We start from the raw sequence: 230,686 nt of genomic DNA on the forward strand, positions 1-230,686 counted from the left end.
TGGAACAATGGGCAACGGATATCAATCAAAATAACTCAACAGTGCATAACTTAGGTTCCACGATTGGGCATGCTGTATCATGACCTAATTTAAATCAAATATCGGGGCGAATCTGCCGTTTGCCCCGATATTTGAGCACAACCACTGCTGATGATGTCTATCGAGCGAAATCAGCTGAACAATATAAAGCTATTGTTAAAGAATGGGCTCGAACTGCATGGGATGCTTGATCAATACATCACGGTATTTTTTTGCACCACTATGTAGGTATGTAACTCTGGATACTGATCAAATTCTAAGTGTTTTATGGTACAAGCATTATCGAGCAACACCTGTATAAAGCCATTTGTACCTAAAGAAGAGTAATACATCATTGGCCCCATAGTGTCATCAGTATGATCACCTGGTTCATTAGCTCCACCAAAAGAAAATATTAATACACCGTCAGGATTTAACGCACTTGCCAGTTTTGAAATCACACCAACTTGCTCCTCCAATGGGATATGCCAAATGCTATCCCAGGCGGTTATGAAGTCGTATTTTTCGGATATTTGATAGGAGCAAATATCTTGATGATAAAAAGTCCATTCTGGATTACGACTTCGAGCCAGTGCAATCATTTTCTCTGACACATCTAAGCCTTCAGGCTGAAAGCCCTCTTTGGCCAATAACGCCATTATTCTTCCCGTTCGACCGCAACCAACATCGAGAGCCTTACCCCTTGATTTTACAAAGGATATTGCTCTTTTATGCTGATCGATTCCGTTTTTCATATTAAAGCGATCATCAGACCAACGATCTGTAATTGTGTCGTAGTTTTTTCCTGTTTGTACTGGTTTCATCATTAATTACCTACGTCGTACTAAAGCGCGCCTTAGTAAACCCAATAGAGGTAAATCTTTTTCTACGTCGCAACGAAATTGCATGAAAGGTTCAAGAAAGGGCAAAGAAGTCAAAGCCCTTTAACTTCCTTTAACACCTACAGCGCCCAATATATAAAAATAATGACCGCTGTATCCATTGTGATATGCGTAATATAGGTAAACGCCAAACGCATTTTTAATTGTGGCTTTGATAAGTAATCCCTAATTTGTGGTGTGAGATGCTGACTATCCTCAACTAATTGAATGAGAGCATTTTCAAAACTTAAAAGGCGAATTGTCGCTGCTCTTATTACAGTAAGATTCATAAAGAAAAATAAGATACAACCAAATGCTAAAAAATGCGCAATATCAGGGTTGAGGTCCTCAGCAGGCTCTGCAATGTGAGAAACTAACCATCCACATACAGCAACAATCACTATTGTGTAAAAATTCCAATAGCTGTTTAGCCTGGTCTCTATCTTTTCCAAAACATCCAAAATAGTTGAAATTTCCAACTGGTCTCCTCATGCTCATCATAAAATGCATCATCAAAAACATTCAAGGACACTGATACCTTGGATGCCTACTTGGCCATCACATCGATTTCTCATGCTGCAGTTCTTTAGGTCTAAAAACGTATTTGTTGTTAAATTTAAGTATTAAAAAGCCAATGAAAATTGAATAAATTACGAATTTTCTCAGGACGACTCACTGGTTAAATAATCACATGGGGCAAATAGCGGCTCATGTCTTGCGTAATGGGGTTACTGTCCTCACGAATCGAAATACCAGCGGCTTGGTTATCCACTAGCCAGCTACCGATTAAAGTGTAAACATTTCCAAATTTTGGCAACATATGGGTTGCTTGATAAATGAAACCTTCTTCACCATAGGGGCCTGATGAGGCCTCTACTTCTGTATTTTCATCGAAAAAAGAAATGTTGGCTCCTTCACGGGAGAAGATAGGCTTTTTCACTAAAGCCTTTAGGTCTGTAGCCAGATGTAGCTCATCTTCAAAAAATGAAGGCAGCAGATTTGGGTGATTGGGAAACATTTTCCACAACATGGGCAAGAGTGCCTTATTGGATAAAATGCTTTTCCAAGGAGGCTCTATCCAGCGTATGTTGTTTTTACCAAGGTTGCTTGAGAACTCTTCTTGAAACATGAATTCCCATGGATACAGCTTGAACATAGAATGAATAACTTGATCCTTCATGTCAGTAAAGTAGCCATCTGCGTCACGGCCAATGTCGTCTATAAAGACAAAGCCAGTCTCGATTCCCGCTTCTTCAGCACAGTCTTCTAAGTACTGAACAGTTCCCCTGTCTTCAGGAGTGTCTTTGCAGCAAGCAAAATGCAAAATACGATCTGGTGTTAGATATTTGATCTCTTTAAAGCGATTGACGAGCTTCTCTTGCAAGCAATTAAACTGATCACAGTGGGGTAATAATACTCCTGCATCCACGTTATCTTGTAGCCATAACCATTGCCAAAAGCCAGTTTCATAGAGGCTGGTTGGTGTGTCGGCATTATTTTCATAAAGTTTGGCATCGCCTTTGCCAGAATAGGCAAAATCCAAACGAGAATACAAACTAGGATCGCCATTTAGCCAAGATTGACGGATAAAATCCCATTGCGCTTCTGGCAAACAAAAACGGCGCATCAACTCATCATCCTTAATGACCTTGTCTACCACTGCCAAACACATTTGATGTATTTCTTCAGTAGGAGCCTCGATGCCTTGTTCTATTTGTTCTAGAGAAAACTGGTAATAGGCACTTTCATCCCAATATTTTTCGCCATACATGGTATGAAACTCAAAACCAAATTCCTCAGCCTTCTTTTGCCAAAAAGGTCTTTCAGCAATGGGAATGCGTAACATCTATCCACCCCATCCTTTTGATTTACCGCCGCCCCAGCTAGATTTCGCAGAGGCAACTGCTCCAAATCCCCCTCGGGAAACGGTACGAGTCACTTTGGGCTTTGGCTTTAATTCGGAGGGTGGGACACGATAGGTAGTTTTCCCCGGTAGACCAATAATAGTACCGTCTGCTGTCATCAGACTATTGCGAGAAGATGACCTTGCATTTCGATATTGGTAAATAGGGTTATAGCTATATTCTCTATTATTCAGGAGGTTACCTATCATAAAACCGGTTAACATAGGCATAAAGAAATTAGAGGATTGAGGGGCCACGCATTGGTTATAGCCAAAGTCTTCTTCACACTGCCACATGGAGGTGTATCTAGGGCCAGTACGAACCGCTTCAGCAACGGCTTTTTTGTAGGCGACTTCACATTGCTGTGCAGAAAGTGAGGTATTGGCAATACAGTCATCAACCGAGGACACGATTGTGACTTCTTCCTCTGTCTCTCCACAAGCGGCCAGTGTCATAGAAGCAACGGCTAATGCTAGTGGACGAAACAACGGATGCTCAGGCTTGCCTTTGCGCATTTTATCAAGGTTAATATAGTGGCTTCTTTTCACAATAGACTCCTCAATAAGACATACAGGCTGAATTCAGCACGCCCACGGCAAGACTGATGGCAGCAAGAATGATTCCGGCACTGACTTCATTGGCAACAATACGAGCAACGATTTTGGGCATAAAAATGAAGCGTACCATTGCAAAAGCAAGTGATTGTGCAATAAGAGCAACTAGGCCCCAAGTAGCAAAATCTATGAAGGAGACTGAGTTTGTCGCGGCACCGCCTAAGGCGATAGAAAAACCAATAATCGCACCACCCAGACCAATGGATGCAGCGGTATTTTGATCGTTTTTAATGAGTTTCCATTCGTCGTGGGGGGTCAGAAAGGAGTACACAAAGATAAAGATAATAACGAACAGTAAAGAGAGTCCAAAGTAGCTGCCAAAATTAGCAATGCTGATCAGAAGGGCTTGAAAGTCCATAAAAATTCCTTGTATTGTTTAAATTGTTAGCCGTGAATAGTTAACTGTGAAGGGCTTAGTGTAATACCAGTACTGATTACAAAACAACGATTTAAACCACCCTCTTGCTCACTTTCTTCTGCCGAAAGGAAAAGCGATTCTGTATTACCGCCGGGTATTTCTCGTTCAAATAACATCATGAACTGATCGGTTTCAGATGCTTGCTTGCTGTCTTTATCATAGGTGCGTTCTTGCACGTAGACGGGATTATGATAGTCGCTAACCGAAGTCCAAACCCGTTGATAAGTATGCCCTTCAAGCTGGTAAGTTGGTGTACCAATTTGTTTGTATAGCAGCTTATCCCATATGTCTTGCGAAGCCACATCTTGAGTGTCATAAAAATGAAAGAGTTTCACGTCCACAACATCTTCAGTGTTTTTTCCGCCGTTACTGATGACCTGTAGAAAAGCATCGTCATCGGTGTAAAAGCGGAACATCCAAGTGCCATCCATTTCCGCTATTCCAGCGGCTTGTATGATATAGCTAGTAGCTGCGTTATCAATGACCAAATGCTCTTGTGTCATACGCATTAATAGAGGGTCTATTTCAAAGCTACAACCAAGACGTAAGCCCATAATGGAAGGTGCATTACTGGATGATGATTCGGGTGTTTTCTTGTTAAAAAAAGAAGTAAACATAGTCTCATTTATGTCCTTAAGAGAAAAAAAGTTTCACCGCTTGTGTTCGATACTATAACAATAAAAATGGCCACTGCATTATTGCAGTAGCCATTTTTTACCATATAAACACCATTTAGCCTTTTTTGGCGGCCAATAGTTGAGCAAGCTTATCGTTACCGCTTTTTTTCGCTCCAGATTTAATGCCAGCCGCTTTTAGCTTGGCATCGAGTGAGTTACCAGTTTCTTCGGCGGCTAATTCTTCAGCTGCTTCAAGTTCTGCACTACGCTGACGTTGTTTTTCTTTAATACGATCAAGGCTGCTTAACGCGGTTTTAACCTTGCTATTAGCTCCTACATGCCTAGTTGAAACCGCTACTTGTGCCTGTTGCACTGATTCAGTAGCTTTAATTTGCTCTATTTGCTGTTCCATCATACGAACATTGGTTTTTGCCTTCGCAATGTTGCTTTTTAATGACTTCTCAGAGGAAAGAAAGCTATCAAGAATGCCTTGCTCAATCTCTAAAGTGGCTTCTAACTCACTAACCCTATCAGCACACTCAATGGCCAAAGCCTCATCTGTTTCACTGGCCGCGATGGCATGATTGGTATAGGTTTCTATATCCTCTTTTAGTGAGCTTACCTTACCCTCTGCCAGCTTACGTTTGGCCATGATACGGGTTAAGCTTTGATCGCATTCTTGCAACTCTTTTTTGGCTTCTCGCATTTCTTGATCCAATATACGGATCGCTTGAGTATCTGCTATTGCCTCGATGCCTTCATTGGTTGCTCCGCGTACCGCTGTCCATAATTTTTTTAGACTCATACCACCATCTCCAGATTTAAGTGATCACTATACAAATCAAGAAACTCAGTCACATTATTGAAAAGTGTCTCAATTTCTTCTATGACAACGCTTTCTTTGCTGTCTGTAGATAACGCGCCAAAGGCAACGTAATAATCGTCATCCGCTATTTTATTAATGCATATAGAGGTTAAAGGTACTAACTGATGGCTGCGCAAGATCAAATCATTGAGGATATTTTTATCTTTCACACTGGTTGTTGAAAACAGTGCTGCTTCAACCAATATTTGCTGATTACCCACATAGACAAAGACATCAATGCCTTCATCATTAGAGATATTTAGGCATTCACCTTCTGACTCTGCAACCCAATTTGGCTGAGATTCAATAAGCGCTAATAATGTTTCTTTGTTCCAAGACATAAGGCTTTCCTTTTTTAAATCAACATATGAGCGTGTAACATAGGTCACAAATATAGCATTAAGATAAACTATGTCAACTATGTTTTATATTTGTTGTCATATACTAAATGCATATGTAGTATAAGATATACTATATGTAACATGAGTAACGCTTTGACATTTAGTAGTAGCGTCAACAACCCTTATCGTATGGCCAAGCAAATGAGTCAAGACCAAAACATAAAAAATCGTCAAGTATTATCTCCTTATAAGCTCGCTATCACTCGGTATATCCGATCATCCCTAGCATTAAAGGGGATGAAATATGAGGATTTATCCGTTGAGTTGAGTAAAAAAGGTATTACTATGACCGCTGAAAATTTACGCAGTAAAACCCATAAGGGGATGTTTTCTGCGGATCTTTTCATCGTCATTATTGACGTACTGGGAATTGATGATACGGCATTAGCGGAAATATTAAAGCAGGTAAAAGATGCTTAAACGAATTATTCCTAAAGAGATACTTTGGTTTGTGATTGCTATCTGGGTTGTATACCTTGTTAACAATGTTTTGCTGGGGGGAAATTTAAATCAATTCGGTATTCGTCCGCGAACACTAGATGCTCTACTGGGCATTTTATGGTCGCCATTTCTTCATGCAGGGCTTTACCACATTATCTCTAATACCATTCCATTGCTTATTCTTGGCAGTTTGCTAGGCGCTTCCGTTGGAGCAGTAAAATTACGTTATATTATGATATTAGGAGCCATCGGCTCTGGTATAGGCGTTTGGTGTTTTGGTAGCGCAAGCATAGTTATCGGTGCTTCTGGGATGGTTTTTGCGCTACTTGGTTTTTTATTTGCGGATGCAATATTTAATCCTAGTCTACGCAGTTGGCTGATCGCTATTGTGGCATTTTTTGCTTACGGTGGGACCTTATTTTCTTTAGTAAATTTTTTACCTTACATATCATGGGCAGCGCATTTTTGGGGCTTTGTCTCTGGTGTTTTACTATCTGTTTTATTCGCGCGCAGAAAGCCAGTTCAGTAACAGTTATATATTTTTTTAGCTTTTTACGACATAAGATATATCAAAAAAAATATATAAACCTCCATCATGGTTATAAAGGCAAAATAATATCTTTTTATTTTCTTGGGTTGTATTTAAATTCTTAGAAAAATAAACTAAATTAACGAGTTAGATGGGTTTTAGACATTTTCAAATATGTTATAAAAATATTTTTTGATACTAAAACTCAGCTTTTTCCCGTTACTAATTTTTTATATTTTATACCTTCAAGGAGAGACCATGGGATTGTTCAGTAAGCTTAAATCAATTAAAAATGCCGTCACTGGTGGTGCTGCAAAAGTATATATTGAGAGTGAGGCCTTATCATTTACCGAACCTTTTAGAGTGATGATCACAGTACAAACAGATGATGCCCCAGTGAAAATAAACAGAGCTTATTTGAAAGTAGTGGCTTGCGAGGAAGTTGAAGTACCTGATGTTGATGTTGAATACGATAATGACAATGATCAAGCATATCGTAAGTTAGAAACAGTTTGGGCCTCAAATGATACAATAGATTTAGACCTTACAGTAGCTGATGGTCAAGAACTAGAAGCCAATGAAACCTATAAATGGGAAGTTGAGGTAGAACTGCCACAAGGAGCTCCAGCTATCTACAGAGGACATTATTGTCAGCATGTATATCGAGCTTTTGCTGGGTTAGATTGTTTTGGCAACGATCCAGATTCTGGTTGGGTTGAATTAGTGGAATAACTTAAGAAAGGTAGGTGTTGTTGGATAATACATAAATTGTTAGGTAATTTATCAGTTTGCGTTTATAAGCAAGTCTTTATTAGCCTTGTTGTAAAGTAAGCTTCTTTAATAGCCAATTATTTTTCGTGTGATATTTAAAACAGCCTCTCAACTAACCTGATAAAAAAACCGAGCGCCTGTGAAGTGATCCCCATAAAGTTGGACATTTCACTGGCTCGGTTTTTTTAGCTTAGTCTTCTTAAGCTTTTTTTCTTAGGTAATGACTTTGATTCTCAGCCAAACCATCTATCCTATCTTACGTGGCAGCGTATCAGATTGATACATGGATATTTGATGATTGTCAGGGTCGGCAATTTCTGCAGACCATCCACCCGGTGCATGGCTAACGGGTGTCACAATCGTCACGCCCTTTTCAGACAGAGCATTGATTGTGTCGTCAATCCCGCCTTCAGGAAGATCAAACACAATAATAGGAGAATTCCCAGGTCGCGAATCTTGTTTAAAAAAGAGTAGCTCTATTTCATTTGCTGTTTTGGCTAACAGCCAATCGTCATCTTCCCCGTCTTCGCTCATTCGTTGCACATGGAGACCAAGAACGTCTCGGTAAAAAACCTCCGTTCTATCCACATCACTGATGTAATAACAAATGGCGCCAATTTTACTCTTAGTAAACATGTTTTCATCCTTCTTTAATGATTGGTACACCCTTATGTTGCCGTAAAAGGCGATTTTGTGAGCTCACCATAAAAAGATGTCCATCGGGATCGTGACTGGCCAATATGGCCTCGTGATGACGTGACATGTGCAGCAAGGCTTGGCGAATTTGCCCGAAGGCCAACTCTCCTTTTAAGTTCGACACCCCAAAGGCATGTCGTCCATCAAATTGCTGCCAGCGCCGCTTGATTTGTATAATACGTTGTCGCAGTGTCCCATCGGATACGCGCAATAACCAAGCCACCTCAGCTTTGGTGTGCCCAGCCAATGCCAGCATGGCCGTTGTTCTAAGACTTGGCGGCAATGTAGCAACAAAATCAGCCAACGGCACCTGATGGTCAACTTGGGGTTCCAATAAAAGAAGAGAAGAAGCTTCGCGCTTTTGCCGACGCACTGCAGATCGTGCCTCAAAGGCGGCACGCTTTTTTAAAGCACCAAATACCCATCGACGGTTTTCACTAGAGGACAAATCCGTACGTCCTGCCTCCACTGCCGCCAGAAGAATCACCTGCAGAAGATCCTCCGCCTCATCAAACCGTCGAGCCACTTTGCGAGCATAATGAAGCAACTGAGTATAAGAAGTTTGGCTAAGCTTCATGGTGTTCTCTAGCAAGAATACGCCATATCGAAATACCCTCAATTGCACTGGCCATTTCTTGTTGGACTATCCCACCCACTTCTTCCACATAAGAAGAGATCTCTCCAGATTGTCGATAGTTCTTGTAGTGTCGATAATGCCCCGAAATGAGCTCATCCAATTCCATACTCACTTTCCCTAACAGGCTTTTTGCTTCCGTATAATCGGCCACTAACACGACTTTTGAACGCTCCATCATACATTTAAGTAGGTCGCACGCTTTCTGCTTTGGTAGCTCATGCAAGCACAACACACTGACTGCAAAATCAAATTGACGAGGCGCTATTTCTAAGGCGTCGATACATTCAAAACTAAGGTGCTTAACAGCGTTTTGCTTGCGCTTTAATTCAGCGTATTCAATCATTCCACTGTCGGTATCAACGCCATATCCGCTGCCAATTTTATCCGCTAATTGAAAAAGCAAATCCCCCGTCCCGCAACCGACCTCAAGTAAAGACGACCCTTCATCAATCAGCTCGATCAACTCCCTTCGTAATGGCGATAAAACTCGATCAGCAATATGACTTTTGATCCACACTTTAAGATTCATAGGAAAAGAACCCAAATACCCTTCAGCTTTCCTGTCGTTTTCCTTTGCCAATTAAGTAGACTAAAAAAATCAAAGCAACAACACTGTCGAAGGCAATCGTCAATATGGCGGTGTCTAGATAGTGATTGCCAAGCGAAACCACCAGCCCAACGAAGATTAACTTGCTCACTGTGGCAACAAGGATAACCAAATCTCGGTGGGATTACCGGTGTACTGGCCGAAAGGCACCGAAGATCAGCATGGCCCTGTCCACTTGTCTACTTCCCACAATCACCGTGATAAGCGCGCAAAGTGCTTGTGTTTAATGGACTTGATATACGCATTCATATGGTGACACTAATTAGGTAAGCCTAGCTTAAGAATGTAATAAGTAAATAGAAATACGAGAAAAGCCCTTGTCGAGTTATGGTGCTGCGCGCCTACCTAAAATAGTGTCAACGAAAATACCCGGTAGTAAGTAGGCAGCTAAAAATAAAGTATTTTGCGTTAGATAGCTTGCTAGCTATAGAGAAAACAGTGAGAGAATGCTGCCTATAAAGAAGGATGTTGATAATCAGCAATAGTGGAACAGCAACCAATCCGAATCCCTAGCCGACTGCACCTTGAAGAAGTGAAGCGACTAAAGAGACCAAGGTTGCCTGTACAAGAATATTTAAATCAATCATGTATCCAGACGCCCACAGCAGGACGCTATGTTAGCTGCGTCCTGCTGGCTGCGCTTGTTAAGCGGCTACCTCGAGCATAGGTATTTGCATGCCAATTTTTGTGCTTGCAAACTGCATATCGCCACTGGCTATTGATTGGGCTTTATATCCAGAGCCAATTAAATCTTTTATATATAATTTGTTATATATAAACATAAAAACGAGATTGGATAGGCCAAACGTAAACATTGCAAGAATGAACATAATGACCGCCCACTTCCAGTCCCCCCTGAAAAGTGGTGGAAAGAAACCAAAAAAGAATACCGTCCATGAGAAGCCAACAGGTGCTTCTTTCATGGCTCCGGTATTTGGGTTTTTGAAAATTATTGATGTAAATGCCATGTTTTCTCCTTATTGCCCAAATTATTTCGCCTAGATAGTCGGGCAGTCTATCTGGACGCTTAACATCTATGGACACCCCGATTTTTGCAAGCAAAATTAAGTATTAACAAGAGTAGTTTTGCAGCCATTTATTCGGATTTTGTACGAGATATTAATAGTCTCTATCCCTGACGCTTTACTAACTCAAAATAGCGCTGACTTGGCTCTAATCATTTTGGCGTTTTCTACGAAACGATGTTAGTCCCAGAATTTCCAAGTCACAGTCTTAACACTATCTTGTCATCACCCTTTTTTTCCTTAGCAAAACTTGGTGTATCAACTCTTTCAATTTAATTTTTTTGAGCTCTTGATTTCTACATAACACTTTATTAACTATATTTTTTTACAGTTTTATTAAAAGCACACAACTGAAAAACAGATTTTGCTAAATCAATACCAGTTGTATGAATGGTATTCATAACGACTTCCTTTTAAACTGACTTACTCAGTATAGAAAGAGGTATCCATTTCATTATTTTAATAGTGCGCTTGCTCGTTTAGACAATTCAAAAAAATCGCCAACACCTTTATAAACAACTGAAAAATAATGCTTTTATAAGTCTATTAACAAAATCCGAAATTGAAAAAACGAGTATACGTGTTATTTGATCTTTCTTTTAGGTAAACGCAACGCATCATATCTAAAAAGTCATACCTAAAAAATAGCACAAGACAAATATCCTTATTCATTGATATTAAAAGGTTTTGTATTTTTCTACCAGTAAAAAAACGCAACATTGTGATTATTTTTTAGATGAAGCGAGCCAATAATTGGCACCTCAAGGGAATTAAAGGGTCTGCCCCCTTTAATTAAAAATCCGCTTCTAGAACAACAAAAGAAAGGATTTATCCTTCCTTCGTGTCTATAAATTTAACATGATGAAACAAGTTTCATTACTCGGTTAGAGTAATGAAGATGGTACAGTGACAGGATAACTACTGGCATTAGGCTTCCATGAGAATTTTTACCGAGTTATGATAAAACAGCTTTTAAATGAGCATGAGTCATTGTTAAACAGCCTCGAACCTTTTCCCTATACAACCTCATATAACATTTAGCTTTCTTTTCGTTTCCCTTTGCCAACTAAGTAGACTAAGAAAATCAAAGCAACAACACTGTCGAAGGCAATCGTCAACATGGCGGTGTCTAGATAGTGATTGCCAAGCGAAACCACCAGCCCAACGAAGATTAACTTGCTCACTGTGGCAACAAGGATAACCAAGTCTCGGTGTACTGGCCGAAAGGCACCGAAGATCAGCATGGCACCCACCAACGTGATAAGCGCGCCCCAACTGCGCACCACCAACTCAGCCAAAGGATGATCCAGCGTTTGACCGAAGGTTTGCATAAGCGCCGTTTGCGGGGAAACCAACGCAATGACCATAGTGCACGTCATTACTCCTGCAACCAGCATGATCCATTTGATGTTGTTTTCGATAAGTAGCATTTGAGAAACTCCTTTTGAGTGATAACACGTTAGTTAGTTTTTATTCGTTATGTGTGCGTTGGTTCGGGCTGTTTTTCAATTTTACTCTGACGCTAATTATTGAATTTGGGGCGCTAAAGGACAATGATGTTAATGCCTAAAAGTCACAAAAAATACCTTATAATATAGGCACTCATTAACGATAGGACAAACAATGAAGCCCGCTGCCACACCTAAAAATGCCATCGATAAGAACATGTTAGGTGTGTTTCGCTATAGTCGTCGTGCTATTGAATTAGTATGGCAAACCTCTCCAGCGCTAACCATTGGTTTGGCAATAGCAACCTTGATTGCGGGTGCTGTCCCTGCCGCTATGGCCTATGTGGGGCAATTAATTGTCGATGCGGTGGTCGCCGCCATGGCAATGTACCAGCAAGATCAAATTCTGCATTATCAAACCGCTCTTAGCTATGTTGTCGTTGAGGGCATTTTGGTTTTAATCATTGCCGCTGCGCAACGTTCGATCACGGCTCAACAGGCTATACTGCAAGGTTTACTTGGCCACAAGGTCAACATGCTAATTCTGGAGAAAGCCCAGACATTAACACTTTCACACTTTGAGGATTCCGAATTTTACGACAAGCTGGTGCGCGCCCGTCGCGAAGCCTCTAGTCGTCCACTCGCGCTGGTCAAAAAAACTTTCGCTCTGATCCAAAACGCCATCTCTCTTACAAGCTTTGCCGTTTTATTATGGCAATTCTCCCCTTGGGCCTTAGGGTTATTAGTGCTCGGCGCATTACCTGCTTTTGTGGCTGAAGCCAAATTTTCAGGGGATGCCTTCATCATGTTTCGCTGGCGCTCCCCAGAGGTTCGTCAGCAAAATTATCTGGAAACCCTGTTATCTAGGGAAGACAACATCAAAGAAGTACGTCTCTACCAATTAGGCGAGCGTTTCTTACAACGTTACACAAAAATTTTTCTCAAGCTATTCAAAGAAAGTAAGCGTTTAATTCTACGCCGTGAAAGCTGGGGATTCGCCCTCGGCATCATCAGCACCTTAGTATTTTATGGAGCTTATGGCTGGATTGTCAGTGATACCATTATCGGTGCCATTACATTGGGGCAGATGACCATGTACCTGTTGCTGTTCAAACAAGGGCAAGGCTCAGTATCCGCTTCGTTAACCTCGATTAGCGGCATGTACGAAGACAATCTTTACCTGTCTAACTTATATGAATATTTGGAACAAGAAACCCCATCATCGCGACAAGGCTTATTGGTCGGCCCAAAGCCCAACGATGGCATTCGCTTCGAAAATGTCAGCTTTCAATACCCAGGTAGTACAAAACCCGCCCTATCCGCAATCAACCTGCATATTAGACCCGGACATAGCCTCGCCATTGTCGGTGAAAATGGTTCAGGGAAAACCACCTTAATTAAGCTACTTACTCGTCTTTATAACCCGACTGAAGGGCGAATTTTGCTCGATGGCTTAGATTTGCTTGAATGGGACGAAACTAGCCTATTAAAACGGGTTGGTGTGATATTCCAAGACTTCGTACGCTATCAATTCATTGTCGGTGAAAACATAGGGGCTGGCGACAATGACCATTTCAACGATCAAATAGGCTGGCAAAAAGCCGCCGAACTTGGCAAAGTCACCGACTTTATCGACCAACTAAAAAGCGGCTATAACACGCAATTAGGCCGCTGGTTTAAAGATGGACAAGAACTGTCAGGTGGCCAATGGCAAAAAGTCGCCCTAGCTCGCGCCTTCATGCGCGAAGAAGCTGACATACTGGTTCTCGATGAACCCACAGCAGCCATGGATGCCCAAGCAGAGGCCAATATATTCCAACACTTCCAACAACACACCAAAGACAAGATGGCGATTTTAATATCCCATCGTTTCTCTACGGTTCGCCTCGCCCACGAAATCATCGTCATGAGCCAAGGCCAAATCAAAGAACGCGGCACCCATGAAGCCCTACTTGCTCAACAGGGTCAATATGCTCACTTATTTTCCTTACAAGCACAGGGCTATCGCTAAACGAAATACAAAAACATCAAGAGACCAATTTAAGGAGCTAGGATTCTGGGGATTAAGGGGTAAGAGTATGATTATATCTAATTTTACTCTGATCCTAGTTATCCTCTGCCCCCCAATTATAAAGTTGTTTTAATGGGGCATTTTTGAAAAGTCAGAGATTTGCTGCTCGATACTTGCTAAACACGATGCTTTTTCATTACTCACAGTGGTCGTTTTTATAAGCCTGTTACGAATCGTTTTTAAAAAACCTAACTCGTACTCTAGCTCATTTTCAATGAAGGGAGAAACACACACCTCTTTAACAGAGTAATGCTTTCCTAATACTGTCAGAACATTGCTTGGCGCATTTTTTAGAGCAAAGAACATAGCATAATTAAGGCCCCTAGTCGTGGCGGCATCAGAATGGGCCTTTAATAAATCTGCGATGTTTAACCAAGGTTTCGCGCCTGTTTCTATTTGCCCCAGTACATATGCCCATTTTTCAGGCTGGTTATATAAACTCATAAGATACGACTTCTCCCCCATCTTTGCCATATCGGCTAACACAGCCTCTGAGGTATGAAGGTGTAACTCTGCTAGTGTGACACTTGAATAGATAAGACCGATCAATATTAATATGCACTTCATATGTTAATAACTCACTTCCAGTATGTCGTCATAACTTGATGAAATTTGCTGTCGTATGCTTCTTGGCATAATAATACAGCCCGTTGATGCATCGCATAAAACGCTCAGATCGATTGCTATCAAACTCAAACCTGCAACATGAATCCCTCTCTATTTATAATGACAACATTGGTTGAAATGGTAGTCGTTTTGTTAGGTAAAGTAGAAGAGCAAGCAGGTTTGTCACACCGGTTGCAGGGTAATAGTATTCGTCATAAACGAGTTTTATCCTTTTCATATTTAGGAAAGCAAGCCATATCAGTAGGCTTAAAACTCACCGCGAAACAATGGCGGCAAGGAGTTACGCAATGCGTAAAAACACTACGCGAAGCATCAAGTATTTTAACGTGAAATTCGCGGGGATCCCTCAGTTGTACTAGTTCAGGCTCTGCCCCCAATTATTTCAGTTTGTGTTTTACAGGCCAAATCACTCCTAATTTTTTGAGGTTAAAAATGGCGGTTTTATTACCCTGTTCGGCTGCTAATCGATACCACTTCTTGGCAAGAGTATAGTCTTTCTCTACACCGTAACCATTATGATAATACACTCCTAAATTATTTTGAGCATCTGAATCATTGAGATCTGCTGCTTTTAGGTACCACTTTCTTGCTTCATTATAATCTTGAACAACACCTAGACCTTTCTCATATAAACAAGCGATATTAAATATTGCTATAGCCTCATTTTGCTTTGCCGCTTTTAAAAACCAATTCATAGCTTCTTCATAATTGACAGGGACCCCTAGGCCATTCTCAAACAAGACGCCAAGGTTATTTTGTGCTGTGGCGTTACCTTGTTCTGCAGCTTTTTTATACCAAAAATAAGCTGTTTGATAATTTTGTTCGACGCCCATTCCTTCATCGTATAAATACCCAAGGTTGTGTTGCGCTCTTGCATAGCCTTGTTGTGCGGCTTTTAAATACCAAGACGCCGCTTGTTGAACGTCTTGTTCAACCCCTAGACCATCTTCGTACATATAACCAAGGCTGTTCTGCGCCCTTGCATAGCCTTGTTGTGCGGCTTTCTCATACCAGAAAAAAGCCGTTTGATAATTTTGTACTACGCCCATTCCTTCATAGTATAAATACCCAAGGTTGGTTTGCGCCGTTGCATAACTTTTTTGTGCGGCTTTTAAATACCAAGACGCCGCTTGTTGAACGTCTTGTTCAACCCCCAGACCATCTTCATACAAGTACCCAAGGTTGGTTTGCGCCCTTGCATAGCCTTGTTGTGCAGCTTTCTCATACCAAAAATAAGCCGTTTTATAATTTTGTACGACACCATTTCCTTCATCGTATAAATACCCAAGGTTGGTTTGTGCACTTGCATCACCTTGTTCAGCGGCTTTCAAATACCAAGCTGCCGCTTGTTGAACGTTTTGTTCAACTCCTAACCCCTCCTCAAAGAACACTCCAAGGTTGTTTTGCGCTGTGGCGTTACCTTGTTCTGCAGCTTTTTTATACCAAAAATAAGCTGTTTGATAATTTTGTTCGACGCCCATTCCTTCATCGTATAAATACCCAAGGTTGGTTTGCGCCCTTGCATAACCTTGTTGTGCGGCTTTTAAATACCAAAAAAAAGCTGTTTGATAATTTTGTACGACACCATTTCCTTCATCGTATAAATACCCAAGGTTGTGCTGCGCTCTTGCATAACCTTGTTGTGCGGCTTTCTCATACCAGAAAAAAGCCGTTTGATAATTTTGTTCGACGCCTATTCCTTCATCGTATAAATACCCAAGGTTGGTTTGCGCCCTTGCATAACCTTGTTCAGCGGCTTTCAAATACCAGGCTGCCGCTTGTTGAACATCTTGTTCAACCCCCACCCCCTGCTTATACAACACCCCAAGGTTGGTTTGTGCACTTGCATAGCCTTGTTCTGCGGCTTTCAAATACCAAGCTGCCGCTTGTTGAACGTCTTGTTCAACTCCTAGCCCCCCCCCAAAGAATACTCCAAGGTTGTTTTGCGCTGTGGCATTGCCTTGTTCTGCGGCTTTTTTATACCAAAAAAACGCCAAGTGATAATTTTGCTTAACACCATTACCTTTTTCGTAAAAATACCCAAGATTGGTTTGAGCATTTGCATTGCCTAGTTCTGCAGCCTTTTTATACCAAAAAAAAGCCGTTTGATAATCTTGTACGACACCAATTCCTTCATCGTACAAATACCCAAGGTTAGTTTGCGCTCTTGTATAGCCTTGTTCTGCAGCTTTCAAATACCAAGCTGCTGCTTGCTGAACGTCTTGTTCAACCCCTAGCCCCCCCTCAAACAACACTCCAAGGTTGGTTTGCGCTCTTGCAAAGCCTTGTTCTGCGGCTTTCAAATACCAAGCTGCTGCTTGCTGAACGTCTTGTTCAACCCCTAGCCCCCCCTCAAACAACACTCCAAGGTTGGTTTGCGCTCTTGCAAAGCCTTGTTCTGCGGCTTTCAAATACCAAGCTGCCGCTTGCTGAACGTCTTGTTCAACCCCCAGACCACCCTCAAACAAAACTCCAAGGTTGTTTTGAGCTGTGGCATTGCCTTGTTCTGCGGCTTTCAAATACCACGCAGCGGCTTGTTGAACGTCTTGTTCAACCCCCAGACCACCCTCAAACAACACTCCAAGGTTGTTTTGTGCGCTTGCATTACCTTGTTGTGCGGCTTTCTCATACCAAGAAAAAGCCGTTTGATAATTTTGTTCGACTCCAATTCCTTCATCGTATAAATAACCAAGGTTGGTTTGGGCGCTAGCATAACCTTGTTCTGCGGCCTTCAAATACCAAGTTGCCGCTTGTTGAACGTCTTGTTCAACCCCCAGACCATCTTCGTACAAGTAACCAAGATTATTTTGTGCTCTTGCATAACCTTGTTGTGCGGCTTTCTCATACCAAGAAAAAGCCGTTTGATAATTTTGTTCGACTCCAATTCCTTCATCGTATAAATACCCAAGGTTGGTTTGTGCCCTTGCATAGCCTTGTTCTGCGGCCTTCAAATACCAAGCCGCCGCTTGTTGTACATCTTGTTCAACCCCTAACCCTTCCTCGTACAAATACCCAAGACTGGTTTGCGCATAACGATCATCTTGATCCGCTGCTAATCGATACCATTTCGCTGCTTCTACATAGCTTTGCGCTACACCATATCCCTCTTCATATACAAAACCGAGATTAGCTTGAGCATAAGAACTGCCTTGTTCAGCAGCCAATTGATACCACTTGGCTGCTTTTTGATAATCTTGCGATACGCCTAAGCCTTTAAAATAAAGATCCGCTAAATTATATTGAGCATGAAAGTATCCCTGCTCTGCTGCTTGACGATATAAGGCAGCCGCCAAGTCGTAATCCTGAGGAAGTTCTTGTCCACTTTGATACCACCAGCCCAAATTATTCTGGGCTTCTGCTACATTTCCATTAACCGCTTGTCGCATATATTCAAGCGCTTTGGTGATATTTTTTTCGACCCCTTTCCCTTCATAGTACATTCGTCCTAAAAGAATCTGAGCCTGATGAGATCCAAACTTAGCGGCCTCTGAACAAAACTGTAAGGCCTCTTCATAACTATTCAATTCATATTCAAAAACACATTTCCCTTTTGCATATTCCTCAACTAAATTACTATTTTCAGATGGATTAATGTCTTCTAATGTAGGAAGGCCTTGCTCTTTATTAGCCACTGGCATACATCCAATAAGCAAAATAAGAGTCAAAAGAGAGGAAAACCGAATAATGAATTTCTTTGATACATTAATGTAATACATGTAATCATCCTGTATGCAAACCGCATTCATCTTAAACGGCAAAAGTAAAGCAATCAATAAGTTATATCTTATTACCCTGTCTTTTTGAACTTAAAAATTCACCTGACAAGTATTTTTTCTTAGTAAAAGTAATGCATTAAAACTGCGTTGAATCAGGCTTGCTCACTAATTTTTAAAACAATGAGCAACAAAACTTTGCAGGTCAAGAGAAAATGCCGACTTCCCTCAGTTCGATGGCTGACTTAGTCTTTATTTACTTTAAACTGATTCTCTGTCGCAGCAAAATGAAACCCACCAATGCGGAGTCGTTAAATAATTGTAATCAGAGTAAAATTAAAACACTGCAATCAATAACACCGTTATTTTTTAAAGCAAACCTCTTTTCTTGGCGTATTCACTAAGCCAATATACATAGGCTTGAATGTCTTCATCACAGGCAAAATGGGTTGGCGGTTATTAGCACGCTGAATAATGTGCTCAGCATAACTTGGAATAGACACTCTTGGACGACGTGACATGGAGACTCCTTTCTCTCATACTTTAAGAAAAAAGGAGAGCACGAAGAAGGATTCTGTAGAGGGTAAATTTAATTTTACACTGACCCTTTTAGTTATATATTAATAAGCACTTAATATGTTAATAACTCACTTCCAGTATGTCGTCATAACTTGTTGAAATTTGCTGTCGTATGCTTCTTGGCATAATAATACAGCCCGTTGATGCATCGCATAAAACGCTCAGATCGATTGCTATCAAATTCAAACCTGCAACATGAATCCCTCTCTATTTATAATGACAACATTGGTAGAAATAGTAGTCGTCTTGTTAGGTAAAGTGGTAGAGCAAGCAGGTTTGTCATACCGGTTGCAGAGTAATAGTATTCGTCATAAACGAGTTTTATCCTTTTCATATTTAGGAAAGCAAGCCATATCAGTAGGCTTAAAACTCACCGCGAAACAATGGCGGCAAGGAGTCACGTAATGCACAAAAACACTACGCGAAGCATCGAGTATTTTGACGTGAAATTCGTGGGGATTCCTCAGACCTGACCCTAATTATCAATAATTGCGATTAGCCATAAATATTTTAATTTACGCACAATAATCCTTAGAGTTTGAACGCCAAGTTAACCGGCAAAGGAGCGGAGTGTAGTGTTGCGCAATAATGCACGAAGTGCATGCGCATAAACGAAACGGAGGTTACTTTGTCCATGTGAACTTTTTGTTATGCATTTTCTAGTTTCTTGCTTAGTTCACTTAGAAACTGCCAATGATCCCCAGTATCAAACGCTGCCACCCAACGAGCTTGAACGGCCACCTCCATTTCAGTTGGGGAGATTGACCTAAGATAAACATCTACTTTTGAAAGCTTAATTGAAATATCTCCTAGCACCGAACCACGAGTGTACTTGGTTATAGATGCATCTTGCTTTACCTTTTTGAATCCTAGGCCGGAAAGTATTTCTTCTTCGCTAGTAGATTGAGTATCGCACTCAATTACTTTTATATATTTTGGGAATAATGCGAAAAAAGGTTTCTTATCTCCCATTTCACGATAAGGTAAAAACTTATATAAAGCAGTGATAACAACAAGAAGAACAACTACCGATATTATTTGAATTTCCATTTATACCTCTTGAGATGCATAACAATTAAGGGTTATAGTGCACGTTAAGACAATTCCAGAATTTCGCCAATACCTTTATAGGTAACTGAAAAGTAATGCTTTTATAAATCTATTTATAAAGTCCAAAACTGGAAAAACGAGTATGCGCGTTATCTCATCTTTCTTCTGGTTAAACGCAGCCTGTTATTTTTTCTACGAATATTCTTACTCATTGATACTAAAACGCTTTTTAATTTCTTGCTAGTGCAAAATGCGCATTTTCTTGACTATTGAATGGCACAAAACGAGCAATATCTTCGCAATATGGATTAAAAGGTGTCAGAGTAGAATTCGCGGAATAATATTTAATTTTACTCTGACCTAATTATTCCTTGTTATGCTTACTAACGAAGGTTTAGAGTCCATTTGACTCATAGCGGCCTCCTTGCCAAGACACTGAGCATGTTGTCTCGAACGCTCGCCCAGACACCATTAGCTTGCCCAACGCGGCCAACCCAGCGCGACATCGTGGCTATACGAACATTTCTGCGATACCTTGGCCCAGGGTATTGCCAGACACCGCTTATATTCCCTGCAAGGTAAATGGCGTCCAGAATAGCTTGGGCAGCACCCTCACCCAAATTGGGAGTAAATCCATGCGCGGCATCGCCCAGAAGTGGTACTCGGTGGGTACCCCAAGTGTGATTGCTGAGCTCATCAAGGTCATGCTGAATCCAAGCATCCTCTGGAACACTCTGAATTAGATTCTCAACACCAAAGCCCGGCTGTAGAAATTCATCAGTGGGGGCTGGAGTTCGAGGAGCACCAGCAGGGACAGCATGCGTAAGATAGATATAGGTGCCACTCAAAAGCGGGACGATGCCCACACGGCGCCCTTTGCCCCAAATCTCTATAGGGTTTCTTTGCCCGGAATGCAGGTCGGAGAGCCCACGCCAACAGGTTTCACCTGAGTAACGCCTCCGAGCGTTACTCCCCAGCAGTTTTCGGATACTGGATCCAAGTCCATCGGCACCAACCAAAAAATCAGCATTGACTTTATCTCCGTCCGACAACCAAACGCATACACCTTCAGCAGACTCTTTAAATTTTTTGACCGTAGTGGATGTACGGAGTGATGCGTGAGATGCGGCATTAAGGAGCTCACTGTGCAGTGCTGATCGCGTTACAGCCTGACCGCTTCGCGCTATCGAACGAATCTCGCGTCCACCTGATAGACCGAGTCTAAATTCTGAGAATTTTTGCCCCACAATATCAACCTCAACTGATCGAAGCGCGTCGAGTGCTTCGTCGTGGAGCATCAGGCCGGCACCAATTCCCTCTGCAACTGGACGCTGCTCAATGATAGTAACGTCACAACCACGGAGTGCTGATGCAAGCGTGAGGCCACCGATGCCAGCGCCCACTATAACAACGTGCATTTGTATATCTCCATGGGTTCAACTTTACAGCCTTTTTCTAGCATAACATTGTTAATAGTGCGCATTCGCGTTTATACAATTCAAAAACTTCACCAATATCTTTATAAATTTTAAAACTGGAAAAACGAGCATTTTCTTGATTATTGAATGGCACATAACGAGCAATATCTTCGCAATATGGATTAAAAGGTGTCAGAGTAGAATTCGCGGAATAATATTTAATTTTACTCTGCCCCTAATTATCTAGAATCCCTCTTAAACGCTTTGTTAGCCCGAAGTCAACGTTGCTGTAGAGTTCAGAACAATATTGGGATGCTTGGATAGAGTAAAGCTATGGTGTGCGATAATCGAAGATGCATCTAAATGAGGCTTACCGTGTGTTGTATGAGCATCCTCTATCAAGGTAACTTTGTAGCCTTTGCTTGCAGCACTAAACGCCGTTCTATCTATACAAAATTCTGTTGAAAAGCCACATATAAGCACATGCTCAATCTCATTTTCATCTAGATATTCTCTTAAGTTTGTATCATGGAACGAGTCTGGAGTTCTTTTGCGAATCTTATAGCTAGAATCGTTAATTGTTAAATCTGAAAACAGTTGCCAGCCATCACTTCCTGGCTCGAGTACTCCCGGGATTTCATGTTGTATAAATACAATTTTAATTTCAGACGAGCTAGCGTAACCCAACAATTGCTTAATGTTGCTTATTACACATTCAGATAAATATGGAGGATTGGCGGAACGAAAAACTCCATTTTGAACATCTACGACTAAAAGTGCCGATTTCATATTACTTCCTCCTAGGGTTAACGCCCCGCAAGCAAAGGCGCGCGTTAGCGCGTCCAGTGGAGCGAAGCGGAACGATTTTGCCTTACTTTGTTAAACCTTTATACGATACCACGCTGCCAACTCCTTTGTAGCCGCCAACTCTTTATTTGCAGTAATGATATTTTGCATGCCTATTGGTAGCTCAGTGGTTCTAGCCGCATGCGCAGCCTGAGTAAGTAAACCTAAATATGCCTCTTTGTTTGCTCTCTCGATAGTTTTATACTCGTTGCACAACTGCTGCAGTAGATTGAAAGAGTTAACAGCATCTGACTGATTTAATAAAAGCAAGTCGTAAGCGCCTGAGGTGTAAATCTCGTTCGACTGGTACTCTGGTATGTTTCCTTTCGATATTTCAACCGAAATAGAAATTAACTCTTTAGCTCTCTGTTCTATGCTCATGCTATCACTGGGGTTTAACGCCCAGCTAAGCCGCCGGAACGGAGTTGATTATTTTGTGCGAGCGTAGCGGAAAAGCACAAAACGAGCAACGCAGTGGAAGCCGGATTGAGCTGTTTGTTAAGCATTTAGCGCACCGTACTTGACTGCATTTGGTTCATCAAAAAACACAGTGATATTATCGGCCATACCAAAGTGCGTACCATCTTGAATTTCAAGAGCCGATATTATAACTAACCCTCCACCTTCAAGGTTTAAAACAATACTTTGAGGATAATATACCTTCTTTTTAAACAGTCCAGACTCTTTCACCCAGCTCCAGTCTATTAGAGTACTCGTGATTGTTTTACCAATTAGAAGTTTCCAGTTTTTCGAATTTGAAACCTCTACCTTCCTGCACTCGCTAACCTCTGATTGCAAGGGTGTCTTTAGAACGGATACTCCGTACTGAAAAAATTCGTCTCCCCATATGAAACCAAACACCTGCCCCGATGCCATATGCAAGTTTGCGCCGTAATCTAGAGAATCAAAACTTCCGCTTCCGGAAAAATCTGTTTCGTAACCATCGTAGTTGATTTCGAAATACTCTACTTTATGTATTTCCTCTCCAACCAACAATTCAACTAAATTTTCGTACTCGGTTTTTGTCATGGTGATGCTTAACGCTTTTATAAACGGCGCGCGCTTTTTGCGCGTCCAGTTGCAGCCGTTTTTGGCTGCAACGATGTTTGATAAACTTGTTAGCTGTATGCAACGTGCTTACCTTTGATTTCAATTTTGAACTCTGTGGCATATACCTGCCATTGAACCCACGGCTCTCGATCAAGGAAACCACCAAATTCAAACAGCTCCCCATTAAACTCTAAATTGGTAATTTCATCTAAAGGCAACTCCGGTGATGGATGGGGCTTACCTTCGATGTTGTCATACCAGAACAGCGGCACCTCTTTAGACACATTACCCAGATACAACACACCCTGATCAATGATCCAGTCATTGCCGCCAGAATCCGAGTGCTCTTTACTCATAAAAGCACCTTCGAACTCAATTGAAATTGAGTCATCACTTCTAGTGATTTTTTTCACTACGGCATCATGAAAGCTAAATTTATCGAATTCTGATGTAATCATGGTTTTACAGCTAATGCCTAAAGCAGAGGCAAAAATGGAGCGCAGCGGAATTTTTGTCCTGCTGGCTGTACTTGTTAGCTTTTGGTTGTTTTGACATAGTGTGTTAACGCTATTTGTTCAATAATTATTGCTTCGGCCACTTTCCGTGAACCTTCCATAAACCAGCACTTACGGCCTGGTTTTGCATTTTTAGAATGGTACTCCCACATTTCATCGAAGAATAGAATCCACATATAAGCTTTGCCGGATCTTGGAATATGTACATTTTCATCTGTTATTACATCACCATCTTCGTTAAGGAACTCTGGCCATATACAGTAAATTCCTTGTTCGTTTATATCTTCTCCGTCGTAATGCAGATCTGATCTATACCCCTGAAAAGGTCTGCTCTTGCGACCACCTTCCTCTTGAGTAAAAAATCGATACTCCACTAAAAAATCTGGAAGTCTGCCATTTCTTTTTTGATAAGGTTCCCACATATCTTAATTTTTGTGAAAGCTAACGCCCACATAAAAGGCGGAGCGTCAGCGACGTCCAGCGCAACATAGTGGAGCAATTTTTGATGTGCTTGTTAGATGGCATTACCACCGTTCCCTATTGCCGGAAATACAAAACGTGACACAGCAAGAGCGCCCGAGACAAATGCTAAAAAATAAAACTCTTTAGAGTTGAAGTTGCCCGCTCTTGATGGGGCAACTAAAGCTGCTTGCACTGGCTTTAAAGCAGCAACCGACAGACTAAATAGACAGACTGCCAAACAAACAGCACCTGTAACTTTCATGCCTATTGGGGATAGCCCGCCACTTAATCCACCGCCACCCAGGTACATAGCAAATAATAAGCCTGCATTCCAAATTAAAACGAAAGCAACTATTACGGACACCTTCAAGCTAACCAATGATCTCAATTCCAGCTTCATATCTCTCCTTGTCTTCTAACGCCTCAAACACCGGCGCAGTTAATGCGTCCGGGTGCTTTGACTTGTTAAATTCTTTACGAGGCTTAGCTGCCAAATCTTCTCAGCTTTAGTTCCTAAATACCAAAAACTCAAAGCGAGCAGCGCGAAGAATATTGCTTTATGTGTGCCTTCCCAAAAGTATTCAAAAAACCTGGTATATAAATTTATGAATATAAACGTAAGGCCAAAGCCTCTAGTCATTGCATCATCGTACTTTACACCGTGATAGATAGACCCTATTGCGGCAACTGCAAATAGTATTGACCAGTGAAATAACTCGATTTGATTTGCGCGTTGCCAAGACTCACCATCACCGTAGTTGCCGAAAATCGACATAATCCAAAGAGCAATAAACAAATAAAGCAACCCAACGGCTTTAGTTGGCCCCAGAAACTCATTTCTTGATTGCCACTGATTAAATGCGTATGAACCACAAAAAACCAACACAAAACCAAAAAGAACGAACCTTAACGGATAGTTCATACCAAGATAGTAAGCCCCCCAGCCAGATGCATACCCAGTTTCAGCACCAAACCAGCTACCTAATGAAAGCAGCGAAAACAACCATACCAATTTTGAGGGAAACCAAAGGCCCAATGCGGCATAAACGATTGCTGCTAATAGCAACAGTAATGAAAAATGTCCAGTGCCCGTATCTATCGCCTTGCCTAAAAAGGTAATAGATATTGCTGTAGCTGCTGCACCAAGAAAGAAAATTGCTTCGTTACTATAAACCTTATTGGAATATTGGCCTTTTCTTCGTAAGCCCAGAAAATATAAGCCGCCTGATAAAGCGGCAAAGCCAATACATTTTACGGAATCTGGGGCACTAAACAGCTTTTTAAATAACTCGATAAGCCACTTGTCAGCGAGAGCAGAAGATATTGAAATAACGATACAAGTAATAGCCAACCAGAATGAGTATTTAGCTATGCGTTTCCAATCAAAAGAAGTTACTTTATATGCAGACTGAAGTCTATTTCTCTCTGCTTCAGAAATAATATCATTTTCTAGCCAGTGATTAATGGCTTTATCGAGCACTCTTCCTTCTTTCTTTGATACCTGCATCGATTTCGACTCCATGTGAATTTAACATTTTTAATAGTGCGCATGCGCGTTTAGACAATTCCAAAATTTCGCCAATACCTTTATAAGCAATTGAAAAGTAGTACTTTTATAAACCTATTAACAAAATCCAAATCTGGAAAAACGAGCATGCGCGTTATTTCATTTATCCACAGCACGTTATTTCTACAGCGGTTATTTTTATCCATTGATACTAAAAGACTTTTTATTTTTCTACCAGCGTAAACGCGCAATACCATGATTATTTTTTAGACAAAGCGAGCCAACCATTAGCAACCTCAAAAATAAACTGTATATTTATACAGTATTGTTTAAAATATCCACAAGGAGTGTGTGATGTCTTCTAGTCCGTTTCTTAATTTTATTCGACATGAATTACGTCTTCGCGGCTATAGCTTAAAAACTGAAAAATCATACCTTTATTGGATCAAATATTTCATTCGGTTTCATAAGCTACAACATCCTCAAAACATGGGTGCAGAAGAGGTAAAAGCGTTCTTATCGTTTCTCGCCGTTGAACAGCATGTTGCTATTAATACCCAAAAGTCTGCGTTGAATGCTCTCGCCTTTTTGTACAACAAGTTACTGGATAAACCATTGGGTGATTTAGGGTTCCAGCATGCTAAACAAGGTCGACGCTTACCCATTGTTTTAACCGCTAACGAAATTAAACAAATCCTCAGCGGCTTAAATGAACGGGATTATTTGATATTTTCATTACTTTATGGATCGGGGCTAAGAATCAGCGAGTGTTTACGTATTCGTATCCAAGACATTAATTTGGATCAAGGTAGTTTGGCGGTAAGGTGCAGTAAAGGCAATAAAGACAGAACCACCATTCTGAGTCGAAAATTAGCAGAGGCATTAAACAAGCAAAAGTCACATGCGTTAAACATCCAACAAGAAGACAACACTAAAGGTTATGGCCCTTCTTTACCCTTTGCACTGTCTAAAAAATACCCGAATGCCTTTCGTCAATTAAGTTGGATGTTTTTATTTCCCTCAACATCTATATGCCCGCACCCTTTAACAGGTGAATTATGCAGACACCATTTGCATGATTCTGTACCTCGTAAGGCACTAAAAAATGCAGTCTCCAAGGTAGGGATTAACGACAAGAGAATAAATTGCCATACTTTTCGACATTCTTTTGCAACTCATTTACTCATGGCAGGACGAGACATAAGAACCGTTCAAGAATTATTAGGCCATAACGATGTATCGACAACTCAAATTTATACTCATGTTATAGGCCAACATTTCGCGGGGACAGACAGTCCTCTAGATCAAATCTTGTAACAATTTCCTGTCACTGTCTGATGGCGCTTCGCTTATCAGACCTACTTGCAACTTCAAACAATGTTTAATTGCAAAAAGAGGTAATGAGCTACTGGTGAAAATTCTCGACGCGCTTTTTAATGCAGTAATGGATTGCGCGAAAGGACTCAAAAGATTTTTTGGTTACTTTTGTGGCGCTACTCCTAAATTCAAATAAGAAGTTACCCGCCTAGCCTTCCCCAGAATTAAAAAGCGGAAAAAAGCACCCTAACCAAAGCCAATCAGAGGAAACAAAAGCCCTCTCCGGCACAGGAAACATTAGACTTGCCCTATAAAAACCAAAATACAACTTTTACTGTAAACTAAAGTTGTATTTTAAAAGGGAAAGGAGCATAAGATTTCATCAGGTGTGAAACGCTTTTAAACGTAAAAAGAGATAATTCGCTTCATGAGGCAATTCTCGACACGTTCCTGAATGTGCGAAAGGATTAAAGCGACTTTTTGGTTACTTTTGTGGCGCTAGACAAAAGTTACCCGCTCAGCAGAGCGGAAAAATGCTCCCCAACCAAAGCCAATCAGAAGCAAATACAGAAGCCTCGGGTAGTACAAAACGCTTTTAATGTAAAAAGAGATAATGAGCCACTGGTGAAAATTCTCGACACGTTCCTGAATGTGCGAAAGGACTCAAAAGATTTTTTGGTAACTTTTGCATCGTTTGGCAAAAGTTACCCGCCTAGCAGGGCGGAAAAAAGCTCCCCAACCAAAGTCATTCAGAGGAACCCGAAAATAATTCGGGAAAGAAATAGAAAAATACTCCCCAACCAAAGCCAATGAGAAGCAAATACAGAAGCCTCGGGCAAACACTTCATTTGCTCTCCCATTACCTCAGGCCATTATTCGACAAAGGCGCAAACTCGCGGCCTAACAGGTAAACGTCTTCTATACCGTGAGGGCTGCGGGCGATGTTGGGCAGTTTGCCCCATTGTTCAAAGCCGTTGGCAGCGAAGAAGCGAAGGCTATTGTGATTGGAGGCGTAAATGTAGGCCACTAAATGCACAAAGCCAATTTGCGCTCTTGCGTCTAGTAGGGATTCCAGCAAGGCTTTGCCCACGCCAATACCTTGCCAATCTGGCAGTACGTATAGGCTGATTTCCGCTGCTTGATCAAAAGCCGGTAAACCATAGAAAGGTTCTATTGAACACCAAGCAAGAATTTGTTGGTCTTGTTCGGCGATGAGTATAGGGTGAGTGTCTGTCATGCTCTCCAGCCAATCCATCACGTCCAGCAGTGCAATATGGGTATGCGGGTGAGACGCAGCATGAAGGTCGCAAGCTTGGAATACGTCGAGCATGGCAGCAGCGTCTTCAAACTCAGCACGTCGTACTTTACAGTTTAAAGCCACTTCTGCCCTTCCTTATGCTATCGACAGTTAGCCTTGTTCAAGCAAACGGCGCAGGTCGATGATGGCGGTATTGGCGCGAGAAATGTATGACGCCATGACCAAAGAGTGGTTTGCCAACACACCAAAGCCGCTGCCATTAAGGATGAATGGCGACCAAATGCTGGTTTGCGTGGCTTCCAGTTCGCGAATGATCTGACGCAAGCTCACCAAGGCATTTTTGTCTTGTAGGGTAAACACAAAGTCCACTTCGATGGCGCGTAAGATGTGAATCAAGGCCCAGCTCGCACCGCGTGCTTCGTAGAATACATCATCCACTTTTGACCAAGGGGTTTTGACGTATTGGTAAGCGCCTGAGTCGTTACTTTGACGCGCACTGGTGTCGCCCGCGAGGTCGGTATTTTCTCTCACATTGGCCACACTGGCAGACAAGCGTTGTGACAAGCTGCCTAAACGGGTGCTCACATCGGATAGCCAATCGGATAAATTGTCCGCACGAGCATAGAAGTTGGCTTTGTTGTTGCCCTGCCCGGCTAAGCGATCAAGGTATTCTTGCAGTTCTTGATTACCACGACGGTATTCGCTTTCACTGGAAGGCAAGGCCCAGCTACGCGTATCAAAGTTGAATTGCGGTTCGGCGATTTTTAGGTTCACGTCTTCGGTGGATTGCGATTGCGAACGGCTAAATTCTTTTCGAAAAGCACGGGCTAAATCCCTTGCTTGCACCAAGACACCAAATTCCCACGCTGGCATGTTGTCCATGAAGACACCCGGTGGCATTAGATCGTTACTAATAAAACCGCCCGGTTTTTCCAATAAGGTGTCGACTAAGGTGTGCAAGGTGCTACCCGTGGTGTAACCCACCACCAGTTTTTTGCTGTTATTTAGGTATCCACGTTCTGCGGCCATGTCTTTGGCACTGGCCACTACGTCAAATTGTTCCGGCTCATTGCTCCAGTACATGCCCAGAAAACTCAGTAAAATTGCCAATACCAATAGGACGATAGCAACCACTTTACCGATACCAGAACCGATAGCGGCGAAGTTCAAGCGCGCTTGCAAAGCCTGCCATTTCGCTTTTAACCAAGACATCTTTTTTACCACCTTATTCCTGTTGTAACTCTACATTGTATCGTGCCCTGTGATAGATCATGGCACGCACACGAAAGTCCGTTCGACTGTTAATAATTTGGTAGATCAATCTGGCCTGTTTGTCGTTGGGCCAATTAATATCTAACCTACTATGAGTTGCCGTTACTACCTCTATAATAGGCTGTATTTTGGCAAGTATTTCGTCTTCACTCAATGTAAATAAATCTTTTGGTAGGACAAACACGCCGGGAGTTTGCTCTATATTAGCGCTTTCTTCTGCTGCCAAATGGTCACTGATCTGATCTTGAGTTGGCTGTCCAGAAGCACTTCGAGTTGGCTTTTTGTGCTCTTTGGGTTGGCTACGATTGAAGCGTAAATCGGCGATGCGAGAAGCGAATTCGTCAATCAAGGGGTCTTGCGGATTCACCGAAGAAGCGCTTTCCAAGAACTTCTGCGCACTGACATACTGACCTTGCAAGGCTTTTTGCCATGCCCAATCTGTGTAAGTTTCGACGATTTGTGCGATGCCCTGAATGGCATCGAAGTTACCCGGATCTCGTCCTAGTGCCGCTTGGAAATACAGATTGGCATTGTCATCTTCAGGGGTTAACAGACGATCCGCCAAGTAGGCCTTGCGACCTTTTTCAATAAGCGACCGCGTTAGCTGCTGTGCTGGTGTGAGCGGCTGCTGCGCTGGTGTGAGCGGCTGCTGTACAGGTGTAGTCTGCTCTGCTGGCGAAAGCGTCTCGACAGGCGTGATGACGGCTATTTCTTGGGCGTCGACTTCGGCACTGGAAGCCAGCTCAAGGTTGCCATCAAAGTTCATTATCTCAGCCTGTTCTTGGGGGTCAGCAACGAGGGCCGAGTCTTCATCCAAAGGGCTCGTGCTGCCATTTGGTTGCACCGCCGTTTGCTGACACGCTGTTAAAAAAAACGCAGCAAACAGTAAAGATATTTGCTTTATACTCAATTTCGCCCCTTACAATTGGCAACTTTCGATTGGATTGATAGTCTACCCTCTTCACTCGAGGTGATAAACGATGACTTTATCACTATTTGGCTTTCTCTATTTATTGAATGTATTTATGCGTCTGATCCTTGCTTTTTATGCTTTACTGTTTCATCTGTCTGCGTTTGCCTTTACGTTTGCCCCCACTAGTCCATTTGAGCAAGCACAATTTTTACCCGCCGAGCAAGCTTTTCAGCTATCCGTCAGCGCACCACAAGAGGGGCGCTTTAACGCCACCTGGGAGATTGCCGACGGTTATTATTTGTATCAGCAGCGTTTCAGCTTTTCTGGCCCTCAAGCGAATCATTTATACTTTGCCCCCTTTCCTCAAGGTGACGCTCATGAGGATGAATACTATGGCAAGGTGACCATTTATCGTCAGCAGTTGCGTTTGCCCATTTATTATGATATTCAGCTGCCCGCGGGGACTAAGGTTCAAGCCAATTTGCATTTTCAAGGCTGTGCCGATAAAGGTTTGTGCTATCCACCCCAAAGTATGCCCATTCAATTTACTGTGCCTGACGCCAATCACCAGGCCGCTGATAAAAAACCGACACCATTCTCTTCAACACAAGCGTCAACAAAACCGACACCATTCTCTTCAACACAAGCGTCAACAAAACCGACACCAGAAACAGCAACAGCAACTAAAACCAAAGTCACACCATCCAGTGCCCAACAGGTCATTCATGCTTTGCAACAAGAGGCTTGGTTTAGCAGTCTGTGGTTAATGTTTGGCTTGGGCTTACTGCTTTCTTTCACGCCTTGCGTACTTCCTATGGTGCCAATCGTCAGTGCTATTGTGTTGGGCAAACCCACTCAACCAGCAACAGAGAAAAGGTTAACCGCCAGTTTGCGCGGTCTGTATTTAAGCAGTGCTTATGTATTAGGCATGGCTCTCACTTATGCAGCAATAGGCGCTTTAGTGGGCTTACTAGGGTTGAGCTTTAATTTACAAGCTCAGTTGCAAAACCCCATGCTGATTGGTGCCAGCATTTTGTTGTTTGTGTTGTTGGCCTTGGCCATGTTTGGTGTCTATGAACTGAGTCTTCCTACTCGTTGGCAGAACAGCTTACAAGAATCACCGCTTTTCTCACTCGCTTCCAAGCGCGCTGGTTTGACGGCCTTTATGGCAGGTATTTTAGCCACGTTAATTGTCTCACCTTGTGTCTCCGCACCGCTTGCGGGGGCGCTTTTGTTTATCAGCAGTCAAGGTGATGCAGCCTATGGGGCACTGGTTTTGTTTATCATGGCGCTGGGTATGGGCACGCCTTTACTCTTGGTTGGGGTCTTTGGTGCCAGTATTTTACCTAAGCGCGGTGCATGGCTAGACGAAGTTAAGGTCATCATGGGATTTGGTTTGCTGGCGGTGGCGATTTGGTTATCACGGGCTTGGCTGCCAAACGGGGGCGAACTCTTCTTGTGGGCCTTGTTCGCCCTTGCGATGAGTGGTTACTTTATACACAGAGGCTTAAAAGTGGCATCCCACCCGATACGTTGGTTATTGGCAATGGTGTTTTTCCTATTGGGCAGCATACAATTGGTCGGCGGATTAAGTGGCGCGACCTCACCTTTGCAGCCTTTTAGTGGCTTTACTTCCCATGCAATTATTCAAGACAATTCAGACAGGATTTTATCAGCGTCCCACGACAGTCTATTTGATGCACAGATTGGCAGTTTGGCTGAACTGGATCAACTCGTTAAGGACGCGGACCCACGCCCCATGGTATTGGACCTGTATGCAGATTGGTGCATCAGTTGTCGTACCGTAGAAGGCATTTTGGCGTCCAATGCAGCACAACAGCCTCTTGCTCAGTTACGTTTGATTAGAGTGGATGTCACAGACAACACAAAAGACAACCAAGCCCTCATGCAAAAATTCCAACTTTATGGACCACCATCATTGATCTTTTTGGACAATCAAGGAGCTTCTTTACCTGAATTGGCTTTAATAGGTGAACCCAGTCGACAAGAACTTATCGAACGTTTAGCCGCTTTGGCCGCACTAGGTGAAGAATAACGGCTTTTTTCACTGCAAAACGCCCCTAAAAAAGGCAAGTTTACCTTAGGTTATTTTTTAAACAACTTTGTCTTTTTTGTGATTTTTCCCCGAAGAACTGGACAATATCCCGCTTTTTATTGATAATCCGCTTCAGTTACAAGCTTTAACATTTCTGTTTTTTGTCATTCTAGTTTTGTCTAAAGCGTTTTTACGTTAACTACAATTTACAACCCTCAGTGTGCAATACACTGAAACACTAATACAGACAGAAGAGAGTAAACATGGATATTCGTAAAATTAAAAAACTAATTGAACTTTTAGAAGAGTCAAATGTATACGAAATAGAGATCAAGGAAGGCGAGGAAGCCGTTCGTATTAGTCGTGGTGGTTCACAGGTTGTTACTTCAGTTGCTGCTCCAATCGCTGCACCAGCACCGATTGCCGCACCTGTTGCTGCAGCCGCTGAAGCAAGTGCTCCTGAAGCACCTGCCATCACTGGTCATGCAGTGAAATCACCAATGGTCGGAACTTACTACAAGTCCTCAGCACCGGGTGCTAAGCCATTTGTAGAAGTGGGCCAAAAAGTTAATGTTGGCGATACTATTTGTATCGTTGAAGCCATGAAGATGATGAACCAAATCGAAGCGGACAAAGCTGGCACAATTGGTGCCATCCTAGTCGAAGACGGCGAGCCTGTTGAATTTGATCAGCCTCTCGTTACTATCGTATAACCCAACAAATAGGTTTCATCATGCTTGATAAGGTATTGATTGCTAACCGAGGTGAAATTGCGCTACGTATTTTACGTGCGTGTAAAGAACTCGGTATCAAAACCGTTGCGGTTCATTCGAAAATTGACCGTGACTTATTACACGTTCGCCTTGCAGACGAATCTATCTGTATTGGCCCAAACCCATCTACTGAAAGTTACTTGAAAATCCCAGCTATTATCAGTGCTGCGGAATTGACAGACTCGTCAGCCATTCACCCAGGCTACGGTTTCCTTGCAGAAAATGCGGATTTCGCAGAGCAAGTGGAAAATTCTGGGTTCACTTTTATCGGTCCGAAAGCGGAAACCATTCGCCTCATGGGTGACAAGGTTTCTGCCATTAAGGCCATGAAAGAAGCCGGCGTTCCAACCGTGCCGGGGTCTAATGGTCCTGTGCCTGCGGATCCAGATGAGTGTCTACGCATTGCCAGCGAAATCGGTTATCCGGTTATCGTCAAAGCAGCCGCCGGTGGCGGTGGTCGTGGTATGCGTGTGGTTCACAACGAAGCCAGTCTATTGAAATCCATCAGTGTTACCCAGTCTGAAGCCGGCTCTTATTTCGGTGACAGTACGGTTTACATGGAGAAATTCCTCACCAACCCTCGTCACGTTGAAGTGCAAGTGTTGGCCGATGGTCAAGGCAATGCCATTCACCTTTACGATCGTGACTGTTCTTTGCAACGTCGTCACCAGAAAGTATTGGAAGAAGCGCCAGCGCCTATGCTTGATGAAACCTCTCGCCAAGCCTGTTTGCAAGCTTGTGTCGACGCCTGCATCAAGATCAATTACCGCGGTGCAGGAACCTTCGAATTCCTCTACGAAGATGGTCGTTTCTACTTCATCGAAATGAACACTCGTGTTCAGGTAGAGCACCCAGTAACAGAAATGGTTACCGGGGTGGACATTGTGAAAGAGCAATTGCGTATTGCCAGTGGCTTACCACTGTCTTTAAAACAAGAAGACATCAAGCTGAACGGTCACGCGGTTGAATCTCGTATCAATGCGGAAGATCCGAAAACCTTCATGCCAAGCCCGGGTAAAGTGGAATACTTCCACGCGCCAGGTGGTATGGGCGTTCGAGTGGATTCTCACCTTTACAGTGGCTACTCAGTACCACCAACTTATGACTCCATGATTGCCAAAGTCATTTGTCATGCAGCGGATCGTACTGCAGCACTGAAACGTCTTTCTGGTGCGTTAGATGAAACCTTCATTGATGGCATTAAGACCAACATTGCGCTGCAAAAAGAGCTAGCCAATGACGCTAACTTCATCGAAGGTGGCGTAAACATCCACTATTTGGAGAAAAAGCTCGGTCTTTAAAGATCGACGCTCAGAGTCTGACGGGTAAAAGATTCGTCAGACTCTGTCATTTTCCGCTCGCCTCTCGCAACAAGCTTCGTTATTCTATTCCTGTAAATTCATTGTTGGACATCATTTTATGCCTTGGTTGCAAATACGAATTCACACGACGCCCGACCACGTTTCTGCTTTTGAAGACACCCTACTAGAATGTGGCGCTATGGTGGTTACCTTTGAAGACATTCATGATGATCCTATCTACGAACCTGAACTTAACACCACGCCAATGTGGAAAAATACTAAAGTGACAGGTTTGTTTGAAGCGGAAGCCAAAGTCGATGAAATTCGTCCTGTGGTAGAGCACAAAGCACTCGCCATAGGCGAAGAAGACATTGATCTAAAAATCGAAATTCTGGAAGACAAGGACTGGGAAAGAGAATGGATGGACAATTACCATCCCATTCAATTTGGTGAGCGTTTGTGGGTTTGCCCAAGCTGGCGTGATGTTCCGGATCCCAGTGCTGTCAATTTGATGCTGGATCCAGGCTTAGCCTTTGGAACCGGTACTCACCCAACCACGGCCTTGTGCTTAAAATGGCTCGACAGCATTGATTGCCAAGACAAAACCATTATAGATTATGGCTGTGGTTCCGGTATCTTAGGCATTGCCGCCTTATTACTTGGCGCGAACAAGATGGTGGGCATTGACATCGACCCGCAAGCGGTTGAAGCAACACAAGAAAATGCTTCTCGCAACCAGATTGACCCAAGCCGTTTGGAAGTGAAATTGCCACCTTATGAAACAGACTTGCAAGCCGACATAGTGGTGGCGAATATATTAGCAGGCCCATTGGCTCAGTTAGCCCCCACCATTGCCGCTCTGGTAAAGCCGGGTGGGCAGTTGGCTTTATCAGGTATTTTGGCGAACCAAGCGCAAGAAGTCATCTATGCTTACCAAGATTGGTTTAGCATAGAAAACGTCACCGAGTGCGATGAATGGGTTCGCATTGTTGGCACCAAACAAGCCTGATGATTGAATCGTTTATTAAATACATTGCTTTAAATACATTGCTTTGACTGAAGGAATACATTTGCCCATGGCCAATAGCTTAACCACACGTTGCCCAAAATGTTCCACTGCATTTCGTGTCAGTGATGAAGTATTGAGCATGGCCAAAGGGAAGGTTCGCTGCGGTCAGTGTTTCCATATTTTTGATGCCAAGCAAGCCAGTGTGAAAGCAAGTGTCGACGAAGCGAATAAAGCGCCTCAGCAAGGGGCGTCAGTAGCCGCTAAAAAGGCTACGACAAAGACTGCAACATCCTCATCTAGCGAGGTAGACAACCGACTGGCTCCTGCGGATGATGCCGTGAATCCGGATTGGCTCAGCACCTTATTTATCGATGAAGATTTGCAACCTGCCACTGATCATGGCGCACAGCAAAAACAAAACGCTCAGCAGAATCGCTACCAACAAAGAATTCACCAAGCCAAGACTGAAACAGTTAACACAGAAACAGCAAAAACCGCCGCCAACAACAAGGAAACAACATTCGAGTTGGCCCCTTGGGAAGTGGAACTGGCCGAAGTGGAAGCCGCCTTGCAAGCGCGACCAAAAAGCGCAGAAAAGCCGACTCCCGCTGCTGCTGAAAAAGCCGCACCGAGTCGTGCTCAAGCTGCGAATAAATCGCCAGCAACGTCAGCCAAACACACCAATACGGCATCCCAAGTTTCTAACAAGATGGCAAACGCCTCCAGTAATATGGCAAAAGCGGCGAAAGCGAGCTCTATAAATGCAGAAAGAGACGCAGAAAGTGCCGCCGAGCCAGACTACATGATGGCTCTACACTCACTGGCACAAACAGCCTCAGAGCAAACACGTCCACCCGCTGGGGCTCAGCAACACAGTTTCTTAGAGCAACTCTCCGCTCAGCAAAGTTTGGCACCACTACTGGAAGAAGCCAAAGCCAAGGCTCATGAGAAACGCTCTCATCCTTGGCTATGGTTCATTGCCATTGTCTTGGGGCTGGCCATATTAACAGGACAAGCAGCCAACCATTTCTTTGATGAAGGCAGTCGTTCATCACATTTTCGCGGTTTTTATCGCATGCTGTGTTCTTATACAGGCTGTACTTTACCCAGATTTGAAGACGTCAGCGCCATCTCCATTCAACACGTACGTATTCAAAGCCACCCAAGCATTCCCAATGCCTTAATGGTCAATGCCATCATCACCAATAACAGTGCTTTTTCACAGCCCATGCCCAAAATCGCCTTGGAATTCTTTGATCTTAACGGCAAACCCGTTGCCGCACGTTTGTTTGCACCCAGTGCCTATCTACACAAAGACTTTTTAGACATTACTTTCATGCCGCCTAATACGCCAATTCATTTGGTGATTCCCATTCAGGATCCGGGTGCAAGGGCGGTGACGCATGAACTAAAAGCCTTTCCGGCGGACACTCGCTCCTACTAATAACCGCCATTTTTAAAAGAAAAAACACCATTTCTGTATAGCATTCCTGACAGATGCAAAAAAAGCACAAAAAATAGTCAATTTTTCATCTGTCAAGACTTCAAAAATAGAAATTGCCTAGGTATTATTCTCGCCCGCTCGACACAGTCGAAGATCTTTAACATTCAATCCAGTATTCAGGAACATCATGGCATTTGCTATTGGCCCATATTGCGTTGAAAAGCCCGTTATTCTTGCCCCTATGGCAGGGGTAACCGATTTGCCTTTTCGTCGCCTCTGTCATGACCAAGGCGCAGGTCTAGTGGTCTCAGAGATGGTCACATCCGATGTTCGACTTTGGCAATCCAATAAAAGTCGTCATCGCCTAGTGCACGATGCTGAAGTGTCACCTAGGTCAGTACAAATTGCCGGTGGCGATCCGCAAATGATGGCCGAAGCGGCTCAGCAAAACGTAAAACTCGGTGCGCAAATCATCGATATCAACATGGGCTGTCCAGCAAAAAAAGTGTGCAACAAGGCCGCAGGTTCTGCCCTGTTGAAAGACGAGTCGCTGGTTCGTGACATACTGGAAACCGTTGTAAATAGTGTGTCCGTACCGGTAACACTGAAAATACGCACCGGCTGGAGTGAAGAGCAAAAAAATGCCCTTACCATTGCTAAAATGGCAGAAGACATTGGCATTAAAGCCTTGGCTATTCATGGCCGTACACGCGAATGCAAGTTTCAAGGCACCGCCGAGTACGACACCATAGCGCGAGTCAAGCAAGCCATTAGCATTCCAGTATTCGCCAATGGCGATATTAAGGACGCGCAAACCGCGAAATTCGTTAAGGATTATACGCAAGCGGATGGCATCATGGTTGGACGTGCAGCACAGGGCAAGCCGTGGATTTTTCGTGAGATTAATCACTATTTACACACTAATGAATTGTTGGATCCACCCTCTCTTGAAGAGGTAAGCGCATTGGTTATTCAGCATGTAGGTAACCTACACGAGTTTTATGGAGACTATCTTGGTCTGCGCATTGCTCGTAAACATGTTGGCTGGTATTTGCAAACATTGGCAGATAACACGCAGTTTCGCAGTGTGTTCAACCGTATTGATAATACGCAAGAACAACTGGATAAATTGGAAGCATTCTTTGTTGGTCACTAGACCAACAAATTGGTACTTAATGCATTCGTCACTGAACACATTTAGGTTCGATGACGAATGCCATTATTAAATGGTTAGCTTTAAAAAAAGAGAAGGTCATTCCGTGGTAGAACAAACTCAAACTCATACGTTTCAAGCCGCTTCTTCAGATCAGTCACAAACCCTTCGTGACAATGTTGAGAAAGCACTACAAAACTATTTCGCTCATCTTGATGGGCAACCAGTGACTGACTTGTACCAATTGGTACTTGCTGAGGTTGAGGCGCCTCTGCTTGAGTCAGTGATGAGCTACACCAAGGACAACCAAACCAAAGCATCCACCCTCCTTGGCCTTAATCGAGGAACTCTACGCAAAAAATTAAAGCAGTACGGCATGCTGTAAACATTTTAAAAAAGGGCGAAGTTCGCCCTTTTTTTTGTTTTTCCCCTTATTCATTTAATGTTAACTACATTGCGAGAACCATGATGGCAAATCAAAACACTGTGACTCCAATCAAGCGCGCGTTAATCAGCGTTTCCGACAAAACAGGCATTGTCGAATTCGCTCGTGAATTGGCCGCTCAAGGCGTTGAAATTCTCTCCACTGGCGGTACCTATCGTTTATTGCTAGAAAATCAAGTCCCTGCGATTGAAGTATCAGATTACACAGGCTTTCCAGAAATGATGGACGGTCGTGTTAAGACCCTACACCCAAAAGTACATGGCGGTATTTTGGGTCGTCGCGACATAGATGGCGACATCATGAAAGAGCACGGTATCCATGCCATTGATATGGTGGTGGTCAACCTTTACCCATTCGAAGCGACCATTGCGCGCCCAGATTGCGATCTCCCCATGGCCATTGAAAACATCGACATCGGTGGCCCGACCATGGTTCGCTCCGCCGCCAAAAACCATAAAGACGTAGCCATTGTGGTCTCCCCTAACCGCTATGCAGACATCTTAGCCGCTTTGCAAGTCGATGGCGGTCTAACCTACGAACAACGTTTTGATCTTGCCGTTCAAGCCTTCGAGCATACGTCTCATTATGACGGCGCCATTGCCAATTACCTTGGCAAAAAAGTGGCTGGCGGTAGCGATGACTTTGCGCGTACCTTTAATTTACAGTTTAACAAGCAAGAAGAAATGCGCTACGGTGAGAACCCTCACCAAAAAGCCGCTTTCTATGTGGAAGCCAATCCACAAGAAGCCTCTATCAGCACAGCTAAGCAGCTGCAAGGCAAAGCGCTTTCATACAACAACATTGCTGATACAGATGCGGCGCTGGAATGCGTGAAAAGCTTCCAAGAGCCCGCTTGTGTGATAGTAAAACACGCCAACCCTTGTGGTGTGGCGACGGCCGCAAGCCAGCTGGAAGCGTACGACTTAGCTTTCCAAACTGACCCGACTTCGGCATTTGGCGGCATCATAGCCTTCAACCAAGCGTTGGATGCGCAAACCGCGCAAGCCATCATTGACCGTCAGTTTGTTGAAGTCATTATTGCCCCAAGTGTTAGTCAAGCGGCCGCTGACATTGTGGCAGCAAAACAAAACGTACGCTTACTAGAGTGTGGTGAATGGTCAATAGACAAGCCTGCGGCACTCGATTACAAGCGTGTTAACGGTGGTTTATTGGTACAAGATCGTGATGACGGCGCCATTACTTTGGACGATCTTAAAGTCGTCTCTAAACGACAACCTTCACCTGAAGAGTTAAAAGACCTATTGTTCGCTTGGAAAGTCGCCAAGTTCGTTAAATCCAATGCCATTGTGTACGCCAAATCCGGTCAAACCATCGGCGTGGGCGCAGGTCAAATGAGCCGTGTTTACAGTGCCAAAATCGCCGGTATCAAAGCGGCGGATGAGAAGCTTCAAGTAGCAGGCTCGGTGATGGCATCAGACGCCTTCTTCCCATTCCGCGATGGTATTGATGCAGCGGCGCAAGCGGGCATCACAGCCGTCATCCAACCGGGTGGATCAATGCGTGACGAAGAAGTCATTGCCGCTGCTGATGAAGCAGGTATGGCTATGGTATTCACCGGCATGCGCCACTTCCGCCACTAAAAAATGACCCGCTAAGTTAAATGATCACAGCGCTGCTTATAGGTAGGAGCGCTGTTTGATAAAAAGGATGAGACAATGAAAGTTCTTATTATTGGTAACGGTGGTCGTGAGCATGCTTTGGCATGGAAAACCGCTGAGTCTGCCCAAGTCGAAAAAGTGTTTGTGGCACCGGGTAACGCTGGCACAGCAAGCGAGCACAAGGTTGAGAATGTTAATATCGGCGTCACAGATATCGCTGAGCTTGTGGCTTTCGCTCAACAAGAAAAGATCGATCTGACCATTGTGGGTCCAGAAGCGCCATTGGTGATTGGCGTGGTAGATGCCTTTGAAGAAGCGGGCTTAGCTATCTTTGGCCCAACTCAAGGAGCGGCCCAACTGGAAGGCTCGAAAGCCTTTACCAAAGATTTCTTAGCGCGTCATAACATACCGACAGCGGCCTACGGCAACTTTACTGAAATCGCCCCAGCGGTGGCTTACATTAAAGAACAAGGCGCACCTATCGTGGTGAAAGCCGATGGTTTAGCGGCGGGCAAAGGGGTGATCTTGGCGCAAACCGAAGACGAAGCCATTGCTGCCGTAGAAGACATGCTACAAGGTAATGCTTTTGGTGATGCCGGTAGCCGTGTGGTCATTGAAGAGTTTTTGGTGGGCGAAGAAGCCAGCTTTATTTGCATGGTCGATGGGGAAACTGTATTACCCATGGCCACCAGCCAAGACCATAAAGCCCGCGATAATGGTGATAAAGGCCCCAACACTGGCGGCATGGGTGCTTATTCTCCCGCCCCTGTGGTGACCCCAGAAATTCACAATCGCATCATGAATGAAGTCATTATGCCAACCGTGCAAGGCATGAATGCCGAAGGCAATCGTTACCGTGGCTTCTTGTACGCTGGCGTCATGGTTGCTCCAGATGGCACACCGAAAGTTTTGGAATACAACTGCCGCTTTGGTGATCCTGAAACCCAACCTATCATGATGCGTTTGCGTTCAGATTTGGCTCAAATGTGTCTGGCCGCGATCCAAGGTGAGCTTGATAGTGTGAAAGCAGATTGGGACCCGCGTGCCAGCTTAGGTGTGGTACTGGCTGCTGGCGGCTACCCTGCAGACTACAATAAGGGCGATGTGATTGCTGGATTGGACACAGTGTTACCAGCGCACCAAAAGGTCTTCCAAGCGGGCACAGCCAACAAGGATGGTCAGGTGGTGACCAATGGTGGTCGGGTATTGTGCGCCGTCTCCTTAGGCGATACGGTCGCCCAAGCACAAGCGGGGGCTTACCAAGTTGTTAACACTCTGTCATGGGATAAGGTGTATTTCCGCACCGACATTGGTCACCGCGCCATTGCTCGTGAGAAAAATTGAGACTGAGAAAGTCTATGACTATCTAATGAGTAGAAAAAAGGCTTCCTCGGAAGCCTTTTTTGATAGCCTAATATTGAATTAAGCTATTGCTTTAATTTGTCCGCTTTCTTGTCTAACCAAGCCTTAAATACTCTGCCTATTTCCAAGACGAGTAGACCAAAAATCACGCCAGCCATCCAATCGAGTGCCAACAAGAAACCGAGCGTCGCTATCAAACCATAGCCGTAGATATAATTGGTACGCTTTTCTGGGTTGGCCGAGCGCGTAAACCATGTCACCAGTAAAAGTAACAAGCAGAACCAAACATAATGTTCGAGCAAAAATGGATATAGCATTCAATCCCCTATCTAGTTAATAATGATAGCCTTTACAGACACAACATGGGCCGGTGTTTTGCTTCGATTCATTTTACTCCTTTTATTTTTTGCCTCCAACTTAGCCTTGGGCAAAACCAATATTGCCATCATTGACGACACACATTCGTCTTTTAATATTGGTCAAAGTGCTTCTTACTATATTGATGAATCCAAAACACTTGACTATGACGAAATATCTTCCGATGAGTACACCAAGCGTTTTCGACCATTAGCACGAGACTATATGCAATTTGGTATCACCAAAGGCAATATTTGGATACGTACCGAAGCGGCTATTCAGACCAGTATACCTACGCCTATATTGTTGGACATTAGTGCGCCACGCTTGCAAGAACTGGACTTATTTTTACCCAATTTGTTTGGTGGTCAGATACAAGCTGAATTGGGGGGCGCAAGACCTTATGCCAACCTGCCGATTGATGGGTTGAGTTATGCCTATCCTTTGCCCAGCAATATTCCACCCATTTTTACCATTTACATCAAGATGTCGTCACATTTACCCATCAATGCCAATATGGAATTGAAAACCCTTTCTCAAGCCAGCAATGATGCGCGAAACGAAACCTTGTTTACCGGCTTGTTGATCGGTGTACTCATCACCTTGTTTGTCAGTAATGTGTTTTTCTTTGTCAGAACGACTCGCACCATGTATCTAATTTATGGTGGCATGTTGGTGAGTATTGCCATTTTACACTTAACCCTACATGATCTTATTGCTCAGTTATTCCCCTATCATCCAGGCATTCAAGAACGCGTTTACAATTTAGCGGCATTGGGCAGTTTAACCGCTATAGTGTTTTTTTCTCGCTTGTATTTGGACACCAAGCGCCACTTGCCCATAATGGATAAGCTGCTCTTTTTCATTGGTTCCTCAAATGCTATTTTGAGCATTTTATTTACGCTTATACCCGATAAAATCAACATCATGATTTTATCTGCTAGTGCTGTGATCACCCTTATCATTCTTACTTTTCATGCCGTCTATGCCTTCGTCAAAAATGTTCCCTATTCAAGTTACTATCTGACCGCGCGCATTGTCTTATTTACCGGACACTTTGCGTGGATTTTATCTGTCTATGGAGTGATTCCAAGTCCATTGATATTAGAATGGGGGTTAACCGTCACCATCATTTTGGAAGCCTTGATTCATTTTACTGGTATGATAGCGCAGACCACGCCTCTGCTGCAGAAATACGCTCATCGCCGCGGTTACTCGCAAGCAGAAATGTTCGATTTATTATCGGACTTATCAAGCCGCTTGCGTCGTCAGATCAATGTGATTAGCGGAGTTCTTAAACAAGTTAATCATGTCGCCAAAAACGCTGACGATGGCTTCTATATTCAAGCTGGAGAAATGGCCAATCAAAATGTGAAAAGTCTGATCGAACGTGTCGATGTGCTGACGGACATCAAAGACAATAAGTTCCATGAACAAGTCACGCCATTGGCATTAACCAAATTGCTCGACGAAGCCTATGAAGCTTTTCAGTTAGTGGATCAGGACAACACCAGTTTAAACATACACAGTAACAATATCGAACGTGTTGAGGTGCTACAAAATGCCCCCTTGATCAAGCATCTTATTGTCGTGTTAGCACAAGAGTTTAAACATTTCACCGATCAACCACTTAATATGAATTTCATTCGCCACGACATAAATCGTGAAGGCATCACCATGCTGGAAATCGAATGCTACCCTTTACCAATTCGCGCCTACAGTCATTACAGCCACTTTGATCTTGGTTTAAGTTACATCAAACTCATTATTGAACATCTAAGGGGTAAGCTGCTGGAAACGGAAAATGATCAAGATCGCATCATCAATATTCAAGTGCCGATTCGCGTGCATTTACGCCAAACCACCATGCAAGATCATTTATCAGAACCCTTTGATATTGTGCTCTTTGGACAATCTGATGAAGACATGCAAACTGCTCACTTCCTAACCTACAAGCACAGTAATAAAATCGAGCAATTCAGCGAGTTGGATGCTCTATTAGGGTATTTTCAAAACCCAGATCAGCGTCAGTCTGGTTCCATTATTTTAGTATTTGATAATGGGGGTCATATTCCTCATGTGACCTTACAAAGATTATTACCACTGATGCGCGATGAAGATCAGTGCTTACTCATCAGTAAGAATGTTAAAATGTCACTTGATTACGCACAAAAGCTTGGCTTTGATGATTTATTATCCTCTGCCGAGATCAACGACCAATTGGAAACACGTTTGATCAAGTTGATTCAAAAAGGCGCGCGATTTAAGTCGTCTCCTTTGTCCAAGATCAAAGCTTTGCGTAAAAGCCCTTGATGCTAATCCACTGAGCACAAATAATACGTAGGAGTAATTATGGATTGCCTATTTTGCAAGTTGGTTAAGGGAGAGATCCCTGCCACTATCTTGTACCAAGACGACGATGTCATTGCTTTTGAAGACATCATGCCACAGGCGCCAACGCATTTTTTGGTGATCCCTAAACGCCATATCGCCACCTTGAATGACCTAACGGACGAAGACGCCAGTTTAGTTGGCAAGTTACAGGTGACCGCCGCCAAGGTTGCCAAGCAAAAAGGCATCAGTGACGATGGCTATCGCGTAGTAATGAATTGCAATGAAATGGGCGGTCAAACCGTCTACCACATACATATGCATGTGCTTGGTGGTCGCAGTATGACTTGGCCACCAGGCTAACAAGGAGCTATTCATGACATCCTTTGTTGATAAAGCGGTCTTGCAGTTTGACCGCGCACTACAAACCCTAGTCCCTCATGCGGCAACGGCATCACGCCCTTCCCCCGCAAATCCTGTTGAGGAAGCGGAATTAAGCTTTGAGGAGCGCAAGCATGCAGCTGGCTTGATGCGCATTAATCACACCGGCGAAGTCTGTGCCCAGGCCTTGTACGCTGGTCAAGCTACCACAGCAAAGTTGGCCAGTGTGCGCGAAGAGATGGAACAGGCTGCAGACGAAGAAATCGATCACCTAGTATGGTGCGAACAGCGTTTGTACGAGCTTGGTAGTCATCCTAGCCTACTCAATCCTTTGTTCTTTGGCGCTTCCTTTATGATTGGCGCTGGAGCTGGGTTAATCAGTGACAAGCTGAGTCTAGGTTTTGTGGCTGCGACCGAAGATCAAGTGTGCGTACACCTTGAAAAACACATGGCGAAATTGCCAGAACAAGACCAAAAAAGCAAAGCCGTTTTAGAACAGATGCACATAGACGAGGCCAAACATAAGGCTATGGCCTTGGACGCCGGTGGTTATGAATTCCCTACACCTGTGATGAACATCATGACCAAGATATCTAAGGTCATGACCTCTTCCACCTATCGGGTTTAATTATGAACAGAGATTTGCATTCCATCCGTCGTGATTATCAATTTGATGATTTGCTTGAAGAAGCCGCTGGCGACGAGCCTTTCGACTTATTCGATCAGTGGCTAGAACATGCCATAGAGCAATGTCCAGATGACCCAACCGCCATGACGCTCAGTACAGTCGATAGCGATGGTTGGCCACATTCACGGGTGGTATTATTAAAACAACGGGACAATTCAGGGTTTACCTTTTTCACCAACTACGACAGTGAAAAAGGCCAACAGCTTGCGGCCAACAACAAAGCCTGCATTAACTTTTTCTGGCCAATTTTATCCCGTCAAATTCGTATTGAAGGCAAGATTGATAAAGTATCACGTCAGGTGTCCAGCGACTACTTCGCCACTCGCCCCCGTGACAGTCAATTGGCTGCAAGAACCTCTCAACAAAGCGCAATAATTGCCAATCGTGGTGAATTAAAAGACGCTTACGCCGCAGAACAAGCCAAGTTTGCTGAGCAGGATAAGATACCTTGCCCGGATAACTGGGGCGGCTATGTTTTAACGCCTAGCTTTATTGAGTTTTGGCAAGGTCGCCCAAGCCGCTTGCATGACCGAATTTGCTTTACCAAACAGGATGAGGGTTGGAGCCGAACCCGTAAAGCACCCTAATCTCACGGCTGATCAAACTGATAGCAGACGTCGAAAGGTCAAGCTGATACGCTCATGCTTGACCTTTTTTCTGACTGGCAGAGCATGCTGCCATAAGACTTGCACCGAGGGCGCCATGATCAACCAAGAAGCATCTTCCACTTCAATACTGTGCTTAATACTGTGATCTTGTTTGTAGCGAAACACAAAGCTGCGCTGCGCTCCCAAACTCAACATAGCCACCACAGGCGCAGGGCCTAGACTGGCTTCGTCATCCGCGTGCCAGCCCATGTACTCTTGTCCATTCTCATACCAATTCAACAAAACCGCATTGAAGACTTGTCCAGCTAACTCTTCCGCTTCTTGTTTTACTGGCAACAAAACTTCCGGCCAGCCTTCACCAAGATGATCTTTGCCAGAATAGCGATAACAGACATCCGTATCCGCGACAAACGCCACTTGCCTTGGCACCTGGACAGCACGACCATAGATACGCAAGGTCTCTCGCTGCCATGTTAGTTGTTGTTGCAATTTGGCCATTAACCCTTGCTGACTTGAGCTGGAAAATAAGTAACGGTATGATGGTTTGATCGCCATTTAGACTCGCACCTTTGATATCAATGCTTTCCCCTATTCAGTCAGTTAGTAACAACCGCAGTTTGTTTTTGGATGCTTATCGCGGCCTCGCGGTTGCTCTTATGGTAGTGTTCCACTTTTGTTGGGATTTGCAACACTTTAACTACCTTGAGTTTTCCATTCGCGACCCTTTTTGGGTGCATTTTCGCAGCTTGATTCTAACGCTTTTTTTAACGGCTGTCGGTTGGTCAGGCTATTTAGCCTTACAATCCAACAAAGCCAATGCCTTTTGGCCACGAGACATCAAGTTATTTATCTCTGCCGCAGCCATCTCGTTAGCCACTTATTTGGCAGTCCCTAATCAGTGGATTTACTTTGGCATTTTACATTTTATCTTTGTCGCTTCTTTATTGACGCGCCCTTTGCTTAGATGGCCTCTGTTGTCTGCGTTACTCGGCGCCAGCATTCTGGTCATTTATAAACAGACCGATTGGTTACTCTTTCCCAATGCCTTTGGCTTTATTACAGAACACCTTATCAGCTTGCCATTTCGTACCCTAGACATAGTCTTTCCCTTTCCTTGGATTGGCGTGGTATTGATTGGGCCAATATTGGGCTACCTTGGCTGGCAAAAATACCATATAGGTCAAAGTCTTCCAGTACAGATATTGGCCTTTATGGGACGCCATGCCCTGCCCATCTATTTAGCGCATCAAGTGATTTTATTCAGTGCAATTGCCGGTTTCAAAATGGTGCTTGATCAGTTTTATTGAGCTTTTTTCGTGCAATAAAAATCAGCACATTTTTACCATAAAAAAATACAAAAAAACCTTTTCAGAGGTTGCCATATTGGCAATCTCCGAATGATAGGGCAAACAAGGTAAGTAACCACTTAGTCTGTATAAAATTCTTATTTTTCGATGTTTTTCAAGCCTTGATTTTCAATTCATTGGGCACTATTGTTCACTACAGTTTTCGAATAAAACACTATATGTAGTGTTTATTTATATAAACAAACACAATATAGTGTGTGGTAACACTTTTTCTAATAATGCGCTAATGGGAAGTTAAGGCATGAGTACTCTCACAGTTACTAAACGTAACGGGACGACCGAAAATATCGATCTAGACAAGATTCATAAAGTCATTATGTGGGCCGCGGAAGGGTTAGATAATGTCTCTGTTTCCCAAGTAGAATTGAAAGCTCAAATACAATTCTTTGAAGGTATTCGCACTACCGATATTCACGAAACCCTAATCAAGTCTGCAGCGGATTTGATTTCTGAGAATACGCCGGATTATCAATATTTAGCAGCACGCCTTGCCATCTTCCATTTGCGCAAAAAAGCCTTTGGTGATTTTGAACCACCACACCTATTTGATCATGTGAAAAAATTGGTAGCGCAAAACCGTTACGATGCACACTTGCTAGAAGATTACAGCGCAGAAGAATTCGATCAGTTAAACAGCTTCATTAACCACTCTCGTGATATGAACTTTTCTTACGCAGCAGTAAAACAGCTGGAAGGTAAGTACTTGGTTCAAAACCGCGTCACTGGCGACATATACGAGAGCCCGCAGTTTATCTACATTCTGGTCGCAGCTTGCTTGTTCGCTAACTATGATAAAAGTACACGTCTGGATTTCATCCGCCGCTTTTATGATGCCGTTTCTCAATTCAAAATTTCTTTGCCAACGCCAATCATGTCTGGGATTCGTACGCCGACCCGTCAGTTTAGTAGCTGTGTATTGATTGAATGTGGCGACTCTCTGGATTCCATCAATGCCACCTCAAGCGCGATTGTGAAATACGTAAGTCAGCGTGCGGGCATAGGTGTGAACGCAGGCGCTATCCGTGCCTTAGGTAGCCCCATCCGTGGTGGTGAAGCCTTCCACACAGGTTGTATTCCTTTCTATAAACACTTCCAAACGGCGGTGAAAAGCTGTTCACAAGGGGGAGTACGTGGCGGTGCTGCGACCGTATTCTACCCAATTTGGCACTTGGAAGTGGAAAGTCTACTGGTGTTGAAGAATAACCGTGGTGTTGAAGAAAACCGTGTTCGTCACTTGGATTATGGTGTGCAATTCAACCGTCTGATGTACCAACGTTTGATCAAGGGTGAAAACATCACCTTGTTCAGCCCATCGGATGTCCCTGGTTTATACGATGCTTTCTTTGCCGACCAAGAAGAATTTGATCGTCTGTACACACTTTACGAGCAAGACGACAGCATTCGCAAGCAAAGCATCAAAGCCTCTGAATTATTCACTTTGTTTGCTTCTGAGCGAGCCAGTACAGGTCGTATTTACCTGCAAAACGTTGACCACTGTAATACACACAGTCCATTCGACCCTAAACTGGCGCCGGTTAAACAAAGTAACCTGTGTTTGGAAATTGCTTTGCCGACCAAACCACTACAGCGTGTCGACGATCCAGAAGGCGAAATTGCCTTGTGTACCTTGTCTGCTTTCAACCTGGGTACATTAGAAGACTTAAACGAGCTAGAAGAGTTGGCGGAGTTGATCGTTCGCGCTTTGGACAGCCTATTGGACTACCAAAACTACCCTATTCCAGCGGCTCAACGTGCGACAGAATTACGTCGTACTTTGGGCGTAGGTGTCATCAACTACGCTTACTACTTGGCAAAAAATGGTGTGAAATACTCAGATGGCAGTGCCAACCAGTTAACTCACCAAACATTCGAAGCCATTCAGTATTTCTTGCTGAAAGCCTCCAACAAGTTGTCAAAAGAGTTCGGCCCTTGCTTAGCCTTTGACGAAACCACTTACTCAAAAGGCATTTTGCCAATCGACAGTTACAAAAAAGAAGTCGATGCGGTTTGCCCGCCAACACTGCAGTACGATTGGGAAACTTTACGTAAAGAGATCGTCGAGCACGGCCTTCGTAACTCAACTTTGACAGCACTCATGCCCTCTGAGACGTCATCTCAGATCAGTAATGCGACCAACGGCATTGAGCCACCACGCGGTTTCGTCTCTGTCAAAGCCAGTAAAGATGGCATTTTGAAGCAGGTGGTTCCTGAGTTTGAGCGCCTAAAAGACAATTATGAATTGTTGTGGAGCATTCCATCCAACGATGGTTATCTGCAATTAGTGGGCATCATGCAGAAGTTCGTTGACCAAGCGATTTCCGCAAATACTAACTACGACCCACAAAAATTTGAATCTCAAAAAGTACCAATGAAGGTCATTTTGAAAGATCTGTTAACGGCTTATAAATTGGGTGTGAAAACACTTTACTATCACAACACTCGTGACGGGGCCGAAGACAAACAAGAAGACATGGACGATTGTGCAGGCGGTGCTTGTAAGATCTAAAGTCGCACGACTTACGTAACATCTAGGCCCCATTTCATTGGGGCTTAGTCATGTCAAAAGCCAAACGTATTAATTAACAAGGCACGCAGTTCGCAGCCTTGCGCTTAGAGGATATTATTGCGAGATGAGTTATTCGACTTTCAACCGCAAACATTTCGACAGCATGAAAGAACCTATGTTCTTTGGTGAGAACGTCAACGTGGCTCGTTATGATCAGCAGAAGCACCCTATTTTCGAAAAGCTCATCGAAAAGCAGTTGTCTTTTTTCTGGCGTCCGGAAGAAGTCGATCTCTCTACTGACCGCAAAGATTTTCAACGCTTAGAAGAACACGAACAACACATTTTCTTAAGCAACTTAAAGTACCAAACCTTGCTAGACAGCGTACAAGGCCGCTCGCCCAACGTGGCACTGCTGCCAATTGTGTCATTACCTGAGCTGGAAACCTGGATTGAAACTTGGTCCTTTAGTGAAACCATTCACAGCCGTTCTTATACTCATATTATTCGTAATATTGTAAACGATCCAACCAAGATCTTTGATGACATAGTAAATAACGAAGAAATCACCAAACGTGCTGACAGCGTCTCCAAGTACTATGACCGTTTAATTGAGATGGTCAATATTTACAACACCATGGGCCTAGGAACCTTTCATATTCCGGGTAAAGGCGACGTTGAAATCTCCATGTCGGAACTGAAAAAAGCACTGTATCTAACCGTCGCCTCAGTCAATGTGTTAGAAGCCATCCGCTTCTATGTGAGTTTTGCTTGTAGCTTCGCCTTTGCTGAACGCACCTTGATGGAAGGTAACGCCAAAATCATCAAACTGATTGCCCGTGACGAAGCACTTCACCTAACGGGTACTCAGCACATGCTGAACCTAATGGCATCCGGTAAAGACGACCCAGAAATGGCCACCATTGCAGTGCAATGCAAAGAGGAAATGCGTCAGATTTTCATCGAAGCAGCTCAACAGGAAAAAGAATGGGCCAGCTACCTATTCAAAGATGGTTCCATGATTGGTCTAAATGCGCAAATTCTAGGTCAGTATGTGGAATACATTAGTAATGTGCGTATGCAAGCGGTTGGTTTGGAAGCTTACTTTGAAACCAAACACAACCCCATTCCTTGGATCAATGCTTGGTTGGTGAGCGATAACGTACAGGTTGCCCCACAAGAAGCGGAAATCAGCTCTTACTTAGTTGGCCAGATTGATAACGACCTAGACGAATCGGATTTCGATGACTTCGACCTCTAAAGTAGAAAGAATTCAACCTGAGCAAGCAGAACAGGTGCCATCGCCTGCTCAGGAAAAGGATCAAGTTCATCGCGTATTGCTGGGTAAAAAGCAAATTCTGGTAACAGAAGATGAACCCTTATTGATTCAACTGGAGCGTGCAGGTATTCATGTAGAATACCAGTGTCGTGAAGGTTACTGCTCTTCGTGTTCTATCAAACTACTGTGGGGACAAGTCAGCTACCCATTTGAGCCTATGGCTTGGGTGCAAAGTGGTTATCTATTGGCCTGTTGTGCCATAGTCAAAAGCGACATTGAAATCGCTTTCTTCGAGTAACAATCTTTTCCTCTTCGTTAGCGTAAGGTTTGATAACCAGCATACAAGCGTGTTGCTGTTGTTAACCAACAAATGCTACCAAACACATAGGCCAAAAGGCTGAAATAATTTGGCAAGAGACATATTAATACCAAGAAGGCAATGGTTTCTGCTCCTTCCGCTAAGCCACCCAAAAAATACAAAGATTTATGACCGTATTCCAAACGTTCAATATTGCGCTTTTGCGCCATAATCGCAAAGGCCAAAAAACTACTGCCAGTGCCCATAAAAGCAAAAATCAAAAACGCTGCTGCCAAGCTGTTATCTAACGGATTGGCTAAGGCAAAACCAAACACCACCGCGGAATAGAAAATGAAGTCTAAGGTGATGTCTAAATACCCGCCCAAATCCGTTGGCCCTTGCAAACGCGCTACTGCACCATCTAATCCATCTATCAAACGATTGATGATCACGCACCACAAAGCCAAATCGTAAGCGTGCCAATACAAAGCAGGTAGGCTCAATATTCCTATGATGAATCCCACTATGGTGAGTTGATTAGCTGTGATGCCAAGAGCATCAATGGCTTTAGCGAGATGACGCAATGGTGACTTCAAGTGTTTAATGAAAAAAGGATCAAACATGAGTTACTTCTCTTAAATGAAGACGAATACCAAACCGAATTGATATAATAAAAGCACATTCTGAACAGCAAGGTTAGTATGACACACGTTAAACAGTATGGTTCAACCGGACCGAACTTAATTATCATTCATGGATTATTTGGTAATGCGGACAACTGGCACTCCATCGCCCAATCCCTTGCTGAAAACTTTACTGTGTATTGTGTCGATCTGCCTAATCATGGCAAATCCGCCCCTATGGAAGAAGCCTCCTACCCTAAAATGGCCGAAGCCGTATTGGCTTGGGCAGAACAAGCTGATTTACCTTCTTTCTATTTATTGGGCCATTCCATGGGGGGCAAAGTCGCTATGCAAATGGCCAGTCTCACGAATAAGATAGAAAAGTTAATTGTGGTTGACATAGCCCCTGTAGACTACCAAGCCAGTCACACTACCATTCTAGAAGGACTACAAGTATTAAAAGGCCAAACCTTTACCAGTCGTAAAGACGCAGACAAGGTGTTGGCGCAATACGAACCCAACATGGCAGTACGTCAATTTTTACTGAAAAACCTCAGTAAAACACAACAAGGCTTAGTCTTGGATTTGGCGGTTGAACAGATTGCCGATGCTTACCCGACTATCTTAAAAAAACCTCAACTGACCCTAGGCAATCCATTAAGCACTCTGTTTATTAAGGGTGAGCATTCCGATTACATTATTGCTGATTATCAAGACGCCATTATGGACGCCTTTCCAAACGCCAGCTTTAAAATACTTGCTGGTACTGGACACTGGCTGCATGCAGAAAAGCCCATCCCCTTTACTGGTCTGGTGAGACGTTTTCTATTGGATGGATAATATTTACAGCTGGCTTATTAACATTCTGTGTCAGAACACAGACCAAACTGTTCTTTTAAAAAGAGCTGAGAGGGCAACACAATACCATGTGCTTTGACCAAATAGGGGTTAAAGCTCACCCGTAATATACTTGGGTAAGCGGCTGGCGGAGTAATACCCGTGGCCTGCCAATGAGCGACCATATCACTCAACAAGGTTAATTTGGCATCCGCATCTGAATCAATAGCAAACAAAGCGCCAGCGCGAACAAAGGCAAACGAAGAGCCAACCATCACTTTTTGTTGGTGAAACAGCAGCTTGAGTATGTCTTGGGCATTACCTTGCTGAAACAAGTGGCTGTCTACTAAAGCAAAGACCAATTCAGACTCTTCCAACAAACGATTGACCGACTTTAAAACCGATATTCGATCTGTCTTGGTCTGCAAAAATACAAATTCAAAGCCATATTCTTGCGCCACATTCTGCATATAGGCTTGATCTAATGGTAAAGTGTCGGAGAACAAAACGGCCAGTGGTTTAGGATCCAGCCAAATGGCTTGCAATAAGGCCAAACGCTTCTCTAGAGGCGCGCCAGAAAATACCGCAGAATGGGCCACTGTACAGCTTGCTGAAAGGCTTTGAAACTCTTCTTGGCCGATGAATAAACCAATAATGGCACCACGTGACATGACCAAACAGGCTTGTTCAAATTGTTTTGATCCAATAGCAATCACCACATCTTGAGACTCAATACGAGTGATGTTATTCAGAAAAAAAGCTTGTCTTACAGGCATTGGTGTTTCGCTGACCGACAGACGCTTTGACAATTGAAAACTCAAAGAGCGAACTGAACTTTCGTCAGAATCATGCAACACAAATATGGCTGCCGAAACTTGGCAAGCCAACAGACAGCCTATAATGATTGAAAAAATCCTTTTCACAATGTTCATATTCCAATGCTAAAAGCTAAGACTGGCAAATACATAAGTATAGGCGTCTTTCTCAAAATTATTATTTTTGGTGATAAAACCATTGTCGTCCAATCGAACTTTTACTCCCATACCGAAATTCGCTTTGGTATAAAGCCCGAAAGAATGACGGTAGGACAACCAGGAATTCACCAGCTTATGATCCAATCCTCCTAAGTCTTTACCATACCAATAATAGCCTTGTGCCGACCAATTATCGGCCAATGGCACACTGCCAAACACGGATAACATCACAGGTGTTGTGGCACGTTTTACTTGATCATTCTCCGTGTCCGTATCTTGGTAGGCATAAGTAAAGCGAGTTATGGCACCGGATCGCGCGCGCCAATCTAATTCCAGTTCTATGCCATTAATCACAACATCTTCAGTAACACCTTCTTCTATTGGCTCATCGGTGCCATTAAATGCTGAAAACACTTTTGAACTCAGTACCATGTCATCCACTTCATCATGGTATAACTTAATGTCTAACGCGACTCTGTTACTTGGCCAAAAATGATAATAACCCAGCTCATAAGAGGTGATTTTCTCTGCTTCTTCTCCCTCCTCTGCATAAGTTACGGTTGAAGTATCACCGTTGGATAATACAAAGCGCCATCGGAAATATTCATCCGCTAAATCAGGCGTGCGAACGGCTTTAGATACATTAAATCTCAGTGAGTCTTGTTCACTTAACTTATAGGTCAAACCCAACTTAGGAGAAAGAAAAGCCCCACTCATGTCGCTATTCTCTAACATTGCACCTGTGTTCAACACCCAATCCTTGTTCACTCGATACTCCACGTTGGAAGACAGTCGAAACACCTCATCTTCTGCCGTACCCGATAAGTAATGGTCCGATTTTGCCTTTTCCCAACGATAGCCTAAGGCTGAAATCACTCTAAGTTGCTCAGACGCTTGCCAAGTACTTTGCAGTTCAATATCACGACGCGTCTCAAGTAAATCCAGCTCATAAGATTCTTCAATATCAGAAGTAATGGTACGACCAAATATTTGTGCATAAAAACTGGGAGACAGAGTCACCTTATGCCATTCGTAGGTATCCGATTTATCGTAGTAAGCTTGTAATTTGAGTTGATGACGCTCTGATGTCTGCCACTGATAAGCCATCTTAATGTGCTCTCGATGAACAATACGCTCAGGGTCATTGATGTCGTATGAATTCGAACCATATTCAGAAGGTTCTAAATTGGCCTTTAAATAACTCGCTCCGAGGTCCAAATCAAAACTCGTGGTGGCGGTTTCTTTGATCATCAACAGATTGCCCATACTGGTGCCATGACCGTCGTGACGTTCGTCTCCATCATCATCCTGATCAAAGCCCGCAATATTATTCGTCGCTGCCGATGCACGATAACTCCAATCACCACTCAAGCCACTGTGCTGGCCATACAAGCGATAATCTCCTTGAGCCCCCACATAAGTAGAAACACTGTTACCTAAGGTTTCAAGTGGAGAGCGGGTAATAATATTAACCACAGCAAAAAAGGAATTGATGCCATAACTGGCCGCATTTGGTCCGCGGTTGACTTCCACACGAGCCACATCCTCAATACTGATGGGCAAGGTTGCCCATTCCACCCGCGCAAGACCAACACTGTAAACAGAACGACCATTAATCAATACCTGTATGCGTCGATATTGATTTAATTGGGTACCATGATAAGAAGCAACGATTTGGCTAGAGGCATGATATGGGGCAACAGAAAAGCCCGGCACAAACTGCAATAAATCCTCTACGTACTGGACATTGACTCGTCGAATGAATTCACCGTCCAATACAGACAAACTAGAAGAGATATCCACTCTTGGCTGGGATATTTTAGAAGGGGTTACCACTACAGGAATCACATCCAAGAAACCATCATAGCCGCTGATATCATTAGCGTCTGCATAAGATGACACACTGAAAGAGTCTTCTTCGTTAGACTTTTCATCCAGCGATGGATCATTGGAAAGAATGTCATTATTTGAGGAGTCATTGACAGCCCAAACAGACGCAGTGCTCATCCAGAGCAAAAACACACTTACGGTCAATCGCATGGTTACTACTTAAGCCTATATTCGTCCGCCAGATAGGTTCCTAGAATTCGCACTTCCTCGGAAAAGAATCGCAACTCTTCCAGTGCCGCTTGCATCTTAGGTGATTGAAAATGCGCTTCCACATCCACATAAAACTGAGTCGCGGTAAAATTTCCATTCACCATATAACTTTCCAGTTTCAGCATGTTAATGCCTTGAGTGGCAAAGCCCCCCATGGCTTTGTACAAGGCAGCCGGAATGTTGCGCACTCGAAACATAAAAGATGTAATGTAAGTATGTTCCGTTTCATAAGCTGGCATTTTTTGCTGACGAGACAAAACCAAAAAGCGCGTCGTATTTCCTTTCGTATCATTAAAATGCGTTTTTAATACCTGTAAGCCGTATAATTCCGCCGCTAACTCAGAAGAAATCACCGCCAAACCAGGCTCATCTTGTTCGGCAATGTGTTTGGCTGCACCAGCTGTGTCATACATGGCTTGGCTTTTCGCCCCTAAGGCTTTGATATTAGTATCACATTGCGCCAAAGCTTGAGGGTGACTGCCAATGCGCGTGATGTCAGATAAGTTCATATCATGACGAGCAATAAGACAATGGTTTACTGGTTCAAAATGCTCTTTCACCACATACAGTTGTGTTTTACGCAGCTCACGATAAATCTCTTCTACTCGACCAGCAGTTGAGTTTTCTACTGGTATCATGGCGTAATAAGCGTCACCCTTCTCAACCATCTGCAAGGCATCAGCAAAAGTGGCGCAGTTGAATGTATTCCAATCTGGAAAGGTATGTTTGCATGCTAGGTGGGAATAGGCACCCGGTTCACCTTGATAAGCGACTATTTGACCGGCACCCAGTGTTAAAGAAGAATCTGGCATAATATAATACATCTTAAGGCTTTCGTTATCTTACATTATCAAATAGAGTCTGCTAGTTACATCCTTAATCTAACAAATTACTTACATACTATGCTGAAAGCCATTGCCATCTTCATAATCAAAATATATCAGTATTGTATTAGTCCCTTACTGGGAAATAATTGCCGCTTTTACCCTTCCTGCTCTCAGTACAGTATTCAGGCAATTGAGCGCTTTGGTATCATAAAAGGAAGTTATTTGAGCATGCGACGATTATTGAAATGTCACCCTTGGCATGAAGGCGGAGAAGACCCAGTGCCAGAGAAAGAACCACACCAATCTTGCTGTCACAACGCTGACAGCCCCTCTAACAGCCAGTTAAATAAGAGCAAAGACTGAAAACGACAGTCTCTGTTTGTGACCTTTAAGTTGCGGTTAAGTTACCGTCGTTAGGCAGACATGGTCAATTTCAAATCACTGGCCACCAGCACAGCTTGAGTGCGATTGTTAATTTCCAATTTACGGAAAATGGCGGTAATGTGTGCTTTCACTGTGGCTTCTGAAATGGCCAGTTCGTAGGCAATTTGCTTATTCAACAAACCTTCATGTAAATAGCACAATACCTTATATTGTTGTGGCGTTAGCTCTGCCACGCGTTTTTGCATGGTAAGATCCGATTTTGGCTGATTCTTAACCGCTTGCTGTATAGCCTCTGGCAACCAAATATCGCCATCTAAAATAGCGTTAATGGCTTCCACATAAGTACTGGGCTCGCTGGTTTTTGAAATGAACCCCAAAGCACCCGCTTCGATTACTTTGGCAACCAAAGCACTGTCTTCACTGCCAGAAATGATAGCCACCGGGACATCTGGATAGGCTTTTCGAATACGGATTAAACCGTACAAATCCCCACTACCTGGCATATTCAAATCCAGTAATAAGAGATCTAATTCACTTGCTTGCTCCAGACACGACATAGTCGAATCCAAATCATTGGCTTCGACTATGTGTAGATTGGGCATTTCCTTCTGCAATGCGCTACTTAACGCACTGCGAAATAATGGATGATCATCCGCAATTACCAGTGACAGCACTTGTTATCCTTTTAAATTAGGGACTATGTCACCCATTTAAACGGTTTTCGATCAAATCATCAACCACACTTGGATCCGCGAGTGTGCTGGTATCACCTAATTGATCCTGTTCATTGGCGGCAATTTTGCGCAAAATACGACGCATAATTTTACCAGAACGTGTTTTCGGCAAGCCGCGACTCGCCCATTGGATCAAATCAGGCGTGGCTATTGGACCAATTTCTTGACGCACAAATTGCTTCAGTGACTTACTCAGTTCATCATCTGGCGTAACCCCCACCACAGGCGTTACATAAACGTAAATGCCTTGACCTTTGATGTCATGCGGATAGCCAACAATCGCGGCTTCTGCAACGGCAGGATGAGCAACCAAGGCACTTTCAATTTCCGCTGTCCCCAAACGGTGCCCAGACACATTTAATACATCGTCCATTCGCCCTGTTATAAGATAATGACCCTCTTCATCCCGAGACGCACCATCACCCGTAAAATACATACCATCGAAAGTACTAAAGTAAGTTTGTTCGAAACGTTCGTGATCACCGTATACGGTTCTCGCTTGTCCCGGCCAAGAATCGGTCAGCACCAAACCACCTTCCACTAACACACCTTGCTGACCTTGGATATCTCCCTGTGCATCCACCAAAGCAGGTTGTACACCGTATAAGGGACCAGTACAGAAACCTGGCTTGGCATCACCCTGACCTACTCTCGGCGTCATCATCATGCCACCCGTTTCGGTTTGCCACCAAGTATCCACAATTGGACAAGAGGAATTGCCTATTTCACTGAAATACCAAGACCAAGCTTCCGGGTTGATGGGTTCACCCACGCTACCAAGAATACGCAATGATTTACGTTCACTGCTTTTCGTCGCTTCATCGCCTTTTGCCATTAACGCACGAATAGCCGTTGGTGCTGTGTACAAAATGGTCACACCAAACTTATCCACCACTCGGCCAATACGACCTGAATCTGGGAAGGTTGGTACCCCTTCAAATAAAATACTGGTCGTCCCATTGGCAAGTGGACCATATACCATGTAACTATGACCTGTGATCCAACCTACGTCCGCAGCACACCAATAAACATCGGTTGCTTTGAGGTCAAACACCAACTCATGGGTAATGGACGCATAAACAAGATAACCACCTGTGGTATGCACCACGCCTTTTGGTTTACCAGTGGAACCTGAAGTGTACAGAATAAACAGAGGATCTTCGGCATTCATAGGCTCTGCAGGGCACTCTGTGCTTTCATTCGCAACTTCTTTCGCCCAATCCAGATCGCGCCCATCAAGCCAAGGAATGTCTTTTTGCGTGTAGCGATACACCAAGACACTTTCCACACTTGGGCAAGCATTGTCTTCCAATGCCATATCGACATTATGTTTGAGAGGAATGGTATTACCTGCGCGTTTACCTTCGTCAGCCGTAATCACCAGCTTAACACCACAATCATTAAGGCGATCAGCAATGGCATGAGCAGAGAAACCACCGAAGATGACTGAGTGAATCGCACCAATTCGAGCACAAGCCAACATACTGTAGACAGCCTGAGGAATCATAGGCATGTAAATAGCGACACGATCACCCTTTTTGATCCCTTGACGTTTTAATAAATTGGCAAGGCGACCCACTTCATCATGTAGGGTTTGATAAGTGATGGCCACTTTTTCATCGGACTCTTGATCACCTTCGCAATAATAAGCGACTTTATCTGCCAATGCAGGTAAATGGCGATCAATACAATTGTACGCTACGTTCAGTTCACCATCTTCAAACCATTTGATGCTGACATTGCCGCGCGCAAAAGACGTATTTTTTACTTTGCTGTAAGGCTTGAACCAATCCAAACGCTTACCTTCCCTGCCCCAAAATTCGTCTGGGTTTTCAATCGATTCTTGATAGCGTTTTGCAAACTCAGTCTGACTGATATTAGCCTGTTTTTCCGCTGCTACTGAAATATCGCTATATACAGATTTCATAACCCGCTCCATTGTTACTGTTTTTATTCGGATGCAGAACTACTATAACGGCCTATCTATGGCTCGCTATTCCACTTTAGTCTTACTTTCTCACGGAACAAAACAAGATGCCATATTGAGTATCAACTTATTAGCCACTAAAACGACCCGCTTTAACAAAGAAAGGCAAGGTAATATCTTGCTTTTGATTGGGAGTTTGCCAAGCGGCTTGTAAAGGCTCCATACTTTGCAATAACGCTTCCTCACCAGATTTACCTTGTTCTGCAATGAAAGCTTGACTGCTTGACCAGCTCAACATCAGATCTTGCACTTGTGTGACTGTCCAATGACAGGTCAACTCAAATTTTGGTACCGATATTAGCTCAACAGGAAATTCCACATCATCATATTGATTCCACAACAAGCGACTTTCTGGCGGCCAATAAGGCGCTAACAAAGGCAGAACATGTTCATTTATGGCCTTATCTTCTTGTGGACCAATCGACAGTCGGTTATAGCCCATACACACGAACATGCCACCTGGCTTTAAAACCCGCTTTAATTCCCGCCAGAACACCTCTAAATCAAACCAATGTAGAGCTTGCGCAACACACACCAAATCAAAGGATTGATCTTCATAAGGTGTGTTTTCAGCAGGCGAAACTTGATAATGAATACGGCGATGTGGTGACGCGGCATGAATTTGTGACTCACTGATATCAGAGGCTTCGACTCGTTCAAAATAAGCCGCTAAATCCAACGCCACTTGTCCAGTTCCACAAGCGCAATCCCAAGCCACATTAGGCTTTGATACCTGTTGAAACAACCAATAATAAAATTCTGGCGGATACATAGGACGAGTTCGTGAATAATTGCTTGAACTGACACCATCAAAAACTCGCATAACAACCCTCTTTAATTAACTAACACCTGGTACTTTTCCAGCACTTGTCGCGCTTCAGTAACACCTTTAACACGGTATGCATGCATGCCAAGCGACTGCGCCATATCAATATTGATTTGATTATCATCAACAAACAAAATGTCCTGCGCTGGGACCTGTAACTTGTCTAATACAACTTGGTAAATGTCTGGCTCTGGTTTCACCAAGCCGAGTTGATGCGAAGCAAAATAATGATGAAACTGTCCCGCCAATCCCATTTCATCCAATAACCTTGGCCAATGCGCCGCGTTGGTATTAGATAAAATGGCTTTGTGGTACTCTGGCTTCACTTGCTTTACCAAGTCTAGCGCACCAGCGAACAAACCTCTTGGCCATGTTTGAAAAGCCTGTTTAAAACTTTCTTTATCGGCATTGCTGTTTACTTCAGCCAACAGCCGACTGGCAAAGGTATCGAAATCAATTTTGCCTGTATCAAAGGCTTTTACCGCAGGAGATCCTAGCCACTGCAACCAAACTTGCGATTCTTCTCCCTGAGTATTCAACATAGCATGCATTTGTGACACTTCTCCTAAGTCCACTAATACATTGCCAAGATCAAACATTACTACACGAATATGATGCTGTTGTGTCATTTTTAAGCTTTTGTCCCCGTCGGCAAATTTTTGCTTATACTAAAGTATCTAATTGTAAAAAAGACAGTGAATCGTTTTTTTTCCCTTATTGATAGGGAAGACAAAAATACGCCTGCTGAATGTGAAGGAAGGTACGAACAAGTCCACTGACTTCAGCGTGTGGATAACTCTCTTTTATTAGAGGCAAGTTTCGCCGTCCAATATAAGCATATTGGCAAGAAGCTTAACAAAGAATAAAGAGAGCTTAGACCACGCCCTTCGGGTCTTTCAGAGAAACGCCCTCTCTGTGTTAAGAGTGATTGAAAGGTCTTAACATTCCTGCTCACTCTTGCCTTGATAGACCGTTTCTCTGATAAGACTGAGGCTCAGAAGACTTATTCGCACCTTCCTTAGCAACGCTGCAGCCGTTTGTCGCTGGGTAAACTGTTCACGCCTTCTCTAATAAGCAAAAAGTTGCCGATACCTTGTTCCATAAAATAAGCAAGAAATTGCTCAAAATAGGAGGAAGCGTCATACGCCTGATCGCAAGAAATTTAAAAGTCTATAATTTTCATATAGTTATGAAATTGGTACGGTTTTCGCTATTTGAGAATTGAATCAAACCCAAAATAGGAGAAAAATAATATGAAATTGGGATTTGTTACCAAAGCACTTCTGACTGGCGCTACTGCAGTAGCATTAACCTTTTCTGCTACCTCGGCATCCGCTGCAGACAAGCGAAATTATATTCTAGCAACCGCTTCTACGGGTGGTACTTACTATCCTGTCGGCGTAGCTATAGCCACCCTAAGTAAGATCAAATTAGAGCCTAAGTTTGGCCTTTCCGTCTCTGCTATTAGTTCCGCAGGGTCTGGCGAGAACATCAAATTATTACGTGAAAATCAGGCGCAATTCGCGATATTACAAGGTCTATACGGCGCTTGGGCATGGGGTGGTGAAGGCCCTTTCGAACAAGTGGGTAAACAAACCGAGCTGCGCTCAGTGTCTATGTTATGGCAAAACGTTGAGCACTTTGTGCTTAAATCTGAGCTCGCTAAAACAGGCACAGTAGCCGATCTAAAAGATTTAGAAGGCACCAACAACAAGTTCTCTATCGGTAAGAAAAACTCAGGAACAGAAGGCTCTGGTCGCCAACAATTAAAAGGGTTAGGCATTGACCCCGACAAATTCAGCTTGGCTTACATGGGTTACGGTGCCAGTGCTGACGCCATGCAAAATGGCAATATTGACGGCATGAACACACCGGCAGGCGTTCCGGTGAGTGCAGTAACACGCTTGTATGCCTCTATGGGCGATAAAGTAACAGTATTGGATTTTACCGATGAACAAATGAAGGCAGCGAACGGTGATTACCAATTGTGGACACGTTATGTGATCCCCGCCAATACCTATCCAGGTCAAACCAAAGATATTAACACAGTGGCACAACCTAACTTCTTAGCTACTCGTGCCGATATGTCAGAAGAAGATGTGTATCAATTAACCAAGTCTTTGTACGAAAACTTAGGCTACCTAAGCGCGATTCACAAAGCGACGTCTGTTATGGCGATTGAAAAAGCCATCGCAGGTCTTCCTGTACCGCTCCACCCTGGCGCAGCACGTTACTATCGTGAAGTTGGTCTCGATATTCCTGCACGTTTGATTGCAGACTAATTCACCTGACCTTGTTAGCGCCGCACATAAGTGCGGCGCATACTTTTTTTTGTTCACCTAAGGTAGCTTGTTAATGACTGCTTCTTCGCCATCCACAAACGACCAAGACATTAATCTAGAAGACTTCGAAACCAAATACCGTTCTGGTCCTTGGCTGAATCGTTTAGTCTTTACCCTATCCATTTTTTTAGCGGTAGCGCACATCTATATCAACACCATAGCCACCTTACCTGAATTATGGGTATCTGCTTTTCACTTTGCCGGCTTTGGAGCACTCTGCGCCTTATTGATTCCCGCCGCGCCCCAATGGCAACACAGCAAATTGGCGCTCATTTGCGATAGCATCATAGTGCTGGCTCTGGCTGGTATGGTGTTCTACATCATTTTTTTTGAAGACGCTTTATATGCCCGTGGTGTCACTTTTGTTACCAGTGACTGGATTGTCTCTGCTGTGGCTGTGCTGTTGTCATTAGAGTTAATACGACGCACCAGCGGCTGGTTTATTCCAGTATTGATTGTGATTGCCCTAAGCTATGTCGTAGTATGGGGGCAATGGTTGAGCGGAATCTTTACCTTTCCGGGCCTTAGCATGGAAACCTTACTCTATCGCAGCTTTTTTAGTAGTGACGGCATGTTTGGTTCCATCTCACGAATTTCATGGAGCTTTGTCTTCATGTTTATCTTATTTGGTGCCTTTTTAGTCAAATCGGGTGCCGGTGATTTCATCATAGATTTGTCTCGGGCATTGGCCAGTAAAATGATTGGTGGACCCGGTTTTGTGGCAGTATTGGGCTCAGGTTTAATGGGGTCCGTATCAGGATCTTCGGTTGCCAATACAGTTTCCACTGGCGTTATTACCATCCCGCTTATGCGTCGCGCTGGTTTTCCAGCCCGTTTCGCTGCTGGCATTGAAGCGGCGGCTTCCACTGGTGGACAGTTGATGCCGCCCGTCATGGGAGCTGGCGCCTTTATCATGGCGTCGTACACACAAGTATCTTATGTCACCATTATTGGCGCAGCCGCGATTCCGGCCTTATTGTATTTTTTATCGGTAGGTTTTTTTGTCCGCGTCGAAGCCAAACGCAGCAAGGTAGTTGCCACGGAAGAAGACAGCAAGATTGTGGTGTCACAAGTGCTAAAAGGAGGTTGGCATCACATTATTCCTCTCGGCGTGTTGGTCGCTCTTCTAGTACAAGGCTTTACACCAACTTATGCGGCGGGTTTGAGTATTATTGCCGTTATCTTGGCTTCTTTTCTGTCAAAAAGACATAAAATGGGGCCAGTGGCAATTCTCGATGCCATGGCACAAGGGGCCAAAAACATGTCGACCACAGCGGTTTTATTAATAGGGATTGGCTTGGTCGTCAATGTGATTAGTACTACTGGCGTGGGCAATACCTTTTCCTTGTTGATCACCAACTGGGCGGGGGGCAGTCTTTTCTTCACTATTGTCTTGGTGGCGATTGCCTCATTAATTCTGGGCATGGGGTTACCTGTGACCGCATCCTATATTGTCTTAGGCACCCTGTCCGCACCGGCTCTGTTTAATCTGATTGCCGAAAGTCAGTTAGTTGACATGATCGCCTCTGGCAACTTGCCTGAAACGGCTCACGCCATTTTCATGTTGGTTGACCCCAGTGTGTTGGGTGCTTTAGCGCAAGGTATGCCGATGGATCAAGCACAAGCTTTGGTGGCACAAGTGCCTAACGACTTTAAAGGCATGTTGATGGATCAAGCCTTAGGAGCGGAGCATGTGGCGATGATTTTGGTCACCGCGCATATGATCATCTTCTGGTTATCACAAGACAGCAATGTCACTCCACCAGTCTGTTTGACCGCTTTCGCCGCTGCAGCCATTGCCAAAACACCACCTATGTTAACCGGCATGACCGCATGGAAGCTGGCGAAAGGCTTATACATAGTGCCTCTCTTAATGGCTTACACTCAGTTAATTGGTGGCGACGCTGAAACCTTGATGCGTTTATGCTTCTTCGGAATTTTCGGTTTATACGCCTTAGTAGCAGCGATGGAAGGGTATTTAGAAGACAAGCTAAACTTGTTATATCGCCTATTTGCTCTGTCAGCGGCCGTCTTAATGCTGTGGCCAAATTTCGACATCTGGCTGCAATGCATTGGTTTAGGTGTATTCCTAGTGCTGTTCATCTTGGGCAATCGCAGTTATAAAACCAGCGTCTAATCACCTGAAACTCTGGTATATAAAGCTTGGCATGAGTCAGGCTTTTTTATGCCTGATCAGAATCCTGTGTACTTTTAGTAGCGCTTAAGGTACCAGCTCCAGAACTAGGATGACTCATCATATCAATCCAGCGCGCAACGCTGGCTTCGTATTCAGGCATTTGCTCACTGGGTACCGATTGTGCCGTCGGAATTTTTGCTGTCATTGGATTGACCGGACGCCCACGAACATGCAATTCATAATGCAAATGCGCTCCCGTTGTTCGACCAGTATTACCAGACAAAGCTATCACTTGACCCCGCTTCACCTTTTGCCCTTTTTTCACCAATATTTTATTCAAGTGCAAATAACGCGCGCCATAAGGTCCTGTGTAATCAATGACTATGTATTTACCAGCGTACTTGTGACTGGCCACACGTGTCACGACACCATCTCCCGTCGCCAATATTTTGGTGCCTACTGGGGTTGCTAAATCCACGCCATTGTGTGGCGCCCTATGACCTGTGATAGGGTGTAAACGATTGGCATTGAAGGGTGAGCTAATCCGATAATGTTTGCTGGTTGGCCAGCGTAATAAAGCTGGCGTCAGACTCTTGCCGTCTTGATCATAGAAACGCCCATCGCTGTGTAAAAAAGCACGGTAGGTTTTGCCTTGTACCACAAATTGCAGTGCTTCAATTTGTGTATCGCCAACCTGAACGCCATCAATACTGCCATTTTTGACAACCAAATCGAACTCGTCATTGGCGCGCAAGTCCTTGCGGAAATTCACTCGACCTTTTAGTACATCATGAATGATCAGGATGTTGTTATCCGATAGCCCTAGTTTCTTAGCAGACAAATAAAAATTACCCACTATTTTGCTGTGTATACTGGTTTGCGTATAGCTAATGGGTTTGATGTGTTCTTCGTAAGTAAAACCACCACTGCCATGACGCACGAAAGAAACGCTCTTACTAATGTCTAAACGCCTTGTTAAGCCTTGTAGTTGGCCTTGCGCATCCAGTTTAAAAGTGAACTTATCATTAGGTAGCAATGGCTCTAATACCAAGTATTCTTGATCAGCTTCCAACACAGCATACATGGACTCTTTGGACAAACCAAAACGATTAAAAATTTTGGCGAGAGTATCACCAGATTTAATAACGTATTCGATACTAGCGGGACTAACGACCGCCTGCTCAACCTGCTGCAATGGATCGGTAGACAACAAGGCATTATAATCTTGGTCGGACTTAGCGACTTCAATATTGTGCTGGCGAATCGTATTTACCACAGGTTTGCTGGGTAAAGTGAATGGTTTCTCATGCCCTTCTGATGGTGGTACCAGCGCTTTATAAACCCATAAAAATATAAAAAAGACCGCTACTATAGAAGCGAACCATGCATGCTGACCTTGGAAGCACCAATTCAGTATGCGTCTAAAAAACTGCATAAATAAACTCATTGAAAAACATGGGCATTCAATTGCCTATAAAGTATTTATCACCATGCCTGCTTGATTCATTTTTCAAGACACATACATCAAGCAAGACAAATAGGAATCAAACTCTCTTACTTTGTCGCATACGCCATAATCCGACCAGTATTAATGCACAAAAATCACCCTTGATGCCGGATTTAAGTCGTTTTTTACACTAACCATACACAACAATGTCACTTTTTATCGGGGCGCTAGAATACGGTATTTCCCTGTACAAAGAAACACCTATTATTCTGCCCATCAAATGCTGTTAAAGGAGAACAAAACACTGTCTTAAATTGCACTCTTTTTTCATGCAAATTTTCTAGACGCCTGAATTGAGCCTACGTACTATAAGACGATTAATTAGGCCAGATAAGGTTCACTATGCCACTCAATGCCGCCAACTATCAAGGCTTTCAAACAACCGCCTACAGTCTTGCTGGGGATGTCAATGACACAGCTTATACTGACTTGGTAGAAGAGGTCCCCGTCACCTTAAGCATTCATGATCTTGCTCATGCTGTCGTTATGGTCACCCCCATTCAGCTTGAAGAATTTGCCATAGGCTTTGCCATCTCCGAAGGCATCATAGACAAGCATCAAGATCTACGAGATATCGTATTTCAAGAACAAAACACCACAAGCGGCGTAAAAGGATTGGAAATCAATCTACAAATTAGTCCCCGTCGCTTTCACGATTACAAGCAAACGCGTAAAGTGCATGTTGGCGCCAGTGGTTGCGGTTTGTGTGGCAAAGAATCACTTCAACAAGCCTTTCCGGACTTAATCAAACTCCCTCAAACAAGAGTGATGGATTTTTCCTTTCTGGAGGGATTACGCGACAAGGTATTTCAAGCACAACGCTTAGGTAAGCGCACGGGAGCCCTTCATGCTGCCCTGTTACTTGACCCTCAGGGTAACCCCCTCTGTTGCATGGAAGACATAGGTCGTCATAATTGTCTGGATAAAATCATCGGCTATGCGGCTAAAACGACAACCAACTTAGACCAACATTCTGTAGTAATGTCGAGCCGTTGCAGTACCGAGCTGATTCTAAAAGCCGTTAAAGCCAAATTATCAAACTTGATTCATCTTGCTTCTCCTAGTCAACTGGCGGTAAATTTAGCGCAAGAGTATGGTCTCACCTTAATTCACTTACCCAAACACGATGCCCCTCGTTTCTTCGCTAAAGGCAACATAAAGGACAGGTTAGATGACAAATAAGACGCAACACTTCACTCCCTATAAAGGTCCTGCAGGCGGTTGGGGAGCATTAAAAAGTACCGCACAGCATTGGTTAAAAAGTGAAAATGCCACCCGTAATATTTTTACCTTGCTAAAAACCAACCAACCGCACGGATTTGATTGTCCTGGTTGCGCATGGGGGGAAAAACACGATCCCGCCAAGATTCGTTTTTGTGAAAATGGCGCCAAAGCGGTGAACTGGGAGGCGACCTCACGCAAAGTGGACGCTCAGTTTATGGCTCAGCATTCGGTCAGCTGGCTGAAAACACAAAGCGATTATTTTTTAGAATATCAAGGTCGTTTGACCGAGCCTATGCGGTATAACCCGTCCACCGATCACTATGAAAGCATTACTTGGTCAGACGCCTTCAAACTGATTGCCGACACACTCAAACAACAGTCTTCCCCTGATAATGTGGCTTTTTATACCTCAGGACGTGCCAGTAATGAAGCGGCCTTTTTGTATCAACTGTTTGCTCGCGCTTATGGAACCAATAACTTTCCCGACTGTTCAAACATGTGTCACGAAGCCAGCGGCTATGCCCTAACCAGTAGTATTGGTATTGGCAAAGGCACGGTGGAAATTGACGATTTTGACAAAGCCGATGCGGTATTTGTATTTGGCCAAAATCCTGGCACTAATCATCCTCGTATGCTGGAAACCCTAAAAGAAGTCGTACAACGCGGCGCTCAGCTGCATACCTTTAATACCTTAAAAGAACGTGGCCTTGAGCGTTTTCAGAATCCACAAAGCCCGATCGAAATGCTCACCAATTCCTCAAAGCCAACCAATACCGCTTATTACACGCCAAAAATTGGCGGTGACATGGCCGTAGTACGTGGCATGGTGAAAGTACTGATCGAACTAGAAGAAGCCGCTCAACAAGCTGGTAGTGCGATATTTGATCATGACTTTATTGCACAACACACCCAAGGAATGGAGACCTACTTAGAACAGGTTAAGCAGACTCCTTGGTCTAACATTCTTGAGCAATCAGGACTCAGCCGACAAGAGATAGAACAGGCTGCCCAAGTGTATGCTGAAGCAGACTGCAGCATTATCACTTGGGCCATGGGCATCACCCAGCACCATCATTCGGTTGCCACCATTCACGAAATCGTCAATCTATTAGCCTTAAAGGGGAATTTCGGCAAAGCGGGCGCGGGCGCTTGTCCAGTGCGAGGTCACAGTAATGTACAAGGTGATCGCACCATGGGCATAAACGAAAAACCCAGCGAAGCCTTTCTAACGGCGTTAGAACAACGCTTCCAATTCTCACCACCAAAACAAGAAGGACTTGCGGTGGTCGACACCATCCGCGCTATGCAACAAGGCAAGGTAAACGTTTTTATCGCATTAGGAGGTAATTTCGCTGCCGCCACACCAGACACACAAGCCACTGCAAAAGCCCTTGAAGCTTGCCAGCTAACGGTACAAATCAGCACTAAGCTAAACCGCTCTCATTTGGTCACAGGCAAAAACGCTTTAATTCTGCCTTGTCTTGGTCGGACTGATATTGATCATCAAGCCAATGGGCAACAGAAAGTCACAGTGGAAGACTCTTTCAGTATGATTCATGCCTCTGGCGGCGTGCTGGAACCCATGAGCGACTTACAGAAATCCGAGCCTGCCATCATTGCGGGCATGGCCGAAGCAACATTAGGGAAATATCCGGTCGATTGGCAAGCCCTCATTGCGGATTATGACCTAATCCGTGAACACATTGCCGCTGTAGTACCAGGTTTTGCTAATTTTAATCAGCGTATTTTGCAAGATGGTGGCTTCTATTTAGGCAACAGTGCTCGTGATCGTCAGTGGAAAACACCAGCAGGTAAAGCCATAGTACACAGCCACCGCCTACCAGACTCTATTTTACCCAAACAGACTCAAGGTTTACTCACCGAACGCAGCTTTGTTTTGCAAACCTTACGCTCCCATGATCAGTACAATACCACCATATACGGTTTTGATGATCGTTATCGAGGGATTAAAAACGAACGTAATCTGGTCTTTATCAACCCAGCAGATCTGCAAAGACTAGGCTTAAAAGAAGGCCAAAAAGTCACTATCCGTTCTATTTGGAATGATGGTGTTGAGCGAAAAGTAGAGGGCTTTAAACTGGTTCCTTACAGTATTCCTGCAGGGAATTTAGCCGCCTATTATCCAGAAACAAATCCCTTGGTGCCTTTAGACAGTCATGGCGAATTTAGCAATACGCCAACCTCGAAAAGCATCGCCGTGGAATTGACACCCTGTGATACAAATACGGAATTGGAGATGGCTGCTCTTTAGAAGCCAGTAACTAAAATAGTGACTGCAATATCTGCCATCATCAATGACAAGATACTTAATCGCGCCACATTGCGGGCAAAAACAGCACTAGCACGGTAAAGTATTCTAAGCGGCCTAGTATCATGGCAAAGCTCATTAGCCAGGTGCCTGTGTCGCTGAGTGGGGCAAAATTATTGCCCAACTCAGCAAACCCTGGCCCCAATACATTTAAACATGCAGCTGTTGCGCTAAGGGAGCCCATAAAGCTCATACCAGTCGCCATGAGTAATAGGGTAAACACCAAGGTGACAATGGCCGCCACACACATAAAGCCCATGATAGAATGACGAATATCATCACTGATATGTCGACCTTGAAACTTCATAGTAAAGACGCCACTAGGATGCACCAAGCGCTTAATTTCTAAACTGATGGATTTAAGGGAGATAACATTTCGAATCACCTTATTGCCACCCGCCGTCGAACCCGCACAACCACCTATGTAACCAACAAAAATCAACACAATCGAGGTAACGGCAGGCCAGGCTCCAAAATCCGTTGCTGCAAAACCCGTGCTGGTAATAAAAGAAATTACATGAAAAAAGGCTTGTGTTAAGGCGTTCCAACTGCCCTGTTCTGCCTGCGTTTGATAGAGAAACACAGCTAATAACAAAGCCACCAGCGCCACAATAATCAAAAAGGCATGGGTTTCTTCATCTTGCCAATACAACTTAATAGCGCGCGCCAGAAAGACGCGATAGTGCAAGGCAAAATTAATTGCCCCAAGTAACATAAAGAGATTGCAAATCCACAGCATAAGCGAGCTATTGAAATAGCCCATACTGGCGTCATGAGTAGAAAAACCGCCCGTAGAAACCGTGCTAAAACTATGCCCTATGGCGTCAAACACCGACATGCCAGCAAAATAATAAGACACGGCACACAGCAGAGTAATGACCAAATACACCATCCATAAATAACGCGTGGTACTGGATACTCGCGGCGACAACTTTTCATCTTTGATTGGGCCGGGAGTCTCAGCTTTTAACAAGCGCATTCCCCCTATGTTCAACATGGGTAAAATGGCCACCACAAAAATCACCACTCCCAAGCCGCCCATCCATTGCAGAAATTGCCGATACATTAAGAAGCTTGGCGGCAATTCATCCAAACCGGATAAAATGGTCGCCCCTGTTGTGGTTAACGCACTGATGGATTCAAATACCCCATCGGTAAAAGACACTTGAGTCACATGAATAATGGGAACAGCCCCCAATACACCAACAGCAAACCAAGTCAAAGCAGCAAACAACATAGCTTCACGAACATTTACCGATGGCAAAGAGTATTTTTTAAAGGCGAAGAGTAACGGCATAGCACAACAAAAGGTCAGCATCGCAGGCACCGCAAAGTCACGACCGACGCCGTCTTTAAAATACATAAAGGACAACTCGGCAAACACTAACTGCACCAGACTCATCCATAAGCAAGGCATGGTTAATAGGCGAATAATCAACAGCGGACGAATCATTTACATCATGGCCTTGTGTTTAACTAAAGAGCGTTCAACTAAAGAGCATTTAACTAAAGAGCGTTTTCCCTGAACGCTCACATTGACGGATGAGGACATCGCTTTCTTAGCCTCTAACTATAAGACAATGGAAAGGGTAACCCGCTGACCAAATATGAAAATAGCTTGGTTAAAAGCGTAAGATAGTGCAAGTAATGTGGACACCGCACAAAGATTATGCTTTATTAATCGAACAATAATTAGAGAAAGTCAACTGGAGGAGCACTATATGGATATACTTTTATTGGATGATATTATTCATCTCACTGCACTGGCCATTACGGTAGGTAGCTTTTTAGTTATCAGTGGCAAACGAGTTATCGAATTGTGCGAACAAACTCGATCTAAATGATCTAATAAATGTGCTAAATAGTTAATCAGACACAATTTTCAAAGAAGATTTCCAAAAAAGCCGAATGATCACATTCGGCTTTTTAAAATGAATGACACAATTAAGACAACATCAAGTTTCGAACATCATCCGGAATGGCCTGAGCTTGTAACTTTCCCTCTTCATTTACACATGCCCAAACACGTTTTTCAGAGCATTCAACCGCCAAGTCACCTCGATTAAAGAGACGATGTTGAACGCAAAAGCTGGCCCTACCAATTTCGGTGAACTCACTTTCAATATTCACCAGATCACCATATTTGGACGCTTTATAAAACTGTGATCGAGTATCTACCATAGGAAAGCCCACACAATGCGCTTGCTCTCGTATACGACTCAGAGAGTATCCCATGGCATTGAACAACTCACCTGTTGACGCATCAAAGAAGGCGAAGTAACGCGGATAAAACACAATATCCGCCGGGTCACAATCTCCCCATTCAATGCGTATTTCTCGCTGATGTTTGAACATCTTAGAGACTGATCACTTGTGGTGCTATCGGCTCTTGATACAAGAGTTCCACTTGATCCTCACGATGCGTTTGCACCGCTCGCTGATTCAAAGACCCCTTATCCGTGATTTCATGGGCATCAATACTGGCCGGTGTTGCCTGCAGGATAATACGCTTCACCAAAGTGGAACTGCCGGTACTTTGCTCCGCCGCCTCTTGCATTTTCTGATGGAAAGCCTCGCGTACTACTTGGTGCGCTATCACTTCTTCATTGGACTCCATCACATCGTGAGGCAGAATGGCCTTACAATGGGCCCAATCAGGGAACACCATAGCTGTGATGTAACCTCGGTTGGTTCCGCATAACACCACATCCTGAGCAAAAGGCGCTAATGCACTAATAAACTTAGCTCGTAAGGTTCCGGCACTAACCCAAGTTCCACTGTCGAGTTTAAAGTCTTCTGATACACGACCGTCAAAGCGAAAGCCACGTTGGGGCTGTGTTTCATCTAAGAAAGCAAAGGCATCGCCTAAGCAGTAATAGCCTTCTTCATCAAACGCTTTTGCGGTCAGCTCAGGTTGACGCCAATAGCCCGGCATCACGGTCACGGCTTTGACTCTGGCTTCCAACTTTCCTTGATTGGGAATCAATTTAATCGATACCCCGGGTGCTGGTACCCCAATCACTCCAGAAGAGGACTCTTCTACTGAAGCAAAGGTCGCAGATGGTGCCGTTTCAGTACAGCCCAAACCGGTTAGCATAGGTATTTTCTTACCTGTATATTGAATGGCCAGCGCGTCTAAGTCATCCCAGATATGTTGTGCTAAGCCTGCTGCTGCAAAAAAGGTAAACTGCAAACGGGAAAAGAATTTTTGCGCAAATTGGGCGTCCTCTTTGAGTTTTTTGACTAACAACTCAAAACCTTTGGGAACATTAAAATACACAGTAGGCGAAATTTCCGACAAATTTTTCAAGGTTTTATCAAATAGCTTCTCAGTTGGCTTACCATCGTCTAGATACAAACTACCGCCGTTATAAAGGGCTATACCAATATTATGATTACCACCAAAAGTGTGATTCCAAGGTAACCAATCCACCATAATAGGTGGCTGATCTTTTAAGAATTGCATCACTTGATGAATCATCACCTGATTGGCGCAGATCATTCGCTGAGTATTGATAACCCCTTTCGGCATCCCAGTCGTACCTGAAGTGAAAAGAATTTTCGCAATGGTATCGCCATCAACCTTGCTATTCTCAATCTCAATCTGAGGCGAAATAGGATGCGCCAGACAATCTTGATAAGACACCGTTGGATTGGCAATTTGCTGTGCTTGTGTGTCCCCTTGCAATACCAAAACTGGCGTTGTCTCATCCTGACAAACGGCCTTGATGGCTTTTTCATAGGGGGCTAATTCATCCACCACAATTAGGCCTGGCGTCAAGATGTCCATAATGCCTTGTAACTTGGCGTAATCAGTAGCAATCAATGAATAGGCAGGAGATAAAGGCGAATGAGCAATGCCCACATACATGCCAGCCAAAGCCAACATGAGGTGCTCAGCACTGTTACCACATAAAAAAACAATGGGGCGTTCGGTTGAGACAGGTTGAGTGAGCAACCAAGAAGCCAACTTTTTGGCACGCAACACAGCATCCGAGTAGGTAATCTTATCCCACTCACCTTGTGTATCACGTTGAGCAACAAACACCCTATCTGGTGCTTGTTGCGCCCAGTAGGCTAATTGATCTGTCCAACAACGGGCAAAATCATCCAATGGTTTTTGACTGTTTACTATCCTTACACCATCCTCACGCTTAATTAACTCGATGGGATGCGCAACGACTTTAATAGGATGAAATCCAACACTCATGTTCTGCTCCTAAAACCACCTTGCTTGTTTTTATGTGGTTTAAGTTTTGTTTTTTGAGTCGCTAATGACCTTTCACTAACGCTATTATTGTTATTCTCTCGATGACTTAAGCCTGACCTTGCCTCTATCGCCAAACCAAAGTCGCGGAGCCATTTATTTGGCTGCCATACGAATTGCACCGTCTAAACGAATAACTTCGCCATTCAACATGCTGTTCTCAATAATGTGTTGAGCCAAGCTAGCGTATTCGTCCGGCTCCCCTAAACGAGGTGGAAATGGCACTGATTCACCCAGAGATTTTTGCACTTCTTCTGGCAGCACATCCATCATTGGGGTTTTGAACAAACCCGGTGCAATAGTCATGACACGAATGCCAAAGCGCGCTAGCTCTCGTGCGATAGGCAAAGTCATAGCACAAACTCCACCTTTTGAAGCGGCGTAACCAGCTTGGCCGATTTGTCCATCAAAAGCGGCAACCGATGCCGTGTTAATAATCACGCCCCGCTCTAAATTATCGGCTTGCTGATTGTGCTGCATCTTATCCGCCACTAAGCGAATCATATTAAAAGTACCAATCAGGTTAACCGAAACAGCACGTTGGAAACTTGCTAATTTATGTGGACCTTCGCGACCAACCACACGCTCCGCACCCGGAATACCAGCACAATTCACCAAGCCATCAATGGCACCAAATTTTGCCACCGCTTGATCAAGGGTTTGTTGTACCGATGCTTCATCAACAATATCAGTAACGCACGCTTGCGCCTGGTCACCCAAATCGGCTTGAACACGCTGTAAACCTGATTCGTTAACATCCGCCAATGTAATGTTTGCGCCTAACGACATAAGACGACGCGCTACTGCTTCACCAATACCTGAAGCCGAGCCCGTCACAATAAAATGTTTACCTTGGATTTGCATAACAATGCCTCAATTTCACTCTACTCTAGAGATGGATAATTAGGATTTTTTACGATTCAGAAAAGCATCAATACGGGCTTTCACTTCTTCACTGGTTTGCGTAATACCGCAGATCAATGATTCCGTGTAAAGACCCTCTTGGCCCGCCATATTATTGATACGACTGAGTCCTGTGGTCATTGCCCAGTTAGAGTATTTAGAGTTTTTGTTAATGCCTTTGGCGATGTCAAACGCTTTGTTTAATGCTTCACCCGTTGCGACCACATAATGGCCTAGACCAATGCGATGACCTTCTTCAGCGTCCACATCGCGACCAGTTAGCATCATTTCCGTCATACGACTGGCGCCGATAACATTGGCCACGTTTACAGAAGCACCACCGCCGACAAAAATGCCATGCTTGCCTTCTGGTAAACGGTAAAAAGTATTTTCCTCGGTCACGCGCACATGAGCACAGATAGCCAATTCCAAACCACCACCTATGACCGCACCATGCATGGCAGCGACCACTGGTGTGCCTGAATCACGAATGTGACCAAATACGCGATGCCACATTTGCGAATGCTTGACCACTTCAAAAGGTTCACGCGCTTTGTGCTCTCGCAAGTCCAAGCCGGAACAAAATTCTGGGCCATTACCAGAAAGGACGATGACATTGACATCATCAGTAAGGTTTAAAAAGACGTGCTCAATTTCTAGACATAAGCTGTCATTAATCGCATTCTTTTTCTCAGGACGATTCAGCTCTAAATGGCCAACGCCATTATCGACAGAAAATTTAATAAATTGGTAAGGAGTCATATAAGCCTCTATTGTTATGTTTATAGGCCAAGCGTTAGCTCAACACTCAAACGCCAGATATTTAGTTTATAGAAATAATAGTTGTATATATAAACAAATGTCAATTACAACAAATTGGAATTCTATTTTTCCGATATCTTGTATCTCAATTGAATGAAAAAACCCTGAACTTAGGCAGACATCAAGTTCAGGGTAAAAAACGTCTAACGATCAGATACCTTTATGACCACAGCCATACCTGTGTCACCCGCAGCGCAACCCGTAAATAAACCGTAACCACCACCTGTCATTACAAGTTCTTCTATCAATTCTATGATGGCACGCATACCAGTCGGCCCTTGAGGGTGGCCCCAGATTAAGGAACAGCCGTAGTTATTCATGGCCATCACATCCAACCCCATCGCCTTAGCCAAAGCCACGTCATTCACTGCAAAGGGGTTATGAGTTTTAATGGCTTTGATGTCTTTGATATCAACTTCTGCAATGGCCAACGCACGTTTGGCTGCTTCTATCGGTGCGGCTGGCATGTAAGCCAAATCATCACGGGCTTGCCCAAAACCAAGCAGTTCAATTTTAATATCAGGACGCGAAGTTAAATTCGCCACTTCTTCTGATCGACACAAAATCGCTGACGCATTGCCATCTGCAGGATGCGTTTGGTTACCAAAGGTGATCACGCCACTTTCTTGAATGGGTTTTAATTTTTGCAAACCTTCCAATGTGGTTGGAAACACCCCTTCATCTCCATAAATGACCTTATCTTCTTTCTTAAAGTTAGCCGTTGGCACGGACAAAGGTAAGGTCATGTAACGCTTCTGAAAGGCCTGATCATCTTTTAGCGCATCCTGATATTGCTCGTAGCGTCTAAGGGTGACTGCGTCCAACTCTTCACGAGTGATATCAAAACGTTGTGCTACATTCTCACCGGTTTGCATCATAGAATGACCGCCAACACAATCATTCATCATGTTATAAGTCACCTGATCTTCTGAGGCACCCGCTGGCCCTTTGGCATTCGGGTAATAAATGTGTGGACCATTAGAGCAACGATCTGCCGTCATCAACAAAGAGACGTTCGCCATGCCACAGACAATTTCTGATGCGGCCGCAAACAAACCTCGCGCACTGGTCGCACACACTTGGTTCACCGCATGTCCTGCGGTATTTACTGCACCAATATCATACAGAGGCCAAGGAGCACCATTAAAGGATTGATACTGGTTAATGGTCATGCCTAACACCCCAGAATCAAATACCTTTGGATCAATATCACGTTTGGCCAATTCTTGCTTTGTCACATGGGCTGCAAATTTCATGGAATGCAAGTGTTGCAAGGAGCCCTGCCACTTAGTAAAAGGCGTACTCCAATAAGCACCGTAAGGAATTTCAACATTCTTGATAGACATACTTAAACCTCAAATTAGTTTGTTATTTTTATTGGCCTTGCGCTGTCATGATCTCACTCAAACCGCCCCATTGTTCAGCAAAAATGGCCTCTGGCATGCTGGTAAGATCGTCAGCAATAATAGGACGGAAAGACATAGCGGCCAGTACATCTTTTTCAAGATCCAAGCCCGGCGCGATTTCGGTCAACACCATGCCTTCTTGACGTAATTCCAATACGCAACGCTCGGTAACAAATACCACTGGCTGTTTGTTGGTTCGTGCCACGTCACCACTAAAGGTAATATGGTCCACTGCGTCGACAAATTTCTGCACCTTGCCCTCTTCAACAACCTGCAGCTTGCCACCACTGAATTCCAATTTAGCACCATTGACTAAGGTGCCGCAGAACACCACCTTCTTGGCACTTTGGGAAATATTAATGAAGCCACCTGGGCCAACCACTTTGGGACCAAACTTGCTAACATTCAAATTGCCCTGCTGATCAGCCTGAGCCAAACCTAAGAAGGCAATGTCCAAACCACCGCCATCATAAAAATCAAACTGTGCCTCATGCTCTATAATGGCATCGGCATTCCAAGCCGCCCCAAAATCCGCACCAGAGGCTGGAATGCCTCCGTACGTTCCCAACTCAGTCGTCAAGGTAAACAAGTGCGACACTTTTTCCTCTGCCGCAATCGCCGCCACGCCGTCTGGCATGCCTATGCCTAGATTCACCATCACATTGGCTTCAAGCTCCATGGCGGCACGTCGTGCAATGACTTTACGCGCACTGAAGGGCATCACAGGCAAAGCGTTTAAAGGTACTCGCGCATTGCCCGCCAACCCTGGGTTATAGATACTACCAATGGTTTGTTTGTGATCTTCTGCAGGGGCGACCGTCACATAATCCACCAGTACACCCGGTACTTTTACTTCTTTTGGATGAAGAGAATGACGTTCAGCAATGTACTTCACCTGAGCGATAACAATACCACCGTTATTTTTCGCTGCTTGTGCCATCGGCAAAATTTCCGCCAACATGGCTTCTTCTTCAACCGACAAGTTGCCGTCTTCATCCGCCGTTGTGGCACGAATCACGACCACATCGAGAGGGAATTTTTTGAACAACAACCACTCTTCGTCTTCAATATCAATGCGTTTTACTAGGTCTTCTGTGGTTTTGCTGGTCACTTTACCGCCACTGACCAGTGGATCCACATAGGTTCCCATGCCAATCTTGGTAATAACACCAGGCTTATTGCCAGCAATTTGACGCCACATAGTGGTCAATACACCTTGCGGTAACAAATAGGCTTCAATCGCGTCATCGGTAATCATTTGTGCCATTTTAGGCGCTTGCCCTGTGTGGCCTGAAATCAGTCGTTTAACCAAATTGGGATGGGCCAAATGAGACATACCAGCGTCTTTACCATCGCCACAACCACAATCATGGATGAGTGTCAGTTGTTTTGGATGGCCGGTATTTACAAAACGCTGTTCGACGGCTTTGGCGACCGCCTCTGCAAAGTAAGACATGCCCACTGTTGACCAAGCGACCGACGCACCATCTTGAATTCGTTCTGCGGCTTGCTCAAGAGAAATCACCTTTGTCATATTCAACCTCATATTATTGTTATGCTAATGGCGGTTTTAATCGATAAAACTGTTGTACAATACAACAATTAATTTATCAAACATTTTTAGCTTTTTTTATGGCATATTGCTTTTTTTGAATACTTTAAGCAAAAAAGTCATGGTCATTATGATTGAATTAGCTTTGGCTTATGGCCAAAATGATTTTATGTCTCGAGAGCAAACTAGGCACATGAGATTACCAATGTGTTACATTGGTCACAGTGACACTGGACAACACAAAAATAATAAGGTGCTAATCATGAAAATTTTAAAAATAAAAGCCCTGGCTTTAATGGCCGGAACCCTTCTTTCGACAAGTGTACTTGCAGAAGCTGAATACACTTTCAAACTTCATCACTTCCTGCCACCGGTTTCAAATGCACAAGTAAACTTCTTACAACCTTGGGCAGACAAAGTCGAAGCCGAATCCAATGGCCGTATCCATATTGATATTTACCCAGCCATGCAATTGGGTGGCAAACCACCACAATTGTTTGACCAAGCCCGCAAAGGCATTGTTGATATCTCTTGGACAGTGGGTGGTTACACTCCAGGCCGTTTCCCAAAAGCAACAGCCTTTGAGCTACCTTTCATGCCATTAAGCGCTCGTATCACCAGTATGGCACTTCAGGATTACGCTGAAACCGAGATGCAAGATGAGCTAAAAGACGTAAAATTGCTTGCTCTACACACCCACTTCCCTGGGTCTTTGCATTCTCGCACCAAAGACATCAAAAAGCTGGAAGATCTAGATGGCATGAAAGTTCGTGCGCCAAATAAAGTCATGGCAGAAGCCTTTAGTATTTTGGACGCCAATACTGTTTTCATGCCAGTACCTACCATGCCAAGTGCCCTTTCAAAAGGCGTAATCGATGTCACTGCATTGCCTTTTGAAGTCGTAAAACCAATGAAGATTCATGAGCTAGCACCACATCACACTGAATTCAAAGGTGATCGTGGCTTATATACTCAGTTCTTTATTTTCTCAATGAACAAAAAAGCCTATGACAGCTTACCTGCGGATTTACAAAGGGTCATTGATGACAACTCAGGTGTGCCACTAGCAGGTTTTGTTGGCGATGTATTTGATGCATACGAAATCGGCGCTCGCAAAGACGCGGTGGACAATGGTAATACCTTCAACACTATTGAAGGTGCTGAGTACGACCGTTGGAAAACCACCTTGCAGCCTGTTACAGATCAATGGATTGAGGATATGAATGACGATGGTTACGAAGCGAACCGTCTGTTAGAAAAAGCAAAAACACTGATCGAGAAATACGAGAACTTTTAAGTTCTCGTTAGTTAGGTGAGTTAAGCATGATGCAAAATACGGCGTTTTCAAGACATCTACTCATAGAGCGTCTTGCCAATATCTTCGCATTGACGGGTGGTTTCATTATGTTGATGCTGGCAATCGTTACGGTTGCCAGCATTATCGGCCGAAGTCTGGTTGGACAGTCCATTGTCGGCGATTATGAAATTACAGAAATGGGACTTGGTATGGCCATTTTCCTCTTCTTACCCAAATGTTATCAGCAAAAAGGCCATGTGGTGGTTGACCTCTTTACTGCGCACTGTAAATCGAGCACCTTGCGCACTTTAGGTATCATCAGTGACGCCTTATTTACTGCTGTTTGTTTTACTTTTGCGTACCGCATGACCTTAAGTGGTCTTGAGGCGAAAGAATACCTTGAGCAATCCATGCTACTGGAACTTCCTACATGGTGGACTTTCACTGTCGGAGTCATTTGTATGATTCTTTGCGGAATTTGTGGTCTGAATAGACTGTATACCACACTTCGTGGAGGCAACCATGAGTAATATTGAGCTGGCCTTTTTAATGATGGCAGCCCTAATGGTGCTAATGAGTATCCGCATTCCCATTGCATTAGCAATGATGGTTTGTGGTGGCATTGGCTATGTAATGATTGGCGGTATGCCAGCCTTATTGGATTACCTTGGCACCGCTCCAGTGTCCAAATTCTCCAGTTACGATTTGTCTGTAGTGCCCCTGTTTTTATTGATGGGGGAACTGGCAACACGATCCGGTATCACCGCAGAATTATTCCGCACTTGTAATACTTGGATTGGCCGCCAACGTGGCGGTATTGCCATGGCAGCCATTGCAGGGTGCGCTGCTTTTGGAGCCATCTGTGGCTCCTCGTTAGCCACTGCATCCACTATGGGTAAAGTAGCCTTGCCTGAAATGAAACGCTTAAAGTATTCAGGTAGCTTAGCATCTGGCGCTTTAGCAGCAGGTGGTACGTTGGGAATTTTGATTCCTCCTTCCATGGTGTTAATCATTTTTGCTGTGCTAACGGAGCAAAATATTTCGAAAATGTTCATTGCGGCCTTTGTTCCTGGCTTCTTAGCAGCAGCTGGATACATTCTCGCCATTGCCATTTATGTGCGCATCTATCCTGAATCAGGCCCTCGTGGTGAAAAAACCAGTTGGGCGCAAAAGTTCAAATCCACTAAGGATGTGTGGCACATTACCATCATTTTCCTGATCGTATTAGGTGGCATTTATTTAGGCTTTTTCACACCAACTGAAGCGGCTTCTGTGGGGGTTATCTTAACGGCTATTCTGGCCATGACCCATGGCAAAATGCGTTTGGATGGCTTGTTAATGTGTCTAATGAAAACCGCCGTTTCTTCCGCGATGATTTTCTTTATCGTATTAGGGGCGGACTTATTTAGCGTTTTCATTGCCTTATCACGCTTACCTGATGTGGGTGTGGAGTTCATCACTAATTCTGGTCTATCGCCTTACACCATTCTAACCATAATGTTACTAACCTACTTAGTTATGGGTTGTTTTTTGGACAGCTTAGCCATGATCTTGCTAACCATTCCGATTTACTTCCCTATCATAGTGGCAATGGATTTTGGTATTCCTGTCGCAGATGCGGGCATCTGGTTTGGTATTCTGGCTCTGATTGTCGTGGAGGTGGGATTAATCACGCCACCCGTAGGAATGAATGTATTTATCATCAAATCCTTCGATGACAGCTTAAAACTAAAAGAGTGTTTTAAAGGTGTTGTGCCTTTCTTGATTTCGGACTTTGTCCGTGTCGCACTTTTGGTCATATTCCCAGGTATTACTCTTGGTTTAGTGCATTTAATTGGTTAATTAACTCATTAAGAGTTAAAAAATTGCCTTCAAGCCGACCTTGTGTCGGCTTTCTTTTGCTTCTTTTGCCACCCACCCATAAAATTACTAAACAGTTTAATAACACAACAATAGATGTTTATATTACAATGATTTATATCTAAGAAACTGTGAAGAGAAATAAATGTCGCGAGAAATAAAAACTTCAGATAAAGATATCGATTTCGGCATTTTAAATAACCTAGTGGGTTATCGCCTAAGACGAGCACAGATGAATTTTTTCAACAAATTTTCCGAAGTCTGTTCAGACTTAGGCATCAGTCCAGGCTTATTTGCTGTTATTGCTATTGTGGAACGCAACCCGGGATTAACTCAGACTGCCGTTGCACAAGCCCTCGGCAATGATAGATCAGCTATGGTGGCTGCGGTTGATAAGCTGGAACAAATGAAAGTGATTGAGCGTCGCCCAGCAAAAAATGATCGACGCTCCTATGCTCTGTTCATGACCAATCAAGGTGAAGACTTCTTCAAAACCATAAGCGAGCGGGTGATGGAGCACGAGCAAGCCATGGCCAACCGTCTAGAAGACGACAAAGAAGTACGCTGGCTCTTAAACACCCTAGACGTATTAGCAAAAGATTAGCCAATACAAATCAAATAAGAAGGGCTTGTAATCGACAAGCCCTTCTTACAATAGTTACTAAAGAAAATTAGTCCGTGGAAAACTGATTGGCAAACTGACTCACGGCATCGACAACTCGCTTAGCCCCATCCTGAATTTCTACAATGACCTCACCTGCTTCATTGGAGAGGGATAAACCTTGTTCTGCTTGTTCCTTGCCTTTATTGATCAAAGAGACCGCGTTTTCGGCTAAGGTTTGGTTTTTCTCTACCACTCCGACAATCTCTTCCGTGGCTTCACTGGTTCGAGAGGCTAATTGACGCACTTCATCTGCCACCACAGCAAAGCCTCGTCCTTGCTCACCGGCACGCGCTGCTTCAATGGCCGCATTTAAGGCCAGCAGGTTAGTTTGATCGGCAATTCCGCGAATACTTTGGATAATGGAACCCACCAACTGAGACTGCTTATCCAATTCCGAAATACCCTCTGCAGCTTGCGCCATTTGATCCGATAATTGGTGCATAACCTCCACTGTATCCTTCACCACCTGACTGCCTTTTCTCGCGGTATTGTCCGTCTGCTGAGACGTGGTATAAGCAATGTCTGCCGCTTCTGAAACCGCCATTTCACGGTTGACTACATCTGTGATAATGGAGGCAAACTTGACCACCTTATAAAAATTGCCATGCACGTCCGATATTGGATTATAAGAAGCTTCCAACCATACCGTGTTGCCATGGCTATCAATACGTTTGAATCGTCCAGTTGAGAATTGACCTTGTGCTAAGCGTTTCCAGAATAACGCATATTCCTCTTTTTCGGTTTCGGCAGGGTCACAAAACATTCGGTGATGCTTACCCTTGATTTGATCCAAGGAGTATCCCATCCCTTGAAGAAACAGATCATTAGCGGTCAAAATGTGTCCGGTCAAATCAAATTCAATGACTGCGGTAGACCGCTGTAGAGCCGAGATGATGTTTTCATCTTCACGAGATTTAGTAATGGTGCGAGTGAGGTCATTACAATATAGAGAGAAATATAAAACTTTCTTTTCGGCATTGAATATTGGTTGAAATATGCCCCGCAGCCAAGCTTTCTCACCATCTTCTTTTTCTAACTCAATGGCCCCCACCCAGTGTTTTGCCTCTTGTATTGCTTTATTAAGCGCATGAAAATGGCCAGTATCACGAGCATAGTGAGGTGTTAACTCGGCAATGGTTTTACCTATAAAATAACTTTCCGATGACGACAACTCTGTTACAAGTCCTTGATTTACTTTATTAATTTTACCATCCGGGTTTAAAATCATGACCAGCATTTCTTGATCGAGACTGTCTTTAATCTGGCTCAATGCATGCAGCTTAGCCTCAATCTGCACCATGTCGTTTTTCAAACTCGTGTTAAACATGTCCAATCTCCCTTAACACTTTGTCAATCAACTGTTAATTCAGATTAGTCGTTAATCGAGGTTCTCGCTATGTGATTTATTTTTTCTACAATTTGTGCTGTTTCCATTTCAAGCTGGACGAGGAATGTCGCAGCCAATATATCGGCTAAACACGCCGACAGCAGAGACTCGTCTGTTTGCTGCTTAAGGCGCTGCTCAAACTGCCCTGCCATACCAGAAACGCCCAATAAGCCCATGGTCAAGCAGGCTCCTTTTAGACTGTGTAAGGCTTCTTTCGTCGCCTCTATATCTGCTTTTTGCGCTGCTGCTTGGATATTCTCTATCAAGAATTTTGCTTCGCTTTCAAAACCATTGATGACACTTAAATACAAGTCTGTACTACCACCAAAACGTTCTAAAATACTGTCGACACTTTCATGCTCAACGCTGGCGATGTCACCACTCACCTCTCCATTTGTGCTAGCAGCTTGAGAAAGTAATGTGTCAGGTGACGCTGTCCTAGCAAAGGGCGCTTCTTCATTTGATCTTTCTTCATTAAAGGCTTTATGATGCGGCACAAAAGCCAAAATACAGCGAATGATTTCCTCAATATCCAATGGCTTACCGAGATGATCATTCATACCAGCAGCAAGACAAGCTTGACGATCATCGACAGACACATTGGCGGTCATTGCAATGATGGGTAAACTGGCAAAACGATCATCCATTCGAATTTCCCGAGTCGCTTCGAGACCATCAACATCGGGCATTTGCATATCCATCAAGACCGCATCGTATTGATTTGTGGTCTGTCCCAACACTTTGGCAACGCCTTCTGCACCACCTTCTGCAACATCCACTTGCGCCCCTTCCATGGTTAATAATTCGGTGGCGACCTGTCGATTAAACTCATTATCTTCCACTAACAATAAATGTAAGCCTGCGAGTGATTTGACACTGTCAGTAGCACGAGAGGAATAAGTCTCCCTGCTTTGATGAGTAAGACTTTGATAGACAGTTTCGGATAGGCGACTCAAAGTCACTGGTTTTAATAACTGCATTGTTGAGTCATCCAACCCTTGCTGCCCAGCCTGTATTGCATTCACTAAGAGGATGGCATTGGGCACTTTAAAGTCTTCGCCCATGGTTTGATAAAATGCCAGCAATTGTCGGCGCGAAGTATCATTGAGTAACTTGCCATCCAATAACAGAATATCAAATGCTTTACCTTCATTATGAGCTCGAGCTAACGCTTGCTGAACGCCATCCAAATCATCCGCTTTAGCCAACTGCCATCCTAAATTATGCGCCATTCTAGCGAGGATAATTTGGGAGGCGAGATTACTCTCTGCCACCAACACCTTGATGTCTCTTGCCACAATGTTAGACAAAGAATTCTTGTCTTGATCCATTCCATCTGCAATAGGCAAACCAATACTAAAATAAAAACGGCTCCCTTCACCTAACCTACTATCAACCAAGAGTTCACTGCCCATGAGTTCGACAAATCGACGACAAATAACCAGACCCAACCCTGTTCCGCCAAAGCGACGCGTCGTCGACGACTCTGCCTGTGAGAAGACGTCAAAAATGGACTCTAAGTTTTCTTGTGAAATACCAATACCCGTATCTTTAACCGCAATGGCTAGGTTAGCTGTTTGAGTATCTGAGATGTTACATTTGATTTCTAAAGTGATGCTGCCTTGCTGAGTAAATTTGATTGCATTGCTCAATAGATTAATCAGCACTTGCAGTAAACGCAGCTTGTCCCCTATCAAAAAGGCGGGGATGTCTTTATCAATATCAAATATCAACTCCACATTTTCCGCTAAAACGCTTCCGGAAAGTACGGTTGATAATTCACAAAGCAGTTCTTCTAAGTCAAAAGGCGCTTGCTCCAACTCTAATTTACCGGCATCAACCTTAGAAAAATCCAGCACATCATTGATTAAGCCGAGCAGGGATTTCGCTGAAATTTGCGCTTTATTGATGTAATCATCCTGCTGTTCTGTAAGAGGAGTACGTTTTACCAATTGCAACATGCCTAAAATGGCGTTCATTGGAGTACGAATTTCATGGCTCATATTGGCAAGAAAGCTGGATTTCGCAGCACTGGCGGCATCCGCTTCGTCTTTGGCATGGCGTAACCAAGTTTCCAGTTCACGCTCCGTGGTAATGTCTTGATTGACTCCAGTTAATCGTAATGTATTTCCTTGCTCATCTTTTTCTATATAAGCACCAGCTTGAATGTAGCGCACTGTGTCATCAGGTAAGACGATACGAAAAACATCATTGTAAAGTTTGCTGTTGCGTACCGACTGATAAAAATGGTTTAAGGTGTTTTCTCTGTCTTCTGGATGCAACCTGGCCTGCCAAGCTTGCAGGCTGATACCTTCTTCTTTCATACTGCGAGGGTAGCGATAAATGTCGTACATCATATCGCTCCATTCCAAGCTATCCTGCTCCACGTCCCAACTCCACACCCCAAGTTGCGCAACTTCAGCAGCAATCAACAATTGATCTCGTGCCGCCATCAGTGCCTGTTGAGTACGCTTTTGCTCAGAAATATCCATCGCCATGCCCAAAAACCCTATGGAATCACCACGACTGTTTTTCATCTGAGTAATCACAAGAGATACCGGCATACGGGAGCCATTTTTATGCACATAGGTCCATTCTTGGCTGTGATAATTTTTTTGCTTGGCTTTAAAAATTAAGACTTCCATAGGATCAGACAAATAGACGCCAAATTCCTCAAAAATAGCGGCTCGCTGTTCATCCAATTCAGCGCTAGTATGGAACTCAGTTGGCGTCTTCTGGCCCAACATTTCTTCAGCACGATAGCCCAGCATCCTTTCTGCACCCTTATTGAATAAGGTAATTTCACCTGCCACATTGGTCGCTATAATGGAGATTTCAGAAGAGGCTTGCAGAACATCTTTGAGCAGTAAATTCAACTCTTCTAATTCGGAAGTACGCGCTTTCACTTGATCTTCCAGACTGATGTTTAACTCACGAATTTTTGCTTCGGCTTTTTTATGTTCGGATATGTCACGTACACTCTGTGAAATACCAACGATCTTCTGATTGGCATCAAAAATAGGCGATATGGTCAGCGATACAGGAATTTGCGAACCCAATTTGGTTTTTATCTTGCTCTCTAAAGACATGGCTTGTTTATGATGCCGCACCTGTTGAAAAGCGCTTTCCTCTTCATAACAAAGGTCTTCTGGTACCAAAATAGATAAAGCAGTTTGACCAATCACCTCCTCTGCTTGATACCCAAAGATGTGCTCTGCGCCTTTATTCCAGCTGTGGATAACACCTTCCAAGTTTAAACCTATGATGCCATCGGCCGAGCTTTCTACTACAGCAGCAAGACGAGACTGGTGCGCCACGACTTCTTGACGCCTAGCCAAATTAATGCGCACTACGGCCACAATAATGGCCGCTAAAAAGGTAATTAATCCACCAAAAATCGAGAATAATATCGGATCAGTGAGACGTAAGTCTTGAATAAAAGCAGGAGTGACGCGCAGTCGGCTTTGCCACTGACGACCATAAATCTCCTCAGTAGCATAAAAAATGTCACCTTCTAACCCCTTCTCACCATTGTTAAAGAAGCACACCTGGTCATCCAAGTCCGTAATATCGTACAATTCAAATTGAATCTTATCTTGATCAATTTTCAGTCCTGATAACACATCTTCCATAATCAGCGGTGCATAACTCCAACCGAAGCCCTCGGCATTGCGTTCTTTAATGGCACTTGGTATCTGACCACTTCGATAAATTGGCATAAGAATCAATACCGATTGCAAGGTCTTGCCACTGGCTTGTACTAACGTAATAGGACCCGTTAGCCTTACTTCCCCCTCGTAAATGGCCGATAACGCCGCCTCTCTGCGATTGACTTCTGACGCTATGTCCAAACCAATAGCCTGCTGGTTAGGAGCTACTGGTTCCACAAATTCAATGATAAAACGCTCAGTAACATGAGGTGAAAGCGCTTTTACGCTAAAATCAGGCCAACTGGTCTGTTGAATACGCTGAACATAATTGGCTTCTTGCTCTTGCGAGACGCGGCGGATAAAACCAAATCCATTGGCTCCTGGAAATTCTTCATCAATATCCCGAGTTATGCTGTAACGGTAAAAAATATCTCTATTGATCCCTAATTCACCCGCTGTTAACACCACACCTCTAACCCCTCGCAAACCGTATTGGTAAAGCTGAATACGCGTCCTCACCTGCTGCAAAAGGGAGTTAGCTGCTTGCTGAGCAGATTGATGAATAATACGCTGATTAGATAAGTGTACTTGGTAAGTAATATAGAGGCTGACCAGGCAGCCCAACAGTAGAGTGATGAATACCCAAGAATTAAAAACCGTTCTGACAGGGGTCGAATGCACGTTTGCCTCCGGGCAAATTTCCTCAATAGACTCACATACCACTATTGAGAGATCCGTTAATAATCTAAATCAATAAAGCAATTTTAGTCGATATTCGCCTTGCTCTTCACCTTCTTAAACCTAAGGAAGGTGCGAATAAGTCTTCTGAACATCAGTCTTATCAGAGAAATGGCCTATCAAGGCAAGAGTGAGCAGGAATGTTAATACCTTTCAATCACTCTTAACACAGAGAGGCCGTTTCTCTGAAAGACCCGAAGGAGACCTACATGGATGTAGGGCATTAGGGCAGCGCAGGAGCTTGCTGCCGAGCGTGGGTTAAGCTCTCTTTATTCTTTGTTAAGCTTCTTGCCAATATGCTTATATTGGACAGCGAAACTTGCCTCGAATAAAAGAGAGTTATCCACACGCTGAAGTCAGTGGACTTGTTCGTACCTTCCCTAACTTCAATAAAATAATTCACTATTTTTTGCGTTTCCTCTTACTGAGAAAATGCAGCGAATCCTCTTCAAAGTATAAATATTGTTTATAAAAGATTGCCTTAAATCAACAAAATCTCCTGCAACCCCCAACAAAGACATTTTTTACGCTATAACCATAGGATAAGCCCACCTCTTACCAAAAGGAATTCCGTTATGAAAGTCGCCGTATTCTCATGCAAACCCTATGATAAACGCACCTTAAATGAATTCATTGCAGATAAGGATCTAGAAATGAATTTTTTTGAGAGCCGTTTAAGTGAAGAAACCGTCAGTTTGGTAAAAGGTTTTGATGCCGTATCCTGTTTTGTCAATGATGACGTTAATGCCAAGGTCATACAGCAACTCAAACAACAAGGTGTAAACACCATCGCCTTACGTTGTGCAGGATTTAATAACGTAGATTTAGCCGCCGCAAAACAACAAGGCGTCAGTGTTTTCCATGTACCAGACTATAGCCCAACGTCGGTAGCTGAACATGCTGTTGCGCTAATCATGGCGCTAAATCGTAAAACACATCGCGCTTATCATAGGGTCAAAGAAGGTAACTTTGCCTTGGAAGGATTACTCGGCTTCAATTTAGAAGGCAAAACGGTGGGCTGCATTGGAACAGGTCGTATTGGTGCCGCATTTTGCCATATCATGAAAGGCTTTGGCTGCCGAGTCATCTGTTATGACATATACCCTTCCGATACACTTATTGAGATGGGTTGCGCCTATGTGTCATTAAACGAGCTATATCAGCAAAGTGACATCATTAGCTTACACTGTCCATTAACCGAATCCACTCACCATCTGATAGACAACCAAAGTCTGAGCAAAATGAAAGACGGTGTCATGATCATCAATACCAGCCGTGGTGCTTTGGTGCATGCTCAAGAAGCCATCGACGCCTTATACAGTGGTAAAATTGGCTATTTAGGGTTGGATGTCTACGAACAAGAGAACAAAATTTTCTTTGAAGATATGTCTTCACACATTATACAAGACAGTGTTTTTCAGCTCATGCTGACCTTTCCTAATGTTGTCGTGACAGGACATCAAGGTTATTTCACTGACGTCGCCTTAAACCATATTGCACAAACCACCGTAGAGAACTTAGAACAGAGCCAACAAACTAACCCACAGCAACGACGACTGGCTTAAGGAAGACTTATTCACACCTTCCTAAACCTTTTTCGCATATTAATTGCACACTGAGGTTTTACATATAAGATCAACAAATTGTCACACTACTAACGTATAATCTTGGCTCATAATGGAGATATATTGGAGTAAGGCATAATGAATTTGGATCAAACTACTCAAGATACTTTAATCAACATTTTGCGTCGTACTGGACAAGAAGTGGTTATGCCTTATTTTCGTCAACTTGATAGTAATCATGTTCAACAGAAAACCAGCCGCAGTGACTTAGTCACCATTGCTGATCAAGCCAGTGAAGACTTCATTAGTAAAGAGATTCGCCGCTGCTTTCCAAACTGGGCCATTGTCGGTGAAGAAGCCGTGGCGGCAGATCCAAGTGTCACAGATCACATTGCCCGTGCAGATGTCTGTGTCATTATCGATCCCATTGATGGCACTTGGAACTTCGCTCACGGTTTATCTGATTTTGGCATTATTCTCGCTGTCGTCGTCAAAGGCGTAACCCGTTTTGGCATCTTATATGATCCCGTCAATGACGACTGGGTATACGCTAATCTTGGCGAAGGTGCTTACTATCAGGCAACCGATTTAAAGGAACGGGGAACCTATTTTGCCCCTGAAAAACCACCCATTAAGCTAGAGATCAGCCAAGACATGCCTCTGGAACAACAAGCCGGCATCATGTCGATTCATTCTTATCAAGGTGCAAGAAAGCAAGAGTATGCCATTAAAGCGACCCGCTTTGCGCGCATCAACAACCTACCTTCTTGTCCTGCTTATCGACAACTGGCTCTTGGGCATTTTCAATTCACTCTTACCTACAAAATGATGCCGTGGGATCATGCTGCAGGCGTACTCATCTTCACCGAAGCCGGCGGCGTATGTCGTCTATTTAGTGGTGAAGAATATCATCCCAGCATGTTGGATGGCGAAATGCTGGCAGCCCAATCCGAAGCAGACTGGCAAGCCTTAGCAGCGCATTTTAGACAATAAAGCCACCTGTTGCTCAATCAACTTAATCACCAAGAATTCTGCTTAAAATACTGGCTAAGGAAGTCAATCAGGGCTCTGACTTTGGGAGAAAGGTGTTTTCGCGACGAATAGAGTGCGTAAATGGTTAAGTCTTTGGGACGCCATTGCGGCAATACCTGACACAATTCACCACGCTGTAAGTAAGGATTGACCAAATAAGTTGGCTGCATGGCAATGCCCATTCCCAATAAACAGGCATGTAACAAGGCGGAGGTTTCGTTGCAAGTTAAACGACAATGAGTCTCAACCGACACCAAGGTTTTATCAAATGACGGCGTGGTAAAGGAAGCATCCTGATCATTAGATTGGTTACTCGAAAGATGCCAAATCGTCTGTTCAAAATTCTTGTAGCCCAAGCAATCGTGATGCCTTAAATCGTCTGGCGACAGAATTAACCTTTTATCTGCTTGAGTAAGATATTCAGGCGAGGCCACCAGCACAGATTCACATTGCGCAATCGGTTTGCCAATGAGTGCAGGGTCCGGATTAGAAGCAATACGCAAGGTCAGATCAATACGCCTTTCCACTAAATCTGCGGTCGAGTCGGCTAGATCCACATCCACTTCAAGGTTTGGATGCAACGCCATGAATTCCTTCAGGGCCGGCATTAACTGGGCGTAGCCAAATGACATGCTGGTAGCAACACGAATCACCCCGGTTAATTCATCGCTTTGTTCCGCAAGGTTGGATAATCTCTCAGCCTGTTGATACCAAGACTTTATTTCCTCTAAATAAGTTTCACCATCACTGGTCAGCGACACTTGTCTTGTCGTGCGATGCAGTAAACGTCGCTGCAGCCAAGTCTCTACAGTATCCACATAGCGGGTTACCATGGGACGGGACATAGCTAAGCGTTCCGCCGTTTTAGTGAAACTGCGGGTTTCCGTTACATCAATAAAGACTTTCGCCGCTAATACTCTATCCATCAAACTACTCTATCCATCAAACTACTCTATAGATCCAACTATTACCCTGCTAATCCGCTTATGACTATTAGGCTGATTTTACCTGCACATTATAAGAAATAATTTAGATCATTTTTAATTATTTTTTAGCACTAATCAAACGAGTAAACTCAAGCAAATATCTTTTTTTAAAGGGCACAAAATGCATAACATTCATTATTTTTTTGATCCTATGTGTGGCTGGTGTTACGCCGCTTCGCCTCTGCTACAAAAACTGGCTCAATCCGATCAATTCGACATTCACTATTACCCTGGCGGTATGATTCCAAAACGAGCCATAGACCCGGGCTTTCGACAACACATAGTGCAAGCGGATCAGCGTATTGCCAGCCTCTCCAAGGTAGAGTTTGGCAAGAAATACCAACAAAGAGTCACAGCTAACGGAGAATTTATTCTGGATTCGTATTTAACAACGCAAGCTTTTTGGGCAGGTCAAACACTTGGCATTAATGCACATGATATGCTTCAACATCTGCAACAAGCCCACTACATTGAGGGTATGCCGCTTCATCAAGAAGATCATTTACAAGCCTTCGCTGCGCAATTAGGAATAGAAGAATCGACTTGGCAAGCTGCTATGCAACAAGTGAAAAAGGATTCCTTAAAGAATATTCAGGACAATCAACAACGCATGAGTACTTGGCAAGTATCCGGTTTCCCGACTCTATTTTTACAGCAAAAGGATAGGTTAATACGCCTGCAGCATAGCCAATATTATGGTCAACCCGATGCTTTTATGGCGCATTTAACAGCACAGCTTGATCACCAATAAGGTTCATAATTCCTGACTCTTTTCAAATAAACAAACCTTTGTTTATAAATACAGGCCACTTGTTCACAAAAAAGCCCTCAGCATAGCTAAGGGCTTTATGATATTCCCTGTTCATAACACCTTATTCAAACCTGCATCATAAGGTCCATGCAAAGGTCAAGGTGCCATAACGCAAATATTTATCTATTTCGCGATCTCCGTCATTACCATTGATGGAAAACGGCGTATTAATGGCAAAAGCTAAAGAAGTCTCTCCCCATGAGTAACTTAGCCCTGTTGAGAAAGTGCTGATTGCGTGATCATAATCAATCGAGCGACTGTCACGGAAAGTATTACCATCCATAATGATTTGATTGAAGTCGTAACTGAACAAGGCACCAGCAAACACAAACCACCCGTGATCAATGGCGATCGGATTCGAAATACGATCACGGGACAATAAAACACTAGCAAAGGAGTTCTCCATTCGGCTACCGTAACGCCAAATTACCCCAGTATCAACACTACTTCTAATGGTGCCAACAGACACACCGCCCCCCATAAGTAGATCCATCTTACCGTCATCTGACACCCAAGTACGCCAATTACGACTTCTTGAAATCATGAACACAGGCTCATTTTTCAACTGAGTATCCCAGCCTTTTGGGTCTTGAGCTGAAATGATTTTATGTATGGCTTTTTGAGTTTGTTTGCCCAAGGCCAAAGGTCCAACCACGCCTAACGTGGTACTGATTTTATCCGCATGATCAGCACTCACCGAAATATAAGTGTTGGTATAAGTTAATAACCCGGCATAAGGAAAAGTACCTTCGGGAGGATTGGTCTGTGTTAAATCGTTGGGTGTCATCAAGGTTTGACTAATGCTATGTACCTTTATTCTTGTTAAAGAAAAGCCATTAGGCATGCTCCACATAAAAGGTTTTACCAACACATTAGGATCAGCAGAGGAGCTGGGAGTATCGTCGACTTCATAAGAAGATACAAAGAGACCGTTGGTATAGCCATTGTCTTCATTGACAAAAAAATCATTATCCAATGTGACAGACATCAAATCGACTTGCGCCTGTAAAGGCAGAGCATAAAAAGCACCCATGACGAACAAAATAGCAATGAACACACGTCCTAGTGAATATTTAAAAAGTGAGGACAAAAATGAGGTTTGCGGTTGATGAATCATGATGGTAATTCAAGGCACCTTTATTATATAAGAAAAATCTTATTATATAGAAATCCTGATAAATCACGATATTCTGCCTTATTACTTCTTGGGTCTTGCCTAAAGCTTCCTAACAACTTGCGCAATTCATAAAAAAAGCCTTGTCTGTGAAGTGACAAGGCTTTTTTTTATCATTTCTAGAGGTTCTAGCGTGACACCAACATGGCCACCCCCATGCCACCACCAATGCATAAGGTGGCTAGACCTTTTTTCGCGTCTTGTCGGGACATCTGATGCAGTAATGTCACCAAAACCCGACAACCAGAAGCGCCAATTGGGTGACCTAACGCAATAGCACCACCATTTACATTGACCTTACTGACGTCCAAACCCAACTCTTTATTAACGCATAAAGCTTGCACTGCAAAGGCTTCATTGGCTTCAATCAAATCCAAATCAGACACTTGCCAATGCATTTTCTCTAATACTTTTTGGGTCGCAGCAATGGGACCAGTCCCCATGATTTCAGGATCAACACCCGCACTACTGGCTGCTTCAATCACAGCTAAAACGGGCAAACCTAATCGCTTTGCTTCTTCGTCTGATGTTACTACCACCATAGCTGCGCCATCATTCAAAGTAGAAGCATTGCCCGCCGTAACCGTACCTTCCTTATTAAAAGCAGGACGTAACTTTGCCAAAGACGCCAAACTTGTGTCCGGACGCGGCTGCTCATCTTGCTCTACGATTATTGGGTCACCCTTACGTTGTGGTATACAAAGAGGAATAATTTCTTCGACAAAAAGACCTGCCTCAATCGCTTGGCTTGCTTTTTGTTGCGATTGAAAAGCAAAAGAATCTTGCTCATCGCGGTTGATATGCCAGCGATCAGCAATATTTTCTGCGGTTTGCCCCATATGATAATCTTGGAAGGCATCCCATAGACCGTCGGTTACCATGGTGTCCAATAATGACCAATCGCCCATTTTTTTACCGTTTCGGCTGTTTGGTAATACATGAGCGGCCTGACTCATACTTTCTTGCCCACCAGCAAGCACCATAGCAGACTCACCGGACAGGACAGATTGTGCTGCCAATTGCACCGCTTTTAATCCAGAACCACAGACTTTATTAATGGTCATCGCGCTAACATGTTTCGGGAGACCTGCATAAATAGCGGTTTGACGTGCAGGGTTTTGACCACATCCAGCAGTGAGCACCTGACCTAAAATCACTTCTTCAATATGCTCTTGTAATGTAGGCTGTTTTGCCAACATACCTTGTAATAACTGAGTACCAATTTGCACCGCACTCAATGACGATAAAGCGCCATTAAAGGCACCTATTGGGGTTCTTGCTGCAGCAACAATAACAGCTTTCATGCCTATAACTCCTCAACTGCTTATTTTTCTTACCCAAATGTTAATTGTCTGGGTCATGAGCGAGATTTATTGTGTCAATACGAGTTTTGTATACTAGAAAACAAAGCACACATTTTCAGTCAATTGTTACTTTGTATCATATATCCACATAACAATATCAAATAAAACACGCATTATGAAATAAATATAATGCATACCTTTATTCTGCAAACTGCATTTCAGGCACATACTCAGGTATCATCAGCTTACCAGCCGTCTTTGCTTGAATTTCCTCCACCGACACACCTGGAGCACGCTCTTTAAGCACAAAGGCACCGTTTTCAATTTCAATCCAAGCTAAATCCGTTAATACCTTTTTAATACAAGCTTGACCAGTAAGGGGTAAAGTGCAATTCGTCAACAGCTTAGATTCCCCAGCTTTAGAGGCATGTGTCATGGTGACAATAATATTTTCCGCACCTGCTACCAAATCCATGGCCCCCCCCATCCCTTTGATCAACTTATTTGGAATAATCCAAGAAGCAATGTTGCCATTCACATCCACTTCAAACGCTCCCAATACCGTAAGGTCTACATGCCCACCTCGAATCATGGCAAAAGATTCAGCGGAGGAAAAAATGGATGCTCCTTTTACCGCAGTAACCGTTTGCTTACCGGCATTAATCATATCTGCATCAATCGCGTCTTCCGTTGGAAATGCCCCCATGCCTAATAAACCATTTTCTGATTGCAACATGACTTCCATATTATCCGGCACATGATTCGCCACTAGAGTTGGGATACCGATTCCCAAATTCACATAGAAACCGTCTTCCAACTCTTGCGCCACACGCTGCGCCATTTGATCTCTCGTTAAAGCCATTTTACTTTCTCCCGCCTAATAATCAGTTGCTTGTCGTTGTACGTTGTTCGATACGCTTCTCAAATTGCCCTAAAATTACACGGTCCACATAAATACCAGGAGTGTGAATCTGTGCTGGGTCCAACTCTCCAACAGGTACAATTTCCTCGACTTCAACAACGGTGATTTTTCCAGCAGTCGCCGCTAACGGATTAAAATTTTGTGCCGTATGGCGATAGATAACATTACCGTAGGCATCGGCTTTCCACCCTTTCACAATGGCAAAATCCCCAGTTATGGCTTCTTCTAGTAAGTATTCTCGATTGTGAAAATATTTCGTTTCTTTGCCTTCCGCGACAGGTGTCCCGACACCAGTCGCCGTATAAAAGGCAGGGATACCAGCGCCACCGGCACGCATTTTTTCAGCCAAAGTACCTTGTGGTGTCAGCTCAACTTCCAACTCTCCTGCTAATAGCTGTTGTTCAAATAAGGCATTCTCACCAACATAGGAAGAAATCATTTTCCGAACTTGCTTGTCTTCCAACAATACCCCCAAGCCAAAACCGTCTACGCCACAATTATTAGAGACGATTGTGAGATCTTTCACGCCTTTGCGCTTAATTTCTTCAATCAAATTTTCGGCTATGCCACACAAACCAAAACCACCAGCAAGCACCGTCATACCATCTTGCAACCCTGACAAGGCTTCAGCATAAGAAGTAACCAGTTTATTAAAACCTGCCATGACCTTTCTCCACTTATTGTTTTTATGTCAGTTTGACTCACCTTAATAAATAAATTAATTTTGTTTTTTATATTTATTAATAAGTTTTTTAAATAAAATGAACATCAAGCAAATTCGTGCCTTTCTCGCTTTGTCCCACACATTAAATTTTGTCCAAGCGGCCAATCAGCTGCATTTATCACAACCGGCTTTGAGTTTGTCGATAAAAAGTTTAGAGGAGGATTTGGGGGGAAAGCTGTTTATCCGCACGACACGAAGCATGACTTTGACTCCAGAAGGAGAAGCTCTTGTGCCCATTGCCAAACAACTATTGGCTCATTGGGAGAATGCTGAAGAAGAAATGAAGCAACGCTTTGCTTTACAACGCGGTAAAATCAGCATTGCTTCCATGCCAGTGTTTGCCGCTTCCCTATTGCCCAAAGCGATTCGCAACTATCACCAAGCCTACCCAAAAGTAAAAGTTGCTATTCATGATGTGCTGTCTGACAAAGTTGAAGAGATGGTTCGCACTAACCAAGTCGAACTGGGCATCTCTTTTGAACCAGAAAACTTGAATAAGTTATCTTTCCACCCCCTGTATGAGGATGAGTTTATTGCTATCCTGCCGCCTCAACACCCTCTAAATCAGCACACAAGTTTGACTTGGAGTGAACTGATGGAAAATGACTTTATCAGTTTGCAAAGGCCATCCAATGTACGTAATAAGATAGAAACCGAATTAAAGAAACACCAGTTGGAACTTGGTGTCGCTTTCGATGCTCATCAACTGAATACTGTCTGTCGAATGGTGAGTGAAGGTATGGGGGTGGCCGTGGTACCCGCTTTGTGTCAAAAACAAGCGGAAGAGCAAGGAGCAATCTGCCATACCATCAGTCATCCCGCCATCAAATGGCGAGTCGGTGTCATTTGCCAGCCAAGATCCAGTTTATCTGTTGCCGCATCGGCCATGCTAAACACACTCATCAGTACTTATCGATAACACTACATACATATTTACTAAAAATTCTACCATGTAGAATTTATTTATTTGTCAAATATTGATTTCAGTACACTGGGTACCGCTTCCACCAAATCTTCAGCAATTAAACCAACTCCAAGTAAGTTACCCAATTCACCATGTATCCAAACACCAGCACAAGCCGCTTGCCAAATCGGCATTCCCTGTGCCATTAATCCCGCAATCAGTCCAGCCAAGACATCCCCCGATCCTGCCGTTGCCAATTCGGGTGGCGCATTGGTATTGATAGCACACAAGCCATCGGGTGATGCAATGATGGTATCTGCGCCTTTCAGCACAATAACGCTGTTACTTTGTTTTGCCGCCAATTGCGCTCGACTCACTTTGTCCATTCCCGTTTGCATAGCCAAATGAGGAAATAAACGAGCGAATTCCCCTTCATGAGGCGTCAGTACACAAGGGCCTTGAATAGCGGAAAAGAGGATTTGCGGATCATCGGCAAATGCACTAATGGCATCGGCATCAAGTAAACAAGGTCGCCGTGTTGCCAGAGCATCCAATACCCCTTGCTGTAAACGCCCTTTATGAGCACCTTCCAGCCCAGCACCTGGGCCTATTAAGATGGTGTTGTATCTGTCATCTTGCAACAACACCTCGAAAGCCTTCTCCACTTTCGCGTCGGTTAATGGATTGACCATGATTGCCAGTTGCGAGGCGGCATACACAGACCAAGCAGACTCAGGCACCGCCATAGACACTAAACCTGCACCCACGCGAAGAGCCGCTCTTGCCGATAAACGGCTGGCTCCCGTCATCCAGCGCCCACCGTAAACCAGAACATGTCCGCGATGAAATTTATGGCCATCGAGTTGATGTCTAGGGACAAAGGGTAACCAGTTTTCAGGGTGATTTTCCAAACAATTAATAGCTAATGAAGGTAAGACTTGAGGCGGAATCCCTATATCACTGACCACCAATTCACCACACAAATGACGTCCGGGTAACAACAAATGCCCGGGCTTTTTACGAAAGAAAGTGACGGTTAGCTGAGCTTTAACAGCGATACCAAGCACCTTTCCGGTCGCCCCATCCAAGCCACTTGGCACGTCTACGGCGCAAACAGGTATGCCGGAGTCAGCTAAAGCTGTTAATACGGACTTAATATGGCCATCAATGGGCCGCGACAAACCAGCACCAAATAACGCATCCACTACCAAATCGGCTTGCTTTAGCAAATTTTCAGACAAAGCTACAGCTTCACTTTGCCCATTTTTAGCGTGCGCCTGTGCCTCTTCCGACATGGATTCCAGCCGACCAACATAAGCCAAGGTGACTGGCCAGCCAGCTTGTTGTAGCAAGTTAGCAATCACAAAACCATCACCACCATTATTGCCCGGCCCAGCCATAATCAATACCCTGCATGGCGACCAACGCTGAACAATCTCATCAACTACGGCCTGCCCTGCTGCGGCCATCAACTGAAATGCCGATACACCAGACTGGATAGCAGCTTGATCTGCTAACGCCATTTGTTGAGGTGTGAGTAAAAAATACTTGTCTGTCGCCATAATATTCCACTCGATTTCCTTCGATTCGGTTTTGTCTTACTTCTTATAGCTTAAGCTATTCTGACGGATCAAAAGAGCATTTGATGTTATCAAATGCTGCTTTAAATATTATCAACTTAATTAGCACCCGTTTTTTGCCTATTCTGACTTAATTAAGCAAAGGTAATTTCTATAATAAAAAGAGTGGCAATATGAAAATATCCGAATCAAGACGCATCGTGGATTTGTCCGTTACATTAGAGAACAATCCTTACACAGATCCACCACCATTACTGCCTAAGATAGATTACACTGATCATCAACAAGGGTGGGACGAAATGGCTGGCATGTTTCCAGGGTTAAAAAAAGAAGACATGCCAGGCAATGAAGCTTGGGCTGTAGAAAAAATGGTCATGAGCGCTCATAACGGTACACATATGGACGCTCCTTGGCATTATGCCTCTACCACAGATGGTGGCAAGCCCGCTTACGGAATAGATAAGCTACCATTAGATTGGTGTCTACAACCTGGGGTTAAACTGGATTTCCGCGATTATCCTGATGGCCATATCATCACCGCTGAAGAAGTGGAAAAGGAGTTAAAACGGATTGGTCATGAGCTTCAACCTTTGGATATTGTTTTGGTCAATACCCGAGCTGGGGCCATTTACGGTGAAGCAGGTTATTTAGAAGCGGGGGTGGGTATGGGTCGTGAAGCCACACTGTATCTTCTCGAACGTGGTGTTCGTGTGGTTGGAACCGATGCTTGGAGCTGGGATGCGCCCTTTAGTTATACCCGCGAAAGATATGCCGAATCTGGCGATGCCTCTATCATTTGGGAAGGTCACAAAGCCGGTCGAGACATAGGGTACGGGCAAATGGAAAAGCTTTCCAACTTGGAAGCGTTACCAGCCAATGGCTTCTTGGTGTCTTGCTTTCCCTATAAAATCAAAAATGGTTCAGCTGGCTTCGTTCGCGCCGTAGCAATATTTGAATAAAATTCTCTCTCTATTGAAGAGAAAATGCTCAGCTGGTTGCGCATTTTCTCTTTTATGGCTCATCCAATACCAGCGTTAGCTAACGGTTTCTCAAAAGACATTCCTTTACCCCTCTGATGGCAATGCTTTTTTCACCAGATTCATTAGGTCACCATCATGTTGAAAGCCTAACTGATCCGCTTTTGCTGTTATTAAACTCGGAAAACAGCCAAATAGACGCTCAATATGAGTATTCACTTCATAGGTTACCAATTCTTTAACTGGCTGATCATATGCATCACCAATGGCTTGAACTAACTCAGCCATGTTAAAACACAAAGTAGGTAAGGTAATGGCGCGATCATATGTTAACTTAGCTGCATCAATACAGGCCGCATGCAATAGATTATCCACTATATTAGGTAATGAAGATGCCCAAGTGGTTGCCTTCTCAGACATGGGACATACAAAGTGATTTCCTCGTGCCAGTTCTCGAATAATGTCACTTAAAAAAGCAGATAATTGGCCTGTTTTCGCAGGTGGTCGCGCTAATATTCCAGGTAAACGCAACGAACGACCATCCACCCAACCACGGCGGCTAAAGTCGTTGATCATGACTTCACCCACGATTTTATGAGCGCCATAGCTTAGCTGAGGTTTAAGGGGCGTGTCGTCGTTGACAAAATCCGGCATCTTGCCAAATACGGCAATGCTGCTGGCAAAAACGAAGATGGGTTTACCTTGTCCGTTTTCCGTTTGTGCCTTGGCGATTTCAAGCAAGGTCATGGTGGCGTCGATATTGACTTTACGAGCCAAGCTATCGTTTTGTTCTGCCATACCACCGGGAATGCTGGCTAAATGAAAAATCACGTCGATGGTGGAACCGCTCAGCGTGTCCCACAACCAAGTGCCATCGGATAGATCGCCCGAGTATTTTTCGATTTTAATTGAAGGCACTTTTGTTGAAGATATTTTTTCAAAAAGTACCTCGTCAAATTGCCGATCAAGTAAGGTCAAGCGGGTGATGGTTTGCTGCCCTATTTGGCCGACCTCAAGTAATCGCTTTGTTAACCCTTGACCGACAAACCCGTTCGCTCCCGTTATCAGTATATTCATACCTTTCAACCCACTTTATCGTTTGAGACAACTCGCTGCTCAATCACGCCAAAGGGGCCATCGCGGCCATCGTCGAATTTGGCTTGCATGCGCACTAGATCACCAAATTTCATAAAGCCGGTTGTGATTTCTCCAAGGTCAATTTTTTCGATAACACGACGCTCGGAAATACACGCAGATCCAACAGCACGAGACACGTTCGATACCGTCCCTGATCCCAATATACAGCCAGCAGACAGACGACGACTGCGTGCCGCATGAGCAATCAACTCGGCAAATGAAAAATTCATCTCACTACCATGAGGCTCGCCAAAGCGCTCATCATTCCAAGCAATATGCAGAGACATATTAACGCGACCATTTTTCCAAGCATCACCAAGTTCATCTGGTGTGACGGCAACGGGTGCAAAACTAGAAGAAGGTTTAGCCTGTAAAAAACCGAAGCCCGAGTTCATTTCACGTGGACCAAGTGCTCGTAAACTCCAGTCATTAATTTGTACAATCAAACGAATCGCTTGTGCGGCTTGTTCTACTGTTGCAGACATGGGCACCTCTGCCATCACAACACCAAACTCGCCTTCAAAATCAATACCATCTTCTTCACTTGGCATGGGCATATCGGCACTTGGCCCCTGAAAATCATCACTTGCTCCCTGATACATAACAGGGATAGTGTCCATGTTCTCAATAGGATCTGTATTAAATGCTTTTTCCATCAATTTCGCGTGATTGGTAAAAGCCGATGCATCCAGCCACTGCGGACTTCTTGGCAATGGTGCAAGACAAGCCGCCCCATCAAATGCGAATACATTATCTGCTTGACCATCATTCAGTGCGTTATATAGAGACGTGAGTTTGGTTTCAACTGAATCCCAATTTTGAATGGCTTCTAATAAGTTCGCCGCAATAAAAGACGCATCGACTGCTGTCTTCAAATCTCGCGAAACAAGAATCAATTTTCCATCAAGCGTGCCATTAGGTAAGGTTGCGAATTTCATTGTTTTTATCCTGTAACGAAACTGACTAAAAGAGGTTATGAATGTGAGGCGATTTTGCTAGCCAAATCGTTATCGTATTTGCCATCAATAAGAATAAACAACATTCGACACATCTTACCGGATCGATTTGCCCAAGCATGATTAGTGCCGCGTTGAATCACCACACTGCCTTGTTTTAGCAAGGCCTCTCCATCATCGACGATGAGCGTCATTTCGCCTTCAATCACAATGCCATAATCAACAGACTCTGTTCTGTGCATCAAGGGATGCGGAGAATCCTCTTTAACAGTGGAAGCTCCTTCGTCACCAATATCAGAGAAGGCGTCTTTCATCTTGTCCTTACCATGAGATAAAAACTCTTCAGTATCGGGCGGAATGTCCACAAAACGGATCCGAGTACCCTCTTTCACAGGGGGTAAAACAATGGGGCCAAGGGTCGGGTCTTGTTCTGTACTAAGAATCAATGCTGGCGTTTGCTCTGTAGACCAAACCTCATGGAAGCGTGTACCAGGAACGGCCTCAATATCTTGTACTGTATTTAGAGGACCGTTTTCTATAATAATGGCTTTACCATTATCGTCGTGACCTGTGACCACGCGGTGAATTTCAGGAAGCTTCATCTCTTTCTCCTATGCATGAAAAATCAATAGAGGATATGCACAAAGTAAGTAAAACATGCTGTGCACATTACCACTGCGCACAGCTAAGTGTGTTTAAGGAAAATTAAATTGGTTGACTCAAGGCCATTAAGGATTGACCCATAATTTGCGAATGCTCAGCCTTATCACCATCATTAATTTCAATATCACAAAGGCGAGCCGAGTTTTCTACCACCATTCGACAACGCTCCCAACGACGCTCATGGAATTTCTCAAAAGCGACAGCGAGATCATCATTAGCGGCCAACTCATCCGCTAATACAATGCCGCTTTCAATGCCAATACCAGCACCACTAGCAAGGTGAGGCGTGGTTGCAGCAACCGTATCGCCAATCATTACCAGACGGCCACGATTCCAAGGCACTCGAACCAAAAGATTTGCTAAAGGTCGGTAGTCAATATTAGCTTCGTCTGCAAAGGCTTTGGGGATTAAGGCTTGCACCGTTGGGTTGTCAAACTTAGCCATAAGATCCGCGAAAACTTGCGGCCAAGTTTCTCGATCAATATGCTCCTTAGTGGGTCTATCTTCCGTGATAAACATATACATATGAGTCTCAGACACTGGATTGACACCCAGTTTTAGATGGTCCCCCATCCACATATTTACCTGATTCACTTCTGCAGGACGAGGCATGATGGCGCGCCAGACTCCTTGACCTATGTATTCAGGGTCAGGTACTTCTGGGAAAAATTCTTTACGCAGCTTGGAGTGAACACCATCCGCGCCGACAACCAAGTCATAAGCCGTTTGCGTGCCATCTGTGAAGGTAACCATGATGGCATCTTCATTTTGTTGAATGGATTCATAAGTACAGTCCAGTCGTACTTTTACTCCCGATTCCAGAGTCGCATTTGACATGATACGAGCCAGAGTAGGACGAAAAATACCGCCACTGCCTCCTACATTAGAACCAACTGGACTTGGCGTCGGTAATTCTTTAATGACAGTGCCATTCGCCAAGCGCATCGCTACGCCATCGGTAACACAACCTTGCTCTACTACTTGATCATATAGGCCTAAGGTCTCTAGAGCGCGCATTGACGCACCATTAATAGTGATACCAGCTCCCAACTCACACCAATCTGGGTCAATCTCAACGAGATCGACGTCCAACCCATGATGACGCATTCTGATTGCCGCCGACATGCCTGAAAAGCCACCACCAATGACCAATACTTTTTTCACTGCAGCCATGTTATGACTCCTTATTTTTGTTCTCTAAATCACACATAAAAACTCTACCCAGTTCATCTACGTATACAGTGACTGGCTCTAATTTCTTACCAAGACAAGGCCCTTGAACACAAAGGCCTGTCTCCGGTTCAAAAAGTGCCCCATGAGCAAAGCAAGTAAGGTGCGTCTTTTCAGAATTGATGTACGCATCTTTTTTCCATGCCATTGGAGCACCATCAATATGAGGACAAGAATTTTTCCATCCATACAATTCGCCCTCTATTTTCACTAGGAAAAGTAAATCCTGTCCCTCGCTTCCAGCTAAAAACCCTTTTGTTTCACGCTCTCCTACGTCATCCACATGACATAAAGCAATCTTGTCTGCCAGGGTATTCATAAAGACGAAGCCTTTAGCGTCGTTTTATCACTGTTAGAAGAAGCCTCTTCTGCATCAAACGAATGAGTAAGTTCCACTTGCTCCGCACACTGGCCTTGTGCTGTAGAATCAAATTTTGGCTTAAGAAGAAAGTGTGCTAATGCAGGTAACAATAGAAGGGCACCTAGCATGTTCCACAAGAACATAAAAGCTAACAGCAAGCCCATATCGGCTTGGAATTTGATAGGACTGAATACCCAAGTAATCACACCGATAGACAGAGTGACCCCAGTTAACATCACCACTTTACCGGTAAAATTAAGGGCTCTTAGATAAGCCTTAGATAAAGAAGAGCCAGCTCTAAGTTCCATCATCACAATGGACAAGATGTACAAGGCGTAATCAATACCTATGCCAACGCCCAAGGCAATCACTGGAAGCGTAGCAACCTTTACCCCCATGCCAAGCTGAACCATGAGTGCTTCAGCCAACACCGAGGTTAGCATTAATGGCAAAATAGCCACCACAACGGCTTTCCATGATCGAAATGCAATAAAGGACAAAATAATCATGGCGCCATACACCAAGAACAACATTTGATACCAGGCTTCTTTCACCGCGATATTCGTTGCTGCTTGAATACCAGCACTGCCCGCAGCCAACATAAAAGATACCTCTTCTGTGTTGTTATCACGAGCGAAAGCCTCGACGTATTCAACAACACCTGACAAGGTATCGGCTTTATGATCAGTTAAGTAAACGTATAAGGTCAGCAAGTTACAACTATCGTTGTATAAGCCGCGAGGTGCCCCTGCCGTAATGTAATTCAACATACTTTGGTTTGGCACAAAGTCGTACCACTTAGGATTGCCCTCGTTTAGACCTGACATCACACGACGAGACAATAAAGACAGCGAGTTCGTAGACTCAACACCCGGCAATTGTCGAAGTTGCCACTCAAGCGCATCTATTTTATTAAGTGTTGAATATTGCGAACACTGGGTATCAGGTGTCTTTATCATGATCGCCATAACATCGCTGGATGCACCATAGTGGCTGTTCATAAAGGCGACATCTTGGTTATAACGACTGTCTTGACGAAGCTCAGGTGCCCCCTGATCTAAATCCCCTATTTTTAGTAAACTACTTTGTTGTATGCCTAAAGCAGCCAAAAGAACTCCGACAGAAATCGCGCCAATGGCCCACTTACGGGTAGTAAATTTGTCGAGCAACAGCCATAAGACGGGCGTCTTTTTCATCTCGACTGACAAGGGATCATTTTCAACGCTACGCTGCGCTGCTTTTGAACTTACGCCAACATAAGAAAGTAAGATAGGCAACAAGATCAGATTGGTAAAAATGAGTACCGCAACCCCGATTGATGAAGCGATTGCCAGCTCTTGTATGACCTTAATGTCTATCATCAACAATACTGCAAAACCCACCGCATCGGCGAGCAATGCGGTTAAGCCTGCTAGAAATAAACGTCGAAAGGTGAAGCGAGCTGCAATTAGCTTATCGTGGCCACGGCCAATATCCTGCATAATACCATTCATTTTTTGCGCACCATGACTCATGCCAATTGCGAACACAAGAAACGGTACCAAAATAGAATATGGGTCTAGGTCATAACCAAGTGAAGGCAGTATGCCCAACTGCCAGACCACAGCGAGTAAGGACGCAAACACGACCAAACCCGTTGAACGAACACAGCGCGTGTACCAAAACACCATCAAGGTAGCAATCACCACAGCAATGGCAAAGAACCAAAGGACCGCTTGCACTCCTTCTATCAAGTCCCCCATTACTTTGGTAAACCCGGTAATATGGATTTCCAGCCCCTGTGCTTGATACTTATCGCGAAGCGCTTCTAGCATGGTCGAGTATTGCGCATAATCCAGTGGATTGCCGTCAGCATCTTGATTTAAGAGTGGCAAATAGATAATGCTCGACTCTTCGTCAGCAGCGACCAGTCGACCAATTTCTCCAGAACGAGAAATGTTTGCTCTTAACGCTTGCAGACTGGTCTCAGAACCGTCATAGAACTCTGGAATCACAGGGCCACCTTCTAACCCCTCTTCCGTTACGCCAATCCAACGGGTGGAAGGCGTCCAAAGTGATTTCATTTGAACTCGATCCACTCCGGGCAAAAGGAATATCTCATCACTTAACTGTTTAAGTAACTCAAGATACTGAGCATCATAAATAGAGCCATTAGGGTTAACAACGGCCACTCTTAATGCATTACCAAGTCCGCTAAGTTCATCTTGATAGGTGAGGTAATTTTGAATATAAGGCTGCTGAGTCGGTAAGGTCTTCTCAAAGCTTGCATTGATTGTCAGCTTGCTCGATTGCCATGCTAATACTATTGAAAGCAAAGCGAAAACAACAAGAATAAAAGCTCGATGGTTAAACAGCAAACGCTCTATAAGCAGACCAGAATTCGGGTCAAATTTGTCATGAGACATGGCATCAGTTTGCGGCAACGTCATTGCAAACCTCCTTTTGGAATGGGTATTGCCCCATGAATACTGAGTGTTAGCAGATCCCCTTTGGGAGTCTGGTAAATATTGGTCAAGGGTGGAAAACCATTATGTTTGCTTGTTACTAACGCCTTGTCAGTTAAGGTCAAAATCAAGCCAGCTTGGTTTACCAGCAAAACATGACCATCTTTAAGTATGGTTGACGCGACAATAGACGCTTGAATCGGATTGAAAACTTGTTCCCATGTATCGCCATCGTCATTAGAAATAAAGGTATTACCACGCAGGCCAGACAATAAGATACGACCATCTGGCAAAAACTCAGCGGTAAAAAAACTGCCTTCATAAGGTGTTTCAATACTTCTAAATGTTTTCCCTGAATCTTCAGATAAAGCAACGAAGCCCATCTCCCCAGCGATCAAAATTCGTTCCGCTTGGCTTTTAATGACGTATAAATGCGCCTCAAAAAAGTTCTCAATACGATCCATCCAAGGCTGCCAAGTCTCGCCACCATCCTTTGTTTCAAAAGCAAGACCGTAAGCTCCAACCACAACCAGGTGGTCGGCACTTAGCTGCAACAAATCTAAAAAAGGTTTATCTGGACCATCATCCACTAGATATTGTCGATTACGAATGGTTTCCTCATCTCCCCACAACTTGGCTTCCGCCAGCAGTTGGTTAGCAAGCACTCTGCCATCCCAGATTTTTTGCCAAGTTTGGCCTCCATTGATGGTCTTTAAAATAGCGCCGCCATGTCCTATGGCATAACCATGCTGCGCATCATGAAATGAGATCCCAGTGAGAGTAACACTCACCGGAGAGGGCAATTGCTCCCATTTAACCCCATCACTGGATTTAAGGATCAGCCCTCGTTCACCTACGGCATATAATTGGTTTTTCGATGCGACGACATCCAATAAAACCGAGCGAGCTCCCAATTGAGTCGAAACGGCAGGACGGTCAAGCGCATCCACTGTCGTCGCGGCATACAGTGTGCCTGATGCGCTCAGCAAAGCTGAGGCAATCAAAGGGATCAAAACAGGGAACTTACAACGCATCATACTGCGGACTCCACTTCGCCTGTTTGAGCAGAAGTAAACACTCTTAAAAAACAGAGAATAGACACAAAACCAAATACTGCCGCAGCAACACCTATACCCTGATAGCCTACTAGCTTAATCAGTGTTCCTCCCAGAATGGGGCCGATGGCTGCACCTACCATTAACATTGCAGGTGTCGCGGCAAGCGCTCGACCAGAGGTATCCAGCTTAGCCAACAAACCAAACACAAAGGTATGTGTGAATATCATGATTGCCACAAAAAACATGGAGCCCGCCGCAAAGACAGGCAACACCTCAGCATTCATAATAATGTTCGCTAATATAATCTGCAGAATTGGCCCTATAATAAGCACAGCACGAGGAGACAAACGTTTTTCCAGTATCCCTGCAAGGGCTGCCGCGACAATATTGATTAAGGCTAACGCCACCAGAATCATGACGATATTTTGATGTTCGAACCCTCTATCGTGACCAACACGTTCCATAAAACTGAAGGTCATCGCCTGAGTAATGGCCATCAAACTGATAGCAAGAATACCGAACCAGACACCTGTAGGAATTTTTTGCGTTTTTTCACCCACATTATTTCCTTCTGACAACTCACTCTTCGTCAATGAAGGAAACGCGATGAAACAAATCAGCGAAGCAATCGCCATGATGCCACCAAAGATGATAAAAATGGCATGACCACCTACCGCCTTAGTAATGTTTGGCGTCGCCCCCATAAAAAAGAAGCCCGTTACACCCAAACAAAAACCGGCAATCGCAAACAGCTTATGCGGATTAGGGCTACGAGCAATCGTCCCATGAGCCATACTCAATGCAGAACTAGAGGTCAAACCCGCACAAAGATGCAAGATAGCTAATACGGAATACTCTTGTACCTGAGCCGCTGCAAAAAAACACAGGGCCGCCAGCAAAAAACCACCCACAGCAATCGCGCGACGATTCCATTTCTTAAAACGAGGCGCAACGAACATACTGGCACACACAGCGCCAATCAAAAACAGCGTCACCAAACCACCAGACTGTTGAGAGTCAAATTGGTATGACGCAACCAACACACCTATCCATAGAGGTAACGCGACAAGATCCAACATACCGGCGCAATGAGACACCATCAACGCGGCATTACCCTTAAAACCAAATGAAGGTCTCATAATGAACCTCCTTTTAAGAACAATGCAACTTGACATCCATGGATTAAGAACACTTGTGTGCTCATTAGATTTTTAACTGGCTTAACCATCTTTTGTACACCCACATTAGTTATTTTTATCTAGGGAAATGCACTTTTTTGAAGCAAGAAAATAGTCTTATCCTACCCCATCAAAAAAGTGCTGCTCTCTCATTTTTTAGGAAGGAGATTATTCATAATCTCCGTTATGACCTGAATCTGGCCCTGGTGACCATTTCGGACGATTTTTTAATAAGAAAACTTGCGAATTATCGGCTCCAGGAAGCGCGCTTCTTGGCTCCCAATTTTTATCGTGCAAATCCATATCTGCATCCATTTCGATATGACAAGCAAAAGGACTATTGAAGTACCAGAACCAATTGGAACCCAAAATGTGTCTACCCGGCCCCCAAAATGCTTGGTAACCTTTTTCAATGAAACGAGAGCCATTTTGCATAATCTCGGTCGGCCCTGCGAAATGGAAGGTAAAATGCTCGACACCTGTCATAAATGGCGGCGCACCAATTAAAAAATGAGTATGATGCTCTAACGAACCCGCAGGTTGTAGAAAAGGCCCCACACCCTCAAAGCGGTCAGTACAACGAAAACCCAATCGCTCCACGTAAAAGGCTTCTGCTTTGACTGGATCTGGAACAAAAAACACAATATGAGATAATGAATGTGGACGTATTTGCTCTGCATCATTATCCACACCAAGCGCATTGACAGGACGTGACACAGGGGATCCTGGCAAATTTGAGACTTCTCCCACTACGGCAAGAGACTTGCGCTGAGTAATCTGGAAGCCAATAGCAAAACCCGAATCATCAGTGGATTCAATCGAACCATCTGCTAATAAGGTTACCTGACGATCTTTTCGCAACTCTTCTGCAATATGATCCAGTGTTTGTTGATCGGCTACTCCCATAACGGTTTTACGCATCATACAGCCGTTGCCAACACTGGCTGGTAATGAGTCATCTGAAGTATGCGCTAACACCACCCCTGACCCATCTAAAGCTTCAAAGCGTCCACCCTGTTCATTAACGTCTTTGGCGATCAAACCATAATCAGTGAGAAAGGTTGCACAAGAAGCAATATCCTCTACCGCAAAAACAATTGTTTCCAAACCCAAAATTTTCATGTCATTCTCCTCAGGCAGTATGACCACCTAATGTTTCGGCCACCCAATCAACGATATAGGCGCCAGCATTAGCGGAATTATCAAAACTGGAATGCTGCACACCACCTTCACGATCGGTAAAAATCTTGAGCTCTTTTTTAGGGCTATTGGTCAGTTGCTCAAATGTTCTATGCGCCCATTTCAATGGGATTTGAGAGTCTTTTTCCCCATGAGTGACTAAGAAAGGCACTTTTATGCGGTCAAGCACACCATCCAGATGAACCTTTTCAGCGATTTCCATGAACTCGTCCATGTCTTTCGCTCCCCATACCCAACGAACATGATCCCAATAATGCGGAACAGGGAAACTGCCTTCTTTTTCTAAGCGGCGTTTTTGCACATCACGCCAATCATGATTCGCCCCCCATACCACACCACAAGCAAAACGTGGTTCAAAAGCAACCGCACGTGGACAGTAATAACCACCCAGGGAAACCCCTTCCATGCCAATGCGTTTGGCATCTATTTCCTCACGCGTCTCTAACCAATCCACGACTCGACTAGCCCAATGCTCGCTATCGTATCGGGCGGTCAAACCCTGTTGACGAATCGCCTCCCCCGTACCTGGTTGGTCTACCACTAGAGAAGAAATACCTCGTTTTGCCAACCAAGCTGGCATGCCCACTCGGTATTTCATTTCTTTTGTCGAATCCAAGCCGTTAACCTGAACCAAAATAGGCGCTTTACCTTTTACCCCTTCTGCACGAACGTACAAGGCGGATAAATGCTTGCCTTCATAAGGAATTTCCACTCGCTCGCAATTCTCTTTCGCCAGATCAATACCACGAGCGAAAATATCTAAAAAACGTTGATACAATTCAGCACGACCTGGAGAACCATGACCTTGAAGTCGTTCAGCGGTTAAATAATATGTCGCTGCACGACCGTATTTCTCACCTGCGGAAATCAGTCGCCCTTTTTCTTCATCCTCTTGAGCAAGTTCGCACAATTTGTCTGCCATGTTTTCCCACGTTTCACGAAATGCTTTTGACGCAGCCGCATCCTTTGCATTAGCCGCTTCCTTTAAAGGGGCACACATGACCTCAACTTCACCAATCTTAGCGCCCATTTCAAGTGCCAAATTGATGGACAAATCCCAAGGATAATTAGTCGGAAAATAACGAAACATACTCACTCCAAATTATATTTTTACGACGCTTGTCGCTTTTTCAAAACCTACATCCAGAAGTGGCTAAAAAGGGAAGAAAAGCCACTCCTAGATGTAAAAGTCATTAGCTCACTCTATCTAACACCTTTTCTCGCCAACCCTTGACCGGTAAAAGTACTCGTCGAGATACGTTCTACAGGTCTATTCTGAAATGGCTTGTCATTTAATAAATTTGCTACGTATGCCTCACCTGACAACAAATTATAAAAACCGAAAGTTTGAGCAATGGTTCCAGGGAACTCCGGCATGACGTAATTAAATTGCCATAGGGTTTTCCATAACTGACCTTGAGAATCCCAACGATCAGCCAACATCCCTGCCCATGTATCTTCATCTAGGTAGTAGCGACTCCGAACCGCTTGGTGACGTTTACCTTCCGCCAGTGTCGCTTCAACGACCCAAACACGGTGTAACTCCCAGCGAACGGCTTCAGGATTTAAATGATTACCGGTAATGACTTCTTGGTCTGAATACTGCAAAAATCGATTTTGGTTATAAGGAATCAACATTTCCTGTTTACCAATCAACTTCCAATCAAACACATCTGTACGTCCACTAAACACGCTAAGCTCATCAAATGACATTAGGCCAGCTGTGGCAGGAGTCGGAGTATCGCAGCAAGCATTAGGCAACTTACGTACCCGTCTCTGACCCGCTAAATACACATAGGATGCTGTCTTCGATGCATCGAGGTTATTACGACCTACAATGCGCTCTCCAGCTCGAATGGGTGGACCATAGTTTTCCAAATTAATTTCCCAGAAAAAGCCTTCAAAATCTTCTGCGGATCCTTCTTGGAAATAATAGGGATATTGGTTTTTGATAAGACCATCTGTGGTTAGTACTAGCTTACCGCTTGAAGTAATTTGATATTGGTTAATTTCAGCTTCCGAGCTAACACCTTTCCAACCAAGTCGATGATTGTTAATTGCTTCCAAACCATTGTTAGGAATTGGAAATGGAATACCGCCATAAGCCCCCTTTACGTCATGTCCTTGCAGGTGACCGTAAAGCGCATTCTGTTGGGTGTACTCATATACCCAGTCTGGCGCGGTAGCAGTTCGATGCGTAGGATAGACGTTCAACTTATAAGTGTCAGGGTACTTCGCCAGCATAGCTTTTACGCCGTCAGACAGTTTGTCTGCGTACTGCGCCATATTTTGGTAAGTAACGGTATATAAAGGTTTTTCATCGGCAAATGGGTCAAGGCGCTTGCTACCCAATTTTTCGCCTGGAATTGGCTGATTAAAGCCACCGGTCCATGCTGGAATGGTACCTTCAGCATTACCTGCCATTTCAGCACCAAAAGGCGTCAAGTCTTGACCCAGTCTCGCTGCTTGTTCTGGTGACACTGCGGCAAAAGTAGGCACAGCCAAACAAGCAATAGAGGCGAATACGGCATTCGTGATTAACTTAGTATTTCTTTTCATTATTATCTCTCCAAGTTACTACTAAAAGACGGTCTGTACCGAAGCTGAAATGAAATCTCGATCTTTCAATGCTTGTTTGTATTGCGCATTGTTATCCCCGTCTAAGAAATAGCCTTCCTCACCAAGGTATTTCGTATAATTCATCGAGAAATTCCAGCGACTCAAATACACCGCTTTGATACCAAGGTTGAGATCGCCACCACCATCAACACCAAAACCAGCGCCAACGGCAGACGATTTACCCCATGTATGCCCTAGCCCAACAGAGGGGGTTAAATCAACACCATCAAAAAACTGACGATAAGTTGGGCTATAAACCATTCTCAAAGCGACCGCTGATTTGTCCGCATTGGGGTTCAGCATGCTTTCGTTGTCGGTCGTTTTCACTCGAGTATTCCAAGCGATCTCACCCGTAAAGCTTGCTTCCTTAGCAATAAAACTTGGGCCTAAACTCCCTATCCATGAGAATTGTGCATGGGCAGTCTCACCCACTGCGTAACCAGGATTCGAATCATTGTCATATTGCGTTCCAGTTGGCGTAATGCTTTGTCCTTTACTGGCCAAAGGGGCGTTACGACGATAGGAAATTTCCCCCGCTAAACTCCAAATCCCAACGCTTTTTGCCATACTGAAGCCATAGGCTTCGATCCCCTCTTGATAAGCAAATTGGTACTCGCTAGGCTGAAATGATGAGTTAAGTATTGTGTAGATATTACTAATGGTTGTGGCGTGATAACGTGTTGCATATATCCCATAATCTGTAAAGGTATCGTAATCACTCCATCTAAGTTGAAGACCATACTGGCCATCGTCTTCGGCTTCTTGATCACCTATTTTCGTGAACTCATTAGAGCCAGCAAGTAACCTTTCACCACCCAGAGTATCACTGGAAGACAAGTACGCACCGGCGGGTGCCAAACGAGACTTTTCCCACTCATACCCAACATAAGCACCAAGACTAAGTGCTTCTGTTAATGGCACATCCACCGACAGTTTACCGGTAGGAAGAGCGATCTCTTTGAACTGAGAATTAGGCACGGAAGCTAACTTGACAATATCCAATGGCGCTTGACCACCCGCAATACCATTTATTCCAAAATACAGACTTTCCCCCCAAAGCAATGAATGTCGTCCCAAACGAACCGTACCTTCCATACCGTCGGATACAGGAAAATAGGCGTAGGCGAAAGCATCAAGTAAATCCGTATCACCCCCCATTACTTCTTTCGCTTCATCTGAAAATTCACTAGCAGGACTATGATTTGAGGAGCTACTGGTATTGTCTGTATTGCCATGATAAACCTCGTCATACCACGCGGTTCCACTGACTCGAAAACCCACGTCCTTATAGGACAAATCCAATTCAGTCAGTAAATCCAGACGATTTGAAACAAGACCCTTATCAAAGTTATTGTCGCCGTCATTCTGATTCGCACCCTGACTTGGGTTATCCGTTCCATTTAATCCATTCGATGCGTCTTTTAATCGAAATGCGGTACTGTATTTAACCGTGTTGTCAAACGTCAGTCGCAGATCTGAATTCCCTGTCTCTATTTCAAAAGCCAACAATGCCGGACTGCATGACATCACTGATAGGGCTACTGCGCTCAGTTTTAACGGAGCCAATTTTTTTATTTTAATGTTCACTAGTTCCCTCCTCCTTATGGAGTTTTTATTTTTATCGTAAGGAAGAGACAAATCTAATGACGGACAATCTTTCAGTAAAACCCTTTTAATCGAACTAACCTTTCGATGAGATCGAATGGTAATTACAAGTAAAAAACGCTAGATTGAATGGACAAGAACAACAAAAAATATCTGAGATGACATTATGCGCTTTAAAAAATTAGACCTTAACCTATTGGTTGCATTAGATATTTTATTAGAACAAAAAAGCATCACGCGAACGGCAGAAAAACTTAATATGAGCCCTTCAGCGGTGAGTAATTCTTTATCAAGACTCAGGGAGTATTTTGAGGATGACTTGCTCACACAGATAGGGCGTAAGATGGTGATCACCCCTCTTGGGGAAAATTTACAATCTCAGGTTAGGAATGCACTCTATAACATTGAAAGCACCATTCTCTTACAACCTAACTTTGAACCGGATAAGACCGAAAGGATATTCAGTATTATTTGTTCGGATTACACATTAACCGTTCTCGTTCCCCATATTTTAGAAATTGTTAGCCAACAAAAGAGCACAGCTCGATTCCAATTTCTCCCACAAGTCGAAAACCCAAATGAACAACTGGAAAAAGGTAAAGCAGACTTGCTCATTATTCCGACTGATTTCGTATCAAAAGAACATCCCAGTAAAGTCATATATGATGAAAAGTTTGTCTGTGTCGTTTGGAGTGAAAGCGAGCTTGCAGATGGAAAGATGACAATGGAACGTTATGCAAATGCAGGACACGTAGTGATGCGCCCCGCGCCAAAAAGACCCAATTATTTTGAAAAAGTGTTTAGCAATAAATTTGACCTTAAACGCCGCATTGTCGCTACAACATTCAGCTTTGCCATTTTACCTTCTTTAGTCATTGGCTCAGATAATATCACTACAGTTCATAGCAAATTAGCGTACAAGATGGCAAAAGTATGGCCGCTTAAAATTTTGGAATTACCATTTGAGCTTCCTAGGATGCAGCAATGTCTCCAGTGGCATCAGTATCGCAATAATGATGAAGGGCTTATCTGGTTAAGAGGCGTTATTGAAGAAGCCATAGAAAAAATGAATGCATCTCATAACCATCTAACTAGTGCGTCATAATGACCGTTAACAGCAATACTTTTCCCCCATAAAAAAGCCAATTCCCCAATAATGAAGAATTGGCAATAGGTGCTACTGAATCTTGCTTGACCCATTAACGCTGAGGCATGTCAGCCACACTGTAACCTAGGCTAACTACCGCATCTTCAGGGATAGCTGGCATAGTGGCATTCCAATCCAACCATTGCTGACGCATGGCAGCCAGTTTATCCGGATAGCGCTTACCTAAATTGGCCCGTTCGCGCGCATCGTTTTTGATGTTAAATAGGTACTCATGTTCATCGACTTTTAAGTATTTCCAATTGTCTAAACGCAATGCCCGTTGCGCCCTATGCTTCATTCGCCAATATAAGGGCCTTTCAAATCGCTCTTCTTGCCCGGTTAAGACAGACATCAGTGACATACCATCCACAGGGTAATCTGGATCAAATGGTCCTTTACCTACTTCCAATAAAGTACGAGACCAGTCCATGGTCATACAATGTTGCATGCTAACAGAACCCGCTTTTACTTTGCCGGGCCAGCGCACCACCCAAGGCACACGAATTCCCCCCTCGGTTAAATCCATTTTGCCACCCACTAAAGGCCAATTATCGGAGAAACGTTCGCCGCCATTATCACTGGTGAAAACAATCAGCGTATCCTCCGTTAAACCATGCTCATCTAACGCGGCCATAATACGACCTATACCTTCATCCATATGATGAATCATACGTCGATAAGTATGAATATTGCCGCCTTCTAAATGGAATAAGGTTGACAGGTTATCGGCCAAATGTGCGTCGTCTCTGGTTTCCCACGGCCAATGAGGTGCCGTATAGTGAATGCTTAAAAAGAAAGGTTGTTCAGGCGCTGCTTTGGCACGGCGATGAATGAAGTCCAGCGAATGCTCTGAAATCAAATCCGTCAAATAGCCAATTTCTTGATGCTCTTCTTCATTAATCCATAAGTCATGATCACCATGACCACTCTTATGAGAGAAGTAATCCACACCGCCTGCCATGATGCCGAAAAACTCATCGTAACCTGAGGATCTTGGACCAAAATGCGGCGGATAACCAAGGTGCCATTTGCCCATCAAACCAGTGTAATAGCCTGCTTTTTGCAATTGTCCCGGCAAGGTCGGAATGTGTGGCGGCAAACCTAATGTATTACTGCCGATACTTTTGCTGTTAATCGGTTCCTCTAGTGCGCCACGCAAGCGATATTGATAGGCCATGGTCATTAAAGCGAAACGAGTGGGTGAACAGACTGGTGAATTGGCATAGCCCTCTAAAAAAATCATGCCTTGCTCAGCCAACTTATCAATATTTGGCGACACCTTCCCAAACTGAGCTTCACGACCACCATAACAGCCTAAATCGGCATAACCTAAATCATCTGCCACAATGTAAATAATATTGGTCATTAATCTACTCCTTTTAAACGGCGTCCCATGTTAAAACCCTGTCGTTTATGCCAAGCCCATAACAGCAATGCTCCAATGATTCCCACTAGATCCCAGACAGGGTTAGGAGCAAACAACATAATGGCAGCTATCAAGCGGCCAATAATCTCGTACCACGCCAATTTGTGTGAATGAAACCCGGTTAAGGCGGTAGCTAATAATAAAATGCCCACCACCAGCTTAATGATCAACCAACTCCACACCAGCAAATCAAAGCTCACACCGGATTGTGCAACGGTTAATAACATAGGATTGAAGGCAAAGGTGAAAGGAATCACAAAAATCATGATGCCAACTTTTGACGCCTGAACAGAAGTTCCAATTGGCCCACCCCCCGAAATACTGGCGGCAGCGAAAGCCGCAATGGCCACCGGAGGTGTGATAACAGAACCCACTGCGATGAAAAAGACAAACATATGTGAGGTCAACGCAGACAAACCTAACTGCTCCATGGCTGGAATGGCAATGGTAGCTACCGTGACATAGGCGGGCAATGTGGGCATGCCCATACCCAAAACGATACAACAAAAAGCCGCAATAATGAGTGATATCAGTAACGAATTAGACACTATACTGGCTAGCAAGACACTGAATTTCACCGGTACACCCGTTGCCGATAATGCCGAAATAACAATACTAACGGCTGCTATGGCCATTAATAGACCAGCAAAAGTACGGCCACCAACCTGCAAGCTTTGTATGAGCTTAATAGGCTTACGTCGTATTTCTGGGTTAATCAAACTGAGTGGAAACAAAGCCGCCAGCGCGGTAATGGAAGCACCAGATGGTGATAAGCCATATAACAATAAGCAAACTATGATTACCAAAGGGACAAAGATCAGCAGCAGGTTCAAATAGTCCTGCTTAAGCGGCGCATCCACACCTGTCACTTCTGCGCTGGAGGTGATGCCCAAACGGCGTGATTCAAACACTATCATGGCAAATAAGCTGGCGTAGTAGGCAATGGATGGCACCAAGACAGCAACAATCACTGTCATATAGTTCACTCCCACGAAGTCCGCCATGACCAAAGCAGCCGCTCCCATAATGGGTGGCATAATCTGTCCACCCGTCGAAGCGGAAGCTTCCACAGCACCAGCAAAATTGGCAGAAAAGCCCCGTCTTTTAATCATGGGAATGGTAATAACCCCTGTCCCCACCACATTACCAACCGCGCTGCCTGAAACCGTACCGAACAAGGCCGATGACAATACTGCAGCGTGTGCAGGGCCACCCGCCGTTTTCCTCATCCAATGAAAGGCAATACGAATCATTGAATCGCCCGCCCCAACGCCTTCTAGCAAGGCTCCTAGGATGATAAATGGAAAAACCGTGGTAATAACGATGGCGAAAGTACTGCCCAAAATCCCCGTATCAAGACTGTACAAAAGATTTTGTGCTAGGGTTTCATTGACATCATGGCTGACTGTCTGCAAGGGACCCGGCCAATACTGACCAGTTGCCATATAAAGAATGCCAACCACACCCAATAAGGCAACCGGAATCCCCCAAATACGCCAGCAAAAGTACAAAGCGCCTAATGATGCCAAGACAGCAATCCACATTTCATTGGCACCGAACAAAAACATTCCCTCGTCTAACTCGCTGCTCACCAAATAAAAAGACCAGCAGCAATAAAGCATTACAAACAAAAATATAAAGCTGATGATGGCGTTTAATAGTGAGGTTTCGCCTTGGCAATATTTTAAGCAAGCCCCCAAAGCAATGGTCACCACACACAAAGCAAAAAATGACGCTCTAAACTCCACCAGTGGAAAAGGCCCCAAGCGAAAATCACCGATCGCCGGCATAACATTCGCTAGACCATAAAAAGCAATCACTAAACTGAGTCCCGCCACCATCCATGAAAGCAGTTTCGAACTCATTTGAGACTTGAAAAACATAACCACTCCATAAGTGAGGCAAAACCTCACTTAATCAGACCTCATAGGAGAAACATTTAAAGAAAATCACTTAAGGAATTAATTGAGCTGGTATTGGAATCCCAGCCTCTTGATAGTAACGAATGGCCCCTGGATGCAGAGGTGCATTTACCCCAACAAAAAAATCCGTAGTGAGTATGTCATTGAATAGCGCATTTGAATCCGCCAAAGCACCGCGGTTTTCTATAAATGTTTTAGTCAATGTATAAGCAATATCGTCCGACAGGTCTTTATTAACGGCCATCATCATAATGCTTTGCCAAGTAAGTACAGAGGTTTCATTTACTTGACCCGGATAAGTATTGGCTGGAATTTCCGCTGACTGCATGCCTAAGCTTTCAGGCGGCACCATTTTTTCCCCAGGAATGCCTAATATCCGAATGGGATTACTTAAACTCAGTTCTGCGACCGCTTGTGATCCCAGCGAAAAAGTACCGACAAAAACATCAAACTGCCCATCTTGAAAGCTTTGGACAGCCGCCCCCCATGGGGCTTTAATGGGGTCATATTCACCTATTGGCAAACCACCCGCAGCAGCCAAACTACTTATTTGTGTGTTCGCCACACCGGCTGGAGGACCAATAAAAACACGTTTACCTTTCGCTTCTGGCCAAGATTCAATACCAGAATCAGCACGGGTAATGGCGTGAAAATAACTACCGGGAATGGTAAAGAGTCCACGCACATTGTTCGACATTTGCTGGGCCTTCTCAGACATTTTTGCATAAGGCCCAACGCCTTTCTTCATGGCAGAAAAAGCAGGTGGGGGAATGACGGCAGAATCCAAACTGCCTGTTGCTAATTTGAGCAATGACTTAGTCAGCGTTTGATTGAGAGCAAGTTGGATATCAACGCCCTGTTCCGACCAGTAAGGCGCCATGGCTTGAGGCAACATACCTAAAATACTGTTTGGTGTGGCGGATTCCATGCCAATTTTTTCTGCCGTTGCTGCTGTGCTGAACAGCATACCTGCACACATCAAACCAAAAATGCTTATCCCTTGACGGAATTGTCCTTTCACATTCTGCATTCAGAACTCCCACCTTGTTTATTATTTTTAAATTAGGTGTGATCAATCTAACTTGCAAATTGATATCCGTAAAATACTTATTTGATAATCCAATCGATCAAAAATAAATATATTAGTGGTATTTAGTATGCATTTTTGTCGTATTAGAGCGCTTTTTTTCTATTTTACGAATATAAAATGCTGTAATAGTATCAATGCCTAACTCTGCAATCTGGGCACTGCCTATCCTTATTATGCATTTGGGGTTCACCATGCTTAATCACCTATTAAAGATACTTTTGCCTTTTTTCAGTTGGGGTAGGAAGCTGACTCTCAAGGATCTAAATAAAGATGTCATGGCTGGCATTACCGGGGCTGTTTTAGTGTTACCGCAGGGGGTCGCCTATGCTTACATTGCAGGCTTACCGCCAGAAATCGGCCTTTATACCGCCATTGTTTCTGCTTCTGTTGCTGCTTTGTTTGGTAGCTCATTTCATATGATATCTGGCCCAACAGCGGCCTTATCCATTGTGGTTGCCTCTGTGACAAACCAGCTTGGCTACACCAATCCTATTGAACAAATTGGACTTGTGGTCAGCCTAACGTTTCTGGTTGGCTTAATTCAGTTCTCACTGGGCGCATTGCGTTTAGGCGCTTTGGTGAACTTTATTTCACATACCGTCATCATTGGTTTTACCACCGGAGCTGCCATACTGATCGCCACTAGCCAAATCAAACACTTGCTGGGCCTAGCCGTTCCCTCAGGTCTGTCTTTCATATCAGAACTGATGGCAATTTTCCAAGCCATGACTGAATTCAATACTTATGCGCTCGCCATTGGGTTAAGCACCTTACTCAGTGCCATTCTCGTCAAAAAGTATCATCCTAAAGCTCCCAACCTATTAATTGGAATGCTCTTTGGCAGTCTCATGGGAGTCTTTTTACAAGCTGAACAACATGGCGTCGCTATGGTCGAAAGTATGCCTGGCAGTCTGCCCCCCTTTGTCTTACCAAATGCTTCCTTTGAAATGCTGCAAAGTATCTTTTCAGGCGCTTTTGCCGTGGCCCTATTAGGATTAATTGAAGCCGTCTCTATTGCTCGCGCTATTTCCATGCGCTCCAAACAGGTCATTGATGGTAACCAAGAATTTATTGGACAAGGCTTGTCTAATATCGTCGGCGGTTTCTTCTCTTGCTACCCAAGCTCAGGGTCTTTTACTCGGTCTGGAGCCAACTATGATGCTGGCGCGGCAAGTCCTCTTGCTGCAGTATTTGCTGCCATTATTGTTGCCTTGGTCATTAGCTTTTTTCCACAGGCTACCGCTTACCTTCCTCTTCCTGCCATGGCAGGCAGTGTGCTTCTGATCGCGTGGAATTTACTGGATATGAAACACCTTATTGCCACTATCAAAATCAGCGTTTCCGAAGCCTGTATATTGATCGGTACTTTTTTGTCTACCTTATTCATTCAACTGGAATTTGCTATTTATATTGGCATTCTCTTATCCATTGGCTTTTATCTGCATAGAACCTCGCGTCCCAAGATAATTGACGTTGCTCCATTTTCAAAAGCCGAGCATAGGGTCATTCGTAACATTCATCGCTATCAACTCGACACTTGCCCACAACTCAAAATGATTCGCATCGACGGTTCGTTATATTTTGGCTCCATTGACTATGTGCAAAAAGCCCTTGCAGAATGCAGTCAAGACGGCACTAAATACATCATCATAGTGGCTAAAGGCATCAATTTTATGGATGTATCTGGCGTACTACTTCTAGAAGCCGAGATAAACAAACTGAAAAAATCTGGTGGTAATTTACTGATTTGTTCTCTTAAAGGTACGGTTTCAGATGAGCTTAGCAGTCTACCCACATACCAAAAGGTGCTCAAACATCATATTGTCGATAATTCCAAGCAAGCTATTGCCAAGATGCTTGAATGGATTGATCAAACAAAATGCCGTGACTGCCAGTCTCGAATTTTTAATGAATGCCAACAGTTTCCAAATAATAAATCCAGCTTGCCCTTGATAGAGTAGAGTGAAGCGAAAGAGACTAACAATATGGAATCTAAGCACCTTATTTATTTATCAACCATTTTGGACAAAGGTTCGATCAGTGCGGCGGCCGAATTTCTGAATGTCGCTCAACCTACTTTAACCCGAGCTATGGCCACCTTAGAAATGCAAGCTGGCACGCAGCTTTTCACTCGTAGTCGTTTTGGTGTTACCAGCACTGTGGTTGGTGAGTCTTTAGCCAGAGAAGGTCGCGCTATTAGTCGACGACTTAACGCAGCAAACGAACAAGTCTCCCGCTTTAAATTAGGCATAAAACAAAATCTTCGCATTGCTTCAGGCTCGCTGCTAGGAATGGGAGTGTTACCCAAGATCATTGATCGAATGATAGAACAACACCCAGAGGTTTCCCTAACCATCACCTGCTTAAACCCTTCCATAGCCATTGAGGGCTTATTGGATGATCAATTTGATATTGTGATTGCCCCGCAATCTTCTGATCGAAACACCAGCAGCCTTCATCATGAACTGATCAAACAAGACAAAATCGGTATTTTTTGTGGTCAACAACATCCCCTCGCCTCAAGAAAAAACATCCAAATTGAAGACTTTATGTCACTCGATTGGTTAAGTTTAGGCATTGCCTCATATTTCGAGCAACAAACCACAGAAATGCTCTCTTCCTACGGCATTCACGGGGCAAGAACCAAGGCGGTATTTCGCAACGATGCTTATATGCTCATAAAAATGCTGGCTTCTGGGCGCTATCTAGCCGCTCTTCCACACTTCCCTGTTACAGTAATTAAAGAAGCCTTTGCTATCAAAGAAATTCAATTAGAGGGAATTCAAGCGGTTTCAAGAGACTTGTACTTATGGTGTATTGAGTCGTTAAAAGACCAAGCTGCTTTTACCTCATTTAAAAACATAGCAACTGACGTTTTTGAAGAACTTGCCTTGCCCATTAAACCATAAAAAAAACCGCCATTACTGGCGGTCAAAAAACCGAAGCTTTCTTTAAAAGTAAGCTCGGCTAGGGTAGACATTGAACCTTGCAGGAAAAGGCCAATATCTTGAGCAAAATGGCTAAAAATGTCTGTCTAAGATGGATCTTGTTCAATATCACGGTGAAATAGAAAGTTGCTAATATGAGATATGAGACGCCGTATTCGTTGCGGCAAAACTGAAAGTACCAGCAAAAGCATAAGTTTTTAGTAGATTCATAGTGTCACTCTCCTCTTAAAACCAATATTGGTTTCAATTTATTTATTATTTTTATTCCAAACCCTGTGAAGAAGTGACCATTGCGATCACAAACGAATACTAGAGCGAAAAAGTCATTAAGATCAACATCATTTTGATAAAAAATTAACGCATTGCTTTTCATTTATGATAAAAACATATCAAATTTGATTTCAAGCTTTCTTTTATTGGATACTAGACAGGCAAGTTAAAAAGCAAACAGTAGCTTACTATCTCAAAATCGAATAGGCTCAATGCCATAGTTAGGCGCTAACCTGTTGTTATTGGTAGCAGCCAGTTGATTAATTTCCAGAGGCATAATGAATTCCATACTCAAAAAAGCCACTTTAAAAGAAGTCGCCAATAAGGCAGGGGTAAGCATCGCCACGGTAGATCGTGTTATCACTAAGCGAGCAAAAGTTAGCCCACACACTAAAGAGAAGGTATTGGCCGTCATTGAGGAGCTGGCGCAACAACACACCCACCACCCAATCTCGCAAAAAGAACTCAAACTGGGCGTCATCATTGAATCGGGGGCGACTTTTATCGAGGCCCTATCGCAAACCATTGAGCATGCCAAAATACATTTTGCAGAACAAAAGATACAACTGGAATGTCTTGCTATAGTAGACTTCGATCTAAGCCACTTCCTACAACAACTCAAACAATATGCTGAACAGTTTGATGGCTTAATTGTTTTATCCCGTGAATTACCGCAAATTGTCTCCACTATTAATAAGCTGGTTGAACAAGGCACGCCAGTGGTCACCTTAACTTCTGACTTAAATAACTGCACACGACTGTCTCACGCTGGCACTAATCAAATCAGCGCTGGTCGTACAGCAGGCACCTTGATGGGACATTACCTAAACAAGATGCAAGGAGATATTTTGCTGGTGATGAGTGCCACCTACACCACACAATATGAACGTGAATTGGGCTTTCGTAGCGTGTTGCGCAATAAGTTTCCGAATCTTAGAATTCGCGAAGCCATCAAAAATAACGATTCAGATGAAGACAGTTATATCGCCATTTGCAGAGAAGTCGATACCAATAGCATACCACTGGGCATCTATAATACCTCTGGTGGTAATGCCGGTATTGCCAAAGCATTGCGCGAAAAAGGCTTGGATCATGACATCGTCTTTATTGCCCATGAGCTAAACAAGGTAACCAAAAACCTATTATTGGAAGATACCATAGACATCATTATTGATCAGAACTTAGAAGAAAACGTCCACAATGCGGTGACACTGTTAGGACATTATTTGCGCACTGGTGAAACGCTAACAATAAAAACCCCTTTCCCAACCATAATCACCAAAGAAAACATTGGCTTTATCCCTTAATCTTCCAAGATAAACCAGAATAGAAAAATCAAAATCAATAAAAAAGCTCGCAAATGCGAGCTTTTTTACTTCATTTATCCCTAATTAAAGGCTTTTTCAAAGCGTTCTAATGCTAAAGCAGAATCACTGGATGGGAAACCTTCAAAACCAATTACGCCCTGATAGCCAATTTTGCGCAAATGCTGAGCGATGGCTGGGTAATTCATCTCCCCAGTACCTGGCTCTTGACGACCTGGCACATCGGCAATTTGAATCTCACCAATGTGTGGTAAGTAGCGAGTCAAAGAATCTAGGATGTTGCCTTCGTCAATTTGCTGGTGATACAAATCCAACATCATTTTCAAATTTGGATGATTCACTTCGGATACTAGGGTAAAAACATCTTCTGCGGTTGCGAAAGGTGTCCCAGGATGATCGACTTTTAAATTGAGGTTTTCCAGTACGAACATAACATCGTTCTTCGCACCTATCTCAGCAATTTCAGACAATACTTTATAAGCCTTAATCCAGTCTCGACCCGATACAAGAAGACGTGGATTAACTGGCAAGCCTTTATTATCAAGGCCTGTACCATGCAAATTAAGACGTGGTACACCCAATTTCTTTGCTGCTGCAACCGATTCATGAATGGTCGCAATTAAACGATCACTGTTCTCTAGGAAGTCACCTTCAATGTAACCTGTCATGGATGAGAACTCGACACCAGTGGCCGCTAACGCATCTATATCATGATTGGTCCAATCCCATAACTCTGGCAGAAAACCCAGTTCAGAGATCTTTTTCACCCTTTCTACAATAGACAGATCGGTGAACATGGTCTCTGAACAGCAGGACAGAGTGAATTTTTCCATAGGTATTACCTCTTCTAAGCGTTTAACATCGTACAAAAAACTTGTGACAATCGCTCATATGAAAAGATGCTTGAGGATCAAACAGCATATCAGGTGATGGTTTATCAAAACCAATTTGCCCAAAACACAATGATGAACAAGCTGACGCTTTTACGACTAGTTTTCATATTTTTATTGTCATAGTGGTAACAAGCTACACTGGGTGCAAGCTGATTGCTGTCGAGTATGCAATCTTGCCCTAAATCAAGTCAATCATTTTGATGTTATTTTTATCAAAAAGATAATTTAAAAAAACCTACCTTTAACATGGTGCCAAAGCTTGCCTTTCATCAGGGCTAAAAACTCTGTAACAATAAAGCTCAATAACGACAAAATAACCATAGTGATCTCAATGCTGTAGACAAGCGCCCAGCTTGGCTTTGTATGCGTTAGTGATGGCCCTATGCCTTGTGTAAAGTGTGAGAGCCGTCATTCTCTGGCAGGCCGATATCCTTGCACCATATCCTTACCAGCCTCTTCACTGCGGCAAGGCTAAGGGCTTTGTTACGCCTTTGGGATCGTGCTTTTTAGGGTGGAAAGAGAGCCTGCTTTGAAGTGATTTTCCAGTGATATGGTTCATCACAGCTGATCTGCACCTTACTGTGTAAGGTTTAATAAGGGGTTAACAGGGGCGGGATAAACGACTTCGGATGTCCATTGCTTCATGCAAGATACGCACAATGAAAATGTCAGTCTTTCGCTGGCGGTAAAAGATAGTGTGATGTTTATGCTCAAATCGACGGAAACAACTTTTATCTCATCACAGGCTCTGCCTATGTCGGGGGAATCGACAAGCCTGCCGATGGCATGTTTAAGCCCTGCATCATAGCTATCTGCTTGTTTTTGCCCCCATGTGCGAGCACTATAGAGGTAAATATCTATCAAATCTTGTTCGGCGAGCTTCGAGTAGGTGTGAGTTTTATTCGCCATTTAGCTCTGCTTTGGCTTTAGCAATAATTTGCTCATGCGTAAGGGCACTTTCACCACTCTCTTCTCCAGCCCGAAGAGCTTGGCGCAAGGTTTCAAGCTTGGTTTGGTACTCCGCTTCTTGTTCTTCTAACAAGCGTAAGCCTGCACGTACTGCCTCACTCGCATTACGGTAGCGGCCTGTTTCTTTCAATTCCGATAAAAAATTGGTGAAATGTTCACCTAAATCAATGCTGGTCGTTGCCATAATCAAAACCTCTCGTTTCCATTAAAACTACTAATATTTAGTAGTTTAGTCAATTTTGAGTGACGGTGAAGCCATTTGTGTGCACTCACTGTGATTCATTCTCAAAAATGGTGCTGAGCTTTGGAATAGATAAACACCAAAAATGGAAAAGAAGGCAAACAGAAAGAATATTAATAGGCGCTAAAAGTTAGATATTGCAAGAGATGGGAGGCTTTAGGAAAATATGGGCATAAAAAAGGCACCATAAATGGTGCCCGGGACCGGAATCGAACCGGTACGATATTTCTATCGCAAGATTTTAAGTCTTGTGTGTCTACCAATTTCACCACCCGGGCAATCTGATATGGAGGCCGGAGTCGGAATCGAACCGGCGTACACGGAGTTGCAGTCCGCTGCATGACCACTCTGCCATCCGGCCTTTATCAGACGTCTTAAGAAATGGAGCGGGAAACGAGGCTCGAACTCGCGACCCCAACCTTGGCAAGGTTGTGCTCTACCACTGAGCTATTCCCGCGTCTCAAAAGACGGTGCTTATTCTATGTATTTGAGCTTTCACGTCAAGGAAAATTTCTAAATAAATAACTAACTTAGACACTTTTCTCTATTCTGATTAGTTTTCGCTCGATTCCTTCGCCATGAGTTCTGGCCAAGCGGCTTTCAAATAAACATACATAGACCAAAGAGTAAGTAAGGCAGCAGCAATCAAAACCCCTTCACCCAAATGCGCAATTGGGCTATCAGGACGAGAGCCAAGCAGAATAAAGATGGCCAACATCTGCATGGCCGTTTTTAGTTTGCCAATATAAGACACTGCCACACTGGCACGCTTACCCATTTCCGCCATCCATTCACGCAATGCGGAAATGACAATTTCTCGCCCCACAATGACGGCACTGGCAAGGGTCATCAATGGATTGGCGTAACTGGCCACCAACAACACCAAGGCAATAGACACCATAAGTTTGTCGGCCACTGGATCAAAGAAAGCACCGAATGCTGATGTCTGATTGAGCTTACGTGCCAAATAGCCGTCTAACCAGTCAGTAATGGCCGCCAAAGCAAAGATAATGGCACAGGTATAATAACGCCCTTCCCAAGGCAAATAATAAATAATCGCCAGTACTGGAATCATCAAAATACGGATAGACGTCAGTATGTTTGGTATGTTCATTCTCAATCCAATTTATATGAGGACACAGATGCCCAGTAAAACAAAGGGTTATTAACTTTTATGTAGATGCAGATAAATTTCTTCCGCTTTTTTAGCACTAATGCCTTTTACTTTCGCTATGTCTTCCTGACTGGCAGATAACAACTCTTGATACCCTCCAAAAGCTGTCAGTAATTCTTTGCGTCGATTTGGTCCGATACCAGGAATGTCTTCGAGTACTGAATGACGTCGTTTTTTATCACGACGTCGGCGGTGACTCTTCACCGCAAAACGGTGTGCTTCATCACGAATATGTTGAATCAAATGCAATGCTGCTGAATCTGGTGGCAACACCACTTCCTCTTCTTTTGAGCCTATGTATAAGGTTTCTAAACCGGGCTTACGCGTATCTCCCTTGGCTACCCCCAAGAGGAAAATATCCACCAGCCCAAGTTCGGCCAACACGGCTTCCGCTTGACTCAATTGCCCTTTACCACCGTCAATCAAGAGCACATCTGGCGCGGGGTTTTCACCACTTTTCACCCGTTTATAACGACGCGTTAGGGCTTGTTTCATGGCGGCATAATCATCACCCGCTTCCACCCCTTCAATATTGAATGAGCGGTAGCGTTTCTTATCTGGTCCTTCTGGCCCAAACACCACACAAGAAGCCACCGTTGCTTCACCACTGGAATGACTAATATCGAAACATTCCATATGAGCAGGCGGTTCTGCAAAGCCTAACAATTTTTGCAAAGCAGTTATACGGCTAAAGTGGTTTCTTTTGTCGGTTAATCGCGCTTGTAAGCCTTGCTCGGCATTTAATTTCGCCAAATCTAACCAGCGCGCCCTTTGGCCACGTACATTGGCAGTAATTTCTATTTTTTTGCCTGTGGTCTCCAAAATGCCTTCCACCAAGGCATCAAGGTCCTCTACTTCATGACTTAGAATCAAGGCTTTGGGCAATTCCTGTGCACCACCTAAGTAAAACTGCGCAATAAAGGATGACAACAACTCCCCTGCCGATATTTCCAATGGCATTTTGGGATAATGACTCTTACTGCCCACCACTTTACCGTTACGCACCATCATCACATGCACACACAAACCACCAGGCTGAATGATGGAGGCTAAAATATCGGCTTCGCCGGATTGCCCATGAACATGCTGCTGCTCTTGAATATGCTTGAGTTGAATCATTTGGTCACGCAGCTCAGCCGCCCGCTCAAATTCCATTTCTTCAGCCGCTTGATGCATCTGAGTCGAAATCTCAGCCGTCAGTTCTTTATTGCGGCCTTGCAGAAACATTTTAGCGTGACGCACATCCGCATCGTATTCTTCGTCGCTAATTAAGCCGACACAGGGACCAGAACAACGCTTAATTTGGTATTGCAAACAAGGACGTGAACGATTGGCATAGGTGCTGTCTTCGCATTGTCGCACCTTAAATACCTTCTGCATGGTATTTAGGCTTTCTCTTACCGCTGTGCCACTTGGGAATGGACCAAATAATGTCCCCTGCTTAGATTTATCACCACGACGAAACAATAATGCAGGATGCCGATGACTCGAAAGCAAAATATAGGGGTAAGATTTATCATCCCTAAGTAAGATGTTATAAGGTGGTCTATGCTGCTTAATCAGGGTTTGCTCAAGCAACAGGGCTTCGGTTTCACTCTTGGTAACGGCAATTTCAATATGGTGAATACGACTCACCAAGGCCATGGTTTTAGTGGTTAAGCCGGTGGCACGAAAATAACTGGCAACACGGTTTTTAAGGTTTTTGGCTTTACCGACATACAAGAGCTCACCTTGACCATCATACATGCGATACACGCCTGGGCGCGTTGTCAAATGAGAGACAAAGTGTTTTGCATCAAATTCTGAATGGCTCAAACCAACCTCGTTGACCTAACCCATTCCAAGCACACTGTATCGCACGGCCAGATGAATCAATTCCACATCACTGTCGATGTTTAACTTGGTAAAGATGCGAGTCTTATAAGTACTGACCGTTTTGGGGCTGACATTCAAATGCTCGGCAATCTCACTGGACTTTTTACAATCCACTATCATTTGTGCCACTTGCAGTTCACGATCGGATAATTCGCCCAGGGGAGAACCTTGCTCATCAATGGAAAACTTAGACAAGGCCATACGCTGCGCTATGTCTTTGGAAATATAATGCTCACCCTTAGCCACCATGCTAATAGCATCCAGTAACTCTGAGGAATTTGTCCCCTTAGTAACATAGCCTGACGCCCCCGCTTCAAGCAATTTAACGGGATAAAGGTTGTCATCCAAAGCGGTTAAAGCAATAACCTTGGTTTTCGGAAGAATTCGTTTAATTTCTTTGGTAGCGCCCAAGCCTCCAATGCCTGGCATATGCACATCCATTAAGACAATATCAGGTGTTGTCGCTCGCGACGTCGCAATGGCTTCTTCACCACTGTGCACCACACCCACTACTTCTACATTTTTAACGTCCTGTAAAACGAGGCTAATTCCTTGGCTGACCACATCATGGTCATCCACAATTAACACTTTCAACATAGCTACCCCAGATATTTTTCAATACAGGTTTCGTTAATCCAATAGGCTTATAACAACGCGCATCGAGAAAATTGTCAATAAACACAAAGCCATAATTTTTGTTTCGTTACCAAGTCTTTAATGAACTCGGTAAAATTAGTTAGGCAAACTGCCCTGATAACCAAGAGATTCCAACTTCATCTGGCTTTGCTCGCGGTAGCGCTTGCGAATACCAGAACCCAATGTTTTTTGCGTGTAATATAAAAGTGGCGCAATATCGTCTTCCGCCATATTTAATGCTTGTGCAATCTGTTCGACCAGCTTTGCCACATCGAAAGTATGCTTATCCTCAATCATTACCACTTGTGGTACACGCAAACGTTCACCAGCAATCACTCGGTCAATCATTTTCAAATAGGCCTGTTCAAACAAAGGCCAAGTAACCCGTTCTTCTTCTGATTTCAGCTTATACCATCCGGTATCGGCTGCGGCAAAATACACAGCGGGATGACTCCAAGCAAAAGTCAAAGGATCCACTCGACAAGCGCAAGCTTGCAAATAAGCAGAACGCGGATCAATCAAGCCATAGGCTTTGTAGGCGGTATTAATCAGCTTCAGAAACTCAGAAATGGTTGGCGGCCAAGCATAGGTTTCCTTAGTGCGTTCCACCGCATAAGCCAATAAGGGCTCTTGAAAGCCTTTTAGCGCTATGGCCCATTCTCGCTTGGCGAGTTTAACCTCATCCGGCGTACTGTAAGCCGAAGCAAATTTGTGCGTATAAATGGCTTTAAAACGCGCAAACAGCATATTTACTAAGACACGAGTCTGTTGCTCCGCTTCCGATGGACCAGAATCTCGCGTTGCTCCCTGCTCGCTGGTGTAATCACCAGTCTGTGTCGTGGATGTTGCTGAGGGCGTCGCTAACCTGTTCTCGAGAGGTTTTAGTAAATGTTGAACTGTCTGAGGTTCCTTCATATGAAGACCGATCCGATTGTTTATATTGCCACTGACGTTTTACGTATTTGAAAAATTCACTGTTCCAAGTTCTGACATTTTTGCGCTGTTCCTTAATGCGCAATAAAAATTCTGTCTGCAATTCAACCGCGAATTCTCTTGCAATACCCGCTTGTTGAATTTGTTCAAAAGTCGCTTCTTCTGGTTGCCATTGGTCTGGCTGACGCGCTCTTTCCTTCTGTTCAAGATACAAATCAAAATCCGTGACACCGCGACGATCTTTATTGGGGATTGGCTTGGTATCATATTGCCTTATTGGCGTTTGTGTTGAGTAGGTTTTGGCTTGCGGTGTGAACTCAGCGTTCTTTTGCCTTGAGGCTTTATGCAGGCGATCCATTTTTTCCATCAAAGCATCGTCTTTAGCACGAGCGGCTTCATGGACAGAATCCGCCTGAGTGTCATGACTCATATAGCTGGCTTGCGGAGAGTTAGGTGAAACTGAATGATGAGAAGTGGCATCATGATTAGTAGCGTAAGCGGTGACTTTATTCCCGGTCAATTGCACTTCAATTATGTCGTTTTGACGCTGAAAATTCAGTAATTGTCCTAATTGCAAACTGCCCAACACACGCATCAAGATGGGCACAGTCCAAAAAGACAACTGGCCGCTCAGCACTCGCACATCCAATCTTAATACTTGTGTATTTTGCGCATAACATTGCTGCTGCAAATAAGTCAGCAACACAGTTTCCTCTAAACCGATTTGCGCAGCCATGGAAAAGGAGATGGGTAAGGAATAATCGTGTTCCAACATATCACTCACTTAAACAATATGGTTACCTAGTTTATCAAAAGCCTAATACATAAGCACGACCAGTACACAAGTATTCACAATATAAAAGTATTTAAGGAAGGTGCGAATTTATTTTATGATAATATGCTCCGGGTTCAGCTTTAAAGCGTAAAAGACATATTCATACTTGAACTTTGGAACTTTACCCCGCATATTAAGTCCATAGTTAAACATCAACTTGATAGGAGTTACTCCAATGCGTTACACAGATGCCCTTTCGACAACCTCGTCCCAAGCGGCCAACAAAACGCTCCGCAACACATACGGATTGTTGTCGCTAACCCTATTGTTCAGCGCCTTCACTGCTGGCCTGAGCATGGCATTTAATCTACCTCACCTAGGTTTGATTCCCACCTTGGTGGGCTTTTATGGCTTATTGTTCTTAACTTACAAATGTCAGAACAGTGCCGCTGGTCTATTGTGCGTATTTGCTTTAACTGGCTTTATGGGCCTTACTTTAGGACCAATTTTAAGCGCATACTTAAGCCTTCAGAACGGCGCTAGCTTGATCATGAGCGCACTGGGCATGACAGGACTTTCTTTCCTTGGTTTGTCTGCTTATGCACTGGTTTCAAAGAAGGACTTCAGCTTCCTTAATGGCTTTATCACAGTCGGCTTCTTTGTTCTATTGTTTGCTGTGATTGCAGGTTTCTTTGTGCAAATGCCAGCATTGCAAATCTTCATTTCTGCGGGTTTTGCCTTGTTCTCAGGCGCGGTTATCCTGCTGCAAACCAGTCAAATCGTGCGTGGTGGTGAAACCAACTACATCATTGCTACGGTGAACCTGTATGTCTCTTTGTACAACATGTTCCTAAGCATCTTGTCTTTGCTAGGCATGTCGAGCGACGATTAAGACTCGCATTGAAATAAGCCGTTTTTCGAAAGGCCGCTGACTGCGGCCTTTTTTATGTGTAAAATTCACGCCATTAAGGACTCTAGGTTTATTCTTCATGCAGCACACTCTTTTCATCACGGGTTCCCCCTATCAAACCAAAGCTTGTCATTCTGCTTTGCGCTTTGCGAGGGCCGCTCTAGAGCAGAGAGCGGACAGTATTAACGGTGTTTTCTTTTATCAAGACGCTGTGCTGATCGGCAATACTTTAGCTCAACCACCGCGAGATGAAATCAACTTACATCAAGAGTGGCTTGAACTTGCTCAGCAATTTCAACTTCCTCTCTATATTTGTATTGCTGCGGCTGTGCGACGTGGCGTGATTAATGAAAGCGAAGCCAATCGTTACCAACTGGAGCAGTTTTCCTTGGCTGATGGCTTTCAATTAGAAGGCTTGGGAAGCTTAGTAGAGCTAATGAATACTTCTGAAAAAGTCATTCAATTTAGGTAACGGCATGACAAAAACACTCATACATCTATCCTCCAGTCCTTACGCTAACTTAGCCTGTAAAGAAGGGTTGGATTTGGCTCTCGTGTTAGCCACCTTTGAACAAGAAGTGGCTATTTGTGTATCAGGTGCTGCCTTATCATTACTCCACTCTCAGCAAAAGCCAACAAAGCAAGATGGTAAAAACCTGCATAAGTTACTCGATGGTCTAGAGTTTTATGACATTGATAAAGTCTATGCACTGGCCAGTCAAAACGCTGCTGATGAGCAAGGGTTTTGGCCACAAAGCATTTTATTAAATGACCAAGAGTGGCAAGACTTATTCACCCAATACCAACAAATTTATCGGTTCTAATCATGACATTACATCAGATAAATCAATTAGCTTATCCAGGTGATACTGAATCACTTTGGCAACAAAGTCTTGGTCATGGTGATGCCATCATTTTCATTGAAGAAGCCTGTTTACGCTTACAGCAAATGGATACGAACTGGTTGCAAAAATTAACGGCACAATCTATCCATTTGTATTATTTGCACAAAGATGCGTTGGCTTATGGCATTCAGCCCAAATGGGGTAAGGCCCTATCAGATACAGAGTGGGTTGAATTGACTTTCTCTGCCAATAAACACGTCAGCTGGTAACAAGAATGTTAGACACTAACTTACTTGATGAAGAAGGTTATCTACTTAATCTGGACGATTGGAGTCCAGAGTTAGCGCATCATTTGGCCAAACAAGAAGACATTGAATTAACCTCTGCGCATTGGGAAATCATCACCCTGCTACGAGATTTTTATCAAGAGTTTGAAGTCTCGCCCGCCATGCGACCATTGGTCAAAGCCGTTAGCAAAAAGCTTGGAGAGGAAAAAGGCCGCAGTATTTATCTGATGACCTTATTTCCTGGCAGCCCACCTAAGCTGGCCGCCAAAATCGCAGGTCTTCCCAAACCCGCTAATTGTTTATAAGTCTTCGCCCTCAGTACTTGCCGTACCAAGCCAACTTATCTTGCAAGTTCACCACTTCACCTATGATAAGCAAAGCGGGCGACTTCACCTCATTATCCGTCGCCACTTGATACACTTGACTAATGGTGGAAGTGAACACACGCTGCACCTTTGAGGTGCCTTTCTCCACCACAGCCACAGGCATACTTGGCGACATACCAAACTTCAACAAGGATTGGCTAATGTCTTTGAGGCCGGTTAATCCCATATAAATCACCAAGGTTTGAGCAGGATGAACCAACTCTTCCCACGGCAAATCTGTGCTACCATCCTTCAGATGTCCAGTTAAGAAACGCACCGATTGGGCATAATCTCGGTGTGTTAAGGGAATACCGGCATAGGCCGCACAACCCGCTGCGGCTGTGACTCCTGGCACCACTTCAAAGGGCACACCTTCTTCAATCAATTCTTCTAGCTCTTCACCGCCACGTCCGAAAATGAAAGGGTCACCGCCTTTTAAACGCACCACTTGATGACCTTCTTTGGCTTTTGCGGCAAGCAAGGAGTTAATATCCTCTTGCGGCAAGCTGTGTAACGACTTGGCCTTACCCACATACATTTTTTCAGCGCTTGCGGGAATTTGATTAATGATTTCTTCCCCGACTAAACGATCATACAAAACCACATCGGCCTGCTTTAACAGTCGATATGCTTTCAATGTCAAAAGCTCAGGATCGCCTGGACCTGCGCCAATTAAATACACTTTACCCGTCATACTCTTTACCCACACAAAAAAAGCCTCGCTGGGAGGCTTTCTTTGCCAATACCTTTATTACGCTTTATTCAATAGGGTTTTGCCGCCCATATAAGGCACCAAAACATCAGGAATACGAACACTGCCGTCTTCGTTTTGATAGTTTTCCAACACTGCCACCAAGGTTCGACCCACCGCCAAACCAGAACCATTCAAGGTATGGGCCAATTCTGGACGCCCTGTTTCTGGGTTACGCCAGCGCGCTTGCATTCGACGCGCTTGGAAATCCCACATATTGGAGCAAGAAGAAATTTCACGGTATTTGCCTTGTCCTGGCAACCAGACTTCGATGTCATAAGTCTTGTGTGCAGAGAAACCAAGGTCACCGCCACACAAAATAACGGTACGGTATGGCAATTCCAGTTTCTGTAAAATACTTTCTGCATGACCAACCAATTCTTCCAGCACTTCTGCAGAATGATCTGGACGACAGATGTGAACCAATTCCACTTTTTCGAATTGATGCTGACGAATCATGCCTCTTGTATCACGACCATAACTGCCCGCTTCACTGCGAAAACAAGGAGTATGAGCAACAAACTTTTTATGCAGATCCGCATCATTAAAGATCTCATCACGGGCCAAGTTAGTGACAGGTACTTCCGCCGTCGGAATCAAATAGAAATCACTGTTGCCACTGTCTTTATCAACTGGCACTTTGAACAGATCTTCTTCAAACTTTGGTAATTGACCAGTGCCTTTCAAAGAAGCCGCATTGACCAAATAGGGTACATACACTTCACTATAGCCATGCTCATCGGCGTGCGTATTCATCATGAATTGAGTGAGCGCACGGTGCAAACGTGCCAAATCAGCATGCATCACGGCAAAACGTGAGCCAGTGATTTTTACTGCGGCTTCAAAATCCAGCAAGTCTAACGCTTCACCAAGATCCACATGGTCTTTTGCGGCAAAAGCAAAATCCTTAGGCTCACCCCAACGACGAATCTCAACATTATCGTCTTCTGATTCCCCTTCTGGAACCGATTCATGGGGAATGTTTGGAATGCCTTCCAACAAAGCATCCAACTCCAATTGCACCTGGGTTAACTGCTCTTTAGCCGCATTTAAATCATCACCCAAGGTGGCGGTTTGGGCTTTTAATTGCGCCGCTTTGTCTTTATCGCCCTCCTTCATGGCTTGGCCGATTTCTTTGGATACTGAGTTGCGGGATTGTTGCAGCTGTTCCGTTTCTATTTGAATGGCTTTACGACGCTCTTCTAATGAAGAAAAAGTCGCCACATCCAACTCATAGCCTTTCTTTTTCAATAAAGCCGCAATGGCTTCTGGGTCAGCACGCAACGCTTTAATATCTAACATCTCAGCAACAATATCCTCTGTATCCAACAATATGTATTTGCCCCAAATGGGCAGATTAAAAGAAACGCGTTAGCGCCATACCAAGAGCAACGCCAAGCACGCCTAAAATGCAGCTCAATAATAAATAGCTTAATGCCGTTAGCCAAGCCTGCATATGAATTAATGACACAATTTCTAGAGAAAATGTGGAGAAGGTAGTAAATGCCCCCAAAAAACCCACCATCACCAGTGGTCGATAAGGTTCGAGACTGGGCATGCGTTCACTAATGATAACAAAAGCAATGCCCATCAAAAAACAACCCAACAGGTTTACCATCATGGTGGCAAGAGGAAAATGATGATGCCAGTAACTGTTGATCCATTTGGTCATACCGTATCGACTTAAGGCCCCTAGGGCGCCACCAAAAGCAATCATAAAATACATCATACTTCGTCTTCCCAGTCTGTTAGCGGATAACGCTGTTGCGAACTTTGTTTATCCAGATCAGCCAGCCATTCAAGCTTTTCAGCGATTTTCTTTTCCAAACCTCGATCACTCGGCTGATAATAACGGGATTGCGCTACCTCCTCAGGTAAGTAGCTCTCCCCCGCTGCATAAGCATTTGGCTCATTGTGCGCATAGCGATATTCATCCCCATGCCCCATGCTTTTCGCCAGTGACGTGGGAGCGTTACGCAAATGAATAGGCACTTCGTAACTGGGTTGCGCCGATACATCCGCCATGGCCTGTTTGAAAGCCGTGTACACAGCATTACTCTTTGGCGCGCAGGCCATGTAGACAGCTGCTTGAGCAATGGCTCTGTTACCCTCTCCCGGCCCAACGCGTTCAAAAATGTCCCACGCATTTAAGCCCACTTGTAAGGCTCTAGGATCGGCGTTTCCAATGTCTTCCGACGCAATGGCCAGCAAACGTCGCGCAATGTACAGCGGATCACAACCACCATCCAACATGCGCGCCATCCAGTACAAGGCACCATCGGGAGAAGAACCGCGCACGGATTTATGAAAGGCGGATATTTGATCGTAGAAAACATCTCCGTTGCGATCAAAACGACGAATACTGCCCCCCAACACATCTTCTAATTGCTGTTGACTGACCGACTCCCCCGGCTCAACCATATCCGACAAGATCTCGAGAAAATTCAGACTGCGACGAATATCCCCATCGGCGGCGTGTGCGATGACATCCAAATAATGATCACTTAAGGTCAAAGCTGAATTGGCCAAGCCGCTCTCTGCGTCTTGCAACGCTCTTATTAACACGGATTTCACCTCTTCCGCGGAAGGTGTTTTTAAGCGGTACACACGAGCACGAGACAATAGCGCGGAGTTTAATTCAAACGCTGGATTCTCAGTAGTGGCACCAATAAATAAAAAGGTGCCATCTTCGATATAAGGTAAAAAAGCATCTTGCTGAGATTTATTGAACCTGTGCACTTCGTCTACAAACAAGATGGTTTGCGTGCCATTCATCTGACGAAATTGCTTGGCCTGCTCCACGGCAGCGCGAATTTCCTTCACCCCAGACATGACCGCAGAAATTTCAATAAAATGCCCTTTCAATGCCTGACACAAGAGTTTAGCAAAGGTGGTTTTACCCACACCGGGCGGCCCCCACAAGATAAAAGAATGGCAGTGACCAGTTTCCACCATGCGTCGTAAAGGCTTTCCCGGCCCAACCAGATGAGCCTGACCAATATAATCTTCCAATCGAGTGGGCCTCATCCGCGCGGCAAGCGGCTGATAAGCACCATGACTTTCCTCTGCAAACAAGTCTTGCATTATTGCCCTTCTATGATCAGATCCACCTCATCAGGGAGATCCAAAGTGAAGTTTTCTTTTGCTACGCCAGCATGAGTTTCAACCTGATTAAATTCAATCACGGTAGTTTGCCCTAATGCATCCAAAATACTCATGGACGCTATGTGACCATCATGGAAAGACAAGGTCAGCGCCTGAAATAAGTCTTGTTCTTCACGGGGAACCAAACGAAATGTCTCAGACCCTAAGGTGGTGATATTGTAATGGGGTAAAACCTCTTCAGCCGGTTGCCCTAATAAGGCGGCAGGTGACGAACCCACTTCTTCCGATAAAGGTTTTTGTGTGGCTTGCTCTAAATCCACATCCCAAACCGTAATCGTTTTACCATCCGAAACAATACGCTGGGCAAAGGGTTTGATACTGTCCCAAACAAATTGATTTGGTTTGGCCAGCAAAAAGACACCTTCACTGATTTGCAGTGGTTTGCCTTTTTCATCATAGGTAACCTGACGAAACTCTCCTTCAATATTACGATTTTGTTCCAATAGAGACGTCACTTTAGTACGTGCCGCTTCATCTGCCCAAAGTGCACTTGTCACCATCATACTGGTTACAATCAGCAAGGCACTCAGCCATGATTTTCTCAAGATGCTTCTCCTGTTAGCCTGTTTTACACAAGGGTTACTCTGGGATCAGAATGTCACGCTGACCGTTGCTTCCCATGGGCCCAACCAATCCAGCCGCTTCCATTGCTTCGACCAAATTTGCCGCTCTGTTGTAACCTATTTTCAGACGGCGCTGAATAGAAGAAATAGAGGCTTTACGGGTTTCTATGACAATCTTTACCGCTTCATCATACAAAGCATCCTTGTCTTCCCCACCATCATCGGACATCAAATCTTCTGGATTGACCACCACATCATTAATGTACTCAGGCTCACCACGCTGTTTCCACTCCTCCACTACCGCGTGTACTTCTTCATCGGAAACAAAGGCTCCGTGTACTCGAATGGGCGTTGGCAAACCTGCAGGAAGGTAAAGCATGTCCCCCATACCCAACAACTGATCTGCGCCCCCTTGATCCAAGATGGTTCGCGAGTCAATTTTCGACGACACTTGGAACGCCATACGGGTCGGGATATTGGCTTTAATCAAACCAGTGATGACATCAACCGAAGGTCGCTGAGTTGCTAGAATCAGGTGTATACCTGCGGCACGGGCCTTTTGCGCAATACGCGCAATCAATTCTTCCACTTTTTTACCCACTATCATCATCATGTCGGCAAACTCATCAACAATGATGACAATATAAGGTAAGGGTTCTAGATACGGCACAGTGCGTGCTACGCCCTCTTCAGAAAACATGGCCATTTCAGGTTGCCATAAAGGGTCTTCAATGGGTGTTCCGGCCGCAATGGCGTCACGCACCTTTTTGTTGTAACCCGCGATATTACGCACCCCCAGTTTAGACATCAGCTTATAGCGGCGCTCCATTTCATCGACCGACCAACGCAACCCATTGGCAGCGTCTTTCATATCGGTAATGACTGGCGTCAATAAATGCGGAATGCCCTCGTAGATGGATAATTCCAACATCTTGGGGTCAACCATGATCATTCGAACATCATCTGGGGTGGACTTCAGCAACATGCTGAGAATCATAGCGTTCACCCCTACGGACTTACCCGAGCCTGTGGTACCAGCCACCAAAACATGGGGCATTTTTGCCAAATCCACCACAACAGGCTCGCCCGAAATATCATGACCAAGTGATAAGGTCAGACAAGAAGACGCCTTATCGTACATATCACAGTTAATCACTTCAGAGAAATACACTGTGTCACGCACTTGGTTGGGAATTTCAATGCCTATGGTGGATTTACCAGCAATCACCTCCACCACGCGCACACTCATGACGCTCAAAGAGCGCGCCAAATCTTTCGCCAAATTGGTAATACGAGAAACTTTTACCCCGGCAGCCGGTTGAATTTCAAAACGCGTGATCACTGGGCCGGGGTTCACTTCCACCACCTCGGCTTTGACACCGAACTCTTGCAATCTTTGCTCCAATAAAGAGGACAAGGACAGCAATTCCTCTTCTGTATAGCCCCCCTGTTTGGGTTTAGGCTGGGTCAACACAGAACGGTCGGGCAAGGTGTAGGCTTTTTCCTGTGGTTTCACTGGCTCATCCGGAGACACTGGCCCAGCTAGGTTATCCAGCTGCTTGGCTTCGGATAAGGTTCTCACCGCTGGCTTATGGCCAACTTGACCTGTTACCAATTGATCAGAAGAAGGTTGATCTATAAGCGGTTGATCTATAAGCGCTTGATCTTTAGCCGGTTGAGCATCACCAAACAAGAGTTCGTCTGCCTTGGCCCTTGATAAGCCTTCACTTTCAGGGTCTAAAAGCGGCGGCGCTTGCTCATTATCTTGAGTAGTCCGCTTAGGCCATTCGTCTTCTATGTAAAGTGTGTCACCAAAGTCGATCTCGGCATCCTCTAAGGTTAAATCGTCAAGACCGCCGAATTCTGGTTCCGTTTGAAGCTTGGTTGCTGCGTCTGTGGAGTTTGCAGACCCTGCTGTGCTTGACTTGGTGAACAAACCCGACAAGGCGAACCGATTTTTTGTCACAGAGCTTCCTGCCGACTCTTCTTCCGTATCAGACTGAGCTGCGGATTGTTTATTGCGCCTTTTACGGAAAATAGCAGGCTCTTCCGCTTCTTCAGCAGCCTCTTCTAAGGCTGCATCATCATTAATATGCTCACGATGAGCTCTTTTTTCTGCTTTTTTTTCCGCTTTTTGAGTTCTGCTGTCGCGCCATTTGTTATTAAGCCAAGCAATGCTTTTGAACACCGCCTCGCCCAGCTTATCCATGAGGCTCAACCAATGTAATTGAGACAAGAGGGTAAAAGCCAGAATCACCAGAGCCAAGCTGACCAAAGTCGCACCATCGTAACCAATAACGCCATATAAGGCAGTGCCAAGACTTTGCCCTAAAATACCACCAGCGCCGTATTGCAGATCCTCATTACCCACCGTGTGTAAAAAACACAGGGCCGAGCCAAAGCACAAATACAAGATACTACCAATAAGACTCAACAAGGCATTATTAACGGGCAACAAAGCATGAGGATTACGCCATACAATAATGGCAAGCCAGAAAAATAAAGGGGGTAAGGAGTAAAATAAAGCACCGAAAAAGGCGGACATCAAATCGGCTAAGGTGGCGCCAATTGGCCCCATGGAATTTTGAATGGCAGCACCTGTGCCTGAATAAAACCACCCTGCGTCATCAGGATGATACGAATAGGTTGCTAACGCAAAAAAGAATAAAAATACCAAAGCAACTATAAAAGTCGCTTGCTTAGCAAACATATCCCAAATTGGTGATCGAGTCGATTCACTCATCTCTTCTGACAAAACTTGCCTTCCTATATTATGCTAACCCAAACTTAAGCCTGCTAAATCAAGGGCAGACTAAAAACCCGTTAAGCTTACCATAAAAAAAGCCAGCCCAAAGGGCTGGCTTTCGTATTTCCTAAGAAAGACTTTCTTTTACAAAAAGGAACCTTAGAAGAAAGTTTTCACACCAACGATTGTACGCTCTGAACCTGCGTCAATAGTAGCTTCTGATGTGTCACCCGCATAGTTCTTAACATAGTAAGTCAAGTCACCTGAAACGAACTCACCAACGAAATATGTAGCGGAAGGCTCACCATCAGTCTCTAAATCTTGAGAGTATTCAAGAGTTAAAGTCAACGCATCAGTCGCTGCAAATGCAATGGAAGCGGTCATTTGTTCTACATCAGTATCACCTGTAGCGCCTTTAGCACCTGAACCATAGTTCAAAGACAATGTAGCAGGACCTGCTTGTGTTTGAAGACCTACGTTCACTGCATTTGCGTCACCAACAGAACCACCGGAGACACCAGCTTTAAAACCACCTAAGTCAGCTACATAAGAAAGAGCAAAACCAATATCAGAATCTTCAGTATCAGTAGCAGAAGTTGCTTCAACTGCAAAAGTCAGCTCTGGAGTGGCTTTATAACGAATACCAGTATTATCAGTATCGTTATCAGTAGAAGTCACAAGATCAACACCACTATAAATTTCATCCATACCCATGAATGAACCAGTTGACACTGAACCATCAAAACGACCGAAAGAAACTGCGCCTTGTTTTACGTACAACTTCTCAAGACCAGTTGTTACACCCTCATCATCGCCAGTTGTTTTAAACTCTAGCTCAGCGTAAACGATACCAGTATCAACGTGAAGCTCTAGCTCTCCAAGATCAGTACCATCAAGCTCATCAACGCCGTCATCAATAGTAACAAACTCAACACCAGCTTCACCAGTGATGATAGCATCAGCAGCTAGAGTTGAAGTAGACACAGCAGCTGCAACAGCAGATACCGCAAACACAGAAGCAAGTTTAATCGCTTTCATTCAAGATTCCCCTTTATATTATATTGTGTGGCCTTGTAGACCTTTTGATAGATTTTCGTCTTACCAAGAAACGTTGTTAAATCAACGACTCATGTATCTTAAAACCAATCAGTTTCACTTTTGTGACAATTGCCATAAAAGCAAAAAATCGAGTAGTTCCAAAACTGCATCCAACAATTTTTCGAATTACCGTTTAGGACTGCATCGATTAAAACCAAGTTTTCCTTTATTGGTCAAGCACTCCTTGCACTTTTTTTCTATTTTTTTTCAATTTGCACCCTTTTTTGGACAAAAAACAGTCAATTTTGACTGGCGCAGCCATTTTTCCTTTTTACTTTGTGCACATTAGCACGAAATATTTGTCAGAATGTGTCAGCAAGTCGCAGCTTGAATATCTTTTTTTCCACAATTGAAATATCGCATTTTTTTAGAAAAACTTTACTGTTTTCTTTTGATTTTTTTGATTTTTATCAAGCTTGGCGTTTACATTCACAATGGTTATAATTTTTCACAGTGGTTTTACTTTTTCGCAATAGTCATACTTGGCTGCCATACAGACAAGATGATCGAAAAAATGATAAAAGCACCCCAACGCATGATCAAATGCTAAGGAATTAATCTAATAGTCATGCCCAATAGTTCAGAGTCTAACAGTTTAGAGCCCAATAACTCAGATCCCAATCATTTAGAGTCAAATGGCTCAGACCATCAGGATGTAAATGAGGCTTGTGAACTCGTCATTCTCTCTGAGTCACCTTACGATACGCCACAACCTCATAAAGCCTTGCAAGACCCTGAAGGCCTATCTGCTTTAGGTGGGGATTTATCATGCGAGCGATTGATTCACCTGTATCGCCACGGTTTTTTTCCTTGGTACAGCGATCCAGACCCTATACTCTGGTGGCACCCCGAACAAAGGTGTGTACTCAAGCCTGAACATTTTCATACTTCGAAGTCCCTTAGCAAAGCCATCAAAAAAGGCCAATACCAATTTTCCATTAATCACGCCTTTGATGCCGTTATTGGACATTGCTCTGCTTTACGAGCTGATAAGGAAGGTACTTGGATTTCCAAAGATATCAAACGAGCTTATCAATCATTGCATAAATTGGGGTTTGCTCACTCTGTTGAAGTGTGGCAGGACGAACAGCTCATTGGTGGTTTTTATGGTGTCGCCATGGGACAGGTTTTCTTTGGTGAGTCTATGTTTTCGTTACAGGCCAATGCTTCGAAAATAGCGTTAAAAACCTTCTGCGACCAGGCAAACCACTTCAATATCCAACTCATCGACTGCCAAGTAAAGTCCGAACACCTGTTATCACTCGGAGCCAAGCTCATTCCCCGTAACGATTTTATTACCCAACTTAAGCGCAATATCGCCTCACCTGATAAGAACCAAGCCTTAAATAACTTGGCTAAGATGCAAAAAAAGCAGCAAATTTTCGGGTAAATCCCGTAAAATTCACATGGGAATTTGCCTTGCGCTGGGTTTTTAGGCAGAATATGCCTCGATAATTTTTTCGGTGTGAATAAAACGTTAGGCTTGATTGAAGCGAATTTAAAGTAATCCATACTCACTGAATTCTTCTCACAGGCTTTTTAGATCAGCGCCGCTAAACTGAATAGCAAAGTCATTAAACCAAATTAAGTTAACACCATAGGACACATATTGTGGCAAAAGAAGAAGGCTTAGAAATGGAAGGCACTATCATTGATACGTTGCCGAATACCATGTTTCGCGTCGAATTAGAAAACGGACACGTTGTTGTCGCACATATTTCAGGAAAAATGCGCAAAAACTACATCCGCATCCTGACTGGCGACAAAGTAAAAGTAGAATTAACCCCTTACGATCTGTCCAAGGGTCGCATTGTTTACCGCGCTCGCTAATAATAATCAAGGCTTCTTCTATCAATTTACTTTGTGAAGCTTTGGTTGTTCATCCATAAAAAAACCACGCTGTTGCGTGGTTTTTTGTTTATAAAGTAAATCGAGTGAATGAGCTATTTTAGTGAATAACAGCTTCTTTCACTACGTCAAACTTAAGCTTGTCTTTCTTCTCATCCAAGGTCACTTTGACATTGCCGCCTTCGTTTAAGTCACCAAACAATATCTTATCGGCCAAGGGTTTCTTCAAGTGTTCTTGGATGACGCGCGCCATAGGTCGAGCCCCCATCTGACGATCGTAGCCTTTGTGGGCCAACCAGCCCCGCGCGTTATCTGATACATCCAGCAAGACGCCTTTAGGATCCAGCTGAGCCTGTAACTCCACTAGGAACTTATCCACCACATTGAAGATGATGCGTTCATCCAATTGCTGGAATTGAATCACTGCATCCAAGCGGTTTCTAAATTCCGGTGTGAAAGTACGATTAATCACTTCCATACCATCCGTTGAGTTATCTTGGTTAGAGAAGCCAATGGATCGACGAGCCAACTCTTCCGCACCGGCATTGGACGTCATGATCAAAATCACATTGCGGAAGTCTGCTTTACGACCATTGTTGTCCGTCAAGGTACCATGATCCATGACTTGCAACAGCAGATTAAAGACTTCAGGATGGGCTTTTTCAATCTCATCCAACAAAACCACGCTGTGAGGATTCTTAGTCACGGCTTCCGTTAATAACCCACCCTGATCAAAACCGACGTACCCAGGTGGTGCACCAATCAAGCGCGATACCGCATGGCGTTCCATGTATTCGGACATATCGAAACGAATCAACTCCAAACCAAGCTGTTTGGCCAATTGTTTGGTCACTTCCGTTTTACCAACCCCTGTAGGGCCCGCCATCAGGAAGGAACCAATCGGCTTCTGCTCAGCTTTTAGACCAGCACGTGACAACTTAATGGCCGCCGACAAAGAATCAATCGCATCGTCTTGTCCAAACACCACCATTTTCAGGTTACGCTCTAAGTTTGCCAATACTTGTCTGTCATCTGAATTCACCGCTTTAACAGGGACACGGGCGATTTTAGAGACAATGTCTTCTATTTCTGCCACCGTAATCACAGACTTACGCTGTTCTTCTGGCTGCAGTCTTTGATACGCGCCCGCTTCGTCGACAACATCAATGGCTTTATCCGGCATGTGACGATCTGTCACATAACGCTGCGCTAATTCTGCTGCTGCCAATAGGGCTGGCTCTTCATATTTGATTTGATGATGTTCTTCAAAAGCACCAATGATGCCTTTGAGAATTTGATAGGTATCATCAACACTGGGTTCGTTCACATCAATTTTCTGGAAACGACGAGCTAAGGCATGGTCTTTTTCAAACACCCCGCGAAACTCTTGGAAGGTGGTTGAACCGATACAACGTAACCCACCCGAGCTCAACACAGGTTTCAACAAGTTAGATGCGTCCATCACGCCACCAGAAGCCGCCCCTGCCCCTATGATGGTATGAATTTCATCAATGAACAGAATTGCATTAGGCAGCTTCTTCAACTCACTTAGTAACTGTTTCAAGCGTTTTTCGAAGTCACCACGGTATTTGGTACCGGCCAACAGTGCACCAAGATCCAAGGAATAAACCACGCCATCGGCAATAACATCTGGCACCTGCCCATCGACAATGCGTTTGGCCAAGCCTTCTGCAATGGCGGTTTTGCCCACACCCGACTCACCAACCAATAAGGGGTTGTTTTTACGGCGACGGGACAAGGTCTGGATAACACGCTCTACTTCGTATTCACGACCAATCAGCTTGTCTATCTTACCGTTGCGAGCTTCTTCATTGAGGTTGAGCGCAAACTTCTGTAGAGGAGCGGTATTGGTTTCTTCCGTATCCTCATCTTGCTCAACTTCATCCGAAGAATCGCCCATTTTGGAAATGCCATGGGCAACATAATTCACCACGTCAATGCGCGCAACGCCATGACGTTTTAACAAGTAAACCGTTTGACTCTCTTGCTCGCTGAAAATAGCAACAAGAACATTAGCACCCGTCACTTCACGCTTGCCCGAGGATTGCACATGAAAAACGGCACGTTGCAGAACGCGCTGGAAGCCTAATGTTGGCTGCACTTCACGTTCTTCATCATCTTCAGGAATTAATGGTGTCGTACTGTCGACGAATTCAATTAATTCCTTGCTTAAGGTTTCTAAGTTTACGCCGCAAGCTTTTAGTACACTTGAGGCTGCGCCATTTTCAATCAAAGCCAACAAAAGGTGCTCAACCGTCATGAATTCATGACGTTTGTCTCGTGCTGCTTTAAAAGCCGTATTCAGGGTTTGCTCTAGTTCTTTATCTAACATTGCTATTCCCTCTCTCTGAATCAATCAACCTTTTGTAGGTCACACATTAAGGGGTGCTCGTTTTGCTGTACGAACTGTTGAACCATTGCCACTTTCGTTTCGGCAATATCAAAGGGGTAAATGCCGCAGACACCCTTCCCTTTGGTATGCACTTCTAACATTACCTGTTTGGCCTTCTCTCCGTCCATTGAAAAAAAACGTTGTAATACAAATACGACAAAATCCATTGGCGTATAGTCGTCATTAAACAATACCACCTGATACATGGAAGGTGGCTTCAACTCGGTTTCTTCTGGTGCGATGGCAACACCAGAGTGACCTGGCTGATCTTCTTCTGATGTTAGCTTAATTTGCTGGTTTACAATCATCATATGCCTCTGAGGCTACAATTTTTCACGTAATTTGCCAAATCTGACGCATTACAACTTATTTACGCTACACATTTGCTATTGGATTTTACAAATCCCGAAACGACTTCTACGCTCATTATTAGGGTATCTAAAAATGCATTCAATGCTTTGTGTAAAAGATTCTACCACGTCAAGCACAAAACAGTTTGCAGCTATTTAGAAATCTGCCCCAACAAACGCGACACCTTTGGCGCTCACCAACCAAGGTTGGTTTTAGCAAAATTAATATCGAGTAATTATTTTGAGTGGATAAGGAGTGACTCATGCATCACGGATCCGTAAAGTGGTTCAACAATGCAAAAGGCTATGGCTTTATTATTTCAGAGGATTTTGATGAAGATTTGTTCATTCATTACTCTGCCATTAACGTCGAGGGGTATAAGACGCTTAAAGCCGGACAAGCAGTAACTTTTGATGTGGAACCAGGTGAACGTGGCCTTCATGCCATAGACATCAACCCTGTTGTAACAGAGACCATCAAAAATGAGACAGTAAAAAAGGAAACCGTTAGTACCAGCAAAGAATCGCTTCCTGCCTAAGCGACGCCCTCTTGTCAGTATCGATATTTGGGGTGTTTTTTGGTATCTTGCTTCTACAAAGAAGTAAGCGACCTTAATTCGCCCTTCCCTTTTCGTCGATAACTGACTTTACTGCGTTATGCCAAGCAACCTCATTGTTTTCAACAAACCTTTTCATGTACTTAGCCAATTCACCTCAGATGGTGAAAAAGCCACTCTAGCAGATTACATTCAAGCCGCTCATTTTTATCCAGCTGGCCGTTTAGACTATGATTCTGAAGGTTTGTTGTTACTGACCAATCAAGGTGCACTTCAACATCTCATCGCTTCTCCTAAATTCAAAATGCCCAAAACCTACTGGGTACAAGTGGAAGGTGAGATTACTGAGCAAGCACTGCAAGCATTACGTCAAGGGATTAAACTCAAAGATGGCCTTACCTTACCAGCACAGGCCAACCAGATGGCAGAACCTGAATTATGGTCAAGAACGCCACCCGTACGTGAACGCAAAACGATTCCGACTAGCTGGCTGAGCCTAACCATTCGCGAAGGTAAAAACCGTCAAGTCCGCCGTATGACGGCCGCGGTAGGTTTTCCAACACTCAGGCTTATTCGCTACGCCATAGGACCTTATACTTTAGATCAGGTACCTCATGGACAGTGGCAATATGCAGAGACGACCGAAGCACTTCAACAAGAGGTAATACAGTTTGAACAACGAAGAAACAAGCCGACTTCCTCACCTCACCGTCGCCGCACTGGTCAAACAGGGCGATCGCTACCTCATGGTAACAGAACGTCAGGACGAGAAAATCGTCCTCAATCAGCCAGCCGGTCACGTGGAAAACAATGAAGACCTGCTCACCGCAGTTATCCGTGAAACACAGGAAGAGTCTGGTTGGTTAGTGGAACCAATAGGTTTGCTCGGTTTATACGCTTTCACCCCATACCCTGGCGCCGACACGTACCATAGACTCTGTATTTTATGCCAGCCAATCAAACAGGTCTCTGAGCAATTAGACGATGACATATTGTCCAGCCAGTGGCTTACTTATGAAGAGATTCAAGCACAGCCACATCGTAGCCCATTGATCAATGCCTGTATTGAAGATGCCAATAACAAGTCGCCGATTCCATTGCATTTTTTATCAAAGCAATTCCTCACTCCCGATGCGCCTTGAAAATGAGTAAGTTTAAAGCTATCCATTGCCAAGAACCTAGGAAGAAGATGTCAAAATCCCATAAAGAGGTCACATTCAAGCAGAGTAAAATGTTACAATTTTGACCATTTCTAGCCTTTCTAGGCAAAAGCTTATTTTAAGTGAGACTGTATAAAGAATGAACGACAGCGCCCTTGCGACGAACGCAAACAGCACGAAAAAAGTCATCGTTGGTATGTCCGGCGGTGTAGATTCTTCCGTTTCCGCCCTTATTTTGATGCAACAAGGTTACCAAGTGGAAGGTTTGTTCATGAAAAACTGGGACGAAGACGACGGCACGGAATATTGCACCGCTAAAGAAGATCTGGCCGATGCTCAAGCCGTAAGCGACAAACTCGGTATTAAGTTGCACACTGCGAATTTTGCAGCGGAATACTGGGACAACGTCTTTGAGCATTTTCTTGCCGAATACAAAGCCGGTCGAACCCCCAATCCAGACATACTCTGCAACAAAGAAATAAAATTCAAAGCCTTCTTGGAATACGCCTTAGCATTAGGTGCCGATTACATTGCCACTGGCCATTATGTTCGTCGTGGTGAGCAAGATGGCCAACCTTTGTTGCTCAAAGGCTTGGATAACAACAAGGATCAAAGTTACTTCTTATACGCGGTCGGTAAAGACGAAATCGCTAAAACCCTATTCCCTGTGGGCGAGCTGGAAAAGCCAGCAGTTCGCCGTCTCGCGGAAGAACATGATTTGGTCACTCACAATAAAAAAGACAGCACAGGCATTTGCTTCATTGGCGAACGCCGCTTTAAAGATTTTCTTGAACAATATCTTCCTGCGCAACCTGGCGACATTGAGACCCTTGAAGGCGACAAAATTGGTCGTCATCACGGTTTGATGTATCACACCATTGGTCAACGTCAAGGGCTGGGTATTGGCGGTTTAGCCAATTACTCTGATGATCCTTGGTATGTTGTTGAAAAAGATCTTAAGCGTAATGTGCTACTGGTTACGCAAGGTGGTCAGCATGAATCCTTGTTCAAAACACACTTAATTGCCGACAATTTTGACTGGGTTGCCCGACAAAAACCCCGTTTTCCCCTGACTTGCAAAGCCAAGTGTCGTTACCGCCAACCAGATCAAGAGTGCACCCTCAATGAATTAGCCGATGGCCGAGTGGAAGTCTGCTTTGAAACGCCACAGCGTGCTATCACACCCGGCCAGTCCGTGGTGTTTTATCTTGACGATGTATGTCTAGGTGGCGGTATTATTAATGCTGCGTTTAACAAATAATCGCGACAGATTCACCTTGATGGATAAAGAGAAAAGCCGTGAGTAACCGAGAAAAAGAGCAAGTTATTGCCCTATCCGCCGTATTCCAAGCAGCAGAATTAGTTGCCAATCTCGCCAAATCAGGCCAGGTTGATCAAGATTATTTGCAGCCCTTGATCGAAAGTGTACTGACTCTCGATGCGCCAACCACAGAAGATATCTATGGCGGTCAATGGGATTGTCAAACTAATCTGGCCATGGGGCGACGCATTGCTCGTCAAGCTTTGGGAAAAGACAGAAATAGCCTTAATCCAAATACTTTGCGCTATGCGTTAAGCCTGGTTCATTTGGAAAGCAAACTCGCTAAACAACCGGACATGTTGTCCTTGATTGGTCAGCGTATTCAGCAGATCGCCGCTAAACAGTCTCACTACGATTCTGTGTTACATGAAAATATGATGGCCGCTATTTCTGGCTTGTATCAGGACTCATTGAGTAAATTGCCGTTCCGCATTCAGGTGCACGGTGACAGCCGATATTTACAGCAAGCACACATCGCCAACCAAGTACGCGCTATTTTGTTAGCCGGTGTACGTGGCGCCATGTTGTGGCGCCAGCTAGGAGGAAAACGCTGGCATTTGATTTTCAAACGCAAAGCTCTTTTGGCTGCGTTAGAGGCGCGAAATTAAATAATAAAAAGGCCTTCGTGGTCTTTTTTTATGACGTAAAATAAACAAGAATAAGTTGCATTAATTACGAGTATAGTTTGCAACCAATAGGACTTGAGACTTTTTTTCGTTAGTATACTTGCAAATTTTTACCCACTGTCCACGGGTAGAATAGCAATGGCGGCGATAAGTCATCTTAGATTCAATGGGCACAACGCCTGAAATGTTAGGGGAACTACATGTCAAAACAAACCATTTACTACACTCTGACCGATGAAGCACCAGCTTTGGCGACATCTTCTTTATTGCCAATCTTCAGTACTTTTGCAAAAGAAGCAGACATCGAACTTGAGCTTACCGATATCTCTCTTGCTGGTCGTATCATAGCGGCTTTCTCTGATGTTTTACCTGCTGACAAGCAAGCGGAAGATGGCCTTAAGTTTCTAGGAGAACTGACCCTTTCTCCTGAAGCCAACATAGTAAAATTGCCTAACATCAGTGCTTCTTTGCCTCAGCTAAATGCAGCAATCAAAGAACTGAATGAACAAGGTTACAATCTTCCTGACTACCCAGAAAACCCAACTACAGACGCCGAAAAAGACGTGCAGGCTCGTTACGCTAAAGTACTGGGCAGTGCGGTAAACCCTGTACTACGTCAAGGTAACTCTGACCGTCGTGCACCAGCTGCGGTAAAAAGCTTTGCTCGTAAATACCCTCACTCTATGGGTAAATGGAAAAAGACCTCTACTTCACATGCCGATTACATGCGTGGCGGCGACTTCTTCTCTTCTGAGCAGTCTGTCACGATGGAAAAAGACCAGACCGTACGCATTGAATTTGTTGCTAAAGACGGTTCTGTTGAAGTGAAAAAATCACTGCCTTTGATTGCTGGCGAAGTATTAGACAGCATGAACATGAGCAGCAAAAAACTTCGTGCTTTCTTTGAAGAGACGCTACAAGATGCCAAAGAAAACGACATCATGTGGTCTCTTCACGTAAAAGCCACCATGATGAAGGTATCTCACCCTATTGTGTTCGGTCACGCTGTAACCGTTTTCTACAAAGACGTGTTTGAAAAATACGGTGAGCTTTTCAAAGAAATCGGTGTTAACCCAAACAACGGTCTAGGCAGTGTTTACGATAAAATCAAAACACTTCCAGCAGCACAGCAAGAAGAAATCAAACAAGCCATTCAAGACGTTTACAACACACGTCCAGAATTGGCCATGGTCGATTCTGACAAAGGCATTACTAACCTACACGTACCAAGTGACGTGATCGTCGACGCCTCTATGCCTGCCATGATACGTAACTCAGGCAAAATGTGGGGCCGTGATGGCAAAGCACACGACGCCAAAGCCGTTATGCCAGAAAGTACTTACGCTCGTATCTACCAAGAAGTGATCAATTTCTGTAAAACCAATGGCGCATTCGATCCTGCTACTATGGGCACAGTGCCAAACGTTGGTTTAATGGCTCAAAAAGCGGAAGAATACGGTTCTCACGATAAAACTTACGAAATGGCCGCAGATGGCACCATGCGTGTTGTTGATGAGCAAGGCAATGTGCTGATGCAGCATCAAGTTGAAAAAGGTGATATCTGGCGTGCTTGTCAAACCAAAGACGCGCCAATTCGTGACTGGGTGAAATTGGGCGTGACTCGTGCTCGTCAATCTAACACGCCAGCGGTATTCTGGTTGGAAGAAGAACGCGCTCACGATTCTCAACTGCGTAAAAAAGTTGAGAAGTACCTACAAGAACACGATCTTGACGGTTTAGACATTCGCATCATGCCTTACAACGAAGCAATTCGCTTCTCTATGGAACGCATCATTCGCGGACTGGACACCATTTCCGTTACTGGTAACGTGCTACGTGACTACCTAACAGACTTGTTCCCAATCATGGAGCTAGGTACCTCTGCGAAAATGTTGTCTATCGTACCCATGCTAAATGGTGGCGGCATGTACGAAACAGGTGCCGGTGGCTCTGCACCGAAACACGTTCAGCAGCTTCTAGAAGAAAACCACCTTCGTTGGGACTCTCTAGGGGAATTCCTAGCGGTCGCTGTGTCTTTCGAAGAGCTTGGCATTAAGCAAAACAACGAGAAAGCAAAAGTCTTGGCAAGCTGCCTAGACAAGGCGACAGGTAAACTCTTGGATACCAACAAGTCACCTTCTCGTAAAACTGGTGAAATCGACAACCGTGGTAGTCACTTCTACCTAGCCATGTACTGGGCACAGGAATTGGCAGCACAAACTGACGATACCGCTTTAGCAGCTAAATTTGCACCGCTAGCAAAAGAGCTGACTGATAACGAAGCGAAAATTGTTGCTGAGTTGACAGAGGTTCAAGGCAAGCCAGCAAGTTTAGCAGGTTACTACCACATGAACTTGGAAGAAGTGGCTAAGATCATGCGCCCTAGCGCAACCTTCAACCAAGCGTTAGCGTCTTTATAAGCGATTTATTAAACAAATAAATCGGCTCAAAGCCCAGATAGCGAATCAAAACGGCTATCTGGGCTTTTTTATATCAAAGCCATCGCCTTATCCCTGTATTACCCTGCCTGTTTTGCCTATAATAGCCGCTCCCTGAAAACCATGTTCGAGGCGTTATCTCAATGGAATTAACTAGCTTAAATGCGATTTCCCCTATCGACGGTCGTTACGGATCGAAAACCAACGTATTGCGCCGCTCTGTAAGCGAGTACGGTTTACTGCGTATGCGTGTCATCGTTGAAGTTCGCTGGCTACAAGCTCTTGCTAACCACCCACAAATCACTGAAGTACCAGCATTAAGCCAAGAGGCCAGTACTTTTCTGGACCAATTAGCCAACAACTTCAGTGAAGCCGATGCTCAAGCCATCAAAGACATTGAGAAAACCACCAATCACGACGTCAAAGCGGTTGAGTATTTCATTAAAAACAAAATGGCGGATAACGCAGAATTAGCCGCTATCTCTGAATTTGTTCACTTTGCTTGTACTTCAGAAGACATCAACAACCTATCTCACGCTTTGATGTTGCGTGAAGCATTGGAGGAAGGCATTACTCCGGAGCTGAAAAAAGTCATCGTGGCGATTGAAGATTTGGCCATTGAGCACGCTGCCCAACCTATGTTATCTCGAACTCACGGGCAAACCGCTTCACCATCGACTGTGGGTAAAGAAATGGCCAATGTAGCAGCACGTCTACAACGTCAGCTAAAACAAATCGAACAAGTGGAATTCCTAGGCAAAATCAACGGTGCGGTTGGTAACTATAACGCTCACCTTTCTGCTTATCCTGATGTAGACTGGCAAGCTCATGCAAAGGCATTTGTAACCTCGCTTGGTCTAACTTGGAACCCCTACACCACGCAAATCGAGCCACACGATTACATCGCTGAGTTGTACGATGCCATTAGCCGCTTCAATACCATCTTGATCGACTTCGATCGCGATGTGTGGGGCTACATCTCCATGGGCTTCTTTAAGCAAAAAACCATCGCAGGTGAAATCGGCTCTTCGACCATGCCACATAAGGTCAACCCAATCGACTTCGAAAACTCCGAAGGTAACTTGGGCATCGCCAATGCCATTATGAATCACTTAAGCGCCAAACTGCCTATTTCTCGTTGGCAGCGTGACCTAACCGATTCTACTGTTTTACGTAACCTTGGTGTTGGTCTAGCACACAGTTTAATCGCTTACCAAGCGACCCTAAAAGGCATCAGCAAATTAGAAATCAATGCGCTTCGCCTAGAAGAAGATTTGAATGCGGCTTGGGAAGTATTGGCAGAACCCATTCAGACTGTAATGCGTCGCTATGGCATCGAATCGCCTTACGAAAAGCTAAAAGAACTAACCCGTGGTCGCGCTATTGATCAAGCCACAATTGAAGCCTTTGTTGATAATTTAGAGTTACCTGAGCAAGCGAAGCAAGAACTTAAAGCCCTAACACCCAGTAGATACATTGGTAACGCTGTGGCACAAGCCAAAGCCATTAAAGGGTAATCCTTTTATCAATACGGATGTTAAAAGAGCCGATTTATCGGCTCTTTTTTATCCACTGAACTCATTTCATTTTTTATTGAGCCTACTATGTTTGATATCCACACTCCTCTTTCCATTCTTGGTGGTATGACAGCAGACACTTTTATGAACGAATACTGGCAGAAGAAACCTCTGCTGATTCGAGCCGGATTAACGGACTTCGAAGTGCCACTGGATGCCAATGAATTGGCTGGGATGGCAATGGAAGAGGAAGTGGAGTCTCGCATTGTAATAGAAAATGGCGATACCCCTTGGCAATTATTACAAGGGCCCTTTAATGAAGACACATTCGCTACTTTGCCTGAGCAAGAATGGACACTGCTTGTGCAAGCGGTGGATCATTGGATTCCAGAAGTACAAGCCTTAAAAGAAGGCTTCCAATTCTTACCCAGCTGGCGACTCGATGACGTCATGATCAGCTATGCCACCACAGGCGGCAGCGTCGGGCCTCATTATGATCAATACGATGTGTTTCTAGTTCAGGTTGCTGGTAAGCGCCGCTGGCAAGTATTGGCACCTAAAGACTATCAAGATTCCGCCATTGCTGGGATCGATTTACACATATTGGATAATTTCAATGCCAAGCCAGACATGGACTGGATTCTAGAAGCAGGCGACATTCTGTATTTACCACCCAATTACGCTCACAATGGCCGTGCAGAAGACGACGATTGCATGACCTATTCTGTCGGTTTTAGGGCTCCTAGCTTACAAGATGCCTTGACTGGAGTGCGTGATAAGCTCTGTGAGCAGATCAATGAGAAGCAACGCTTTGCCGCTCCAGAAACAGAAAAAAGAGAACACAATGCCGAAATTCATGCCGACGACATTGCTTATCTACAGCAAAAACTCAGCCAAATGCTGGAACAGCCTGATCTCTTAGCGGAATGGTTAGGGCAAACCATGAGCGAAAGCAAATACCCTGAATACCACCCACCGCTCAATAAAACAGAAGTGGATCAGGCTTTCCATCATGCGATTCAAGGCCATACCTTTATCCGTCCTGGGGATGCGCGCATTTGTTACTACCTACAACAAACTGACACACACCAAATTAAAGTATTCTGCAACGGTGAATACATTGTCGTTGATAAGGAAATGATCAGTTTTGTGCAAGCCATTTGTGATCAAAGCGAATTTGACTTTTCTGGTTTAGACTTAAACTTACATATCGACCTAACTCCGCTGGTGCGTTTTTTCATTCGCCAGCAAGGTCTCATCGAAGTGACCGCCAATGAAACGGATGAGGACACAAAATGAATGTCTTAACGTCAGATTGGAATAGCAGTAGAGATCAACTGAAATTTGTACGCACGCAAGTTTTTATAATAGAACAAGGTATCGAGCCCCAAGATGAGTGGGACAATGAAGATGAAGACTCAGTGCACTTCTTGTCATTTGGTACTACGGCTGTGCCCACTGGTACTTGCCGATTAACAGAACAAGGACAAATTGGCCGCCTTGCTGTTTTATCCGCTTATCGTCATCAAGGCTACGGTGAAAAACTCCTGCGCAAAGCCGTACAAGTGGCCAGAGAAATGGGGCATCGTCAGGCATTTCTGAATGCTCAAGTAGACGTCCAAAGCTTTTATGAAAAACAAGGCTTTCGCAGTGATGGTAAAGTCTTCCTTGAAGCAGGAAAGCTTCATGTGCGCATGACGAGAGATATTTAATTGGTTTGCTACTGTTAAGAGATAAACGTAAAAAAGCGAGCCGAAGCTCGCTTTTTTACGCTGTTAAACTTATCTAATATCTAATAATATAAAGCTTAAACAATAGCGATCAATTCAACATCGAACTGAAGAACAGAATGAGGCTTGATCATAGCGCCAGCACCTTGTTCACCGTAAGCCAATTCAGCTGGAATAGTAAGACGGTATTTCGCACCTTCTTTCATTAGCTGTAAACCTTCTGTCCAACCAGCAATGACACCCGTTAGCGGGAACTCAATCGGCTCACCACGCGCAATAGAACTGTCGAATACCTGACCGTCGGTTAAACGGCCTTCGTAATGCACTCGTACTGTTGCGTCTGCACTCGGCATTTCACCTTTACCTTCTTTTAGCACCTCATACTGCAAGCCAGAATCCGTCACTTGTACGCCATCTTTTGCCTTGTTTTCGGTAAGAAAAGCCTCACCAGCTTCGATGTTTTCAGCAGACGCTGCGCGACTTTTTTCTTCCATTTTTTGTTGCAGTTCAGCAAATGCCGCTTCCAACTCAGCACCTGGAACACGCATTTCAGCATTGTTCAACGCGTCTTCAATCGCAGCAAACAAATGAGTCAAAGACAACTCACCTAGATCACTACCACGTAGCTGGTCACCAATTTGACGACCAATACCATATGCTATTTTTGCTTCATTTGAGTCGAACGACAGTTCTGACATAAATACACTCTCTATTTCAATGGCTTCAAAAATTCAGGCGCCATCATAACATAGCTAATAGATATGGGACATGTCACAAACCAGAAAGGACACTGGTTAATTTTTATAATAGAAAAGATAGATTTTTTAAATGACATTGATTATCATTAACATAATATTAACTTGATACAAAAGGAAATCGTCATGAAGACAGGTGCTTTTGTTCCAGCCCCCCAAACTAACAAATCAGACAAAAAAACCGCTGACTACTGGAGCATGCTCTTTATCAGCTTTGTTTTCATTACCTCAATGAGCTGTTTTCTGTTTGCTAACCACGTCAATTAAATTTAGGCATTCAATACATTCAACGAAACTTTGCCTGTCACTTGTCTATTAATTGATGCAGATCAGCAAAGAAAAAGCTGACTGGACTAAGCTTAAAGCGTCTAAATAAAAAAAGGATGTGGAGGCGAAGTTATGTTACCCAAACTCAATACCCTGCTTTATGCCTGTGATTTAGAGACTCATACACAGTCCGCAATTGAACTGGTGTTCAGCCTAGCACTTACTCATCAGGCTAAAGTCATTTTTATGCATGTTATGGAACCCTTAAATCCACAAGCTGCTACTATGATACATAACTACATCAATGATGATGTATTGGAAAGCATGCGAAAAGAAGCGAAAGAGCAGGTGCAAAACCGTTTGGACGATGCTCTACAAGGCTTTCTTACGCAATATCAAGATTCCGTAAAACAGCTGACTTATGCACCTGAAACCCTCATTGTGAGTGGTTCGCCAGCAGACTCCATTCAGCAAATTGCCAAACAGCATCAAGCCGACCTCATCATTATGAACAGTCGAACACACAGTACCCTTGGACAAATGTTGCTTGGCTCCACCGCCAATAAGGTCATTCACTCAAGTGACATTCCCGTATTGGTTGTGCCCATCAAATAAATCAACTCTGGTGTTAATGAAAACACTTGGTTACACTTACTGTATATATAAACAGTAAGTGTGACCATGATTCTTTATATTGCCGAAAAACCCAGTTTAGCTCGTGCCATAGCAGCGGCGTTTTCTGGCTCCCAAAAAAAGCAAGAAGGTTGTATCTGGTTAGCCAATGGAGATTGTATTAGCTGGTGCATAGGACATCTGCTTGAACAAGCCGAACCACACATTTACAACCCTGCGTTTAAATCTTGGCAATTGGATCATTTGCCTATCATTCCTGAGGAGTGGCTATGGCAAGAGAAAAGTAACACTAAAAAACAACTTAGCATCCTCAAAAAGCTTATTAAACAAGCAGACCAACTGGTTCATGCCGGAGATCCGGACAGAGAAGGACAATTGCTGGTCGATGAGGTGTTGCATTACTGCAAAGTACCGGCACAAAAGCTACGCGACACGCAACGCTTGTTGATCAGTGATCTCACGCCAAATGCTGTGAAAAAAGCACTCCAACAAATACGCTCCAATAGAGAATTCTCTGCCTTATCCCGTTCAGCGTTAGCACGCGCCAGAGCCGATTGGCTATTTGGCCTTAACATGACACGTGCTTACACCATTCGAGGCCGTCAGGCAGGTTATCAAGGGGTTTTATCCATAGGTCGAGTACAGACACCAGTGCTGGGGTTGGTTGCCAATCGTGACAAAGAAAGAGAAGACTTCATACCCAAAGACTTTTACCAAGTATGGGCACAACTCATCACGCCAGAACAACAAATTTTTCGTGCCAAATGGTTACCCAGTGAGGCTTGTCGCCCGCACATGGATGAAGAAGGTCGGGTATTAAATCGCGCCTTGGCAGAAAATGTTGCAACACGCATTAGTAACCAAGCTGCGCTGGTCATCTCATCGGATTACCAACAGAAAAAACAAGCAGCGCCATTACCTTATAATTTATCGGCACTGCAAATTGATGCAGCTAAAATATATGGCATGTCAGCACAACAGGTCTTAGACATTTGTCAGGCCTTGTACGAAAAACATCAAATAATCACCTATCCAAGGTCCGATTGTCGATATTTACCCAGTTTGCAGCACCATGAAGCCAAAAGCATTATTCAAGCACTTTCAGGCGTCTCAGAGGAATTAGCAAAAGGGACTGCTCATGCAAACCCGGCTTTAAAAAGTAAAGCCTGGAATGATAAAAAAGTTACTGCTCACCATGCCATCATACCTACATCACAAGCTCACAAAGCCAGTGCACTTAGTAAAGCTGAGGGACAAGTTTTTGGCTTGATCGCGCGTCAATATTTGATGCAATTCTATTCTGACTACCAATACCTAGCGAGCACTATTCGTGTGCAAATTGCTGGAGGAATATTTGAGGCCAAAGGTAACACTCCCATCGCGGAAGGGTGGCGCGCTTTATTGCCAACCAAGAAAAAATCTGATCAGGACGAGGAACAAGATCAGCTACCACAATTGGTCACTGGGGACCAAGCTTGGTGTCAACAAGGTATTATTTTAGATAAGGTCACCACACCGCCCGCCGCTTTTACTGACGCGACTCTTTTGGCGGCCATGACAGGCATCAATCGATTTGTTGCTGACAAAAACATTAAAGCCATTTTGAAAGATACGGATGGTTTGGGTACGGAAGCGACCAGAGCTGGCATTATAGAACTTTTATTCAAACGCGGATTTTTACAACGTCAAGGCAAACAAATTCACGCTAGCATAACAGGTCGAGCCTTTGCTGATGCGCTACCTGAACAATTAATCACGCCCGACATGACAGCAAAATGGGAAGCAAGACTCAATGCAATGAGTTTAGGTGAGGCCAAATATCAGGACTTTATGACCGCGCTGACTGGCAATTTGTCTGAGCTGTTAACTCTGTCACAACAATTATCCAGCCAGACCCTGCAAAACTTACCCGCACCGAAAAAGAGCCCGTTTAAAAAACGCAGGTACAAATCCAATGCAGGGAAAAACAAACGCGCTACCGAAACAAGCAGCAAGACGGCTAAAAAACGCAATAAGAGCAAAGCTTAACTGATTAACCTATGGCTAACCAAAGCCCTACGCCCACCATCAAACTGCCCGCAATGCGATTCATGATGCGCACATTACCACTTTGCATCAACAATGATTTCAAAGTACGACCACCAGTAGCATAGATCAACAGACAACTGAACTCTAAGGTTAGAATAATACTAATTAACACAATCAATTGTTGAGCTAGAGGTTGATTGGCCACTAAAAATGGTGGTAGTAATGCAACAAAGAAAGCCCAACCTTTAGGATTAGCAATTGCGGTGACAAAACCCTGTGACATAAGCTCTTTGCGTGAAGCAGAGGTGCTAGCTTCACCACTTTTAATCGCCATCTTGCCTTTGGACAACCACATTTGAATACCAATAAAGGCCAAATAGGCACCACCAAGATACTTAAATAGGGTAAACACATTCGGGTAATTCAATAACAATGCAGCCACACCAATCGCCGATAAAACGGCCACGCTTCCCACACCAATCAACTCACCTAACATCATCCACAAGGCCCGTTTAACACCCACTGTCATACCTAAGGTCATGGCCAATGTCATACACATACCAGGCGTAATAGAAACAAAGAAAAAGGTGGGAATAAAAGCCGACAACAAAGCAAAATTCACAGTAACATCCTTTTAACAATTCACAAGTAAATATAAAGGGTTAGAACTAAGGAAGGTACGAACAAGTCCACTGACTACGGCAACGTGCTCCTGCGTTGCTCTAACCCCCTACATCCATGTAGGGGTCAGCGTGTGGATAACTCTCTTTTATTCGAGGCAAGTTTCGCTGTCCAATATAAGCATATTGGCAAGAAGCTTAACAAAGAATAAAGAGAGCTTAACCCACGCTCGGCAGCAAGCTCCTGCGCTGCCCTAATGCCCTACATCCATGTAGGTCTCCTTCGGGTCTTTCGGAGAAACGACCTCTCTGTGTTAAGAGTGATTGAAAGGTATTAACATTCCTGCTCACTCTTGCCTTGATAGGCCATTTCTCTGATAAGACTGATGTTCAGAAGACTTATTCGCACCTTCCCTAAATAAAAAGAAACGCTTAAAAGCGTTTTTTCTCCTGAAAAGTCGAACTTTCAATGAATTTATTCCATTCATCATCTAACTCTTCTTCTTTTTCACTTTCCATACTTTTAATTAATTCTTCCTCAGCTTGTTGTAATTCCAAGTCTTGCTGAATTTCTTGTAGTAAATCCGTGTACTTTTGAATGATAGACTGAGCTTCAAGATCATCCTGTATAGGATTCAATTGATTTATAGCTTCTTTATAAAGGTCCATTGCACTTTCCATTTGACCACTCAGGAAAGCCCTTCTGGCTAGATAAGCATGATAATCGGCGTTTACTTTGTAATGATAAAAATCCATTAACTTACGATATCTATGCACCACATCCGAGTTAATAATTTTATCTTTCTGAGACTGAACGAGAAAAGATTTGAAGGATTCAAACAAACGTTTAACTTCAATAATTTTAAGCTCATCGTTCATTGGTAAGGCACGACGTTTTTGCTTACTTTCTTGAAATTCCGACAACTCTTCCGCAAGATTATTGCGACGTCGTTTTAAACTGGCATCTGGCTGTAATGAGATAAGTTGATCATATATCGCCAACATTCGGGTAAATAACCAAATGCGCATATCTTTGGGTTGATATTGTGGCGGCATTTCATCAAGATAGCGACGAACTTGTCGTAACTGGTTGTTTAGCGACGCTACTTTGCGTAACTTCTCTAGCCGTGCCTGCTCTTTTAATTGCAGCACGATAGCGAAAGTAATAAAACCGCCAATTACTAACAACAGCACGGTAATGGTAACTGTACTCATATTAAACGTCGTTTGTTAAGTTAAATTTACATCAACCCTGACTAAATAATAGACGCAGGTTAACCAATTAAGTAATTCTAATCGCTATTTTCACTCTTTGTTTTAACAAGTAACTCTTCTTCGACGTCCAATATCATGTTTTGTAATCGTGATGACTCTTTGCGAGCCAAATCTATGGTACTGTGCTTATCCATTACTGCCAGCGCCAAACGATATTTTTCTATTGCACGACTACGTCTTTCATGTTCCAAATCTTGTTTGGCTTGAAAGACCAGTAAATCGCGATAAGCCAGTGAATGCGTGAAACGCATCAAACCTATGTGATGTCTAATCATCACCCTACTTGTGTAATTCAGTTCCAATAAATTACGTAATTCTTTGAGAATATATTGCAACGCACCTTGCGTTTGATCAAATTCGACTTGGCTGCTTACTCTGCGTTTTTCAGCAACGTATTTACTGGATGAAATTTCTGCATACAAGCGCGTTAAATTGTATTGCTGATAAGTAAACTCCGTATGCATACCAGCTTGTTTTAACCGCTGAATCACAGACAATAAATATTCAATTAAAAAGAGTTTAGTTTCTCTTAAAAAATATCGCTCCGTTAACATACTAAAAGCATGTAACAGCTTTTCTCCGCGATTGGATAATCGCTCCAGTATGCGTCTCTTGAGTTCATTTTGCTTGTGTTTCCATTGAACAAAAAGAACCACGCTACACAAGGCGATCATGCTAAGAATGAGAGTCAATATCAACAGACTTTTCCCTTATTAAACACTTCCTAATAAGATTCAAAGAACCAATGCATTTAAAATCTTGTTGTTTATATACCACAGATGCGGTTATTAAAACAGAAAAAGACCAAATGATTGGTCTTTCACGGCTTGTTAAAACAAGCTTTTAACGACTGCGTTGAATCCCTTTTTAGGAGGGTTCTACTCCAATCCTGTGCCTTCTCAAAATCATTCAAGCCATTCAAGAAGGCACGGATAAGGTTTTTACCTTATGAAGCGTGTGTGACAGAGAAACCCAACAACATATAAAATATCAAGCCCGCTAAAATCGCTGATGCAGGTACTGTAATGACCCAGGCAGCGGCGATTTTAAGCAAGGCAGAACGTTTAACAAGCTCTTTTTTGGTCGCTTTCTTCAAACCTTTACGCTCAGCAGAAGAAATTGGAGACGCCAATTTAGAAGCTTTTAGCTCCCGTAAAATGGCACGCTTTTCAGTAACATCAGCAGCATTAAAGCGTTCTACAAAAGCTTGTGTTTGTTCTGCATCATGACCAGCTTCTTCCGAATGTGCAGTTATGGCCGCAAGTTTTTTATTATAAGACAGTTTTAAGTACTCACGCAAAAAACCCACTCCAAAAATACCACCTACTGCAATGTGCGTAGAACTCACGGGCAAACCAAGCTGCGAAGCAATAATGACGGTAATAGCTGCAGCCATTGCCACACAAAAGGCACGCATTTTATCCAACTCGGTAATTTCAGAGCCTACTGTCCGAATCAATTTAGGTCCAAACAATGCCAAACCAACTGCAATACCAACGCCACCAATCAACATAACCCATAAAGGGATGGCCGCTTTACCAGAAACCGCACCAGAAATAAGCGCATCGTTGATTGCTGCTAAAGGCCCAATTGCATTTGCAACATCGTTAGCACCATGAGCAAAACTGAGCAACGCAGCAGAAACAATCAAAGGAATTGTAAATAAGCTGTTTACCGCATCTTTATCGTTTTTTAGGCTTGATGCCGCTTTGTCAACCATTGGGCGAACCAAGAAATAGACGGTTAGAGCAATGGCAAATCCAATTAAACCCGCCGCAACGATATCCAGTTTCCAGATCTTTTTCAGGCCTTTCAGAATCAAGTAGGTCGAGAAAGCCCAAACCATGATACCCACCAACAATGGCACGGTTTTCCTAGCCGCTTCGATCATGTCGCTTTTATAAGTCACAGCTCGCTTGATGTAGATAAGAAAGGTCGCAGCGATCACCCCACCCAAAACAGGAGAAATAACCCAGCTGGCAACAATAGCAGTCATTTTGTCCCAGTTAGCAATATCCCAACCACCTGCAGCAATGCCAGCACCAAGTACACCCCCTACAATAGAGTGAGTAGTGGAAACTGGTGCACCTAAGTAGGTTGCCAAGTTCAACCAAATAGCACCCGCCAAAAGCGCGGCCATCATCACCCAGATGAAAGTTTCTGCATCGGCAATGGCATTTGGATTAATGATGCCTTTCTTAATGGTGCCCACAACGGTGCCACCAGCAATCAATGCACCTGCGGCTTCAAATATGGCGGCGATCAAAATAGCGCCTGTCATTGACAAGGCTTTAGACCCTACCGCAGGGCCTACATTGTTGGCTACGTCATTGGCACCGATATTCACTGCCATATAGGCACCAATTGCCGCAGCAATTGCCAGAATAGATAAGTTAGATGCTGCCATACCATTCGCAGAAGCGTAAAAACCGCAACCGAGAATGAAAGCTAAAGCAATTAACACGCGAATAAAATCATTACCAACTAACGAATTGGATTCTTTCTTGGAATTGTATGTCAGATCCATAAGGCTCTACTTCGTAAAATTAATCTCTACCAAATTTTTAGGGTCATTTGGTGCTAAATCATTTCGTCACATTTCTGTAAGATTTAAAATGCGGCGCCATTCTACACTGGGGCTTTTTAGATAAAAACCCTCTCTGTTAGAGAAAGTGTTATAGATAGTGGCTGCTAAAATGATCCGAAAAAAAAAGCGCCTCAAAAGGCGCTTAAAATCAATATACTAGAGATATATGACATTTTTGTTACATGCCATATTTTTGCAATAAAAATGTCATCAACACTCAATGACATTGACAGCCAAACCACCACGAGACGTCTCTTTGTATTTGTCATTCATATCACGTCCAGTATCCCGCATAGTACGGATTACTTTATCCAAGGAAACATAATGGGAACCATCTCCACGCAAAGCCATGGTGGCGGAATTGATGGCCTTCATTGACGCCATAGCATTTCGTTCAATACAAGGTACCTGAACCAAACCACCAATCGGATCGCAAGTTAATCCTAAATTATGTTCCATACCAATTTCCGCTGCATTCTCTATTTGTTCTGGTGTTCCACCTGTTGCCGCCGCCAAACCCGCTGCCGCCATAGCGCAAGCCGAGCCCACTTCACCTTGACAGCCTACTTCGGCACCTGAGATAGAAGCGTTTTCTTTGAACAACAAACCAATCGCAGCAGCCGTTAACATAAAGTCAATGACACCTTCTTCATTGGAACGCGGACAAAATTCCCAGTAGTAATGCAACACAGCAGGAATAATGCCAGCAGCACCATTGGTGGGCGCTGTTACCACACGACCACCGGCAGCATTTTCTTCATTCACTGCCAAGGCATAAAGGTTTACCCAATCCATAGCACCAAGAGAAGGCGTAATCATGTCCATACGCGTTTTATTCAGTAAATCACGATGTAAACTGGCAGCTCGACGCTTTACCTTAAGACCACCTGGTAAAATCCCCTCATTCTGAATGCCCTGTTTAACGCATTCCTTCATTACTGACCAAATGTCTAAAATGCCCTGTCGAATATCCGTCTCACTACGCCAAACTTGTTCGTTGGCCATCATGATCTCAGCAATGCTTTTATCATGATCCCGACATAATTCAATCAGGGTATGAGCATCGTGAAAGTCATAAGGTAACTTAGTTGTGTCCTCCACTAACTGCACATTACCTTGATCGTCTTCCTCAACAATAAAACCACCGCCAACGGAATAATAAGTCGCTTTTTGTAAGCTTTTCCCCGTTGCATCAAAAGCCTCTAACGTCATGCCGTTAGCATGAAAGTCTAAACGATCAATACGGTGATAAATCACATCTTCATTCACCACCATGCTAATAGGATGCATTCCAAGTAAAGCCATTTTTTGTTCGGTTTCAATTCGCTCTACTCGTTCAGTAACACTATGTGTATCAATACTTTCGGGTAGTTCCCCAGCCAAGCCCATAAGTACAGCAACACCGGTACCATGACCTTTTCCTGTGGCACCAAGAGAACCATATAAATCAATTCTTAAGCGCATCACACGTGACATAACAGTTTGCTTTTGCAGACGATGTGCAAATTCATTGGCCGCTACCATAGGTCCAACGGTATGTGAGCTAGAAGGACCTATGCCCACTTTAAAAAGGTCAAATAAACTGATTGCCATAGACAAGCCTTAAGGATGACATTACTCAAAATTAACTAAGTTGAAAATTACCACTTATGAAATTAAGTTTCCAATAGGAAACAAGAAAATATTTCGATGAAAGGCAAGAAAGTGACGTGAACAGTCCTTTTGGTATAAAAAAGCCAGAACCAGCAAAGCCGACTCTGGCAAGATTGACCAAATCTGTGTCAGTTCGAATGAATCAGTTAGAAAAAGCCTAATGGGTTAATGTCATAACTGATCAGCATGTTTTTAGTTTGTTGGTAATGGGCTAAAGCCAATTTATGAGTTTCTCGTCCCACACCCGACTTTTTGTAGCCGCCAAACGCGGAATGAGCTGGATAATGATGATAACAGTTCATCCACACCCTTCCCGCTTCAAGACCACGTCCCATGCGATACGCTAGGTTGGTATCTCGTGTCCACACCCCTGCGCCTAAACCAAACTCACTGTCATTGGCGATGGCCAGTGCTTCAGCTTCATCCTTAAAGGTGGTCACACTGACCACTGGGCCAAAAATCTCTTCTTGGAAAATGCGCATTTGATTCGAACCTTTGAACAAAGTAGGCTGCACATAGAAACCATTGTCTAAGCCATCTACCTGTTCAACATTTCCACCAATTAACAACTCCGCACCTTCTTTTTGGCCAATATCAATGTAGTTAAGAATTTTATCAAACTGCTCTTTTGAAGCTTGAGCACCAACTTGGGTCTCTGTATCCAAAGGATTGCCACGTTTAATGGTTTTGGTACGTTCCACTACCAACTTCATAAAATCATCGTAAATGGATTCATGAATCAAAGCGCGAGATGGACAAGTACAGACTTCCCCTTGGTTAAAGAAAGCCAACACCAAACCTTCGACGCATTTGCTGATGTACTCTTCTTCCTGTTGCATGACGTCGGCAAAATAAATATTTGGCGACTTACCACCTAATTCAACCGTAGAAGGGATGATGTTTTCCGCGGCGCATTTGAGGATATGTGAGCCAACAGGAGTAGAACCTGTGAAAGCAATTTTCGCGATACGCTTGCTGGTTGCCAAGGCTTCGCCCGCTTCTTTACCAAAGCCATTGACGATATTAAGCACACCAGGCGGCAATAAATCACCAATAATTTTCATTAGTTCCAAAATAGAAACCGGTGTTTGTTCTGCCGGTTTTAACACCACACAATTGCCTGCGGCCAAAGCTGGCCCCAGTTTCCAAGCAGCCATTAGAATTGGAAAGTTCCAAGGAATGATTTGTCCGACCACGCCAAGCGGTTCATGAAAATGATAAGCCACTGTATGTTCATCTAGCTCTGCAGTGCTGCCCTCTTGGGCTCGAAGGCAACCAGCAAAATAACGAAAATGATCAGCGGCAAGCGGAATATCCGCATTGATCGTCTCACGGACAGCCTTACCATTGTCCCAAGTTTCAGCCACCGCTAAGGCTTCTAAGTTAGCTTCAATACGATCGGCGATTTTCAGTAGAATATTAGAACGAGCAGTAACAGAGGTTTTTCCCCAGTCAACTCGTGCCGCGTGTGCCGCGTCCAATGCAAGGTCAATGTCTTCTGCACTGGAACGGGGAATGCGACAAAATACTTCACCGTCCACAGGGCTGGTTTTATCAAAGTATTGGCCTTTTACTGGTGCAACCCATTGTCCACCAATGTAATTACCGTACTCAGCTTGAAAACTAATTAGGCTACCTTCAGTACCAGGTTTGGCATAAATCATATTATTTCTCCGTTCGTTTGTTATTGTTTTAAGACCCACTTTAGGAAGAAAATAAGGGAAAAACTTGCCTCACAGTCCAAGATACTTATCCAACAATCCAAATCTATTCACATTTTAACGATTGACCAAACACATGTCTCAAGCCATGATGAGTACACAAAATGCAACACGCCAACAATAATAAATCCAGAGGTGTGATTATGAATGGTTCTAATTCTGCAAAAGTCAATCTGGCCGCCAAACGTACGCCAGTTCAATTGGTTGAAAACCGCGTCTGTTTTGCCGGACCACATTCCGAATTGAGTATTTATGATACCTATGAACAGGCCTACAAGGTCAGTCTCAAAGCCGATACCTTACTCTATTGTGGCATGATCACGGGCGCTAAGGTCATGCACACTCAAGACCACAACAGTGTACCTTTTTTGCCACATGAATCATTCATTCTTGCTCCGAACGAGGAGGTTCTTATTGATTTTCCTGAGGCTCAACTAAACAAACCAACCACCTGTTTAACCATCGCCATTGAACAGGAAAAAATCGCTCAAATTTGTGATCGCATGAATGACATCATGCAGCAAAGTCTGCCTCAACATCTACCCATTGATCCCAATCATCATTTGCACACCATACATACGCAAGCCACTCAACAAGTATTAGACAGGTTGGCCAGTAACTTTGTTCGTGATGATCCCGATCGAGATTTATTAGTGGATTTTGGTGTCAGTGAACTGATTACCCGCATCTTGCGTCATCATGGTCGTGAAACCTTATTGCAATTCGCACAAAGTAGCCCAGATGCCAATGGCATTACTCAAGTTATCTATTGGATTGAACAACACCTTGCACAACCTTTAGACACCCTAAAGTTGGCCAAAATGGCTTGTATGAGCCGCAGTCGCTTTTATCAGAGTTTTAAACAACAGCTTGGTTGTACGCCATTAGAATACCAACACCAAAGACGCATGAGTCGCGCTTATCAACTGCTACAGAAAAATCATTCAGTAACACAAGTAAGTTACGACTTAGGTTATCAAAGCTTAAGTCATTTCAGTCGACGCTTTCATCAGCATTTTGGCCTGTCACCACGACAAGTGGCGCAAGCCAAACTTAATTAAACGAAACCACTCAGGTTAGTCGAATGCGGCACCGAATTTGGCTCGACAGTAGACAAAAACACAACACATCCCTACTAAGCTAAGGATCAGCGCCAAAAAAGGAACAGCTTGTCCAAGCTGATAAAAAGACGCCATGATAACTGGCCCTAAAGCGGCGCCCAATCCCTGCATTGACGCATTCATACTGGCCAAGCGGCTCTGCTGATCATCTTTTACCAGCAAGGTTTGTGCTGTGATAATACCAGGGAAAAGAAAACCAAAACCTGCGCCAAACAATGCCATAGCAACAAATACGCCGAATAAAGATTGCCAGAACAAAAAGACGCAGTGAGCAAATATTCCTACGGACACCCCAGCAAAAATTAAGGTGACCACCCCCAACTTAAAACGCGGAACCAATATTAGTTGTACCAAAATACTAAAACACGACATGGTCATCATCGCAGCCCCAAGTTGATGAGTCGTCTGCACCACATCCAAGTGAAACCTATCTTGGATCAAAAAACCCATGATCTGTTGTATGCCAGTCACCGACAATAGCGCCAAAGTAGACATACACAAAAATGGCATAACAGGTTGAGTTAGCCAGTTAATACGAGCAGGCTTTTCCAATTGACGAACATGTTTACCGTCTTTCGTATACAAGGCGACGAGCAAGGAAGCACATCCAGCCAATATACCAATAATATAAAAAGGCACGGTCAATCCTAGATTACTTAGCAAGGCGGCGAAAGCTGGCCCTAGTATCATCCCCATACTAAATGACGCTCCTATCAAAGCAATGGTAGCGCTGCGTTGCTTTATGTCCGTATGGGCTATCAAATAAGTTTGAATAGAGGGCAAAATACCAGCAATCCCCATTGAAAAGATAATGCGTAAACTGAATACCATCAAATAGGTTTGCTGCGCAGTAAAATGCCCTTGCAGAGCATTTTGCAAAACAAACCCAGTAGCACTTATCGTCAACGCATAACTGCTCATACCAATGATAACAGCACGAACACGGCCAATCCGATTGATGATTCCCCCCCAAAAAAACGATGCAACTACAAATGTCGCCGCACCTGCGGTGATAAGTGTACTGATTCGCACATCCGACAAACCAATTTCACGACCAATCGGCGGCAAAGAGGTGAATACAAAGGATTGTCCTATTCCAGCAATGGTCAGACAAATTAATAATAGCCATCGGGAAGTCGCTACATATGGAGAAGAATACGTTTCTGAGTGATTCACAGTATGTCCTTTTTTCCTTTTTTATACCAAGCTAAAGTCACTTGGATGACACAGGCTTGCTATCCGAGCAAACAATGAAATTACCGTGGTACATTATTACTTAATCTGATCAAATCGACCCTATGTTAAGAGCTTACCAATCAAAATTCACAATTTTTAAACTTTTCAATTCGTTCAACAAGACACATCTTGTTTACAAAGCAGGCTAGAATAGCGACACAACAGCTAACAGAGATAAAACCTTGAATTCTGACTTACCCGAACTGTTTCATAATAAAAACTTTCGTCATTACTGGATTGGACAAATTGCCTCATCATTTGCATTTCAAATGCTTAGCGTAGGCATTGGTTGGCAAATTTACGACCTTACGGACAGCCCTCTCGCGCTGGGGTTAGTTGGCTTATATCAATTTTTGCCACAGCTTTTACTTACTTTAGTGGTCGGGCACGTGGCAGACCGCTATAACCGTAGATTGATTTGCATATGTACACGCTTAACCATGGCTTTTACTGTCGGCATCATGGCTTATGGCAACCTAACCAATAGCATTTCAGCCAATATGATTTATGTTTGTGCAATATTATTGGGGACAGCAAGGGCATTTGAATTACCAGCCAATCAGGCCATTTTACCTAACTTAGTGCCCAGTGAACTACTCTCTCGAGCCGTCAGTGCCATCGCTTCAGCTCGAGAAATCTCGGTTATTGCTGGCCCGGCATTAGGTGGCGTAATTTATTTACTCGGGCCAACCACCTTGTTTGCCACCAGCATGAGCTGTTTCTTATTGTCTTGCACCATTCTATTATTCTTGCAATATAACTTTGTGGTTAAGCACAAAGCCCCTATCAATCTGGAGCACTTACTAGGCGGACTGCGTTTTATTAAAGGCAATAAAGTTATTTTGGGATCAGTGTCGTTGGACATGTTTGCCGTATTGTTAGGCGGAGCAACCGCACTCTTACCCATAGTCGCCAAAGATATTCTCCATACGGGCCCTTGGGGCTTAGGCTTATTACGTTGCTCGCCTGCTGTTGGGGCTTTGCTTATGTCTATTTATTTAGCACGACGGCCACTGCAACACAGTGTCGGCAAAATCATGTTTGCTGCCGTCGCGGTATTTGGCGTGGCAACCATTTTATTTGGTTTATCCAGTCATCTTATTTTTTCTATGTTGGCATTAGTACTACTAGGCGCATCAGATATGATCAGCGTGGTCATTCGTTCAACTCTGGTACAATTGGAAACACCAGATGAAATGCGTGGTCGAGTCAGTGCCGCCAACTCCATATTCATCGGCAGCTCAAACCAACTAGGGGAATTTGAATCTGGTGTTACAGCCGCTTGGTTTGGCGTGGTTCCAGCTATCATCATAGGCGGGGTTGGAACCTTAGCGGTCGTCGGCATTTGGATGTGCTTATTCCCTGCTTTGTTACAGAGAAATCAATTAGAAAACGACCCTGAAAGCAAAACCAATTAGACTCTCAGTCTGTGTTACTTTGCTGTCTAGTGAGCATCTACAGAATGCCTTAGTCCTCTGTCTGCTTTGTTAATGATGATCACAAACAAGGTAAGTAACACCAAGGCGTAAATAAGTAAGCTGATACTCAAAACGGTTAAGCCAAATAACTCGCCTAATAAACCACTAATAAATGGCAATGTCATAGCACCACTTACCGCGGCACTCATCTGAAAACCTATGGCATGAGCGGCAAGTGGTTTGCCCACTCGCAGCGCAGTTTGTGAAATCATACAAGGAAAAATAGGTGCAGCACAGAAGCCCATTAGCATAAGGCCTAAGTAACTATAATAAGCATGATAGGGCAGACTGAAGCTGAACGCGCCTAGTACCATACCCATCAAACACAATGCCAATAAAGGGTCTACCGCAAAGTGTTCTACCAAAAAACCAAAAATGGCTCGTCCAAAAGCCAACGCTCCCCAAAATATTGCCACCCAAGTACCTGCTGTACTGATAGAGATGCCCCGGGAATCCGTCATAACCGTAAATGCCCATTGTCCGACCCCTACTTCCAGACCGGTGTAAACGAGAAAAAAAGCAATTTGTAGTCGCACCAGAGGATGTCGCAATGCCTGCCACTGGCTAACGTTTGCTGGCGCTGGCTCTGTGACGTCGGATTTGCAGGAATCAGGATTCAACGCTATTGATTGAGATGGATTGCGCCAAAGGTGACGACTCAACACAAAAACCATCGTCATAAAAAGTAAAATAGTACCGATAACCCCATAAGCTAAACGCCAATTTTGCGAGAAATGCACCAATACACTGGTAACGATAATAGGGCCTGAGGTTGCACCAATACCAAAGGCTGCGTGTAGCCAATTCATATGCTGCGTAGAGAAATTTTCTGCTGCGTAGGCATTTAAGCCAGCATCAATGGCACCAGAACCAAGGCCAATGACCACAGCAAACAACATAAAACAGATAAAATTAGGACTCAAACAAAAGCCGAATAAGCCTATACTAACCAACAAACTGCTTAGAATAAGTAACCAACCCACTCCACAACGAGCCAACAGATTTGCAACGGAAAAACTGGACACTAAATAGCCTACACCACCACTGGCAATAACCAAGCCCAGCCAGCCAGTTGGTACATGGTAGTCTGCGCGCACAAAGGGCCAATTTATACCATGGGCCGCATCAGGTAACCCCAAACTGATAAAACCTAAATAAGCGACCAGTAAAACAATACCAGAAGTTCGCATGACCACACCCTTTTCATCAATAGCGGATGATCAATAAGAAGCCAAAAATACAGATATGAAAGTGAGAGTGTAGCCGATTTATAACAGGTTGATATCTTTAACTTTACTTAAAACCATTTACGCTTTTCTTTTGCAATGGGTTTCCACTTCCAGCTCGGCGCTTCGCCTTTTAGATAACAAATAATTAATAACACTGTGGTGTTTATCACTACCCAAACAAACCATTCTAATAAAGCTTGTTTGGGATCAATCAATATCGAGATGAATAAAACGGCCGCAAGATAGGCAAGCAACACACTCCAGCCTTGCCATGTATTGGGTTTGCCCCAACCCAAACCGTTTTCTTTTGCTGGAAACCAGTATTTTTTATCCGACATTACTTTTTCTACTCACGAATTTTTGCCATAGGATGTTAAGAATTTGTTTATTCTGACACAAAAAAAAGAGCCTACAAATACGAGACTCTTTTTAATCATTACTTTCATCATGATGAACTATTGGGTAAGAAATTCCCCACGAGTTTTGTCACTACGTTTAAATAAACCACCCAGAGCAGTGGTTTGCGTGGAAGAACTCGCATCCATAACACCACGCGCTTTCACACAGTAGTGTACCGCGCTAATACTAACCGCGACGTTTTCTGTTTCTAACAGAGATTGCAAAGTCACCAAGATTTGTTGTGTTAAACGCTCTTGTACCTGAGGACGCTGCGCAAAAAATCGCACAATACGATTAATCTTCGATAAACCAATGATCTTGTCTTTAGGTAGATAAGCTATTTTAGCCATACCATCAATGGTCACAAAATGATGCTCACAGGTGCTGGTGAAGCTGATATCACTCACCTTAACCATTTCATCCACATTCATCTTATTCTCAATGACGGTGATCTTAGGAAACTGAGTGTAATCCAATCCTGAGAAGATCTCTTTAACATACATTTTTGCAATACGATGGGGCGTTTCAGCCAGACTGTCATCTGTTAAATCCAATCCCAGAGTACTGACCACATCTTCAAAAGCCATTTTAATACGTTGGTATTTCTCTTCCGTGGTCAGACCATTATCAATCATAGGCGTTTCTAACCCACTTTTGACAAGTGCATCACGAACTTGCTTAGCCTCCTCAGAGAGAAAGGCATGTTTAACCATCGAGTTTTCCACTATGTTAGCTTTCATATCTTTGTCCTACGTTACTGTCTCCTGTCTGTGACAAGGAGGCTTTGCTAAAAGAAGTCCCTATTTGGTTATACCAAATGTCTGCCTCCATCCAGAGACAAGGTTCTACCTGTCAAGTAGCCGCTTTCCAATACATACTTAACAGCGAGTACGCCTTCCTGCTCTCCTGGCTCCTTTCGTAACAGTGACTTATTTAAGGCTTTCTGCCGATAGTCTTCATCGTCACTGTGATTAAACATGAGTAATGAAGGTGCAATGGAATTCACCTTAACTTGAGGCGAATAACGTTTTGCAAAGGAGCAAGTCAAATTGGCTAACCCCGCTTTGCTTGCAGCGTACGCAATATGCTTATCACTGCCTTTTTCTGCGACATAATCCGTCATGTGAATAATGTCAGCAATGCCATCTTCTTTAAAACCAGCACATAATAATGCTTCAAAGGCAAGATTAATACGGTATGGAGCAAATACATGTACTTGCCACATTTTTTCCATTAATAGTGCCGTATCTGAGCAAGTATTTTCTGCTTGCCATTCGGATGCATTGTGTATGATGCCACCTAAAGCTTGATATTCGTCTAAAATTTGGTCAATAAATGCATCCACTCCCTCAGCACTGGAAAAGTCCGCCTGCACACAACGAATACCTAAGGATTCAATGTCTGCGATGTCTTCTCTCTGACGACGGTAAGTAATGATTACTTGGTAGCCTTCTTGCTGCAGTGCTTTTGCACATGCCAAGCCTAGGCGCTGACCCCCTCCTGTAATAATGATAGGCGATTTGCGCGTCATTAGTATTCTTTCCTTCAACCAACTTCAGTAAGAATGACAATCTTTATCACAACTAACAATAGCCAAAATGGCAAGTTTTAATGAACTTGTTAGTCAGCCGCTCTCAGCCTAAGTTATTGCTTCAGCCAATCAAACCTAACTTTCCGTTATACGCATGTAAACCAATTTTAGATCATGTTACGTACAAAGATTGTGAGTAAAATTTTGAAATTTTTTGTACGAAAAATGAACTTAGCAAACAAAATCCAATCTAAGTTATGCGTTGTAGTCTGTAAACATGGTGTTACGAAAGCAGGTACGATGGGCTCAAGCTTTTGATGGGCATAAGTAAATTCTTATTCGTACCTTCCCTATGAAGAAAAGAAGGAATTGAAATGAATCAAACAGCAGAAATAACCACCCCTATCAAAACAAGCGATATTCCCCAAGAAGCTTTTGACTGGTATGACGAATATGCCCACGGCGACATAGACAGACGTACATTTTTATCGCGTTTGGGTACCTTAGGAGTCACAGGCTTATCTTTATCCGTCATCGCGAAATCTCTAACTCCCAATTATGCTCAAGCCGAGCAAGTGTCTTTTAATGACCCTGACATTACGGCCTCTTATATAGACTTTGCAGCACCGAGTGGTCATGGCAAAGCACGAGGCTATTTGGTTATTCCCAAAAACGTCAATGCAGAAAATCCAGCACCTGCAGTTCTTGTCGCTCATGAAAACCGTGGTTTAAACCCTTACATTAAAGATGTCGCTAGACGTTTGGCAAAAGCTGGTTTTGTCGCCCTGGCTCCCGACGCTCTGTTTCCTCTCGGTGGTTATCCTGGCAATGATGATGAAGGACGTGCCATGCAAAGAACCTTAGACAGAAGCAAAATTGAGGGGGATTTTATGGACGCCGCTCGAGTGCTTAAAGATCACGAGCTAACCACAGGAAAAGTCGGTATGGTGGGCTTTTGCTTTGGTGGCTATCTGACCAACACATTAGCGGCCTATATCCCTGATGTGATCAATGCAGGAGCGCCTTATTATGGAACCCCAGCAAATGACAAAATTGATCAGATTAAAGCACCTCTTCAAATACATTTTGCAGAAATGGACAAACGCGTAAACGATACATGGCCTGCTTATGAGGAAGCATTAAAGGCGAATAATGTGGATTACGTGGCCTACACTTATGAAAAAACCAATCATGGTTTCCACAACGACTCCACTGCAAGATATGATGAAAAGAATGCCGAATTGGCTTGGGCGCGTACCTTGGCTTTCTTTAATGAGAACTTAACATCCTAATCCCTTTATTACTTCAAGGAACATTACTTCAAGCAACACTTATTCAAAGAAAAATGCGCGGCTGTTTAAACAGTCGCGCGTTTCATTGTGTTTTGATTTAAGCTTTTTTGAGCATATGGGTAATGAAAACTAAGTTGTTTAAGGTTAGGGACTTGTTGCCACAAACTTTGACATAAATCCACCACACTCGAATCATCATTTTCTTGCAACCAATTCACTACAGCCTTAGCCACATTAGGGTATTCTATTTGCACCACACGACTGGTTTCCAACCATTCTTTAATGCACTCAGCGCTCAGTGTTTCTGTGGTCATACCTATACCTAAATACTCTAATGCAATGGCATTGGAATGTTGTTCAATCTGACCTTGCATGGGCTTAGCCAAGATACGGCGGCCTAAGTGTAAGGCTTCAGAATTCAACTCAAAACCGGCGTTACAGAGAACAGATTCACATTCACTAAGGTTTTTTTGGAATTGGGTACGGCTAAAAGGAAACACTTCCACATTGCCATACACACCGGGCTCTATGTCTTTGCAATGCAATCTAAATTGATAATCTGGAATGGCGTCTAACCAATCCAAAACCGCTTCACTGTTTTCAAATGGCAAATACACTAACACCTGATTCGATTGCGGCGTATTATCCAGCTCATGATGTTGAATAAGCGGAGGCAAGATAGCGTGACCAAAATGATGCCAATGGGCTCCTAAATGTGTCTCAGCTGGTGCGAAATTCGCCATAATCCATTGTGCTATCGGATTTTTTTGGTAACGGGGAATATCATACTTAAAAGCATATTGGTGACCAAACCCTAAACAAGGCACACCTTGACGTTTTGCAGCCCAAGCAACGATAGGCTCGTAATCCGTGATCACCAAGTCATATCCACGCGTATCCAGCTCTTTAATGTCACGATACAAGCGTAAAAAATTAGCCTTACGAAAGGTAGCGTACAGATCCAACTTACCATCGCGTGCAACAAAGCTTAATCCTTCAAAGGTACGATAATCACCAAACAACTCCATATCAAAATAGTCATGTTTAGCCCGACCAGAAAATACAAAGTCCACCTCTATGCCAGCCGCTTTCATTTCCGTTGCCATGGCTCTGGCACGAGTAATATGACCATTGCCTGTGCCTTGAACACCATAAAGGATTTTCATACTAAGACTCCAATCATCAAGCCCGCACAAGCACTTCCCAACAAAGCGCCTATTACTGTATCCGTTGGAAAATGCACACCCAAAAAAATTCTAGATAAGCCCACATTCATCGCCCAGAAATACAATACAAGATTGAGACCTGGAAACCATTCACTCAAACAATAGGCCATGAAAAAGGCACCTGAGGTGTGCCCAGAAGGAAAAGAGAACTGATCAGAAGGAATAATAAAGCTGTTAAAATTATCCAATGCGTCAGCAGGCCTATTGCGTTTAAATCCACGTTTTAAAATCAGATACAAAACTCGCTCTAAAGCAAAACCTGCAGCTATGATAATGACTAAAGTGTGGTAACCATTTAACCACAAGAGCGCTGCTAACATGGCGTATAAAGGGCCATCCGCTGTAAAGGATACCGCTCTGCCCATATTGGTTAGTTTGGCTCTGTGTTTACGCGCCATACACCATGAGAAAGTTTGTACATCAAATGCATGAATATTCTGAAGTATGTTCATAAGGCCACCTCACTTTTTTCTTATCATTCAACATAAACAAGGAAAATGTCAGTTAGGTGGCGATTTGGTGACATCTTGATGACAGGACCATTAGGAAATAAAAATAAATAAAGTCCTGTATCTGACAACAAAAATGCCCCGACAAGCGGGGCATTTATTCATCTCAAATTCCTATGAATTATTTTATATCATTCATTTTGTGGAACTTAGCAATCATCGCATCTGGACGCACTTTTTTGTTGCTGCTGTTCAAAGCGTAGACAACTGTTTCACCTTTTGGACCAGCACCGATTTCTGTGTAGCGTAATGGTACTTCACCCACGATACGAGCCGTGTTCATTTCTTCTAAAGAACCAAAAACAAAGATACGGCCTTCTACGCGCATTTCACCATAAAAGTCTTTTGCACCAGCCAAGTCACCATCATACATTTCGATTGAGGCAATGCCAGATGTTTTCTTCTTGTCTTCGTTGGTCAAACCAAACACAATTGTTTCGCCTTTAGGACCTTCACCAATACGAACTTTTCGGAAAGACGTTTCCCCTACAGCAAGAAAATCTTCATAAACATCACGGTCGTCAAAAATATAAATACGACCTTCATGGTGTACTTCGTACAAATCATTGTTGTTCATGGCTGAGGCATCTGCCATTTTGTCAGCAGAACCAGATTTCGTCATTTGTCCGCCACAAGCCGTTAGAAGAGTGAGTGCCATTAAGCTGGTTGCGATAGGGATAAGTTTCATTGTTGTACTCCTAGGTTAAATTACCACCTAGCTTAAAATCCAAAAATGACACCTCCATGACAAAATGATGACGAAAACATGTCAATTTTCAAAAAATAAGGAGGCCTATAACCAGTTACTCAACATAATACCTATGCCTAAAGACTGGGTTTGATGGTTGTAATCAAGCAGTGATTGGCCATAACCATTAAAGTATTGAATATAACCACGTGTTTTCCCCCACAAGGGGAAATTGAAACCTAATTGAAGAGCGCCGCGATTATCAGACATGTCAAGGTTATTACGTATCATCATGTCAATACTGTAATCGTCAATCACATGTATGATGTTAAGTTCACCATAACCATAGTAGTCTTCGATATCAGGATTATCATCTACCCTCGAACTTTCGGGAAAACGGTACCAAGGTTTGATAGAAAAGGCGGTATTGTCTGTTTCAAACAAAAAATCAATGTAAAAACGGTTCCACGAACGGGATAAATCACCGGATTGACCATTGGACTGATGATTTAAACCATAGGTTATGTAACTTGGCTTAATACCGAATAAGCCCTTTTTGGGCTTAACCACAATGAAAGCTTCTGGCTCATGATTCGTATCGCGAAATGGGGCGGAAATATTGCTGTTATAAGCTTGCCAATAGGCTTGCTGAGTATAGGCAAACCATAGACTACTATTAGGCCCCACTAGATTATAAGCCACTGGGAATTTCACACTGAGTTGAAATTTAAATTCGACACTTTGTAAACTTTCCGAATCACTTTTGTCACCTAAAAAAGCACGATCATTTGGATTTGACGTGTATGCAATAGGTAAAAAGTAGTTAGGTCGATGGGGAGTGATTACAAAAGGGTTATTAACGGTCGCTCGCTCTCGCATTTCCCGCTGTTGAAAAAGCCCTTTAGCTTCTTTCGCTCGTTGGCTAATTGACTCAGGTACTGCTGGCTCTTCCGCTTGAAAATAAGATTCTGAATCTTCTTGCGGCGCACTATCAGACGCTAGATCAACATCCTCTTCTGCCCACACAAGACTCGGCAAGACCAACAAACAACAGTATAACCACTTCATTCACTACACCTTTCTTATGAAGACAACACCACTTTTTTACAATAAGTGTCCCTATCCATATCACACACCTCCACTGTAAAACTGACGTCTTTAAGAGCAAAGGCCATTATGGCATCCAATACCATTTGCGACAGCCTTTGCTTTTGTTGCTGCGAACGGCCAGCAAGAATGCGTAAGGTAACATGAATGAAAGCATCCTCCGTACCCGCGGTCAAAAAGTCCTTATATGGCAAAGCTCTGAGCTTAATGTCTTCCTGAGTAAACAGCTCTGAGGCCATAGTGGCATCGCGCACCGCTTCCAGCATATCCATTGGTGGTACTTCTTGTGACAGATTTTGACTAAACTCAACAATACAGTGGGGCATACTTATCTCCGTTTTATTAGATTTATTAGTAGCCACGACCTACATCAACCGCAGCGGGTATTTTTGTGGTTGCTTGATATAAACGAATATTCTTTGCCACGACATCACAGGCACTTTCAATATGAGTAGGCGCAGAAATATGTGGTAATACCGTCACATTTTTCATACGCCAATACGCATTATCTGTTGGTAATGGCTCTTGCTGGAAGACATCCAATACAGCATGACGAATTTCACCTTGCTGCAACTTTTTCTGCAAGGCAATGTCATCAATGATGGCTCCACGGGAGAAGTTTATCAAAGCCGCATCGGGTGGCAAATAAGATAAAGTATCGTCATTGAGTAAACCTAACGTCGCCGAAGTTAAAGGCAGCAGACACACCAAAATATCAGCTTGTGACAAGAGCTGAGTTAAGCCATCACGGCCATGAAAGCAAGTCACTCCTGCCAGTTGTTTTTCACTACGACTCCAGCCAAATACTTGAAAACCATTGGCAGCAAGCCGTTGGGCACTTGCATTACCCAGCTCACCCAATCCCAAGATGCCGACACGACGATCTTTGGCTCTCACCATAGGTCTTTGTTGCCATTGAGCATGTGTTTGCTGTCGCGCATAATGCGGCATGTCTCGATGCAAATACAAGGTCCAAGCTAGTACCGCTTCAGACATGGTTTCCGCTAAATGGGGATCGATCAATCGCACAATTTTAAACTTGGCGTCAGGAAGTTGATTAACCATACCCTCAACGCCAGCCCATAAACTTTGTACCCATACTAAGTTTGGCAAACTGGCCAAGGCCTGAGGATCAGGATTAGCAACAATGGCTAACTCGCACTCTTGCCTTTGCAGATCTGATAACTCAGCCAAAGGCTTGAAAACTTGATTTGGTATCTGCTTAGTCAACTGCTGCAACCATTGGCTCTCTTCTTGTGGACTAAAGCTGGTCACCAATGGAATCATCGCGCGTATACCTCCGCCATATTTTTAAAACCTTTTAATTCAATGGCATTACCACTTGGGTCTTTAAAGAAGAGCGTCCATTGCTCTCCTTTTTGGCCTTCAAAACGCACACTTGGAGCCAGGTCAAAAGCCACTTTTGCCCCTGTTAAACGATCCGCTACCTCGCGCCATTCTTCATAAGGTAAGATCAAACCAAAATGCGGCATAGGCACAAGATGATCCCCTACTTTACCGGTATTTGTCGTGGCTATAGGTGTACCAAGATGCAGTGATAATTGATGACCATAAAAATCAAAGTCAACCCAAGTATCCGTGCTGCGGCCTTCCTGGCAGCCCAATAGATTTACATAAAACTCGCGAGTTTCCGTCAATGACGTCACATGATAAGCATAATGAAATAAGGTGCTCACATTCGTCCCCTTTAAAAAAACTTGCTAGCAACATACCCCAGAGATCACAAAATGCCCAGAGATAGCCAATATCAAGGAGATAAATGCTTAATGTAGAGACGACTCTTGATCACTTGGCGATTCCATGACACGAATGTATTCTGCTTTCACCTCAGGTAAAGGATTCACCTCTGAGAACAAGCGTGATTGGCTTTGATTTTCTATGATACGCACATGCGAACGATTCAATTCCCTAGGCTCTTTTACGCCACAAGAATGGGCAATTAAATCAATCCCATGCAATAATTCTTGAGCGTAATTAGCAACACGCTCTGACTTTTCGCTGGCAACAAGACCTTTTTGCAGCTCAGGATTGTGAGTAGTAATGCCGGTAGGACAAGTATTTTTATTGCACTGCAGCGCTTGTATACAGCCCAAAGAAAACAAAAAGCCACGAGCAGACACCACAAAATCAGCGCCTGCACTCAACGCCCAAGCCGCTTTACCTGGCACAATTAACTTACCCGATGCAATCACCTTAATATAAGGACGCAAGCCATATGAGGTAATAGTGTTCACGACCAAAGGCAAGCTCTCGCGCAACTGCATGCCGACATAATCCATTAAGGATTGCGGTGCGGCTCCCGTACCACCGTCAGAACTGTCTATGGTGACAAAATCTGGACAATAATCCATGCCTTTTTGATGGATCAACTGACACATTTGGTCGAAAAAGCCTACATCTCCAACCACCATTTTAAAACCAACCGGCTTGCCCGTAAGTTGACGCACATGACGCACCATGACAAGCAGATCGTCAATCGATCTGATGTCGGTATGACCATTTGGACTGATGGAATCTTGCCCGACAGGTATGCCTCGAGTGTGAGCGATTTCTTCCGTTACCTTAGCACCGGGCAGCATACCACCTTTACCCGGTTTGGCACCTTGGCTCATTTTGATTTCAAACATGCGTACTTGGTCATGTGCAGCAATGACTTTTAATCTGTCATCGCTTAAATGCCCATGAGCATCACGCACGCCGTATTTGGCGGTACCAATTTGAAATACCAGATCGCAGCCACCTTCTAGGTGATAGGGAGACAATCCCCCTTCCCCTGTGTTCATCCAGATACCCGCTTTTCGAGCACCACGCGACAAAGCCTGAACGGCAGGCTTAGACAATGCACCAAAACTCATACCAGAAATATTCACCACGGAACGAGTACGATAAGGCTGTTTAGCCGTACGTTCACCAATGCAGATTTCTTTTGGTTGAACAGCATCTTCTGCCAAGGTCGGAAAAGCACAATTGAGAAAATAAATATCGCCTGAGGTATCAAGAGAACGAGTGGAACCAAACGCAATGGTCGCATCCACTTTTTTCGCCGCGCGGTAAGCCCAAGAGCGTTCCGCTCGATCAAAGGGTCTCTCCTCCCTGTCCATAGCAAAAAAATACTGACGAAAAAACTCACCTAGATGCTCAAACAGATAACGAAATCGTCCGACAATAGGGTAATTACGACGAATAGTATGGGTAGTTTGATGAGTATCCACCCAATACATCACCACTAACGTCACCATCAGTACAAAGCACAAACCAACAAAAATCAACGCCGCCCAATGAATACTGACGGTTGCTACTGACCATAGAAATTCCATAATTTACCCTGCATTTAACAAAACTGACCCAAATTTCCCACTTCCATCATAATTCATAAATGCTCAGATAAGGCGCTTGAATCGTGAACAAATGCAGTAATAAATTCATTAGCAAGGGCAGAAAGAATCAACATCATCCGTTTGATAAAGGATGCATATTCTTTCAATCTATCCAAATAGGTTAACGAATGATGAGTATTAACCCAAAATGGGATACATACTTTATTTGTAAAAATGTCCTGTGCGGTAAATAAAAAAGCCAGCATATTCTCATATGCTGGCTTTTCGTCATTTCTCGTTACCATGCTTACACGATAGCACGACCATCTTCACGAGTGATGGCAATCACACTGGATAGAGGTGTGCCACCTGTCGGCCAAGTACCACCTGGGTGCTGAATACTAACAAACATAGTCGAGTAGTCAGAACTCCATGCCGCACCTGTCACTTCACACTTAGTGGGGCCTACCATGAAACGTTTGATTTCACCGGTTTCAGTATCACCCACCAGCATTTGGTTGTTACCTTGACCCGCAAAATCCCCTTCGTTTGAGTAGTTACCATCGGTTTGAATCCACAACAAACCGTTACGGTCAAACTTCAAACCATCAGGTGAATTGAACATATTGTCCTTGTTCACGTTAGCAGAACCAGCATAAGCATCATCAAAGACAGCTGGATTACCCGCCATCACAAACAAATCCCACTTGAAATCTTTTGCGGTATGATCTTCGTTCATCGGCTCCCAACGAACGATCTGCCCAAAATTGTTCTTCACTCGTGGATTAGGGCCTTGCGCTGGCGTCTCATCGCCACCGGCATTTGGCTTCACACCACGATTTTTATTGTTGGTTAGACAGCAGTAAGCTTCTACCTTATTTGGATTCGCCGCTACCCACTCAGGACGGTCCATAGTGGTTGCGCCTACTTTTGATGCCGCTTGACGAGTGTGAATAGCAATTTCCGCTTCGGTCATACCAGTTGTTGCAGGCGTTAACGCCAACCACTCACCACGATTATTGTCATGGAATTTGGCTACGTACAAAGTACCTTCAGCAAGTAAATCAGAATTATCCGCACCCACTTGGTATTTGCCTTTAGATACAAAACGATATAGGAATTCTCCGCGTTCATCGTCGCCTAGATACACGACAACATGACCGTTTGCAGCAATGGCAACTTCGGCATTTTCGTGTTTAAAACGACCCAGAGCAGTACGCTTTTTAGGACGAGAAGTGGGATTCAGTGGGTCAATCTCTACCACATAACCAAAGCGATTTGGCTCATTTGGTTCTTTGGCAAGATCAAAGCGATCGTCCGCCATTTCCCACTTGTAACGACCTTCAGAAGTGCTCACACCATAACGCTTCAGCTCATCAGGCAATTGATAATTCTCATCTGATGAAGCGAAGTAACTGTTAAAGTTTTCTTCACAGGTTAAGTAAGTACCCCAAGGTGTTTGACCTTGACCACAGTTATTCCATGTTCCCTTAGCTAACACACCGCGAGGATCGGCCGACGTTTTCAATAAAGCGTGGCCACGGGCAGGGCCGGTAATTTCCATTTCTGTATCTGCTGTGATGCGACGATTGAACTTAGAGTCTTTGATGATGCTCCACTTACCATTGTATTGTGCAATCTCCATGATTGAGACACCGTGTGCAGCTTTACTCTTACGCACATCGTCTGCAGTCATGGTTTTACCATCTTCACGATTCGCATTCAGGGTTTTAGGATTCACGTACTCGTTGTTAACCGCTAATACAAAAACACCATTGTGATTAAAGAAGGCAAGGCCGTCATTGTTATCACCAAACGCCATTTCTTGAGAAGCGCCAGTTCCCCCAGTTGTGGTATCTAATGGCATACCTTTTGACCACAATGGATCACCCCAAGAAGCCACCACTTGCCAGGTGTAACCTTTTGGCAAAGTAATGGTATCGGCTGTTGTCGCTTTTACCATATCAAAAGCCAAACGAGATGGTTGATGATGTGCCGCCATGGCTTGCGCTGCACCAAAGGTCGATCCCATCACAAATGCACTGGCACCGACGGCGGCACCACCACTTAGAAAGCCGCGACGCGATACCATTTTGTTTGCGACTTCTTCAAATTCCACCACTTCCGGTGCTGGACGCACTAATTCATCTAACTCATCAAAACTCAGTTCTTGCTTTTGATTAATGGTCATAATACTGCCCTATTACTTGTTGCTGGTCATTGGATTTTGATCATGCGTGTCACATTTCTTGCTACATAGCACGACCTAATATATTGAGATATATAGAAAAAATGATTCCCCACACTTTCTCTTAACCTCACTCCTGCTTCAAATGAAGTTCTCAAGTACTCTAGAGATAAAAAGTTACACATAAATGACAATTAAATGGCATTATTAAAGTTGTAGTGTAAAAAGGATAAAAATTGTAAATAAACAGCACTTTTTTCAAAAATTAACAGCATAATAGGGATAGTGAAGGCGCAAATAGCTTGATGTTTTTTCTGCTTAGAAAACATATTTGCACTCTCCATATGCAAAACGATAAGGAAGTAACTATGTTAAACCTCTTAAGACAAATTCCAATAAAGCATAGGCTAATTGGCCTAGTGACTTTGTTTTCTATTGGTCTAGTTCTTGTCATGTCGCTTGCTCTAAGTGAATACAAGTCCTCCTTACTTAATGAAAAATACGCGCAGACCAAACACGTAGTTGAAACCGCTACCGGCGTACTGACCCATTTCTACTCGCTTGAACAAAGTGGCGAATTAACCAAAAGCCAAGCTCAAAAATATGCCATGGAAACCATCAAAGGGATTCGCTATGCGGGTTCAGAGTATTTTTGGATCAATGACTACAATGCCGTCATAGTGATGCACGCTGTCAAACCTGAGCTTGATGGCAAAGATCTCGCCAATCTGGAAGATCCCAATGGTAAAAAATTGTTTTCAGAATTTGTCAAAGTGGTAAAAGCCCAAGATGCGGGTTTTGTCGATTACTTGTGGCCTAAGCCCGGTAATGACCTTCCCGTTGAAAAAATTTCCTATGTTAAGGGATTTGAGCCTTGGGGCTGGATACTGGGTTCAGGTATTTACCTTGACGACGTTGACGCGCAATTTCAAGCAGGCGTCATTACATTGGGCTCCTCCAGCTTGATCGTTATTCTGCTTGCCTTACTATTGTCTGTTTTGATTTTACGTTCCATCATCTTACCTATTAGTCAGATCCAAACGGCTTTAGAAAACATTTCACATGGTTCGGGGGATTTAACCGCCCGTCTTCCAGTTTCCGGCAATGACCAACTAACCACCATTGCTACTTCGTATAACACCTTTGTAGAGCGACTTACAGATACATTGAACAAAGCTGTTAGCTTGAATAAACAAGTCGAAACTAAGAGTAAAGAACTTAAGGAAGTTGCCTTTAAGACTAAAGCCATTACGCAACAACGTGAAGGCATGTTTACCCAAATGACGGATGCCATTCGTGAAGTAGATGGCTTTAAAAACGAAGTCATTAGCAACACACAAAGTACTTTAGAATCTGCACAAGGAACTGTTGAGAAAACCCGAACTGGACAATCTTCAATTCAACAAACAGTAAAGTCCCTCGACAAGCTGTCCAATGAATTAGAAGCTGGCTTAAATACCGTGGTACAACTGGCAGAACAGTCTCAAACCATTGGTAAAGTATTAGATGTGATAAGTGAAATAGCAGAACAAACCAATCTGCTTGCTCTTAACGCGGCGATTGAGGCAGCCCGAGCAGGTGAACAGGGCCGCGGCTTTGCTGTGGTCGCCGATGAAGTTCGCGGTTTGGCCAGCCGTACTCAGGCATCAACAGACGAAATACAAGCCATGATTAATAAACTTCAAGAAGGTGCCAAGCAGGCAGAGCTGCGCATTACAGAGAGCCATCAGCAATCACAGAAAACCAATGAAGAAATCAATCTCACGGCAAAATATCTGGAAGAAATTGCCAGCTCAGCCGAAGGCATTAATCATGCTAGTCATGCGGTTATTAACAGCGTAACGTCGCAAAGTGAATTGGTACAAACCTTGAGCGAATTAAATGAAAAAGTGGCAGAACTTTCCGCACAAGCAAGTTTGCAAGTTCAGCAGAACAATCAAACTAGTGAAACCTTGGCACAAACGTCAGAAGAAACGCAGCGTGTAATGTCGACCTTTAAACTCTAATAGGTGATGTTTGAGCCAATGTGCAAAGAATAAAACCATAACCTGTGGCCAATAGCATACGCTATTGGCCACTTTTTCTTATAAGCCTTGATAAATCAAAGTTGCACCATGGCGTACTTCCAAGCCCTGACGTTGCACCTTGGTCATTCCTTTTACGACTAACGCATAGGAGTGATCGACCATTCGCTGGATTTCACCATCTGGTAAACTGCCTTCAAAGAAAATGGAGTTCCAATGTCTTTTATTCATATGGTAAGCGGGAATAACTTCCTCAAATACATCACGCAATTCCATCGCATGATCGGGATGACACTTCAAATTCATTAAGGCTTTGCCTTGATGACGCGACAATAAAGCAAACATTTTATTCTGCACTTTGAAGACCGCCGTTTTGTCATCAAAAGGATAATCTTCTTTCGCTTCAGGTTTGGCTAACAAATAGGCCTTTAAGGCTGATAACTCCATCGTTTTCTCCTATGCGCTGCTAATGCGTCACCCACTTGTTAGAAAAACTGTTAAACTACTTTTCTCAATCCTCATCCAACAGTTGTCTTCAAGGGCCATCATGATCATCACCTTAACCACACCCGCCATGCTGTTTCCGGCGGTATCACTCTTATTATTGGCTTATACCAATCGCTTTGTTACCTTAGCGTCCATCATACGTACTTTTGATCCAAAGCAAGAAGATGAAAACAGTACCGAGCAAATTGCCAATTTACGCAAACGCATTTACCTGATTCGACGCATGCAAGAAGCTGGTGTCATAAGTTTTTTCTTATGTGTGATGTCCATGCTGGCAATTTATCTAGAGTACCAACAAGTCGGTAGTTATATATTTGCCGCCAGTCTGGTTTGTCTTATGTATTCTTTGTATCTGTCGGTTCGCGAAATCACCATTTCCTGTGATGCTCTTGATCTACATTTGCAACATTTCAACACCAATTTCAACCGTAAAAAGTCCAGCAAAAAATCATCATAAGCGTATTTTCTGAACATTGAAGCCCTTTAAAGAAGACCCTTCAGTGTAGTGGAAAAAATAGTCTAAAAAGTCCTCATCCATCACACGTTGATGCCTCACGCTGGCGTGACGAATGAATAACTGACCTTCTCGGCGGTATAGAAAACCCTGATGAGACACTATCATATTGGTCCCAATGATGTCTTTTAGGTGCCGGGTTGGTCGTACCATACTGATGACACTGGGTGTGGGTATTCTGTCTAGTAAAGCTTGGTTTATCTGCCCATTTTCGCTTTTATACAAGGCCACTAGAGGCACATAAGGGAGTTGAACCTCTTTTGCTGGAATGGCCTTAGTAAGCACTCGTAACGCCTCATGTAACGACTGACAATTGTCATCACAAGTCAACTGCCCCTTCTTCAAATGCTGATACCATGCCGCTTTATCAATCCGAGCTGAAGCATATTCTAGTGCTTGCGACGCAATTTGCGCACTCACATCTTCCAATCTAGTTTGGTTATTGGGCAGCCAGTCTAAACTCGGGAAATGATTACGGGATACAAAACTGACCTTGCCATGCTGATAACGAATATTTTTAAGCACAGAGTCAAATTCCGTCTTATTGGAGGCAAACAGTCCTGCCAATACAGTTTCCACATAGGTAGTACAATCAAACGCATCAAAGCGTACCAATGGATCTGCGTCAAAGCGCCCAAGTTGGCCTTCTCCTGAGCCCCCTGCAAGATAAGGTAACCCCATTAAACTGCCACTTAATAACTCAAAACGCTGCAGTAATGTAGCTTTTGAATCTTGCTCTATGAGTTGATAAAAATCTGCTTGCTGATGATTTTCAGGCAAATGACATAAGGCCAACGGAGTTTGACTCATCATCAAGAGAAAACAGACCATCTGAAAAATAGTTTTGCTCATAAAATCTTGTGGTATTTCTTTGCAATTAGAAACAAAAGTGTACAAAAGCCTCATCAAAAAATCTCTTAGCGGTTGCTAAAATAAGCAAATAAACGTGTGAGGTACAAAAAATGAAAATTCAACATCCCCCTTTTTTGTATGGTCAACAAGGACTGCAACAGACCCAAAGAAACCTGGATCAAATTTCCAAAGAAGTTGCCCAAATGTCCACTCAGAATTTTGATCGAGTACAACCCAAAGAGCTAGATGTACAACATGGCTCGCTTGCCGAAACCCTTACAGAAGCCAGACAAGTGACTCGGGACGCACAGTCTAACGCTCAAGTATTAGATGATGCGAACCAAAACCTTGGACGCATTATCGATATCAGCGTGTAGAGGGATGTGTGCCCAGTAAAGAATCCAGTTCATTAAGTTCATTTTGTTGGGTCACTCTTACCCACCTGTTTACTTCGTTACCATCCTTCAAGAGGATAAAGGTAGGCCATAAAGTAACTTTAAACTGGCGCCCCAGCTTTTTGCCTTTTCCGTCGTACACCTTAATATGTGGCAAAGTCGGATGTGCCATTAATAGGCTTTGAATAACGGTACTAGCCGCCTGACAATGGCCGCACCAAGGTGCACCGAACTCCAACAAGACGAAACCGGATTGCCCCTTCACTTCTTCAAGGCTTGGCGCCAATTCAGCGTACTCTTGATTAAATCCCAACTGCATGGCTTGCAAAATATGCACCTCGTATGTATTCAATCAATTGGACTTTCTGTTATGCCAGATGTTGCTAAAAAAGGAAACGCTATCACAGCCGCTTCCTTTTGCTTGATACTTTAAAGATAAGATATTCTGGTTGTAAGATCAGCCTTTAAACTCTTTTTCTCATTAGAGCAAAGCCCAGAAATCGAATCGCCTTATACTTTAAACTTCACCACTAATTCGTTCAGATTAACAGCCAAACGCGTCAGTTCTGCCGTATTGGCATTGGTTTCATTGGCACCGTTCACCGTTTGTGAAGACAAATCACTGATGGTCGCAATATTATCATCAACTTCTCTTGTTGCAGTAGATTGTTGTTCTGCAGCGCTGGCAATAATATGATTACTATCACTAATCGCAGCAATGCGACTGGTAATTTGTTCTAATGCTGTCGCCGCTTCTGCAGCCACATGCTGTGCTTGATCCGTTTTCATGGTGGCATTTTGCATAGCCGTCACGGCAGCATTCGCTGACGATTGAACTTCACGCACCATGGTTTCAATTTCTTCGGTTGATTCTTGAGTTCGATGAGCAAGGCTGCGAACTTCATCAGCCACTACCGCAAAACCTCGCCCAGCCTCACCCGCTCGGGCCGCTTCAATTGCAGCATTAAGTGCCAATAAATTGGTTTGTTCCGCCACTGCACGAATCACATCTAAAATTTGCCCAATGGAAGTCACTTGCTCCGCCAATTGGTTTATCACGCCAGTGCTGGATTGCATTTCATGACTCATATCCACAATCACCTTAGTCGTTTCACTGACTTTTTGCTTGCCCTCTGAAGCCAATCGAGAAGACTCAATAGAATCTTGTGACGTTGTTTGAGCGGTTCTCGCCACCTCATCAATCGCGGAACTCATCTGATTGATGGCCGCTGCAGCTTGTTGAATTTCATTACTCTGTAATTGCAAACCTTGAGTAGAATTATCCGTTACAGAATTCAGCTCTTCAGCAGCAGATGCCAATTGGCTGGAGGATTTGCCAATATGAAGGATGGCTGAACGTAAGTTGGTTTGCATCAGCATCAAGGCTTTGCTCAGTCTGGTAACTTCATCATTACCCTCAAGTACGACTGATTGTGTCAAATCGCCTTCAGCAATCACTTCAGCAGAATGCATCGCCATTTGCAGTGGTCGATTAATACTTTTTGCTAATAATATTGCAATCGTCACAGCAAACAGAACCGCTAAAGCCACAATAATATTAATTAACACAAAACTCGCCTGAAATTCCTGTAGCCCTTCATCACTCGCTTGATCAGCAATACGACGATTTTCGGCAACGATGGCTTTAAGAGCTTTCACCATCTTATCTGCCGCTAAATTCATCTTAGGAATCAAGGTATCAAGACTGGTTGTATCACTCATCATTACCAACTCAGACACTTGTCGTTGTAGCACAAAATAGTCTTTTTCTAGATCAAGAAAGTCCTCAAATAACTTACGTTCACTCTCTACTTGAATATGTGCTTTATACTCTTGCTGATATTGCTCAACTTCTTGTTTAATCTGCCGTAAAGTTGCAAAAGTGTTATTCTTACTCTGTTCATCATTGTCATTTAAGAGGCGTAATGTAAAAATTCTCACCCGCATTAAATTGCTGTTCATATCACCTAGACTGGAAATCGCCGACAGAATGTCCCCTTCAATCACTTCCGTTTTGGCGCGTATGTCTTTCATGGTGGCTATAGCCACCCCACCCAATATGATCAGTAACAACAATATCACTGAAAAAGCAGCAAACAATCGTGACCCTATATTCATTTTTCTCAGCATTTCATTTTCCTTCTTGCAGATTAAAAATGATTCCAAAGCGACAAATAAATTCACCGGCAAGCCCTAATTGAAGGCCAACCGGCGCACGTAAAAAGTCTAACCAGAAGTATTTCTGACCAAAGACACCAAATCATCTTATGACAATGATTTGCTTCTTAACTTAGGAATTCAGAGGTTCTCGCCTTTATCCAATGCTCAAGATCGCCAAAAGATAAAGGCGGAGAATAGAAAAAGCCTTGAACGACGCAATAACCCAGAGCCACTCACTCGGCCAATTGCTTATGAGTTTTAACCCTTTCAGTAAATGGCGTGACATCTAATGTTTGCGCTAGGCTTATTATTATTTGAATAAGATTGATCGATATTTCATTCGGGAGCTTCTGAACAAAGTATCGATCTAATTTAAAGTTGATAAACCAGATTTAACTTATTTTTGATCAAATCTTGCTGTAGCAAGTGAGTCATAGTAGGACGTCTAAAAAAACCTTGTCGACTTCTATAAAGTTGTCATTCTGAATTGAAACTAAAATGTTCCTTTTCGGCAATCTGTATCCATTCTGTACTCAATTTTACCGAAAGACTCAGCATGACATTCAACTCCAACAAAAACGAAATGGCTTTCTTACATATGCTTTTCAATTACATTTAAAAAAAGTATCTTGTTTCTCTGAAGACCAAAAGCAATTGATAAAAAATTTTATAATCCTGTTATAACAACGAGTTAGAAGAATATTTTAAACAAAAGAGTTGCATGAAATGAGCGAAAAATTTGCATCTAGTAAGAAGAATAAAGCACCATCTTGATCTAACTCACGCCAATCATGCTTAATGCTCCAAAAACCTGTTTCCATAAGCCATTCCCTGCTTTACGAATTGAAAACGTTGATATTGCAATACCCTTATTTGTCATACAGACAAAACCGCAGGCAAATATTGCCAAAAAGGCAACCAGAGTCAAATAAATTGCCTCACAGGTTTTGTCGTTTCTGTCAGTCCAAAAGGATAATCTCGTCATGAAGATTGGACAGGTTATCAAAGTCTTACGCTTACAACGTAAAATGACTCAGGAACAAATCGCACTGGAAGCAGATATGGCCACCAGCAATGTGTCACGTATAGAAAAAGGTTTGCGCCAACCATCACAAAAAGTGCTTTGGAAACTGGCAAAAGCACTCAATACCAAACCCTCGATTATCTACGCTGCCAGCGAACAAGCTCCAGGTGATATCGTAAACTTCCTACTCAATGCACAAAATACTCCAAGCGAAAAAAGCCCTTTTCCCAAACCTAATGAAAAAAAGTGTGGCGACATTATTATCAGTAAAGACGCCCAGCTCATTTTAAAACTTTACAGTGAACTCACACCTAACAATAAATCACTCTTATTGGAACAATTAAAAACCCTTCATAAATGGCAAGACAAGTAGGTCTCATGATTGTTAAGGAAGCTACTGAAGGCATACCAAAGGCGCTACATACTCTAATTTCAGTAGATCAAAATAATTCTGTCCCAACGCAATGTTGCGAAATGCCTCATCGTTCAAATATTGGTGAATACGTCCCGTTACCTCTAATTCTTGTTGGTAAACCTCGAAGCGATTATTACGAAATGCAACGAAATCTGACCCAGGTAAAATACGATCAGAAAAACGATTTAAAAAGGCCACATACTGCGCCCTATTGCCTTTTTTACTAAAGTAATGATCTTCTAGAACTCGCCAAGAAATATCCAAGTACAGATTTGGGAAGGTCTTCAACAGGTTTGATAAAATGGCAATATGCTGCTCAGCTGAAACATTAAGTTGTTCATAGGAAATTCCCATGTGCGCCCAGATAATTTTATTATCAGGGTACAAGGTTAATGCCTGTTCCATAAGCGGCAAGTAAAGTGTGGCATTCGTTTTCACCCCCAAATCAGCATGTATGGTAAGCGGCATATCGCGCTGCGCCAATTCCGACATAAAACCCGCCCATAGAGTGATATCTTCAGGTGTCGCTGCAACATGATGGTTATTGAACTGCGCCTGTTTCACCAAATTCACTTCCCCCATCCAGCGAAATAACCCAGGATACTCCCGGTCATAGAGACGCATAATGTCTAAAGTTGATTCAGGATTAGAGAGATCAGTAAAGGTCATGGAAAGCGTGAGGTGCAAATCTCTAGGTGTGTACTCTATGAGATTAGCCGCATTCACCATATCATTACGAGTGGTCGGTAATACAGGTGTACCTGGACATTTCAAATAATTTTGACAACTAGATAAAGCGGGAAGCATTTGTCCAATTCCGTACACATTAGCAAAACGAACGCTGGTTTTGCGCAAATAATCATTGACCTGCTGAAAGGGAATTGCACGACCATCAAAAGGACGATAATGCAGATGAGTATCCACAATGGCTGTATAAGGTTCTTCGTTTCTGTCGTAACAATCCGATCCTGATTGAAAAGAATCTAATGATCGAAATTCTGCGTGAGAGTGATAAGCAACCGCCAGCAATACTAAGGTTAAAATCCCCTTTAAGTGTCTCATTATTACCTTCATCTTGTGACGCTTTTCTTGTCTCAGTCTACACACATTTTTAGCACAGCCAACTCAATGGTCTGATAAAACTTGGGGGCCAAAGATGATTATCAAACATAATCCATACCTTATAATCCATTGCTACTGTTTTATATGATGCGGTTCTCACTAGGGAAGGTGCGAACAAGTCCACTGACTACAACAACCTACTCCTGCGTTGCTCTAACCCCCTACATCCATGTAGGGGTCAGCGTGTGGATAACTCTCTTTGCCATAGCAGAGCAAAGGATTAAAAACAAAACGACCATGCCGCCTGTCACCTTTCTTTGGCCACTTGAGTTACTTGCAGAAAAATAATGATTTTTTTGTTAGCAAGTCGTCATATTTGGATTACTTTTTGCATCACCAGAGTATGAATTAAGCTAGATCTTACCTTACTAACAGGTAAGTTTTAACAGCAAAAACTTATAACACTATTCAATTGAAATAAAAAGTATCCTTTTTTGGCAATTTAGCGTCAATTTTGTTACAAATTCGTAATGAGAGCCAAAATAATTACAAGAATTCAGTGATCAGGAGTGCACCTTGATAGAACATCACCATACCTTAAGCACCAATGAATTAGCTTTTAAAAGTATTCAAACAGAAGGTGTTCATGAGCATGAATTTGCTCTACCTAATAACTGGCATGCTCATTACGATCAAATTTCCTCCGGAGAATTTAAAGGGCGCATTGATCAGCTATCCATCATGGGCATTGACCTGATCAGAGAGACTACTAACCAATCCATCATAAAACGCGGCATGTTAAATGAAGATAGCCTGACCTTTAGCATGCCAACCAATCAAGCTGAAGAGACGTTTTATTGTGACGGCCGTAAATTTTCTTCCGATAATTTCTTGTTTTCACCAGCAGATGATTTACCAGAAATTCAGACCTCTACAAACTTCAGTGTGTTGTGTGTCAGTGTTAATAAAGCAAAAATCTTTGAGTATCTAAACAACCAAAACTTAGACCCACAATTTTTAGAAAAATCACAGATTTACCCCATTGACAACTATGCTGCTCAAGCTGAAAAAAATAACATGACTGGCTTATTAAACAGCTTGCTTGACCCACAAAAAACCTCTCCATTTCTTCACTATAGCGGCATTCAATCGAGTATTCATGACACGATTCTTCAATCTGTAATCGACCTTTCAGATCATCAACATGAAGTGCATCTTACTCCAATGGCCCAAAAGAAATTAGTCGATAGAGCACGAGAGTATGTTTTAAGCTGTACTGAAGCCGCTCCCAGCATTCTTGAGCTGTGCAGTATACTTGGAACCAGCCGTCGTAAACTGCAATATTGCTTTCAGCAAACCCTAGGCATTAACCCTATCGCTTACTTACGTTTAATCCGCCTTAACGCCGCTCATAGAGAGCTTTGCCAAGCGGATGGACAGACATCAGTGCAGGACATTGCATCAAAATGGGGCTTTATGCACCTCAGTCGTTTTGCCGCTGAATATCGCACCCTATTTGATGAGCTTCCCTCTCAAACGTTAAAAAACGCACATATGAATTGTGCCAAAATCGGATAACCCACAATTGTTTCAGTTGTTAATGTGAAATAAGTAATAAAAAAGCAAAAAAACTATTTCGCAAATATAGGAACAACTGATGAAACCACTAAATAAAATTATCTCTTGTGCGTTAGCCACAGCTATCACGGCGGGATTCAGCCTGTCAGCAAATGCATCTGAAAATGGCATTACCATTACCCCAATGGGGACATATGATTTTGGTTCCGGTTTTTTACCACCAGAATCTGATATTGGCCTTTTTGGTCTTCGTTATGCTTATTACACGACTGATACTCAAAAAGATGGCAATGGTGATAAATTCTCTGGACGAGATTTTTCCCTAGATGTTCAAGCAATTTCTATACTTTATATGAAAATGACAGACACTGAATTATTTGGTGGCAAGTATGGTTTCTCTGTCATTATGCCCATGTTGAATTTAGACGGTGATATCACGATTTTCAATGGCAACACGCCAGTATTTCAAAACGAGGGGGAGGTCTTCCGTCAAGGCGATATGTTCATTACTCCTTTGATTCTGGGATGGACACCCTCACCTAATCTGGCAATGAATGCCCAATTCAGTATTCAAGCCCCTACCGGCGATTATGACCAAAACAAGTTTGTTAATTCTGGTGTCAATCATTGGACAATTGCCCCTTCCTTTGGTTTCACCTACATAAATCAAACGGGCTTAGAAGTGTCTTCCTTCATTGAACTTAATGTTAACACCAAAAACGAAGACACAGATTACAAAAGCGGCAGCAGTCTTCGTTACGACTTTGGCATAGGACAGCACGTTGGCGCTTGGACTCTTGGTGTAGGCGGTTATTACTTCAACCAATTTACCGACGACAAAACCTATAGTGGTTATACTGGCAATGCCATTACAGATGGCAACAAGGGCGAAGTAGCGGCAGTAGGACCGGCTGCCAGCTTTATGAAACCTGGGCTACCAACTGTTTCTTTCCATGCTTATAAAGAATTTAATGCTAAAAATCGAGCAGAAGGTTATAACTTAGCGGTTCGTCTTGGCGCTGTTTTCTAATCTTTATATCCATACCCCCATTATTGTGTAAGCGTCCAAGCGCTTTTGAGCCTCCCTTCTCATTAGCGCTTCTTTCACTTTAGCTTTGATCACTCATAGAAAAATCTACATTTTGCCAATTTTGGCTAACCACTTTTTTTTTCAAGACTTAGCCTAAGAGCATAAGACATTACGAGGTTACATCAATGACAACTACCCTTTTTACTAATGCCAAAATTTATACGGTCAATAAGCAACAGCCTTGGGCCGAGGCCATGGCAATTAAAGACAATAAAATCCTTGCGGTTGGTTCAGCAAATGAGCTGGAAAGTCTTTATGCTAAAGATGCAAATAAAATTGATCTTCAAGGCAAAATGGTTATGCCAGGGTTAGCTGATATCCATAACCATTTTGTCTTTGGCGGAAGAGGTGAATTATTTGAAGCGAACTTTCCACCCTTCTTAGGATTAGATGAGATTATTGGTGTTGTGGCGCAAGCTGCAGCGAACACTCCTGAAGGTGAATGGATTGTCGGTGGTATCTTTGGCAGTCATTTACTAGATCAAATCAACCTTGAATATCGTTTGAAACTGGATGAAGCCTCACAAGGTCGTCCAGTGATGCTTAGAGATGAATCACACCATAACCGCTGGACCAATAAAGTCGGTCTTGAAATTTGCGGTATCGACGATAATACACCGTCACCCGAAAACGGCACCATAGCTAGAGATGCAAACACAGGTGAAGCAACAGGACTGTTATTAGAATCTGCTTCAGCCTTAGTTGAAGACCTTGTAATAGAAACCATCAAAGCTCAGAGCGAGCAAAATGTTCAAGCGACTGCCCATGCCTTCAAAAGACTGAATGCCCTTGGTATTACTTGTATTCAAGAACCCTTAGCCAATCGTACCGTTATGGACAGCATCAAGGATACAGTAGATCAAAACAAACTATCCGCTTGGGTAGTAGCTTCCATACCAGTTTTACAAGGGCCATTCGCCAGTGACGAATGGGGTAAATCCCTATTCAATTTGCGCGATGAATATCGTAGCGAATACTTCCGTCCTGATTTTGGTAAACTCTTTATGGATGGTGTGCCTACAACACACACTGCCGCCATGCTTGATCCGTACCTACCGACCGATAAATTTGGCTGTTGTTTCCGTGGCGATAACTTTATGACTGTACCACAACTGGCACGAGTCATTTCCGATTGCGAGAGTGAAGGCATCAGTCTGAAAATTCACTGCACGGGTGATAATGCTGTACGTGCCACCTTAGATGCTATTGAAGTGGTACGTAATTTTAATGGCGGCGAATGGCAACATCAGATCGCACATGCGGGTTATGTCAGTCATGACGATATTCCACGTTTTGCAGAATTAAATGTGGTCGCTGACTTGTCACCCATGATCTGGTTCCCGGGAATGATTGTTGAACAATTAAAAACCATCTTACCGGAAGAACGAGTCACTCACTCTTTCCCGAACAAGCTCATGTTAGAAAAAGGGGTACTTATCGCGGCAGGGTCCGACTGGCCTGTACTACCAGACCCAAGTCCTTGGATTGGAATGGAAGGTATCATTACTCGTAAAGACCCAAGTGGTCAGGTACCCGGGGAAATGTGGCCAGAGCAAGGACTGTCTCTTGAGGAAGCTTTATACGCCTATACCTTGGGGCCAGTTAAAGCCATGGGATTGGAAAAAGAAACTGGCTCCTTGGAACCAGGTAAATCCGCTGACTTTGTGGTTCTAAAAGACAATCTGTTTGATATTTCCATGGATCAAGTCTCTGACACTCAAGTATTGTCGACCTATTTTGCAGGTAAATTGGTACACGAGGTTAGTTAATGAATGACATAACACCTTCAAACGGTTTCCCTGTGACCCTGCTCACAGGGTTCCTTGGTAGCGGTAAAACCACGATTTTAAACAAGCTACTTAACCAAGAGGATATGGCCAATACACTGGTGATTATCAACGAATTTGGTGAAGTTGGACTGGACCATTTATTGGTGGAAGAAAGTCAGGAAAACCTGAGACTCCTACAAAGTGGTTGTATTTGTTGTACGGTTCGTGGTGATCTGGTGGACACTCTGATGGAGCTTTATGAAAAGCAAGAAAAAGGCGACATCGCGCCTTTTTCTCGTGTCATGATTGAAACCACAGGGCTTGCCGACCCTATGCCAATTGTCCAAACTTTTCAAATAGACAGCGGCGTTACGGGGCATTTTCATCTACAACAAGTCATTACACTGGTAGATGCCGTCAATGGCCTTACCACCTTGAAGAAGCACACCGAAGCAGTAAAACAGATTTCCATCGCGCAAAAGCTGTTTATTACTAAGTCTGATCTGGTGGAAGAAAGCATCACTCAAAAGTTAGAAAAAGAACTGAAATTGGTTAATCCAGCCGCCAGTTGTGAATTGATTTTTAATGGTGAAATCGCAGCGCAACGTATCCTTGAGATACCTGAAAAAGGGCCAAATCAATGGCAAGTTGAAGCGGCCAGCATTGATGCCTATATCCCTTTAGCAAAACAGACTTTTTCGCTTTCCAATGCTGTGATGCACCCCTTATCTCATCATGCGGGAAAAATCCGCTCTTATTGCTTAATTTTTGATCACCCGCTACCAGAAGCCGAACTTGTCTATTGGTTAGAATTGATGAGTACCATGAGAGCAGAAAATATTTTGCGTATCAAAGGTATCATTGAGTTTCAGGAAAAACCAGGTCAACCTGTCATTATTCATGGTGTTCAGCAAGTCACTCATCCTTTTGTGATCATGCCAGAATGGCCTTCTGACGATCATAGATCGCGTATTGTGATCATTGCTGAGAATCTAAGTGAGGCAGAAATTGTTCGTACTTTTGAGCACTATGTGGGCGTTAGTGTTCCGAAATTAGCGTCTTAACACTATCTTTCATGATACAGTTCAAGAAATGAAAAAACCTCTTCATAACAATATGAAGAAGTTTTTTCATAAGCGCCCCAACAAACGGTTAAAATCTGCCTTTATTTCCTTAAGGAGGAGACCCCTATGGTTACTTGTATCATGTTGATTAACGCCCCGCTAAGAGAGGTCAATCGGGTTGCAAATGAAATAATGGCGTACCCAGAAGTAATGGATGTCTATTCCGTCACGGGGCAATGGGACTTAGTCGCGGTTTTAAAAGCCAGCTCTAATGACGAAATCGCCAATTTAATCACCGAAAAGCTTGCAGTTATTGCTGGCATTGAAAAAACCGACACCATGTGGGCTTTCAAAAGCTATTCCAGTCAAGACATTGATTCCATGTTCGACATGGGGAATGGTTAACACCCTCAGCAAAGCGATCAATAAAAAGTCTCTAAGAATGGCCTTAGAGACTTTTTATTCTTCTATCAGGGTCTTGATTCTAAGCAGGGATTTGTTGGGTAATACAGTGAAGGTTACCACCACCTAGCACCACTTCTCTTCCCGGGATTCCAATGAGTTTATGATCAGGAAAAGCTTGAGCAAAAACCTTTTCCGCCTTTGCATCTTGTTGTGTGTCTAGAAGCGGATAAAAAATGGCCTGATTACAAATTAAGAAGTTAGCGTAAGACGCCCCCAATCTTTCACCCGCCTCTCGCACCATGCGGTCGGGTTGTACCAAGCCCCTTGCTTCCATTTCAGACATATACAAAGGGCCAGGCATAGGCAAGATATAGACTTTGATTTTACGCCCTTGCGCATCCCTTGCATTTTGCAAAATGTCTAGCGCAATCATGCTGATGTCATATTGCGGATCGTCAGCATCCTCGCAGACAGTCAACATGACTTCTCCAGGACGAACAAGATGTAACAGATTATCTATATGCCCATTGGTTTCATCATTGTATAGCCCTTTCGGCAACCAGATGACTTTCTCAACCCCCAGATATTCTCGAAGATTTTCTTCCACTTGCGCCTTTGACAAATGCGGATTTCGGCTAGGATGCAATAAGCACTCTTCAGTGGTATAAAGCGTCCCTTCTCCATCACAATGAATCGAACCGCCCTCAAGAATAAAAGGCGCATCATATTGCTGAACTTGCTCTCGTTTAGCCACTTCTGAGGCAACTAATTGATCATCTTGCCAATCATGATACAAGCCATCCAATTCACCGCCCCAAGCATTAAACTGCCAATTAATAGCACGCATTTCCCCAGCTTGATTAATCACCATTGTCGGGCCAATGTCACGCATCCAAGCATCGTTATAGGCAATAGCATGTACCTCAACATCTTGTGGTAAAAGCTCTGTTACTTGCTTAACAAGCTCTGGCAGCACTGCGACTTTGACTTGCACCTGTGTCTGCAGCTGTTTGATAAAGTGTGTAAATACTTGCTGAGCCGGTACAGCCTGCTCCCGCCAATTATCTAACCGGGTCGGCCAAGCTAACCAAACAGATTGCTGTGGACTGTGCTCTCCTGGCATCCAAAAACCATCCTGCTTTGGTGTGGTTATCATATCACGCGCCCTTTTTCGATTGCCCATCCAAGGTATTTAATACTTCATAATGTTCAGGGCGACGGTCTCGAAACAGTCCCCATGCTTTGCGTTGTTGTTGAATAATATTCAGATCAAAAGTATGCAGTAAAACACATTCACTGTCTCGATTGGCCTGCGCCACCAGCTCACCGCTTGCATCGCAAATAAAGGATGAACCAAAGAAGGTCAAAGACAAGTCTCTGTACTGAGCCTTTTCAACACCAACTCGATTGGAAGCAATCACAGGTGTTTGGTTTGCTGCGGCATGACCACACATGACATTCGTCCAATGGGGCTGGCTGTCCATGTCAGGCTGACTTGGCTCAGAGCCAATTGCCGTGGGGAAAAACAATAAGTCGGCTCCCATTAGCGCCATAGAACGAGCCGTTTCAGGGAACCACTGATCCCAACAAATACCAACACCAATACGTCCAAACTGCGTATCCCAGACTTTAAAACCGGTATCTCCTGGGCTGAAATAATATTTTTCTAAGTAACCATCACTGTCAGGAATGTGGGTTTTACGATAAATACCTAACAGTTCGCCTCCGGCATCAATCATGGCTAAGGAATTAAAACGTGCCTGACCGGCCTTTTCAAACCAACTAAAAGGCAACACCACATTGAGTTCTTTGGCCAATTGCTGAAATTGCTTGAAAGCGGCATTCTCTTCAAGAGTGGTCGCCAAATCATGGTAACCTTCGTGAATTTCTATACAAAAATAAGGCGTTTCAAACAGCTCTTGAATCAAAATAATCTGAGCACCTTGCTCTGCTGCTTGACGAATAAGATTTTCTGCACGCGCTAAATTCTCTTCTTTATCCCACGAACATTGCATTTGCGTCGCTGCTACTGTGACCTTAGACATAACCCATTCTCCAATCATTTATCCAATCCAATGAAGGAGTAGTCCCCCTATCAAAGACATTGAATTAGGCCATTATGTAATTATGATTAAGCATTTTAGTACCAAGATTAAAAATCGATATACCACCTTGGGGATATGGTCAGCAGTCTGGTCACTCAGTTAGTTTTACAGCATCTTCGTTATACTGCGTTTTCGCATTAGCCTAATAGGAAGCAAACATGAAAAGCTATCAAGAATGGCAAGCATTAAAAAACACTTTGACCTTGCCAAATCAGGCTTACATTAACGGTCAATTTTGTCCTGCCATAAGTGGAGCAACCTTCGATTGCATTAATCCTGCCGATGAATCTTTATTAGCTCAGGTTGCCAGTTGTGATCAAGCCGATGTAGATACGGCAGTTAAACAGGCTAAAACGACTTTTGCTTCTGGTATTTGGTCAACGATGGCACCAGGCAAGCGCAAACAAATTTTACAAAAGTGGGCCGATTTAATCGCACAACACTCAGATGAACTGGCTTTGATTGATACTTTAGATATGGGCAAATCCATTTCTGAAATGGTCTCAATTGACGTGCCGGATTCAATCGATTGCTTACGTTGGTCAGCAGAATGTATTGATAAACTGTACGGTGAAATTGCGCCAACTAACTCCGACAATCTTGCCTTAATTAGTCGAGAACCCCTTGGGGTGGTGGCCATCATCACCCCTTGGAACTATCCACTAATGATGGTGATGTGGAAGATAGCGCCTGCATTAGCAGCGGGCAACAGCGTGATTCTTAAACCTTCAGAAAAATCCCCATTGAGTGCCCTTCGTATTGCTGAGTTAGCAACGCAAGCTGGGCTACCTGATGGTGTGTTTAATGTTCTCCCAGGCTTTGGACATACCACAGGTAAAGCCCTTGCGTTGCACCATGATGTCGGCACATTAGCCTTTACCGGATCAAGTCGAGTCGCCGGTTTGCTGATGCAATACGCAGGTCAATCCAACATGAAACGCGTTTGGTTGGAAGCGGGCGGCAAGTCTCCTTGCCTTGTATTTGCCGATTGTAAAGACATAAAAGCCGCCGCCGAAGGAGCAGCAAGAGCCATTTTTACTAACCAAGGTGAAGTCTGTATCGCTTGTTCACGCTTATATGTCGAAAGCAGTATCCAGCAAGAATTTTTAGCCGCCTTGTTAGCAGCCAGCAAACAATTCGTGCCAGGTGACCCTTTAGATCCAGCAACCACCATGGGACCATTAGTAGACAAAGCCCAATTAGATAGAGTAAGCAACTTTATTGAATCGGCTTTACAGCAGGGTGCCAAACTGGAAATGGGTGGTTTACCCGAATATCACCAAGGCCAAGGTTTTTATGTTCAACCTACTATTTTCTCTAATGCGAATCACCAAATGACCTTTGTGCAGGAAGAAATATTCGGCCCTGTATTAGCCATGATGACATTCGACAGCGAAGAAGAGGCAATTAACCTAGCAAACGATTCCAAATACGGCTTAGGTGCGGCTTTATGGACGCAAGATCTTTCACGCGCTCACCGAGTGAGCCGTAAACTGGAAGCCGGCATGGTGTGGGTCAATACTTGGGGAGATGGCGATACAACCGTGCCTTTTGGTGGTGTGAAAGCGTCTGGTAATGGTCGCGACAAATCTTGGCACGCCTTGGAAAAATACACAGAACTTAAAAATACCTGGATTCGTCTTTAAGCCGAGACTCTGTTTATCAAGTTATAAATTTTTTGAAACCAATGGGTTTCTCATTTAGGAGTGCACTTATGTCATCCCCTACTCATGCCAATTCCTATTACGCAGCATCGGCAAACGATAAAGCCTTACGCCCGCAACTCACAGGCGAAAAACGTTGTGATGTGTGCGTCATAGGTGCCGGTTTCACCGGTATTTCTACAGCATTAAGTCTGGCTGAAAAAGGCAAACATGTGATCGTTCTAGAAGCCAATCGAATTGGTTTTGGCGCTTCTGGACGCAATGGTGGTCAAATCGTTAACAGCTTTAATCGAGACATTGATTACATCACCAAACATTATGGTGACGAGATTGGCAAAAAAATGGCCAAAATGGCCTTTGCTGGCGCAGAGTTAATTCGCCACCGAATTGAAAAGTATCAAATTGACTGCGATTTAAAACATGGCAACATCTTTGCTGCCTGCAATGAAAAGCAATTTGGCGAATTAAAAGCTAAAAAAGCCTTATGGGAGGCTCATGGTCACAACGAATTAGAGCTACTAACACAAGACAGCATTCAACAGCATATTGGTTCAGATCGTTACTTTGGTGGCTTATTAGATCGAAAAGGAGGCCATATCCAACCTTTGAATTTGGTCTTGGGTCAAGCAAACGCCTTTGAACAATTAGGCGGAGAAATCTATGAAGATTCTCAAGTGATGCGATTAGAAGAAGGTAAACCAGGTAAAGTAGTTACCACACAAGGTCAGGTAATTGCCGACAAGATTGTAGTGGCAGGTAATGCATATGTATTTGGTTTGCTGCCGGAAGTTGAGAAAAAAGCCATGCCTTGTGGCACTCAAGTCATCACCACAGAACCTTTACCAAAAGCACTACAAGAACGTCTACTACCAAGTGATAAATGTGTTGAGGATTGCAACTACCTATTGGATTATTATCGCCTTTCTGGTGATGGTCGTCTTATTTACGGTGGTGGTACCACCTATGGTGCCAGAGATCCGGGTAAGATTGAGTCCATCATTGGCCCTAAAATGCTGAAAACCTTTCCATATCTCAAAGACATCAAAATTGATTACGCGTGGACAGGAAACTTCTTACTGACCATGATGCGTATGCCACAAGTTGGCAAGATAGGTGATCATCTTTACTACGCTCAAGGCTACTCTGGACACGGCGTCACCAACTCTCATTTAATGGGAGAAATTTTGAGCGACGCCATTGATGGCGAAACAGAGAGATTTGATGTGTTTGCCAGCATGCCGCAATACCCCTTCCCCGGAGGGCGTATGTTAAGGGTTCCTTATACTGCTATTGGCGCTGCGTATTACAATTTGCGTGACAAACTCGGCATCTAAACCATCAAGAACGAACCTTTCTTCACGAGCAAAACAAACTATAAAGAGGTTTGCTCGTGACTTTCTTTTTGGCCACGGTCTAAAGCATCCAAATGATTCAAAAATAATGTAAAAATTTCTGATTGCGTTGAGGTATCCAAACGAGCATGAATATTCTTTCTGTGTACTTTCACAGTACCTGCGCTGATCCCCAATTGCTCTGCGATGGATTTTGAAGAATGTCCTTTTAATAATAAGCCTAAGATTTCTTGCTCACGGTCCGTCAAAACCCCTTGACCAAAGGTTTTGAGAGCCAATTTTAAAGGCCCTGAACTGGGCGCGCGATTGGTAAATTCATGGGATTGTGCGAGCCAAAATTGCGTAATCAAAGCCTCCAACATGGGAAAAACTCGCTTCAAATTATTGAACTCTGTACGTCGAATCGAGCCTACTGCACGTTTTCTGCCTAAGGATACAGCGCAAGTCGTTGTTTTATCCAAATCGATCAACAGATTAATTTCATCCACCAGATCAAAGTCTCGATAACAGGTTTGATAGTATTCTGTTTGTTCAAAAGAATCAGGCGCCATATCCACCAAACGGTAAGTGCCCGGTGCAATACCATTACTAATGGAGTTAAAAAGAGGATCGAGCAAATAAGCTTGGTTCAAATACAATTGCAGCGTTGTACTCTTCTCTGCAGGATCACTGGGATACAGCAAAATAGGCTTAAAACTTTTCTTATAAGTAACAATAACAATAGTGTCAAAATAGCAAAGCTTGCCAAGAAAAAGTTCTAATGAACTTAAAAAACTTGGCACACGAATCAGGCTAGTCAAAGTAGACAAGTCTTTCATCAGCTCTGGAAATTCTAATTGACCTTGTAACGCGTTTTTTAACATAGTCTGGTGGCCTCATGGGTTACTGCTGCCAAGCGCAATCTTTGTATAAGTGCTTTTATCTTGTCTGAACTCACTATTTAATGAATATACCCATTCGGGGATAGTTACTCCCACTACTTTATCAGAGTAAGGTAGTAAAAGTTGAGAGAACTTGGTCTTTGCAGCTGAACTGAAAAGTAATGTTCGACTACTTTATGTCTGTTTAAGACTCTCTCAAGACACTACTTTTTCCATAAGAGAATTTTTATGTCGGATATGTATGAAGGAAATCACGAGTTTGATCTGTTTATCAGCGACTTAAATGGTAATTTGCGTGGTAAGCGCATTCCAGCCAGTGGTTTAAAAAACGTCATGTCACAAGGAGTAAAACTCCCTCAGTCTGTGATTGGTTTCGATCACTGGGGAGATGACGTACTGGACAATGGCTTGGTTTTTGAAACCGGGGACAGTGACGGTATCTGTTTACCCGTTCACAATAAGCCCATTCCAGTCCCTTGGGCAGAATCCGAACGTGATCAAGTGCTGGCAATGATGCACAACCCAGATGGTTCTCCTTTTTATCCAGATCCTCGACAATTATTAACTCGCATTGTGGCCCGATTTAAAGCACTCGGTTATACCCCTGTTGTCGCCACTGAGTTGGAATTCTATTTACTGGATGGTAAATCTGAAGCACAACGCCGTCCTTCTCCCCCTATCATTACCGAGGGCAATGGTGTTCGCCTGAGTAAAACCGACTGCTATTCCATTGAAGAAATGGATGGCTTAGAAAGTTTTTTCGCGCAGGTTCGCGAGGCTTGTAAGATACAAGGAATTCCCGCCGATACGATTATTTCTGAGTTGGGACCAGGCCAGTTTGAAATCAATATGAAACACACCAATGATGCGGTGCTAGCAGCAGATCATGCTATTTTATTTAAACGTCTAATAAAAGGTGTGGCTCGTCAACACGACTTCGGTGCCTCATTTATGGCTAAGCCTTACGCGGACAAAAGCGGGAATGGCTTCCATGTACACTTCAGCTTATTAGATAGCGATGGCAATAATGTGTTTAATGATGAAACAGATGAGGGTTCAGCGTTACTAAAACAAGCCGTTGCCGGACTGCTCAATCATATGGCTGATTCCATGTTGGTATTTGCCCCTCACTTGAACTCCTATCGACGTTTTCAAAATGGCGCTCATGCTCCTACTTTCGCAAGCTGGGGCTATGAAAACCGTACCGTCGCAGTGCGCATACCAGAAAGTGAACATTTAGCAAGGCGCATCGAACATAGAGTTGCCGGAGCCGATGCGAATCCTTATTTAGTCTTGGCTGCCGTGTTAGGCGCAGCCTTACATGGCATTGAAAAGAAAATGTCCCCGCCAGCACCAATTGAAGGTGATGCCTATGCCATGTCAGAACGCTTTGAACATTTGCCAAATCGTTGGGAGCTGGCCACCGAAGTATTTCGTGAAAGCAGCTTTATGGAAAGTTATTTAGGAGAAGAGTTTGTACGCGTCTTTAGCGCGGCAAAAGTGCAGGAGCAAGAAAAAATATACGGTCGCATTTCCAATGTGGAATATGAAGCCTATTTATAAGATCTAACAACAAAAGTCCGTTAGAGACTGATTTTAAAACCTAAAAATATCACAACCGGAACCCGTCAACACAGTTGACATCAGAGGAGACTTTGACATGAAAAAAACTGCAATAAATCTAATACTTGCAGGATCCGCCAGCTTTTTTAGCACTGCCAGCCTTGCAGAACAAGTAGTCAATATTTACAACTGGTCTGACTACATGGCACCAGGCACTTTAGAAGCTTTCACCAAAGAAACCGGCATCAAGGTTAACTACGATGTGTATGACAGCAACGAAGTTCTGGAAGCCAAGCTGATGGCGGGTGGTTCAGGATATGACGTTGTCATGCCCTCTAATTCTTTCTTTGAACGTCAAGTAAAAGCTGGCGTGTATCAAAGCATAGATAAAAGCAAACTGAGCAACGCAGGCAACATTGATGCAACCCTGGCGAAGCAAATCGAAAAGCATGATAAGGGCAATGTTCACAATATACCTTATGCTTGGGGCACCATTGGCATAGGTTACAACACAAAAATGGTGGCAGAGCGTTTAGGGACAGATAACATTACTTCTTGGGAAGTCTTATTCGATCCAGCGATTGCGAGCAAGCTGGCTGATTGCGGTATTGCCGTATTAGATTCGCCTGCCGAAATGATGTCTGTTGTGCATAATTACCGTGGTGTTGATCCGAACTCAGAAGACAAAGGCGAACTCGACGCGTCCACTAAACTGCTCTCTGCAACCCGAAATAACATCAAGTATTTCCATTCCAGCAAATACATTTCCGATCTTGCCAATGGCGATATCTGTGTGGCAATTGGCTATAACGGGGACATTCTGCAATCACAAGGTCGCGCAGAAGAAGCGGGTCAAGGAGTGGATATTAAGTTCACTATCCCTGAAGAAGGCACTTTAGTATGGTTCGATTTAATGGCCATTCCTGCTGACGCACCACATCCTGAAGCCGCACTAAAATTCATCAATTTCATTCTCAAACCACAAGTGGCTGCGGACATTTCCAACTATGTTTACTATGCCGTTCCTAATACCTCGGCAACCCCTTTACTTGACGAAGAAGTTATTAACAATAAAGGCATTTATCCAACAGAAGAAGTAAAAGCAAAACTCTATGTGCAGGTCGCCCATACGGCTCGCTTTGATCGCTCTTTGACCCGTGCTTGGACTAACATCAAAACAGGTCGTTAGCACTTTTATCTTAGGCAAAGTTTTTGCATTGGCTTTATTGTAGTTTTTCAAATAGGTGAGTTATGTCCACATTTTCATCAAACCAGACTTCTTCTTTACCTAGCTGGCGCCAACCAGACAGTGTGCCTTTTCTAAAAATCGAAAACATTAACAAACGATTTGGTGACTTTACCGCCGTCAATAATGTGTCACTAGACATATACCAAAATGAGCTTTTTTGTTTACTCGGCGGTTCTGGCTCAGGCAAAAGTACCTTGCTAAGGATGTTAGCAGGTTTTGAAGCACCCAGCGCTGGACGCATACTTATTGATGGAGTGGATATGTCAAATATCCCACCATGGGAAAGACCAGTAAATATGATGTTTCAATCTTACGCTCTGTTCCCTCATCTTAACGTTGAGGCGAACGTGGCTTTTGGTTTAAAGCGCGAGCATCTTGGCAAAAATGAGATTCAACGCCGAGTTAATGACATGCTCGACATGGTGCAACTAGGCCATTTAGCCAAGCGTAAACCACACATGCTTTCTGGTGGGCAAAGACAGCGAGTTGCCTTAGCTAGGGCGTTAGTAAAAGAACCTAAACTATTGCTTTTAGATGAACCGCTCGGTGCCCTTGATAAAAAACTCAGAGAAGAAACTCAGTTTGAATTGATTCGTATCCAAGAGGAACTTGGTATTACTTTTGTGGTGGTGACTCACGATCAAGAAGAAGCTATGACATTGGCCACCCGTATTGGAGTCATGAATCATGGACAAATTATTCAAACAGCGGAGCCTCAAGACGTTTATGAATACCCAAGTAACCGCTTTGTGGCGCAATTTATTGGTAATGTAAACCTGTTTGATGGCGTGGTTATTGAGGACGAACGAGACAGTGTGGTGATCCAATGCAAAGACACGCAAAATCTCATACAAGTTAACCATGGTATCAGTTGCGCGCCTAATCAAGGTGTTAGCATTGCCATTCGCCCAGAAAAAATACGCCTTAGCCGTACACCACTGGAAAGTACCATAAATACCGCCGTAGGCATGATTACGGATATGGCTTATATGGGCAGTCAATCCGTCTATAAAGTGCGCTTAACATCCGGCAAAGAGGTTCGCATTACTCAGCCTAATAGCGTTCGTGATACCAGTGACAGATTAACCTGGGACGAGAAGGTTTATCTGGATTGGGACGCTGACAGCAGCGTGGTATTGACATCATGATTAAAAATAACTTGGTCAACCTCATCTTATTACGACTTCAAAATAAGGCTAAAAAGATAACCCTCGGGCGCTGGCTGGTTATATCAATCCCCATGTTATGGCTAGCGGCATTTTTCTTTATCCCCTTTCTGGTGGTATTTAAAATTTCCTTTGCTGAAGCCATGATCGCTGTCCCACCTTACTCACCATTAATCGAATGGGACCCTGATAATGCTTATGCCACACTCAAGATAACCTTAGGCAATTATCTCTTTTTATTCGAGTCACGCTTTTATTTAGATGCTTATTTAAGCTCGATCAAAATTGCAGCCATCTCAACCTTTTTTGCTTTGCTGATCGGCTTTCCTATTGCCTATCTCATCGCTCGCAGTGGACCAACGCTACGTACCTTGTTACTGGCCTTGGTGATATTGCCTTTTTGGACCTCTTTCTTACTCCGCGTATATGCTTGGATGGCACTGTTGAAGAAAAATGGCCCTATCAACGATGTGCTAATGATGTTGGGCATCATTGACCAACCACTGCAGATATTGCAAACCGATTTCGCCGTCTACCTTGGCATAGTTTATACCTACTTACCCTTTATGATTCTGCCGCTTTATGCCAATTTAGAAAAAATGGACATGAGCCTAATTGAAGCAGCACAAGATTTGGGAGCAAAACCTTACCAGGCATTTTGTATGATTACTGTGCCTTTGGCAAAACCCGGCATCATCGCCGGATGTTTATTGGTCTTTATTCCAGCGGTAGGAGAATACGTGATACCTGCCCTATTAGGCAGCTCAGAAACCTTGATGATTGGTCGCGTGTTATGGGATGAATTCTTCTTGAATCGTGACTGGCCATTAGCCTCAGCAGTAGCCATTTTCATGTTAATTGTCTTAGTTGGCCCCATTATGTTTATGCGTAATGGTAACAAGGAGGCACTCTAGTGAAAAAGCAATCCACCACCTTAACCATTACTGCAGGGCTGGGCTTTGTGTTTCTTTATGCGCCCATCATTGCCTTAATCATATACAGTTTTAACGCCTCTAAACTGGTGACCGTTTGGGGAGGTTGGTCACTGCAATGGTATAGCGCCTTGTTCCAAAACGAGCAAATAATGAAAGCCGCATGGGTGAGTTTAAAAATAGCTATGATCAGCGCCACCTTAGCATCTGTGTTAGGCACTCTGGCAGGTTTTGTACTCAGTCGTTTCCGTCCTTTTCGCGGAAAAACCCTGCTTGCAGGTTGGATAACTGCCCCTTTGGTGATGCCTGAAGTCATTACCGGGTTATCTTTACTCTTATTATTTGTCGCCATGGAAAGCCTTTTTGGTTGGCCTTCAGGGCGTGGCACTACCACCATAGTGATCGCACATACCACATTTTGTATGGCCTATGTTGCTGTGGTGGTACAATCGCGCTTAACCTCTTTGGACAGAAGCCTAGAGGAAGCGGCTATGGATTTGGGGGCCAAGCCAACAAGCTTGTTTTTTCTGATTACCTTGCCTTTAATTGCTCCTGCGATTATATCTGGCTGGTTATTGGCCTTCACTTTATCATTGGACGATCTCGTCATTGCGAGCTTTGTTTCCGGCCCAGGCAACAGCACCTTGCCTATGGTCATTTTCTCTAAAGTGAGACTTGGTGTAACACCTGAGATAAATGCCTTGGCCAGTCTGATGATTTTGATTGTTAGTGTGGCCGTCATTACCGCTATCTTTATCATGCGTCGCCAAAATCGTTTACACCCACCATCTTAAAATATGTTTTGAGGATGTTATCAAACATGAAAATTGGCATTTTAGCCGCTGGCAATACACCAGAAAGTTTACAAGATCGTTATCCTGCTTATGCGCAGATGTTTATCGAACAAATTAGTGACATTGATCCTCAGCTTGAGTTTGAGGTTTTTGATGTCCGTTTAAATGAGTTTCCAAAAGATTGCCAAGTCTGTGATGCTTGGTTAATCACTGGCTCAAGAGCGGATGCCTACTCAGATGAAGAATGGATCCTCAATTTATGTGATCTTATTCGCGACATAGACCAACATGGACAAACTCTGGTTGGGATTTGCTTCGGACACCAAGTCATAGCACGCGCACTCGGTGGAAAGGTTGAAAAATATTCTGCGGGATGGGGTGTTGGGATACACCATTATCAACTTTCAGAGCATGTTAGTCTTCCTCACAATTTATCAGCCAAAGAGGTTGCGATTTGCGCCTTTCATCAAGATCAGGTAGTAGAAAAACCCAACAAAATGCAAACCTTTCTCAGTTCAGAGTTTTGCCAGCATGCTGGCCTGATTTTTCAAGACCAAATACTGACCTTCCAAGCACACCCTGAATTTTCCAAAGCATACGAAACCGAACTGGTGAAACTCTATGATGGTATTACTCTTTCAGCAGAAGTCGTCTCGAAAGCTCACCAAAGCATTGCAAACTACACACTAGACAGCGAGCACCTAATGGCATGGATTACCGATTTTTTAAAAGCTGACAAAAGAGCCAGTAAATCGAGCTAAAAAGTGTGAAAAGTTCTTTTTTTGCTTATAAATGCGGCTTTTTGACATAGTTAGGTTCATTATTGTATGAATCTGAGATAGGATGATTTTTTATGAATAGAATGTATCACGATGAAAACCGTAATTTATTTCCTAGTCTGCGTTTTCAGTAGTAGCGTATTCAGCACAACACTTTCTCTTTATCAACAATCATTGCCTTTGCCTGATTCGCCACAGGATTACGTAATAGAAATTCAGGGCAAGGGTTATCAGTATGAAGATCTATTAGAATTTCCTCTGTATCATGCTCAATTCTCTACCATCTGGCGTGCCTCTGGCGACTTTATCGGACCGAAATTACAAGACCTTTTAGAGGATGCTGGTATTGCTGATTTTGAACAAGTCTACTTAGAAGCGACAGACGATTACGCAGTAATTATGCCTCGCCATGCTCCTGATCAGGAAGATGCCATTTTAGCACTCGCTTTAAACGGTAAACCTCTAAAAATCAATGATAAAGGCCCATTTTGGCTGGTCTGGCCAAGCCGAGAAGATACACTCAAGTTAAGCGCAAACGAAGGCGATCTTTGGATCTGGAGTCTGACCCGTATTACAAAGGTTAAATAAGTGATTTCGTTCAAGCCACAACCAATCAAGCTCCTTATCATTCCTTTTATATTTATTGCTTTGGTGATGTTGGCGGTTTTTCTGTGGCGTTTTCAACAGGACATTAAAGACATTCATCGACACATTGGTATCACCCCACATGAAATACGCTATCAATTACAGCAATCCAATTTACAAGTCGCCCTCATTGAACAAGAAATAAAGCTGACTCAGCAATACGATATAAAAAATTCGAAGTCAGCATTACTCAATCGTATCGAACAATTAAAATATCGTTTAGATAATATTCGAGTGGTTTGGAATAAGCTGCAATCTGATCTGGATAAAACCTCATTGAAAGAAGAACTCAATCGCTTTGAAGACAAGATTAATCAGCTTAAAGTAAACATACAGACAGCTAACTTGCATGATAAAGATCAGCTAAATCAGTTAAATATTTTGATTATGCAAATCAAAATCAACAGTGCTGCCATGTACAGTCATGGTAGTGATTATATTCGCCTACATACTGACCGCTATGTCAGTAAGCTGTCCCGGATTAACCAAGCAATCAATACACTCATTGTCATTTTTATCTTACTATTAGCCGTCTTGTCTTATGCACTAACGCTTATCTTTAAACAAAAAACAAATCTCAATAAACTGTCTATTGAAGACCCATTAACGGGTTTATTTAATCGCCGACAGTTTAATGATCACATGAGTCTAGCGGTTAATAATTACCATGCACAACAGACCAACTTTGCTCTTATGGTATTCGATATTGATTACTTTAAACTGTTTAACGACCAACTTGGTCACATTGCAGGAGACAAAGCTTTACAAGCCATTGCACAACATCTTACGGCACTAAAAAAGCAGTTCCCTAAAGTGGAGTTTTATCGAGTAGGTGGTGAGGAGTTTGCCTGTCTTTGTTATTTCCAAGATTATCGATACGCTAAAGACTTCGCCGAGACCATTCGAGCCTCCATTGAAGACTTAAAAATCACCCATTCAACCAGTAAAGTATCTTCTTATATCACTGTTTCAATTGGCATTGCTTACGCTGCGATGCAAGTAGAATTAACCTCTGATAGCCTTTATTCAACAGCAGACCAAGCTCTATATAAAGCCAAGAAAAAAGGTCGAAACCAAATTTGCTTCTACCAAAATGAATCATCATAAATGCCGACTAAAGTTCCTCTTCCATCAAGTGTAAAGGCTTAGAACAAATCATCTAATTTCCGTATCAAGACAAGTTTCTATTATTCTTTTTGACTAAGGAAGGTACGAACAAGTCCACTGGCAAGTTTCGCCGTCCAATATAAGCCTATTGGCAAGAAGCTTAACAAAGAATAAAAAGAGCTTAAACCACGCTCGGCAGCAAGCTCCTGCGCTGCCCTAATGCCCTACATCCATCTAGGTCTCCTTCGGGTCTTTCAGAGAAACGCCCTCTCTTTGTTAAGAGTGATTGAAAGGTATTAACATTCCTGCTCACTCTTGCCTTGATAGGCCGTTTCTCTGCTAAGACTGATGTTCAGAAGATTTATTCACACCTTCCTTAAATAGAATACGTACACACAGTCCACCATATTGACTTTCTTGCAAAATCAAATCAGCACGATGAAATTCCGTAATCGCTTTTACCAAAGCCAAACCTAACCCTTGACCTTGGCTATTGTGACTTCTTCGAAACAAAGGCAGTTGTACTTTATCAAGTAAATCAAGAGGAATTCCTGAACCGTTATCCTCTACCCTGATTTCATTATCTTCTGCTGTTAACCAAATTTCTGCTTCATCACCAGCATAACGATTTGCATTCTCTAGCAAATTACTCACGGCTTGTATAAGCATTTGACGATCTGCTCGAATCGTTACATGCGAAAATAATTGTACATGCAAAAGCTTACCTTCTTCCTCTAATGTTTCCTGATACAAGTCTGCAACTGACTCGATGACATTATTTAAAGCTATGAATTCATCTGCCGGAGCAATTTGCCGATTCGTTAATCGACTAATCCTTTGAATAACATTAAATATTTCAATGATATCATCCACTTTTTTGGAAACTCGATCTAAATCAAGGGTAGGACTCAGCATTTCAAGTTCATTTTTTAAATGCGTCAATGGAGTTCGCAGTTCGTGAGCAAAATGTTGGGCATGATGTTTAATATGCTGAATGGATTGATCAAGCTTTTCCGTCGTACTATCAATACTTGCCATTAGATCATCAAGATCATCTTGGCATTTTTCTGGAGCAAGCCGGATCGCTAAATTCCCTTGTGCTATCTTACTTAATCCTTGTGAAATCTTAGTTAAGCGTCTTTGCTGGAAGGCACCGAATAAACACCCCCCTATAATAGAAACAAGGATCAACAAAACACCAATTGGCCAAACAATGACTGGAATCAAATCGAGCACATCTTCCGCTTCGTCAATGGGCATATAAACGGCAATTTTTCCACCGACCACATCCGTCACATAAACACGCCACCTGTTCAGATGCTGATAATCCTCTTTCGTAGCCTCATGCTGTAGGACCAACATACTATTTAAGCCCTGTTCTGTACCACTCTTTAACCACCTTAAATATCGTGCATCAAACAACGCCTCATCGTTCATTGTAAAAAAGCCGGTTTGATTAAAGACTGCAGATTTTACTGTCCCGTACACTTTAGATTGGTAGGAGCGAAAAGCATCAAATCGATTCTCTATGGGTATTTGTTCATCTTGAGCATACCAATTAGGCATTCCATTTGAGAGGGTAAAAGATTCTTTCAAATCTTGAGCATAGAATTCCAGTTCTTCATCTATGTCTTGACGAGTTTGAGAGGTGATTTGTTGTTGAAGAAACCAGCTTGCAAGTATTAAAACGACGATAAAAAAAACGGATTGTAGCAAGGCATAACGCACACCACTCATCCGAAATAGTGCCTTAACCAAATACATACCCTGCTCCACGCACAGTTTCAATCAAGGAGGTTGAAAAAGGTTTATCAATTTTCGCCCTTAAACGACTCACATGGGTTTCAACAATACTACTAGAGGGATTAAAGTCGATATTCCATACTCGCTCCAACAACATAGACTTTGTCATTACACGACCTGGATTGCGCATAAAGACTTCTAACAAACGAACCTCTTTCGTATTAAGCAAAATCTTTTGCTGCGCTCTTTGGCATTGAAAAGACAATAAATCCAGCTCAATGTCTTTGTGTCGTAAAACCATCGCCTGAGAAACATCATCAGACTCAACGAACACTCTTCGTCCTAAGGCATTAACACGAGCCAACAACTCAGACAAAGCAAACGGCTTAGCAAGATAATCATCGGCTCCAGCGTTTAAACCTGCGACTTTATCCTCGATATCAGCAAGAGCCGTTAACATGATTGCGGGCGTCTTCACTTTCGCACTACGCAATGCCTTCAATACACTCAGTCCATCTAGATCCGGTATCATCCAATCCAAAATTAAAACTTGATACTCTCGTGTTGTCGCCGCAATTAAAGCTTCTTTTCCTTTAGCAAAGCCATCTACAAGATGACCAGCCGAGGTCAAACTTGTTAATAACCAATCTCGTATTTCTTTATCGTCTTCGAGTACTAATAATTGCATTGAATTACCATAAAAAAAGAAAAACCATTCATTCTTCGCTCTTATCACCAAAGTCAATAAAACGAATGTAGTTTCAAAAACGAACCCTTTCAATCTCAAGGAAAGAAATAAGCTTCTAACAAAACAATTCCAAACAAAAAGAAGTTATGAGCAAAACCAGTTACACGACTGTAACAATAGGTATATTCATAACTTCTGCATATATCAATAGATTTAATTAAGCAAAAGACTCTGCTAAAACAAAGCATCTTCTTCCATAAAATCAATCACTTCGTTCTCACTTTGCATCAGAGTAAGAATAAAGTCCATCCAAGTCTCATCCATGACTTTTACACGATTACTGGCCAACAATTCACCATTCAGACCATCAATCACTAAAGTTGATACCCCTAGCTCACTGCTCAAACTTACAATAAAAACGGGGTGCTCCAGATCATAATCCAAACTTGCCACCGTGACTCTGCCTTTTTCTTCACCTTGCGCTTTTTTAATCGCCTCTATCATAGATAATTTTGGCTCAAGCAGCTCAATTTCCTCATGTTTGATACTTTCTACATCGGAACCTTGTGCAGCAATTGCCATATTTGAAAAGGCCAAGAGTGCGAATAGCGTCAATAAAGCGTGTTTCATTGGTATCTCCTACAATTTAATGTCAGTGTCGACATTGCAGAGCTTACCCATGAAACCTCACCATTTTTATTCTGCAAGTTTACAAATTTGTAAACTTAAGCATTTCTTTAATGGAAATAATGACTTTCAAAAAAAGCTATTTATTTACTACTTTATAACTTTTAGAGTTGGGCAAGTTTCATATAAATAGGACAATGAATCATGCCCTCTATTGTTATTCACACTTCATCCTCACCCACTCATTTATTTTTACTATTCCACGGAGTCGGTGCAACGCCACAAAGTCTTGAACCACTAGGTAAGCTCATTGCGTTAGATCATCCTAATGCTGCAGTTGTATCAGTAGAGGCCCCCGAAGTGTCCGACCTTGGACAAGGTTTTCAATGGTTTTCTATAAAGGGTGTCACAGAAAAAAATCGCCTTTCACGGATCGAAAAAGCACTACCAAGCTTTGTTGAATGCGTACAATCTTGGCAAGCTGAATTTCAGGCTTCCTATCAGAACACTTGTTTAATTGGCTTTTCCCAAGGCGCCATTATGTCATTGTCCTCAAGTCAGCTTTCCTCATCTAGTCTGGCCTCAAGGATTATTTCGTTATCTGGACGCTTTGCCACATTACCGCAAATTGCTCCTAAGGAGACTCAAATTATCTTTTTCCACGGTGAAAATGACGAAATTATTAATATAGAATTTGCGAAAAATGCCTATCATGCACTGGTTGCTTTAGGGGCAGATACCGAATTACACACTATTCCCCAATTAGGCCATGCCATTACTCAAGCAGAGGCTGATAAGTTACTGTCTTTGTTGAAACAAAATTAATACAAAAAAAGGGGCAAAAATGCCCCTTTTCAATCAATATAAAGCCTACTGAATCACAATAGTATTAAATGGTGCCTTCTAAAGACCCTTCTAACTGAGCCAGCTCTTGACCACCAGCCATCAAATCTTGAAGTTCCTCAGAAGTGATTTCACCTCTTGCAGCTGTACCTAAAGTTTTACCTCGATTCAAGACGGTAAAACGATCCCCTACAGCCAATGCATGTCGAACGTTGTGGCTAATGAATACCACACCCACGCCCTGCTTGCGCACCTTGTCTATGGTTGCTAATACATTTGAGGTTTGACGTACCCCCAATGCAGAAGTTGGTTCATCTAGAATCAACACTTTAGCACCGAAATACACAGCACGAGCAATGGCAACTGTTTGGCGCTCACCGCCAGACAAGGTGCCCACTGCCTGATCAGCACTGCGCAAGTTAATGCCCATTTTTTTCATTTCCGTCATGGTGATTTCATCAGCCAACTCGGTATCATAACGTTTCCATAGGAACTGACCTTTGGTTGGCTCACGTCCCATAAAGAAATTACGCGCTACCGACATAAGCGGAATCATGGCCAAATCTTGGTATACACAAGCGATACCAGCCGCCATAGCATCACGAGGACTACCAAACTCTACGGGTTTTCCACCCATGAAAATTTGTCCTTGGCTTGGGCGATATACACCAGACATGGTTTTGATAAAAGTAGATTTACCCGCGCCGTTATCACCCAATAAACAATGACACTCACCAGGTCGTACATCAAAACTCACGCCATTCAACGCGATGACATTACCAAAGTGCTTTTCAATATTATCCATATGAAGAATTGATTCAGACATATTAGCGCTCCCCTGTCACACGTTTACGAATAGCGTTATTAAAAATAACTGCCAACAACAACATTGACCCGAGGAAAACTTGGAACCAATCCTGATCGATATTAGTGTAGGTCAGACCGATAACCACCATACCGAAGATGATAGATCCGAAGAAAGCGCCAATCGCAGAACCATAACCACCAGTAAGCAAACAGCCACCTATTACCGCCGCGATAATGGCTTCAAATTCCTTCATAAAACCACGACGAGCATCAGTACTGCCGGCATCCAGAACTTGCGTGATCGCCAGCAGAGCCGCACACGAAGCCGTTAACATAAACAAAGCAATTTTCACTTTACGTACTGGAACACCAGAATTAGATGCAGCAGTTTTATCCCCACCCGCAGCAAAAATCCAGTTACCAGCAGGTGTTTTCAACAATACATAGGTTGCGACTCCGGCCAAGACCAAGAACCAAATGATTTCTACAGGGATACCTGGTACCTTTGGCAACCCACTACGGAAGGAGTCAATCCATCCCATTGAAGCGGCCCATTGAAAGAAACCTTGGAAAGCATCGCCACTAAAGAAAGGCACCAACGGATCACCTGCAACGGCATCTCGTACACCACGCAGCTGAGTTGAACCACCAGTCGCTGCCTTTAAGCCAACTAATGACAAGCCACGTAAGATAAATAAAAATGCCAGTGTCACGATAAAAGATGGTAAGCCAGTTCTGAGAACAATTTGTCCATTTATTGCGCCTACACCAGCACAGAAAGCCAAAGTAACAGGGATGGCTAGGATCAAAGGAAGATCAACATTGACAACACAAAAGCCAAATACTAAACCCGCAAATGCCACCATAGAGCCGATAGAAAGGTCAAACTCACCACCTATCATCAATAATGCTGCAGCAATTGCCAAAATACCTAATTGTGCTGCTGGCGATAGGATGTTCATGATTCCAGATAAGGTAAACATTGAGCCATCAGCGGTAAACATAAAAAAGATTGCAACAAGTAAAGCTCCTGCCACGGCTCCAAGCTCTGGTCGTTTCATTAGACGAGCTACGCGGCTTTCTTCCTTTAATCGTTCATCAACTGTCGAGTCATTCTCTAGTGACATAAATCCTCCGGAACGCATTCAGTAAAACTGAAACGGAATACATTAAGGTGTGAAATAGGAAGGCCATAAAGCCTTCCTAGTTTATAGAAGTATTAGCGAATACCTTTCGCAGATAGGTCAATTACTTGTGCAGCTTTTTCCGCTGTAATCAAGTTTGGACCAGAAGGTACGTTACCACCTGGAATCAAACCGTAAGCAGCATTAAGTGCTAAGAAATTAACAGACATGTAACCTTGCAAGAATTGCTGTTGGTCGATAGCAAAGGATGCATCACCGTCAACAATGGCTTTTAAGAAGTCTGCAGATAGGTCAAATGTAGCAACTCTCACATCGCCAGATAGGCCAAGAGATTTCACCGCAGCAACCGTAGGCTCACCAGCGGTAGCAGCACCCAGAGCCATAATAGTGTCTACGTCTGGATTAGAGTCCAATGCCGCACGAACTTTAGATTCAATTTCTGCTGGATCATTGGTTGTAGGTAGGATACCAACGTTACCACCAAAACCTTCTGTGAAACCCGCACAGCGTTGGTCTAGAGATACGTTACCCACTTCTTGGTTAACACAAAGACCTTTTTTACCGCCCATTGCTTTGAGCTTTTCGCCCGCAGCTTTACCTGCGTCGTATTCTTCTTGACCTACGTGTAATAAGGCGCCAAGAGCTTTAGACACGTCAGAACCTGCGTTAATAGAAATAACAGGAATGCCTGCATTCACCGCACGACGAATAGATGGTCCTAATGCATCCGCGTCAGGAATCGATACCACCAAACCGTCTGGCTCTTGGTTCACTGCTGCATCAATTAGCTGTGCCATTGCGACCATATCAAAAGTCTCTGGGGCACGATAATCAACGTCTGCACCAGTGTGTTCTGCAGCCAATTCCACACCGTTTTTCACCACAGACCAAAACGGATCGTTTGCTTGTCCATGTGTAACCACAATGATGTTGGCTGATAAAGCAATACTGGAACATAACCCAGCTGAAGTAGCCAATAGACCTTTTATTATTTTTTTCATTCTCTAGCTCCTCTTAGGATAGTAGTTGGACGGCAAAAGAATTCACCGTTAACCCTGGTAGTCACACCAAAAGTTAATAACTAGTTTAGCCAACTAAGAAAAAATTGCCATAGCAAATAGAATAAAAATTGCAAAAAAAATAAAAAATAGAATAATTGATTCGAAATGGCTTGATTAAGCATTTCATTTTTCAACTAAAATTTTTGCACACAAGATGTCGACTAAGATGGTTGCCAGCTTTCTAACATGTCACAAATGACCACAATAACTTGTTAGTATTTCTGTATTATGAAGGGATTGACCAAAACAGATCAAAACGGTGAATAGAATTATTCGTAAAGCATATGGGAGCAGAGTTTCATTCAAAGCCTTCTGGATAAAGGTCTTTGACCCGCTCAGCAAAATATGGAGTCAAGATTGATTCGCTCTTCTCCATGTTGAGCTAAAGCGCCACGATAACACCTGTGGTGCTATCGTGGCTGTTGCCTATTCCCGTTTACTCGCTGGCAAGCAACTTGTACTCGGGCGTCCACCAGCTGTGAATCTGGGCTGGAATTTGACAAGGGAGCTTAACCTTAGCAATAGGGCCATCTTCTAAGCGCTCGGCGTCCAAGATTAGCAAATCCGTCTCGCCGCCTTTCGCCATGTTGACACCAACACCAATGATGTAACCCTCACCTTCTCCAGCGCGGGCACTCTTCGGCGCGAACACGCATTCGTAAAGGGCAACACCTGGGTCTGCTTGGAAACGATTGATCTTGCCAGTTTGATGGTCAATTCTCAGGTATTGAGTGAACTGCCAAGTGTTCTCCGCATCTGGTGCAGAACTCGCCTGGAAGCCGTAACGATAAGGCACAGTGTTGTATCTATCATCTTGACGCGGTAGCTCGCCGCCCACTTGTGCAAGCGTCTCCATTTCAAAACTTTTTGGACTCGGGCCAGACATATCCATGCTGGTACGGGTAAGTATGGTTTTGGAATCATTAAGGTTCCACTCACCACCTTTTTGTGGCATAAATGGCAGCTGGTTACCCATGGATACAGGTGCATCGATGTAGACACGCTCTTTGTCGTCGAACGCACCCATGATGTGGTACATACCACGAGTCGGGCCTTTAACCCATTTCAAATCGGAGCCATCACCACCGCGACGAATGCAACCAACATAAGTGGGTTGGCTACTATCCCACGCCCAATGCACGCCACCGTTACGCATTTGTTCTTCATCGAACATTACTGGCTGAAGGAAAAACGCGATGAAGTTTTCAGTTACCGCAAAATCGTGCAACAGCGACACATAAGGTACATTGATCTTCACGTTCCAAACCAGTTGACCGGAGCGTGAGAACTCGTAAATTTGAACCGCATCACTGCCGTGACCATCAGCCTCGTAACCAAAACCTACAAGGTTTCCAGTATGGGAGTCGAACTTAGGGTGCGCAGTAAAAGTCTGGCCTTTTAACTGGCCGTCAAAGTTGTAATTGGCGTCAATAGTTTCTAACGTAAATGGATCTAGCGCCGACGGTGGGCTATCCTCCTTAAGCGCTAACATCATATTCTTGTAAGGGACAATATGAGTGTTGGCCGTGCTTCGGCTCATGCCAAGAACGCTTGGATCATCCTCGTAAGGGTTGCGGTAAATCGGAAACAAAATACGCCCAGCTTTTTCTTGAGCGAGATAGCGGTCCGTACGCACAAAACGGCTGCGAAAATTAACTCGACCATTTTTAATCCGAAAGACACTGGCGTGGCCATCACCGTCGAAGGGAATAGTATTCGGGTGCAAGCGATATTGGGGATCTGGACCAATACGGTGAAAACAACCTTCTAGATCTGAGGGTATTTCACCCTCTACTTCACAGTCAGTCACGTTCATTTCAACGCGAAATAATCGCTCTGCTGAATCCCAAGGAGTTACTTGGTCCTCTGCATTATCATGATTTGTATCTTGCATGATAAACCTACCTCTTTCAGTTATTGTTTTTGTTTTTAAATGGGGAGAATTACCAGCGTGCCAGCCTCACAGAAACGTGAAGCGACCGAATTCGGCTTTGGACAATTAAAGAGATGAAGCAAAAGCTCAAGGTGCTTAAAAACACTCATTGCGACTACCTATTCTTATTATGCTGGCAATACTTACACATGGCCAAAGCGCCGCTAACGGCTAAATATTGACCAAAATTTGAACTTGGAATCAGTATATCAATGAGGCACTATTTACCATATTGATAGTTTTAAATATTGGTTATTTAATATTGATGGCGGATTATGAACTTAAAACGACTTGATTTAGGGGTATTGGTGGTACTGGACGCCCTTTTCAAAGAGGGTAGTGTCAGTCAGGCAGCAACCAGGCTTTCCATCAGCCAACCCAGTGTTAGCTACTCTCTTAAAAAGCTTCGCGAGGCTCTCAATGATGAGCTGTTTGTGCGTGCGGGTAACCGCATGTTGCCCACGGCCAAGGCGCTAGAGTTGGAAGAGCCCTTACGAAATCTGCTGTCTATTCTGCAGAACGACATCATCCAAGAGAGCCACTTTAACCCCAAAATCGACCAACGCCGGTTTATCATCAACACTGGCGACGTGGGCGAAGTCGCTTTTATGCCGAAGTTACTGAGCTGGATAAGCCGAGAAGCACCGGGAATCACCATTGAGTGTGCATACGCAAAAACCGTGCAGCTGCCTCAAGCTCTAGAAGATAGGGAAATAGACCTCGCCATCGGTAATATGGCTGGGCTAGATAACCCTAATATTCATCGAACCCAACTGTTTGAGCACCCATTTGTATGCGCTGTAAGTGACTCTCACCCCTTTATTCGTGATACGCTAAACATAGACCTGTTTCGGCAAGCTAAGCATGTAGGCCTTGCTGGGGAAGGCTATAGCCAAGAGATCTTCGAAGCGGAAATCATTAAGCAAGCTGGCGTCAGAGACGTGGTATTTCGCACCAAACACTTTATGCATTTACCGCAAATCGTGCGGGGCACCGATCTAGTAGCCACTCTGCCTAAAATTGCTGTTGCGGCACAGCAAAACACCTCTGGTTTGCGCATCTTTACCCCCCCTTTCTCTCTCACCAAGGTGCCCGTCGCCATGTACTGGCACCATCGCTACCATAGGGATGCAGGGCTTTGTTGGTTACGCCAACTGGTTATGGAATTATTCGCGGAAAAAGATCCAACCAACGATTTTGAAATTTCTATCCAGGAATAAGGCTAACCTGAGTTTGAATTGGCGTTCTGCAATAGGCACATAGTGCATATATCCATAGTATTGACGTACTTCCAAGTCAGAAAGGGCGTCTGTTTGTATCAGAATAATTAGATGAAAACCCTTACTTAGAAAAATCTTATCCAACCAAACAGAAAGCTTGTTTGTATGCTTTTATCAACAATGGGACTGTTTTTAACTTCATCAGAGAGATACTCCAAACTCAATTGTGTCACCAGCACACTACTATCACTCAACTCATAATGCATGTCGATCCCGATATAAGGTTGGAAACTGGATTTTGCTTTGTATTCGGGACGATCTTCTCGCACTTCTTTCGTTTCAATCCCATATAGGTATTGATTTAACTCTGAACTAGCTTTACTAATCCCAAAACTGACATCAATCATGTATCGAGCATAGTTTTTGTGAAAGCCCAACCCAGTCGATAAAGAGTCGCCATGATGAGTCCCCGATATGTCTCTCACATATTCTCCCTGCCAATACCATTGTGTCATCAAGTGATTGGCCAATACATAATTAGCCGATACTCCTAAATCAATCGTAGAAGATCGTTTTAACCCTGTTAATGCCTTGGAATCTTTTGCTTCATAAGGCGCTGAGCTCGAGCTTGCATCTAGCGTTAAGGTCAAATTACCCGCTTGGTAAAATTCGTAAAATACGCCATCTATCCCCAGATGTAGATGCTCCCACTCGTAAGCGATGTAGGGTTGCAGCGATAAGTCAAAATCATCCGCTTGTCGATATTCAATCGACTCCGCATTGATGAAGCCACCTAACAACCAACCTTGTGCTTCTCCCGTAGTTTGAAAACTGGCTTGCGCATATGGTGTCGCCACTGCCCCCAAAACGATCATTGCATTCACTGCGTGCTGAAACATGTCTCGATTCCTGTTATTTCATCCGATAATGAACAGATTAATAAACAAGCATACTGAGGTCGTCTCGTCGTGAGAGGTGAAACAAATCGCAAAGTTTTATAAAATACTCAGTGTCTTAGCCGACATGGAAAGACAAACCATTCCCTCAATGAGCGACAATTCCCATCATCAGGATTGAATAGGATATGAATACAGTGGATACGATTGAAGCCATTTTTGCTTCTGCGGTATTAGGACAATGCTTATTAACCATCAGCTTATTAATCGTTAAGAAAGACCCTCTGCACATTTATGCGCCATTAATTGTGTTCTTTACAGCCATTTTCATTAATAGCCTTTCCACCACAATCGACATACTTCCATTCGACGCATCGAGTTTTCTGATTAAATACACCAGCACTGTATTTGGTTTTATCTGTTTGCTGCTCTTATTTCCTTTTCTTTGGTTTTATATCCGTAACATTACCAGTCCAGTTCTAATAGAATGGCGCAAACAAGACATCTATCATCTCATACCTTTTATCATAGGTTTGGGCGTTGCCACTTTACTCTTGTCTTTACCTGTTAATATGATGGCCATGCTCTTCGATGAAAATGCAGAGGGTCCTGTGACTTGGTTGTTAGAGTTCGCGGCATGGTCTTTGTATCTTTTGATGATTTTATGGGCGATACAATGTCTGTGTTATTTCACTGTGTTTGTACGTCATTTAGTACGCCATAAACAGCAACTTAAACATTATTTTTCCAGTACTGAAGACAGAGAACTGATGTGGATTTACGTGGTGAGTGTACTCATGATTACCACTCTAATGGTTTCTTGGGTAGGCATGTTTACTGACTATATTGATCAATTTGAATATTTAGTAGACATCTTGGTTCTATGTTTTGTTTTTACCCTATCTCATTGGAGTTTACGGCAAGGCAGCTTTATGCAAGAAACAGCATTTGCCGATCTTAACGCAACAGAAGAATCAGCAGGCATGTCGTCTATCAAAAGTCCTGCTAAATATGAAAAATCCGCACTCACCGAAGCTCATATTGATCGTATCGAACAAAACATTCATAAAGTCATGCAAGAGCAGCAATTGTATTTGAATCCTAACCTTTCATTATCCGATCTTTCTAAAGCGGTAGCAGAGCCTGCCAATTACGTTTCTCAGACCTTAAATGGTCGCCTTGGCGATACCTTTTTCGACTTTATCAATGCATTGCGTATTAAAGAGGCTCTTAAACTGATCGGACAAGAAGAGAAAACCGTTTTAGACATTGCATACGAAGTAGGCTTTAACTCACGGTCTTCTTTCTATAAAGCCTTTAAAAGAGAAACTGGGCTAACACCAACAGCCTATAAGCAGAGCCTTCAGCCTTCTTGAGAAAACCACTAAATGGGAAAGTAGCCATCTCTCTGTCAAGCGGTGCTTGGCAGAGTCAAACAGCATTAGGACGCATTTTAATCAATTCAATAAACGGATTTTTGCGAATTCACAACACCAATATCACGCTGATGCCCATTTCTTTGGAATGATTGTGAGGTTCAATCATAGGAGTACTATCCAAATCATAATCTATGGTGGAATCATCAATATTCCAATATTTGTAGAAGGCCTCTACTTTAATCTGCCAGTCCTTGCTAATTGGCTTCGAAAGCCCCAATCTTACGCGATTACCATAGCCATTGTATTGCGAAAATGACAGATCTTGGTGACCATTTAGTCTTCCTAAGTGGCTGGTATTTTCACCTAGGGAAGGAGCGAATAAGTCTTCTGAACATCAGTCTTATCAGAGAAACGGCCTATCAAGGCAAGAGTGAGCAGGAATGTTAATACCTTTCAATTACTCTTAACACAGAGAGGCCGTTTCTCTGAAAGACCCGAAGGGCGTGGGCTAAGCTCTCTTTATTCTTTGTTAAGCTTCTTGCCAATATACTTATATTGGACGGCGAAACTTGCCTCGAATAAAAGAGAGTTATCCACACGCTGAAGTCAGTGGACTTGTTCGTACCTTCCCTAGAATCAAATAATCAAATTCGACATTGCCATACAACCCCCAATCGGAAAAAAGTTGCTTGCGTTCAAAATCAATCCCAATTGGGATGTAATAGTAAACCTGCTCACGTTCATAACCATGACGTTCAGTACTGGACACCCTACCACTGGAATCATCATTTAAATATCGATACCCCAAGCCAATATAGCTCGTCACTTGCCATTTTGAATCAAGCCGCCAAGGACTGCCCGATAAACCACGTATTTCAAATAACTCATCGGGAATACCCTGGATGGTACCAGAACCTTCATAGTCCATTTTACCGCTTGAAATAGTCACTTCTAACGCTTTCACATTATGAGCTTGTTGGTAAATAAAACGTCCGTTAAAACCCGATAATGACCCTTTTTCTTGCATTACCGATGGCTCGGTATAAACAATATTGGACGCATGCAAACCTAGTTCTACTTGAGTCGTTGCGAAAGTCATTGTGCTCATTCCGAACAAACATAGCGCCGACAACATACGAAATTGCATCATGACAAACTTTATTCCTTATTCGATACCTTGATGTCCATGACAACGGAGTGCTTATTAAAATCCGCACCCACACTAAATTAATAGAATTCATCTAAAATTGAAAAAATACAATTTTATTCATATTAAGATTTAAACAACAATCGTATCAGCTCTTAGCGATACAACAAATGATTCTTTTTCTAACAATAAGAAATACATCGACGGTGAAAGACTTAATCCATCAAGAGCACTATGAGACTTATGCACTTACATAACAGGATGACAGATCACCATGCACACAAAATTTAGCTTCAGCATCAACACACTGAAATTTGATGAAGACTATCAGCCATCAGCAAACACTCGTATCACGACTAACTTTGCCAACCTTGCGAGAGGTCGGCACCGACAAAGTAATTTACGTAATGCCTTAAAGATGATTAACAATCGTTTTAATGCATTAGCCCATTGGGATAACCCCAAAAGCGAGCGTTATCATATTGAATTGAATATCGTATCCGTCAATATAAATGTGGAAGCCAAGCAACAAAGCTTCCCAAGTATCGAAATCTTACAAACCTGGATTCTAGACAGGGACACCCAACAACGTATTCCTGGCGTAGTGGGCAATAACTTTTCTTCTTATGTACGAGATTATGATTTTAGCGTGCTATTGCCGAGTCATAATAAAGATAAAGAATCGTTCAGCGTGCCAGAAGGCTTTGGCGAACTGCATGGCAAACTCTTCCAACATTTTATTCGCTCCTCAAGCTACCAGCAGGCATTCAATAAGCCGCCCATTATTTGTTTGAGCGTTTCGGACAACAAAACTTACCGTAGAACAGAAAACGAACACCCTGTCTTAGGCTTTGAATATCGGCCCAATGACTCATCCTTGACAGAAAAGTACTTTCAAAAAATGGGTTTAAAGGTTCGCTACTTTATGCCACCAAACAGTGTTGCACCTTTGGCATTTTATTACTTTGGTGACTTGCTGAATGATTACACCAATCTTGAACTAATCAGCACCATTAGCACCATGGAAACCTTCCAGAAAATCTATCGACCTGAGATTTACAACGCCAACACAGTGGCTGGTCATTATTACCAACCCAATTTGCAAAACTCAGATCATTCACTCACACACATTGTGTATGACAGAAAAGAACGCAGTCATCTTGCCGTACAGCAAGGCAAGTTTGCCGAAGAAAACTTCATTAAACCCTATCAAGCGATATTGCAGCAGTGGTCAGATAATTATGCTGTTTCATCACGTCAATAAATATGAGAAGAGAATGTATTATGAATACAATATTACCTACCTCAAGCGCTGGCAGTTTGCCAAAACCCACTTGGCTAGCACAACCGGAAGTATTATGGTCACCGTGGAAATTACAGGGTGAGGAACTGCACACAGGCCAGCAAGATGCGCTCAGAATTGCACTACAAGAACAAAAATTCGCTGGTCTCGACATAGTCAGTGATGGCGAGCAAACTCGTCAACATTTTGTCACCACTTTTGTTGAACATCTTGCTGGAGTGGATTTTGAAAAACGAAAAACCGTTCGGATTCGCAATCGCTATGATGCCAGTGTCCCCACTGTAGTGGGACCCGTGTCACGCCAAAAATCGGTTTTTGTTGAGCATGCCAAATTTTTACGTCAACAGACAAA

General features: G+C 43.5%; 213 protein-coding genes, 3 tRNA genes and 1 pseudogene (2 of these 217 cut by a window edge). 89 read left to right on the forward strand and 128 right to left on the reverse strand.

The features are described 5' to 3' along the window. Positions 1–83, forward strand: partial view of a phophatidylserine decarboxylase associated domain-containing protein gene (locus ABXS85_RS05930; RefSeq protein ID WP_353669119.1) — the final stretch only. 1,459 nt of this gene lie to the left of the window's left edge; only the last 83 of its 1,542 coding nucleotides appear in the window; the start codon falls outside the window, past its left edge; it ends in the stop codon at positions 81–83. 48 nt (positions 84–131) lie between these two features. Further along, positions 132–230: a hypothetical protein gene (locus ABXS85_RS05935; RefSeq protein ID WP_353669757.1), complete on the forward strand. Its 99-nt coding sequence runs from the start codon at positions 132–134 to the stop codon at positions 228–230. Here the strand turns inward: ABXS85_RS05935 and ABXS85_RS05940 are convergent, their stop codons facing one another. The 8 genes from ABXS85_RS05940 to ABXS85_RS05975 all read right to left on the reverse strand — a co-directional run bounded on the left by ABXS85_RS05940 (position 231) and on the right by ABXS85_RS05975 (position 5,658). Beyond that, positions 231–845 (reverse strand): methyltransferase domain-containing protein, encoded by a 615-nt coding sequence (locus tag ABXS85_RS05940; protein WP_353669120.1) that lies wholly within the window; start codon positions 843–845, stop codon positions 231–233. A 134-nt stretch (positions 846–979) separates the two neighbouring features. After that, on the reverse strand, positions 980–1,378 hold the full coding sequence (locus tag ABXS85_RS05945; RefSeq protein ID WP_353669121.1) for a hypothetical protein: 399 nt from the start codon (positions 1,376–1,378) through the stop codon (positions 980–982). A gap of 200 nt (positions 1,379–1,578) precedes the next feature. Continuing rightward, on the reverse strand, positions 1,579–2,745 hold the full coding sequence (locus tag ABXS85_RS05950; protein WP_353669122.1) for a glutathionylspermidine synthase family protein: 1,167 nt from the start codon (positions 2,743–2,745) through the stop codon (positions 1,579–1,581). Continuing rightward, positions 2,746–3,351, reverse strand: coding sequence for a DUF1190 domain-containing protein (locus tag ABXS85_RS05955; RefSeq protein WP_353669123.1), 606 nt, complete (start codon positions 3,349–3,351; stop codon positions 2,746–2,748). A 10-nt stretch (positions 3,352–3,361) separates the two neighbouring features. Then, positions 3,362–3,775, reverse strand: coding sequence for a DUF350 domain-containing protein (locus ABXS85_RS05960; RefSeq protein WP_353669124.1), 414 nt, complete (start codon positions 3,773–3,775; stop codon positions 3,362–3,364). A 26-nt stretch (positions 3,776–3,801) separates the two neighbouring features. After that, entirely contained in the window at positions 3,802–4,452 is a 651-nt protein-coding gene (locus ABXS85_RS05965) for a YjfK family protein (RefSeq protein ID WP_353669125.1), read from the reverse strand. Positions 4,453–4,567: 115 nt separating this feature from the next. Beyond that, positions 4,568–5,257 (reverse strand): PspA/IM30 family protein, encoded by a 690-nt coding sequence (locus ABXS85_RS05970; RefSeq protein ID WP_353669126.1) that lies wholly within the window; start codon positions 5,255–5,257, stop codon positions 4,568–4,570. Further along, on the reverse strand, positions 5,254–5,658 hold the full coding sequence (locus ABXS85_RS05975; RefSeq protein WP_353669127.1) for a DUF2170 family protein: 405 nt from the start codon (positions 5,656–5,658) through the stop codon (positions 5,254–5,256). Before ABXS85_RS05975 ends, ABXS85_RS05970 begins: the two co-directional genes overlap by 4 nt. Before the next feature lie 153 nt (positions 5,659–5,811). Here ABXS85_RS05975 and ABXS85_RS05980 point away from each other — a divergent pair, with 153 nt between their 5' ends. The 3 genes from ABXS85_RS05980 to ABXS85_RS05990 all read left to right on the forward strand — a co-directional run bounded on the left by ABXS85_RS05980 (position 5,812) and on the right by ABXS85_RS05990 (position 7,420). Continuing rightward, the gene (locus ABXS85_RS05980) at positions 5,812–6,138 is read left to right on the forward strand and encodes a DUF6471 domain-containing protein (RefSeq protein WP_353669128.1); all 327 of its coding nucleotides are present in this window, start codon (positions 5,812–5,814) and stop codon (positions 6,136–6,138) included. After that, positions 6,131–6,688 carry a rhomboid family intramembrane serine protease gene (locus tag ABXS85_RS05985; RefSeq protein ID WP_353669129.1) on the forward strand — a complete coding sequence of 186 codons (558 nt, stop codon included), beginning with the start codon at positions 6,131–6,133 and terminating at the stop codon, positions 6,686–6,688. The genes ABXS85_RS05980 and ABXS85_RS05985 overlap by 8 nt, the downstream gene beginning before the upstream one ends. 258 nt (positions 6,689–6,946) lie before the next feature. Continuing rightward, entirely contained in the window at positions 6,947–7,420 is a 474-nt protein-coding gene (locus ABXS85_RS05990) for a hypothetical protein (protein WP_353669130.1), read from the forward strand. Between the two features lie 285 nt (positions 7,421–7,705). Here the strand turns inward: ABXS85_RS05990 and ABXS85_RS05995 are convergent, their stop codons facing one another. The 5 genes from ABXS85_RS05995 to ABXS85_RS06015 all read right to left on the reverse strand — a co-directional run bounded on the left by ABXS85_RS05995 (position 7,706) and on the right by ABXS85_RS06015 (position 11,854). Beyond that, positions 7,706–8,095 (reverse strand): VOC family protein, encoded by a 390-nt coding sequence (locus tag ABXS85_RS05995; RefSeq protein ID WP_353669131.1) that lies wholly within the window; start codon positions 8,093–8,095, stop codon positions 7,706–7,708. Between the two features lie 4 nt (positions 8,096–8,099). Next, positions 8,100–8,732, reverse strand: a complete 633-nt coding sequence (locus ABXS85_RS06000) for a transcriptional regulator (protein WP_353669132.1) — start codon at positions 8,730–8,732, stop codon at positions 8,100–8,102. After that, positions 8,722–9,321, reverse strand: a complete 600-nt coding sequence (locus ABXS85_RS06005) for a class I SAM-dependent methyltransferase (RefSeq protein ID WP_353669133.1) — start codon at positions 9,319–9,321, stop codon at positions 8,722–8,724. Before ABXS85_RS06005 ends, ABXS85_RS06000 begins: the two co-directional genes overlap by 11 nt. A gap of 722 nt (positions 9,322–10,043) precedes the next feature. Then, positions 10,044–10,367, reverse strand: a complete 324-nt coding sequence (locus ABXS85_RS06010) for a hypothetical protein (RefSeq protein WP_353669134.1) — start codon at positions 10,365–10,367, stop codon at positions 10,044–10,046. A gap of 1,094 nt (positions 10,368–11,461) precedes the next feature. Beyond that, positions 11,462–11,854 carry a hypothetical protein gene (locus ABXS85_RS06015; RefSeq protein WP_353669135.1) on the reverse strand — a complete coding sequence of 131 codons (393 nt, stop codon included), beginning with the start codon at positions 11,852–11,854 and terminating at the stop codon, positions 11,462–11,464. A gap of 193 nt (positions 11,855–12,047) precedes the next feature. On the opposite strand from ABXS85_RS06015, the gene ABXS85_RS06020 reads away from it, so the two are divergent. Further along, positions 12,048–13,883 (forward strand): ABC transporter ATP-binding protein, encoded by a 1,836-nt coding sequence (locus tag ABXS85_RS06020; protein WP_353669136.1) that lies wholly within the window; start codon positions 12,048–12,050, stop codon positions 13,881–13,883. Positions 13,884–14,012: 129 nt separating this feature from the next. Here ABXS85_RS06020 and ABXS85_RS06025 read toward each other — a convergent pair whose 3' ends face one another. The 12 genes from ABXS85_RS06025 to ABXS85_RS06080 all read right to left on the reverse strand — a co-directional run bounded on the left by ABXS85_RS06025 (position 14,013) and on the right by ABXS85_RS06080 (position 25,710). Beyond that, a complete protein-coding gene (locus ABXS85_RS06025) occupies positions 14,013–14,387 on the reverse strand; it encodes a hypothetical protein (protein ID WP_353669137.1) in 375 nt (124 codons plus the stop codon). Between the two features lie 560 nt (positions 14,388–14,947). Then, positions 14,948–18,286, reverse strand: coding sequence for a tetratricopeptide repeat protein (locus ABXS85_RS06030; protein ID WP_353669138.1), 3,339 nt, complete (start codon positions 18,284–18,286; stop codon positions 14,948–14,950). A 359-nt stretch (positions 18,287–18,645) separates the two neighbouring features. Next, positions 18,646–18,804 (reverse strand): hypothetical protein, encoded by a 159-nt coding sequence (locus ABXS85_RS06035; protein ID WP_353669139.1) that lies wholly within the window; start codon positions 18,802–18,804, stop codon positions 18,646–18,648. Between the two features lie 706 nt (positions 18,805–19,510). Further along, the gene (locus tag ABXS85_RS06040) at positions 19,511–19,912 is read right to left on the reverse strand and encodes a hypothetical protein (RefSeq protein WP_353669140.1); all 402 of its coding nucleotides are present in this window, start codon (positions 19,910–19,912) and stop codon (positions 19,511–19,513) included. Between the two features lie 410 nt (positions 19,913–20,322). Continuing rightward, positions 20,323–21,330, reverse strand: coding sequence for an FAD-dependent monooxygenase (locus ABXS85_RS06045; RefSeq protein WP_353669141.1), 1,008 nt, complete (start codon positions 21,328–21,330; stop codon positions 20,323–20,325). 267 nt (positions 21,331–21,597) lie between these two features. Beyond that, positions 21,598–22,119 (reverse strand): cysteine hydrolase family protein, encoded by a 522-nt coding sequence (locus ABXS85_RS06050; protein WP_353669142.1) that lies wholly within the window; start codon positions 22,117–22,119, stop codon positions 21,598–21,600. A 90-nt stretch (positions 22,120–22,209) separates the two neighbouring features. Continuing rightward, positions 22,210–22,557: a hypothetical protein gene (locus ABXS85_RS06055; RefSeq protein WP_353669143.1), complete on the reverse strand. Its 348-nt coding sequence runs from the start codon at positions 22,555–22,557 to the stop codon at positions 22,210–22,212. A 117-nt stretch (positions 22,558–22,674) separates the two neighbouring features. After that, the gene (locus ABXS85_RS06060) at positions 22,675–23,205 is read right to left on the reverse strand and encodes a hypothetical protein (RefSeq protein ID WP_353669144.1); all 531 of its coding nucleotides are present in this window, start codon (positions 23,203–23,205) and stop codon (positions 22,675–22,677) included. 89 nt (positions 23,206–23,294) lie between these two features. Beyond that, positions 23,295–23,582 (reverse strand): hypothetical protein, encoded by a 288-nt coding sequence (locus ABXS85_RS06065; protein ID WP_353669145.1) that lies wholly within the window; start codon positions 23,580–23,582, stop codon positions 23,295–23,297. 176 nt (positions 23,583–23,758) lie between these two features. Continuing rightward, positions 23,759–24,163: a hypothetical protein gene (locus ABXS85_RS06070; protein ID WP_353669146.1), complete on the reverse strand. Its 405-nt coding sequence runs from the start codon at positions 24,161–24,163 to the stop codon at positions 23,759–23,761. Positions 24,164–24,255: 92 nt separating this feature from the next. Beyond that, positions 24,256–24,603, reverse strand: a complete 348-nt coding sequence (locus ABXS85_RS06075; protein WP_353669147.1) for a hypothetical protein — start codon at positions 24,601–24,603, stop codon at positions 24,256–24,258. A 39-nt stretch (positions 24,604–24,642) separates the two neighbouring features. Further along, positions 24,643–25,710, reverse strand: coding sequence for a hypothetical protein (locus tag ABXS85_RS06080; RefSeq protein WP_353669148.1), 1,068 nt, complete (start codon positions 25,708–25,710; stop codon positions 24,643–24,645). Between the two features lie 354 nt (positions 25,711–26,064). Between ABXS85_RS06080 and ABXS85_RS06085 the strand changes: the two genes are divergently transcribed. After that, positions 26,065–27,027, forward strand: coding sequence for an integron integrase (locus ABXS85_RS06085; protein ID WP_353669149.1), 963 nt, complete (start codon positions 26,065–26,067; stop codon positions 27,025–27,027). Between the two features lie 859 nt (positions 27,028–27,886). On the opposite strand, the gene ABXS85_RS06090 is transcribed toward ABXS85_RS06085, so the two are convergent. The 3 genes from ABXS85_RS06090 to ABXS85_RS06100 are packed head-to-tail and all read right to left on the reverse strand — an operon-like array spanning position 27,887 to position 30,467. Continuing rightward, positions 27,887–28,408, reverse strand: coding sequence for an N-acetyltransferase family protein (locus ABXS85_RS06090; RefSeq protein WP_353669150.1), 522 nt, complete (start codon positions 28,406–28,408; stop codon positions 27,887–27,889). A gap of 27 nt (positions 28,409–28,435) precedes the next feature. Next, positions 28,436–29,497 (reverse strand): DUF2333 family protein, encoded by a 1,062-nt coding sequence (locus tag ABXS85_RS06095; RefSeq protein ID WP_353669151.1) that lies wholly within the window; start codon positions 29,495–29,497, stop codon positions 28,436–28,438. 13 nt (positions 29,498–29,510) lie between these two features. Continuing rightward, on the reverse strand, positions 29,511–30,467 hold the full coding sequence (locus ABXS85_RS06100) for a hypothetical protein (RefSeq protein ID WP_353669152.1): 957 nt from the start codon (positions 30,465–30,467) through the stop codon (positions 29,511–29,513). Between the two features lie 70 nt (positions 30,468–30,537). On the opposite strand from ABXS85_RS06100, the gene dsbD reads away from it, so the two are divergent. The 9 genes from dsbD (at position 30,538) to purD (ending at position 41,614) form a co-directional block, all read left to right on the forward strand. Further along, positions 30,538–32,526 (forward strand): protein-disulfide reductase DsbD, encoded by a 1,989-nt coding sequence (gene dsbD / locus ABXS85_RS06105; RefSeq protein WP_353669153.1) that lies wholly within the window; start codon positions 30,538–30,540, stop codon positions 32,524–32,526. A 263-nt stretch (positions 32,527–32,789) separates the two neighbouring features. After that, complete coding sequence (gene accB / locus ABXS85_RS06110) at positions 32,790–33,239, forward strand: acetyl-CoA carboxylase biotin carboxyl carrier protein (RefSeq protein ID WP_353669154.1); 450 nt, start codon at positions 32,790–32,792, stop codon at positions 33,237–33,239. A gap of 20 nt (positions 33,240–33,259) precedes the next feature. Beyond that, positions 33,260–34,600: an acetyl-CoA carboxylase biotin carboxylase subunit gene (gene accC / locus ABXS85_RS06115; RefSeq protein WP_353669155.1), complete on the forward strand. Its 1,341-nt coding sequence runs from the start codon at positions 33,260–33,262 to the stop codon at positions 34,598–34,600. Positions 34,601–34,718: 118 nt separating this feature from the next. After that, positions 34,719–35,609, forward strand: a complete 891-nt coding sequence (gene prmA / locus ABXS85_RS06120; protein ID WP_353669156.1) for a 50S ribosomal protein L11 methyltransferase — start codon at positions 34,719–34,721, stop codon at positions 35,607–35,609. Positions 35,610–35,676: 67 nt separating this feature from the next. Continuing rightward, complete coding sequence (locus tag ABXS85_RS06125; protein WP_353669157.1) at positions 35,677–37,053, forward strand: DUF3426 domain-containing protein; 1,377 nt, start codon at positions 35,677–35,679, stop codon at positions 37,051–37,053. Positions 37,054–37,237: 184 nt separating this feature from the next. Then, complete coding sequence (gene dusB / locus ABXS85_RS06130; RefSeq protein WP_353669758.1) at positions 37,238–38,209, forward strand: tRNA dihydrouridine synthase DusB; 972 nt, start codon at positions 37,238–37,240, stop codon at positions 38,207–38,209. Between the two features lie 103 nt (positions 38,210–38,312). Further along, positions 38,313–38,591, forward strand: a complete 279-nt coding sequence (gene fis, locus ABXS85_RS06135; RefSeq protein WP_353669158.1) for a DNA-binding transcriptional regulator Fis — start codon at positions 38,313–38,315, stop codon at positions 38,589–38,591. Between the two features lie 83 nt (positions 38,592–38,674). After that, on the forward strand, positions 38,675–40,252 hold the full coding sequence (purH, locus tag ABXS85_RS06140) for a bifunctional phosphoribosylaminoimidazolecarboxamide formyltransferase/IMP cyclohydrolase (RefSeq protein ID WP_353669759.1): 1,578 nt from the start codon (positions 38,675–38,677) through the stop codon (positions 40,250–40,252). 75 nt (positions 40,253–40,327) lie between these two features. After that, the gene (gene purD / locus ABXS85_RS06145) at positions 40,328–41,614 is read left to right on the forward strand and encodes a phosphoribosylamine--glycine ligase (protein ID WP_353669159.1); all 1,287 of its coding nucleotides are present in this window, start codon (positions 40,328–40,330) and stop codon (positions 41,612–41,614) included. Positions 41,615–41,697: 83 nt separating this feature from the next. On the opposite strand, the gene ABXS85_RS06150 is transcribed toward purD, so the two are convergent. Further along, on the reverse strand, positions 41,698–41,949 hold the full coding sequence (locus ABXS85_RS06150) for a hypothetical protein (protein ID WP_353669160.1): 252 nt from the start codon (positions 41,947–41,949) through the stop codon (positions 41,698–41,700). 58 nt (positions 41,950–42,007) lie between these two features. On the opposite strand from ABXS85_RS06150, the gene ABXS85_RS06155 reads away from it, so the two are divergent. Genes ABXS85_RS06155 through pdxH form a run of 4 tightly spaced genes read left to right on the forward strand, consistent with a single transcriptional unit; the run spans position 42,008 to position 45,976 of the window. Beyond that, a complete protein-coding gene (locus ABXS85_RS06155) occupies positions 42,008–44,302 on the forward strand; it encodes a 7TM diverse intracellular signaling domain-containing protein (RefSeq protein WP_353669161.1) in 2,295 nt (764 codons plus the stop codon). A 39-nt stretch (positions 44,303–44,341) separates the two neighbouring features. Continuing rightward, positions 44,342–44,683, forward strand: coding sequence for a histidine triad nucleotide-binding protein (locus tag ABXS85_RS06160; RefSeq protein WP_353669162.1), 342 nt, complete (start codon positions 44,342–44,344; stop codon positions 44,681–44,683). 13 nt (positions 44,684–44,696) lie between these two features. Further along, a complete protein-coding gene (gene coq7 / locus ABXS85_RS06165) occupies positions 44,697–45,329 on the forward strand; it encodes a 2-polyprenyl-3-methyl-6-methoxy-1,4-benzoquinone monooxygenase (RefSeq protein ID WP_353669163.1) in 633 nt (210 codons plus the stop codon). Positions 45,330–45,331: 2 nt separating this feature from the next. Then, positions 45,332–45,976 carry a pyridoxamine 5'-phosphate oxidase gene (gene pdxH, locus ABXS85_RS06170; RefSeq protein WP_353669164.1) on the forward strand — a complete coding sequence of 215 codons (645 nt, stop codon included), beginning with the start codon at positions 45,332–45,334 and terminating at the stop codon, positions 45,974–45,976. A gap of 12 nt (positions 45,977–45,988) precedes the next feature. Here pdxH and ABXS85_RS06175 read toward each other — a convergent pair whose 3' ends face one another. Next, the gene (locus ABXS85_RS06175; protein ID WP_353669165.1) at positions 45,989–46,552 is read right to left on the reverse strand and encodes an alpha-ketoglutarate-dependent dioxygenase AlkB; all 564 of its coding nucleotides are present in this window, start codon (positions 46,550–46,552) and stop codon (positions 45,989–45,991) included. A 23-nt stretch (positions 46,553–46,575) separates the two neighbouring features. On the opposite strand from ABXS85_RS06175, the gene ABXS85_RS06180 reads away from it, so the two are divergent. The 4 genes from ABXS85_RS06180 (at position 46,576) to yfaE (ending at position 51,444) form a co-directional block, all read left to right on the forward strand. Beyond that, positions 46,576–47,304: a heparan-alpha-glucosaminide N-acetyltransferase gene (locus ABXS85_RS06180; protein ID WP_353669166.1), complete on the forward strand. Its 729-nt coding sequence runs from the start codon at positions 46,576–46,578 to the stop codon at positions 47,302–47,304. Positions 47,305–47,605: 301 nt separating this feature from the next. After that, positions 47,606–49,870 carry a class 1a ribonucleoside-diphosphate reductase subunit alpha gene (nrdA, locus tag ABXS85_RS06185; RefSeq protein ID WP_353669167.1) on the forward strand — a complete coding sequence of 755 codons (2,265 nt, stop codon included), beginning with the start codon at positions 47,606–47,608 and terminating at the stop codon, positions 49,868–49,870. Positions 49,871–49,994: 124 nt separating this feature from the next. Continuing rightward, a complete protein-coding gene (gene nrdB, locus ABXS85_RS06190) occupies positions 49,995–51,128 on the forward strand; it encodes a class Ia ribonucleoside-diphosphate reductase subunit beta (protein ID WP_353669168.1) in 1,134 nt (377 codons plus the stop codon). Further along, positions 51,112–51,444 carry a class I ribonucleotide reductase maintenance protein YfaE gene (yfaE, locus tag ABXS85_RS06195; protein WP_353669169.1) on the forward strand — a complete coding sequence of 111 codons (333 nt, stop codon included), beginning with the start codon at positions 51,112–51,114 and terminating at the stop codon, positions 51,442–51,444. The genes nrdB and yfaE overlap by 17 nt, the downstream gene beginning before the upstream one ends. Before the next feature lie 17 nt (positions 51,445–51,461). On the opposite strand, the gene ABXS85_RS06200 is transcribed toward yfaE, so the two are convergent. Further along, positions 51,462–52,067, reverse strand: coding sequence for a CDP-alcohol phosphatidyltransferase family protein (locus ABXS85_RS06200; RefSeq protein ID WP_353669170.1), 606 nt, complete (start codon positions 52,065–52,067; stop codon positions 51,462–51,464). Between the two features lie 78 nt (positions 52,068–52,145). Between ABXS85_RS06200 and ABXS85_RS06205 the strand changes: the two genes are divergently transcribed. Beyond that, complete coding sequence (locus ABXS85_RS06205; RefSeq protein WP_353669171.1) at positions 52,146–52,907, forward strand: alpha/beta fold hydrolase; 762 nt, start codon at positions 52,146–52,148, stop codon at positions 52,905–52,907. Between the two features lie 17 nt (positions 52,908–52,924). Here the strand turns inward: ABXS85_RS06205 and ABXS85_RS06210 are convergent, their stop codons facing one another. The 3 genes from ABXS85_RS06210 to ABXS85_RS06220 are packed head-to-tail and all read right to left on the reverse strand — an operon-like array spanning position 52,925 to position 56,790. Beyond that, positions 52,925–53,827: a hypothetical protein gene (locus tag ABXS85_RS06210; RefSeq protein WP_353669172.1), complete on the reverse strand. Its 903-nt coding sequence runs from the start codon at positions 53,825–53,827 to the stop codon at positions 52,925–52,927. Positions 53,828–53,845: 18 nt separating this feature from the next. Further along, positions 53,846–55,918, reverse strand: a complete 2,073-nt coding sequence (locus ABXS85_RS06215) for a TonB-dependent receptor (RefSeq protein ID WP_353669173.1) — start codon at positions 55,916–55,918, stop codon at positions 53,846–53,848. 5 nt (positions 55,919–55,923) lie between these two features. Further along, positions 55,924–56,790: a prephenate dehydratase gene (locus ABXS85_RS06220; protein ID WP_353669174.1), complete on the reverse strand. Its 867-nt coding sequence runs from the start codon at positions 56,788–56,790 to the stop codon at positions 55,924–55,926. Between the two features lie 90 nt (positions 56,791–56,880). Here ABXS85_RS06220 and yidD point away from each other — a divergent pair, with 90 nt between their 5' ends. Then, positions 56,881–57,168, forward strand: coding sequence for a membrane protein insertion efficiency factor YidD (gene yidD / locus ABXS85_RS06225; protein ID WP_353669175.1), 288 nt, complete (start codon positions 56,881–56,883; stop codon positions 57,166–57,168). Positions 57,169–57,218: 50 nt separating this feature from the next. Here the strand turns inward: yidD and ABXS85_RS06230 are convergent, their stop codons facing one another. The 4 genes from ABXS85_RS06230 to ABXS85_RS06245 all read right to left on the reverse strand — a co-directional run bounded on the left by ABXS85_RS06230 (position 57,219) and on the right by ABXS85_RS06245 (position 61,365). Further along, complete coding sequence (locus ABXS85_RS06230; RefSeq protein WP_353669176.1) at positions 57,219–57,863, reverse strand: response regulator transcription factor; 645 nt, start codon at positions 57,861–57,863, stop codon at positions 57,219–57,221. Between the two features lie 28 nt (positions 57,864–57,891). Continuing rightward, complete coding sequence (gene acs / locus ABXS85_RS06235; protein WP_353669177.1) at positions 57,892–59,850, reverse strand: acetate--CoA ligase; 1,959 nt, start codon at positions 59,848–59,850, stop codon at positions 57,892–57,894. A gap of 130 nt (positions 59,851–59,980) precedes the next feature. After that, positions 59,981–60,733 (reverse strand): class I SAM-dependent methyltransferase, encoded by a 753-nt coding sequence (locus tag ABXS85_RS06240; protein WP_353669178.1) that lies wholly within the window; start codon positions 60,731–60,733, stop codon positions 59,981–59,983. Between the two features lie 11 nt (positions 60,734–60,744). Next, the gene (locus ABXS85_RS06245) at positions 60,745–61,365 is read right to left on the reverse strand and encodes an HAD family phosphatase (protein ID WP_353669179.1); all 621 of its coding nucleotides are present in this window, start codon (positions 61,363–61,365) and stop codon (positions 60,745–60,747) included. Between the two features lie 624 nt (positions 61,366–61,989). Between ABXS85_RS06245 and ABXS85_RS06250 the strand changes: the two genes are divergently transcribed. Further along, a complete protein-coding gene (locus ABXS85_RS06250; protein ID WP_353669180.1) occupies positions 61,990–63,018 on the forward strand; it encodes a TAXI family TRAP transporter solute-binding subunit in 1,029 nt (342 codons plus the stop codon). Positions 63,019–63,091: 73 nt separating this feature from the next. Next, complete coding sequence (locus tag ABXS85_RS06255) at positions 63,092–65,215, forward strand: TRAP transporter permease (RefSeq protein ID WP_353669181.1); 2,124 nt, start codon at positions 63,092–63,094, stop codon at positions 65,213–65,215. A gap of 46 nt (positions 65,216–65,261) precedes the next feature. On the opposite strand, the gene ABXS85_RS06260 is transcribed toward ABXS85_RS06255, so the two are convergent. After that, on the reverse strand, positions 65,262–66,650 hold the full coding sequence (locus ABXS85_RS06260) for a peptidoglycan DD-metalloendopeptidase family protein (RefSeq protein ID WP_353669182.1): 1,389 nt from the start codon (positions 66,648–66,650) through the stop codon (positions 65,262–65,264). Positions 66,651–67,064: 414 nt separating this feature from the next. Here ABXS85_RS06260 and fdhD point away from each other — a divergent pair, with 414 nt between their 5' ends. Together fdhD and ABXS85_RS06270 are read left to right on the forward strand one after the other, a co-directional pair. Then, positions 67,065–67,904, forward strand: a complete 840-nt coding sequence (gene fdhD / locus ABXS85_RS06265) for a formate dehydrogenase accessory sulfurtransferase FdhD (protein WP_353669183.1) — start codon at positions 67,065–67,067, stop codon at positions 67,902–67,904. Continuing rightward, positions 67,894–70,218: an FdhF/YdeP family oxidoreductase gene (locus tag ABXS85_RS06270; protein WP_353669184.1), complete on the forward strand. Its 2,325-nt coding sequence runs from the start codon at positions 67,894–67,896 to the stop codon at positions 70,216–70,218. The genes fdhD and ABXS85_RS06270 overlap by 11 nt, the downstream gene beginning before the upstream one ends. A gap of 55 nt (positions 70,219–70,273) precedes the next feature. On the opposite strand, the gene ABXS85_RS06275 is transcribed toward ABXS85_RS06270, so the two are convergent. Then, positions 70,274–71,728 (reverse strand): TrkH family potassium uptake protein, encoded by a 1,455-nt coding sequence (locus ABXS85_RS06275; RefSeq protein WP_353669185.1) that lies wholly within the window; start codon positions 71,726–71,728, stop codon positions 70,274–70,276. A 268-nt stretch (positions 71,729–71,996) separates the two neighbouring features. Here ABXS85_RS06275 and ABXS85_RS06280 point away from each other — a divergent pair, with 268 nt between their 5' ends. Then, positions 71,997–72,119 carry a hypothetical protein gene (locus ABXS85_RS06280; protein WP_353669186.1) on the forward strand — a complete coding sequence of 41 codons (123 nt, stop codon included), beginning with the start codon at positions 71,997–71,999 and terminating at the stop codon, positions 72,117–72,119. Between the two features lie 100 nt (positions 72,120–72,219). Here the strand turns inward: ABXS85_RS06280 and ABXS85_RS06285 are convergent, their stop codons facing one another. From ABXS85_RS06285 to ABXS85_RS06310, 6 genes are all read right to left on the reverse strand, one after another. Beyond that, the gene (locus ABXS85_RS06285; protein ID WP_353669187.1) at positions 72,220–72,630 is read right to left on the reverse strand and encodes a thioesterase family protein; all 411 of its coding nucleotides are present in this window, start codon (positions 72,628–72,630) and stop codon (positions 72,220–72,222) included. A 1-nt stretch (position 72,631) separates the two neighbouring features. Continuing rightward, positions 72,632–74,485 (reverse strand): feruloyl-CoA synthase, encoded by a 1,854-nt coding sequence (locus tag ABXS85_RS06290; RefSeq protein ID WP_353669188.1) that lies wholly within the window; start codon positions 74,483–74,485, stop codon positions 72,632–72,634. A 153-nt stretch (positions 74,486–74,638) separates the two neighbouring features. After that, complete coding sequence (locus ABXS85_RS06295; protein WP_353669189.1) at positions 74,639–75,406, reverse strand: 3-hydroxyacyl-CoA dehydrogenase; 768 nt, start codon at positions 75,404–75,406, stop codon at positions 74,639–74,641. A 39-nt stretch (positions 75,407–75,445) separates the two neighbouring features. After that, complete coding sequence (locus ABXS85_RS06300) at positions 75,446–76,207, reverse strand: crotonase/enoyl-CoA hydratase family protein (RefSeq protein WP_353669190.1); 762 nt, start codon at positions 76,205–76,207, stop codon at positions 75,446–75,448. A gap of 203 nt (positions 76,208–76,410) precedes the next feature. After that, on the reverse strand, positions 76,411–77,613 hold the full coding sequence (locus ABXS85_RS06305; protein WP_353669191.1) for a thiolase family protein: 1,203 nt from the start codon (positions 77,611–77,613) through the stop codon (positions 76,411–76,413). Between the two features lie 28 nt (positions 77,614–77,641). Beyond that, positions 77,642–79,207: a CoA-transferase gene (locus tag ABXS85_RS06310; RefSeq protein WP_353669192.1), complete on the reverse strand. Its 1,566-nt coding sequence runs from the start codon at positions 79,205–79,207 to the stop codon at positions 77,642–77,644. Positions 79,208–79,487: 280 nt separating this feature from the next. Here ABXS85_RS06310 and ABXS85_RS06315 point away from each other — a divergent pair, with 280 nt between their 5' ends. The 4 genes from ABXS85_RS06315 to ABXS85_RS06330 all read left to right on the forward strand — a co-directional run bounded on the left by ABXS85_RS06315 (position 79,488) and on the right by ABXS85_RS06330 (position 82,986). After that, positions 79,488–80,522 carry a TRAP transporter substrate-binding protein gene (locus ABXS85_RS06315; RefSeq protein WP_353669193.1) on the forward strand — a complete coding sequence of 345 codons (1,035 nt, stop codon included), beginning with the start codon at positions 79,488–79,490 and terminating at the stop codon, positions 80,520–80,522. A 26-nt stretch (positions 80,523–80,548) separates the two neighbouring features. After that, a complete protein-coding gene (locus ABXS85_RS06320; protein ID WP_353669194.1) occupies positions 80,549–81,052 on the forward strand; it encodes a TRAP transporter small permease in 504 nt (167 codons plus the stop codon). Next, positions 81,045–82,364, forward strand: a complete 1,320-nt coding sequence (locus tag ABXS85_RS06325; protein ID WP_353669195.1) for a TRAP transporter large permease — start codon at positions 81,045–81,047, stop codon at positions 82,362–82,364. The genes ABXS85_RS06320 and ABXS85_RS06325 overlap by 8 nt, the downstream gene beginning before the upstream one ends. Before the next feature lie 163 nt (positions 82,365–82,527). Then, positions 82,528–82,986, forward strand: coding sequence for a MarR family transcriptional regulator (locus ABXS85_RS06330; RefSeq protein WP_353669196.1), 459 nt, complete (start codon positions 82,528–82,530; stop codon positions 82,984–82,986). Between the two features lie 67 nt (positions 82,987–83,053). Here the strand turns inward: ABXS85_RS06330 and ABXS85_RS06335 are convergent, their stop codons facing one another. Further along, the gene (locus ABXS85_RS06335; protein WP_353669197.1) at positions 83,054–84,373 is read right to left on the reverse strand and encodes a methyl-accepting chemotaxis protein; all 1,320 of its coding nucleotides are present in this window, start codon (positions 84,371–84,373) and stop codon (positions 83,054–83,056) included. A 44-nt stretch (positions 84,374–84,417) separates the two neighbouring features. Next, a complete protein-coding gene (locus tag ABXS85_RS06340) occupies positions 84,418–88,764 on the reverse strand; it encodes a CHASE domain-containing protein (protein WP_353669198.1) in 4,347 nt (1,448 codons plus the stop codon). A 632-nt stretch (positions 88,765–89,396) separates the two neighbouring features. Here ABXS85_RS06340 and ABXS85_RS06345 point away from each other — a divergent pair. After that, positions 89,397–90,386 (forward strand): 2-hydroxyacid dehydrogenase, encoded by a 990-nt coding sequence (locus tag ABXS85_RS06345; protein ID WP_353669199.1) that lies wholly within the window; start codon positions 89,397–89,399, stop codon positions 90,384–90,386. A gap of 138 nt (positions 90,387–90,524) precedes the next feature. Beyond that, positions 90,525–91,379, forward strand: coding sequence for an inositol monophosphatase (locus ABXS85_RS06350; RefSeq protein WP_353669200.1), 855 nt, complete (start codon positions 90,525–90,527; stop codon positions 91,377–91,379). A 26-nt stretch (positions 91,380–91,405) separates the two neighbouring features. On the opposite strand, the gene ABXS85_RS06355 is transcribed toward ABXS85_RS06350, so the two are convergent. Then, the gene (locus tag ABXS85_RS06355; RefSeq protein WP_353669201.1) at positions 91,406–92,344 is read right to left on the reverse strand and encodes a LysR family transcriptional regulator; all 939 of its coding nucleotides are present in this window, start codon (positions 92,342–92,344) and stop codon (positions 91,406–91,408) included. A gap of 181 nt (positions 92,345–92,525) precedes the next feature. On the opposite strand from ABXS85_RS06355, the gene ABXS85_RS06360 reads away from it, so the two are divergent. Next, the gene (locus tag ABXS85_RS06360; RefSeq protein ID WP_353669202.1) at positions 92,526–93,155 is read left to right on the forward strand and encodes a DsbA family protein; all 630 of its coding nucleotides are present in this window, start codon (positions 92,526–92,528) and stop codon (positions 93,153–93,155) included. 136 nt (positions 93,156–93,291) lie between these two features. On the opposite strand, the gene ABXS85_RS06365 is transcribed toward ABXS85_RS06360, so the two are convergent. From ABXS85_RS06365 to ABXS85_RS06380, 4 genes are all read right to left on the reverse strand, one after another. Beyond that, a complete protein-coding gene (locus ABXS85_RS06365) occupies positions 93,292–94,332 on the reverse strand; it encodes a lipid A deacylase LpxR family protein (protein WP_353669203.1) in 1,041 nt (346 codons plus the stop codon). A gap of 185 nt (positions 94,333–94,517) precedes the next feature. After that, the gene (locus ABXS85_RS06370; RefSeq protein ID WP_353669204.1) at positions 94,518–95,693 is read right to left on the reverse strand and encodes an acetyl-CoA C-acetyltransferase; all 1,176 of its coding nucleotides are present in this window, start codon (positions 95,691–95,693) and stop codon (positions 94,518–94,520) included. Positions 95,694–95,892: 199 nt separating this feature from the next. After that, positions 95,893–96,555: a 3-oxoacid CoA-transferase subunit B gene (locus ABXS85_RS06375; RefSeq protein WP_353669205.1), complete on the reverse strand. Its 663-nt coding sequence runs from the start codon at positions 96,553–96,555 to the stop codon at positions 95,893–95,895. A 22-nt stretch (positions 96,556–96,577) separates the two neighbouring features. Next, positions 96,578–97,279 carry a CoA transferase subunit A gene (locus ABXS85_RS06380; RefSeq protein ID WP_353669206.1) on the reverse strand — a complete coding sequence of 234 codons (702 nt, stop codon included), beginning with the start codon at positions 97,277–97,279 and terminating at the stop codon, positions 96,578–96,580. Positions 97,280–97,376: 97 nt separating this feature from the next. Here ABXS85_RS06380 and ABXS85_RS06385 point away from each other — a divergent pair, with 97 nt between their 5' ends. After that, positions 97,377–98,258, forward strand: a complete 882-nt coding sequence (locus tag ABXS85_RS06385) for a LysR family transcriptional regulator (protein WP_353669207.1) — start codon at positions 97,377–97,379, stop codon at positions 98,256–98,258. 44 nt (positions 98,259–98,302) lie between these two features. Here ABXS85_RS06385 and ABXS85_RS06390 read toward each other — a convergent pair whose 3' ends face one another. Next, positions 98,303–99,805: an NAD(P)H-hydrate dehydratase gene (locus ABXS85_RS06390; RefSeq protein WP_353669208.1), complete on the reverse strand. Its 1,503-nt coding sequence runs from the start codon at positions 99,803–99,805 to the stop codon at positions 98,303–98,305. A gap of 191 nt (positions 99,806–99,996) precedes the next feature. On the opposite strand from ABXS85_RS06390, the gene ABXS85_RS06395 reads away from it, so the two are divergent. Then, complete coding sequence (locus ABXS85_RS06395; RefSeq protein WP_353669209.1) at positions 99,997–100,782, forward strand: cyclase family protein; 786 nt, start codon at positions 99,997–99,999, stop codon at positions 100,780–100,782. Positions 100,783–100,887: 105 nt separating this feature from the next. Here ABXS85_RS06395 and ABXS85_RS06400 read toward each other — a convergent pair whose 3' ends face one another. The 12 genes from ABXS85_RS06400 to ABXS85_RS06455 all read right to left on the reverse strand — a co-directional run bounded on the left by ABXS85_RS06400 (position 100,888) and on the right by ABXS85_RS06455 (position 115,233). Then, positions 100,888–101,877 carry an NAD-dependent epimerase/dehydratase family protein gene (locus ABXS85_RS06400; protein WP_353669210.1) on the reverse strand — a complete coding sequence of 330 codons (990 nt, stop codon included), beginning with the start codon at positions 101,875–101,877 and terminating at the stop codon, positions 100,888–100,890. 5 nt (positions 101,878–101,882) lie between these two features. Further along, a complete protein-coding gene (locus ABXS85_RS06405; RefSeq protein WP_353669211.1) occupies positions 101,883–102,875 on the reverse strand; it encodes a fumarylacetoacetate hydrolase family protein in 993 nt (330 codons plus the stop codon). Between the two features lie 35 nt (positions 102,876–102,910). Then, positions 102,911–103,495 carry a cupin domain-containing protein gene (locus ABXS85_RS06410; protein ID WP_353669212.1) on the reverse strand — a complete coding sequence of 195 codons (585 nt, stop codon included), beginning with the start codon at positions 103,493–103,495 and terminating at the stop codon, positions 102,911–102,913. Between the two features lie 103 nt (positions 103,496–103,598). After that, positions 103,599–104,729 carry an FAD-dependent oxidoreductase gene (locus tag ABXS85_RS06415; protein ID WP_353669213.1) on the reverse strand — a complete coding sequence of 377 codons (1,131 nt, stop codon included), beginning with the start codon at positions 104,727–104,729 and terminating at the stop codon, positions 103,599–103,601. Position 104,730: 1 nt separating this feature from the next. Continuing rightward, positions 104,731–105,105: a Rieske (2Fe-2S) protein gene (locus tag ABXS85_RS06420; protein WP_353669214.1), complete on the reverse strand. Its 375-nt coding sequence runs from the start codon at positions 105,103–105,105 to the stop codon at positions 104,731–104,733. After that, on the reverse strand, positions 105,102–107,576 hold the full coding sequence (locus tag ABXS85_RS06425; RefSeq protein ID WP_353669215.1) for an MMPL family transporter: 2,475 nt from the start codon (positions 107,574–107,576) through the stop codon (positions 105,102–105,104). The genes ABXS85_RS06420 and ABXS85_RS06425 overlap by 4 nt, the downstream gene beginning before the upstream one ends. After that, positions 107,573–108,628, reverse strand: coding sequence for a YCF48-related protein (locus tag ABXS85_RS06430; protein WP_353669216.1), 1,056 nt, complete (start codon positions 108,626–108,628; stop codon positions 107,573–107,575). The genes ABXS85_RS06425 and ABXS85_RS06430 overlap by 4 nt, the downstream gene beginning before the upstream one ends. Beyond that, complete coding sequence (locus ABXS85_RS06435; protein ID WP_353669217.1) at positions 108,625–109,788, reverse strand: MFS transporter; 1,164 nt, start codon at positions 109,786–109,788, stop codon at positions 108,625–108,627. Before ABXS85_RS06435 ends, ABXS85_RS06430 begins: the two co-directional genes overlap by 4 nt. 207 nt (positions 109,789–109,995) lie before the next feature. Further along, on the reverse strand, positions 109,996–110,949 hold the full coding sequence (locus tag ABXS85_RS06440) for a VOC family protein (protein ID WP_353669218.1): 954 nt from the start codon (positions 110,947–110,949) through the stop codon (positions 109,996–109,998). A gap of 10 nt (positions 110,950–110,959) precedes the next feature. Further along, entirely contained in the window at positions 110,960–112,117 is a 1,158-nt protein-coding gene (locus ABXS85_RS06445; RefSeq protein ID WP_353669219.1) for a prolyl oligopeptidase family serine peptidase, read from the reverse strand. A gap of 113 nt (positions 112,118–112,230) precedes the next feature. Then, on the reverse strand, positions 112,231–113,586 hold the full coding sequence (locus ABXS85_RS06450) for a DUF1329 domain-containing protein (RefSeq protein ID WP_353669220.1): 1,356 nt from the start codon (positions 113,584–113,586) through the stop codon (positions 112,231–112,233). Positions 113,587–113,607: 21 nt separating this feature from the next. Further along, complete coding sequence (locus ABXS85_RS06455; protein WP_353669221.1) at positions 113,608–115,233, reverse strand: DUF1302 family protein; 1,626 nt, start codon at positions 115,231–115,233, stop codon at positions 113,608–113,610. A 184-nt stretch (positions 115,234–115,417) separates the two neighbouring features. Between ABXS85_RS06455 and ABXS85_RS06460 the strand changes: the two genes are divergently transcribed. Beyond that, entirely contained in the window at positions 115,418–116,356 is a 939-nt protein-coding gene (locus ABXS85_RS06460; protein ID WP_353669222.1) for a LysR family transcriptional regulator, read from the forward strand. Between the two features lie 94 nt (positions 116,357–116,450). Here the strand turns inward: ABXS85_RS06460 and ABXS85_RS06465 are convergent, their stop codons facing one another. From ABXS85_RS06465 to ABXS85_RS06475, 3 genes are all read right to left on the reverse strand, one after another. After that, positions 116,451–117,764: a sulfatase-like hydrolase/transferase gene (locus ABXS85_RS06465; RefSeq protein WP_353669223.1), complete on the reverse strand. Its 1,314-nt coding sequence runs from the start codon at positions 117,762–117,764 to the stop codon at positions 116,451–116,453. Next, a complete protein-coding gene (locus tag ABXS85_RS06470) occupies positions 117,764–119,707 on the reverse strand; it encodes a TRAP transporter fused permease subunit (protein WP_353669224.1) in 1,944 nt (647 codons plus the stop codon). The genes ABXS85_RS06465 and ABXS85_RS06470 overlap by 1 nt, the downstream gene beginning before the upstream one ends. A gap of 70 nt (positions 119,708–119,777) precedes the next feature. Then, positions 119,778–120,776: a TAXI family TRAP transporter solute-binding subunit gene (locus ABXS85_RS06475; RefSeq protein WP_353669225.1), complete on the reverse strand. Its 999-nt coding sequence runs from the start codon at positions 120,774–120,776 to the stop codon at positions 119,778–119,780. Between the two features lie 251 nt (positions 120,777–121,027). Between ABXS85_RS06475 and ABXS85_RS06480 the strand changes: the two genes are divergently transcribed. The 3 genes from ABXS85_RS06480 to ABXS85_RS06490 all read left to right on the forward strand — a co-directional run bounded on the left by ABXS85_RS06480 (position 121,028) and on the right by ABXS85_RS06490 (position 125,361). Continuing rightward, complete coding sequence (locus ABXS85_RS06480; RefSeq protein WP_353669226.1) at positions 121,028–122,797, forward strand: SulP family inorganic anion transporter; 1,770 nt, start codon at positions 121,028–121,030, stop codon at positions 122,795–122,797. Positions 122,798–122,821: 24 nt separating this feature from the next. Then, positions 122,822–123,745, forward strand: coding sequence for a LysR family transcriptional regulator (locus ABXS85_RS06485; protein WP_353669227.1), 924 nt, complete (start codon positions 122,822–122,824; stop codon positions 123,743–123,745). Positions 123,746–124,332: 587 nt separating this feature from the next. Then, the gene (locus ABXS85_RS06490) at positions 124,333–125,361 is read left to right on the forward strand and encodes a LacI family DNA-binding transcriptional regulator (RefSeq protein WP_353669228.1); all 1,029 of its coding nucleotides are present in this window, start codon (positions 124,333–124,335) and stop codon (positions 125,359–125,361) included. Positions 125,362–125,441: 80 nt separating this feature from the next. On the opposite strand, the gene ABXS85_RS06495 is transcribed toward ABXS85_RS06490, so the two are convergent. The 12 genes and pseudogenes from ABXS85_RS06495 to ABXS85_RS06550 all read right to left on the reverse strand — a co-directional run bounded on the left by ABXS85_RS06495 (position 125,442) and on the right by ABXS85_RS06550 (position 132,875). Then, the gene (locus tag ABXS85_RS06495; RefSeq protein WP_353669229.1) at positions 125,442–126,212 is read right to left on the reverse strand and encodes a TIM barrel protein; all 771 of its coding nucleotides are present in this window, start codon (positions 126,210–126,212) and stop codon (positions 125,442–125,444) included. A 661-nt stretch (positions 126,213–126,873) separates the two neighbouring features. Beyond that, complete coding sequence (locus ABXS85_RS06500; RefSeq protein ID WP_353669760.1) at positions 126,874–126,966, reverse strand: hypothetical protein; 93 nt, start codon at positions 126,964–126,966, stop codon at positions 126,874–126,876. 95 nt (positions 126,967–127,061) lie between these two features. Then, positions 127,062–127,181: pseudogene (locus ABXS85_RS06505) on the reverse strand (type II toxin-antitoxin system RelE/ParE family toxin); the annotation flags it as partial. After that, on the reverse strand, positions 127,171–127,425 hold the full coding sequence (locus ABXS85_RS06510; protein WP_353669230.1) for a type II toxin-antitoxin system ParD family antitoxin: 255 nt from the start codon (positions 127,423–127,425) through the stop codon (positions 127,171–127,173). The gene ABXS85_RS06510 and the pseudogene ABXS85_RS06505, both read right to left, overlap by 11 nt. Positions 127,426–127,673: 248 nt before the next feature. Further along, positions 127,674–127,760, reverse strand: a tRNA-Leu gene (locus tag ABXS85_RS06515). Between the two features lie 9 nt (positions 127,761–127,769). Beyond that, positions 127,770–127,843, reverse strand: a tRNA-Cys gene (locus ABXS85_RS06520). Between the two features lie 21 nt (positions 127,844–127,864). Beyond that, positions 127,865–127,939, reverse strand: a tRNA-Gly gene (locus ABXS85_RS06525). A gap of 96 nt (positions 127,940–128,035) precedes the next feature. Then, positions 128,036–128,596 (reverse strand): CDP-diacylglycerol--glycerol-3-phosphate 3-phosphatidyltransferase, encoded by a 561-nt coding sequence (gene pgsA / locus ABXS85_RS06530; RefSeq protein WP_353669231.1) that lies wholly within the window; start codon positions 128,594–128,596, stop codon positions 128,036–128,038. A 51-nt stretch (positions 128,597–128,647) separates the two neighbouring features. Then, on the reverse strand, positions 128,648–130,471 hold the full coding sequence (uvrC, locus tag ABXS85_RS06535) for an excinuclease ABC subunit UvrC (protein WP_353669232.1): 1,824 nt from the start codon (positions 130,469–130,471) through the stop codon (positions 128,648–128,650). 15 nt (positions 130,472–130,486) lie between these two features. Continuing rightward, positions 130,487–131,128, reverse strand: a complete 642-nt coding sequence (locus ABXS85_RS06540) for a response regulator (RefSeq protein WP_353669233.1) — start codon at positions 131,126–131,128, stop codon at positions 130,487–130,489. A gap of 135 nt (positions 131,129–131,263) precedes the next feature. After that, complete coding sequence (locus ABXS85_RS06545) at positions 131,264–132,082, reverse strand: replication protein P (RefSeq protein ID WP_353669234.1); 819 nt, start codon at positions 132,080–132,082, stop codon at positions 131,264–131,266. Beyond that, entirely contained in the window at positions 131,991–132,875 is an 885-nt protein-coding gene (locus tag ABXS85_RS06550) for a DnaT-like ssDNA-binding domain-containing protein (protein ID WP_353669235.1), read from the reverse strand. Before ABXS85_RS06550 ends, ABXS85_RS06545 begins: the two co-directional genes overlap by 92 nt. 235 nt (positions 132,876–133,110) lie before the next feature. Between ABXS85_RS06550 and ABXS85_RS06555 the strand changes: the two genes are divergently transcribed. The 5 genes from ABXS85_RS06555 to ABXS85_RS06575 all read left to right on the forward strand — a co-directional run bounded on the left by ABXS85_RS06555 (position 133,111) and on the right by ABXS85_RS06575 (position 135,222). Next, entirely contained in the window at positions 133,111–133,767 is a 657-nt protein-coding gene (locus tag ABXS85_RS06555) for a Bax inhibitor-1/YccA family protein (RefSeq protein WP_353669236.1), read from the forward strand. Positions 133,768–133,864: 97 nt separating this feature from the next. Continuing rightward, the gene (gene tusD, locus ABXS85_RS06560; protein WP_353669237.1) at positions 133,865–134,257 is read left to right on the forward strand and encodes a sulfurtransferase complex subunit TusD; all 393 of its coding nucleotides are present in this window, start codon (positions 133,865–133,867) and stop codon (positions 134,255–134,257) included. Between the two features lie 4 nt (positions 134,258–134,261). Further along, a complete protein-coding gene (locus ABXS85_RS06565) occupies positions 134,262–134,609 on the forward strand; it encodes a DsrE family protein (RefSeq protein WP_353669238.1) in 348 nt (115 codons plus the stop codon). A 2-nt stretch (positions 134,610–134,611) separates the two neighbouring features. After that, entirely contained in the window at positions 134,612–134,899 is a 288-nt protein-coding gene (locus ABXS85_RS06570) for a DsrH/TusB family sulfur metabolism protein (RefSeq protein ID WP_353669239.1), read from the forward strand. A gap of 5 nt (positions 134,900–134,904) precedes the next feature. Continuing rightward, positions 134,905–135,222, forward strand: coding sequence for a TusE/DsrC/DsvC family sulfur relay protein (locus tag ABXS85_RS06575; RefSeq protein WP_353669240.1), 318 nt, complete (start codon positions 134,905–134,907; stop codon positions 135,220–135,222). Positions 135,223–135,232: 10 nt separating this feature from the next. Here the strand turns inward: ABXS85_RS06575 and cobA are convergent, their stop codons facing one another. The 7 genes from cobA to ABXS85_RS06610 all read right to left on the reverse strand — a co-directional run bounded on the left by cobA (position 135,233) and on the right by ABXS85_RS06610 (position 143,545). Then, complete coding sequence (cobA, locus tag ABXS85_RS06580) at positions 135,233–135,976, reverse strand: uroporphyrinogen-III C-methyltransferase (protein WP_353669241.1); 744 nt, start codon at positions 135,974–135,976, stop codon at positions 135,233–135,235. A 57-nt stretch (positions 135,977–136,033) separates the two neighbouring features. Continuing rightward, complete coding sequence (gene serS, locus ABXS85_RS06585; protein ID WP_353669242.1) at positions 136,034–137,335, reverse strand: serine--tRNA ligase; 1,302 nt, start codon at positions 137,333–137,335, stop codon at positions 136,034–136,036. A gap of 55 nt (positions 137,336–137,390) precedes the next feature. Then, entirely contained in the window at positions 137,391–137,762 is a 372-nt protein-coding gene (gene crcB, locus ABXS85_RS06590) for a fluoride efflux transporter CrcB (RefSeq protein ID WP_353669243.1), read from the reverse strand. Next, positions 137,759–139,117: a replication-associated recombination protein A gene (locus ABXS85_RS06595; protein WP_353669244.1), complete on the reverse strand. Its 1,359-nt coding sequence runs from the start codon at positions 139,115–139,117 to the stop codon at positions 137,759–137,761. The genes crcB and ABXS85_RS06595 overlap by 4 nt, the downstream gene beginning before the upstream one ends. Continuing rightward, a complete protein-coding gene (lolA, locus tag ABXS85_RS06600; RefSeq protein WP_353669245.1) occupies positions 139,117–139,743 on the reverse strand; it encodes an outer membrane lipoprotein chaperone LolA in 627 nt (208 codons plus the stop codon). Before lolA ends, ABXS85_RS06595 begins: the two co-directional genes overlap by 1 nt. A gap of 34 nt (positions 139,744–139,777) precedes the next feature. Continuing rightward, on the reverse strand, positions 139,778–142,504 hold the full coding sequence (locus ABXS85_RS06605; RefSeq protein WP_353669761.1) for a DNA translocase FtsK 4TM domain-containing protein: 2,727 nt from the start codon (positions 142,502–142,504) through the stop codon (positions 139,778–139,780). Positions 142,505–142,666: 162 nt separating this feature from the next. Next, positions 142,667–143,545, reverse strand: a complete 879-nt coding sequence (locus ABXS85_RS06610) for a hypothetical protein (RefSeq protein ID WP_353669246.1) — start codon at positions 143,543–143,545, stop codon at positions 142,667–142,669. 628 nt (positions 143,546–144,173) lie between these two features. Here ABXS85_RS06610 and aat point away from each other — a divergent pair. Both aat and infA read left to right on the forward strand, forming a co-directional pair. Next, positions 144,174–144,995 (forward strand): leucyl/phenylalanyl-tRNA--protein transferase, encoded by an 822-nt coding sequence (gene aat / locus ABXS85_RS06615; RefSeq protein ID WP_353669247.1) that lies wholly within the window; start codon positions 144,174–144,176, stop codon positions 144,993–144,995. A gap of 221 nt (positions 144,996–145,216) precedes the next feature. Continuing rightward, complete coding sequence (gene infA, locus ABXS85_RS06620; RefSeq protein WP_013795500.1) at positions 145,217–145,435, forward strand: translation initiation factor IF-1; 219 nt, start codon at positions 145,217–145,219, stop codon at positions 145,433–145,435. A gap of 118 nt (positions 145,436–145,553) precedes the next feature. On the opposite strand, the gene clpA is transcribed toward infA, so the two are convergent. Then, complete coding sequence (gene clpA, locus ABXS85_RS06625; RefSeq protein WP_353669248.1) at positions 145,554–147,806, reverse strand: ATP-dependent Clp protease ATP-binding subunit ClpA; 2,253 nt, start codon at positions 147,804–147,806, stop codon at positions 145,554–145,556. A gap of 20 nt (positions 147,807–147,826) precedes the next feature. Beyond that, on the reverse strand, positions 147,827–148,174 hold the full coding sequence (clpS, locus tag ABXS85_RS06630) for an ATP-dependent Clp protease adapter ClpS (protein ID WP_353669762.1): 348 nt from the start codon (positions 148,172–148,174) through the stop codon (positions 147,827–147,829). Between the two features lie 305 nt (positions 148,175–148,479). On the opposite strand from clpS, the gene ABXS85_RS06635 reads away from it, so the two are divergent. From ABXS85_RS06635 to ABXS85_RS06675, 9 genes are all read left to right on the forward strand, one after another. Next, positions 148,480–148,755 (forward strand): cold shock domain-containing protein, encoded by a 276-nt coding sequence (locus ABXS85_RS06635; RefSeq protein WP_353669249.1) that lies wholly within the window; start codon positions 148,480–148,482, stop codon positions 148,753–148,755. A gap of 118 nt (positions 148,756–148,873) precedes the next feature. Beyond that, on the forward strand, positions 148,874–149,587 hold the full coding sequence (locus ABXS85_RS06640) for a pseudouridine synthase (protein ID WP_353669250.1): 714 nt from the start codon (positions 148,874–148,876) through the stop codon (positions 149,585–149,587). Beyond that, positions 149,520–149,915, forward strand: coding sequence for an NUDIX domain-containing protein (locus tag ABXS85_RS06645; protein ID WP_353669251.1), 396 nt, complete (start codon positions 149,520–149,522; stop codon positions 149,913–149,915). Before ABXS85_RS06640 ends, ABXS85_RS06645 begins: the two co-directional genes overlap by 68 nt. A 157-nt stretch (positions 149,916–150,072) precedes the next feature. After that, on the forward strand, positions 150,073–151,194 hold the full coding sequence (gene mnmA, locus ABXS85_RS06650) for a tRNA 2-thiouridine(34) synthase MnmA (protein WP_353669252.1): 1,122 nt from the start codon (positions 150,073–150,075) through the stop codon (positions 151,192–151,194). 38 nt (positions 151,195–151,232) lie between these two features. After that, positions 151,233–151,862, forward strand: coding sequence for a high frequency lysogenization protein HflD (hflD, locus tag ABXS85_RS06655; RefSeq protein ID WP_353669253.1), 630 nt, complete (start codon positions 151,233–151,235; stop codon positions 151,860–151,862). Positions 151,863–152,080: 218 nt separating this feature from the next. Next, positions 152,081–154,300: an NADP-dependent isocitrate dehydrogenase gene (locus tag ABXS85_RS06660; RefSeq protein ID WP_353669254.1), complete on the forward strand. Its 2,220-nt coding sequence runs from the start codon at positions 152,081–152,083 to the stop codon at positions 154,298–154,300. A 161-nt stretch (positions 154,301–154,461) separates the two neighbouring features. Further along, positions 154,462–155,835, forward strand: a complete 1,374-nt coding sequence (gene purB / locus ABXS85_RS06665) for an adenylosuccinate lyase (RefSeq protein ID WP_353669255.1) — start codon at positions 154,462–154,464, stop codon at positions 155,833–155,835. Between the two features lie 87 nt (positions 155,836–155,922). Beyond that, positions 155,923–157,134 carry a cupin domain-containing protein gene (locus ABXS85_RS06670; protein WP_353669256.1) on the forward strand — a complete coding sequence of 404 codons (1,212 nt, stop codon included), beginning with the start codon at positions 155,923–155,925 and terminating at the stop codon, positions 157,132–157,134. Further along, complete coding sequence (locus tag ABXS85_RS06675; RefSeq protein ID WP_353669257.1) at positions 157,131–157,547, forward strand: GNAT family N-acetyltransferase; 417 nt, start codon at positions 157,131–157,133, stop codon at positions 157,545–157,547. The genes ABXS85_RS06670 and ABXS85_RS06675 overlap by 4 nt, the downstream gene beginning before the upstream one ends. A gap of 95 nt (positions 157,548–157,642) precedes the next feature. Here ABXS85_RS06675 and ABXS85_RS06680 read toward each other — a convergent pair whose 3' ends face one another. Further along, on the reverse strand, positions 157,643–158,263 hold the full coding sequence (locus ABXS85_RS06680) for an FKBP-type peptidyl-prolyl cis-trans isomerase (protein WP_353669258.1): 621 nt from the start codon (positions 158,261–158,263) through the stop codon (positions 157,643–157,645). Positions 158,264–158,719: 456 nt separating this feature from the next. On the opposite strand from ABXS85_RS06680, the gene ABXS85_RS06685 reads away from it, so the two are divergent. Then, positions 158,720–159,202, forward strand: coding sequence for a universal stress protein (locus ABXS85_RS06685; protein WP_353669259.1), 483 nt, complete (start codon positions 158,720–158,722; stop codon positions 159,200–159,202). A 66-nt stretch (positions 159,203–159,268) separates the two neighbouring features. Then, positions 159,269–161,248 carry a DNA topoisomerase III gene (locus tag ABXS85_RS06690; RefSeq protein WP_353669260.1) on the forward strand — a complete coding sequence of 660 codons (1,980 nt, stop codon included), beginning with the start codon at positions 159,269–159,271 and terminating at the stop codon, positions 161,246–161,248. Positions 161,249–161,252: 4 nt separating this feature from the next. Here the strand turns inward: ABXS85_RS06690 and ABXS85_RS06695 are convergent, their stop codons facing one another. The 6 genes from ABXS85_RS06695 to ABXS85_RS06720 form a co-directional block, all read right to left on the reverse strand. Further along, positions 161,253–161,870: a LysE family translocator gene (locus ABXS85_RS06695; RefSeq protein WP_353669261.1), complete on the reverse strand. Its 618-nt coding sequence runs from the start codon at positions 161,868–161,870 to the stop codon at positions 161,253–161,255. Between the two features lie 430 nt (positions 161,871–162,300). After that, positions 162,301–163,083: a hypothetical protein gene (locus ABXS85_RS06700; protein WP_353669262.1), complete on the reverse strand. Its 783-nt coding sequence runs from the start codon at positions 163,081–163,083 to the stop codon at positions 162,301–162,303. Positions 163,084–163,160: 77 nt separating this feature from the next. Next, a complete protein-coding gene (locus ABXS85_RS06705) occupies positions 163,161–163,841 on the reverse strand; it encodes a hypothetical protein (protein WP_353669263.1) in 681 nt (226 codons plus the stop codon). 248 nt (positions 163,842–164,089) lie between these two features. Beyond that, complete coding sequence (locus ABXS85_RS06710; protein WP_353669264.1) at positions 164,090–165,670, reverse strand: inorganic phosphate transporter; 1,581 nt, start codon at positions 165,668–165,670, stop codon at positions 164,090–164,092. A gap of 270 nt (positions 165,671–165,940) precedes the next feature. After that, positions 165,941–167,323: an L-serine ammonia-lyase gene (locus ABXS85_RS06715; RefSeq protein WP_353669265.1), complete on the reverse strand. Its 1,383-nt coding sequence runs from the start codon at positions 167,321–167,323 to the stop codon at positions 165,941–165,943. Between the two features lie 206 nt (positions 167,324–167,529). Continuing rightward, positions 167,530–169,047 (reverse strand): aldehyde dehydrogenase family protein, encoded by a 1,518-nt coding sequence (locus ABXS85_RS06720; protein WP_353669266.1) that lies wholly within the window; start codon positions 169,045–169,047, stop codon positions 167,530–167,532. Positions 169,048–169,247: 200 nt separating this feature from the next. Between ABXS85_RS06720 and ABXS85_RS06725 the strand changes: the two genes are divergently transcribed. Continuing rightward, positions 169,248–170,165: a helix-turn-helix domain-containing protein gene (locus ABXS85_RS06725; RefSeq protein WP_353669267.1), complete on the forward strand. Its 918-nt coding sequence runs from the start codon at positions 169,248–169,250 to the stop codon at positions 170,163–170,165. A 15-nt stretch (positions 170,166–170,180) separates the two neighbouring features. Here ABXS85_RS06725 and ABXS85_RS06730 read toward each other — a convergent pair whose 3' ends face one another. Further along, on the reverse strand, positions 170,181–171,401 hold the full coding sequence (locus ABXS85_RS06730) for an MFS transporter (protein ID WP_353669268.1): 1,221 nt from the start codon (positions 171,399–171,401) through the stop codon (positions 170,181–170,183). Between the two features lie 242 nt (positions 171,402–171,643). Here ABXS85_RS06730 and ABXS85_RS06735 point away from each other — a divergent pair, with 242 nt between their 5' ends. Then, positions 171,644–172,879, forward strand: a complete 1,236-nt coding sequence (locus ABXS85_RS06735; protein WP_353669269.1) for an MFS transporter — start codon at positions 171,644–171,646, stop codon at positions 172,877–172,879. A 26-nt stretch (positions 172,880–172,905) separates the two neighbouring features. Here ABXS85_RS06735 and ABXS85_RS06740 read toward each other — a convergent pair whose 3' ends face one another. The 4 genes from ABXS85_RS06740 to folM form a co-directional block, all read right to left on the reverse strand. Then, complete coding sequence (locus tag ABXS85_RS06740; RefSeq protein ID WP_353669270.1) at positions 172,906–174,129, reverse strand: MFS transporter; 1,224 nt, start codon at positions 174,127–174,129, stop codon at positions 172,906–172,908. Between the two features lie 107 nt (positions 174,130–174,236). Further along, entirely contained in the window at positions 174,237–174,506 is a 270-nt protein-coding gene (locus ABXS85_RS06745) for a hypothetical protein (protein ID WP_353669271.1), read from the reverse strand. Positions 174,507–174,623: 117 nt separating this feature from the next. Further along, positions 174,624–175,307 (reverse strand): GTP cyclohydrolase I FolE, encoded by a 684-nt coding sequence (gene folE, locus ABXS85_RS06750; RefSeq protein WP_353669272.1) that lies wholly within the window; start codon positions 175,305–175,307, stop codon positions 174,624–174,626. A 68-nt stretch (positions 175,308–175,375) separates the two neighbouring features. Continuing rightward, on the reverse strand, positions 175,376–176,098 hold the full coding sequence (folM, locus tag ABXS85_RS06755) for a dihydromonapterin reductase (RefSeq protein WP_353669273.1): 723 nt from the start codon (positions 176,096–176,098) through the stop codon (positions 175,376–175,378). 374 nt (positions 176,099–176,472) lie between these two features. Between folM and ABXS85_RS06760 the strand changes: the two genes are divergently transcribed. Then, positions 176,473–177,390: a dienelactone hydrolase family protein gene (locus ABXS85_RS06760; protein WP_353669274.1), complete on the forward strand. Its 918-nt coding sequence runs from the start codon at positions 176,473–176,475 to the stop codon at positions 177,388–177,390. A 65-nt stretch (positions 177,391–177,455) separates the two neighbouring features. On the opposite strand, the gene ABXS85_RS06765 is transcribed toward ABXS85_RS06760, so the two are convergent. The 9 genes from ABXS85_RS06765 to ABXS85_RS06805 all read right to left on the reverse strand — a co-directional run bounded on the left by ABXS85_RS06765 (position 177,456) and on the right by ABXS85_RS06805 (position 186,449). Then, entirely contained in the window at positions 177,456–178,556 is a 1,101-nt protein-coding gene (locus ABXS85_RS06765; RefSeq protein ID WP_353669275.1) for an MJ1255/VC2487 family glycosyltransferase, read from the reverse strand. Continuing rightward, entirely contained in the window at positions 178,553–179,068 is a 516-nt protein-coding gene (locus tag ABXS85_RS06770; protein WP_353669276.1) for a phosphatase PAP2 family protein, read from the reverse strand. Before ABXS85_RS06770 ends, ABXS85_RS06765 begins: the two co-directional genes overlap by 4 nt. A 178-nt stretch (positions 179,069–179,246) precedes the next feature. Beyond that, the gene (locus ABXS85_RS06775) at positions 179,247–179,813 is read right to left on the reverse strand and encodes a hypothetical protein (protein WP_353669277.1); all 567 of its coding nucleotides are present in this window, start codon (positions 179,811–179,813) and stop codon (positions 179,247–179,249) included. A 105-nt stretch (positions 179,814–179,918) separates the two neighbouring features. Then, the gene (locus ABXS85_RS06780; RefSeq protein WP_353669278.1) at positions 179,919–180,881 is read right to left on the reverse strand and encodes a phospholipase A; all 963 of its coding nucleotides are present in this window, start codon (positions 180,879–180,881) and stop codon (positions 179,919–179,921) included. A gap of 14 nt (positions 180,882–180,895) precedes the next feature. Continuing rightward, the gene (locus ABXS85_RS06785; RefSeq protein ID WP_353669279.1) at positions 180,896–181,246 is read right to left on the reverse strand and encodes a 5-carboxymethyl-2-hydroxymuconate Delta-isomerase; all 351 of its coding nucleotides are present in this window, start codon (positions 181,244–181,246) and stop codon (positions 180,896–180,898) included. Positions 181,247–181,271: 25 nt separating this feature from the next. Beyond that, a complete protein-coding gene (locus ABXS85_RS06790; RefSeq protein WP_353669280.1) occupies positions 181,272–182,207 on the reverse strand; it encodes a glyoxylate/hydroxypyruvate reductase A in 936 nt (311 codons plus the stop codon). After that, a complete protein-coding gene (locus ABXS85_RS06795; protein ID WP_353669281.1) occupies positions 182,204–182,617 on the reverse strand; it encodes a VOC family protein in 414 nt (137 codons plus the stop codon). Before ABXS85_RS06795 ends, ABXS85_RS06790 begins: the two co-directional genes overlap by 4 nt. An 87-nt stretch (positions 182,618–182,704) precedes the next feature. Next, positions 182,705–184,258, reverse strand: a complete 1,554-nt coding sequence (locus ABXS85_RS06800) for an FMN-binding glutamate synthase family protein (protein ID WP_353669282.1) — start codon at positions 184,256–184,258, stop codon at positions 182,705–182,707. A gap of 307 nt (positions 184,259–184,565) precedes the next feature. Further along, entirely contained in the window at positions 184,566–186,449 is a 1,884-nt protein-coding gene (locus tag ABXS85_RS06805) for a PhoX family phosphatase (protein ID WP_353669283.1), read from the reverse strand. A gap of 365 nt (positions 186,450–186,814) precedes the next feature. Here ABXS85_RS06805 and ABXS85_RS06810 point away from each other — a divergent pair, with 365 nt between their 5' ends. Beyond that, a complete protein-coding gene (locus tag ABXS85_RS06810) occupies positions 186,815–188,452 on the forward strand; it encodes a methyl-accepting chemotaxis protein (RefSeq protein ID WP_353669284.1) in 1,638 nt (545 codons plus the stop codon). A gap of 78 nt (positions 188,453–188,530) precedes the next feature. Here ABXS85_RS06810 and ABXS85_RS06815 read toward each other — a convergent pair whose 3' ends face one another. Continuing rightward, the gene (locus ABXS85_RS06815) at positions 188,531–188,917 is read right to left on the reverse strand and encodes an MmcQ/YjbR family DNA-binding protein (protein ID WP_353669285.1); all 387 of its coding nucleotides are present in this window, start codon (positions 188,915–188,917) and stop codon (positions 188,531–188,533) included. A gap of 100 nt (positions 188,918–189,017) precedes the next feature. On the opposite strand from ABXS85_RS06815, the gene ABXS85_RS06820 reads away from it, so the two are divergent. Further along, positions 189,018–189,434, forward strand: a complete 417-nt coding sequence (locus ABXS85_RS06820) for a DUF2721 domain-containing protein (protein WP_353669286.1) — start codon at positions 189,018–189,020, stop codon at positions 189,432–189,434. Here the strand turns inward: ABXS85_RS06820 and ABXS85_RS06825 are convergent. After that, positions 189,429–190,343, reverse strand: a complete 915-nt coding sequence (locus ABXS85_RS06825; RefSeq protein WP_353669287.1) for an N-acetylmuramoyl-L-alanine amidase-like domain-containing protein — start codon at positions 190,341–190,343, stop codon at positions 189,429–189,431. The genes ABXS85_RS06820 and ABXS85_RS06825 overlap by 6 nt on opposite strands. 110 nt (positions 190,344–190,453) lie before the next feature. Here ABXS85_RS06825 and ABXS85_RS06830 point away from each other — a divergent pair, with 110 nt between their 5' ends. Beyond that, entirely contained in the window at positions 190,454–190,720 is a 267-nt protein-coding gene (locus ABXS85_RS06830; RefSeq protein WP_353669288.1) for a hypothetical protein, read from the forward strand. On the opposite strand, the gene ABXS85_RS06835 is transcribed toward ABXS85_RS06830, so the two are convergent. Together ABXS85_RS06835 and ABXS85_RS06840 are read right to left on the reverse strand one after the other, a co-directional pair. After that, entirely contained in the window at positions 190,710–191,090 is a 381-nt protein-coding gene (locus tag ABXS85_RS06835) for a thioredoxin family protein (RefSeq protein ID WP_353669289.1), read from the reverse strand. The genes ABXS85_RS06830 and ABXS85_RS06835 overlap by 11 nt on opposite strands. A gap of 158 nt (positions 191,091–191,248) precedes the next feature. Next, the gene (locus ABXS85_RS06840; RefSeq protein ID WP_353669290.1) at positions 191,249–192,868 is read right to left on the reverse strand and encodes a methyl-accepting chemotaxis protein; all 1,620 of its coding nucleotides are present in this window, start codon (positions 192,866–192,868) and stop codon (positions 191,249–191,251) included. Positions 192,869–193,881: 1,013 nt separating this feature from the next. Here ABXS85_RS06840 and ABXS85_RS06845 point away from each other — a divergent pair. Then, a complete protein-coding gene (locus ABXS85_RS06845; RefSeq protein ID WP_353669291.1) occupies positions 193,882–194,295 on the forward strand; it encodes a helix-turn-helix domain-containing protein in 414 nt (137 codons plus the stop codon). A gap of 21 nt (positions 194,296–194,316) precedes the next feature. On the opposite strand, the gene ABXS85_RS06850 is transcribed toward ABXS85_RS06845, so the two are convergent. Further along, on the reverse strand, positions 194,317–195,399 hold the full coding sequence (locus ABXS85_RS06850; RefSeq protein WP_353669292.1) for an amidohydrolase family protein: 1,083 nt from the start codon (positions 195,397–195,399) through the stop codon (positions 194,317–194,319). 576 nt (positions 195,400–195,975) lie between these two features. On the opposite strand from ABXS85_RS06850, the gene ABXS85_RS06855 reads away from it, so the two are divergent. The 5 genes from ABXS85_RS06855 to ABXS85_RS06875 all read left to right on the forward strand — a co-directional run bounded on the left by ABXS85_RS06855 (position 195,976) and on the right by ABXS85_RS06875 (position 201,305). Next, the gene (locus tag ABXS85_RS06855) at positions 195,976–196,977 is read left to right on the forward strand and encodes a helix-turn-helix domain-containing protein (RefSeq protein ID WP_353669293.1); all 1,002 of its coding nucleotides are present in this window, start codon (positions 195,976–195,978) and stop codon (positions 196,975–196,977) included. Positions 196,978–197,056: 79 nt separating this feature from the next. Next, the gene (locus tag ABXS85_RS06860) at positions 197,057–198,007 is read left to right on the forward strand and encodes a transporter (RefSeq protein ID WP_353669294.1); all 951 of its coding nucleotides are present in this window, start codon (positions 197,057–197,059) and stop codon (positions 198,005–198,007) included. 185 nt (positions 198,008–198,192) lie between these two features. Then, positions 198,193–199,836 carry an amidohydrolase gene (locus ABXS85_RS06865; RefSeq protein ID WP_353669295.1) on the forward strand — a complete coding sequence of 548 codons (1,644 nt, stop codon included), beginning with the start codon at positions 198,193–198,195 and terminating at the stop codon, positions 199,834–199,836. Then, a complete protein-coding gene (locus tag ABXS85_RS06870) occupies positions 199,836–200,900 on the forward strand; it encodes a GTP-binding protein (protein ID WP_353669296.1) in 1,065 nt (354 codons plus the stop codon). Before ABXS85_RS06865 ends, ABXS85_RS06870 begins: the two co-directional genes overlap by 1 nt. Positions 200,901–201,026: 126 nt before the next feature. Then, entirely contained in the window at positions 201,027–201,305 is a 279-nt protein-coding gene (locus ABXS85_RS06875) for an Lrp/AsnC ligand binding domain-containing protein (RefSeq protein WP_353669297.1), read from the forward strand. A 79-nt stretch (positions 201,306–201,384) separates the two neighbouring features. Here ABXS85_RS06875 and aguA read toward each other — a convergent pair whose 3' ends face one another. Continuing rightward, on the reverse strand, positions 201,385–202,461 hold the full coding sequence (gene aguA / locus ABXS85_RS06880) for an agmatine deiminase (protein ID WP_353669298.1): 1,077 nt from the start codon (positions 202,459–202,461) through the stop codon (positions 201,385–201,387). Position 202,462: 1 nt separating this feature from the next. Next, on the reverse strand, positions 202,463–203,350 hold the full coding sequence (aguB, locus tag ABXS85_RS06885; RefSeq protein WP_353669299.1) for an N-carbamoylputrescine amidase: 888 nt from the start codon (positions 203,348–203,350) through the stop codon (positions 202,463–202,465). A 218-nt stretch (positions 203,351–203,568) separates the two neighbouring features. On the opposite strand from aguB, the gene ABXS85_RS06890 reads away from it, so the two are divergent. Further along, positions 203,569–205,056 (forward strand): aldehyde dehydrogenase, encoded by a 1,488-nt coding sequence (locus ABXS85_RS06890; RefSeq protein ID WP_353669300.1) that lies wholly within the window; start codon positions 203,569–203,571, stop codon positions 205,054–205,056. A gap of 68 nt (positions 205,057–205,124) precedes the next feature. After that, positions 205,125–206,408, forward strand: coding sequence for an FAD-binding oxidoreductase (locus ABXS85_RS06895; protein ID WP_353669301.1), 1,284 nt, complete (start codon positions 205,125–205,127; stop codon positions 206,406–206,408). A gap of 38 nt (positions 206,409–206,446) precedes the next feature. Here the strand turns inward: ABXS85_RS06895 and ABXS85_RS06900 are convergent, their stop codons facing one another. Beyond that, positions 206,447–207,289 carry a helix-turn-helix transcriptional regulator gene (locus ABXS85_RS06900; protein WP_353669302.1) on the reverse strand — a complete coding sequence of 281 codons (843 nt, stop codon included), beginning with the start codon at positions 207,287–207,289 and terminating at the stop codon, positions 206,447–206,449. A 246-nt stretch (positions 207,290–207,535) separates the two neighbouring features. On the opposite strand from ABXS85_RS06900, the gene ABXS85_RS06905 reads away from it, so the two are divergent. The 8 genes from ABXS85_RS06905 to ABXS85_RS06940 all read left to right on the forward strand — a co-directional run bounded on the left by ABXS85_RS06905 (position 207,536) and on the right by ABXS85_RS06940 (position 215,542). Continuing rightward, on the forward strand, positions 207,536–208,870 hold the full coding sequence (locus tag ABXS85_RS06905; protein WP_353669303.1) for a glutamine synthetase family protein: 1,335 nt from the start codon (positions 207,536–207,538) through the stop codon (positions 208,868–208,870). Between the two features lie 97 nt (positions 208,871–208,967). Beyond that, positions 208,968–210,059, forward strand: coding sequence for a polyamine ABC transporter substrate-binding protein (locus ABXS85_RS06910; RefSeq protein ID WP_353669304.1), 1,092 nt, complete (start codon positions 208,968–208,970; stop codon positions 210,057–210,059). Positions 210,060–210,121: 62 nt separating this feature from the next. Continuing rightward, positions 210,122–211,267 (forward strand): ABC transporter ATP-binding protein, encoded by a 1,146-nt coding sequence (locus ABXS85_RS06915; RefSeq protein ID WP_353669305.1) that lies wholly within the window; start codon positions 210,122–210,124, stop codon positions 211,265–211,267. Then, complete coding sequence (locus ABXS85_RS06920) at positions 211,264–212,199, forward strand: ABC transporter permease subunit (RefSeq protein WP_353669306.1); 936 nt, start codon at positions 211,264–211,266, stop codon at positions 212,197–212,199. The genes ABXS85_RS06915 and ABXS85_RS06920 overlap by 4 nt, the downstream gene beginning before the upstream one ends. Continuing rightward, positions 212,199–213,011, forward strand: coding sequence for an ABC transporter permease subunit (locus tag ABXS85_RS06925; protein WP_353669307.1), 813 nt, complete (start codon positions 212,199–212,201; stop codon positions 213,009–213,011). Before ABXS85_RS06920 ends, ABXS85_RS06925 begins: the two co-directional genes overlap by 1 nt. A gap of 26 nt (positions 213,012–213,037) precedes the next feature. Next, complete coding sequence (locus tag ABXS85_RS06930) at positions 213,038–213,772, forward strand: glutamine amidotransferase (protein WP_353669308.1); 735 nt, start codon at positions 213,038–213,040, stop codon at positions 213,770–213,772. Between the two features lie 111 nt (positions 213,773–213,883). Beyond that, positions 213,884–214,378, forward strand: coding sequence for a molybdopterin-dependent oxidoreductase (locus tag ABXS85_RS06935; protein ID WP_353669309.1), 495 nt, complete (start codon positions 213,884–213,886; stop codon positions 214,376–214,378). After that, entirely contained in the window at positions 214,379–215,542 is a 1,164-nt protein-coding gene (locus ABXS85_RS06940) for a diguanylate cyclase (protein ID WP_353669310.1), read from the forward strand. 339 nt (positions 215,543–215,881) lie between these two features. Here ABXS85_RS06940 and ABXS85_RS06945 read toward each other — a convergent pair whose 3' ends face one another. The 3 genes from ABXS85_RS06945 to ABXS85_RS06955 all read right to left on the reverse strand — a co-directional run bounded on the left by ABXS85_RS06945 (position 215,882) and on the right by ABXS85_RS06955 (position 218,603). Beyond that, positions 215,882–217,306: a HAMP domain-containing sensor histidine kinase gene (locus ABXS85_RS06945; protein WP_353669311.1), complete on the reverse strand. Its 1,425-nt coding sequence runs from the start codon at positions 217,304–217,306 to the stop codon at positions 215,882–215,884. Beyond that, a complete protein-coding gene (locus tag ABXS85_RS06950) occupies positions 217,293–217,973 on the reverse strand; it encodes a response regulator transcription factor (RefSeq protein ID WP_353669312.1) in 681 nt (226 codons plus the stop codon). Before ABXS85_RS06950 ends, ABXS85_RS06945 begins: the two co-directional genes overlap by 14 nt. Positions 217,974–218,207: 234 nt before the next feature. After that, positions 218,208–218,603: a PepSY domain-containing protein gene (locus ABXS85_RS06955; RefSeq protein ID WP_353669313.1), complete on the reverse strand. Its 396-nt coding sequence runs from the start codon at positions 218,601–218,603 to the stop codon at positions 218,208–218,210. A 201-nt stretch (positions 218,604–218,804) separates the two neighbouring features. Here ABXS85_RS06955 and ypfH point away from each other — a divergent pair, with 201 nt between their 5' ends. Beyond that, the gene (ypfH, locus tag ABXS85_RS06960) at positions 218,805–219,425 is read left to right on the forward strand and encodes an esterase (RefSeq protein ID WP_353669314.1); all 621 of its coding nucleotides are present in this window, start codon (positions 218,805–218,807) and stop codon (positions 219,423–219,425) included. A 64-nt stretch (positions 219,426–219,489) separates the two neighbouring features. Here ypfH and ABXS85_RS06965 read toward each other — a convergent pair whose 3' ends face one another. The 4 genes from ABXS85_RS06965 to ABXS85_RS06980 all read right to left on the reverse strand — a co-directional run bounded on the left by ABXS85_RS06965 (position 219,490) and on the right by ABXS85_RS06980 (position 224,350). Then, a complete protein-coding gene (locus tag ABXS85_RS06965; RefSeq protein ID WP_353669315.1) occupies positions 219,490–220,269 on the reverse strand; it encodes an ATP-binding cassette domain-containing protein in 780 nt (259 codons plus the stop codon). A gap of 1 nt (position 220,270) precedes the next feature. Continuing rightward, positions 220,271–221,377, reverse strand: a complete 1,107-nt coding sequence (locus tag ABXS85_RS06970) for an ABC transporter permease (protein WP_353669316.1) — start codon at positions 221,375–221,377, stop codon at positions 220,271–220,273. A 92-nt stretch (positions 221,378–221,469) separates the two neighbouring features. Further along, on the reverse strand, positions 221,470–222,396 hold the full coding sequence (locus ABXS85_RS06975; protein ID WP_353669317.1) for a sugar ABC transporter substrate-binding protein: 927 nt from the start codon (positions 222,394–222,396) through the stop codon (positions 221,470–221,472). Between the two features lie 496 nt (positions 222,397–222,892). Then, positions 222,893–224,350, reverse strand: a complete 1,458-nt coding sequence (locus ABXS85_RS06980) for a carotenoid oxygenase family protein (RefSeq protein ID WP_353669318.1) — start codon at positions 224,348–224,350, stop codon at positions 222,893–222,895. Positions 224,351–224,664: 314 nt separating this feature from the next. On the opposite strand from ABXS85_RS06980, the gene ABXS85_RS06985 reads away from it, so the two are divergent. Continuing rightward, a complete protein-coding gene (locus ABXS85_RS06985) occupies positions 224,665–225,609 on the forward strand; it encodes a LysR family transcriptional regulator (RefSeq protein WP_353669319.1) in 945 nt (314 codons plus the stop codon). Between the two features lie 125 nt (positions 225,610–225,734). Here the strand turns inward: ABXS85_RS06985 and ABXS85_RS06990 are convergent, their stop codons facing one another. Then, complete coding sequence (locus tag ABXS85_RS06990) at positions 225,735–226,508, reverse strand: MipA/OmpV family protein (RefSeq protein ID WP_353669320.1); 774 nt, start codon at positions 226,506–226,508, stop codon at positions 225,735–225,737. A gap of 185 nt (positions 226,509–226,693) precedes the next feature. Between ABXS85_RS06990 and ABXS85_RS06995 the strand changes: the two genes are divergently transcribed. Further along, positions 226,694–227,881 (forward strand): AraC family transcriptional regulator, encoded by a 1,188-nt coding sequence (locus ABXS85_RS06995; protein WP_353669321.1) that lies wholly within the window; start codon positions 226,694–226,696, stop codon positions 227,879–227,881. Positions 227,882–228,473: 592 nt separating this feature from the next. Here the strand turns inward: ABXS85_RS06995 and ABXS85_RS07000 are convergent. Next, positions 228,474–229,034: a hypothetical protein gene (locus ABXS85_RS07000; protein ID WP_353669322.1), complete on the reverse strand. Its 561-nt coding sequence runs from the start codon at positions 229,032–229,034 to the stop codon at positions 228,474–228,476. Positions 229,035–229,305: 271 nt separating this feature from the next. On the opposite strand from ABXS85_RS07000, the gene ABXS85_RS07005 reads away from it, so the two are divergent. Together ABXS85_RS07005 and ABXS85_RS07010 are read left to right on the forward strand one after the other, a co-directional pair. Continuing rightward, positions 229,306–230,295 carry a DUF1852 domain-containing protein gene (locus ABXS85_RS07005; protein ID WP_353669323.1) on the forward strand — a complete coding sequence of 330 codons (990 nt, stop codon included), beginning with the start codon at positions 229,306–229,308 and terminating at the stop codon, positions 230,293–230,295. Between the two features lie 20 nt (positions 230,296–230,315). Continuing rightward, positions 230,316–230,686: the 5' portion of a methionine synthase gene (locus ABXS85_RS07010; protein ID WP_353669324.1), read on the forward strand. It continues 679 nt past the right edge of the window; 371 of the gene's 1,050 nt are visible here — the first part of the coding sequence; it begins with the start codon at positions 230,316–230,318; its stop codon lies beyond the right edge, outside the window.

Source organism: Marinomonas sp. THO17 (assembly GCF_040436405.1).
In the GTDB taxonomy this organism is placed as follows: Bacteria; Pseudomonadota; Gammaproteobacteria; order Pseudomonadales; family Marinomonadaceae; genus Marinomonas.

Excerpts from the sequence above, each read along its gene's own strand:
- ABXS85_RS06685 (WP_353669259.1), top strand. The coding sequence starts at position 158,720 with ATGTTACCCAAACTCAATACCCTGCTTTATGCCTGTGATTTAGAGACT.
- ABXS85_RS06290 (WP_353669188.1), bottom strand. The coding sequence starts at position 74,485 with ATGAGTGTTGGATTTCATCCTATTAAAGTCGTTGCGCATCCCATCGAG.
- ABXS85_RS06645 (WP_353669251.1), top strand. The coding sequence starts at position 149,520 with ATGGTAACAGAACGTCAGGACGAGAAAATCGTCCTCAATCAGCCAGCC.
- ABXS85_RS06015 (WP_353669135.1), bottom strand. The coding sequence starts at position 11,854 with ATGCTACTTATCGAAAACAACATCAAATGGATCATGCTGGTTGCAGGA.
- ABXS85_RS06375 (WP_353669205.1), bottom strand. The coding sequence starts at position 96,555 with ATGGCTTTAACGAGAGATCAAATGGCGCAGCGTGTGGCGCAAGAGTTG.
- ABXS85_RS06975 (WP_353669317.1), bottom strand. The coding sequence starts at position 222,396 with ATGAAAAAAATAATAAAAGGTCTATTGGCTACTTCAGCTGGGTTATGT.
- clpA (WP_353669248.1), bottom strand. The coding sequence starts at position 147,806 with ATGTTAGATAAAGAACTAGAGCAAACCCTGAATACGGCTTTTAAAGCA.
- ABXS85_RS06720 (WP_353669266.1), bottom strand. The coding sequence starts at position 169,047 with ATGATTTATGCCAAACCTGGTACTGAAGGTAGCCTAATTAGTTTTCAA.
- ABXS85_RS05960 (WP_353669124.1), bottom strand. The coding sequence starts at position 3,775 with ATGGACTTTCAAGCCCTTCTGATCAGCATTGCTAATTTTGGCAGCTAC.
- yfaE (WP_353669169.1), top strand. The coding sequence starts at position 51,112 with ATGACTTCGACCTCTAAAGTAGAAAGAATTCAACCTGAGCAAGCAGAA.
- ABXS85_RS06260 (WP_353669182.1), bottom strand. The coding sequence starts at position 66,650 with ATGCAGTTTTTTAGACGCATACTGAATTGGTGCTTCCAAGGTCAGCAT.
- ABXS85_RS06460 (WP_353669222.1), top strand. The coding sequence starts at position 115,418 with ATGCGCTTTAAAAAATTAGACCTTAACCTATTGGTTGCATTAGATATT.
- aat (WP_353669247.1), top strand. The coding sequence starts at position 144,174 with ATGCCCAATAGTTCAGAGTCTAACAGTTTAGAGCCCAATAACTCAGAT.
- ABXS85_RS06330 (WP_353669196.1), top strand. The coding sequence starts at position 82,528 with ATGTCGCGAGAAATAAAAACTTCAGATAAAGATATCGATTTCGGCATT.
- ABXS85_RS06335 (WP_353669197.1), bottom strand. The coding sequence starts at position 84,373 with ATGTTTAACACGAGTTTGAAAAACGACATGGTGCAGATTGAGGCTAAG.
- purH (WP_353669759.1), top strand. The coding sequence starts at position 38,675 with ATGGCAAATCAAAACACTGTGACTCCAATCAAGCGCGCGTTAATCAGC.
- ABXS85_RS06280 (WP_353669186.1), top strand. The coding sequence starts at position 71,997 with ATGGATATACTTTTATTGGATGATATTATTCATCTCACTGCACTGGCC.
- ABXS85_RS06790 (WP_353669280.1), bottom strand. The coding sequence starts at position 182,207 with ATGATTCCATTGGTGACCAGCTTTAGTCCACAAGAAGAGAGCCAATGG.
- ABXS85_RS06465 (WP_353669223.1), bottom strand. The coding sequence starts at position 117,764 with ATGACCAATATTATTTACATTGTGGCAGATGATTTAGGTTATGCCGAT.
- ABXS85_RS06300 (WP_353669190.1), bottom strand. The coding sequence starts at position 76,207 with ATGACTCCTTACCAATTTATTAAATTTTCTGTCGATAATGGCGTTGGC.
- ABXS85_RS06420 (WP_353669214.1), bottom strand. The coding sequence starts at position 105,105 with ATGAATACCCTGGCAGACAAGATTGCTTTATGTCATGTGGATGACGTA.
- ABXS85_RS06270 (WP_353669184.1), top strand. The coding sequence starts at position 67,894 with ATGACAAATAAGACGCAACACTTCACTCCCTATAAAGGTCCTGCAGGC.
- pgsA (WP_353669231.1), bottom strand. The coding sequence starts at position 128,596 with ATGAACATACCAAACATACTGACGTCTATCCGTATTTTGATGATTCCA.
- prmA (WP_353669156.1), top strand. The coding sequence starts at position 34,719 with ATGCCTTGGTTGCAAATACGAATTCACACGACGCCCGACCACGTTTCT.
- ABXS85_RS06480 (WP_353669226.1), top strand. The coding sequence starts at position 121,028 with ATGCTTAATCACCTATTAAAGATACTTTTGCCTTTTTTCAGTTGGGGT.
- ABXS85_RS06285 (WP_353669187.1), bottom strand. The coding sequence starts at position 72,630 with ATGTTCAAACATCAGCGAGAAATACGCATTGAATGGGGAGATTGTGAC.
- ABXS85_RS06610 (WP_353669246.1), bottom strand. The coding sequence starts at position 143,545 with ATGAAAGCGATTAAACTTGCTTCTGTGTTTGCGGTATCTGCTGTTGCA.
- ABXS85_RS06820 (WP_353669286.1), top strand. The coding sequence starts at position 189,018 with ATGATCATCACCTTAACCACACCCGCCATGCTGTTTCCGGCGGTATCA.
- ABXS85_RS06360 (WP_353669202.1), top strand. The coding sequence starts at position 92,526 with ATGCATAACATTCATTATTTTTTTGATCCTATGTGTGGCTGGTGTTAC.
- ABXS85_RS06440 (WP_353669218.1), bottom strand. The coding sequence starts at position 110,949 with ATGAAAATTTTGGGTTTGGAAACAATTGTTTTTGCGGTAGAGGATATT.
- ABXS85_RS06310 (WP_353669192.1), bottom strand. The coding sequence starts at position 79,207 with ATGACAAAGGTGATTTCTCTTGAGCAAGCCGCAGAACGAATTCAAGAT.
- ABXS85_RS06870 (WP_353669296.1), top strand. The coding sequence starts at position 199,836 with ATGAATGACATAACACCTTCAAACGGTTTCCCTGTGACCCTGCTCACA.
- ABXS85_RS06930 (WP_353669308.1), top strand. The coding sequence starts at position 213,038 with ATGAAAATTGGCATTTTAGCCGCTGGCAATACACCAGAAAGTTTACAA.
- yidD (WP_353669175.1), top strand. The coding sequence starts at position 56,881 with ATGCTGAAAGCCATTGCCATCTTCATAATCAAAATATATCAGTATTGT.
- ABXS85_RS06030 (WP_353669138.1), bottom strand. The coding sequence starts at position 18,286 with ATGTATTACATTAATGTATCAAAGAAATTCATTATTCGGTTTTCCTCT.
- ABXS85_RS06320 (WP_353669194.1), top strand. The coding sequence starts at position 80,549 with ATGATGCAAAATACGGCGTTTTCAAGACATCTACTCATAGAGCGTCTT.
- ABXS85_RS06995 (WP_353669321.1), top strand. The coding sequence starts at position 226,694 with ATGAATACAGTGGATACGATTGAAGCCATTTTTGCTTCTGCGGTATTA.
- ABXS85_RS06470 (WP_353669224.1), bottom strand. The coding sequence starts at position 119,707 with ATGTTTTTCAAGTCTCAAATGAGTTCGAAACTGCTTTCATGGATGGTG.
- ABXS85_RS06570 (WP_353669239.1), top strand. The coding sequence starts at position 134,612 with ATGACATTACATCAGATAAATCAATTAGCTTATCCAGGTGATACTGAA.
- ABXS85_RS06095 (WP_353669151.1), bottom strand. The coding sequence starts at position 29,497 with ATGTCTTGGTTAAAAGCGAAATGGCAGGCTTTGCAAGCGCGCTTGAAC.
- ABXS85_RS06810 (WP_353669284.1), top strand. The coding sequence starts at position 186,815 with ATGTTAAACCTCTTAAGACAAATTCCAATAAAGCATAGGCTAATTGGC.
- ABXS85_RS06545 (WP_353669234.1), bottom strand. The coding sequence starts at position 132,082 with ATGAAGGAACCTCAGACAGTTCAACATTTACTAAAACCTCTCGAGAAC.
- ABXS85_RS06800 (WP_353669282.1), bottom strand. The coding sequence starts at position 184,258 with ATGGAATTTCTATGGTCAGTAGCAACCGTCAGTATTCATTGGGCGGCG.
- ABXS85_RS06510 (WP_353669230.1), bottom strand. The coding sequence starts at position 127,425 with ATGGCAACGACCAGCATTGATTTAGGTGAACATTTCACCAATTTTTTA.
- ABXS85_RS06445 (WP_353669219.1), bottom strand. The coding sequence starts at position 112,117 with ATGTTTCGTTATTTTCCGACTAATTATCCTTGGGATTTGTCCATCAAT.
- ABXS85_RS05970 (WP_353669126.1), bottom strand. The coding sequence starts at position 5,257 with ATGAGTCTAAAAAAATTATGGACAGCGGTACGCGGAGCAACCAATGAA.
- ABXS85_RS06850 (WP_353669292.1), bottom strand. The coding sequence starts at position 195,399 with ATGAGACACTTAAAGGGGATTTTAACCTTAGTATTGCTGGCGGTTGCT.
- ABXS85_RS06845 (WP_353669291.1), top strand. The coding sequence starts at position 193,882 with ATGAAGATTGGACAGGTTATCAAAGTCTTACGCTTACAACGTAAAATG.
- ABXS85_RS06770 (WP_353669276.1), bottom strand. The coding sequence starts at position 179,068 with ATGAACATACTTCAGAATATTCATGCATTTGATGTACAAACTTTCTCA.
- ABXS85_RS06295 (WP_353669189.1), bottom strand. The coding sequence starts at position 75,406 with ATGCAAATCCAAGGTAAACATTTTATTGTGACGGGCTCGGCTTCAGGT.
- ABXS85_RS05985 (WP_353669129.1), top strand. The coding sequence starts at position 6,131 with ATGCTTAAACGAATTATTCCTAAAGAGATACTTTGGTTTGTGATTGCT.
- ABXS85_RS06910 (WP_353669304.1), top strand. The coding sequence starts at position 208,968 with ATGAAAAAAACTGCAATAAATCTAATACTTGCAGGATCCGCCAGCTTT.
- ABXS85_RS06035 (WP_353669139.1), bottom strand. The coding sequence starts at position 18,804 with ATGTCACGTCGTCCAAGAGTGTCTATTCCAAGTTATGCTGAGCACATT.
- ABXS85_RS06900 (WP_353669302.1), bottom strand. The coding sequence starts at position 207,289 with ATGTTAAAAAACGCGTTACAAGGTCAATTAGAATTTCCAGAGCTGATG.
- ABXS85_RS06725 (WP_353669267.1), top strand. The coding sequence starts at position 169,248 with ATGAATGGTTCTAATTCTGCAAAAGTCAATCTGGCCGCCAAACGTACG.
- ABXS85_RS06405 (WP_353669211.1), bottom strand. The coding sequence starts at position 102,875 with ATGAAATTCGCAACCTTACCTAATGGCACGCTTGATGGAAAATTGATT.
- purD (WP_353669159.1), top strand. The coding sequence starts at position 40,328 with ATGAAAGTTCTTATTATTGGTAACGGTGGTCGTGAGCATGCTTTGGCA.
- ABXS85_RS06675 (WP_353669257.1), top strand. The coding sequence starts at position 157,131 with ATGAATGTCTTAACGTCAGATTGGAATAGCAGTAGAGATCAACTGAAA.
- ABXS85_RS06875 (WP_353669297.1), top strand. The coding sequence starts at position 201,027 with ATGGTTACTTGTATCATGTTGATTAACGCCCCGCTAAGAGAGGTCAAT.
- tusD (WP_353669237.1), top strand. The coding sequence starts at position 133,865 with ATGCAGCACACTCTTTTCATCACGGGTTCCCCCTATCAAACCAAAGCT.
- ABXS85_RS06200 (WP_353669170.1), bottom strand. The coding sequence starts at position 52,067 with ATGTTTGATCCTTTTTTCATTAAACACTTGAAGTCACCATTGCGTCAT.
- ABXS85_RS06040 (WP_353669140.1), bottom strand. The coding sequence starts at position 19,912 with ATGGAAATTCAAATAATATCGGTAGTTGTTCTTCTTGTTGTTATCACT.
- nrdA (WP_353669167.1), top strand. The coding sequence starts at position 47,606 with ATGAGTACTCTCACAGTTACTAAACGTAACGGGACGACCGAAAATATC.
- folM (WP_353669273.1), bottom strand. The coding sequence starts at position 176,098 with ATGACGCGCAAATCGCCTATCATTATTACAGGAGGGGGTCAGCGCCTA.
- ABXS85_RS05940 (WP_353669120.1), bottom strand. The coding sequence starts at position 845 with ATGATGAAACCAGTACAAACAGGAAAAAACTACGACACAATTACAGAT.
- pdxH (WP_353669164.1), top strand. The coding sequence starts at position 45,332 with ATGAACAGAGATTTGCATTCCATCCGTCGTGATTATCAATTTGATGAT.
- ABXS85_RS06495 (WP_353669229.1), bottom strand. The coding sequence starts at position 126,212 with ATGGAAAAATTCACTCTGTCCTGCTGTTCAGAGACCATGTTCACCGAT.
- ABXS85_RS06325 (WP_353669195.1), top strand. The coding sequence starts at position 81,045 with ATGAGTAATATTGAGCTGGCCTTTTTAATGATGGCAGCCCTAATGGTG.
- ABXS85_RS06670 (WP_353669256.1), top strand. The coding sequence starts at position 155,923 with ATGTTTGATATCCACACTCCTCTTTCCATTCTTGGTGGTATGACAGCA.
- ABXS85_RS06250 (WP_353669180.1), top strand. The coding sequence starts at position 61,990 with ATGAAATTGGGATTTGTTACCAAAGCACTTCTGACTGGCGCTACTGCA.
- ABXS85_RS06450 (WP_353669220.1), bottom strand. The coding sequence starts at position 113,586 with ATGAAAAGAAATACTAAGTTAATCACGAATGCCGTATTCGCCTCTATT.
- ABXS85_RS06350 (WP_353669200.1), top strand. The coding sequence starts at position 90,525 with ATGAATTTGGATCAAACTACTCAAGATACTTTAATCAACATTTTGCGT.
- ABXS85_RS06760 (WP_353669274.1), top strand. The coding sequence starts at position 176,473 with ATGAATCAAACAGCAGAAATAACCACCCCTATCAAAACAAGCGATATT.
- ABXS85_RS06985 (WP_353669319.1), top strand. The coding sequence starts at position 224,665 with ATGAACTTAAAACGACTTGATTTAGGGGTATTGGTGGTACTGGACGCC.
- ABXS85_RS06915 (WP_353669305.1), top strand. The coding sequence starts at position 210,122 with ATGTCCACATTTTCATCAAACCAGACTTCTTCTTTACCTAGCTGGCGC.
- ABXS85_RS06060 (WP_353669144.1), bottom strand. The coding sequence starts at position 23,205 with ATGACAAAAACCGAGTACGAAAATTTAGTTGAATTGTTGGTTGGAGAG.
- ABXS85_RS06430 (WP_353669216.1), bottom strand. The coding sequence starts at position 108,628 with ATGATGCGTTGTAAGTTCCCTGTTTTGATCCCTTTGATTGCCTCAGCT.
- ABXS85_RS07005 (WP_353669323.1), top strand. The coding sequence starts at position 229,306 with ATGCACACAAAATTTAGCTTCAGCATCAACACACTGAAATTTGATGAA.
- ABXS85_RS06435 (WP_353669217.1), bottom strand. The coding sequence starts at position 109,788 with ATGAGACCTTCATTTGGTTTTAAGGGTAATGCCGCGTTGATGGTGTCT.
- ABXS85_RS06245 (WP_353669179.1), bottom strand. The coding sequence starts at position 61,365 with ATGACACAACAGCATCATATTCGTGTAGTAATGTTTGATCTTGGCAAT.
- ABXS85_RS06780 (WP_353669278.1), bottom strand. The coding sequence starts at position 180,881 with ATGAAGTGGTTATACTGTTGTTTGTTGGTCTTGCCGAGTCTTGTGTGG.
- ABXS85_RS06345 (WP_353669199.1), top strand. The coding sequence starts at position 89,397 with ATGAAAGTCGCCGTATTCTCATGCAAACCCTATGATAAACGCACCTTA.
- ABXS85_RS06395 (WP_353669209.1), top strand. The coding sequence starts at position 99,997 with ATGAAAATATCCGAATCAAGACGCATCGTGGATTTGTCCGTTACATTA.
- ypfH (WP_353669314.1), top strand. The coding sequence starts at position 218,805 with ATGCCCTCTATTGTTATTCACACTTCATCCTCACCCACTCATTTATTT.
- ABXS85_RS06830 (WP_353669288.1), top strand. The coding sequence starts at position 190,454 with ATGAAAATTCAACATCCCCCTTTTTTGTATGGTCAACAAGGACTGCAA.
- ABXS85_RS06005 (WP_353669133.1), bottom strand. The coding sequence starts at position 9,321 with ATGAATCTTAAAGTGTGGATCAAAAGTCATATTGCTGATCGAGTTTTA.
- ABXS85_RS06660 (WP_353669254.1), top strand. The coding sequence starts at position 152,081 with ATGTCAAAACAAACCATTTACTACACTCTGACCGATGAAGCACCAGCT.
- ABXS85_RS05965 (WP_353669125.1), bottom strand. The coding sequence starts at position 4,452 with ATGTTTACTTCTTTTTTTAACAAGAAAACACCCGAATCATCATCCAGT.
- cobA (WP_353669241.1), bottom strand. The coding sequence starts at position 135,976 with ATGACGGGTAAAGTGTATTTAATTGGCGCAGGTCCAGGCGATCCTGAG.
- ABXS85_RS06965 (WP_353669315.1), bottom strand. The coding sequence starts at position 220,269 with ATGTCTGAATCAATTCTTCATATGGATAATATTGAAAAGCACTTTGGT.
- ABXS85_RS06125 (WP_353669157.1), top strand. The coding sequence starts at position 35,677 with ATGGCCAATAGCTTAACCACACGTTGCCCAAAATGTTCCACTGCATTT.
- ABXS85_RS06825 (WP_353669287.1), bottom strand. The coding sequence starts at position 190,343 with ATGAGCAAAACTATTTTTCAGATGGTCTGTTTTCTCTTGATGATGAGT.
- aguA (WP_353669298.1), bottom strand. The coding sequence starts at position 202,461 with ATGATAACCACACCAAAGCAGGATGGTTTTTGGATGCCAGGAGAGCAC.
- ABXS85_RS06740 (WP_353669270.1), bottom strand. The coding sequence starts at position 174,129 with ATGCGAACTTCTGGTATTGTTTTACTGGTCGCTTATTTAGGTTTTATC.
- ABXS85_RS06635 (WP_353669249.1), top strand. The coding sequence starts at position 148,480 with ATGCATCACGGATCCGTAAAGTGGTTCAACAATGCAAAAGGCTATGGC.
- ABXS85_RS06205 (WP_353669171.1), top strand. The coding sequence starts at position 52,146 with ATGACACACGTTAAACAGTATGGTTCAACCGGACCGAACTTAATTATC.
- ABXS85_RS05950 (WP_353669122.1), bottom strand. The coding sequence starts at position 2,745 with ATGTTACGCATTCCCATTGCTGAAAGACCTTTTTGGCAAAAGAAGGCT.
- accB (WP_353669154.1), top strand. The coding sequence starts at position 32,790 with ATGGATATTCGTAAAATTAAAAAACTAATTGAACTTTTAGAAGAGTCA.
- ABXS85_RS06080 (WP_353669148.1), bottom strand. The coding sequence starts at position 25,710 with ATGCAGGTATCAAAGAAAGAAGGAAGAGTGCTCGATAAAGCCATTAAT.
- fdhD (WP_353669183.1), top strand. The coding sequence starts at position 67,065 with ATGCCACTCAATGCCGCCAACTATCAAGGCTTTCAAACAACCGCCTAC.
- ABXS85_RS06075 (WP_353669147.1), bottom strand. The coding sequence starts at position 24,603 with ATGAAGCTGGAATTGAGATCATTGGTTAGCTTGAAGGTGTCCGTAATA.
- aguB (WP_353669299.1), bottom strand. The coding sequence starts at position 203,350 with ATGTCTAAGGTCACAGTAGCAGCGACGCAAATGCAATGTTCGTGGGAT.
- ABXS85_RS06415 (WP_353669213.1), bottom strand. The coding sequence starts at position 104,729 with ATGGCTGCAGTGAAAAAAGTATTGGTCATTGGTGGTGGCTTTTCAGGC.
- coq7 (WP_353669163.1), top strand. The coding sequence starts at position 44,697 with ATGACATCCTTTGTTGATAAAGCGGTCTTGCAGTTTGACCGCGCACTA.
- crcB (WP_353669243.1), bottom strand. The coding sequence starts at position 137,762 with ATGATGTATTTTATGATTGCTTTTGGTGGCGCCCTAGGGGCCTTAAGT.
- ABXS85_RS06945 (WP_353669311.1), bottom strand. The coding sequence starts at position 217,306 with ATGTATTTGGTTAAGGCACTATTTCGGATGAGTGGTGTGCGTTATGCC.
- mnmA (WP_353669252.1), top strand. The coding sequence starts at position 150,073 with ATGAACGACAGCGCCCTTGCGACGAACGCAAACAGCACGAAAAAAGTC.
- ABXS85_RS06970 (WP_353669316.1), bottom strand. The coding sequence starts at position 221,377 with ATGTCACTAGAGAATGACTCGACAGTTGATGAACGATTAAAGGAAGAA.
- ABXS85_RS05995 (WP_353669131.1), bottom strand. The coding sequence starts at position 8,095 with ATGTTTACTAAGAGTAAAATTGGCGCCATTTGTTATTACATCAGTGAT.
- purB (WP_353669255.1), top strand. The coding sequence starts at position 154,462 with ATGGAATTAACTAGCTTAAATGCGATTTCCCCTATCGACGGTCGTTAC.
- ABXS85_RS06700 (WP_353669262.1), bottom strand. The coding sequence starts at position 163,083 with ATGAGTACAGTTACCATTACCGTGCTGTTGTTAGTAATTGGCGGTTTT.
- ABXS85_RS06220 (WP_353669174.1), bottom strand. The coding sequence starts at position 56,790 with ATGCCAGATTCTTCTTTAACACTGGGTGCCGGTCAAATAGTCGCTTAT.
- ABXS85_RS06160 (WP_353669162.1), top strand. The coding sequence starts at position 44,342 with ATGGATTGCCTATTTTGCAAGTTGGTTAAGGGAGAGATCCCTGCCACT.
- acs (WP_353669177.1), bottom strand. The coding sequence starts at position 59,850 with ATGAAATCTGTATATAGCGATATTTCAGTAGCAGCGGAAAAACAGGCT.
- ABXS85_RS06785 (WP_353669279.1), bottom strand. The coding sequence starts at position 181,246 with ATGCCCCACTGTATTGTTGAGTTTAGTCAAAATCTGTCACAAGAAGTA.
- ABXS85_RS06710 (WP_353669264.1), bottom strand. The coding sequence starts at position 165,670 with ATGGATCTGACATACAATTCCAAGAAAGAATCCAATTCGTTAGTTGGT.
- ABXS85_RS06565 (WP_353669238.1), top strand. The coding sequence starts at position 134,262 with ATGACAAAAACACTCATACATCTATCCTCCAGTCCTTACGCTAACTTA.
- accC (WP_353669155.1), top strand. The coding sequence starts at position 33,260 with ATGCTTGATAAGGTATTGATTGCTAACCGAGGTGAAATTGCGCTACGT.
- ABXS85_RS06215 (WP_353669173.1), bottom strand. The coding sequence starts at position 55,918 with ATGCGATTGACCGTAAGTGTGTTTTTGCTCTGGATGAGCACTGCGTCT.
- ABXS85_RS06815 (WP_353669285.1), bottom strand. The coding sequence starts at position 188,917 with ATGGAGTTATCAGCCTTAAAGGCCTATTTGTTAGCCAAACCTGAAGCG.
- ABXS85_RS06410 (WP_353669212.1), bottom strand. The coding sequence starts at position 103,495 with ATGAAGCTTCCTGAAATTCACCGCGTGGTCACAGGTCACGACGATAAT.
- ABXS85_RS05990 (WP_353669130.1), top strand. The coding sequence starts at position 6,947 with ATGGGATTGTTCAGTAAGCTTAAATCAATTAAAAATGCCGTCACTGGT.
- ABXS85_RS06550 (WP_353669235.1), bottom strand. The coding sequence starts at position 132,875 with ATGTTGGAACACGATTATTCCTTACCCATCTCCTTTTCCATGGCTGCG.
- ABXS85_RS06485 (WP_353669227.1), top strand. The coding sequence starts at position 122,822 with ATGGAATCTAAGCACCTTATTTATTTATCAACCATTTTGGACAAAGGT.
- ABXS85_RS06605 (WP_353669761.1), bottom strand. The coding sequence starts at position 142,504 with ATGAGTGAATCGACTCGATCACCAATTTGGGATATGTTTGCTAAGCAA.
- ABXS85_RS06540 (WP_353669233.1), bottom strand. The coding sequence starts at position 131,128 with ATGTTGAAAGTGTTAATTGTGGATGACCATGATGTGGTCAGCCAAGGA.
- serS (WP_353669242.1), bottom strand. The coding sequence starts at position 137,335 with ATGTTAGATATTAAAGCGTTGCGTGCTGACCCAGAAGCCATTGCGGCT.
- ABXS85_RS06920 (WP_353669306.1), top strand. The coding sequence starts at position 211,264 with ATGATTAAAAATAACTTGGTCAACCTCATCTTATTACGACTTCAAAAT.
- ABXS85_RS06180 (WP_353669166.1), top strand. The coding sequence starts at position 46,576 with ATGCTTTCCCCTATTCAGTCAGTTAGTAACAACCGCAGTTTGTTTTTG.
- ABXS85_RS06020 (WP_353669136.1), top strand. The coding sequence starts at position 12,048 with ATGAAGCCCGCTGCCACACCTAAAAATGCCATCGATAAGAACATGTTA.
- ABXS85_RS06010 (WP_353669134.1), bottom strand. The coding sequence starts at position 10,367 with ATGGCATTTACATCAATAATTTTCAAAAACCCAAATACCGGAGCCATG.
- ABXS85_RS06380 (WP_353669206.1), bottom strand. The coding sequence starts at position 97,279 with ATGGCAGGTTTTAATAAACTGGTTACTTCTTATGCTGAAGCCTTGTCA.
- ABXS85_RS06955 (WP_353669313.1), bottom strand. The coding sequence starts at position 218,603 with ATGAAACACGCTTTATTGACGCTATTCGCACTCTTGGCCTTTTCAAAT.
- ABXS85_RS06595 (WP_353669244.1), bottom strand. The coding sequence starts at position 139,117 with ATGCAAGACTTGTTTGCAGAGGAAAGTCATGGTGCTTATCAGCCGCTT.
- ABXS85_RS06690 (WP_353669260.1), top strand. The coding sequence starts at position 159,269 with ATGATTCTTTATATTGCCGAAAAACCCAGTTTAGCTCGTGCCATAGCA.
- ABXS85_RS06050 (WP_353669142.1), bottom strand. The coding sequence starts at position 22,119 with ATGAAATCGGCACTTTTAGTCGTAGATGTTCAAAATGGAGTTTTTCGT.
- ABXS85_RS06715 (WP_353669265.1), bottom strand. The coding sequence starts at position 167,323 with ATGGCAATCAGTTTATTTGACCTTTTTAAAGTGGGCATAGGTCCTTCT.
- ABXS85_RS06490 (WP_353669228.1), top strand. The coding sequence starts at position 124,333 with ATGAATTCCATACTCAAAAAAGCCACTTTAAAAGAAGTCGCCAATAAG.
- ABXS85_RS06385 (WP_353669207.1), top strand. The coding sequence starts at position 97,377 with ATGAACATCAAGCAAATTCGTGCCTTTCTCGCTTTGTCCCACACATTA.
- ABXS85_RS06365 (WP_353669203.1), bottom strand. The coding sequence starts at position 94,332 with ATGATTCATCAACCGCAAACCTCATTTTTGTCCTCACTTTTTAAATAT.
- ABXS85_RS06680 (WP_353669258.1), bottom strand. The coding sequence starts at position 158,263 with ATGTCAGAACTGTCGTTCGACTCAAATGAAGCAAAAATAGCATATGGT.
- ABXS85_RS06305 (WP_353669191.1), bottom strand. The coding sequence starts at position 77,613 with ATGTCTATCAAGAATGTTGAAATTCCTTACGGTGCTTATTGGAGTACG.
- ABXS85_RS06425 (WP_353669215.1), bottom strand. The coding sequence starts at position 107,576 with ATGACGTTGCCGCAAACTGATGCCATGTCTCATGACAAATTTGACCCG.
- ABXS85_RS06255 (WP_353669181.1), top strand. The coding sequence starts at position 63,092 with ATGACTGCTTCTTCGCCATCCACAAACGACCAAGACATTAATCTAGAA.
- ABXS85_RS06865 (WP_353669295.1), top strand. The coding sequence starts at position 198,193 with ATGACAACTACCCTTTTTACTAATGCCAAAATTTATACGGTCAATAAG.
- ABXS85_RS06640 (WP_353669250.1), top strand. The coding sequence starts at position 148,874 with ATGCCAAGCAACCTCATTGTTTTCAACAAACCTTTTCATGTACTTAGC.
- ABXS85_RS06840 (WP_353669290.1), bottom strand. The coding sequence starts at position 192,868 with ATGCTGAGAAAAATGAATATAGGGTCACGATTGTTTGCTGCTTTTTCA.
- ABXS85_RS06150 (WP_353669160.1), bottom strand. The coding sequence starts at position 41,949 with ATGCTATATCCATTTTTGCTCGAACATTATGTTTGGTTCTGCTTGTTA.
- ABXS85_RS06400 (WP_353669210.1), bottom strand. The coding sequence starts at position 101,877 with ATGAATATACTGATAACGGGAGCGAACGGGTTTGTCGGTCAAGGGTTA.
- ABXS85_RS05975 (WP_353669127.1), bottom strand. The coding sequence starts at position 5,658 with ATGTCTTGGAACAAAGAAACATTATTAGCGCTTATTGAATCTCAGCCA.
- ABXS85_RS06775 (WP_353669277.1), bottom strand. The coding sequence starts at position 179,813 with ATGAAACTTATCCCTATCGCAACCAGCTTAATGGCACTCACTCTTCTA.
- ABXS85_RS06555 (WP_353669236.1), top strand. The coding sequence starts at position 133,111 with ATGCGTTACACAGATGCCCTTTCGACAACCTCGTCCCAAGCGGCCAAC.
- ABXS85_RS06390 (WP_353669208.1), bottom strand. The coding sequence starts at position 99,805 with ATGGCGACAGACAAGTATTTTTTACTCACACCTCAACAAATGGCGTTA.
- ABXS85_RS06000 (WP_353669132.1), bottom strand. The coding sequence starts at position 8,732 with ATGAAGCTTAGCCAAACTTCTTATACTCAGTTGCTTCATTATGCTCGC.
- ABXS85_RS06980 (WP_353669318.1), bottom strand. The coding sequence starts at position 224,350 with ATGCAAGATACAAATCATGATAATGCAGAGGACCAAGTAACTCCTTGG.
- ABXS85_RS06890 (WP_353669300.1), top strand. The coding sequence starts at position 203,569 with ATGAAAAGCTATCAAGAATGGCAAGCATTAAAAAACACTTTGACCTTG.
- ABXS85_RS06175 (WP_353669165.1), bottom strand. The coding sequence starts at position 46,552 with ATGGCGATCAAACCATCATACCGTTACTTATTTTCCAGCTCAAGTCAG.
- ABXS85_RS06575 (WP_353669240.1), top strand. The coding sequence starts at position 134,905 with ATGTTAGACACTAACTTACTTGATGAAGAAGGTTATCTACTTAATCTG.
- dsbD (WP_353669153.1), top strand. The coding sequence starts at position 30,538 with ATGACTTTATCACTATTTGGCTTTCTCTATTTATTGAATGTATTTATG.
- ABXS85_RS06950 (WP_353669312.1), bottom strand. The coding sequence starts at position 217,973 with ATGCAATTATTAGTACTCGAAGACGATAAAGAAATACGAGATTGGTTA.
- ABXS85_RS07000 (WP_353669322.1), bottom strand. The coding sequence starts at position 229,034 with ATGATGCAATTTCGTATGTTGTCGGCGCTATGTTTGTTCGGAATGAGC.
- ABXS85_RS06275 (WP_353669185.1), bottom strand. The coding sequence starts at position 71,728 with ATGATTCGTCCGCTGTTGATTATTCGCCTATTAACCATGCCTTGCTTA.
- ABXS85_RS06895 (WP_353669301.1), top strand. The coding sequence starts at position 205,125 with ATGTCATCCCCTACTCATGCCAATTCCTATTACGCAGCATCGGCAAAC.
- clpS (WP_353669762.1), bottom strand. The coding sequence starts at position 148,174 with ATGATTGTAAACCAGCAAATTAAGCTAACATCAGAAGAAGATCAGCCA.
- nrdB (WP_353669168.1), top strand. The coding sequence starts at position 49,995 with ATGAGTTATTCGACTTTCAACCGCAAACATTTCGACAGCATGAAAGAA.
- ABXS85_RS06805 (WP_353669283.1), bottom strand. The coding sequence starts at position 186,449 with ATGACCATTAATCAAAAGCAAGAACTGAGTTTTGATGAGTTAGATGAA.
- ABXS85_RS06905 (WP_353669303.1), top strand. The coding sequence starts at position 207,536 with ATGTCGGATATGTATGAAGGAAATCACGAGTTTGATCTGTTTATCAGC.
- ABXS85_RS06990 (WP_353669320.1), bottom strand. The coding sequence starts at position 226,508 with ATGTTTCAGCACGCAGTGAATGCAATGATCGTTTTGGGGGCAGTGGCG.
- ABXS85_RS06860 (WP_353669294.1), top strand. The coding sequence starts at position 197,057 with ATGAAACCACTAAATAAAATTATCTCTTGTGCGTTAGCCACAGCTATC.
- ABXS85_RS06065 (WP_353669145.1), bottom strand. The coding sequence starts at position 23,582 with ATGAGTAAAGAGCACTCGGATTCTGGCGGCAATGACTGGATCATTGAT.
- ABXS85_RS06315 (WP_353669193.1), top strand. The coding sequence starts at position 79,488 with ATGAAAATTTTAAAAATAAAAGCCCTGGCTTTAATGGCCGGAACCCTT.
- ABXS85_RS06070 (WP_353669146.1), bottom strand. The coding sequence starts at position 24,163 with ATGTGGGAACCTTATCAAAAAAGAAATGGCAGACTTCCAGATTTTTTA.
- ABXS85_RS06745 (WP_353669271.1), bottom strand. The coding sequence starts at position 174,506 with ATGTCGGATAAAAAATACTGGTTTCCAGCAAAAGAAAACGGTTTGGGT.
- ABXS85_RS06765 (WP_353669275.1), bottom strand. The coding sequence starts at position 178,556 with ATGAAAATCCTTTATGGTGTTCAAGGCACAGGCAATGGTCATATTACT.
- ABXS85_RS06475 (WP_353669225.1), bottom strand. The coding sequence starts at position 120,776 with ATGCAGAATGTGAAAGGACAATTCCGTCAAGGGATAAGCATTTTTGGT.
- ABXS85_RS06240 (WP_353669178.1), bottom strand. The coding sequence starts at position 60,733 with ATGCGAGTTTTTGATGGTGTCAGTTCAAGCAATTATTCACGAACTCGT.
- ABXS85_RS06935 (WP_353669309.1), top strand. The coding sequence starts at position 213,884 with ATGAAAACCGTAATTTATTTCCTAGTCTGCGTTTTCAGTAGTAGCGTA.
- ABXS85_RS06085 (WP_353669149.1), top strand. The coding sequence starts at position 26,065 with ATGTCTTCTAGTCCGTTTCTTAATTTTATTCGACATGAATTACGTCTT.
- ABXS85_RS06025 (WP_353669137.1), bottom strand. The coding sequence starts at position 14,387 with ATGAGTTTATATAACCAGCCTGAAAAATGGGCATATGTACTGGGGCAA.
- ABXS85_RS06045 (WP_353669141.1), bottom strand. The coding sequence starts at position 21,330 with ATGCACGTTGTTATAGTGGGCGCTGGCATCGGTGGCCTCACGCTTGCA.
- ABXS85_RS06370 (WP_353669204.1), bottom strand. The coding sequence starts at position 95,693 with ATGAAAGCTGTTATTGTTGCTGCAGCAAGAACCCCAATAGGTGCCTTT.
- ABXS85_RS06355 (WP_353669201.1), bottom strand. The coding sequence starts at position 92,344 with ATGGATAGAGTATTAGCGGCGAAAGTCTTTATTGATGTAACGGAAACC.
- ABXS85_RS06055 (WP_353669143.1), bottom strand. The coding sequence starts at position 22,557 with ATGAGCATAGAACAGAGAGCTAAAGAGTTAATTTCTATTTCGGTTGAA.
- folE (WP_353669272.1), bottom strand. The coding sequence starts at position 175,307 with ATGAAAGCTAACATAGTGGAAAACTCGATGGTTAAACATGCCTTTCTC.